The sequence below is a fragment of the Pseudomonas sp. P1_F7 genome (assembly GCF_056405655.1).
Map to the genome: position 1 here is coordinate 288,358 of NZ_JBFUBR010000004.1, position 185,423 is coordinate 473,780.

Sequence of the window (185,423 nt, forward strand, 5' to 3'; positions counted from 1 at the left end):
CGCCCGCTCGGTGGCGCTGTTCGGTGTGTTGCTGGTGGCGGCCAGCCTGGGCTTCGCCCTGACCCCGGGCTTCGGTCACCTGCTGTTGTTTTTCGGGCTGCTGCTGGGCCTGGGCTGGGGTGTGTTCTACACCCTGGGGCCGATCATCGTGGCAAGCCTGGTGACACCCGCACAGCGCGCCAAATACTTCGCCCTGCTGTCGGGCAGCATGATGACCGGGATCGGCAGCGGCCCGTTGCTCGGCCGCGCGGCGAGTGCGCTCGGTTATCCGGTGACGGCGGCGTTTTACCTGGCGGCGCTGGCCAGCCTGATTGGCGTATTGCTGTTCTGGCGCCTGGATCGGCAATTGAAACAGGCGCCCGCGCAATCTGGCAGCGTGTCGCGGATATCCTGGCGTGCAGCGGCTCAGGTGCTGTCGTCCAGGGCCGTGTTCCCGATCATCATGGTCGGTCTCGGCGGCTGCGTGTTCGGTGGTCTGTCGAGCTTTCAAACCAGTTACGCGGCGGCGCACTCACTCGACTATTCGCTGTTCTTCCTCGGCTTCATGAGCGCCGCGATCAGCGGCCGCATGCTGGTTGCCGGTTTCGTGGTCAAGCGCGATCCATTCCGTGCGTCGTGCGTGCTTTCTGGGTTGATGCTGGCATCGATCGTGATGTTCGGTTTTGTCGTCGACAGCAGCTTCAGCTACGTGCTCGCGGCGGCGATGCTGGGGATCGGTTACGGCCTGACCTACTCGGTGATCAACGGCCTGGCCGCCAATGAAGCGCCGAACGGCAGCACCGCGCAATCCTTGCTGCTGTTCAGCCTCTCGTATTTCATTGGCGTGTTCGGCTTTCCAATGCTGGCCGGGAAAATCATCGTCGAGCAAGGCATGGCCACGCTGTTGCTCACGGTGTTGGCGGTTGCCTCGCTCAACTGGCTGATCACCTTGGGCCGGTTGATCTGGCGCAGGGCCACAGCGGTTAGTGCATTGGAGCAAGCCTGAGCCGTTCGTCGCTAACAATGCACCCATCCGGATCGAGGGCGTACTAATCAGGTAAGGACTCTACTCGTTGGAGACAACACCATGATCCTGTCCAGGTTGACCGCCCTCGCCCTCGCCGTCCTGCTGTCTTCTGTCGCGTTCGCCGGGACCATCGGCTCGAGCACCGGCCCGACCAACCCGGTGGAAAAGCCCAGGGCACCGGCGATCCAGAGTGCCCCAGGCATGAACACCGATGGCACGACGATCGATAAAAACCTGCCGCCCTACACCGGCACCGACCCGCGGGTTCAACGCAATGATGCAGGACGTCAGGGTGGTATGAGTTTGCCAGGCAGCAAAACACCCAACAGTGGTGGACTTGGCTCGACCACCAGCGGCAGTTCGGATGATGACGACGGCGACAGCCAATAATTTCCAGTTTGAGGACAGAAGCTCGGGTGAAGAATATTGCGCGACGGTACCGAATGGCGGTGACGAGTGGCATGGTGAAGACAGTTGCTCCCACAGGATCTGTGCCAGACCACACAATACGATGTGTGAGCGCAGAACCCTGTGGGAGCGAGCAAGCTCGCTCCCACAGGTAATGTAGATGTCAGCGCTGTTTCAGGCGGTCAATTACCACCGCCAGCAACAGAATCGAACCCCGGATCACATACTGATAAAACGTATCGATGTTCTTCAGGTTCATCGCGTTCTCGATGATCGCCAGAATCAGCACCCCGGCGATCACGTGCCGGATCATGCCGATCCCGCCACTCAACGACACCCCGCCCAGCACGCAGGCCGAGATCACCGTCAGCTCGAAACCCTGACCGATCATCGGTTGTCCGGAGGTCATTCGCGAGGCCAGGATTACCCCGGCCAACGCACCGATCACGCCATGCACGGCAAAGATGATGATCTTGGTCCGGTCGACATTCACACCGGCCAGCAACGCCGCTTCCTGATTGCCGCCGATGGCCATGGTGTTGCGCCCGTAGGTGGTGTAGTTCAGCAGCCAGCCGAAAAACAGGAAGCAGACGATGGTGATCAGGATCGGCACCGGCACGCCAAACAACTGGCCGTTACCGAAGACGAAGAACGATTCCTGGGACACCCCCACCGCTTTGCCATTGGCGAAGATGTAGGCCAGGCCGCGCACGATCTGCATGGTCGCCAGCGTGGTGATCAGCGCGTTGACCCGCAGCTTGGCAATCACGATGCCGTTGATCAGCCCGACGATCAGCCCCATCACCAGCGCCGCACAGACACCGAGAAACACACTGTTGGTGTCGCGCATCACCACCGCCGCGACTACCCCGGCGCAGGCAATCACCGAGCCCACCGACAAGTCGAAATGCCCGGACGCCAGGCAATACAACATGGTGCACGCAGCGATCCCGGTGGTGGAAATCGCCAGGCCCAGGCCACGCATGTTCAGCGGCGAAAGGAAGTTGTCGATCATCAGGGTACAGAGCACGAAGATTCCGACGGCGGCCAGCAGCATCACCCAGTCATCGAGAAAACGCCGCATATCCAGGGGCTTGCGCGTGGTCGGCAGGGTGTTGTCTTGGGTTGTCATCATAGTCACCTCTCAGTTCGCCACGCCGTCGGCGCGCTGGCATGGCAAAGCCAGTTGCAGCAGGTTGGATTCATTGGCCTGGTCGCGGCTCAGCTCGCCACGCAGGGCACCTTCGCACAGCACCAGAATGCGGTCGGAAATGCCCATGACTTCCATCAAGTCACTGGACACCACAATCACTGCGATACCCTGGGCTGCCAGGTTATGGATGATCTGGTAGATCTCGGCCTTGGCACCGATGTCGATACCGCGGGTGGGTTCGTCAAGCAGCAACACTTTCATCGGCATCGACAGCCAGCGGCCGAGAATGGCCTTCTGCTGATTACCGCCGGAAAGAAACTTGATCTGCTGCCCGGCGTGGGGCGTTTTCACCTTGAGCGCCTTGATCTGCTGGTCGGCGTTGGCCTTTTCCCACAGGCCACGCAACAGGCAACCGAAGGTGGAATGGGCGCCGCGTGCGCTGATGTTGATGTTCTCGGCGACGCTGGCCAGCGGCAGAATGCCCTCCTTCTTGCGGTCCTCGGGACACAACAGGATCCCGGCGGCAATCGCGTCCCGGGGTGAGCGCAGCTTCAGTTCATGACCACGAAGTTCCAGCCGTCCGGCGCTGTTGCGCGCCAGGCCGCTGAGCAGGCGCAACAGCTCGGTGCGACCGGCACCGACCAGCCCGAACAGCCCGAGAATTTCGCCTTTGTGCACCTCGAAACTCACCGGCTCGCGCAACCCCGGCCCGAGCAGGCCATCGACCTTGAGTGCCACCGCGCCGCGCTGGCGTGGGCGGTAATCGTAGATGTCCTGAATGTCGCGCCCGACCATGCAGGTGACCAGTTGATCGTGGGTCAGCTGGCTCATGTCGTCGAAGGTGCGCACGTAACGGCCGTCCTTGAACACCGTCACCGCGTTGCAGATGCGGAACACTTCTTCCATGCGATGGGAGACATAGAGCACCACTTTGCCCTCGTCCCGCAGCCGGCCGATAATCGCCATCAAGCGGTCGATCTCCCGCGCCGAAAGGCTGCTGGTGGGTTCGTCGAAGGCAATCACGTGGGCACCACGGGACAACGCCTTGGCGATTTCCACCAATTGCCGCTGGCCGAGGGACAGGCGCCCGACTTTCTCCTGCGGGTCGATTTCATCGGCCAGGCCCTTGAGACAGGCCAGTGCCTGCTGGCGCAGGGTACTGCGATTGATCAGGCCGAAACTGGCGGGCAGATGCCCGAGAAACAGGTTCTCGGCCACGGTCATTTCCGGCACCAGATGCAGCTCCTGGTGGATCACCGCGACACCACTGCCGATGCTGTCGGCGGTGGACTTGAAGTCCATCGTCCGCTCGCCGATCTGCAACGCACCGCTGCAAGGCGTGTAGGCCCCGCCGAGGATTTTCAGCAGCGTCGACTTGCCAGCGCCGTTCTCGCCCATCAAGGCGTGAACCTGCCCCGGATGGGCGACGAAGCTGATGTTGTCCAGCGCCCTCACACCGGGAAAGGTCTTGCCAATTCCGTTGAAGCGCAAGCTGCCGGTAAGGCTGTGTTCGTGTTGGATTGTTTGCGCGTGCATAACCACCTCTTCACACCGATCAGGCAACCCCGCCGCCGGGGCCGCCGCTGAAATCAAACGGCCGTCAGTTCCACAGGCCGATCTTTTCCAGCTCCTGCTTGAAGTTGTCACGGGTGATCAGCGTCACGTCGTCCATGGCGGTGAACTTTGCAGGTTCTTTGCCGGTGGTGACCCAGTCGTACATCATGCTGGCGGTGTTGTAGCCCTCGATGTGCGGGCTCGGCAGCATCGAGCCATAGAAGCCGCTGTCGGGTTTCTTCAGCTCGCCGATGGCGTCGGTACCGTTGATGCCGATGCCGATCACGTTGGCCGCGGCGAAACCGGCGCTCTCGGTGGCGCGTACACCGCCGAGCACGGTGTTGTCGTTCATGCCGCCAATGATCAGGTTCTTTGCCGCCCCCGGCAGTTTCACCAGGGCCGAGTTGGTGGCGTCCATGCTGCCCGGTACGTCGAGGGTCTTGAGGGCCGCGAACAGGATGTGGTCTTTCGGCATGCCGGCATCTTCCAGCGCTTTCACCGAGCCGTCGGTGCGCTTCTTGCCGGTGTCGAGTTCGTTGTAGGTGTTGATCACCGCATAGGTGTCTTTCCAGTCCCAACCACGTTTCTTCGCCTCAGTGGCCATGGCGTTGCCCTGCTTCTGGCCGACTTCGAACGCGGCCATGCCGAGGTACGGCACGTCTTCCATGAACTTGCCGCTGGCATCGACGAAACGGTCATCGACGGCAATCACTTTCAACCCGTTGAGTTTGGCCTTGGCCATGATCGCCGGGCCGAGGGACACGTCCGGCGGGCAGATCACGAACCCCTTGGCGCCGTTGGCCGCAAGGCTGTCAATGGCCGAAAGGGTTTTCTCGCCGTCCGGCACGGCGATCTTGATCAGGGTGAAGCCCTTCTCTTTCCCGGCCTTTTCGGCAAAGGCCCACTCGGTCTGGAACCAGGGTTCTTCCGCCTGCTTGACCAGGAAACCGATCTTCACTTCCTCAGCTGCCAGCAGCGTGTTGCTCAGGCTGATCGCCGAAACTGCCAACGCGGCACAGCACAGGGAACGGATAGCATGACGACGATTCATAAGCTGACTCCTTGTTATTTTTCTTGAGCGTTCTTTGAAAGCGCTTTTTTGTTAATCAATGGGCGGTAAAACCGTACTGCCAATAGTCATATCGTATGATGATTGAATTTCAGACGTAGTAGTGCGACTGAAAGCCCGATCACTCAGTCGTGGTACATCACCGAGCGACCACCATCGATGGTGATACACGAGGCATTGATGAACGGCGCTTCATCACTGGCCAGGAACACGGCGGTCATTGCCACTTCGATCGGCTGGCCGATGCGGCGCGGCGGGTGCAGGTCAAACGCACGCTGGCGTTCGGCGTGGGGGTCGGCGAAACCGTTCCAGTAATCGATGTTGATCTGGGTTTCGATATAGCCCGGCGCGATGGCATTGACGCGGATGCCCTTCGCCGCATATTCGATGCCCAGCGCGCGGGTCAGGCCCAGCAGGCCATGCTTGGCAACCGGGTACGGGAAGCAACCCGGAATGATGTGGGAGGAATGGGTCGAAGCAATGTTGATGATGCTGCCGATACCCTGCTCGATCATCTGCGGCAGCACCGCCTTGCAGCCGTACCAGGCGCCATCGAGGTCGATGGCAAAGCAGCGACGCCAGTCTTCCTCGGTCATCTCCAGCGGATCACGGAACACGTTGACCCCGGCGCAATTGACCAGCACGTCGATCCGGCCGTGTCGTTCGACCGCCAGTTTGGCCATGGCCTGCAGATCCTGCTGACGCGACACATCAGCCTTGATCGCCACCACATCGGCGCCCTGGTCCCGCCAGTGCGCCGCGACCTTCTCGACTTTCTCGGCCTGAATGTCGCTGATGATCAGCCTGGCCTGCTGGGACGCGAAGGTCGCCACAATCGCTTCGCCAATACCCTGGGCGGCACCGGTCAGCAATACGACCTTGTCTTTCAGGCGTTCGCCCTTGGGCGGTTCGGGCACCGGTGGCAATGACAGTGGTTCAGCCATGGATCAAGACTCCTGTTTGAAAACACGACGAAAACCGGGCATCTGTCGATGTCCGGTCAAAAGGCGCTGGGTAGGAAACAGGTGAGCGCGAAAACGTTTCAGCTCGGAAACGTTCTGAGGCACAGGCTCCGCAAGGGAACTCGGGGGAACTTCGCTGCATCACTTCACCTGTTTTGTTTTTTTAAGTGTGAGTGCATGTAACTGGTGAGGCCGACTATAAACCCGGCCCGCGGCAAATCTCAATATATATATTTACATCCCATATTTTGGGATTTACCCAGCAAAGCGCGTGCAATGCTTCCCGGGCACATCTACCGGGATCGACAACACAGCCCCGTCCAACGGATGGCCCAGCGGACTCGTCGCACTGGTGATGTACAGGGTTTTCAGGTCTGTACCGCCGAACACGCAACTGGTGGGACGACTGATCGGTAGCTCGATGATCCGATCGACTTTGCCGTCCGGGCTCAACCTGAGCAGGCAGCTGCCGTCCCAACGGGCATTCCAGATAAAACCTTCGGCATCCATCGCCGAACCGTCCGGGCCGCCACGCCAATGCGGACCAAACCAGACCTGCGGCGTATCGAGAGCACCGTCGGTACGGATGAAATGCCGATACAAGGTGCCGTCGAGGCTGTCGCCGAAATACACGCTGGTGGCGTCATCGCTCCAAAGCAGCGTGTTGGGAATGCCCAGATTGCGCAGCAACGGCGCAACCCGCCCGACGCGATCGATGCGGAACAGCCCACCGGAACGACGGACGATGGGCAGGTCTTCGCCGTGTTCTCCGATGTTGTTTTGCATGGTGCCGAGCCAAAGCCGGCCCTGGGCGTCGCAGCGGGCTTCGTTGGGGCGGTTGCCCGGTTGCGGATCGGCCACGCAGAGCAACGTCAGGCGCGGTTCCAGGCCGGGTGAGTCGAGATCGAGGCGATACACACCGCTGCTCAATGCCACCAGCGCGTCGCCGCTTTCACAGGGGATGAAGGCCGACACATGTTCCGGCATCTGCCAGATCTGCACGTTGGCGCCGATCAATCGCAGCGCCTGTTTACCGGCGATATCCACCCAATACAGGGCCTGGGTCGGCGCATCCCAGAACGGGCCTTCGCCCAATTTCGCCCGATGCCCGGTAACCGCCGTCAACGTCATGAAACCTCCTGCATGGTTCTTGTTTTTAGGGTGTGGTTCGAGTTTTCAGCTGGCTTTTTTATCGGCCATGACTTGCGGGTAGTAGCGCTTGATCGCCAGGTCCGCGTTATCGATCAGGGTCATGCAGGCCCAGACACCCCGGGCGGTATCACGGGCCGCGATAGCCTCGGCCAGGTCCCGGTGAATCGGCAAGGTGCGACGCAGTTCATCCGGGTCGGCGGCGGACACTTCAAAGGCCACCGCCAACAACGCGCCGAGAGCGGGAACCATTTGTTCGATGAATTGATTGTGGCTGGCAGCGAGAATGCACTCGTGGAAGAGCTGGTCGGCACGGTTGTAATCGATGCCGCTGTCCACCGCCCGGTCCAGCGCGTTGCAGGCCAACAGGATCGCATTTACCTGTTCGCCGGTTGCGCGCTCGCAGGCCCAGCGCACGGCCATCGGTTCGATGGTACGGCGCAGGTCGAGCAGATCGTCGACGAAGTTTTCCGGCAAGCCGCTGCGCGACAACCAGCCGACGACTTGTGGATCGAAGAGGTTCCAGCGCCGCACCGGCAACACCCGCGTGCCGACTTTCGGCCCGACCTCGAGCATGCCTTTGGCGACCAGGGTCTTGATGGCTTCACGGATGACCGTGCGGCTTACACCAAGTTGTTCGCCGAGGTCGGCTTCGACCTTGAGTGACTCACCTGGCTTGACCTGCCCCGTGGCGAGCCAGCATCCCAGCCAGTCAACCGTCGAAGCATGAAAGCTGCTGGACATGGACACCTCAAAGCCGTACGTGATGGAAGCTCACGCTAATCATCATACGATTGGATGTCAATTTGATTCTTTGGGTATTCGCAAACCAATGTGGGAGCGAGCTTGCTCGCGATGACGGAGCAACAGGCAACATGGATGTTGAATGTCATCCCCTCATCGCGAGCAAGCTCGCTCCCACAGGGTTTTGCGTCAGGGTTCGAGACCGATGGGGAAGAACTCGCCGCCACTCCATACACCGAGCCAGCGCTGACCGTCGATCTCGCGACTCACCGCCAGCTCCACCAGTTGATAGAACACGTTGCGATGGATCAACGCTTCAAGATTGCTGCGCACGTGCACGTAAGGCGCTGGCTCCTGCGTTACCGGATCGATGACCACGCGCATCGGATGCCCGGCACCGGCCTCGGTGGTTTCATCAACGTTGGTGGTAAAGCGCAACAGCTGCGCCTCGCCCTCGCCCTCCACATCCACCGCAATCGCCACGAACGGCGCATCGTCGACCTTGATGCCGACCTTTTCGACCGGCGTGATCAGGAAATAATCATCGCCATCGCGGCGGATGATGGTGGAGAACAGCTTGACCATCGGCTTGCGCCCGATCGGCGTGCCCAGGTAATACCAGGCGCCGTCCCGGGCAATGCGCATGTCGATGTCGCCGCAGAAATCGGGGTTCCACAGGTGCACCGGCGGCAAGCCTTTGGTCTTGGGGATTTGCCCCAGCAGGTCGTTGGCTTTTTGCGGGTCACTCATGGCGTTCTCCTCGGGATTACTGGTCGCTGAGCCCCAGCAGACTGCGCGCGTATTGCTCCAGCGGCGGGCCCATCAGGTCTTCGGGTTTTTTATCGTGGAACGTCAGTAAACCGCCACGACTCTTGATGGTCGCAGTATCAATCAAATACTGGGTGCTGGTCTCGACCAACATGATCTGAATCATACCGCTGTCGATGCCGAGACGATCCAGTGCTTCCTGGTCCAGCCACTCGTCCGAGTTGCCGATACGGTCGTCAGACTGGGCAAATCGGGTATAGAGCAGATAGTGCGCACCGGCGGCACGGGCGTCGCCCATGGCCTGGTCGAGGCCTTCCGGCGTACGGGCACGGCGGACCATCGGGAAGTATTCGACGAAGCCATCGAACGCAACTTCGGCAATCACGTTGGGCCGCGGGTAAACGTCGCTGCCTGGCGGCATGAAAGCGCCCTGGGCGATGTAGACGAACGAGTCCGGCTGAATGCGCAGGTTGTTTGCGCGACGGCTATCACTGTGGTCGAGTAACCCCGCATCGCTCATATGGTAACGAGTCCCTTCGGCCATATCGCTGACGTTCATGCAGCCACCAAGTGCCAAAACGGCCAGCAGCAAAACCAGGCTACGCATCCTATCCTCCAGAGGCCGGTGTCGGAAAACCGGCGAATGGCCGTAGGATGCAGCTTCCGCGCCAGCTCAAGTTGATCGTTGCCTGATCAAACGCAATGAGGCCGGTTCAGCCGCCGATAATCTTCATGACAGTCGCGCCACCAGAGAACGCCACTTCCTGCTTGTCACCCAAGGCTTTCACCAGGAGTCGCTGCAAGGCCGGCAGCGCCTGGTGACGCGGCTTGTCCAGCAGGTCACCGATGTAATGGCGATTGCTCGACGACAGGCAGCCATGCAGCCACCCGGTGGAAGACAAACGAAGTCGCGAGCAGGTCCGGCAGAAAGGCACACTTTCATTGGCGATCACGCCGAAATAGCCTTGCCCCGGAATTTCATAGCGCACCGCCGTCGCATCGACAGGTGCATCGGCTTGCAGATATTCGTAGCGCTCGCCGATCAGGCTCAGCAGCTGCTGGAGGCTGACGAACTGTTGCAGAAAGGCATTGGAATCGCTGGCCAAGTGGCCCATGCGCATCAGCTCGATGAAGCGCAGTTCATAACCGCGCTCCAGGCAGTAGTCGAGCAGCGGCATCACTTGATCGAGGTTCTGTCCGCGCAACGGCACCATGTTGACCTTGATCTTCATGCCGGCCGCACTGGCCTCGTTCATGCCATCGAGCACAGTGGCCAGGTCGCCGCCCCGGGCAATGCCGCGGAACGCACTGGCGTCGAGGGTATCGAGGGAAACGTTGAGGCGCCGAATGCCGGCGTTCACCAGCAGCGGCAGTTTCTTCGCCAGCAACTGGCCATTGGTGGTCAGGCTGATGTCTTCCAGGCCCATCTGCCCGACCGCTGTCATGAACGCTTCGAGTTTCGGACTGACCAGCGGCTCGCCGCCGGTAATGCGCAGACGCTCGATGCCCGCGGCTTCAATCAGATAAGCCACGCCGCGCGCCATGGCTTCGGCCGACAATTCATCCTGCGCAGCCACCAGCCGCTTGCCGTTGGGCACGCAGTAGGTACAGGCGTAATTGCAGGCTGAGGTCAGGCTGATTCGCAAGTTGCGAAAACGCCTGCCTTGACGGTCAACGATCATGGTCACTCCGGCGGAAGAATATCGGGCCACTAAAACTTGACTCAGAAATCAAGTTTTAGCAAGTCCTCTACCTGAGTATATTCCTGCGGCACTGCGCCAAGTAGCAAAATCATGGCGCAATAAGGCAACTGAATGGCTCAGCTGCTGGGCGTGTCGGTGTCGCGCTTACGCTTGTTGCCCATGCGCACGCCGATGTCCATGAGGAACTGGAAGAAACCTTCCTGATCTTCCAGCACATTGCTCCAGAACGGCGAGTGATACAGCGCGACGGCACCGTGCACCAGCGCCCAGGACGCGCAGTAATGGAAGTAAGGCGGTACGTCTTCAAGCTTGCCTTCACTGATCCGGCCTTTGATCAGCAGGGTCAGGCGTTCGAAGTTCGAGGCACGGATCTTGTGCAGCTCCTCGATCATCTCCGGCACCTGGTTGCCCTTGACCACTTTCTCTTCGAGGCGGTCGAACAGGCGGTAGCGTTGTGGATCGCGCATGCGGAATTCGAAGTACGCCCGGGACAGGGCTTCCTTGTCCTTGTCGACATCGGCCGAATGCAGCAGAGCGTTCAAATCGCGCTCGTAGTCGAGCATCAGGCGCAGATAAATTTCCGCCTTGGATTTGAAGTGCTTGTAGATCGTGCCTTTGCCGATACCGACGGCATCAGCAATCATCTCGACGGTGACACTGTCTTCACCTTGTTCGAGGAACAGCTTGAGCGCGGTATCGAGAATTTCCTGCTCGCGGCGACGAAACTCACGGACCTTACGAGGTTCTTTATGCATAAGAAAAGGTCTGTCGGGGTCAAAATTCGAAGCCGCGTATTATGCCTAACTTACGCAAAAATGCACGGATCATCCGACCATATCTACGCTTTCTGGTCATTCCGCGTACGTTTAGTGGTTGATGAGAACTCTTCCGAAGCGCACGTATTCCAAATTTGTTTAAAAACCCTGACCAGCAAACTGGACTAGGCGCAATCCTGATCAATACTTGAACTGTCGGCGGGGCATCTCCCCCAAGTGTCACGCCGATATTGGTACCAATGGACCGCGTGCCATTGTTTTACTCCTAATGGTCTTAACCCGGATTCACCCCCCAGAACCCGGGTTTTTTTTGCCTGCGATTTAACCTTTTACGTGTGCCAGCGGGAACAGCCGCTTGAAATTCGCCGTGGTCTGCTCGGCAAACCGCTCGTAGGCTTCACCACGCAACATTGCCAGAAATTCCGCTACTTCACGCACGTACTGCGGCAGGTTTGGCTTGCCGCGATGGGGAATCGGCGCCAGGTACGGCGAGTCGGTTTCCACCAGCAATCGGTCGGCCGGCACCTTGCTGGCCACATCACGCAACGCATCGGCATTGCGGAAAGTGACGATCCCGGACAGGGAAATGTAATAGCCCATGTCCAGCGCGGCCTTCGCCATTTCCCAGTCTTCGGTGAAGCAGTGCAATACGCCCGCTTGGGGCAGCGCCGCGTCACGCAGCAAGTCCAGGGTATCGGTGCGGGCCCCGCGGGTGTGGATGATCACCGGTTTGCCGGTCTGCTGCGCGGCCTGCAGGTGCAGGCGGAACGATTCCTGCTGTAACTCTGCTGCTTCCGGTTCGTAGTGATAGTCCAGGCCTGTTTCACCAATCGCCACCACACGCGGGTGATTAAGCTCCTGGAGCAGCCAGTCCAACGCCGGCGCGGCACCCGGCTGCACATCCAGCGGGTGCACGCCCACCGAACAGTCGACGTCGTCATAACGTTCGGCCAGGGCTTTGACGTCGGCCGCGTTGTCCGCGCTGACGCCAATACACAGAAAGTGCCCTACCCCGCGCTGCCGGGCAGCCTCCAGGGCAGCATCCAGGGAGCCGTCGTGGGCGGCCAGGTCGAGGCGATCAAGATGACAATGGGAATCTACGAGCATAAAGGGCTGCAACTTGTATCGAATGGGTGGGACGGTCGGATGTGCTGATACTCAGAGTCTAGGCGCAGACAGTCATCGCTGGGGAGGCAACGACGCCCATTGCACCAGCAATGCCTCCAGCAGCAAGGCCGGATTGAGATTGGCCTTGCTCAGGACTTTCTGCCGCTGGGCGAGGATCCAGTCCTGGATATCGAGGACTTTGCCCTGGGCGCTTTTCTGCGCCAGGTATTGCACGACCTTGCGCATGTCGGTCAAGCCGAGGCCGGCTTCGTCCTGGGTCAACTGATAGCGCAGAATCAGGCTCGACCAATCGCAGAACCAGTCGAACAGGCGCAACATCGGAATGTTTTTCCACTCTTCGGCCAGTTGCGTCGGCGACTGCTGTTGCTTGAGGAGTTTCTTCACCCCCTCCACCACTTGCGCGCGCTGTTCACGCACGCCCTGGGCCTGGAGATTGACCGCCGCCAGCGGCGAACCGGCGGCCAGCGTCAGCAGTTCGACACGCTCGTCTTCGGAACACTCCGGCAACGCCTGGGCCAGCCACTTCAAGCTCATGGCCTCCCCCGGCAGCGGACAGGCCTGCTGCACGCAGCGACTCTTGATGGTTGGCAACAAACGGCTCGGCTGATGGCTGACCAGCAACAGAACGGTATCGCCGGACGGCTCTTCGAGGCTTTTGAGCAAGGCGTTGGCGGCGTTGATGTTCATCGACTCGGCCGGCTCGATCAGTACCACTTTGCGCCCGCCCAACTGCGCGGTCTGCACCACGAAACTGACCAGATCGCGAACCTGATCGACCTTGATCGCCTTGTCGGCTTCTTCCGGCTCCAGGATGTAGTTATCCGGGTGGCTGCCAGCCTTGAGCAGCAGACAGGATTTGCATTCTCCGCAGGCTTCCAGCGCGTTCGGGCGCTGGCACAGCAAGCTGGCCATCAAGCGCTCGGCCAGTGCCCGCTTGCCGATCCCGGCCGGGCCATGCAGCAGGTAGGCGTGCGCATGCTGGGCGCGACCGGCCAGTTGCTGCCAGAGGTTTTCCTGCCACGGATAGGCCTCAGCCACGGCTCAACTCCAGCAGGCGCGGCAGCAAGGCATCCAGCGATTGCTGAACCTGTGCCAACGGCTGGGCAGCATCGACCAGCACATAACGCGCCGGATCCGCCTCGGCCCGCTTGAGGAAGGCACTGCGTACGGCATCGAAAAAGGTCCGGCCTTCGAGTTCGAAGCGATCCAGACGACCGCGAGCGCTGGCGCGGGCCAGGCCGACCTCGACAGGCAGATCGAAAATCAGCGTCAGGTGCGGGCGCAGATCGCCCTGGACGAAGGTTTCCAGGGTCGCGATGCGCTCCAGCGACAAGCCGCGACCGCCACCCTGGTAGGCGTATGTCGAATCGGTAAAACGATCACACAAGACCACGGCACCGCGGGCCAGCGCCGGGCGAATCACCTCGGCCAGGTGCTGGGCACGCGCCGCGAACACCAGCAACAGTTCGGTGTCCGGGTTCATGACTTCATCGACCGGAGCCAGCAGCACTTCACGGATGCGCTCGGCCAACGGCGTGCCACCCGGCTCGCGGGTCAGCACCACCTCGATGCCGGCGGCGCGCAGGCGCTCGGCCAGGTATTCGCGATTGGTGCTCTTGCCGGCGCCTTCGGGGCCTTCCAGAGTAATAAACAAGCCGGTCACAGGCAGTCCTTAGTCAGAGTCATTGCGAGCTTTTCGGTGCGTTGGCATCGAGTTCGGGCGTTTCGGGGGCTGGCGCAGGTTCTTGCGCCGGCACTTGCGGCAGCGCCTCGGGAGCCGTGTTCGGTGAAGCGGCCGGAATCGGTGCCTGTTCCTGCGAAGCCTTGGCCTCCTGTGTACCGTTTTGTTCAGTATCGGTCGGCGATGTCTCTGGCGTGGCAGTGGGTGCCGGGCTGGAGCGGTAATCGGCGCGACGCTTGATCTGGAACTCCTTCACGGCATTGTTGTGGGCATCCAGGTCGTCGGAGAACACGTGAGTGCCATCGCCACGCGCCACGAAGTAAAGGCTGTTGCCCTCCACCGGATTGAGTGCCGCATGGATGGCTTCGCGACCGACCATGGAAATCGGGGTCGGCGGCAGGCCCGCATTCATGTAGGTGTTATAGGGCGTCGATTCCTTGAGGTGAGCCCGGGTCAGCTTGCCGCTGTAGCGGTCGCCGAGGCCGTAGATCACTGTCGGATCGGTCTGCAGCAGCATGCCTATCGCCATGCGGCGCACAAACACGCCGGCAATCTGTCCGCGCTCCTGTGGCACACCGGTTTCCTTTTCCACCAGCGAAGCCATGATCAGCGCCTGGTAGGGTTCGGTGTACGGCGTATCTGCAGCGCGCTTCTCCCACTCCTTGGCGAGCACTTCATCGAGGCGGTCGTAAGCGGTTTTCAGCACCTCGACATCGGACATGCCCCGCACGTAACGATAGGTGTCAGGGAAGAAGCGCCCTTCCGGAAAAATCCCGGTGTGGCCGAGCTTGTCCATGACCTGGCTATCGCTCAAACCGTCGAGGCTATGATCGAGCTTCTCTTCCTTGGCCAGCGCTGCGCGGACCTGACGGAAATTCCAGCCTTCGACCAGGGTCAGGCTGTACTGAACCATTTCCCCGCGTTTCCACAGGTCGATCAGGCCTTCGACGGTCATGCCAGGTTGAATGCGGTATTCCCCGCTGTGCAGAGGTTGTTTGGCGAGGTTGAAGCGCCAATACACCCGCAGCCAGAATGCGTCCTTGATGACGCCATTGGCTTCGAGTCGGTAGAAGGTGCGGGTCGGCGTGGTGCCCTTGGGCACATCCAGCAATTGTTCCTGGGCAATGTTCAGCGGCTGTACCAGCGCCGAATGAATTTTCCAGGCTGAAGCACCCAACAGCAGCCCCGCCAGAACCACTCCGGTTTCCAGCAGCAGCAAGAGTTTACGTCTCACGTATCAAGCATCCAGTAGCACACGGGCAATGATTTCGAGTTTACGGGTGAGCGGCCCAACCGGCCAGTGAAGAGCAGCATAGGCGCGCACCGGCCAGATACCATACACGCTGTTGCAGACAAAGACTTCGTCAGCCCATTGCAGCTGTTCGAGGGGGATATCGGTGATTTGCGTGGGGATTCCCAGCGACTTGGCCTGAAACAATATTTCGGCACGCATCACGCCGGCCACGCCGCAGCGCTTGAGGTCAGCAGTGATGAGTACACCATCACGCACCAGGAACAAATTGCTGAACACGCCTTCAATCACGCGCCCGGCCTGATCGAGCATCAAGCCTTCGGCATGCTCGCTGTCCTGCCATTCGGCACGGGCGAGGACTTGTTCAAGACGATTCAGGTGCTTGAGGCCGGCAAGCAATGGCTGTCTGGACAATCGCGTGGTGCAAGGAAACAAACGAACACCGTGCTCGCCATGCGCGGCAGGGTAAGCCGCAGGAGGATTGCCTTGCAGAATGCGTCGGGCCTGAGCGCAAGGATCGGGGGCGTAACCGCGCAGGCCGTCGCCGCGAGTGAGGATGAGCTTGAGCACCCCGTCACCCAATGCCGCGGCATAGGCCTGCAATTCGCTGCGGATCAACGCCTGATCGGCGGCAAGCGCCAGACGCGAACAGCCATCCGCCAGACGCGACAGATGCCGGTCCAGCAACACGGGCTGCCCATTGCGCACGGCGATGGTCTCGAACAGACCATCGCCATAAGCCAGGCCGCGATCCTTCAGCGACAAAGCGTCAGCCGGCTGACCGTCGACCCAGCTGTCCATCAGTCTGCGAACCGGCGGAACACCAGCGAGCCGTTGGTGCCGCCAAAACCGAAGGAGTTGGACACCACTACATCGATATCCATGTTGCGCGCCGTGTGCGGCACGAAATCGAGGTCGCAGCCTTCGTCCGGCTCATCGAGGTTGATGGTCGGCGGTGCCACCTGGCCGTTGATTGCCAGCACGCTGAAGATCGCCTCGACCGCGCCCGCCGCACCCAGCAGGTGCCCGGTCATGGACTTGGTGGAACTGACGGCCAGCTTGTAGGCGTGATCGCCGAACACCGACTTGATCGCATTGACTTCGGCCAGGTCACCTGCGGGAGTCGAGGTGCCGTGGGCGTTGATGTACTGCACTTGATCGCCATTGATTTTGGCATCGCGCAGCGCATTGGTGATGCAGCGCGCAGCACCCGCACCATCGGCTGGCGGCGAGGTCATGTGGTAGGCATCGCCACTGGTGCCGAAGCCGATCAGCTCGGCATAGATGGTTGCACCGCGAGCCTTGGCGTGCTCGAGCTCTTCCAGCACCAGCGCACCGGCACCATTGGACAATACAAAGCCATCGCGGCCCTTGTCCCATGGACGGCTGGCGCGGGTCGGCTCGTCGTTGCGGGTCGACAGCGCGCGGGAGGCACCGAAGCCGCCCATGCCCAGACCGCAGGCCGCCATCTCGGCGCCGCCGGCAATCATCACGTCGGCTTCGTCGTACATGATGTTGCGGGCTGCCATGCCAATGCAGTGGGTACCGGTGGTACAGGCCGTGGCGATGGCGTAGTTAGGTCCCTGTGCCCCCAGATGGATAGACAGGAAACCGGAAATCATATTGATGATCGAGCCTGGCACGAAGAACGGAGAAATCCGTCGTGGGCCGGTCTCGTGCAGGGTGCGGGCAGTTTCTTCGATATTGGTCAGACCGCCAATACCCGAGCCCATGGCCACGCCGATACGCTCACGGTTGGCGTCAGTGACTTCCAGACCGGAATTACGTACCGCCTGAAAACCTGCGGCCAGACCGTATTGAATGAACAGGTCGAGCTTGCGGGCTTCCTTGACCGACAGGTATTCCTCGACATTGAAGTCCTTTACCGAGCCGCCAAAACGGGTGGAATAGGCAGAAAGGTCGGCGTGTTCGATCAGACCAATGCCACTGCGGCCAGCCAGAATGCCCTGCCAGCTGCTCGGCACATCCGTGCCCAGTGGCGACAACATACCCATACCGGTGACTACGACGCGTCTACGCGACACAGCACTCTCCTTTTTCAAATGACGACTTTGCATCAGGCCTAAAGAAAAAACCGCACGCCGTGATGGCAGTGCGGTTTTTCCATGACAGCGAGCAACGATTACAAACTATTACGCCTGGTGGCTAGTAACGTAGTCGATTGCAGCTTGTACAGTAGTGATCTTCTCGGCTTCTTCGTCAGGGATTTCGGTCTCGAATTCCTCTTCCAGAGCCATCACCAGCTCAACGGTGTCAAGGGAGTCGGCACCCAGGTCTTCAACGAAGGAAGCAGTGTTGACCACTTCTTCTTCTTTAACGCCCAGTTGCTCAGCAACGATTTTCTTGACGCGCTCTTCGATGGTGCTCATACCTTGTTTTCACTCCTAATGGACAAATTCAGGCAGCTGGCCAGTGGGTAAGTGTATAGAAAGGCTTTTCAGCTTTTCAACTGAAAGCTTCACTCCTCGAACCCGGTGACCCTCTGCCTATAAATAGATTGCAGCTTTATAACGGATTTTAGACAGCTCGTATGACATTTTTTTGAAGCAATCCGTCACATTTGAATTACATGTACATCCCGCCGTTCACCGGGATTGTAGCTCCGGTAACGTAAGCCGCACCGTCCGACGCAAGAAAAGCGACCACAGACGCGATCTCTTGAGCCTGCCCCAGACGACCCAGCGGAATCTGCGTCTGCAAGGCTTCACGCTGCGCCTCGGGCAGTTCACGGGTCATATCGGTATCGATGAACCCTGGGGCCACCGAGTTTACCGTAATCGAACGCGAACCGACTTCACGCGCCAGTGCACGGCTGAAACCTTCCAGGCCGGCCTTGGCGGCAGCGTAGTTTACTTGGCCTGCGTTGCCCATGGCACCCACAACCGAACCAATACTGATAATTCGGCCCCAACGGGCTTTGGTCATGCCACGCAAAACGCCCTTGGACAGGCGGAACAGACTGTTCAGATTGGTATCGACAACATCGTGCCACTCGTCGTCTTTCATGCGCATCATCAGGTTATCGCGGGTGATACCGGCATTATTGACCAGGATTGCCGGCGCACCGAACTGCTCCTGAATGCTCGCCAGAACACTTGCCACGGACTCGTCGCTGGTGACGTTGAGCTCAAGACCGGTGCCCTGAATGCCGTTTTCTTTCAGGGTGGCGGCAATGCGCTCAGCACCCGACGCGGAGGTCGCGGTACCAACAACGATGGCGCCTTGACGACCCAACTCCAGGGCTATGGCCTGGCCGATGCCACGGCTCGCACCGGTGACCAGTGCAACTTTACCTTGCAGACTCATGCAAGCTTCTCCTGATTCAGGCCAACGCTGCACGGGCGGCAGCGAAAGCGTCTGGGGTATTGAGGTTGGATGTCGACACGCCTTCGGCGCAGCGTTTGTTCAGACCGGCCAGTACTTTGCCCGGGCCACACTCGACCAGGCTGGTCGCGCCCCTGGCGGCCAGCACCTGGACCGATTCAACCCAGCGCACTGGCTTGTAAAGCTGCTCAAGCAGATCGCGCTTGAGGGTTTCCAGATCAGCAGGCACGTCAGCACTGACGTTCTGCACCACAGGAATTTGCGGGACCTGCCAGTCGATCGCGGCGATCGACTCGGCGAAACGCTCGGCCGCCGGACGCATCAGCTCGCAGTGCGACGGCACGCTGACCGGCAACGGCATGGCGCGCTTGGCACCACGCGCCTTGCAGCCTTCGATGGCGCGCTCGACAGCAGCCTTGGCACCGGCGATGACCACCTGACCCGGCGAGTTGAAATTGACTGCACTGACCACTTCGCCTTGCGCCGCTTCGGCACAGGCTGCCAGTACGTCGGCATCGTCCAGACCCAGGATGGCGGCCATGCCGCCCTGCCCCGCCGGAACGGCTTCCTGCATCAGTTGGCCACGACGCTCGACGAGCTTCACCGCATCGCCCAGGCTCAGACTGCCTGCCGCGACCAGCGCGCTGTATTCACCCAGGCTGTGCCCGGCAACGTAAGCCGGACGCGCGCCACCTTCCGCCAGCCACAGACGCCATAAGGCGATAGAGGCGGTCAGAATGGCCGGTTGGGTTTTATCGGTTTGATTGAGTTGCTCTTCCGGCCCTTGCTGGGTCAGTGCCCACAGGTCGTAACCCAGTGCATCGGAAGCTTCTTTGAATGTTTCAAGGACAACCGGATGTTGTGCGCCCAACTCGGCGAGCATGCCGAGGGACTGCGAACCCTGTCCGGGAAAGACGAATGCGAGGGAAGCAGACATGTAACAAGCCCCTAATGATCTTGTCGTCGGAGAGTTGGCGTCCTGCTTGGAGGACGCAAGAAACTGACAGTTGGATGGCCCATCGAACCAAACGGTCACATTTAAGCATTGTCCGACGAAAACGCCTAAAGCAACAAATCCTCCAGACGACCATGCAGGCGTTCGGGAAGATTCTCCTGAATCTCGATCAAGGCGCGCTGAATGGCACTTTGAAACCCCTGGACCCCGGCAGAACCGTGGCTTTTCACTACAATTCCCTGCAAGCCGAGAAAGCTCGCGCCGTTGTGCCGGGCAGGCGCCAGTTCAGCCTGCAGACGCTTCATCAAGGGCAGTGCCAGCGCACCGACCACGCGAGAGGCCACATTTTTCCTGAACAACGCCTCGATACGCCCGGCAATCATGGTCGCCAGACCTTCGCTGGATTTGAGCAGGATGTTGCCGACAAAACCGTCACACACCACCACATCCGCTTCGCCACGGTACAAACCGTCGCCCTCGATAAAGCCGATGTAATTGATGCCCCGGGCGCCTTGCAACAACGTCGCTGCCAGCTTGACCTGCTGATTGCCCTTGATGTCTTCGGTGCCGATGTTCAGCAACGCTACCCGTGGGCGCACTATGCCCAGGGTTTCCGCCGCAACCGAACCCATGACAGCAAACTGCAACAGATGCTCGGCACTGCAATCGACGTTGGCGCCCAGGTCGAGCAACTGGCAGTAACCCTTTTGTGTCGGAATCGCCGCGACCATGGCCGGACGGTCAATGCCCGGCAGGGTCTTGAGCACGAACCGCGACAACGCCATCAGCGCCCCGGTGTTGCCGGCACTGACACAGGCCTGGACCTTGCCGTCACGCAACAACTCAAGCGCCACGCGCATCGACGAGTCAGGTTTGCCACGCAAGGCCTGGGCAGGTTTTTCGTCCATGGTGATAACTTCGCTCGCCGGGGCAATCGACAGGCGCGCGCGATCCACAGCCGGATGGCCAGCGATCAATTCTTCAAGTAGGGAGGGTTGACCGACGAGGGTCAGGTGCAGCGAGGGTGTAGCAGACAGGCAAGCAAGGCTGGCCTGAACAATGCTGCGGGGACCGAAGTCCCCGCCCATTGCGTCAATCGCGATGACTTGAGCGGACAAGTGATTACTCGTCAGCGCCCTTGTCGATCACTTTACGGCCACGGTATACGCCTTCTGGCGATACGTGGTGACGCAGGTGAACTTCACCGGTGGTTTTTTCTACAGACAGGGTGCTAGCCTCGAGAGCGTCGTGCGAACGGCGCATGTCACGGGCAGAGCGGGATTTTTTGTTCTGCTGAACAGCCATAATTGATTAACTCCTAAACGTTTGGGTCACGCTTTAACTGCGCCAATACACTGAACGGGTTGGACCGCGTTACCTCGTCCTCGCTCGGTTCGGGCTCATCGAGACCCGCCGGCTGCTGGCATTCTTCCGGATGATGAGCAGGCACAATGGGCAAGGCAAGCAGAAGCTCCTCCTCGATCAGTGACTGCAGATCCAAAGGATCTTCGCCCAGTTCCAGCACGTCATAACCTTTCGGCAACGACTGGGTATTCGCACCCTCCTTCACCACGGCGTAACTGCATTCGCTGTGGATCGGCAGGGTGACCAGCTCAAGACAACGCTGGCAAACCATTTTGACTTCAGTGTCGATAAAGCTGTGGATGACCACAGATTTACGTTCATCTCGTTCAAAAACGAATTTAGCCTGCACCGTACCGACATTGTCGGAAAGCGGGTCGCAGAGTCTCTCCAAATCGGCCAGCAGCATTTCACCTTGAAGGGTGGTGCCACGATCAGCCAATTTGCGCGGGTCAACGTGAGGTGGAATCGGGTCATTCAACATAGGCGCAGCATTATAGGGATGCCCCCGCCCATGTCAAAGGAAATTCAGCCCTGTCCGTCACTTGGAAGCCTCGCTAGAATTCGCACCTGCCTTATGGAGATGCGCATGCTGCCTTTATTACTCGCTTCTGGCTCGGCCTATCGCCGGGAATTGCTGACCCGACTGCAGCTGCCTTTCACTTGCAGCTCGCCGGATATCGACGAAAGCCATCGCCCGGGCGAATCCGCCATCGAGCTGGTCAAGCGTCTCGCCGAAGAGAAAGCGCGCGCCCTGGCCGACAGCCATACCGCTCATCTGATAATCGGTTCCGACCAGGTCGCCGTGCTGGGAGAGCGGATTATCGGCAAGCCCCACACCTTCGAAAAAGCCCGCGAACAACTGTTGGCCGCCAGCGGTGCCAGCGTGACATTCCTGACCGGTCTGGCCCTGCTCAACAGCCAGACCGGGCACTGCCAGGTCGATTGCGTGCCATTCACCGTACACATGCGCACACTCGACGCGACCCGCATCGAACGCTACCTGCACGCCGAGCAACCCTACGACTGCGCTGGCAGCTTCAAGGCCGAAGGCTTGGGGGTCAGCCTGTTTCGCAGCACCGAGGGCCCTGACGCCACCAGCCTGATCGGCCTGCCGCTGATTCGCCTGATCGACATGTTGCTGGCAGAAGACGTGCAAATCCCCTGAAAGCAAAAGATCGCAGCCTGCGGCAACTCCTACACGAATTAGCATAGGAGCTGCCGCAGGCTGCGATCTTTTGACCTAAGGCCGGATCAGCGCAACGACGGACCGTTAAAACCCATCCACATCGCCAAATGCTCAGCCACGCTGGCACCGAGCTTTTTCGAGAAGCGATCGAGCGTCGACTCCTGGACGGTAAAGTCCACCAGTTCTTTCTCGCCGATCACATCCCGCGCAACCGAACTGGCATTACCCAGCCCATCGATCAACCCCAGTGGCAGCGCCTGCTCGCCGGACCAGACCAGACCGGAGAACAGCTCCGGATGATCCTTGTCCTTCAGGCGATCGCCACGCCCCTGCTTGACGCTGTTGATGAACTGCTTGTGGGTCGTATCGAGCACGCCCTGCCAGAAGGCGGTTTCTTCCGGCTTCTGTGGCTGGAACGGATCGAGGAACGACTTGTGCTCGCCAGAGGTGTAGGTGCGACGCTCGACGCCCAGCTTCTCCATGGTGCCGACAAAGCCATAACCGGCTGCCGTCACACCGATGGAGCCGACCAGGCTCGCCTTGTCGGCGTAGATCTGATCCGCCGCGCTGGCGATGTAGTAAGCACCGGAAGCCCCCAGATCGGAAATGACCGCATAGAGCTTGATGTCCGGGTGCAGGCCGCGCAGACGACGGATCTCGTCATAGACATAACCCGACTGCACCGGACTGCCGCCCGGGCTGTTGATGCGCAGGATGACGCCCTTGACCTTCTTGTCCTCGAAAGCCGCGCGCAGGCTGCCAACGATATTGTCTGCGCTGGCCGGCTCCTTGTCGGCAATCATGCCTGTCACGTCGATCAACGCCGTGTAATTGGCACTGAGGGTAGCTGCCTTTTCCATATCCATCAGCGGCGAAAACAGGGCAATTGCGCCGAACAGATACACAAAAGTCAGTGATTTGAAGAATATCCCCCAGCGACGGGACCGGCGCTGCTCCTGCACGCCGGCCAGCAGCGTCTTTTCCAGCAGCTTCCAGCTCTTGTCGTCACCGCTCTCTGCGCTCGCCTTGGCGGGCGCCTTCCATTCGTCGGTCATGCCATCCACCCCAAAAACAACCGGTTAAGCCCGCTGACTGAGCCAGGCATGCAATTCTGAAAAGCGGTCGATGGCCAGCCGCGGCTCATACAACTTCAACGCATCGATCGATTGAGCGCCATAGCTGACGGCCACCGAGCCCATGCCGGCGTTGCGCGCCATCTGCAAATCAAAGGACGAATCACCGACCATCAACGCCTGTTCAGGGCGAACCTCGCAATGGGCGAGAATCTGCTCGAGCATCAGCGGATGGGGCTTGCTGGCGGTCTCGTCGGCAGCGCGGGTGATATCGAAGTAATTCTCCCAGCCATGGGACTTCAACACCCGATCCAGCCCGCGACGGGCCTTGCCGGTCGCCACGGCCAGATGATAGCCCTCGGCACGAAATGCCTCGAGCGACTCGACCACACCCTCGAACAACGGCGAAGGCACAGCCTCCGACGCAATGTAATGCTCGGCATAGTGCTCGCGGAACGCGATCAATTCGGCGTCACCGATCTCGGGGTACAGGGTGCGGATCGCTTCCGGCAAGCCCAGGCCGATGATGCCCTTGACGGCAAATTCATCGCGCTGCTCAAACCCGGAACGCTGCGAGGCAACGTGCATCGCCTCGACAATCCGACCAATGGAATCGGCCAGCGTGCCGTCCCAATCAAAGATCAGCAGCTTGTAATCAGATGGGCGCACTCAATCGCTCCACGGTTTTGGCCCACATCTCGTCGACCGGCGCTTGCAACTTCAGTTCACCGCCATCGGGAAGCGGCACGGTCAGCATGTAGGCGTGCAGGAACAGACGCTTGCCGCCCAGATCGCGGATTTCCTTACTGAAATCGTCATCGCCGTACTTGGTGTCGCCGGCAATACAGTGCCCGGCGTGCAACGTGTGGACGCGGATCTGGTGAGTGCGGCCGGTAATCGGCTTGGCTTCGATCAGTGTGGCAAAGTCGCCGAAGCGGCGCAGGACCTTGAACACGGTCACGGACTCCTTGCCCTCCTCCTCGTCGACCTCGACCATGCGCTCGCCGGAGCGCAGATTGCTCTTGCCCAGCGACGCACGGACTTGCTTGATCGAGCTCGCCCAGTTACCGCGGACCAGCGCCATGTAGCGCTTGTCGACGCCATCACCGCGCAACGCGGTGTGCAAGTGGCGCAACATGCTGCGCTTCTTGGCGATCATCAACAGGCCGGACGTATCACGGTCGAGACGGTGAACCAGCTCGAGCTCTTTGCAATCAGGGCGCAACTGACGAAAGGCTTCGATCACCCCGAAAGTCAGGCCGCTACCGCCGTGAACCGCAATGCCGCAAGGCTTGTTGATCACGATCAGCGCCTTGTCTTCGAAGACAATCGAGGCTTCGAGCCGCTGCAGCAAGCCTTGTGCCAGTGGTACCGGCTCGTCGCGCTCAGGTACGCGAACCGGCGGCACGCGCACGATGTCGCCCGCCTGCAGCTTGTACTCGGGCTTGATCCGACCCTTGTTCACGCGCACTTCGCCCTTGCGCAAAATGCGGTAAATCAAGGTCTTGGGCACGCCTTTGAGTCGGGCGAGAAGGAAATTATCAATACGTTGGCCGGCATATTCCGGCGAGACCTCAAGCAGTTGTACGCCTGGAGTCGGGGGGGTAGTCGTCGTCATGGCGCGGATGATAACAATTTTTTATGGAATTGAAGCACTTAATCATTACTGCTATAGTCGCGAACGTCGCCAAAAGCGGCCTGGACAGCGGACCAACGGTCAAAAACCGGCCCTGACCAACGCAATTCACCAGGACGCGAGGCCGTCCTACGGGGCTTTCGCTACGTAACGGTGGAGTTTGCAGGTGTAACGAGCGCAGGTGACATGAGGCCTGAATCACGCCACAAAGCAGAGTTTTTCACTCGTTTTGCGAGCCATATTCACGGCCAGTTCACAAAGTGCAGTCAGTTGCGAATGACCCCGAGCGAAAACATCGGAAACAACGCCTAAATTAGCCATGATGCGTGACCTCCCCTTTCGGAGCTCACGGTAAATGCCAACCCGCTGCGGATTCTGCGCGCGGCAGCACCCGAATTATCAGGGATACGTGTAGGGTGGAGATGCACAACCGCCGGACTGTGTAGCAACAGGCTTTCTCAAGACGCTTCATCTCGTCCACAGCCGCTGGTTGATTCCTCCTCCTGACTGAGTGCTTAAGTAGCCACAGCAAGCAGGACGCGTACGTCGCGATGAAGGCCCACATTGGCCGGACTTCGCTGGACACGGGAAATGGCCAACCACTCCCGACGCACCTGACACCGACCGTGAGAAGTCGTGTGTGCCGAACGCCGTTTCCGGCAGCCCGGAAACCGACGGTACTACATGAAAAGAATGCTGATTAACGCAACTCAACCCGAAGAGTTGCGTGTTGCACTGGTAGATGGCCAGCGCCTCTACGACCTGGACATCGAATCCGGTGCACGCGAGCAGAAGAAGGCCAACATCTATAAAGGCCGGATTACTCGCATCGAACCAAGCCTCGAGGCTGCCTTTGTCGATTTCGGCTCTGAGCGCCACGGCTTCCTGCCCCTCAAAGAAATCTCCCGCGAATACTTCAAGAAAGCCCCGGAAGGTCGCGTCAACATCAAGGACGTCCTGAGCGAAGGTCAGGAAGTCATCGTTCAGGTCGAAAAAGAAGAACGTGGCAACAAGGGCGCCGCCCTGACCACCTTCATCAGCCTGGCCGGTCGTTACCTGGTGCTGATGCCGAACAACCCGCGTGCCGGCGGTATCTCCCGTCGCATCGAAGGCGAAGAGCGCAATGAACTGCGTGAAGCCCTGAACGGTCTGGTTGCCCCGGCCGACATGGGCCTGATCGTGCGCACTGCCGGCCTGGGCCGCAGCAGCGAAGAAATGCAGTGGGACCTCGACTACCTGCTGCAACTCTGGACCGCCATCAAAGAAGCGTCGCTGGACCGTTCCGCGCCATTCCTGATCTATCAGGAAAGCAACGTGATCATCCGCGCGATCCGCGACTACCTGCGCCAGGACATCGGCGAAGTGCTGATCGACAGCGTTGAAGCCCAGGACGAAGCCCTGACCTTCATCCGCCAGGTGATGCCGCAGTACGCCAGCAAGATCAAGCTGTACGAAGACAGCGTTCCGCTGTTCAACCGTTTCCAGATCGAAAGCCAGATCGAAACCGCTTTCCAGCGCGTTGTCGAACTGCCTTCCGGCGGCTCCATCGTTATCGATCCGACCGAAGCCCTGGTGTCCATCGACATCAACTCGGCGCGCGCCACCAAAGGCAGCGACATCGAAGAAACCGCGCTGCAAACCAACCTTGAAGCCGCCGAAGAAATCGCCCGTCAGTTGCGCCTGCGCGACATCGGCGGCCTGATCGTCATCGACTTCATCGACATGACCCCTGCCAAGAACCAGCGCGCCGTGGAAGAGAAAGTCCGCGAATGCCTGGAAGCCGACCGCGCTCGCGTGCAAGTCGGTCGCATCTCGCGCTTCGGCCTGCTGGAAATGTCCCGTCAGCGCCTGCGTCCGTCCCTGGGCGAAAGCAGCGGCATCGTCTGCCCGCGCTGCAACGGCACCGGCATCATCCGCGACGTTGAATCGCTGTCCCTGGCGATCCTGCGCCTGATCGAAGAAGAAGCCCTGAAAGACCGTACCGCCGAAGTTCGTGCACAAGTGCCGATCCCGGTGGCTGCGTTCCTGCTCAACGAAAAACGCAACTCGATCACCAAGATCGAACTGCGCACCCGTGCCCGCATCGTCATCCTGCCGAACGATCACCTCGAGACGCCGCACTTCGAAGTGCAGCGCCTGCGTGATGACAGCCCGGAAGCCGCGACCAACCAGTCCAGCTACGAAATCGCCGCTGCCGCTGCCGAAGTCGAAGAAGTCCAGCCAGCCGCTGCGACCCGCACCCTGGTTCGCCAGGAAGCAGCGGTCAAGACGGCGCCGGCCCGTGCCAACGCTCCGGTTCCGATCGAAGTAGCCGCGCCAGCCCCGGCTCCGGCTCCGGCTGCCGTACCAGAGCCAAGCCTGTTCAAAGGCCTGGTGAAGTCGCTGGTCAGCCTGTTCGCCACCAAGGAAGAGCCAGTCGCGCCGGTTGTGGTTGAAAAGCCTGCCGCCGAGCGTCCGGCCCGCAACGAAGAGCGTCGCAACGGTCGCCAGCAAAGTCGTAACCGTAACGTTCGCCGCGATGAAGAGCGCAAGCCCCGCGAAGAACGTGCACCGCGTGAAGAACGCGCACCACGTGAACCGCGTGAAGAGCGTCAGCCACGCGAAGTGCGCGAACCTCGCGAGACCCGCGAAGAAACGCCGGCAGTAGCCCGCGAAGAACGCGCACCACGCGCTCCTCGTGAAGAACGTGCCCCGCGCGCTCCGCGTGAAGATCGCAAGCCACGTGGCGAGCGTGAAGAACGCGTTCGTGAACTGCGCGAGCCTCTGGATGCCGCTCCGGCTGCTCCGGCCGTCGCTACAGCTGCTACCGCTGAAGAACGTCCGGCTCGCCAGCCACGTGAAGAACGCGCTCCACGCCCACCGCGTGAAGAACGTCAGCCACGTGCCGAACAAGCCGCCGCAGCCGCAACTGAAGAAGAACTGGTCACCAACGAAGAGCAACTGCCGGAAGACGGTCAGGAAGGCGCCGAAGGCGATCGTCCACGCCGCCGCTCCCGTGGCCAGCGTCGTCGCAGCAACCGTCGCGAGCGTCAGCGTGACGCCAACGGCAACGTGATCGAAGGTTCGGAAGAGTCCGAGTCCGGCGAAAACGCCGAAGCGCCAAGCACTGCCGATCTGGCCGCCGGCCTGGCTGTCACCGCAGCCGTCGCCAGCAGCGTGATCAGCGCTCCTGCCGAAGCTGAAGCCAATGTGCAAGCCGAACGCGCCACTGCCGCTACCCTGGAAGCAGCTCCGGTTGAAGCGCCAGTCGTTGAAGCGACCACGCCGATCGAAGTCACCGCCTCGCCGGAAATCGAAGTGGCGCCAGCGCCGGAAGCTCAGCCTGCTGTTGAAGCGGCTGCCGAGCCAGCACCAGCGCTAGAAGCTCCTGCCGAGGCTGCAGAAGCGGTTGTTGAAACCGTGACTGAAACCGTGCGTGAAGTTCGCGAAGAGCAAACCGCATTCAACTGGGTTGCCGAGCCAGCCGTCGCTGAAGCCGCTGCACCAGCTGTTGAAACCCCAGTGGCTGAAGCCATGGTTTCCGAGCCGGTGGTTGCCGCCGCAGAACCAACTCCAGCGCCAGTCGTTGAAGCGCCGGTCGTTGCCGAAGCACCTGCTCCGGTAGTCGAAGCTGCTCCTGCCAGCGCCCTGACGCCAAGTGGTCGTGCTCCTAACGACCCACGTGAAGTGCGTCGTCGCAAGCGTGAAGCCGAGCGTCTGCAGAAGGAAGCTGAACTGGCTGCCGCTGCTGCTCCGGCTGAAACGGTTGTCGCTGCCAAGCCTGAACCGGTTGCTGCTGAAGTGGTTGAGGCAGCTCCTGCCCCGGCTGCTGAAGTGGCTGCCGAGCCGGCTGATTCGGTGATCCACGAAGCGCCGCACTCCGTTCAGGAAGCGGTAGAGCAACACGAGCAAGCCCAGGAAAAAGAGCACGAGCCTAAACCTCTCGTCTGATTCCATCGGCCACTAAAAAGCCCCGCCTGGTGATCCAGGCGGGGCTTTTTTATATCTCGTAATCAAACTGCTCCTTGTGGGATCACCTCCGGAACTACTTGAAGACCAACGCCTCAGGCACATCCACATCCCACAACACACCGGGATCACCCACGGTCACTTCAACCACCCGCCCTTGGGCGAACAGTGGTTTAGCGCCACGATCCCCTGATAACGCCATCAAACCCGCTGCGAAGTCCCGTCCAAACCCGACCGGATGCCCATACTCACCACCCTGCACAGGCACGCTGATAATGTCATCGCCAATACCCGCCACCACTTGCTCGATACTGGATGGCAGGATGAACGGCATATCCCCCAGCACCATCAACCAGCCATCGAGTTGCTTGCAGGCAGCGACTCCCGCGGCAATGCTGTCGCCCATTCCCGTCGACTCGATCAGTACAATCTCGCAGCCATAGGCCTGAGCCATGCGAATCACTTGCGGGCGGTCAGCAGTGGTCACCAGTACGCGTTTATCCAGCGCCACCGGCAGGTTGACCAACGTGTGCTCAATGACGGACCGCACCACGCCGTCACGCCCGGTGCAATCGGCCACCAATTTATCCTTTTCGGCACCCGTCACCTGGCGAAACCGGCTGCCCTGCCCCGCCGCCAGTACGATGACGCCAATGGACTCGCTCATACGCTCTCCCGCAAGACTTTCTTCTGCTTCAGTTCGACGCCATTTTTGACCGCCACGATTTCCGCCATGAGCGACAAGGCAATTTCCGCTGGATTATGACTGCCGATGTGCAATCCGATCGGACCATGCAAGCGATCAATCGCCGATTGCGACAAACCCAGTTGAGCCAGGTTTTCCCGGCGCTTCTGGCTGTTGACCCGCGACCCCAGCGCCCCGACGTAAAAAGCCCTGGAATCCAGAGCCGTGAGCAGCGCCATGTCATCCAGACGCGGATCATGGGTCAAGGCCACGATAGCCGTGCGCTCATCCGTCTGGATGTTCAATACCGCCTCATCCGGCATGCCCGAGACAAATCGTCCGTGCTGCTCCTCCCAGCCGTAGACGAACTCTGTACGCGGATCGCAAATCAGCACCTCGAAATCCAGCAGCCGGGCCATTTCCGCCACATAGCGCGACAGCTGCCCCGCGCCGATCAGCAGCAAACGCCAGCGTGGGCCATAGATCGCACGCAAGGTCTTTCCGTCGAACGTCAACACGTCAGCTTTATTGGCTGGCCGCAAAAGCACTTTGCCGGTGGCCAGGTTCAGTTCACGCGCAACGATTTCATGGGCCTCGCAACGAGCGAGTAATTGCTCGACCCAATTCCCATCGTCGATGCGTTCCTCGGTCAAGCGCAAGGTGCCACCGCAGGGCAAGCCGAAACGTGCGGCTTCCTCACGGGTCACGCCGTAGGTGATTAACTGTACTGGCGGCCCGTCAAGCGCAAGGCGCCCGTCGTGCAGCCGGGCGATCAAGTCATCTTCGACACACCCGCCGGAAACCGAACCAATCACCATGCCGTCTTCGCGCAAGGCCAGCATGGCGCCGGGTGCCCGGGGCGCAGTGCCCCAGGTTTCGACCACGCTGTACAACACCACCCGCTGACCGGCGCGATGCCATTGCAACACGCTGCGCAGGACGTTCAAATCGGCGCTGTCCATCAGGCGCCAGCCTTCTGCCAGCCCGACAGCTGATAACGAACCGGCAGGTTGCGGATGCGTTTGCCGGTGGCCGCAAAGATCGCATTGCACAGCGCTGGCGCAATCGGTGGCACGCCTGGTTCACCCACACCGCCCAATGGCACGTTGCCCGGCGGCGTCACCAGATGCACCGCCACTTCTTTCGGCGCCAGGGACATGCGCGCCACTTCGTACATATGGAAGTTATCCTGCTGCACCTTGCCGTCCTTGAAGCTGATTTCCCCCAGCACCGCATTCCCCAGGCCCATGACGCAGGCGCCTTCGAATTGCGCGCGAATCCGTTCGGGGTTGATCTGCGGTCCGCAATCGACGGCAATGTCGGCCTTGTGCACCACCAGCGTACCGTCGTCCTTGACCTCCACCTCGATTACCGCCGCCACATAGGTCACGAAGCTGTAATGCACCGCCAGGCCCAGACCGCGGCCCTTGGGCAACTCACGCCCCCAACCGGCGACTTTGGCGGCGGTCTCCAGTACCGTGCGCAGGCGCGCGGTGTCGATCGGATAACGCTCGGGGGATTCGCCGTAGTTCCACTCTTCACTCAAGGTGCGCGGATCGATCTGACGGTCCGGGCCGAGCAATCTGATCTGGTACTTCAGCGGATCTTCCCCGGCCTTGTGCGCCAGTTCATCGATAAAACTCTGAATCGCGAAGCCATGGGGAATATTCGACACCGAGCGATACCACCCCACCCGGGTATGCACCGTTGCCTCGGGGTTTTCCAGGCGAATGTTGGGGATCGCATACGCCATGTTGGTGAATCCCATGCCCAGTTCGAACGCCGCCTCATGGTTCATGCCCGGCGCAAACAACGCGGTGATGCTCGGCGCCACCGTACGGTGCAACCAGCCGGACGGCAGGCCACCCTTGTTCAGGCTGGCCTTGAGGTATTCGACCGACACGGTGTGGAAGTAGGAACAGTGGATGTCGTCTTCGCGGGTCCATTGCACCCGCACCGCTTTGCCGGGGAACTCCTTGGCGAGGATGGCGGCTTCGATGATGAAGTCAGGCTTGGACTTGCGCCCGAATCCGCCCCCGAGCAAGGTCACGTTAAAGGTGACTTTGTCGAACGGCAGACCCAGGCGCTCACCGATCCGTTCCCGGGTGACCTGCGGCGCCTGGCTTGGCCCCCAGGCTTCGCACGCACCGTCCTCGAACCGCGCAATGGCGACCATCGGCTCCATCGGCGACTGTGACAGATGCGGCAAGTAGTAGGAGGCTTCCAGGGTGCTATCGGCGCTGGCCATGGCCTTTTCGAGATTGCCGGTATTGCGTACCACCTTGCCGGGCTTGAGCGAGGCTGCTTCGAGTTCCTTGCGATAGGCAATCGAGTCGTAGCTGGCGTTGGGACCGTCATCCCACTCGATTTTCAGTGCCTCGCGGCCCTTGATCGCCGCCCAGGTGTTGCTCGCCACCACGGCGATGCCGCCCAGGGGTTGGAACTCCGAAGGCAACGGACGGCTTTCGATCTGTACCACTTTGACCACGCCGGGGACTTTCATCGCCGCGCTGCCATCGAAGCTTTTGACCTTGCCGCCATACACCGCGGGCCGCGCGATGGTCGCGTACAGCATGCCGTCGAAATGCACGTCGGCGCCGTACACCGCACGGCCGGTGACGATGTCCTCCCCATCGATGGCCTTGGTGCCTTCCTTGCCGATGTAACGGAACTCAGCGGGTTGCTTGAGTTTCAGGCTGTCGCGGGCCGGAACCGGCAACGCGCTTGCGGCGGAGGCCAGGGCGCCATATCCGATTTCGCGGCCAGAAGGCTCATGGACAACCTTATGCAATTGCGCATGACATTCACTGACCGGCACTTTCCATTGCGCGGCGGCAGCCTGTTCGAGCATGGTCCGCGCAGCGGCACCGCAGCGACGCATCGGCTCATACCAGTGACGCATGCTGCGCGAGCCGTCGGTGTCCTGGTTGCCGAAGCGCACTTCATCGCCGGGGGCCTGCTGCACCTTGACCATCGCCCAGTCGGCTTCCAGTTCATCGGCCACCACCATGGTCAAACTGGTGCGCACGCCCTGGCCCATCTCCGAGCGGTTGCAGATCACGGTCACCGTGCCATCTGCGGCGATGCTCACATAGACTTTCGGATCATCGACCCAGCCGTGGGGCATGCCGTCGGCGCCGAACTTCTTGTCTTTTTCTCCGGCAAAAGCGTCTTGCCAGCCCCAGCTCGCCGCCAATACCAGCGCACTGGTGGCACCCACCCCTTTCAGGAAGCCACGGCGACTGAGCTGGCTAAGATTGCTCAGGGCGAAATCATTCGGTAACTGGCTCATGCCTTGGCCTCCTTCAGGTGAGTGGAGGCCTGGCGGATCGCGGTCTTGATGCGGTTGTAGGTGCCGCAGCGGCAGATGTTGCCAATCATGGCTTCTTCAATCTGCTCGTCGCTCGGGTTCGGATGGGTCTTGAGCAGCGCCGTCGCCGACATGATTTGCCCGCCCTGGCAGAAGCCGCATTGGGCGACTGCCGTGTCGAGCCAGGCTTGCTGCACGACTTTGCCGATCGGGTCTGCGTGCAGGTTGTCGATGGTGCTGACATTCTGCCCGGCGACGGAACCGATGGGCGTGATGCAACTGCGTGCCGGAGCCCCTTCGATATGAATGGTGCAGGCGCCGCACAGGCCCATGCCGCAGCCGAACTTGGTGCCGTTGTAACCGGCCACGTCGCGGATCGCCCAGAGCAGCGGCATGTCCTCGGTGACGTCGAGTTGATGGTCTTGACCATTGAGTTTCAGGGTAATCATGGGCACGCCCGCATAGGTCTTGAGTTATGGGGTCGAGCAATCTGCCGCTGGATCTCGGTGGGTCGCACGCAGATCGACTCAGGCTAATGGGCTCTCTTATGCGGACGCAAACGTCTGCACCGGGCCTTTGGTGGAGCAAGAGTGTGCATCGTTAGCTGACTAAGTTAACCGAGCATTAACAAAAAAGCCCTGCACGATAAACATCGTGCAGGGCTTTTTGATCCGTCCTGGAAGCTTAGGGGGCGTTCTCAATAGCGGTTTGGCTCCATTTCCAGATCGACATGGAAACGCTCGAAAATGTCTTTCTGGATGCGCTGCGCCAGGTTCAGCAATTGCAGGCCCGTTGCGTCGCCATAGTTGACCAGCACCAGCGCCTGCAATCTATGCACGCCAGCATCAGCCTCACGGAAACCCTTCCACCCTGCCCGCTCGATCAACCAACCGGCGGCCAGTTTCATCTGCCCGTCGGGTTGCGCATAAGCCACCAGATCCGGGTACTCACCCTTGAGTCGTGCAGCCAGCGCCGCCGACACCAAAGGGTTCTTGAAGAAGCTGCCGGCATTGCCGAGTACGGCCGGGTCCGGGAGTTTTTCGTTGCGAATGCTGCAAATGGCCTGGCTGACATCGCTGGCGGTCGGATGCTCGATGCCTTGTTCGGTCAGGCGCTGACGCACCGGGCCGTACTCCAGATGCAGATGCGCGGCGCGGTCGAGGGCGAAACGCACACGCAGGATCAACCAACGCCCCGACTCCTGCTTGAACAGGCTGTCGCGGTAAGCGAAGTTGCACTCTTGCAGTGTGAAGTCACGTAGTTCGCCGCTCTGGCGATCCAGGGCGGTCAGGCCGGCGAACACATCCTTGATCTCGACCCCGTAGGCGCCGATATTCTGCATCGGTGCCGCACCGACAGTGCCTGGAATCAGGCTGAGGTTTTCCAGGCCGGACAACCCCAGGGACAGTGTGTGTTGCACAAATGGATGCCAAGGCTCACCCGCCTCGGCCTCAATCACCACTTTGCCGCCGTCATCGCTCAACACGCGAGTCCCGCGGGTGGCCATGCGCAGCACCAGTGATTCGATATCCGCCGTCAGCAGCAGGTTGCTGCCGCCGCCGATCACCAGCACTGGCACCTCGTGTTCCAGCCCGTAGGCCAGGGCTTCGCGCACATCGGCGTCGCTATGGGCCTCGGCAAACAACCGTGCCTGGACATCCACGCCAAAGCTGTTGAACGGCTTGAGCGAAACCTGCGATTGAACCTGCAAACTCATAACCGTCCCTTCAATTCGATCACCAGCAAATCGCTGGCGCGCTCGATCAGGTTCAGCACCTGTTCGAAGCCTTGCTCGCCGTCGTAATACGGGTCCGGCACTTCATCGATTTCCGATTGATAGCGACGCAGGAACAGGTCCAGCTCGGCCTTGCCCTTGGCCGGTTGCAAGGCCTTGAGGTTGCGCAGATTGCTGTTGTCCATCGCCAGGATCAGATCGTAGGTGGTGAAATCTGCGCGGCTGACTTGCCGGGCGCGCTGGGCGGACAAGTCATAACCGCGCAGCTTCGCCGCGGCCTGACTGCGCTTGTCCGGTGCCTTGCCGACATGCCAGTCGCCGGTGCCGGCGGAAGCGACTTCGACCTGGTCGGCCAGCCCCGCTTCACGCAACTTTTGCCGCAGCACGCCTTCGGCCGTGGGAGAGCGGCAGATGTTGCCCAGGCAGACAAACAGAACCCGCATCACGCCTCCAGCAGGCGACGAACGCGCTCTAGGTCTTCAACAGTATCGACACCGGCTGGCGGTGCGATCAGTGCGTCGGCCACATGGATCCGCACGCCATGCCACAGGGCACGCAACTGTTCCAGGCACTCGGTGTTTTCCAGCCAGCATGGACCCCAGCTGACGAAATCCTGCAGGAAACCGGCGCGATAGGCATAGATGCCGATATGGCGGCGATACGGCACACCTTCCGGCAACTGCTCAGGGTTCACGGCGAACGCATCCCGCGCCCAGGGCAAGGTGGAGCGACTGAACGTCAGCGCCAGGCCATTGAGATCGCTGACGACCTTGACCACGTTGGGATTGAACAGGGTGTCCGCGTCTTCGATCGGCTCGGCCAGGGTGGCCATGCGCGCTTCGGCGTGGGCCGCCAGATTGGCGGCCACCTGATCGATCACGCTCGGCGGGATCAGCGGCTCGTCGCCCTGGACATTGACCACAATGGCGTCGGGCGCCAGGCCCAGCTTCATCGCGACTTCGGCCAGGCGATCGGTGCCGGAGTTGTGATCTTCACGGGTCAACACCACTTCGGCACCAAAGCCTTTGCAGGCCTCGACGATGCGCGCGTCGTCGGTGGCCACCACCACCCGCCCGGCGCTGCTTTTGCTCGCCTGTTCCCAGACGTGCTGGATCATCGGCTTGCCGGCGATCAGCAGCAACGGCTTGCCCGGCAGGCGGGTGGAGGCGTAACGCGATGGAATGACGACGGTAAAGGCTGTGGTCATTTATCCAGACGCTCGTCGGTGGTCAGGGTGCGCGCTTCGGATTCGAGCATCACCGGGATGCCGTCGCGAATCGGGTAGGCCAGGCCTGCACCCTTGCTGATCAGCTCGGTCTTGTCGGCGCTGAGCTTGAGCGGGCCTTTGCAGACCGGGCAAGCGAGGATATCGAGCAATTTGGTGTCCATGAGCATTCCCTGGAAAAAACGGAGTTAAGGCAACAAACGAGCCGGCAGCAGGCGCATCAGCTGTGTGTCGAACCAGGCCACGAAGGCCGGTGACGGCACAGCATCGACCGCCAGGAACCACCAATCGGCGGCGGCAAAGGCACGGCATTTCACCGCGTCTTTTTCCGTCATCACCAACGGCAACGACGGCTTGAAATTCAAAGCCTCCACGCTGTATTCGGCGTGGTCGGCAAACGCATGTGGAACCGGCTGCCAGTGTAGCGTTTCGAGGGTCTTGAAGAAACGTTGCGGATTGCCGATGCCGGCTACCGCGTGCACAGACTGGCCCGCGCCAAAGTGGTCGAGGGGACGTCGTTCGCCGCTGCGCAGGTTGACCAGCGCGGTGGGTTGCAACTGGAAGGCAAAACCGTCCTGGCGATCGGCTATGGCACCGTTGTAGAGCACCGCGTCGACGCTTTGCAGGCGCTCGACCGGTTCGCGCAATGGCCCGGCAGGCAGGCAACGACGGTTGCCCAGGCCGCGGGCGGCGTCGATCAACACCAGCTCGAGGTCACGGGCCAGGCGGTAGTGCTGCATGCCGTCGTCGGACAGGATCAGGTCCAGCGGCTCACTCGCCAGCAACGCTTTGACCGCGTTGCTGCGATTGGGGTCGATCATCAGCGGCACGCCCGTGCGCTGGACGATCAGCAACGGCTCGTCACCGGCGATGTCAGCGCTCTGATCGGCCTCGACCCGCCACGGCAATTGCGGCGGTTTGGCGCCGTAGCCGCGGCTGACCACGCCGACCCGCAGGCCGCTGCGCTGGCAGTGCTCGATCATCCATAGAATCAGCGGCGTCTTGCCGGTGCCACCCACGGTGATGTTGCCGACCACGATCAGCGGCACCGGCGGCTGATAGATCTCGCCCTCACCCGCCAGAAAGCGCTTGCGCTTGTTCATGACCACGCGCCGGTACAACCACTCCAGTGGCTGTAACAGCTTCAGGGCCGGATGACCGTCATACCACGCGGCGAGCAATCGATTGGACATGCTCATCAGGGCGCGGGGGGCGCCGCCTCGATAGTGGTCATGCGCAAATGACTGAAGCCGAGTTTGCCGGCCGCATCCATCGCAGTGATGACCGACTGATGCTGGGATTTGCCGTCGGCGCTGATGGACAACGGCAGGTTGGTATCACCGTTGGATTCTTTCTGCAGCGCTTCCATCAACGTGGCCAGGTCGCTTTTCGGCAATATATGGTTGTTCACCGAGAACACACCGTCGGCACTGATGGCGATATCGAGCTGCCGGGTCTGGTCGTCAGCAGATGCGCCACTGACCGCTTCCGGCAGCTCAACGCGCAACTGGGTTTCACGGGTAAAGGTGGTGGTCACCACGAAAAACAGCAGCAGGACAAACACCACGTCGATCAGCGACACGAGGTTGATGTCCACGTTCTCCCGTTGCTTGCGGCGGAATTTCACGCTTTGCCCTCGGCCAGATCAACGTCACGGTCGCCCTGCACCACTTCAACCAGCTTGATGGCTTCCTGCTCCATGCCCACGACGAGCTCATCAATGCGCCGTTGCAGAAACCGGTGGAAGAACACCGACGGGATACCGACGATCAGGCCCGAAGCCGTGGTAATCAAGGCTTTGGAAATACCGCCGGCCAGCACGGCGGCGTTGGTCGTCATGCCCGTGCCCATGAACGAACTGAAGATATCGATCATGCCCAACACGGTACCCAGCAGACCCAGCAACGGCGCCATGGCGGCGATGGTGCCCAGCGCGTTGATGTAGCGCTCCAGCTCGTGGATCACCCGGGCAGCGGCCTCTTCGATGCACTCTTTCATGATCTCGCGACCATGCCTGGAGTTGGCCAGGCCGGCCGCCAGGATCTCGCCCAACGGGGAGTTGGCGCGCAGTTCCTTGAGTTTTTCCTTATTGAGCTGTTTGTCCTTGATCCAGACCCAGACCTGTCCGAGCAAGTGCTCCGGGGTCACGCGACTGGCCCGCAGGGTCCACAGACGCTCGGCAACGATCGCCATGGCCGCGATGGAACTCAAAATGATCGGCAGCATCATCCAGCCGCCGGATTTGACCAATTCCCACACAGTGACAGCCCCCTCGAAAAAGTGCGCCACTCTAACATAGGGGGTGGGCGCACCGAAGACCGGTATGTCGCATCCGGTCGGGCTTTGATAACGCTCGGTTATTGGTCCAAGGGCGGCGGATCGCGCCAGAAACGCCGTTCCTGACGCATCGTCCATGGTGGCTCGAAGCGCCCCAATTGCAGACGAATGGCACCGTGTTCGGCGCTGTCGTAGATCGCCATTCCTCGTTTTTGATAACGCGCGATGACCGTCGCGTGCGGATGGCCAAACGAATTGCCCTGCCCGCGGGAGATCAGCGCACCTTTGGGTTGCAGGACATCCAGCAGGGCCCTGGACGACGAACTGCGACTGCCGTGGTGTGGCGCCTGCAGCCAATCGGTGGGCAGGGCCAACGGACTGTCCAGCAGGGCTCTCTCGGCGGCAACATCAATGTCGCCACTCAACAGCAACCGTTCGCCATTGGCCTCGATCAGCAAGACACAGGAGTTCTGGTTGCTGTCGCCGGCCAATGGCCAGTGCCAAAGCTGGAAATCGACTTCATCCCAGGTCCATTGCCGACCACTCTCACAACGCTCGGCCTGCAACTCCACAGGCAAGTCTGACGGCTCACCACTGACCACCTGGTTCACCGGCAAGCCCTTGGCAATCGCCCGGGCACCGCCGGCATGATCGGCGTGGGCGTGGCTGATCAGCATCAGGTCGAGCCCCTTCACCCCCAGTTTGCGCAACGCCGGCAGCACCACCCGCTCCCCTTGGTCGAGTTCACCGAAACGCGGTCCGGCGTCATACAGCAAGGTGTGATGGCGAGTACGCACCAGGATCGCCAGCCCCTGACCGACATCCAGTTGCCAGACTTCGGCCATGCCTTCCTGCAACATCGGCCTGGGCGAGAAAACCAGCATCAACAGCATGGGCCACCCTAACGGGCGCATCGGTACACCTCGCGGCAGCAATAGCAAAAAAGCGCCAATGGCACCGATTACCCAGGCCCATAGCGGGACTGCCACGGGCACCCACGCGGGAACCTGACCAGAGACGAGCCCCAATCCCCTGAACCACCAGTCGATCAGGCCGCCCGCCAGCCACAGTAATTTCTCACCCACGTAAGGCACAGGCAGCAACAGCGTCCCGAGCAACGCCGGTGGTAGTACCACCAGACTGATCCAGGGCACCGCGAACAAATTGGCCAGCGGTCCACTGAGACTGATTGGCAAACCCAGCGCCAGTAACAACGGGCACAGCCCGATTGCAATCAGCCACTGGGCGCGTGTCCAGGTCTGCCACCATCGCCACGGCCCCAACCGGCCGCCGAAGGTCAATATCAAGACTGCCACAGCCGCGAAAGACAGCCAGAAACCAGGCTGAAGACTCGCCAGCGGCTCCAGCAGCAAAATGCCGTCGAGTGCCAACAACAGTGGCCACCATGCACCGAGATGACGGAACCGCAGACGCCACAACAACACCATTGCAATCATCAGGCAGGCCCGGCGCACCGGCACCTCGAAGCCGGCCAACATCCCGTATCCGAGCGCAGCGGCGAATGCCAGGCCACATGCCCAGGGCAACCATGGCAGACGGTTTGGCCATAGCCCAAAGCGGGCCAGGCCGACGATCAGCAGATACACGACGCCCGCCAGCAATCCGATGTGCTGCCCGGAAATCACCAACAGATGCACCGTGCCGGTGTCCTGCAATACCTGCCAGTCTTCGCGACTCAGCCCGGCGCCGTCCCCGAGCACCAGCGCCGTCAACGCGCCGCTTCGCCCTTGGGCATCCACCGCCAGCAAACGCTGACGGATTCCATCGCGCCAGGCCCATTGGGCTGGCGCAAGGCGTTCGCCCTCCTTGACCGTCCCGGTCGCCCCGATGCGTTGTGCCAGCAACCAGGCCTGGTAGTCGAAGGCATGCGGATTGAGGAGCCCGACCGGGCGCTTCAATTTGACCGCCAGGCGCCAGCGTTCGCCACTGTTCACCGGCGGCCCGCCATACCAGACCAGACGCATTTGCCGCGGCAGCCGGGTACGTCGGGACTGGATGTCGGTCAATTCGAAACGCACGACACCGTCGTCATGCCTGGGCAAGCCTGTGACCCGCCCTTCGACCCAGCGGGTTTCTCCGTCCAGCGCTGGCGGCAACCGGTCATCCAGCGCCCACTGCGCATTCACGCAGGCCCAACTCAAACCGAACAGGTAAAACGCCGCCGGATACGTCCTGAACGGCAGCAACATCAAACCCGCCACCGGCATCGCCAGCCACAACCAGACCGGCGGCAATGCCGGTAAAAAACGCAAGGTCAGCAGACCCAACGCCAGCGCCATCATCCCTGTGCGCATAAGCCCGTCCTTGAGAGTACCCTCCAAGGCTTAGCCCGCCCGTCGCATGGGCGTCGTCAATAATTGTCACAAAGTCTGAATGGGCAGCTCATAGAATCCAGACATACTTGCCGCCCTGACCGACCGAGAAACCTTATGCCCCGGCGCTTATTCAAACGTTACATGCCAGACCCGATGAGCATCAGGGAACACAAGTCCTTACGCTTTCTCGGCACGCTGCTGCATGACCCGAACCTGTGGCACCTCAACCGCCACTCCGTTGCCCGCGCCATGGCGGTGGGTCTGTTCGCCGCGTTCCTGCCAATCCCGCTGCAGATGCTGCTGGCGGCAATCCTCGCCATCATCGTGCGCGGCAACATGCCGATTGCCGTGAGCCTGGTCTGGCTGACCAACCCGATCACCATGCCCGCGGTTTTCTTCTGCACCTACCAGGCCGGCGCCTGGCTGATGGACGTTCCCGCCCGGCAGTTGCCGGACTCGCTGACCTGGGAGTGGATCAGGGGTGAAATCTCGACCTTGTGGCAACCGTTTCTGCTCGGTTCGGTAGTAACGGGGCTGGTACTCGGGGCACTGGCCTACTTCCTGGTAATGATGTACTGGCGCTGGTGGGTGGCCAGGCAATGGAAGCGGCGCAAGAAAAGCCGGATGTGATAAATGCAAAACGGCCTCCACTTGGGAGGCCGTTTTTTTGCGGTGTCTGGGCTGACGCCATCGCGAGCAAGCTCGCTCCCACACTCGATCCATGTCGCAAAGTAGATCCCCTGTGGGAGCGAGCTTGCTCGCGATGCAGACGACTCGGTCGTCCTCAGGTACGCATCCCGCGCCCGCTAACCAGCAACCGCGCACAACCGAGATACAACACCACGGTCGCGACCAACATGAAGGCGATCGCCACGCTGATGCGGATATCCGATACGCCGAGGATGCCGTAACGGAACGCGTTGACCATGTGCAGCACCGGGTTGGCCAGGGACACGGTCTGCCAGAACGGCGGCAGCAAGGTGATCGAATAGAACACCCCGCCCAGGTAGGTCAGTGGTGTCAGCACGAAAGTCGGGATGATCGAAATGTCATCGAAGTTGCGCGCAAACACGGCGTTGATGAAGCCCAGCAGCGAGAAGATCGTCGCGGTCAGCACCACCACCAGAATGGTCACGCCCAGGTGATGCACCTGCAAATGGGTGAAGAACAACGACAGCAGGGTCACTATGATCCCCACCATCAACCCGCGCAGCACGCCGCCCAGGGTGTAGCCGATCAGAATGGTGTGCGGCGACAGCGGCGAGACCATCAATTCTTCAATGGACCGCTGGAATTTGCTGCCGAAGAAACTCGACACCACGTTGCCGTAGGAGTTGGTGATCACCGACATCATGATCAGCCCCGGCACGATGTACTCCATATAAGTGAAGCCACCCATGTCGCCGATTTGCCGACCGATCAGATTACCGAAGATCACGAAGTACAGGACCATGGTGATGGCCGGCGGCAGCAAGGTCTGCGGCCAGATCCGGGTGAAACGCCGGACTTCACGGTAAACGATGGTGTTGAGGGCAACGAGGTTGGGGCGCAGCTCGGAACTCATACCGCCACCTTCGACAGATTTTTCTCCACCAGGGACACGAACAACTCCTCGAGGCGATTGGTTTTGTTACGCAGGCTCAGCACTTCGATGTTCTGCTGTGCCAACTGAGTGAACAGCGCGGTAATGCCCATGGACTTGTCTACCTGGACTTCCAGGGTATGGCTGTCGATCAGCCGGGACGGGTAGCCGAGCAACTGCGGCGCCACTTGCAACGTGTTCTTCATATCCAGCAGGAACGTTTCCACATGCAATTGGCTGAGCAACTGCTTCATGCTGGTGTTCTCGACGATGGTGCCGTGGTCGATGATGCCGATGTTGCGGCACAACTGCTCAGCCTCTTCCAGGTAGTGGGTCGTGAGGATGATGGTGATGCCTTTCTGGTTCAGCTCGGTGAGGAAGCTCCACATCGAGCGACGCAGTTCGATGTCCACCCCGGCAGTCGGTTCGTCGAGGATCAGCAGGCGCGGTTCATGCACCAGCGCACGGGCGATCATCAGGCGCCGCTTCATGCCGCCGGACAGCGAACGCGACGGCACATCCTTCTTGTCCCACAGGCCGAGCTGGGTCAGGTACTGTTCGGCGCGTTCCTTGGCGATTTTCGCCGGGATGCCGTAGTAGCCGGCCTGGGTCACGACGATGTCGAAGGTCTTTTCGAACTGGTTGAAGTTGAATTCCTGAGGCACCACGCCGATGGAGCGTTTGAGCTGCGCAGGATTCCTGTCCAGATCGTGACCGAAGATATTCACCGTGCCGCTGGTCTTGTTCACCAGGGTCGAGAGAATGCCGATGGTCGTGGATTTGCCGGCGCCGTTCGGGCCAAGCAAGGCGAAAAAGTCACCTTCGGCGACATCCAGATCGATACCACTCAGGGCCTGGAAACCGTTGCCGTAGGTTTTGGTTAGCTGCCGGATGGACAGAGCGGAACTCATATCTGATTTACGCACCAAGAAGGGAAGAAAGGGTCAGGTAAGGACGGGCGGCGCGCTTTGCAACCACGTCGCATGAGCGCAATGGTGCTTGTCGCCGCCACACAAGTACAGTCAAGTGTGTCGATAGTGAGTATTAAGTCAACGCGGTCATGACGGCCTTCCGATACGCCGGACGCTGTTTCAACCGTGCGTACCAGGCCTGCAGATGCGGCTGTGGCGCACGCTCGATCGGCATCTCGAACCAGGCATAAATGAAACTGCCCAGGGGAATATCGCCCATGCCGATCTCGTCTCCGGACAGGTAGGGTTTATTCGCCAGCGCCTGATCGGCCATTGCCAGCAGCGTGTCGCATTCCTTGATCGCCGCCTTGATGGCGGGCCAGTCCTGCTGGTCTGCCGGGGTACGCAGCACGCCCCAGAACACAGTGCGGAACGGGCCGGCAAAGCTTGAGGTGGTCCAGTCCATCCACTTATCGGCAATGGCGCGGGCCTTTGGATTGTTCGGGTACCAGGCCGTGCCGTCAGCATGCAAGGCCATCAGGTAACGCACGATGGCGTTGGATTCCCACAACACAAAACCGTCGTCTTCAATGACAGGCACGCGGCCATTGGGATTCATGGCGCGGTACTCGGGCGTATCGACGACACCAAAGGCGCCACCGGCATCAATCGCCTCGTAGGCCAGCCCCAGCTCTTCGGCGGCCCACAATGGTTTTCTGACATTCGACGAGTTTTTCCGACCCCAGATCTTCAGCATGACTGCCTCTTTTTCGGTAAGTGGGCAGGCAGCATACGCCGGATCAGGCACGACTCAAATCGCTCTGCAGGTCACCCAACAGCGCTTGCTGTTGCTCACCGAACAGGTGCGGATAGCATTTTTCCAGGTGTTCGAAAAAGAACGCTTCAGGTACGTCGGCGAACTGGCCGTGATCGACGAGGTACTCCATCAGCTTCGCGCCATCGCGGTTGAAGGGATGAAAAACGCTGTCGTTGATCCCGTCGAATTCCAGTGGCGCCACATTGAACAGGTCGCAGAGTTTGCGGTTGAACGCGGGTGTCGCCTTGACCCAGCGATCCTGCAAATAAAACTCGGTGTAGCCGTGCATGGCGAACATGTCGCTCTTGAGCAATTCAAGCAGCCGTGGCGTCGACAAATGATTACGCACATCCGCCAGGCCGATCCGCGCGGGAATCCCGCAATGCCGCGCTGCACCTGCCAACAGCGTGGCCTTGGGCACGCAGTAACTCTCTCCGGCCGCCAGCGCAAAACTGCCGCGCAGCGTCTGCGGATCGCGGCTGAATGTGTACGGGTTGTAGCGCACCGCTTCGCGCACAGCGTAATAGAGATTGATCGCCTGCTCTAGCGGATCGCGACTGGCGCCACGGTGTTGTTCGGCGAACTCCACCACGGACGGATGGTCACTATCGATGAAGCGGCCGGGACTCAGATACTCGTGCATGAGAATAATCTCCTGGGGAAGCCCCGAGTCTAGCGAGAGCTTCAGCACAGAGATAACGACATTTCGGCCAAACATGGGCGCTTTGCCGCTCGCTCAATCAATGCTTTTCCCACGATTCCAATCACATCGCTCCAACCAGCCTGTTTCGCGGATGCCGTCTAAGCTCTGTGGGCTGGTTCGCCCTGGTTTCACGGAGGAATGAATATGCTGCTGTTGTGGATACTGGTTCTGCTGGTCGGGATTGCTTATTTGGCCCACCGCCGCATCGCCCCGCTGCCCACCCTGGTCATTGTGGCTGTCTATGTCGTGGCAATGGGCGCGTTCAGCCGCGCGCCGGGCTGGTTGCTGCTGGTTTTCTGGGTGTTGATCGCCGCCGTCGCCGCGCCCTTGCTGCTGCCCGACCTGCGCCGCAAATTGTTCAGCGCGCCGATGTTCAACTGGTTCCAGAAAACCCTGCCACCCATGTCGCAAACCGAGCGCGACGCCATCGACGCCGGCACGGTCTGGTGGGATGGCGAACTGTTCAGTGGCCGTCCGGACTGGAGCAAACTGCTGTCCTATCCCAAAGCGCAATTGAACGAAGAGGAACAGGCGTTCATCGACGGGCCGACCGAAACACTCTGCACCATGGTCACTGAATGGCAGCTCGGTCAAACCATGGACCTGCCGCCAGAGGCCTGGACATTCATCAAGGACAATGGCTTTTTCGCCCTGATCATCCCCAAGGAGTTTGGCGGCAAGGGCTTCTCCGCCTATGCCCACTCGCAAGTGGCGATGAAACTGGCGAGCCACAGCGGCGACCTCGCCTCCACCGTGATGGTCCCCAACTCCCTCGGCCCGGCCGAACTGTTGCTGCATTACGGCACCGACGAACAACGCAATCATTACCTGCCACGCCTGGCACGCGGCGACGACATCCCGTGCTTTGCCCTCACCGGTCCGCTGGCCGGCTCCGACGCTGGCGGCATGCCGGATTCCGGAGTGATCTGCAAAGGTGAATGGCAGGGGCAGGAAGTCCTCGGCCTGCGCCTGAACTGGGAAAAGCGCTACATCACCCTCGGCCCGGTGGCCACCCTCCTCGGCCTGGCCTTCAAGGCCTATGACCCGGATCACCTGCTGGGCGACAAGGAAGACCTGGGCATCAGCCTGGCACTGATTCCGACCGACACCGCCGGTGTCGAGATCGGCCGCCGACATCTGCCGTTGGGTGCCGCCTTCATGAATGGCCCGAACTCAGGCAAGGATGTGTTTGTCCCGCTGGAGTTCCTCATCGGCGGCCAGGAGATGCTCGGCAAAGGCTGGATGATGCTGATGAACTGCCTGTCGGTCGGGCGTTCGATTTCCCTGCCGGCGGTGGGCACCGGCATGGCCAAGTTCACCAGCCTGGTAACGGGCCAATACGCTCAGGTTCGCGAGCAGTTCAATGTGCCGCTTGCCGCTTTCGAAGGCATTCAGGAAGCCATGGCCCGCATTGGCGGCAACACCTGGATGATGGACGCCGCCCGCATGCTGACTGCCAATGCGGTCGACCTGGGCGAGAAACCGTCGGTGTTGTCGGCGATTCTCAAATACCACCTGACCGAGCGCGGCCGCGACTGCATCAACGATGCGATGGACGTGCACGGCGGCAAGGCAATCATCATGGGGCCAAACAACTACCTCGGTCGCAAATGGAACTGCGTGCCGATTTTTATCACCGTCGAAGGCGCGAATATTCTCTCGCGCAACCTGATGATCTTCGGCCAGGGCGCGATTCGTTGCCATCCCTTCGTCCTCAAGGAAATGGACCTCGCCGGCCGTGAAGACAAGGATCAGGCGCTCACAGAGTTCGATGGCCTGCTGCTCAAGCACATTGGCTTTGCCGTGAGCAACGCAGCCAGCACACTGGTGCTCAATCTCGGTTTCGGACACCTGGAACACACCCCGGGCGACAAGCTCAGCCAGGGTTATTTCCGCGCCCTCAACCGTCAGGCCGCTGCTTTCGCCCTGCTCGCCGACCTCAGCATGATGTTGCTGGGCGGCGCACTGAAACGCCGCGAACGCCTGTCCGCACGGCTGGGTGACGTGCTGAGCAACCTTTACCTGGCCTCGGCCGCACTCAAGCGCTACAACGATCTCGACTCACCGCAATACATGACACCACTGCTGACCTGGGCCATGGAAGAAAGCCTGGGCCAGGCGGAACGGGCCATGGATGAACTGCTGAGCAACTTCCCGAACAAAGTCGTGGGCTGTCTGTTGCGAGTGATCGTGTTCCCGTTCGGTCGCCGGCACAAAGGGCCATCGGACAAACTCGGTGCCGAAGTCGCTGGGTTGATTGGCCGCGCCAAGGGCGACCCTGCCCTGGAGGAGTTGCTCCAGGGTTGCTATCGCCCACAGGCGAGCGACGACCCGGTCGGGGCATTGCAACACGCCTGCAATCTGTTGAGCGCCGCACAGCCGCTGCAGAAAAAGCTGCACGTGGCACTCAAGAGTGGTCAGGTCAAACCGCTGGCCGGCGAGTCGGTGATCGATGCCGCGCTCGAGGCTGGCGTGCTGCAGCCGGTGGAGGCCCAAACCCTGCGTGAAGCCGAAGCGGCCCGGCGCAAAGTGATCGACGTCGATGACTTTGACCAAAAGGCTTTGGCACTGGCCAAGGGAAAAGTCCGCTGATCCCTCCAGACATGTAAAAACGGGCGCAGGCGCTTTATACTCCCGCGCCCGTTTTGCTCTTGAGGACTTATCTCGTGTCCAACATCGTTGCCGATCATCTCGTTTTACTCGACCACCTGCGCAGCATCCTGGTCGCCGTAGGTGAGGCCGAGCAGGTTCCCGAAGAAAGCCATGCCTTGTTCCTTGAGCGCTTCGACGAACTGCTTGCGTCACTGCCGATCGATCCGATCGAAAGCCAATACCTGGGCCAGGACATCCTGACTCAAGTCATTTCCCGTTATCCGCAAATCGCCCACCTGATTCCACGGGATCTGCTGTGGTATTTCGCCGGTGACTGCCTGCACTACTTGTCCGATGAAGAAATCGACCTGTATCAAGCGTTGGAAGAACGCCGCTTCGAAGCCGAACAGAACGACGAACCTTTCGACTGGAACCAGGAAAAGCAGCTGCTGGCGCTGTCGAACCAGGACAGCAAGCACTGATCCCCGAGTGAACATGCAAGAGGCCCGCATGGTTGAACATGCGGGCCTTTTTTTGTGTTCAGAACAAGCCGTCACTCTCCGGCAGTTCATATTCCGATGGGGACCAACCCGGACCATTCGACTTGCCTGGCTTGCCCAACGTCGGCTCCTTCTCCAGACACTCCACCAGGTAATCAATCAGCACCCGTAGCTTGGGCGGCAGGTATCGGGTTGGCGAATGCAGCAACCAGGCACCGCCGTGGTAGGACGCGAGAAAGGTCCAGTCCGGCAGCACTTGCACCATCAACCCTTTCTCCAGGGCATGGCGCGCCGTGAAATACGGCAGGCTGCCAATCCCGATGTGCTGCAACACCGCGCCATAACGTACACCGGTGTGATTGGCGGCGTATCGCCCACGCACACCGACGGTGACCGATTGGCTGCCCTTCTTGAATTTCCAGCGCGCATCGCTCGGGGTTTCGCCCAGGTAAATGCAACTGTGATTGAGCAAGTCATGGGGGTGAGTCGGCGTACCGTGTTCGGCCAGATACTGTGGTGTGGCGCAGAGCAAATGGTCGATAGTCAGCAACCGCCGCCCCACCAGCCCCGCAGGCGGCCGGTCGGTGATGCGAATCGCCAGGTCGACGTGATCGTCGATCAAATCGACCTGACGGTCCTCAAGCAACAGCTCCACGTCCACCTTGGGATAACGGCGCAAGAACTCCGGCATATGCGGGTGAATCACGATCCGGCCTACCGCTTTCGGCACGCTGATACGCACCAGTCCCTCGGGTTCGTCCGTGAACTGACCACTGATTTCCATCACTGACCGGGCGGCATTGACCATTTCCTGGCAGCGCTTGAACACCTCCTCGCCACCGTCGCTCAGGCGCAACTTGCGCGTGGTTCGTTGCAGCAATCGGGTCGCGAGCGCCTTCTCTAGACGCGAAATGCTACGACTGACCGCCGAGGGCGAAGTACCCAACTGACGAGCCGCCTCGGAGAAACTGCCCGTCTCGACAACCTTGACGAAAATCGCCATCTCACCCAGCAGCGGCAGCGGAAGATTTATGCTCACAGCGCAAAAGTCCTTTGATGTTTGGCCTGATTATCACGTGTTTACAGGTTTCCTATAATGAAAAACAGACATTCAATTCGAGCCTGAAATATGACGCTGCGCCTTTTTTTCCATAGCGATGAGCTCAAGGCCAACGTGGAAGTCCTGGAATGCACCCCCTGCGAAAACGAATTTGCCGTGGTCTTGCGAGCTACCCTGTTCCACCCTCAGGGTGGCGGACAGCCTTCTGACACTGGCTGGATCGGCGAAAGCCAGGTGCTGCGCGTGGTTCAGGATCCCGAGCGGATCATTCATTTTGTCGACCAGCCGGTAAAAACCGGGATGACGCAAATCCGCGTCGACGAGCAGTGCCGGTTGTTCAACACGCGCATGCATTCGGCCGGGCATTTGATCGGCCACTTTGTACAAGCCATGGGCTGGATACCGATCAAGGCGCATCACTGGCCTGGTGAAGGCCGTGTGCAATTCAAGCCGGGTAATTCAGCGCAGGACGTTGAGGCCCAGACCATTGAACATGGCATCGGGCAGTGGATCGCCCACGACCTGCCGCGCCTGACGTCACTGCGCGAAGGCGTCCGGGAAATCGGCTTCGGTGAACTGCCCGCCTACGGTTGCGGCGGCACCCATGTACGTAGCCTGAAAGATTTGGGTGCGGTCACGATCAACAGCCTTTCGCAAAAGAAAGGCACGCTGTCCGTCCACTACCTCGTCGACTGAGCACAGGGCGTTGGTGGGACGCCTGATTTTATCGATGCAAGCATTGCCCGGAACGCAAAAGGCCCGCTCAGTCAGACTGGCGGGCCTTTTTTTTGCTTCAGCACGCCCCGTCAACATCAGGCAACCGCACTGCGCTACGACCCTGCCCACCCGCCTATCTCCAGTCTTTGCACCATGGTTTTCTTTAAATTCATGGCACTTTGGTTTGATTGAACTACCTTCAAACAATAAGAAGTCATGACGGCTCGATTTTCCACGTCAGCTTCAGTGATCAGACAGCGGATTGGCAAAAGGAGTTACCTCACCATGATCCTGGCAGGCGTTTTCCGGCTCTGTACCTTCATTGCCGACTACTTTCCGGGGGCGCCAGGTCGGCGGACGGTGCCGTCCATAGCCGCGAGTATCGCTTTGACGGGCAGTCCAGGTATGCGGATCACTAAAAACAGTTTTTGCAAAGGTCGCTCGCTGTCCAGCCAGATCAGCGAATTGCGCCCGCTCGTGTGTATCACGCAAGGAATAAAGCCAGGGCCATGGATGAGTGGCCTGGCGCATTGGAGGGGATAGCCCGATCCCCGTGAAGTGATCCGAGACAACTCAGTCCGCCTAAAGACGGCCCATCCAGTGAGGATGTACTTAATGAGCTTTCGTACCGTGCCCGCTTTCAAGCGAATTTTCCATGGCCTGTTCTGGATGGGCCTCAGCGTGGATGCGGCTCAGGCCGCGTCGGCCAATTGCCCGCAACTGGACAATTGGCCGACAACGTACGAGGTCGGTCAGGGGCTGCAGAGTGAACTGCGTAGCCCCGTTGCGGTAACGCAACTGGCGGTGGGTGACCCGAAAATTGCCGACGTGCAACCCAGCGGCAGCAACGCGTTCATACTCACGGGCCTTGCACCGGGGACCACCAGCCTGATGGTCTGGACCGCCTGCTCGAAAACGCCGCGCCAAAGCATGGTGTTCGTCAAGGGTAAAGCCACAGCGGCGCTGACCAGCGTGCCGTCGGTGCCTTCCGACGACCCGCTGCTGCCGAGCCAGGTGCAGACCGATATCCGCTTCGTTGAAGTCAGCCGGACCAAGCTCAAGGAAGCCTCCGCCTCGATTTTCGGCATCCGCGGCAACTTCCTGTTCGGCTCGCCGAGAACCTTGCCCACCATCGGCGGCATTGTCACGCCGGTGATACCGGTGAACAACGACAACTTCAACCTCACTTTTGCTACCGGCAATACCCTGGTGGCGCTCAACGCGCTGGAGGGCAGCGGTTTCGCCTACACCCTGGCGCGGCCAAGCCTGGTAGCACTCAGCGGGCAGAGTGCGAGCTTCCTGGCTGGCGGTGAAATACCGATTCCGGTGCCCAGTTCAGGCAGTGATAGCGTGTCCATCGAGTACAAGGAGTTCGGTATCCGCCTGACCCTGACGCCGACCATCATCGGGAAAAACCGTATCGCGTTGAAGGTGGCACCGGAAGTCAGTGAACTGGACTTCACCAACGCCGTGAGCATCGCCGGCACGGTCGTCCCGGCCCTGACCGTGCGCCGTACCGATACCAGCATCTCCCTGGCCGACGGCGAAAGCTTCGTCATCAGCGGCCTGATCAGCTCCCGCAACACTTCCCAGGTGAACAAGTTTCCGGGGCTGGGCGATATCCCGGTTCTGGGCGCGTTTTTCCGCGACAACACCATCAACCGTGAAGAGCGCGAACTGCTGATGATCGTCACCCCGCATCTGGTCCAGCCACTGGCGGCCAATGCACAACTACCGTCATTGCCTGGCGAACAGCTACGCAATTACGACCCGAACTTCTACCGCATGTTCTTCCTGGAAAATGGCGACTTCGACAGTCGCAGCGGGCTCTCGCAATGAACCGGAGCCTGAACCGGACTTGTCTCGCCCTCACGCGTAACGGTGACGTTGAACGCTTGCCGGGCCAGCCTTATTGCCATTGGCCAGGCGTTCAACGTGTTGTAGCCAGGGGACATTCGATGAAAGCAGTCATTGCAATAGCGGCGACATTAATGCTTGCCGGTTGTGCCAGCAACGGCATGCCTTCGCGACCGGCCAGCTGTGCCAAACCCGATTCGGAGCAAGAACTGGCCCTGAACCTGGCCGACAGCATGGCCGACGAAGGCCGTTTGTATGCCAGCCTGGCGAATCTGGAAGGAATGCCCGATAGCCTGGTCCAGGTTCGCCTGCGCAAGGCTCGGGTGCTGCGTTTGATGGGGCGTAGCGGCGACGCGCAGCCCTTGTACGAAAGCTTGCTCGGCACCTGTCTGGCGGCTGAAGGGGAACTTGGCCTGGGCCAACTGGCCGCCGCCAAAAATGATAACGCCAGCGCTGCCACTCACCTTGAGCGTGCGGTGCAGATGGCCCCCACCGACGACAGGATGCGCAATGACCTGGGGGTCGTCTACCTCAATCAGCGACGGATCCCTGAAGCACGCTTCGAGTTCATGACCGCCATGGAGCTCAAGCAGGCAAACACACTGGCGGCACTCAATATGGTGACGTTGCTGATCTACCAGGATAACTGGAAATCGGCTGCCGAACTCGTGACCCGCGCCGACTTGAGCCCCAAGCAAGTCGTAGAGGCTCAAACCCGCGCGGAAAAACTCAAGGCCTCCGCCAAAAAAGTGGTGGCTACCGATGGCAATCGCAAGGCTGAGGTAGCCGATGCCTCTACCAGTGCGAACAAGTAGAACGCAAGAGGAGTCGAGATGAATACCAAAAGGCTGTTGATCCTGTGCACGGCTTGCCTGTCCACCACTGCCTGGGCCATTGAGCCGGGCCCCTCCTCGCCGTATCAACAAGGCACCGAGCAGTGGTTGCAGCTGCAGATTCGCGGTGTGGTTGCCTCCCCTCACCTGCAAACCGCTTCTGCCACCGAACGTGACCTGGCCATGCAGCGCTGGCTGAATAGCTTCAACTTTCCGATTCCGGAATTTTATGACCAGGATACAGCGGGACAAATGACCATCGGCAACTGAGGCTTGTCGATGGGTAATCAACCTCTGGCGTCGTCCAGAGTAGCCTGGCTGCAAAGCCGGGCTTGATGTTGTGCGCAGGAAAGCAGTGGTATCTACACATTATCCAATCCTTACCGAATTACCCCCGAAGTTGCCGCAGGCTGCGATCTTCTGAATTAAAGGCCTAGGCAACGAATTGCCTACCAGAAAATTCAAAAGATCGCAGCCTGCGGGAGACGTGTAGATCAAGTGCAGATCAGGCTCGGATGGCGAGGCCATCGCGCTCGACAGCCTCCGGCCGTTTTACCTCACCCGAATGCTCTCAACACCCCGATCAGGGCTGGGCCGATGGCTACCAGAAAAAAGCACGGCCACAGGCAGAGAATTAGCGGAAATATCAGCTTGGTACCGACTTTCGCCCCCATCTCTTCGGCGGCCTGCGTACGCCGGTCACGGAACTCATCGGCATAGATGCGCAAGGTATCGGCCACGCTGGTACCAAAGCGGATACTCTGCGCCAACAGGCTGACCAGCCCTTGTACGTCATCCAGACCAGTGCGCACAGCCAGTTGCTTGAGCGCCTCGGTACTGGAAATGCCCGCGCGGATTTGCGCATTGACCAGGGCCAGTTCTTCAGCCAGTTCGACCTGACTGACCAACATCTCCTCAGCCACCCGCTCGATGGTCGTGGGCAGGGCCAGCCCCGACTCCACGCACACCACCATCAGATCCAGCGCATCCGGAAACGCAGCACGCAGCCGACCTTGTCGCAACTGCTTGCGCTTGGCGACATACAGCGCTGGCACCAACCATCCGATACCGGCCACCATGACCACCAACAGCAACCCCATAGTCAGGGAAATCTTGGGAATCATCGGCAACAGCAGCAACGCAATACCGATCAATAACAGCGGCAACATCAAGCGTACCGCCCAGTAGATCTGCACCGCTGACGAGGAACGGTACCCGGCATGCATCAACAGGGTCTGGGTGGCGGACGTCTGAGCCGATTCGGCCGAGGCAAAACGCTGGCCGACCCGCTCCAGCAACAGTTGCAGGTTACCCGGAGCTTCCTGCCCGGTCGCGCTGCCTAAATGACCACGCTTGATCAGCGCCAGACGACGCTGCACGGGATCCTGAAGCCCCATCATCAGCAGGATCACTGCGCCGACTGCAAGTACCGTACTCAAACCGATCGCACCAAGGAACAACAGGCGCGCCATCTCATCGTTCCCCGTGACCCGACTGAACAAACCGAGTAAAAAATCCATGACCTGTACCTCCCGGTAGCGAATACCGCTTAAACCTGAATCCGGATGATTTTGCGAATCCAGAAAATCCCGATCAACATGGCGCAGAACGCCCCGATGATCAGCTTGTGACCGGTGGGATCATTGATAAGCACAGGCAAATAACTGGGAGTGGTGAGTATGATCGCGATCGCCAGCACAAAGGGAACAGCCACCAGCACCCAGGCCGACATGCGCCCTTCCGCCGACAGGGTCTTGACCTTGCGCTGGAAGCGAAAGCGCCCGCGAATCAGGCGACTCAGACGCTCCAGCACCTCGGTCAGATTGCCGCCGGTCTCGCGATGGATGAGGATCGAGGTCACCAGCATCATCACCGTCATGCTGGGCATCCTCTCCAACAGGCCGAGCATGGCCCGGCGCACATCGTTGCCATAGTTGATATCGGCGAAGGTCAGGCCGAACTCATGAGCGACCGGCCCCTTGTGTTCCTCGGCCACCAGGCGCAGGGTTTCGTTGAAGGGGTGCCCGGCGCGCAGAGCGCGGCACATGGCATCCAGTGCATCCGGCAGGCCTTCCTCGAACTCAGCGAAACGCTTGCCACGGTCGCGAGAGATTTTCAGTATGGGTAACCAGAAAATCGCGAACCCCGCCACCAGCGCCATCCACCAGACTGGAGAAACCATCCAGATCAAGATGCCCGCCAAGCCCCCCAGCACCAGCCCGAGCAGCAATACCCGATAGGCCCGGTATTCGTGCCCGGACTGCTCAATCATCTGCGTCAATGCTTCCATAAAGGGCAGCTGCTCAAGCCTGGCCTCCAGAGGCGACAAACGCGTCAGGTACTTCTGCCTCAACACCGTTTGCATGTTGGGCAAATTATTGGCTTTCTCCATTACGTGCAGGCGGCCGCGGATGCGCTTGCGCATCTTGCCGGCCTCGCCAAACACCGGCACAGCCACGCTCTGGGACAGGAGGAAGACGGCAATAAACACCATGCCGAGGAATATCAGAATGAATTCACCAGGAATACTGTTCATGACTGCCGTGCCTCCATCCACTCAGGCCTGAACATCGCAAGCGGCAACTCGATGCCGCGCTTGGCCAGCACATCGCGGAAGGCGGGAATCATGCCGCTGGGCCGAAAATCACCGAGTACTTCGCCGTTTTCGCTCACGCCGTGGCGCACGAAGGAGAAGATTTCGGTCATGGTGATGATCTCGCCCTCCATGCCGTTGATCTCCTGCACGCTGACCAGGCGGCGCTTGCCGTCCTCCTGGCGTTCCAGCTGGATGACCACTCCGATGGCCGAAGCGATCTGTTGGCGCATGGCCTTGATCGGAAAGGTCGCCCCGGTCATCGACACCATGTTCTCGATTCGCCCCAATGCATCGCGTGCGGTGTTGGCGTGGATCGTGGTCAGCGAACCGTCGTGACCGGTGTTCATCGCAGTCAACATGTCCAGCGCCTCGGCGCCGCGCACTTCGCCGATCACAATACGGTCCGGCCGCATCCGCAGGCTGTTGCGCACCAACTCCCGCTGGCTTACCTCGCCGCGCCCCTCGATATTCGAAGGCCGGGTTTCCAAACGCACCACATGCGGCTGCTGCAGTTGCAGTTCAGCCGAGTCTTCGATGGTGACGATCCGCTCGTTGTGCGGAATGAAACTGGACAGCACATTGAGCATGGTGGTCTTGCCGCTGCCGGTACCGCCGGAAATCAGCACGTTCAAGCGCCCACGGACAATCGCCTTGAGCAGCAGGGCAATGGCCGGGGTCAACGCCCCCACCTGGATCAGGCTGTCGGTATTGAGCAGGTCCACGGAAAAGCGCCGGATCGACATGCTCGGGCCGTCGATGGCCAGCGGCGGAATAATCGCGTTGACCCGCGAACCGTCCTTGAGCCGCGCATCCACCAACGGCGAAGACTCGTCGATACGCCGACCCAGGCTGGAAACGATGCGGTCAATGATGTTCAGTAAATGCCGATCATCGCGAAAACGCACATCGGTGCGTTGCAGCTTGCCGAAGCGCTCGACATACACTGAGTCATGCCGGTTGACCAAAATGTCGGACACACTGTGATCGGCCAGCAGCGGTTCCAGAGGCCCCAGACCGAGCACCTCGTCGGTGATCTGCTTGATGATCAACTGGCGGCTGGAAGTACTCACCGGTGCCGAATGCTCATCGAGCAGGCGCTGGCAAATATCGCGAATCTGCCGTGTGGCCTCAGCCTGTTCAAGGGAGTCCAGCAAGGACAGATCCATGACCTTGAGCAACTGTTGGTAAATCTTTTCTCGCCACTCGGCTTCCACCGGGGTGACCTGACTTTTGGTTTCGTAAAGAACGTCCGGCGTTGCGCGCTCCCACGCCATTATTTCCTCTGCCGGATCCGGCAGGTCATCACCCGGCTGGTTAGCCGGCGATGAGGCGGGTTTACCGGACTGTTTGCGCAAGCGGTTACGAAAGTCGCTGATCATGGGTCACCCCCCGAAAAAACGGTTGAAGGCGCGTTTGAACACGCCTTTGTTTCCAGCCATCTGGTTGCCGAGCAGGTCATCGGCCACGTTGCGCAGGGCAACGGTGATCGCCGCCTTCGGCGCATGCAGACCCAACGGCACGCCAGTGTTCTGACTCTGGCTGACCAGGTTGAAGTCGTTGGGTAATTTCGACAGGTTCGTGCAGCGCAGCGCCTCGCCGATATCCTTGAGGCTGACCGCTGCCGTCTTGTCATAGCGGTTGACCACTATCTGCAATTGATCCCCACGCACGCCCAGGTCTTCGCGAAGAATCCGCACCAGGGAGCTGGCATCGCGCAGATGGCTGACGCTCTGCTGCACCACCACGTACACCCTATCCACCTGTTCCAGCACGGAACCGGTGAGGTGGTCGATTTGCCGCGGCAGATCGATCACTACCCAGTCATAGCTGGCGCGGGCCAACTGCATCAGGGTATCAAGTTGCTCGGGTTGGGCATCCTGCGGCAGACACAGCTCACCGGCCCGGCCACCCAGCACATGCAAGGTCGGGCTGAAGTGGCTGCAAAAACCGCGTAGCGCAACACTGTCCATGCCGTCGATCTGATGCAACACCTCAAGATGGCTGTGCGTTTGCGCCACATCCAGATAATGCGTCACGCTGCCAAATTGCAGGTCCATGTCCAGCAACAGGGTACTGCCAGCCTTCATGCTGAGCTGCTGAGCCAGGTTGCAAGCCAGCATGGTGCCGCCGGATCCGCCCTTGGCGCTGATCACGGCGAGCAATTTCCCTTCTGTCCCGCTGCCGGTCCGAACCTCCATGACCAACCGATTCAAGGCGGCGACCAGTTCGGTCTCGGCGACGGGTTCCGGCAGCACGTCACGGGCGCCGGCCTGCATCGCCAGGCGCATGCCTTCCTGTTCGCTCAGCAGCCCGCACACCAACATCGGCGGACGCTCATGGGCCGGGCGCTGCAACAGGGCCGCCAGCTCCTCGCGCCACAGGTGGCTGACGCGCAACAGCAACAGATCGGGCATCCGGTCCAGACCGTAGAGTGGGTCGACATGCCCGTTACTCACCAGCCGAGTACTCACCTCCAGGCTGGGCATGCGTTGGCAGACGCCTTGCAGGTCGCGCAACGACGTGGCATCACGGCTGCTGATCAGCAGCCTGAGCCCGGCTTTGCCGGTCGAACTGGAGAGTGGCGTGTCCCTGGTATTCAGCATGGCGTGATCTCCCCGGAGTCGGAATGACGCCCGAGGCTTTCACGTGGCAACGTTGCCCTGAATGCGGGCAAGGTAATGGGCACGCCGAACCCGGGAATGAACAGATTGAAAACGAAGTTTTGCAGGCTCAACCGGACATAGCGGATGGCACGAAAACCATTGACGCTGACCAGGTCAGCGGGGTTGGCCACCAGAGCACCGTTTACGTCCAGATAGGTCAACGTCAGGTGGGTGGTGGCCAGATTGCCGATCAGTTTGCTCGTACCTGCGTCAGTCGCGGCATTGAAAATCGCTCGCCGCAACACCACCGGATCGCTGATATTGCACACCGCCGCCAGGCGCGTACCACGGCGCACGGCTTCATCCAGCGCATTGACCGTAAAGTACAGGCGGCCCATTTCCACTACGCCGAACAACAGTGTGAACACCAGCAGACCAATGACGGCGAACTCCACCGTGTAGGTGCCGCGCATATGTTTTCTATTCATCACAAGGCCCTCATCACGGTAGTGGCGACCAGCGGAATGCCCAGTGCAATCTGATTACCAAAAAAACCGGGAAGCGCTCCGGCGCAATTGCCAGCGCCAATCACCGGGCAGAACGTGTAAGTGATGGTGACCCGCACATGGTCTGTGCCCACTGCCGCGACGTCCACGTTGTCAGTCGTCAACCCTGACACCACAGCGGTCCCGGTGTTAGCCGGCACGCCATACACCGCAACGTTTTTCGTCTGGGTCAGTAGCGTATCGCTCAGAGCGACCGCACCCAGCGTCGAGTTCCAGGCATTGCTGGCGACGAAACGGTCGGCATCGCGGCTGGCCTGCAGCAGCAGGTTGTACTGATAGAGCATGCGGCCGAACTCGCCGAAGGCCAGTAATAGCAACAGCAACACCGGCAGGACCAGGGTGAATTCCACTATGGCCAGGCCTTGCTGGCGCTGCCGATATTTAAATCCGTGACGTCTCATGACGCCTCCTACGAGTCAGTGCTCGGAGTGCCGCTGCCGTTGAGATAGGTTTTGTAGAGCTGAATGATCTGCGGGCCGGAATCGGTTGACGGCGAGGGGCCGGCCACGTTGTCGCCTTCGCACTCCTTCACGAACTGTCCGAAGATCTCCGCTTCCCCGCCGCCGCCGTCCATGGGCTGCACCACGAAATAACAGCCAAAACCGAGGACGGGGATCGAGGTTGAACCATTATTTTTCCCGGCGCAGTTGCCCACCACGATTTTCAGCATCCGGCGCTCGAACACCCCATTGCTCTCACAGCCACTGGCCCCTGCCACACACGCGGCAACGCTCGTACGCCAGTCGTTATAGTCCAGTATCGCGTTGCCGCCCGCCGTGAGGGTGCCATTGCTCGAGGTGACGGTTTGCCCCTGGTACTTCGGGCCTGTGCCGTCGTCAGTGATTGCGGGGGTACTGGACGAGGTCACCAGGTCCGGCGGATAGGCCGAGGCACTGATCTGGCCGCCTTCGTAGATGCCGAAGCGAGTATTCAGGCCTTGAGACGCAGGGCCGACCTTGTTGCCAGGTTCGGTCGCCACGTTGTCTCCCACACTGCGGCAGACCTTGCCGCCTCCGGCCATCTCCTCCCTGACCGCATTGCCGCCCGAGCCAAAATCGAGCAACTGAAAGTTGCCTGGACCAATGGGCGAATTATTGCCGGAAGCCGTCTTCAATACCTTCAAATCACCAAACTGGAAGCCCCAGAACATACCAGCGCCCGGGTTGTATTGAGTCGGGTCGCCACAGACCATCAAAGGCGCGAGATCGCAGGGGCTGGTAGGGCTGGGTCCCGCGGTGGCAATCGCCGCCACCGCTTTGGCTCCCAGGCCGCCAGAGCCGAATGTCTGGGCGAAGTTCCAGAAAAATCCCGTCAGGTTATAGCTCGGTACCGATACCCGAACGTATTTGGCATCAGCCGGCCCGGGATAGGAGAACGGGCCATAGACACTGCTTGCCAGTTCCACCACTGCAAATGCACCGGCGTTGCCGCCGACCGCCGTGGCCAATTCGTTGTTGCCCGTGGCATTGGCATTCTGTATGAGCGTAAAGAGCGCGGCGGTACGCGTCGTGCTGGCACTGTTGATGCCACCCTCCACCTGACTCAGGGTTCTGGCGCCACTCAGGGCGGCGGCGTCCACCGCATTCTGCAGGCGCGTTTTGTTCAGCATCATATGCCCGCCGTCCAAAGCCAACGCCGCCATCATGGCCATCGCCGCCAACGCGATCACCATCAATACGCTCACCGATCCTTCCTGGCGCCTTGGCGTCGAAGTGAACGGCCGCTGAATACGAAGATTCATCATCAAGCCCTCGATTGCCGATACTGATCCGGATCGGCTCCGCCAATACCGTGGTGCCCAGAGACCTGTTGCGTCCCGTCAGCGAATGTTGACTACTTTGGCTTCGATCCCGCGGATAACGGTGATACCCCCGCCCTCGCCACTGCTGCGCTGTACCACGCGTTTTGGCGCCTCGGCGGTGGCCACAGCCATGGCCGGGGCAGCAGGTGCAACAGGCGTAGCTGGCGCAACGGCCGGGCTTTTCTTCTCGAGGTTCAGCGGGTTACGCAGTGCCAGTTGCAACTTGCCTTCCGTCTGCGCCGTGACCAGGGCTTCGGCTTCAGCGGCCGACATCTCCAGCGTCACTGCGCGCACCACTACCGGTTGCGTCTTGTCGGTACCCGCAGTCTGATCCACCGCCAACACCCGCAAGTTCTCGAGGATGGTCCTGGACGTGGCGCTGTTACTGCCCGAATTGGTGGTTTTGGTCGCCAGTACATCGACCCGGTTACCCGGTAACAGGAATCCGCCGACACCGACCACATCGTCCACACGCACCGATATGGCGCGTTTGTCAGGAGCAATCAAAGAGGCCAGGGTGCTGCCCCCCAAGTGCTCGCTCAGACGCGCACCACGCACGATGTCGCCCCGCAGAATGTCGAACGTTGCGATCTTGCCCACGGTTTTTTCGCTGGCATCGAAGGCATCGTCCGGGATCGTATCCATGGGCATGCGTACGGTCGTGACCTGCTGGGCCTCAACCATCTGTCCGAATGGAATCTCTACCGTGGCGACTACCACGCTTCGCAGGTGGTCATCCGGGCTGGCATTGAGCCGCGCGCTCAACCAGGAGTCGGCCATCCATGCAGCCCCAAGGCCCATGGCCAGGGAAGCGCCTATCAGGGTAAGCGTACGAGAGCTCATGTCAGTATCTCCGTATCAAAGAAAGTCGAGCTGGACGAAGTAGTTGTGCCAGGCCCATTCCAACTCTTTCGGTGACAGTGGTCCGGAACCGCCGATATAACGCTGGCGATCGAGCGCCATGTTCAGGAGATCGCGGGGATGGCAAGGCACCAGGGGCATGCCTTCACTTGCATACAGCCTTTGCAGCACATAACGCACCAGCAGCGGGTCATAGGAAATGCCCAGTCGCTCGCTTTCCTGACGCCAGATCTTTTCGTACTGCTCGGGCTTCAGGTAACCGAATTGCAGCTTGTAGCCAATCCGGCGAAGGAAGGCCTCATCGGCCAGCTCCAGGGGATTGAGGTTGGTGGAAAACACCAGAATCAGATCGAACGGCAGCTCGCAATGCCGACCGCCGCCCAGGTTGAGGAAGTCGCGTTTCTCTTCCATCGGGACGATCCAGCGATTGAACAGCTCGGCGGGTGCCATGCGCTGGCGCCCCATGTCGTCGATGATGAACAGGCCATTACTGGCCTTGAGCTGCAAGGCGGCCTGGTATTGACGGGTGAAAGGGTCATAACGAACGTCCAGCTGTTCCATGCTCAACTCACCGCCCGTGATGACGATCGGGCGTTTGCAGCACAGCAGTCGACGGTCGATCCCTTCGTTGAGCATCAGGTTGTTCTGCTGAGCGTTGTCATCGAGCCGCTGATGCACCTGCGGGTCATAGATCTCGATCACCGACTCGTTGATGACGATGGCATAAGGAACCCATATCGCCTCGGCGAACAGACGGATCAGCCGGCTGCTGACATAAGTCTTGCCGGTACCCGCGGGGCCATAAATCATGATCGCGCGCCCGGAGTTCATCGCCACACCCAGTTGATCGAGCATCGCCTCCGTGAGCACTACACCCGCCAGGGCATTGCGCATATCGTTGGCGTTGATGCGACCATGGTGAATGGTCTGTAGCTTGATCAGGGAACGGTAGGTACTCACCGGGAAGGGTGCCGCACCGATATAGCCACTGCGCGACAGGGCATCGCGGGCGACGCTGCGTCCGCGTTCGGTCAGGCCATAACGCAGCGACTGCCCACCCGTTTGACTCGCCTGGCCCAGCACTTCGACTCGGCCATCCTTGCGCAGAAACGCCAGGACCTCTTCAAGTACCGCGCCGGTCAGCGCCAGGCGTTCCACCAACCGCGACATGTCCAGCACACCGGCATCGAACAAATGCTTGCACACCAACTCGCCGAGGAAACTGTCGGTCAGGCCGGTTTCGCGGACAGTGCAGGGCTGAGGAGCCAGGCGTTGCACCGCGCTCCGATCGCTGGGGTAGGCATCACTTTCGACTATGACGTGCATGACTAGCCTCCGAATCCACCGGCAACTTGCCAGTAGACGCTGTTCAATGTGCCGATCAATATTGCAATCGAATAGGGGAAAGGCTTGCCGGCTACTTCATCTGAAGTTGGCGCCAGATAAGCGTGCACCCTTAGAATCAGCCAATAGCGCCCCAAGGTCTGACGCAGTTGACCGCGAACCAACACGATCAATAAACCGCATACGCCGCCGGCTATCAGGCTGAACATTGCAGCCCACAACGCGAACTGGAACGGTAGAAAACTGCCGACCATGGCCATCAACTTGACGTCACCGGCAGCCATGCCGCCGAAGGCGTACATCGGCAGAAACAGCGCAAAACAGATCAGGATGCCCAGCAGGCTGTCACCCAATCCGCTGACACCACCTGAATACATTTGACCGATCAATCCCAAGGCAAGGCCCACCAGGACGAGCATGTTGGGAATACGGTGGTGAAGCAGATCGCTCACCACCGCCACGCCCAAAAGTCCTATCAGTAAAACCATCGATAGCATTTCCGTGGACATGGCATGTCTCCCTGCGGGTATCAATCGTTAGCACGCAACATTGCTATTGCCAGCCTTGAACAGAGAAGTGATTTGCGCTCTCTACGCAAAATTGACAGGGACAACGCGAAGTCCATTAAGAACGTTGCCGGCGCCCTATCAGAAATAGCGGCAACCGGCTGCCCCATGGACATCGACGCGTCCCCCAGCGGGAATTACGCTGCCGTGGTAGAGCAAGCGCTACCCTTAAGCGCATCGCACAGCGTCTGTATTTTGGCCTGAACCGCTAATCCAAGGTTCGAGAACAATCCGACAACAAGCGCCGTAACCAACCCTCCGGCTACCGCGTATTCCACAACGGTCAGACCATCTTCGTCGTTGATAAACTTCACTACCGAAGCCTTGATTGTTTGCATGATCATTTTGCCCACCTCACTCGAATGTTGTTTTTTCTGAGGCAGTACTTTCTGCGCTGCCTGATGCAACACTAGTCAGGGGCAAGGCATAGGCGTTAGGAAGATTTTGCACATCGCTAGGACTTTTTTGCGGGGCGGCCAAATACGGGTCATTGGCCTTTGCAGAAGTAACGGGAGGGGTAAACAAGGCGTGGCAAGGCCAAGGCAATTGCCATTGATTCACAAGCGACAAGCGGTTAAACCCGGTTCGTCGATAACACACCAACAAACACTCGCCCGGAGCTGCCTTCCAGGCAATCCATAGAGCGAATAGAACTAAAAATCGTCTTCCCTATCAGGATTAAATCTGCAAAGTGATGGCACCTTGGCAATACTCCTTAGCGAAGAGAGTCACCCAGAACCCCAGAGTAGAGACATGACGTCCAATTTGACCAAAAGGCCATCGCTCCTGTGGTTCGATCTGACTCATGATCGGTCCACGAAAGAACTCGTCGCGCAGTTCGAGAGTACCTGCGACTGCAAACTGGCGAAAAACTCCGTGCTGCCCATCGCGGAACAGGCAGACATGATCTGCGTCCATTTTGATCGCCCCGACACGCCAGGCTTGCGGCTATTGCTGGAGATCAAACGCACCACCCCCACCATCCCGATTACCATGTTCACCGTGCAGCACTCGGAGGAACTGGCTGTATGGGCCATGCGCTCAAGCGTCTGGGAGTATATGGTGCTCCCGCTCTCGACCACCGAGAGGAATCGTTACCTGACGGCGGTGCTGCAGCTCTGCGAGCTGCGCCGAAATGCCCACGGCCAGGGCAAGTCATCGCAGATCGACCACTCCCCGACTCTGCCGGAAAGTATCCGGCTGACCTCAGGGCACCAAAAACACCAGGCGCTGAGCAATGTCATGCTGTACATCGAACAGCACTTTCGAGACAGCATCGATCAGAGGGAATTGGCGCAGCGCTGCGGCATGACCACATTTCGCTTCAGCCGCCTGTTCAAGGAAGCCAATGGGCTTGGCTTCACGGATTACATCCTGGACAAGCGCATGAACTTCGCCAAAGATCTGCTCGACAACAGCCAGATGCCGATTACCAGCATCGGCTATGAGGCCGGCTTCAAGGATCCTTCCTACTTCGCTCGTGCCTTCAAGCAGTTCGCCAACTGCACGCCCAGTGAATACCGCCTGGCACGCCAAATCAAAGCGGCTGCTGCTACGCAACCGGTGCAGGATGACAAAACCACTGAAACGCTCGAAAGCCTGGTACAAAGCCTCAGCGGTTGATCTGGTTTTTTACGCGCAAACAAGAACGCCGCTCAATGAGCGGCGTTTTCGTTAAAAAAGGTGTGTGGCAACTGCCACACACCTCAAATTGCTTTGAACTCAACTTTGTCGAGAAGGCCTCCTTATCCCACCAGATTGAAGTCCGTCTGATCAACGGTCGCGCTGCTGACACCCACAAGGCGGATGGAGTCCACTCCGATCCCAACCACCGTGTCCGCCCCGTCAGCCGTTATGCTCACGTCGGCAGCGAACGTGGCGCTGCTGATCGCCAGCCCCGTGACATCGATCAAGTCCTGCCCTGCGGCCGGATTGGCTCCGAAGTTCAGGATTGTATCGTTGCCGAAACCCGCGGCAGCAAACACGAACGTATCGTTGCCGACGACGCCACTCATCACGTCGTTACCGCCACCGCCGGTGAGGACGTCGTTACCCGCACCACCCACGATTATGTTGGCGAGCTCGTTGCCGGTGCCCGCAAAATTACCGCTGCCGCCGAAATACAGATTCTCGACATCGGCACCCAGGGCGTAGTTCGCGAGCGAGGTCCAGACCGTGTCGCTGCCGGCACCGGCGAGCTCGTTCACCACGTCCCCAAGGTCGGCGACTTCGTAGACATCGTTGCCGACACCGCCAGCCATCGTGTCGGCACCTCCTGCGCCACCGATGAGGACGTCGTTACCTGCGCCGCCGCTGAGAACGTCGTTACCCGCCCCCCCCACGATCGTGTTGTCGAGCGTGTTGCCGCTGCCCGCAAAGTTGCCGCTGCCACCGAAAAACAGATTTTCGATGTTGGCACCCAGCGTGTAGCTCGCAAGCGAGGTCCAGACCGTGTCGATGCCGGCACCGGGGACCTCGGTCACCACGTCCCCAAGGTCGTCGACTTCATAGGTATCGTTGTCGACGCCACCGACCATCGTGTCGGCACCTGCGCCACCGATGAGGACGTCGTTACCTGCGCCACCGATGAGGACGTCGTTACCCGCCCCCCCCACGATCGTGTTGTCGAGCGTATTGCCTGTACCCGCAAAGTTGCCGCTGCCGCCGAAAAACAGATTCTCGACGTTGGCACCCAGGGTGTAGCTCGCGAGCGAGGTCCAGACCGTGTCGCTGCCGGCACCGGCGAGCTCGCTCACCACGTCCCCAAGGTCGGTGACTTCGTAGACATCGCTGCCGCCACCGCCGGCCATCGTGTCGGCACCTGCGCCACCGATGAGGACGTCATTACCCGCTCCACCCACGAGCGTGTTGTCGAGCGCGTTGCCGCTGCCCGCGAAGTTGCCGCTGCCGCCGAAAAACAGATTTTCGACGTTGGCACTCAGGGTGTAGCTCGCGAGCGAGGTCCAGACCGTGTCGTTGCCGGCACCGGCGAGCTCGGTCACCACGTCCCCAACGTCGGTAACTTCAAAGATATCGTCACCGAGACCTCCAGCCATGGTATCGGCACCCGCACCCCCAATGAGAATGTCATTGCCCGCATCACCATTGAGGATGTCGTTGCCGCCCAAGGCGTTCAGGATGTCGTTGCCATCACCTCCGCTGGCCACGTCGTCGCCTATCGTGCCGGTCCATATGTCGACACCCGCGGTACCGACAAACAGATCACCGACCACTGTCGTTGCGGCAGAGGTGACTTGCTCAATTGTGCCGAGGTCATCGGTGTAACTCGCGACGACACGCAGTTGCTGACCGGTCTGCGCCTGGCTGGGCGTGAAGGTCGTGCCCGTCGCGCCAGCGATGTCGGTAAAGATCGCACCGCTCCCCACCTGCCACTGATGGGTAATCACCGAGGTCGTAGTCCCGTTGGCGTCGGTGAACGCATCCGTGGCGGTCAATCCCAAGCCTGGCGTCGGGGTCGTATCGCTGATCAGCACAGTTCCAACCGGCAGGACATTGACGGTGCCGGTACCGGCCGGCGTGATCGGTGCGGTCGGCGCCGAGAACACCTCCTCCAGCACGCCATTGGCGTCCTTGTAGACCGCCCTGACGCGCAGCGCCAGCCCGGCTGCCACGACGAGTTCCGGTATAACCGGCACGGCACCAATGAGGGTCGCCGGTGGTGGGACCCTGAGTTCCGTGCCCACCGTGACGGTCGTGCCCTCCGCGCGCGCGACCTCTCCGGCGGCAAAGAAGGTGATGTCTTCGAAGACGCCCGAGCCTGGGCGCGCTTCGAACTGCCAGAAGAAACTGATGGGCCCGGCGATCGCGCCGCCGGTCGCGGTATTGTCGGCATCCGTGATGTCTGCCGCCGATACCGTCAGCGTCTGGCCGACGGCGGGCGTAGGATCGTCGATCCTCAGCGAACCGACTGGCGCCGAGTTCAAACCGCCAAGCACGATCGCCTGATCGGAGAACTGCAACCGCTCGATATTACTGAGGGTGTCGATCCCGTCCCTGCCAGCGACACTGTCGGTGACCGTAACGGTGCCATTGACGTTTTCGACCACGGTGTAATCCGCAAAATTGCCGGAGTACAGCGCCGTATCGAAGTCGGGACCGGCCGCCGTCAGGATCTCGCGGACGACCTGGAGCTGGCCGGGGTTATAGGTACCGTTCAACATCAGCGGGACCAGGGGCGTCATGCTGTCGAAACTGGCAATTTCCGGCCCGGTGCCATCGATGTTCTGCCGCACACTGATGCGTACGTTGAGCCACTTGTCGCCGTCGATCAGGTCATCGCCGGCACGGCCTTCGATGACGTCGCTGCCGGCGCCACCCAGGACAATGTTGCCCCCGTCGAACTTATCGTCGGCTGTGCCGGCGATGCCATCCGCGCCGTTGCCGGCGCTGCCGACCAAGTCACGCAGACCGCTGATGAGGTCGAAGTTGGTGAGCACGCTGCCCGTGGCGCCAGCGATAGCGAGCGTTACCGCGGTGGAATCATCGCCGCTGAGGAAATCGGCGTGTGCCGATCCCGACAGCCCTTCCACCAGGTCCAGCCGGGCAAGGATCGACGCGGTGGAACCGGGCACCGCCGGCTGATCGAAGAAGCGCTGACTGGAGTTGAGGCCAATGGTCACGCCGACCGGATCGTCCTTGTAGGTCGCCCAGTCGTAACCGGAGAACCCGATGAAACGGTCCGCCTCGCTGGGGCTGCCGACCATGATGTCATCACCGCCTTCGCCGTCGAAGTTGTCCGGTCCGCCATCGCCCAGGAAGACGTCGTTGCCAATGATCGGATCGTTGCCGAATGGGTCGAAGTTGTCGCCGGCAACGCCATCGGCGGATCCGCCCTGGATCCAGTCGTCGCCTTCACCGCCGCGCGCGAACTCGTTCGCCTTGCTGCCGAGGATGAAGTCGTTGCCCAGGCCGCCACTGCTGTCGGCCGCGTCCTCGCCGGTGATGATGAAGTCCTGGCCGGCCTGGCCGAGGATCAGGTTGAGGCCGTTGCCGCCCTGGATGACGTCGTTGCCGTCCTCGCCGTGGATGACGTCGTCGCCGCCCATGTCGGTGATGATGTCGTCACCGGTACCGCCAAGGAGTTGGTCGTTACCGTAGCCGCCATCGATCCGGTCGTTACCGGCATCGCCATAGACCGTGTCGTCGTCCGAGTCGCCGGCAATGAGGATATCGTTGCCGGGCGTGCCGCCGAGCACGACCGTATCGGCACCGGTGTAGTGCAGGTAGTTGGTATCCAGACCCGGCGTGGCGGGGTTGTCGCGGATCACCAGCGGCGTCAGAAAATCAGTGCGCGGTGAGCCAATCGGGTGGACCGACGGGCCAAAGGGATCGGCGTTGACTGGCAGATCATCGATCGTGCCGACGATGCCGTCGGGCCCGGCCACCACGCTCGGGTTGTACTGGCGCGTCTGGTCGGTTTCCAGGATGTAGGCCGGCGTCAGGAAAACTCTGGCCGAGAGGTGTGTTGCGTCGGTATTGGCCATCACCAGATTGGCGAACGTGTTGTTCTCCAGTTCGGCGCCAAAGTCCATCGAGGCGGTGCGTTCCAGATAGTAGAAGCGGTCTCCGTCCTGGAGTTTCTCCATCTGGTTCTCGAAGACGAAGTTGAAGGTCGAGCCGAGCATGCCGCCAAAGGGCATTTTCTCCTCGGCCAGCCCGCCAACCCAGAAGTCGACGTTGTCCAGGCCGGTGATGGTCACGTCGTCTGCGGTGTTCAGAATACCGTCCGCACCGGCGTTGCTGGCCCAGGCACCCGTGCTGTTGAGGAAGTCGACACGGTCGGCCGGTGCGGTCGCGCCGCCTAACACCAGGTCCGCAGCCGCGGCGCGCTTGTCCGCCAGCGTGATGGCGCCGGTGATGGTCGCGTGCGTGCCGTAGGCGGCGATGAAGTTGATCAGCGATTCCGGATGCTTCATGTGCTGCACGAAATCGGCCCAACTGGTGTAGGGCTTGAGCTCTGCGTCGCCGGTAGGCCCATAGAACTCCCGCCGCGCCGCGTTCAGGGACGGAATGCCGGTATCGCGGCCGCGCGCCAGGTTGATGGCGGGCAGATCGAGCGGCAGGCCCAGCAGGTTGTTGCGCAGGGCTTCGGTGACGAACTCGTCAATCTCGTTGCCCACCTGGCGGGTCACGCCGCGCACGATGGCACCGGCCGCCTGTTCCGGAGTGGGGCCGCTGCCCGCGAACTCGAGCGGGTTGAGGAAGGCCTGAATCAGCCCGATATCGCTCGAGGCGAAGTTCGGATCCAGCCGATCGACCTGCTCCAGCAGCATCGAGTGCCCGAAGCGATAGACGGTGTGCGCGAACTCGGCAACGATGCTCGGATCGATCGCGGTGTCGTACACCTGGCCCGGGGCGAAGAAAGGATCGACCATCGGCTGGATCGTACGCGCGAACTCCTCGAACACCAGGTGCTGGTACTGCATCTCGGTGCCGAACTTCGCCGTCTGGAACAGGCGCTCGCCGTTCCAGTCGAGGGTCGAGGTGTCGGCGGGAACGGCAGTGACAGGCGTCAGCAGCCACTCGTTCAGGAACGACACGTCGCCGCTTGCCGCTGTCGCCAGGACCACCGCCATGGTGTGATCGACCAGACGGTTGTGCTCATGGTGGAAGATGGAATGGACGGTAGTCAGGCCGATGTTCTCGTTGACCCGGCCGTCGCCGGCAATGTAGTGCGCGTCCAACAGTTCGTTGTCGTAGAAGCCCGGTGCAGGCGTACCGCCAACAACAGTGTCCACATCGGGCAGGAGTGCTGCGCCGGTCACGTCGTCGATCGGAACGGCGGTGTGCGCGATGTCGTTGAGGAAGGCATGGCCGGTGCGCGCGGCGTTGACCAGGCTGATGGGCGCCGCCGGATTGCCTTCAACGAGCACATCGTCCGCCGTGCCGGCAATGCCGTCCGGGCCCAACATCACCACCTGTGGGAAACCATTCGGACCCTTGATGAAATTGCCGTAGGCGTCGGTCGCCAGCAGTGGCACGTTGTTGAAATCGGCATCGGTGAGATTGATGCCGAGCAGATCATGGGCTTGCGCCTTGACCACCTTCCAGGTGGCCATGCCACCGATCCCGACGTCGTCGGCCGTGCCGAACACGCCATCGGCGCCCAGATCACGATTTTCGATCAACTTGCCGGTGGCCACCGGATCGCCCGCTGCGTTGAGCTCATAGGCACGCAGGAACACCTGGTGCGAAGGATGCGAGCTGTAGGTCTGGTTCTGGTCGACAAACGGCGAGGTGGTGTTGGTGTTCTCGTGGATGTCGTCGGCCGTGCCCAGGATGCCATCGGGGCCGGGCTGATTGGTGGCGCGTGTCAGCACCATGAAGTTGGTCGGGCTACCGGGCACGAACAGCGGGTCATCCGGCTGCAGCGGAATGAACACGGTGCCTGAACCGCCCTTGGTGACGAGGTCCAGTCCATGGTCGAAAAACTGGCCGAAGAAGGTCATCCATTGGTTGAAGGGCGCGGTCAGGCCCGCGTCGGGGCTCACGTTCGAGTTGAAGAAGGTCTGGAACGTCGTGCCGTCGGTGCGGGTTCCGGTAATCACCTGTGATCCGACTTTCAAGACATCGTCAGCCGTGCCAAGGATGCCATCCAGACCCGGATCGAAGGTAGCCGCGACCGCCGCCGGGTTGGTGGCGGTCTGGTCGACGATCAGGTTGCTGATGGTGCGCGGCTGCGAGTCGTTCACCAGGCCGCTGGTCTGGGTGTAGCTCGTGCCGGCGTCGGCCGTACGGAAGTCCGGCGTGGTCAGGCGCGGGAATACGTTATCGGCGGCACCGAACTCGGGATGGAGCAGGTTGTTTTCGGTCCCTTCGACCGTGCGCAAACCGTACGGTACCCGTATGTTCGGCAGCAGAGAAACCATGTTCTCACCCGCCGCGTTGTGTTCCGCGATCTTGATCTGGTCAAGGATGAACGCCAGGTCCGATTGCGTGTAACGCACACCGTTGCTGGGGGCCGTGGTCTGCGGATCGATCAGCGAAGGCGCCGCTGCGGGGGCCGGCGCGCCGGCCACTACGGCCGTGGTCGGTGCCGAGAATACCTGCTCGGTCACGCCATTATCGTCCGCATAGATGCCTTTGACGCGCACTGCCAGGCCGGCAAGATCCGCCGTCACCGTGAGAGTGGGCGCGTCCGCTCTTGTAAATCCGAGACCGATGCGGCCTGGCCCGAGGATGATGTCCTCGAAGACGCCCGAGCCCGGTGCCAGTTCAACCTGCCATATGTAACTGATGGAATTGTTGATCCCACCGCCTGCGTTGTCGTCATCGGTGATGCCTGCCGCCGACACGGTCAGCGTCTGGCCTACGGTCGGCGCGGTGTTGCTCACCGTCAGCGCACCCACAGGCTCGGCGTTGACCCCCTGCACGAGGACCACTGCCTGATCGGAGAACTGCAGCCGCTCGATGTGGGTGAGACGGTCGGTTTCTTCCTTGCCGACATTGTCGGTCACGGTGACGACGTCGGTGCCGACGATATCGAGGGGAACGGCGGGATCGACGACGATGCCGTTGACGGCGATCGTGTAGTTCGCCAGAGGGCCCAGGAAGTTGACGGTGTCGAACGCAGCCCCGCCTGCGGATGTACCGGGCAGGATTTCACGCACGGCGACGAGCTGGCCGGGGTTGTAGGTACCGTTCAGCATGAGCGGGATCATGGGCACCATGCTGTCGAAGCTGGCGATCTCCGGCCCGGTGCCATCCACGTTCTGACGCACGCTGATGCGCACGTTGAGCCAACTGTCGCCGTCGATGAGGTCGCTGCCGCCACGGCCTTCGATGATGTCGCTGCCATCGCCGCCGAGGATGATGTTGCCCGCGCCGAACTGATCGTCGGCCGTCCCCCCGATACCGTCGGCACCGAATCCGGCGCTGCCGACGAAAGCCCGCAGGCCGCTGACAAGATCGAAGTTGGTGAGGATGCTGCCCCTGGCCGTGATGTTGGCGATGATGGCTGCGTTTTGTTCATCGCCGCGCAGGAAGTCGGCGAAGGCCGACCCCGACAGCCCCTCCACTTCCGCGAACCGGTCATAGACCGCATCGGGCGATTGCCCCACCGCGCCCACGATATTGCCCGCGGCATCGGGCACCGGGTGATACGGACTGAAGAACGGGGTGACCATATCGACGGTCACGCCGAACTTGTCATTCTTGTAGGTGGTCCAGTCGAACCCGGACATGCCGTCCATCTTGTCCTGAGCGTCGCTGGCGACGAAGGTGTCGTCGCCGCCCTCGCCGATCATTTCATCGAATCCGCCGGTGCCGATGAAGATGTCGTTGCCGGGCACATCGTCGGTTAATGTCGGGCTCGCGTTGTCGCCGGGTGCACCGTCCTGGGTGCCGCCCTCGATCCAGTCGTCGCCTTCGTTGCCTGTTGGCGCGAGGTTGACCTTGGCGCCGAGGATGAAATCGTCGCCCGCGCCGGCGAAGGTCATGGTGATGTCTTCGGTGGTGATGATGAAGTCTTTGCCAGCGCCGCCGAAGACCAGGTTGTTGAGGCCGAGGGTCGAGTTGCCGGCCTGGATGACGTCGTTGCCGTCCTCGCCGCGCAGGGTGTCGCTGCCGCCGATGTCGGTGATGATGTCGTCGCCCGCGCCGCCAAAGACGTTGTCGTTGCCGTAGCCGCCGTCGAGGCGGTCGTTGCCGGCGTCGCCATAGACGGTGTCGTCGTCCGAGTCGCCGGCAATGAGGATGTCGTCGCCGACCGTGCCGCCAAGCACGACCGTATCGCCGCCGGTGTAGTGCAGGTAGTTGGTATCCGGGCCCGCTGTGGCGGGGTTGTCGCGGATCACCAGCGGCGTGAAATGGTCAATCCGTGGTGAGCCAATCGGGTGCTCCGACGGGCCAAAGGGATCGGCGTTGGCGGGCAGATCGTCGAGCGTGCCGACGATGCCGTCCGGGCCGGCCACCACACTCTGGTTGAACTGGCGCGTCGGGTCGGTCTCCAGGGTGAAGGCCGGCGTCAGGAATATGTTAGCCGACAGGTGTGTTGCGTCGCTGTTGAGCATCACCAGATTGGCGAACGAATTGTTCTCAAGCTCGGTGCCGAAATTGAGTCCCGCGGTGCGCGCCAGATAGTAGAAGCGGTCGCCATTCTGCAGGTTTTCCATCTGGGTTTCGAAGACGAAGTTGAAGCTCGAACCCAGCAGGCCGCCAAAGGGCATCTTCTCCTCGGCCAGGCCGCCGATCCAGAAGTCGACGGAGTCCAGGCCGGTGGTGGTCACGTCGTCTGCGGTGTTCAGAATACCGTCCGCACCGGCGGTGCTGGCCCAGGCGCCGGTACTGTGCAGGAAGTCCAGGCGATCAGCCGGCGCCGTGGCGCTACCGAGCACAAGATCCGCAGCCGCGGCGCGCTTGCCCGCCAGCGTCGTAGCGCTAGTGATGGTTGAATGCGTGCCGTAGGCGGCGATGAAATTGATCAGCGATTCCGGGTGTTTCATGTGCTGCACGAAATCGGCCCAGCTCGTGTAGGGGGTCAACTGGCTGTCGCCGGTCATGTGGTAGAACTCGCGCCGCGCCGCGTTCAGCGACGGGATGCCGGTGTCGCGGCCGCGCGCCAGGTTGAGGGCGGCCAGGTCCAGCGGCAGGCCGACCAGGTTGTTGCGCACCGCGTCGGTCACGAACTCGTCGATCTCGTTGCCGACCTGGCGGGTCAGGCCGCGTACGATGGCGCCTGTCGCCTGCTCAGGGGTGGGGCCGCTTGTAGCGAATGCCAGCGGGTTGAGGAAGGCCGCAATCAGGCCGGTCTGTTGATTGCCCGCGACAGTCGGATTGCCGTCGCCGACGACGTTGAAGTTGGCATCGAAACGATCGACCGTCTCCACCAGCATCGAGTGACCGAAGCGAAAGACCGTGTGCGCGAACTCGGCGACGATCGACGGGTCGATCGTCGTGTCGTTGCCCATGGGTGCCAGAAAGACGTCCACTTGCGGCTGGATGGTGCGCGCGAACTCCTCGAACACCAGGTGCTGGTACTGCATCTCGGTACCGAACTTGGCCGCCTGGAACAACCGCTCGCCGTTCCAGTGCAGGGCCGCAATGTCGGCTGCCGTTACCGGCAACGCCGTCAGTTGGGCGTCGGGCATCAGCCACTTGTTCAGGAAGTCGAGGTCGGCGGAGGCCAGTACCGTCTCCTTGGTCTGATCAACCAGCCGGTTGTGCTCGTGGTGGAAAACGGAGTGAACGGTGGTCAGGCCGATGTTCTCGTTGACGCGGCCATCTCCGGCGATGTAGTGCGCATCCAGCAACTCGTTGTCGTAGGTGCCGGGCGCTTGCGGGCCGCCAATGACGGTGTCCGTGTCAGCCGTCAGGCCGCCGGTCGGATCGGCACTGTGCGCAATGTCGATGAGGAACTGGTGGCCGGTGCGCACGGCGTTCGTCAGGCTGATGGGCGCGGCCCGATTACCTTCGACGAGCACGTCATCGGCGGTGCCGGCAATGCCATCCGCGCCCTTCATCACGACTTGCGGAAGGCCGTTGGGCCCCTTGATGAAGTTGCCATAGGCGTCGGTCGCCAGCAGCGGCAGATCGAACACATCCGCATCGGTCAGGTTGATCCCGAGCAGATCATGGGCCTGGGCCTTGACCACCTTCCAGGTGGCCATGCCACCGATTTCGGTATCGTCGGCAGTGCCGAACACACCATCGACACCCAGGTCACGGTTGGTGATCAGCTTGCCGGTGGCGACCGGATCGCCGGCGGCGTTGAGCTCATAGGCGCGCAGGAATACCTGATGCGAGGGATGCGAGCTGTAGGTCTGGTTCTGGTCGACAAACGGCGAGGTGGTGTTTTGCTGTTCGTGGATGTCGTCGGCCGTGCCGAGGACGCCATCGGGGCCGGGCAGATTGGTGGCCCGCGTCAACACCATGAAGTTGGTCGGGCTACCAGGCACGAACAGTGGATCGTCGGGCTGCAGCGGAATGAACACCGTGCCGCTGCCGCCTTTGGTGACCAGGTCCAGGCCGTGGTCGAAGAACTGGCCGAAGAAGGTCATCCAGGCGTTGAAGGGCGCGGTCAGGCCTGCGTCCGGCGTGATATTAGGAATCTGGAAGACGGAAATGTCGTCGGCGGTGCCGAACAGGCCATCCAGGCCGGGGCTGGTGACCACCTGTGAATCCGGGTTGGCCGCTGCGGCCGCGACCGCCGCCGGGTTGTTGGCGGTCTGGTCCACGATCAGGTTGCTGATGGTGCGCGGCTGCGAGTCGAAGACGAAACCGCTGGTCTGCTGGTAGGAGGTCGGCGTGGTTCCGCCAGGATCAGCGGGGCCGAAGAAGCCGGCCGGCTGGACCTGCGCGGTATTGAACACCGGCGTCGTCATACGCGGGAAGAAGTTGTCGGCGGCACCGAACTGGGGATTGGCCAGGTTGTTGTCGAAGCCGGAGACGGTGCGCAGGCCGAAGGGTACTTCTACGTTCGGCAGCATGTCAGCCAGACTCGCGCCTGCCGCATGCCGTTCGGCGATGAAAATTTGTTCGAGAATGAACTCAAGATCGGACTTGATGAAGCTGGCCATGGCTGTTTCCTCGATGCTTGACTAGTCAGGAAACCACACGCATAAAACACGGCTGCAAACGCGTGGTTTAGTGTTAAACCCCATAAACAAAAAACAGAAATTGAACGACGGGACCTGATTTCACGGCCGCACCGAGCCCTTACTGAATTGCGTGCAATCAGCAGTGCTCAACTGAGGATCAATGCCTCATGGCAACCGTACTTACAGGCAGGTATTGCGCCTCAAGGGGGCGACGGCCCATGAGTGCAGGGCGAAAAGAAGGTGTAACTTGCAAAACGCCCCGTCACGTATCGGGGCTCTATGTATCTGTCCATGTAGCTCTCTCAGGCATAGGCGGCTTGTCACAGATGCCACACATCCAGCGATCAGAGTCATTGGCCGGAATATGCTCGCGAAGATCGCCATAGTCCGGGAGTTCCTGAGGGGTGATGGCACGGTTCTGCGTCCATGCGGCTTCGTCAACAAGCCTTTTATCCATGAGCAAACTGGCATCGACTACAAATTGACTAGTCTGTATTGGAGACGGGTTCCACACGCTTGGTGGCGGAGTCGGGAAATCATTACTATTGGTAATAACCCCCGGCCGTTTTTGCCGGAAATAGCGATTACCCAGATTGATCGAGAATCTTTTTAAACTATTCATCGCCCCTCCCGCCTTGAACCTCAAACGCTAGCTATACACTCCATTAAAAATGAGTATTGAGGTGCTACCCGGATGTGTACAGAGACGAAAGCCCAGTCAAATTCTGAGACCTTGGTCAAAGAATCGGATCAGACCTTGGTCGAATCAGACGCTGACCAAACGTCCAGTGGCGCAGTGCCCGGGAGACAGAGCACCGGTGCGAAATTGCGCCATTTAAGCCGCTCAACCCAGTTCGTCATCTGCGCCACATTAATTCTGGGTTTGACCATGACGTTCGTTGGAAACCTCGTAAGCCAGAGTATTGAAGATGCAACGGTTCAAACGGCGGCAGAGGCGGGGGCGCGTTATATGGAGCACTTTCTCGAACCTTTCGTCCAAGGATTAACCACTGCCAAAGAACTCCCCGATGGAACTATTCAGACCATTGATCACCTGCTGTCTAACACCTCGTTGAGTACACATGTTGTCTCGGTGAAGATCTGGCTTCCAGACGGCACGATTGTCTACAGCACCGACAAATCCGCGGTCCAAAAAATTTTTCCGACAGAGGAGATCTCACAGGCGCTGACAGGCAAGATCTATACAGAACTGGACAATGATCTTGAGATTAATACTGCGGATGATATTGAGGATGCTTTTGAGCGAAGCCTGAATATTCCGCTCTATGAAATTTTTGCTCCACTGCGCGAAACGGGTACTGGAAAGATTGTTGCGGTTGGTGAGTTCTACGAAACCGCGGAAGCGTTACAGCGCGAAATCAATAACGTTCGCAAGAAAGTATGGGCGATTGTTGGTGCAGCAACGATGGCCATGCTTTTGCTGTTATTTTTTATCGTTCGGCGTGACGACAAGATAATAAAGCAGCATGAAACAGCACTTAAATGGCGAATGCATGAGCAAGAAAAGTTGCACTCAAATAACGCCGCCCTTCAGCGCAAAGTCACTACAGCCAATCGCGAATTCTCCAGAATCAATGAACTCACTCTTCGTCGGATCGGGGCAGATCTTCATGATGGTCCTGCTCAGCTGTTGTCACTAATTCTCCTTCGCCTTGAAGAGCTCGAAGATTCGCAAGGCGCCTCAGATGGGGAAGTCCTCGAAATGATCAGACGTGCCGGCAAGGATGCTTTAAACGAAGTGCGGGAAATATCACTCGGCCTGGCACTTCCGGAAGTCAATGATCTAACCCTGCACGATGCGCTGGTATTGCTTGCCGAGCGGCACGAAGAGCGAACCGAGACGCGAGTCGAACTGGAGCTTGATACTCTTCCAGACGATGTACCGATAGCGCATAAAATTTGTATTTACCGCTTCGCCCAGGAAGCATTGAACAATGCTTATATTCACGCCGGAGGAAAAGGCCAGAAACTCAGCGCCTCTCACTCCGAAGGGCTACTGGAAGTGCAAGTCGAGGATGCGGGAGTGGGTATTTCAACCGAAAAACCAAGTGTGCCAGGTCGTGGCAAAACTCATCTGGGCCTTGTCGGCATGCGCTATCGCGTCGAATCCCTCGGCGGAATATTCATCATTGAATCGGCGCCCCATGCCGGAACCAAAGCCAGGGCGCAGTTCAAAATCTGATCAGCCGTGCCAAAACGATCGTTGCACTCATGTAACCGGAAGCGCTTATCGCCCGTTACTTGTCTTACCGTTGTCATTCAAGTCGCGGCGTTGAAGAGCACCACATAAGCCAGGTATATGGTCACTCTCCCAATGCCGTCTCACTGCCGCGACTGCCTGCGTCCGGTTACGAACGCGTAGCTTGTACATGACATTCGTCATGTAGTGCTTGATTGTCTTCTCGCAGAGCTCAAGCTTGATAGCAACCTCGCGGTTAGTCAGGCCCTTCGATACCTCCCGGATAACTTGTTCTTCGCGATGGGTCAGCTCGACCTTTTGCTTATCACCCGCGTGCTTTCTGAAATTGCCTAAGAGCTTGCTGGCAAGCTTGGGTGTAATGAAGGTTTCACCACCGGCAACATTTCTGATGGCTTGTACAAGTTCACGACCGCTTATGCCTTTCAACGCATATCCCTGCGCGCCCGCTTCGAGGGCGGAATAGGCGTCCTCGATGGACTCAGATACCGTCAGCATCAAAATTTTAACTGCCGGCGAAGAAGCTGAAATCGCTCGCACGGCAGCAAAGCTATCGCCCGGCATATTTACATCCATCAGCAAAACATCCGGAGCAAAACGAGCGGCAATTTCCAGGGCATCATCGGCAGACCCGCCCTGCCCGACCACCTGAAAGTCAGCTATTTTCTTCAGCGCCATTGTGACCCCATCCCTTAACAGCGGGTGATCATCAACGATGCCAATCTTGATCATGGAACTCATAAGAAGCTCCTCATGTGTCATTTTTCACCCCTCGCATCATGCCGAATCTGGCAAACCCCGCCGTCTCCATGATGTCCGGGACGACAGCTGTTGCGGGTACCACGGGGTGGTGCAACTAATGAGCCATTTCAATAGGGCGAAGAAAAAGTTCAAATGAATTAACAAGCTGTTTCTGAGTGTTTCAAGCGACAGAAAGGGTGAGAGGGGGGAATATTCCTCAAATCAGGTGGTAAACGCCCGGTTGGGTGGGTGAAATGCCCCACTTATGGAGATACCGACCGCTTTGGGTAGAGGCTGCTTGGCCGAAGGCGACGTGGATTTAATGGGTCGAGAAGGGCCGCTTCTGGCAAACAGCCACCCGGAAAACCAGTCGCGTAATGAACATCACTTTCAGGTCCACAGGTTTCAGCTCTCGCCACGGCATGGTCAGATCCTCGGAATCGACCAGTGCCAGTTAAAGACTGTTACCTATGTGCTTGAACTGTTTTGTTACCTATGTGGGTGAGTCATACCGCCCATTTTTTCAATTTGGTTTTATACGCGCAAACGAAAACGCCGCTCAATGAGCGGCGTTTTCGTTAAATATGGAGCGGGAAACGAGACTCGAACTCGCGACCCCGACCTTGGCAAGGTCGTGCTCTACCAACTGAGCTATTCCCGCAAATGGCGTCCCCTAGGGGACTCGAACCCCTGTTACCGCCGTGAAAGGGCGGTGTCCTAGGCCACTAGACGAAGGGGACACGCTACCCGGAACACATGGTGTGTGTTTCGGTGCCCAGACCCGCATCCGAAGACTTGGTTCTGGTTTCACTCAGCCCTGCCCGAAAGCAACGCTGTTTAAAATTGGAGCGGGAAACGAGACTCGAACTCGCGACCCCGACCTTGGCAAGGTCGTGCTCTACCAACTGAGCTATTCCCGCATTGGCGTCCCCTAGGGGACTCGAACCCCTGTTACCGCCGTGAAAGGGCGGTGTCCTAGGCCACTAGACGAAGGGGACACACGTACAACATTCACTCCCTGCTTCGTTTCGCTGTGTGCTTTACGCTGCAAGTGGCGCGCATTCTATGGATGGATTGAGAGGTCGTCAACCCCCTGATATAAATTTATTTAAATCAATGACTTCACCCTGCTTTTGGGAGCCATTGCGGTTTTTCCGCTGCCCGGCGTTTGACGCCTATATTCTGGCACCCGCCAAGACGTTATAGTCCATCCGGTGATGGCAATCTGCATATCGAGTGCCATCATTTATAGAAGCGGGGCTCCGGCCGATATAAGTACAAGCATGTCCGATCCAACCCGTCGTGCGGGCCTGGGCGCTCAAATGCCAAGCCATCAGACTCGCATGCGCAACCTATAAAGAGGTCTTACCGGTGACGCCACTCATGATCACCCTGCTAGTCGTAGCCGGGATCGCACTGTTGATCGCCATTGGCTACATGAACCATGTGGTGGAAAACAACAAGCTGGAAAAGGCCCGTACCAAGATTGAGCTCAATGATCGTCTGCGTCGCTGCGGCGAAATCACCGAGACATTCCCCGGCCAGTTGATGACCCCGGCACTCAAGCTGTTGTTGGCCCGCCTGGAACTGAACGTCTGCCAGCGTCTGCTTAACCTGGAAAAATCCAGCGCCAACCTCAAGGCACGGATCGCCGAGCTGGAGGACCTTGTCGGCCAGGGTGAATCCATCCCGGTCAACAATCCGCCAGCACCGATTCAGACAGAAGCCAAGGCCAAGGATGTACGCTTCCTGCTCGAAGCCCTGCACGGCCAGATTACCCGCGCGGCACAGGACGGCTTCTTGCCACCCAATGAAGCCAAAGGCTGGATTCGCGAAGTACGCCACATCCTGGTGCTGCTGCACATCGAGTTCTTCAACAACCTCGGCCAGCATTCCCTGCAACAGAACCAGCCCGGGCAGGCTCGCCTGGCATTCGAGCGCGGCGTGCAATACCTGCGCAAACAACAGGAACCACAGGTCTACGCCGAGCAACTGGAGTACCTGGAAAAACTCCTGGCTCGCGCCAATGACCAGGTCATGGATCGCATCGCGCCGGTCGAAGGCGAGGTCAACCAGTTGACCGAAGGCCTCAAGGACGTCGAGGTCGACGCGGACTGGAAGAAGAAAGTGATCTACGACTGATCATCGAAAACACAAAAGCCACCGAGAGGTGGCTTTTTTTGGTCTGGCCGAAGATCATTTCAAAGCCTGAAATGCCCCACCATCCCCTTCAGTTCAACCCCCAGTTGCGCCAGCTGAATACTGGACGCGGCATTGCCCTGCATTGCCAGCGATGACTGATCGGCACTGGCGCGAATACTGGTGACACTGCGGTTGATCTCCTCGGCCACCGAGCTCTGCTCCTCCGCCGCCGCGGCAATCTGCTGGTTCATCTGCTGGATCAACGACACCGCCGCCGCAATACTGCCCAACGCACTCTCGGTCTGCAAGGCGTCACTGACCGCCAGCTTCACCAACTCGCCACTGCTCTGGATCTGCTGCACCGACGACTGCGCCGCCGAGCGCAAAGCGCTGACCAGGCGTTCGATTTCCTCGGTCGATTGCTGGGTGCGCTTGGCCAATGCACGCACTTCATCGGCCACCACCGCAAAGCCCCTGCCCTGCTCGCCGGCCCGGGCCGCCTCGATCGCCGCGTTCAATGCCAGCAGATTGGTCTGCTCCGCCACGCTTTTGATCACACTCAAAACCGTGCCGATGTTCTGGATTTCCGCACTCAGACTTTCGATGCTCGAACTGGCGGAAGTGGCCGAATCCGCCAATTGCTCGATCCGTGCCATGCTCTGACGCACCACCTGCTGACCGCTTTCAACCTTGCCATCAGCCGTTTGCGCAGCCAGGGCCGCTTCCTCTGCATTGCGCGCGACATCATGCACCGTGGCCGTCATCTGATTCATTGCGGTGGCGACCTGTTCGGTTTCCTCCTTCTGCGTACTGACCTCAAGATTGGTCTGCTCAGTCACCGCCGACAGCGATTGGGCCGAAGTCGCCAACTGCTCGATACCCGACTGCAAGCCGCTGACGATATGGCTGAGCCCCGCGCCCATTTGTTGCATTGCCTGCATCAACTGACCGATTTCGTCACGGCGGGTCACGTCAATGGTCGCACTCAAATCCCCTGCGGCAATCTGCTGCGCCACCTGAATCACACGGCGCAGCGGTGCCACGATCAACCGGGTGATGATCCACGCGGCAACCAGCCCAACCAGCAAGGCCAACGCGGAAGAGCCAATGATCAGCAGCGAGTTCTTTTTCAGTTCAGCCTGCATCGCCTGGTCTTGCGCGACATAAGCCTGATCCACCCGCTCGACCACTTGGGCGGCGCGTTGGTGCAATTGCTGATAGACGGTTTTTTCCTGTTCCAGCAGGCCGGTGTACTCGGCGAGCTTGTCGCTGAAGCTGGCGATATGACCCGTCACCTCATTGAGGACGGTCTGGTAACCCTCGTCCTTGACCGTGGTCTTGAGCTGCTCGGCCTGGGTCAGTGCCTGGCTGGCCTGTTCGATCTTGCCCTGCCCCGCACTGTCGTCGCCTTTGCGGCTTTGATCCAGGCGCACGCGAGCTTCATTCATGGCTTGCAGCATCAAGCGTGAAACCTGGCTGACCTGACTCGCCTGCTCGATGAATTGCGCACCGTCCTTGCCTTCGGAATCTTTCAGCGTATAGGCGCCGTCATCGGCGAGACCGGATTGCAATACATCAAGATTATTGGCCACGCTGGACACCGACCAAGTGGCCATTTCCAGCGCCAGGTCCTTGGCCTGGGTGAGCGAGACAAACTCGTCGAAGGCCTTGCGATAGGCCCCCAAAGACTGTTCGACATCGCTCATCACCGGCACGTTGGCCGCAGACGCGGCCTTGAGCTGGCCGGCCAGGGCGATCAGGCCGTCGACGCCCTCGTGCAGGGCATCGACGGTTTTCGGATTGCCGTGCAAGGCGTACTCCTGCTCCAGCAGTCGCACCTTGAGCAAACCGCTGTTGAGCGATGACATTTGCTTGAGCCCGTCGAAGCGCTGGCTGATGGTTTGCAGGGACCAAACGCCAATGCCCGCCACCAGCGCAGTCAACAACAGCACCAGGACAAACCCGACACCCAGTTTTTTCGCCATACCGAGGTTGGCAAAACGTCCTTGCACGGCCGAATTCATTGCACTTAGTCCCCTGCCAAAGTCTGTAGACGCAGATTCGCAACGGGCCAGTAGCAACACAAGGCTCTGGCGCCGGAATAATGGCAAAAAGCTACATCAACGTCGTTTTCAGAACGCTGGAGGTCGATCCCGAGCAGTGGCCTGAAAGAACGCACGGGCACGCGGATCGCAGGCATAGGCCACGTTGATGCGCTGCCAGTCACTGACCTCACCCGAGGAGTTGAAGGCGGTCTTCGATGACAGCAGTACACCCGAATGCCGTGCCTGAAACCGCACCTGATCGTAGTCGGACATTCGTGATCGCGCCCAGATGAACAGGCCTCCTGCCGGTTTGCCGAAAACTTCCCATTCGGCATCTTCGAGCAATTGCAACACCGCCAGCCGGTCGCTGTTCAAGCGTTGGCGCTGACGCTGCACCAGTTTGCCGTAGGCACCGTTAGCCAACAGGCACGCCAGCACCGACTCGCAAAATCGTGAGGCGCCCATGCCAGTGATCATCTTGACCTCGGCCAGACGCGTAATGACTTCGGAACCGGCCACCACGAAACCGACCCGCAAGGAACTGCTGAGTGTCTTGGAATAGCTGCCAACGTAGATCACGTTGTCGTCCAGCGCAGCCAGTCGCGTACCGGAACCGCTATGCAAATCCGCATAAACGTCGTCTTCGATCACCTGCACGCCAAAAGCCCTGGCCAGTTGCAGCACGCGGCGCGCCACCGCCGGTGCAAGGCTGCTGCCGGTCGGGTTGTGATAGAAGCTATTGATGACCAGCCCTTGAGGCCGGTGTTTGAGCAGCACTGATTCGAGCACGTCCACGTCCGGCCCGCGCGGTGTTCGCGGCACCTCGACCATCTGGATGCCGTGCAGCCTGAGCAGATCGAACAGCACCGGATAACCGGGACTTTCCACGACCACACAGTCACCGGCCTTGAACAGTGTCCGCACAATCAGGTCGAGCCCCTGACTGGCACCCGTTGTGGTCATGATCCGGTTGTCCTGCACCGGGATATCCAACTGCCTGAGGCGCTTGAGTATCTGTTGTCGCAAGGCTGGCAAACCCAGCGGCGTGCTGTAGTTGAACAGGCTGGCCGTATCGGTACGACTGACTTGCCGAATCGCGTAACTCAGATCGTCTGTCTCGCGCCAGCTTTCAGGCAGCCCGCCACAGCCCAGCCTCAACTCGCTCGAACAGGGCCCGTGCTCGGGCTCAGCCCCCTCGAACCACGCGGGCTCGTGCTTGGCACCCGTAGCCAATGCCGGGTCGGCAACCATATAGCCGGCCCCATGACCTGACACCAGCATCCCCTGCGTCACCAGACGTTCGCAGGCCTGAGCAACGCTTAACTGACTGAGCAAATTGATCCGCGCAATCTGTCGCACCGAAGGCAGGCGCGTACCGGGCGATACCCCACTGGAACAAAGCCAGCAGGTCAGCGCGTCAACAATTTGCTGTACGACGGGCACCAGCGCCTGTCGGTCGATTCTCAATTCCATGAGCAAGCAAACTCCAGTTGATTTTGCGAGCAGCAGTTAATCACAGGAGTGTTCGAAGACATGTGCGACAACGCAGCCAAAACCATTGGATCTAATCATTTGAAACACATTGCTTCGCCCTTTGACGGAACCAAAAAAACCTGTGGGAGCGAGCTTGCCCGCTCCCACAGGTTCCGTGTGTACTCGTGAATCTGTGCGTCGCTTTTTAAAACGCAGTAACGCCGCCATCCACTGCCAGCGAATGACCGGTCGTGAACGCCGCGCCATCGCTGCACAGGTACAGCACCGCGCTGGCGATCTCTTCGACCTTGCCGATTCGACCGACCGGATGCATGGCGTTGGCGAACTCGCCTTTTTTCGGGTCGGCTTCATAAGCCCGGCGGAACATATCCGTGTCGATCACCGCCGGGCACACCGCGTTGACCCGGATCTTCTTCTTGGCGTATTCAATGGCCGCCGACTTGGTCAGGCCGATCACCGCATGTTTAGAGGCTGCGTAGATGCTCATTTTCGGCGCGGCCCCAAGGCCGGCCACCGATGCCGTATTGACGATCGCGCCACCCCCTTGCGCCAGCAGCAGCGGCAACTGGTATTTCATGCACAGCCAGACACCTTTGACGTTGACCCCCATGATCGCGTCGAACTCGTCGACGGTGCCTTCGGCCAGTTTGCCTTTCTCGATTTCGATACCGGCATTGTTGAAGGCATAGTCGAGGCGACCGTAGGTGTTGATCACCTCATCCATCAGATTTTTTACATCGCTTTCCAGAGTAACGTTGCAGCGCACGAAGGTCGCTTCGCCACCGGCCGTACGAATCAGCGCCACCGTGCCCTCGCCGCCCGCCGTGTCCATATCGGCCACCACTACCTTCAGGCCCTCGGAGGCAAATGCCTGGGCGGTCGCGCGGCCAATACCGGCCGCCCCGCCTGTCACCACGACCACCTGGCCGGAAAACGTCATGCTCATTGTTATGTCCTCGAAGAGAAGAAAGCAGGGAATCGCGTAGGACCAGTCTAGCCATGGAGGTCTTGAACACGGCAGCACTATCAAAGCTCCGGTTGGGCGCCCATGAGTTGCAGTGATGGAACTGCCGTACCAACTATCACTGCACTGGATCAACCTGCATTCGCCGCATCAGCCGAACTTGCGGCATCGTCGCTGACCGGCTATCAACAAAGCTTCATTCATCTTGAGTGCCTGCCATGACCTCCCAGACCAATCGCCAATTCCTGCTCGCCAAACGTCCGGTTGGCGCGGCGACCCGCGAGACATTCACTTATCAGCAAGTGCCGGTCGGCGAACCGGCGGCGGGTCAGATCCTGGTCGAAAACCAATACCTGTCCCTGGACCCGGCCATGCGGGGCTGGATGAACGAGGGCAAGTCCTACATCCCGCCGGTCGGGCTCGGCGAAGTCATGCGCGCATTGGGTGTGGGCAAAGTCATTGCGTCGAACAGCCCGGGGTTCGCGGTCGGGGATTACGTCAACGGCGCCCTGGGCGTGCAGGATTACTTCCTTGGCGAGCCGCGAGGCTTCTACAAGGTCGATCCGAAACTGGCACCTCTGCCACGTTACTTGTCCGCACTGGGCATGACCGGGATGACGGCGTACTTCGCCCTGCTCGATGTCGGCGCTCCGAAGGCCGGTGACACCGTGGTGCTGTCGGGCGCGGCCGGCGCCGTGGGCAGCATTGCCGGGCAGATCGCCAAGATCAAAGGCTGCCGGGTGGTGGGCATCGCTGGCGGCGCGGACAAGTGCAAGTTCCTGATCGATGAACTGGGTTTCGATGGCGCTATCGACTACAAGAGCGAAGACGTCCTCGCCGGTCTCAAGCGCGAGTGCCCGAAAGGCGTCGACGTGTATTTCGATAACGTCGGTGGCGACATTCTCGACGCAGTGTTGAGCCGCCTGAACATGAAGGCGCGGGTAGTGATTTGCGGTGCCATCAGTCAGTACAACAACAAGGAAGCGGTCAAGGGGCCGGCCAACTACCTGTCACTGCTGGTCAACCGTGCGCGCATGGAAGGATTTGTGGTGATGGACTACGCCGCCCAATACGCGAGCGCCGCACAGGAAATGGCCGGCTGGATGGCCAAGGGGCAGCTCAAGAGCAAGGAAGATATTGTCGAAGGACTGGAGACTTTCCCGGAGACGCTGATGAAGTTGTTCAACGGCGAGAATTTCGGGAAGTTGGTGTTGAAGGTTTGACTCAACAGTTGAAGCGACCACAAAACCATTGTGGGAGCGAGCTTGCTCGCGATAGCAGAGTGTCAGGCAACATTGATGTCACTGATCCTCCCTCATCGCGAGCAAGCTCGCTCCCACAGGTTTAGCGGTGTTTAAGCCAATTCAGCCACGACCGAAGCCAACGCCTTGGCTGGATCTGCCGCCTGGCTGATCGGACGACCGATCACCAGATAGTCGGAACCGGCATCCAGCGCCTGACGCGGGGTCAGAATGCGGCGCTGATCGTCCTGAGCGCTGCCCGCCGGACGAATCCCCGGGGTCACCAGTTGCAGCGACGGGTGCGCCGTTTTCAGGGCCTGGGCCTCCAGGGCCGAGCACACCAGGCCGTCCATCCCGGCTTTTTCCGCCAGGGCAGCCAGGCGCAGCACCTGTTCCTGGGGTTCGATGTCCAGACCGATACCCGCAAGATCTTCACGCTCCATGCTGGTCAGCACGGTCACACCGATCAGCAGCGGTTTCGGACCAGTGCGCTGATCCAGCACTTCACGGCACGCGGCCATCATGCGCAGGCCACCGGAGCAATGCACGTTGACCATCCACACGCCCATTTCCGCAGCCGCCTTCACGGCCATCGCGGTGGTGTTCGGGATGTCGTGGAACTTGAGGTCCAGGAACACTTCGAAACCCTTGTCGCGCAGGGTCCCGACGATTTCCGAGGCGCAGCTGGTGAAGAGCTCCTTACCGACTTTGACCCGGCACAGCTTCGGGTCCAACTGATCGGCCAGCTTCAGTGCGGCGTCACGGGTAGGGAAATCCAGGGCGACGATGATAGGAGTCTGGCAGGCGGACATGAGTGGGCTCTCAGGCAAGTCGAAATCGGCGCGCATTGTAGCGGAACCAGCGCCGCTGCGGGACCCGATGATCGGTAAATCGTCGCGACGGCTCCGGCAAGACTAGCCCTTGAGGCCATTGTGTCGAGTTCGATACACGCACGACACGCCCGCAACACCCGGGCCCGCTACCCTCGGCAACCGCAACAGGTCCTTGCAACAGCACTTCCCGCCTCAGGGCCGGACGCCTATGCTGGAACCACAACCTCGCAGCCTATCTTTGTGGTTGGCAGCCTACCTGGCAGATGAACACACGCATGCACAACGCCCAAGCACCCGTGAACGACGACCAAAAAACGCCCGGTGACGACAAACGCTGGAGCATTCGCGCCCTGATCGTCGACGATGACGTGCCGATCCGCGAATTGATGATCGACTACCTGGCCCGGTTCAACATCCACGCCAGCGGCGTCACCGATGGCGCCGCGATGCGCCAGGCAATGCAGGCGGAGCATTTCGACGTGGTGGTGCTCGATCTGATGCTGCCCGGTGAAGACGGTCTGTCGCTGTGCCGCTGGCTGCGCGCCGAGTCGGACATCCCGATCCTGATGCTCACCGCCCGCTGCGAACCCACCGACCGGATCATCGGCCTCGAACTGGGTGCCGATGACTACATGGCCAAGCCGTTCGAGCCCCGCGAGCTGGTGGCGCGGATCCAGACCATCCTGCGTCGGGTGCGCGATGACCGCAGCGAACAGCGGGCGAACATTCGATTCGACAATTGGCGCCTGAACAGCGTGCTGCGGCAACTGATTGCCGACGATGGCCTGGTGGTGCCGCTGTCCAACGCCGAATTCCGCCTGCTCTGGGTGTTTATCGAACGTCCGCGCCGCGTGCTCAGCCGTGAACAGCTGCTGGACGCCGCTCGCGGCCGTTCGATTGAAGCCTTTGACCGCAGCATCGACCTGCTGGTGTCGCGCCTGCGCCAGAAACTCGGCGACGATCCCAAGGCGCCGCAGTTGATCAAGACCGTTCGCGGCGAGGGTTACCTGTTCGATGCCCGAGACATCGGCTGATGCGCGGGCGCTTCGATACGCTGTTCGGCCGCCTGTTTGGCGTGTTGTTGCTGGCGATTATCCTCGCGCACCTGCTGGCCTTTGCCTGGTTTCACCATTACGGCCCGCCGCCACCGCCGCCTCCACCGGAGTTTTCCGAAGGCCTGGACGGGCCACGCCCGCCACTGGACCCACGCTTCGAGAAACGGCCGCCACGGCCGTGGTTCGGCGGCCCCTTGGTGCCCCTGACGTTTCAGTTGGTCTCGCTGATCATTGCCGCCTGGTACGGCGCCAAACTGCTGAGCCGGCCGATCCAGCGCCTGAGCGACGCGGCCGAGCGCTTGAGCGAAAACCTCGACAGCCCGCCATTGGAAGAATCGGGGCCACGGGAAGCGCGGCAAGCGGCGCATACCTTCAACAAAATGCAGCGCCGCATCCTGGAACAGGTCAAGCAGCGCTCGCGCATGCTTGGCGCGGTGTCCCACGACCTGCGCACGCCGCTATCGCGGCTCAAGCTGCGGCTGGAGAAAATCGACGACGACAAGCTGCAAGGCCAGATGCGGCAAGACCTCGACGACATGATCAGCATGCTCGACTCCACGCTCACCTATCTGCATGAACAGCGCACCAGCGAAGCCCCGCAGTGGATGGACGTGCAGGCGTTGGTGGAGTCCCTGAGCGAAAATGCCCAGGACCAGGGTGCGAACGTCCAGGCCAGCGGTCACTGTGTCCCCCTGCAAGTGCAGCCGATGGCCTTGCGCTCGTGCATCAACAACCTGATGGACAATGCCCTGCGCTACGCCGGACAGGCGCTGATTACCCTGGAAGACCATCGTGAACAGCTGGTGATTCGGGTCATCGACCATGGCCCGGGTATCGCCGCCGAACAACGTGAAGCGGTGTTCGAACCCTTCTTTCGCCTTGAAGGCTCGCGCAATCGCAATTCCGGCGGCGTTGGCCTGGGCATGACCATTGCCCGCGAGGCCGCGCAACGAATGGGCGGGCAGCTGACACTGGAAGAAACCCCGGGTGGCGGACTGACGGCCGTGATTCGCCTGCCACGTATCTGAACCCCCATCCGATCCATTGTGGGAGCGGCGGTGCGGCGATCCGACTTGCTCCGGACGGCGTTCCGCGAAGAGGCCCTAAGCAGAATACAAATCTCAGGGCCGGCGATCTTCGACCCGTGCCTGGGTCTTGCTCCAGTCGATCAACAGGCTGTAGGCCACCGCCAGCAATGTCGGACCAATGAACAGGCCGATAAAGCCAAAGGCAATCAACCCACCAAACACCCCAAGCAGCACAATGACCAGCGGCAGATTACCGCCACGGCTGATCAGGTACGGTTTAAGCACGTTGTCGACACCGCTGATGACGAATGTGCCCCAGATCCCGAGGAATATGGCCATCCCGTACTCGCCTTTCCAGGCCAGCCACGCGGTTGCCGGAATCCATACCAACGGCGGGCCCATCGGAATCAGGCTGAGCATGAACGTCACAATGCCGAGCACCAACGCACCCGGTACGCCGGCAATCAGGAACCCGATCAGCGCCAGGATCGCCTGAGCCGCCGCCGTGCCGATCACACCGTTCACCACCCGCTGTACCGTGCCTGCCACCAGCTCAATGTAGTAGCCGGCCCGCTGACCGATCAACCGCTCCAGCAACGTGTGTACAAACGCCGCCAGGCGCGGCCCGTCACGATAGAAGAAGAACACGAAGACGATGCTCAAGGTCAGTTCGAGAATACCGCCGCCGATCTGCGCGCTGCGCGCCAGCAACCAGTTACCCACCTGCCCCAGATAAGGTTTGAGCGACATCATCATCGCCGCGCCCTGCTCATCGATGCTGTTCCAGATCCCGACCAGCCGCTCGCCCACCAGGGGAATCGAACCCAGCCACACTGGCGCTTCGGGTAGCCCCTCGACCTGCGCATCCTTGATAAATGCCGTGGCATCGCGCACATGATCGGCAAGGTTGAAACCCAGCCACACCAGCGGTGCCGCTACCAGCACCATCCAGCCCAGCGTCAACAATGCCGCCGCCAGAGACTCGCGGCCATTGAGCCAACGGGTCAGCAAGCGCATCAGCGGCCAACTGGCAAATGCCAGGACCGCGCCCCAGAACATCGCCGACCAGAACGGCGCCATCACCCAGAAGCTCGCGCCGAACAGCACAACGAGCAGGATCTGCACCAATAGGCGATCGTTATTGATCATCAAAAGTCTCGAAAAAGTCAGTCAGCAAAAGAGTAGGCGAACGCAGCGTACACGCTCGCCCGGTACAGCCTAGCGCAATAGCTCGATGTGCAGGCCAGAGCCTTCGGCGCTGCCGGTTTCCATCCGCGCGGCACGCACGCCCTGGCCAATCAGTGCCTGACGCCAAGCTTCGGCGTTCGCTCCGGAAATACTGACCCGCAAAGTAGTGTCCAGATTCAGTCCGCGAGAAACCAGGCGTAGCCAGGTCTCGTCAGGGGCGCTGTTCAATGTGGAAAAATCGAGCTCACCGGTGCTCTTGAGTTCACGCAGCAAGGTCGCGGAGGTTGGCAACAACTGGCCCAGCGGCGCCGAAGCTTCGAACTGTTCGACATGCAGGTAGGCTTTGCGATTACCGCGGGTGATGCTGTACAGCGCGACGAGGGTGTTATCCCGTGGAGCGGCAAGTCGCAGCAGCAAATAGGCTTGTTGATCGTCGGCGCCGTACAGCTTGGCGTTGCCGAAGACTTCATTGGCCCAGAGGCTGCTTTCGCCGCAATCGCGCGCCTGGCACCAAAAGAGCAACCCGGCGTCCTGCTGTTGCAAAGCCTCGCGGGCAGCGGTGAACGCCTCGATGGATGAATGCTCCGGTGGCAACTCGTAGGTCACCGAAGTGACGTTGCCGCGGGCACTGACCTGACCGTCGAAACGTAACTGGCCACTGATCTTGCGGATCGAACCCAACGGGTAGATCCGCTCCAGTTCGGCGGCAGGGCGATAGTCGACAATCTGCGCGTCGACCATGCGCGGCACTATCGGCAGGTCCTGACTGCCCGGAACATCGGCGGCGAACAACAAGGGACTGAAACTGCACAGCACCAGCAGACTGAATGAACGCATGGATAGACTCATCGGATCAGCATGGCCTGGGCGCCCTTGATGACACTGGCTTCATCGGCGCGTTGCGGTACCTGCAGACCACGCTGCACCGCCGACCGGTCCTCCAGGGTTGCCATCCAGCGTTGCAACGCCGTCAAGCCCTCCACCGAGACGCCCGACCACTCGTAACCGCGCACCCAGGGAAAGGTCGCGATGTCGGCAATGCTGTACTCGCCGGCGAGGAACTCCACACTTTGCAACCGCGTGTCGAGCACTTCGTAGAGGCGACGGGTTTCATGCTGATAGCGGTCGATGGCGCCCTGGAGTTTTTCCGGAAAGTAGCGGAAGAACACGTTGGCCTGCCCCTGCATCGGGCCGATTCCCCCCATCTGGAACATCAGCCACTGCAATACCAGCGAACGTCCCTTCGGGTCGCTCGGCATCAGTTTGCCGGTCTGTTCAGCGAGGTATATCAGGATGGCACCGGATTCGAACACGGCGAAATCGCCGTTTGCGCGGTCGACAATCGCCGGAATCCGGCCATTGGGGTTGATCTTGAGGAAGTCCGCGGACTTCTGTTCCTTTTTGTCGAAACTCAAGGCATGCACCGTGTAGGGCAGGCCGAGTTCCTCGAGCACGATAGAGACCTTGTGGCCATTCGGGGTCGCAGCGGTGTAGAGATCTATCATGGTTGTCTCCCATTTCAACCCGCCAAGCCTCGACAGTTGCCCGGCGCAAGTCAAGGAATGGCGAAGAACCGATTGAAACAGTCTGCGACAAGATCGGCACCGGACTCGTCATTCAGGTGCAAATGGTGGCCGCCTGGCAGCTGTTCCCGGCTAAAGGGTAGACGCTCCAGCAATTCTGGGTGTTTGGCGAGCATGCCGTCGGCGGCAACCACCAGTGTTGCAGGACACTTGATCCGCTGGACGAAGGCCATTGCCTGTTCGGTCGTAAGACGCAGCGGCGATGGCAGCGTGAGGCGATTGTCGGTGCGCCAGGTGTAACCGCCTGGCACCGGCATCAGACCACGCTGAGCCAGCAGTTCAGCGGCCTCGCGGCTGACCGCCACCAGGCCCTTCATGCGCGCTTCGATGGCTCGGTCGAGGGTGTCGTAGACCGGTTTGCGCTTTTCCCGCAGATCCAGTTGCGCTTGCAGGGCCATGCCCATGCGCTCGGCAGCGTTTTCACCTTTGTCTGTAGGAGGAATGATGCCGTCGATCAACGCCAGGTGGGTGACCCGCTCGGGCATCGACCCGGCGATGATCAGCGAAGCAATGGCGCCCATCGAATGCCCCATCAGCGCAAATTTGCGCAGGCCAAGCTGTTCGGCGACCTGCAGCACATCGTGGGCGTAGTCCCACATGGCGTAACCGGCTCCCGGCGGGCGATGCCCGGAATGACCGTGACCGGCCATGTCCAGGGCGATGATGCGCAGGCCTTTGAGCTTCGGCGCCAGACGGGCAAAGCTGTTGGCGTTGTCCAGCCAGCCATGCAGGGCAATGACCGGCAAACCGTCTTCAGGACCGAACAGGTGCGCCGCCAGTTCGATGTGCGGCAGGCTCAGGCGAACCTCTTCGACGACGTGGCTCATGCGCAATCCTGTTGTCGACGGCCGTCCCAGCGGTAGAACAGGCCTTTGAGCATTTCAGCGGTATCAAGGGGACGTTCGAGCGGAAACATGTGGCCGCCGGGCATGGTCAACGACTCGCCCAGCGGCAGGCGGTCGACCGAACTGGCGTGATGACGCATCACCACACGGCTGTTGTGCCCGCGAACCACCGCCAGCGGCACTTGCAACCGCCGAGTGCTGCCCGGGCTGGTGTGCGGCACGCCGCGATAGATGCTGATTTCCGTGGCCGGGTCGAACCGTAGGCGCAGCTTGTCGCCGACCTGATGCAAGCCATGTTGCAGGTAGGCATCGAAGCATTCCGGGTCGAAGCCGCGAAACAGGGTTTTACCGGCGAAATACTTGCGCGCGCTTTCCAGGTCGGTGAACTCTTCACGGCGGCCCAAGGTACGCCCGGCCGGGGTCAAGCGGTCGATGAAACCGAAGCGTTTGGCCGCCCGGATGACCCATCGATCGGTTCGGGTCAGCACTGGCGAGTCGAGCATCACCACCCCGCGATACAACTCGGGGCAGCGCAAGGCCGCATGCAGGTGCAACACGCCCCCGAAGGAGTGACCGACGCCCCACACGGGCCCGGCCTGTTGTTGCAGGTGATGGATCAGCTCATCCACCAGGTTGTACCAGTTGTCGTCCGCCGGGAAACGCGGGTCGTGGGCGTGCTGCTCCAGATGCGTCACCTGAAACTCGGGTGCCAGCGCCGCAAACAACTTGCCGTAGGTCCCCGAAGGAAAACCATTGGCGTGGGCGAAAAAGATCTGTTGCGACATACCTGCAAATCCATGAGCGAGAACAGGCGTTGATTGTCCGCAAGACCGCGTCCTACAGCAATGACCATAACTACCAGGAATGGTGGTAGGAGCTGCCGCAGGCTGCGATCTTTTGATTTCAAACCGTCAACGTAACGGCGGATTCTCACCCAGCGGCACCACCGCCATGGTCAGCCGCGACACGCAACTGGCCTTGCCCTCATCGCTGGTCAGGCGAATGTCCCAGACATGGGTCGTGCGGCCGATGTGGATCGGCTTGGCCACCGCCGTCACCCGTCCGCTGCGCAGGCCGCGCAAATGGTTGGCGTTGATTTCCAGGCCCACGCAATAGAATTTGCTGGCATCGATGCACAGGTAGCTGGCCATGGAGCCGACCGATTCGGCCAGCACCACCGAGGCACCGCCATGCAGCAAACCGTAAGGCTGATGGGTGCGATGATCGACGACCATGCTGGCGGTCAGGGACTCTTCGTCGAAGGCCTCGAAACGGATATCCAGCAGTTCGCCGATGGTGTTTTTCTGGATTGCGTTCAACTGCTCGATGTTGGGAGTGGTACGCCACAGGCTCATCGCAGAGTTTCCTCGTTGGTTTTGTTCGTGGATCAATCCTGCCACAGCACCGCTTCGCTGCGCTCGCTCCATTCCTCAAAGCGCTCACCGTAAGCCGCTTCGATCACGTTGCGCTTGATCTTCAGGGTCGGGGTGAGAAAACCGTTTTCCACGGCCCAACTGTCCTTGACCACCACCAGGCGCCGCAGCCGTTCATGTTTGTCGAGGGCGCCGTTGACCTCTTCCAGCAGTTTTTCCAGGCTGGAATGCAAGCCGGCGCGCGCGGCCCCGCCGGCATCCTGCTGGCCGACCGCCGACAACACGCACAAGCCCAACGGTGCACCCAAGCCATCGCCCACGACACAGACCTGTTCGATGCGCGAGTGCACGGCCAGACGATTTTCAATCGGCGCCGGAGCCACGTATTTGCCTTTGCTGGTCTTGAAGATTTCCTTCAGGCGTCCGGTCAGGCGCAGATTGCCTTCGGCGTCCTCCTCACCCTTGTCGCCGGTACGCAGGAAGCCGTCCTCGGTAATGGTGTCGGCGGTTTTTTCCGGTTCCTTATAATACCCAAGCATGGTTGCGCCACTGCGCACCATGACCTCCCCTGTCTCGGCGATCCGCACTTGGACTTCCGGGCACGGCTTGCCGATCCAGCCCGGCTTGTTCTGGCCCGGCATGCCGATGTGCGAATAGCCGCAACTCTCGGTCATCCCGTAGACCTCCAGCACATCCAGCCCCAGTTTGCGATACCACAGCAACAAGGTCTGCGGCACCGGCGCAGCGCCGGACAACGCGATGCGCAACGCATCCAGGCCCAAACCGGCGAGGACTTTATGCCCGACCCGCTTGCCGATGATCGGCAGACCGAGCAGGAAGTCGAGACGTTTTGCCGGAATCTTGCCGTACACGCCCATCTGGAATTTGGTCCAGATGCGCGGCACGCCAAACAGTGCGGTCGGGCGCGCACGTTGCAGGTCGGTGAGAAAGGTGTCCAGGCTCTCGGCGAAAAACACCGTTTGCCCGGTGTAAATCGATGCCAGTTCGACGAACATCCGCTCGGCAACGTGGCACAGCGGCAAATAGGACAGCAGCCGGTCCGACTCGTTGAGACCGAACAACGAAGTGCCGCGGGTGGTGGCGAACCCAAGATTGCCGAAGCTGTGCATCACGCCTTTGGGCATGCCGGTGGTGCCAGAAGTGTAAATGATGGTCGCCAGTTGATCGGCGGCAGGTTTGGGATCGTCCTGGATCGGCGAGCTGCGTTGCAGGTCGGCCCAGCTGAAATCGAACGTACCCGGCGGATGCAGGGGCAGGCTGATGGTCGGCAGGTCGGGGCTGACTCCACGGGACATGCCTGGCCAGTCGTCAAGCTTGCCGATGAATGCCAGCGCCGCCTCCGAATGTTCGAGCACCTGGGCAACGGTCTCGGCGGTCAGGTTGGGGTACAACGGCACCGAGACATGCCCGGCCATCCAGATCGCCAGGTCGGCAATGATCCAGTGCGCACAGTTCTTCGAGATCAGGGCGATATGGCTGCCCTGCGGCAGTTCCCGCGCTCGCAACCAATGGGCCGCGCAACGGGCCTGGTGACCGACGTCCGCCCAGGTCAACGTCTCGACCTGACCGCCTCCGACAGGCTGGACCAGAAAGCGCTGGCGGGGATGACGGGCCTCACGCTCGTAGAAAACGTCCAGCGGCAAACGAAAAGCAGCAGACATGCGACTCGCTCCTGTGGTTTTGGTCTGGAGCAAGCGTAGCCAACCAAGCAAGTGCTTGGTTGATTTTTTAACAGAAAACCAAAATCAAAAGATCGCAGCCTGCGGCAGCTCCTACAAGATGCACGCCATTTCCATGTAGGAGTTGCCGCAGGCTGCGATCTTTGCTTTTATGGGTGCTTGATGCTGTTCAGCCTCATCGACCCGACTACCAACTCATTGCTCTCGAGCTCGGCCAGGCCGGCGGTGCTGACCCGCTCCGGTGGATGTCCCGCGCCATGTTGCAAGTAACTCAACAAATTCCCCACCAGCGGATTGTGGCTGACCAGCAGGACATCGCTCACCGCCACCATTTGCTCGGCGACCTTGTCCGGCTCGGTGTCCGGCGTCAGCCACTCGACGGTGCGGATCTCCGGCTCGAACCCCAAAACCTCGCGCACCAGATGCGCGGTCTCCTGCGCTCGCAGGTACGGGCTGGCATAGATCGCCGTCAGCGGCTTCCCCATCAACTGCTCGGCGCTGCGCAGCACTTCCTTACGACCGTGGTCCGTCAGTTCCCGCTCCGAATCGTGGGGACGGGAGCCGTGCGGTACAGCTTCACCATGACGCAATACCCAGAGTTTCATAGCTTGGGTTCCTCATCTCGAGCCGGATGCGGTGCCGGTGCCACGACATGCGGCGCCTCACCTTCCGGTGTACGCGGCGTCGGCCAGTCGGCGAACGGCCAGGGTTTCTGGTCGCTGTGAAAGCTGCCGAAACGACCGATCTGCGCCAGAAACTGGCTCAGACTGTCGCCGAAATTCATCAGGCTGGCGCTCGGGGCGCCATAGAACAAACGATAGATCAACTGCACCAGCACGACGGCGCCGAGGATGAACTGCGCCACTTGCCACACCAGCACGAAGACGATCATCCACAGCACCCGCAGCAAGATGGATTCGTACTTGGCTTCTACTTTTGGATCGTTCATGCGCAACTCCCTGCTTTTCTGGCAAGCGTGATTAGTTGAAACCACTGGTGGAAATAAAGTCGACGTCGGTTTTCGGCTCGCCACGCATTAACAGACCGATGACCTGCTCCAGCGTGCGGCCCTCGAACAGGATTGCGTGCAGCCCGGCGACCAGCGGCATGTACACACCAACCTCCTGGGCCTTGGCCTTGAGCACTTTAAGGGTGTTGACCCCTTCGGCGACTTCGCCCAGGCGCGTGACCGCCTCGTCCAGGCTCAGGCCCTGGCCGAGGGCGAAGCCGACCTGATAGTTGCGGCTCTTGGGCGACGAACAGGTCACGATCAGATCGCCCACGCCCGCCAGCCCCAGGAAGGTCATCGGGTTGGCGCCCTGATTCACCGCGAAGCGGGTCATTTCCGCCAATGCCCGGGTGATCAGCATGCTCTTGGTATTTTCCCCCATGCCCAGCGCCACCGCCATGCCGGCGATGATCGCATAGACGTTTTTCAACGCCCCGCCCAACTCCACGCCGAAACGGTCGGCGCTGGCGTACACACGAAAGGTGCGCCCGTGCAGCGCGGCCTGAACCTGCTGGCAGAGTTCTTCGTCTTCACTGGCGACCACTGTGGCGGTCAGCGCGTGCTCGGCGATTTCACGGGCCAGGTTGGGTCCGGACAGGACGCCGATGCGCGCCTGCGGGGCGATCTCTTCGAGGATCTCGCTCATCAACTTGAACGTATGGGCTTCGATGCCTTTGGTCAGGCTCACCAGCATTTTGCCGGTCAAGCGTTCGGCGTGGGGCACCAGCACCGAACGCAGCGCGCTGGAGGGCAATGCGACGAAACACAGGTCACAGGCGTCCAGGGTGGCTTGCAGGTCGGTGACCGGCGTAACGCCGGGCAGAATCTTGATGCCTTTGAGGTAACGCGGGTTTTCGCGATTGACCCGAATGGCCTCGGCCTGTTCGGGGTCACGCATCCACTGAAGGACCTGATGCCCGTTCTCGGCCAGCAGATTAGCCACGGCGGTTCCAAAACTTCCGCCTCCCAGGACCGCAATCGGGCGCTGTTCAGTCATATGCAATCCGTTAATCCATACCAGTGGCGATGTCGGCATTATACGGGGCGGCCCATCGGCGGCCAGCCCCGACATCAAATACCTGCACCCGTAGGAAGAAGACCAATAAAACCGAGGAAAATGCAGACATCGTGAATGGAAAAGTCATTCGGCTCGGTTAACATGCGCGCCAACAATCACTGACAGGGATCTGTTGTGTCTCCGGGCTCTCCTTCACCGCATTCGCCTCTGGTACTGGCGCTGATTTTCAGCTCGCCGGTGCTGGCCGACGACTTGTTCCTGGACAGCGAACCGCTGCCGCAAGTGCTCACTGCCACGCGCCTGAAGCAGTCGCCGGCGGCCGTGCCGGGAAGCATGACGGTGATCGACAGCGCCCTGATCCACGCCAGCGGTGCCCGCGACATCAGCGAACTGCTGCGCCTGGTGCCGGGGATGATGGTCGGCAACATCAGTGGCAACCAGGCAACGGTGAACTACCACGGCACCAACGCGACGCAAGCGCGACGCATGCAAGTGCTGATCGACGGGCGCTCGGTGTATCGCGCCGGCCTGGCCACCGTCGACTGGAGCGACATTCCGGTGGCCATGGAAGACATCGAGCGCATCGAAGTCTTTCGCGGGCCGAATACCGTCAGCTACGGCGCCAATGCCCTGATGGCGGTGGTCAACATCATTACCCGGCGGCCGGCCGACAGTCACGGTACGCGCATGAAGGTCACCCAGGGCCAGCGCGGCATCAACGACTTTTACGCCAGCCAGGGCATGGGCTGGGAGGACGGTGACTTGCGCCTGTCCCTGTCCGGCCAGCAAGACGACGGCTTCGACACCGACCATACCGGCACCGACTACCATGACAGTCGCCGCCTCGATCGCTTCAACCTCGCCGTCAGCCAGAGCCTCGACGAACGGCAAAGCCTCGATTGGCAATTGAATGCCAAGGACGGCACCAACCAGCGGCCCTATACCTACCGGCCGGTGTTCCCGGGGATTACCCGCGCGGGCGACGACTCCGATGTCACCGCCAAGGACTACGCCGGGTCATTGCGCTGGAATCTGGACGTCAATCCCGACCACAGCCTTTATATCCAGGGTTCGGCCCAACACTGGGATCGCCAGCAAACCTGGCGTGCTTGCGACGCAGAAATTTCGTTCAGCCCGCAACTGACCGAACTCTGGCAATTGAACCCAAACTACACCGAACGGCTGGCCCGCAACATCACGCGTTTCATCGGTCCTGGTGCGCCGGCCGGCACACCCGCCGAGCAGGCGCTGGCCAACCAGGTACTCGATCAATGGCGCAACGGCGCGAGCCAGACCGTTTGCGGCGACATCGACCAGAGCACCCGGGAATCGCGCTACGACCTCGAACTGCAGGACACCCTGAGCCTTGCCGATAACCTGCGGCTGGTCAGCGGGATGAATTATCGTTACGACCGGGCGGATTCCGAGACCTACTTCAATGGCACTCTCGATGACACGATCTGGCGGGCGTTCGGCCAGTTCGAGTGGCGTGCCAGCGAACACTGGCTACTGCAAGGCGGTGCCATGTTCGAGGACACCCGGTTGATCGGCAGCTCGCTAACGCCTCGCGTGGCGGTCAACTACCTGATCAACCCGCGCCACGGCTTGCGTGCCGTTTATTCCGAGGCAGTCCGCTCACCGGACATGTTCGAGAACAACGTCAACTGGAGTTATCAGGTCACCAACCTCAAGCCCGGTGCCTTTGGCCAGTCCAGCGCCCGTTATTTCGTCAAGACCCGTGGCCCCGGAGACCTCGATCAAGAGCACATGCGCTCCCGGGAGCTGGGCTACAACGGCTACTTTCCCGAACCGGGGCTGGCGCTCGACGTGAAGCTGTTCCACGACGAAATCACCGGCATGATCAGTGAACCGCTGCGCAACAATCAGTACATCGCCAGCAACGCCAACAAATCGCGTTTTTCGGGCGCCGAAACCCAGCTCGACTGGCGTGTCGGCAGCCTCGATCGCCTGCGACTGACCTATGCCTACGTCGATGCCGACGCCAGCAACCCGCTGGATGCCAGACAAACTGCAAGCAACAGTGGTTCGGCCGGATGGCTGCGGGATTGGGGCCTGGGCTGGAACAGTGCTCTTTTCTACTATGGCGATGATGCCCTCAACGACTACCGCTTCGAACGGGTCGACGCGCGAATCGCCAAACGTATTGCCCTGGGCAAGGCCAGCCTGGAGTTGGCCGGGGTGCTCCAGCAACGGCTGGACAATCAGCCGAGCACCTTCCTCGACAACAATTATGACCAGCGCCACGTGATGTATTTCAGCGCGGAGCTGGAGCTTTAAGATGCCGTATCGTCCGCCATGGAGAGCGCCGACCCTGGGCCGGCTACTGGCCGTACTTTGCCTGCTGACAAGCGGCCTGCTGGGCAGCCTGGCGAGTAACGCGGCCGACATTTTGCTCACGGGGGCCGAAGACAGCCCCGCTGTGCGGGCGTTTACCCAGGCCCTGAGCGAGTTGCGACCAAGCGATAACGTACGCTTCCGGACGCTGGCCAAAATGCCGATACCGGACAAGCTGCCGGAAAACATCCGTTTGATACTGCTCGACCTGCCCAGCCTCGACTGGCGCCTGCAGAACACCCAGGGCCCGGCGACACTCGTATTGCGCATCAGCCGCCTGCAAGCCCGGCAACGCTTGAACAACACGTTGCCGGCGCGCCTTTGCCTGCTATGGAGCGATCCACCACTGGACCGCCAGTTGCGCTTGACCCGCACCCTGTTGCCCCAAGCCAGACGCATCGGTGTGCTCTACGACACCCACAGTGAATTCCTCTTGAATGAGCTGCGACAGGCCGCCCTCCCCCTGGGTCTTGAGGTGGTCACCCAGCGCTGGGACAACATTCACGACAGTCGTCCATTACAGGCCCTGTTAAATAACAGCGACGTATTGCTGGGCCTGGACGATGCCGACCTGTACAACCCGCAAACCGCAAAGAACCTGCTGCTGAGCAGCTACTCGCGGCAAGTGGCGCTGATCGGACCCAACGCCGGATTCGTCAAGGCCGGAAGCCTGGCCAGCACTTATAGCGATCAGAGCGATTGGCTGGCGGTCCTCGACGAATTGCTCGACCGGCCACCGGCCACCTGGCCGCGCACGCACTATCCCCATCGATTCAAGGTCGCGAGCAATCCGCAGGTGGCGCGTTCATTGGGTATCGAACAGATAAACGAAGCGTCTGTCGCCACACTGCTGGCTGAAGGAGAACGCCGTCCATGAGCTTGCGCCGTCGCTGGGACATCAACACCCGCACCCAACTCATCAGCCTCGGCCCTGCACTGCTGCTGACCTTGTTGCTGATCAGCTTCTTCACGTTCGTGCGCATCCAGGACCTGCGTCAGGAAATCACCCACACCGGCCAGTTGATTGCCAATCAACTGGCCCCGGCTACCGAGTACGGAGTGATTTCGGGCAACATCGAAGTGCTCGAAACCTTGCTCAAGGCGACGCTGGCCACGCCCAACGTGAGCTTTCTGGAAATCCAGGACAGCGCCAACCGGGTTCTGGTGTATGTCGAACAACCGAGCGAACACCACAATCGCGCGCAACAGCTCGAAGTGTTCCAGGCACCGATCCGGCTCCAGCGAATCGCTTTGCATAATGACTTTTTCCAGAGCAGCAAAACCGCCACAGCCGCCCCCACCGAGGACTACCTCGGCCGGGTGATCGTCGGGCTGTCCAACGATGCCTTCAGCCGGCGCCAGCAGGAAATCGTGCTCAAGGCCGCCATCCTGGCGCTGTTTGCCCTGCTGTTTACCTTCCTCGTGGCCCGGCGTCTGGCGGGCAGCCTGTCGCAACCGATCCGTGATATCGGCAATGCGGTCAAGGCGATCCAGGCCGGCGACTACAAAACACCGCTGCCCATTGTCGACGACACCGAACTCGGGGCGCTGTCGCAACACATCAACAACCTCGCCAGCGGTCTCGAGCAGGCCAGCCGCGAACAGCATCAGGCCATGGCGCAATTGATCCAGACCCGCGAAGAGGCGGAAAAGGCCAACAACGCCAAATCCGACTTCCTCGCCATGATGAGCCATGAACTGCGCACGCCGATGAATGGCGTACTGGGCATGCTGCAGTTGCTGGAAACCACCGACATGACCGAGGAGCAGGTGGAATACGCGGCGCTGGCCTCGGAATCTACCGAGCACTTGCTCAAGGTCATCAACGACATTCTGGATTTCTCGCGGATCGAACGTTCAGAGCTGGAACTGGAGCACATCCCGTTCAACCTCGCCGACCTGATCGGCAGTTGCGCCCAGTCGTTCCAGCACAGCGCCGCGCAACGCGGTCTCGACCTGCAACTGATGATCCCCGACGACATGCGCGGCTTGCAGGCCAAGGGCGACCCGACGCGTATCCGGCAGATACTGGTCAACCTGGTCGGCAATGCGCTGAAGTTCACCGAGCAGGGCCGCGTCACCATCGAGGCACAGTGGCAGTCGCTGGACCACGAGTTGCTGTGGTTCACCTGCACCGTGCGCGACAGCGGCATTGGCATCCCGGCGCAAAGCCTGGAATTGATGTTCACCGCCTTCCAGCAGGCCGACAGTTCCATTTCAAGACGCTACGGCGGCACAGGGCTGGGCCTGCCGATTGCCCGTACCCTGGCCGAACGCATGGGCGGCACCTTGCGCGCGCGGAGTGAGGAAGGCCGCGGTTCGGTGTTCACCCTGGAAATCCCCCTGGCACTGCACCAGCAGACGCAGCCGCTGTTGCCCCCCCGCGCGCAATCCGGCAACAGTGGCGGCGATGGGCGCAATGTGCTGTTGGTCGAGGACAACCCGGTCAACCAGACGGTCATCGAAGCCATGTTGCGCAGCCTGGGCTTCAAGGTCAGTGTCGCGGCCGACGGCGCGCAGGCGGTTCGCAGTGCCGAGAGCCTGATTTTCGAAGCGATCCTGATGGATTGCCGCTTGCCGATCATTGATGGCTATGAAGCCACCCGGCAGATCCGCCAATTGCCCGGTTGCACCGACCTGCCGATCATCGCGTTGACCGCCAACGCCTTGCAGGGTGACCGCGAAGCCTGTCTGTCGGCGGGGATGAACGATTACCTGGCCAAGCCGTTCAAACGGACTGATCTGCAGCAAATTCTGCAACGATGGGTGCAGTAGAACAGGCCTTTCGACCATCTGCGACTGGCGTGAAAGGCGAAAGTGCGGCAGTCTTAGTCACCCGAACAGGCCCGAAAAGGGGCTTGAATAATAATTTCAGTGCACAAGTGTACATTCATGTCCTTGGTGCTGTGACTTTCACCACAACGCAATAGTCTATGAGTAGGCTGCCGGTTCGAGGCATGAACGCTTCGATCGGCCGGGAAGATTTGCCCCACCTGCCGCATGGGACTATTGAGGAGCTCGCATGACCAAACAAAACGCCTTTACCCGGGAAGATCTGCTGCGCTGCAGTCGCGGTGAGCTGTTCGGCCCAGGTAACGCGCAACTGCCCGCCCCAAACATGCTGATGGTTGATCGCATCACCCTGATCAGCGAAGAAGGTGGCAAGTACGGCAAAGGTGAATTGGTCGCCGAGCTGGATATCAATCCGGACCTGTGGTTCTTCGCCTGCCACTTCGAAGGCGATCCGGTGATGCCGGGCTGCCTGGGCCTCGACGCCATGTGGCAACTGGTCGGCTTCTTCCTGGGCTGGCAAGGCCTGCCGGGCCGTGGCCGTGCGCTGGGTTCGGGCGAAGTGAAGTTCTTTGGTCAGGTCCTGCCGACTGCCAAGAAAGTCACCTATAACATTCATATCAAGCGCGTCCTCAAGGGCAAGCTGAACCTGGCCATTGCCGACGGTTCGGTGACTGTCGACGGTCGCGAAATCTACACCGCCGAAGGCCTCCGGGTCGGCGTGTTCACCTCCACTGACAACTTCTAAGGGTTATCCGCATGCGCCGCGTCGTTATCACTGGTCTGGGCATCGTTTCTTGCCTGGGCAATGACAAAGAGACCGTCTCCGCTAACCTGCGTGCAAGCCGCCCTGGCATCCGGTTCAACCCGGAATATGCCGAAATGGGTCTGCGTAGCCAGGTTTCCGGCTCCATTGACCTCAACCTTGAAGAATTGATCGATCGCAAGATCTATCGCTTCGTCGGCCACGCGGCAGCTTATGCCTATCTGGCCATGAAAGACGCCATCACCGACTCCGGCCTGACCGAAGAGCAGGTGTCCAACCCGCGTACCGGCCTGATCGCCGGCTCCGGTGGCGCATCGACCCTGAACCAGATGGAAGCGCTGGACATCCTGCGCGAGAAAGGCGTCAAACGCGTCGGCCCATACCGTGTAACGCGGACCATGAGCAGCACCGTTTCCGCTTGCCTGGCCACTCCGTTCAAGATCAAGGGCCTGAACTACTCCATCGCTTCTGCCTGCGCCACCAGTGCTCACTGCATCGGTACCGCCATGGAACAGATCCAGATGGGCAAGCAGGACATCGTCTTCGCCGGTGGCGGTGAAGAAGAACACTGGAGCCAGTCATTCCTGTTCGACGCCATGGGCGCCCTGTCCAGCAAGCGCAACGACACCCCGGAAAAGGCCTCCCGTGCCTACGACGCCGACCGTGACGGTTTCGTCATCGCTGGCGGTGGCGGCATGGTCGTGGTTGAAGAGCTGGAACACGCTCTGGCCCGCGGCGCCAAGATCTACGCGGAAATCGTCGGCTACGGCGCAACCTCCGACGGCTACGACATGGTTGCCCCGAGCGGCGAAGGCGCGATCCGCTGCATGCAGCAGGCGCTGTCCACCGTCGACACCCCGATCGACTACCTGAACACCCACGGCACTTCGACTCCGGTCGGTGACGTCGCGGAAATGAAAGGTGTGCGTGAAGTGTTCGGCGACAAGGCTCCAGCTATCAGCTCCACCAAGAGCCTGTCGGGTCACTCCCTGGGCGCCGCCGGCGTTCACGAAGCGATCTACTGCATGCTGATGATGGAAGGCAACTTCATTGCCGGCTCCGCCAACATCGACGAGCTGGACCCAGAAGTGGCCGACCTGCCGGTGCTGACCAAGACCCGCGAAAACGCCACCATCAACACCGTGATGAGCAACAGCTTCGGTTTCGGTGGCACCAACGCCACCCTGGTACTGAAGCGCTGGCAGGGTAAGTAATACCCCGCCATAACGCCGCACAAGAAAACGCCCCGACTGGTTCGGGGCGTTTTTTTTGCCTTGAGAAACCTCAAGGCAGAGGCAAAACCTGTGCTCTAAACAGGATCTGCGGTGCTTCCAACATGAAGCTTTTGTCATGAAACCAAAAGCCCTGCGACTGAATGTCGCGGATTCCGTGGGCTGCAGCACTGTTGCCGTTTTTGCAAAAAACCCTTACCAAACTCAGTCATTTACTTAGCAAGCTACCAAACTCTATAAAAGAGGCCTGCACACGCCTTGCTGCAGATAACAGAGATTGGAGCTAGCAGATGACTGTAAAAGTAACTGAACGCGACGATTCACATAAATCCCATGAGGGTGTAGCCGCCGGCATCCGGATCTGGGACGTGCATCAACAAGACCTGCTGGTCGGGATGTTCCATTCCGAGACCGATGCGCAAAACTACAAGGCCGAACTGGAAATGCTCGAGTGCAAACGCGAGCTCGCAACCGATTGAAGACAGACTCCACCAGCGTGCAGCCTGCCCCTCCCCGCACGGGCAGGCTGCGACCGGATCACACGACTCAGGCAATCTGAATGGCCGTTAAATGAAGGGAGTCGTCGATCACCACCGAAGGGACAGCACCGACAATCCACCCTGCCTCAAGTTTCACCACTTCGCACTCACCATCGCCCATGCCGTCATTGCGGATGGAAAACTGGAGCGAAGATGGATGACGTTTGCCGTAGTCGAAGTCCATGCCACAGGCAATCAGAAAATCGATTTTCGCCTCGGTCAGTTCAACTTGAATGTCGCGCTCGCCCTCTTTCAAATTGTAGTAATCCAGGCACAAGTTGATTCCAAAAGGGCAGCCATTGACGAGGCTATTGATAAACTTCCCTTCATAACCACCAAAATAACTATGTTCGGCCCGCACGCTACTGACCTTCTTCACCCTGACTTCGATCTCCTCGGAAAGTTTGAACAGCCAGAACTCCTCATCCGAAGCCCGGTGCTTGCCAAAATCGATACCTGATACATGGCGCTTTGGCCACATCGACATCAATGGCATATCGACTTCATATTCCTTGTTGGTAATCGTCAGCAAGTAATTAATAACATCGTAATAACTCGATTCACCGTCTCCAACTTTGATTAGTGTCGCACAGCTTCCCGCCAGCAATACGATCTTGCCATACCGTTCCATTGGCAGGTCGGTCATTAATAGAGCTACACACTCGGGCACTTTCTCCAAATAGGCAGAGTTCAGCTCATGGAGCTCCTCTTCGCTGCGGACCTCGTGCCAGGGAACGTTCCAGAAGAACTCAGGCAGGGTAAAGAAAACACAAGCGGTTGCGCCATGATCCTCGCGAGCAGCCTTTGCGGCGATCTTGATTTTTCGGCGCACAAGCTCGGCACGAGCCACCAGTTCATCGTCCAGATAATCGCGAATGGATTGATCGAGCGGTCGCGGCTGTGAAAACTGCGACTTGAAAGTGGGTTGGCGTAACGAAGCGATACTTACAAGCATTTATTCCATCCTTACATATCAAAGTTTATTCCATTTATTTTCTCCAGACATAAACACCCTTATAAAAAGATATTATTTTTTGGCAAAAGAAAACCCGAAAGATCGTATCGATACAATCTTTCGGGCTCAATGTATAAATCTTGCAAAGTGCTAGCAAACATGTAAGCCCGCTAGAACATTGAATCGATTACCACATCAGATCATCAGGGATCTTATAGGCGGCGTACGGATCATCCTCGACACTCACTTCTTCGGTCTGCACATTCAGCTGCACGATACGTTGAGGATCGCGTTCCTGAATCTTCAGCGCAGCCTCGCGCGGAATCACTTCGTAGCCGCCAGCGTGATGCACGATGGCCAGCGAACCGCTGCTGAGCTTGTTGCGCATCAGGGTGTTGACGGAGATGCGCTTGACCTTCTTGTCGTCGACGAAGTTGTAGTAATCCTCGGTCGTCAATTTCGGCAGACGCGAGACTTCGATCAGTTGCTTGACCTGCGCGGCACGGGCCTTGGCCTCAGCCTTTTCCTGCTGCTGGCGGTTGAGTTCCTGGTCGCGCTTGACCTTCTCGGCCATGGCTTCCTGCGCCGCGCGCTGCTGGGAATCATCCAGCTCGATCTGGCCTTTGTGGGCCAGGCGTTGTTGTTTCTGCTTGTCTTTGCTGACCTGCTTGGCCTGCTTCTGGTTGACCAGCCCTGCTTTGAGCAACTGGTCGCGAAGGGAAATACTCATGGTGCTTATTACTCATTTAGGCCACTGCTCAACCGCAGCTGGGCAAATTCTTTTCCTGACGTTTGGCTTCGCCCCACAAGGCGTCCAACTCTTCGAGGGTGCAATCTTCCATGGGACGGCGGGTGTCGCGCAATGCCTGTTCGATAAAACGAAAGCGTCTTTCAAACTTGCCATTGGCGCCACGCAGTGCGGTTTCCGGATCGACCTTGAGATGCCGCGCCAGATTGACCACGGAAAACAGCAGGTCGCCGATCTCGTCGGCCACGGCTTCGGGATCGTTTTCCGACATGGCTTCGAGAACTTCATCGAGCTCTTCACGCACTTTATCGAGCACCGGCAAGGCGTCCGGCCAGTCGAAACCGACCTGCCCTGCACGCTTCTGCAATTTTGCCGAGCGGGACAGCGCCGGCAGTGCGGCCGGAACATCATCGAGCAATGACAGCTGCTCAGGTGCCGCAGATTTCTCCGCGCGCTCCTCGGCCTTGATCTCTTCCCAACGCTGCTTGACCTGCTCTTCGCTCAGGCGCGGGACATCCAGCGGTGCATAGAGATCGCCCGTGGGGAACACATGGGGATGTCGACGGATCAGCTTGCGGGTGATGCTGTCGACCACACCGGCGAACTCGAAGCGCCCTTCCTCCCGGGCCAACTGGCTGTAATAAACCACCTGAAACAGCAGATCGCCCAACTCGCCCTGCAAGTGATCGAAGTCACCGCGCTCGATGGCATCGGCGACTTCATAGGCTTCCTCAAGGGTGTGCGGGACGATGGTGGCCCAGGTTTGCTTGATGTCCCACGGGCAACCGTACTGCGGGTCGCGCAGGCGGTTCATCAGGTGCAACAGGTCTTCAAGTGAATACATCGATCAGTCTCTTTCCGCTCCCTGTAGGAGCGAGCCTGCTCGCGATGGACGTTAACGATGACGCGTGCAATCTGGATGAACGCGCCGTTCTCTGGTTCATCGCGAGCAAGCTCGCTCCTACAGTAAAGCGCTCCCGTCTCAGGGCGTCCGGTTACGCCGGGTTTCGATGATGTTCGGCAACTGGGAAATCCGTCCCAGCAACCGCCCCAATGCATCCAGCCCCGGAATCTCGATGGTCAGGGACATCAATGCGGTGTTGTCCTCTTTGTTCGAGCGGGTGTTGACCGCCAGCACGTTGATCCGCTCATTGAGCAGCACCTGCGAAACATCACGCAGCAAACCGGAGCGGTCATAGGCGCGGATGACGATGTCCACCGGATAGGTGAGCACCGGCACCGGGCCCCAGCTGACCTGGATGATTCGCTCGGGCTCGCGCCCGGCCAGTTGCAGCACCGAGGCGCAGTCCTGGCGGTGAATGCTCACACCGCGGCCCTGGGTGATGTAACCGACGATGGCATCGCCCGGCAATGGCTGGCAGCAGCCGGCCATCTGGGTCATCAGGTTGCCGACGCCCTGGATCTGGATATCGCCACGCTTGCCCGGCTTGTAGCCGGTGGCCTTGCGCGGAATCAGTTCCAACTGTTCGTTGCCGCGCTCCGGCTCGACCAGTTGCTGCGCCAGGTTGACCAGTTGCGCCAGACGCAAATCCCCGGCGCCGAGGGCGGCGAACAGGTCTTCGGCGGTTTTCATGTTGGCCTTGTCGGCCAGCTTGTCGAAATCTACCGCCGGCAGGCCGAGACGATTGAGTTCGCGCTCAAGCAGGGTTTTACCGGCCGCGACGTTCTGGTCACGAGCCTGCAATTTGAACCAGTGAACGATCTTCGCCCGTGCCCGCGACGTGGTGACGTAACCCAGGTTCGGGTTCAGCCAGTCTCGGCTCGGGGTGCCGTGCTTGCTGGTGATGATCTCGACCTGCTCACCGGTTTGCAGGCTGTAGTTGAGCGGTACGATGCGCCCGTTGATCTTGGCGCCACGGCAGTTGTGACCGATTTCGGTGTGTACGCGGTAGGCGAAGTCCAGCGGGGTCGCGCCCTTCGGCAAGTCGATGGCGTGACCGTCCGGGGTGAAGATGTAGACCCGGTCGGGCTCGATATCGACCCGCAGCTGCTCCGCCAGGCCACCGATGTCACCCAGCTCTTCGTGCCATTCGAGCACCTGACGCAGCCAGGAGATTTTCTCTTCGTAGTGATTGGAGCCGGACTTGACGTCGGTGCCCTTGTAGCGCCAGTGGGCGCATACGCCGAGTTCGGCTTCTTCGTGCATCGCGTGGGTGCGGATCTGCACTTCCAGCACCTTGCCCTCAGGCCCGATCACCGCCGTGTGCAGCGAGCGATAGCCGTTTTCCTTGGGGTTGGCGATGTAGTCGTCGAACTCTTTCGGGATGTGCCGCCACAGGGTGTGGACGATGCCGAGTGCGGTGTAGCAATCGCGCATTTCCGGCACCAGCACGCGCACGGCACGCACGTCGTAGATCTGGCTGAACTCCAGACCCTTGCGCTGCATTTTGCGCCAGATCGAATAGATGTGTTTGGCCCGGCCGCTGATGTCGGCATCGACGCCGGTGGCCTGCAACTCGTTTTTCAGCTGGCTCATCACGTCGCTGATGAAACGCTCGCGATCCAGTCGCCGCTCATGGAGCAACTTGGCGATCTGCTTGTACTGGTCCGGCTCCAGGTAACGGAAGGACAAGTCTTCCAATTCCCACTTGATGTGACCGATACCCAGGCGATGGGCCAGTGGCGCGTAGATGTCGAAGACTTCACGGGCCACGCGGTTGCGCTTTTCGTCGTCGGCGGTCTTCACCGCACGGATTGCGCACGTACGCTCGGCCAGCTTGATCAGGGCGACGCGAACGTCGTCAACCATAGCCACCAGCATCTTGCGCAGGTTTTCCACCTGGCCCTGGGTGCCCAGCACCAGGGATTTGCGCGGGCTCAGGCTGTCGCTGATCGCGGCCATGCGCTGCACGCCGTCGATGAGTTTGGACACCACCGGACCGAAGCGCTGGCTGACGGCCGGCAACTTGATCTGATTTTCGCGCACGCCTCGATACAGGATCGCGGCGACCAAAGAGTCCTGGTCGAGTTTGAGATCGGCCAGGATCTCGGCGATCTCAAGTCCGGTACGGAAAGTCGAGTTACCTTCCGACCACAGATTCTGTGCCGCATTGGCTTGTTGTTCGGCCTCGCGAGCGTACTCGCAGGCCTCTTTCAAGGCTTCGCGATCCAGTGCCAGATCGACACTGACCGCATGATCGAGCCAAGCCTCGAGATTGATACTGCCGTCGGTGTTGATCGGCTGGTGTGCTCTCACCTGTACCATCTTGCTTACCTTCCCTACGACGCAGATTCAATGCGTCAAATCGCTGACCTTCGTTGCCCGTGCGCCCACGTCGGGCTGGGTGCGCGGCTGCACGGGCGGGCCAGTCGGACCAGACGAGCATCCTAGCTCGCTTCAAATAACGCCATGGCCTCGACATGTGCCGTTTGAGGAAACATATCGAGAATCCCGGCACGTTTTAACCGGTAGCCCTGCTTGATCAATTCGACCGTGTCGCGCGCCAGAGTTGCAGGGTTGCACGACACATACACCAATCGTTCGGCGCCCAGGCTCTTGAGCTTGCGCACAACCTCGAAAGCACCGTCACGCGGTGGGTCCAAGAGTACCGCACAAAAGCCTTCGGCGGCCCATTCAGCGTCCGTCAAAGGCTGGGATAAATCGGCCTGAAAAAACTTCGCGTTATGCAGATTGTTGCTAGCCGCATTCGCCGCGGCCCGATCGACCATCACCTGCACGCCTTCGACCGCCACCACTTCACGAGCGGCCTTGGCCAGCGGCAAGGCAAAGTTGCCCAGGCCACAGAACAGGTCGAGTACGCGCTCATCCGCTGTCGGCTTCAGCCAGTCCAGCGCCTGGGCGACCATTGCTTCGTTGACGGCGGCGTTGACCTGGATGAAATCTCCAGGACGATACGCCAGCTCCAGGTTCCACTGTTCAAGACGATAGCCCAACGACTGATCGGCCTCGACCGGTTGCGGTTCGCCGTCGCCATGCAACCACAACTGGGCTTCATGGAACGCGCAGAAATCCTTGAGGATCGTCAGGTCGGCGTCGGACAACGGCGCCATGTGCCGCAGCAACACGGCCAGCGTCGAACCACTGAACAACTCCACATGCCCGAGTGCCTGGGGTTTGCTCAAGCGCCGCAGCATCTCCGGCAAGCGGGCCATGATAGGTTGCAAGGGCTGTACCAGCACCGGGCAGTCATCGATGCCAACAATGTCCTGGCTGCCGGCGGCACGGAAACCGACTTCGAGTTTTTTCGCCTTCATGTCCCAGCGCACCGCCACGCGGGCGCGACGCCGGTAGCCGAATTCCGGACCGGTCAATGGTTCGGCCCACTCCTCGGGCGCGACACCGGCGACCCTGGACAATTGCTCGGCGAGCATGCGCTGTTTCAGGGCAAGTTGTTCGTTGTGGGGCAAATGCTGCACGCTGCAACCGCCGCAGCGGCCGGCATGGGCGCACGGTGCCGGGCGACGCAATTCGCTGGCCTTGAACACCCGTTCGGTGCGCGCCTCGACTACTTTGCCGTGGGCACCGAGCACCCGCACCTCGATTTCTTCGCCGGCCAATGCGCCGATGACGAACCAGGTGCGGCCTTCGAAAAACGCGATGCCGCGACCGTCATTGGCCAGGCGCTCGATGGTCAGGCGCTGCTTTTTGCCGGTCGGGATTTGCGGGGCCTTGTTGCCGCCGGTGGGCTGGAAGCGCAGGCCTCTTTCATGTTTGGCCATCAGTTGGGCGCGTCGAAAATGCCGGTCGACAGGTAACGGTCGCCACGGTCGCAGATGATCGCGACGATCACCGCGTTTTCAACTTCCTTGGACAGGCGCAGCATTGCCGCCACGGCACCGCCCGAGGACACGCCACAGAAAATGCCTTCTTCGCGGGCCAGGCGACGGGTCACGTCTTCGGCTTCGCTTTGCGCCATGTCGACGACCCGGTCCACGCGGTCAGCCTGGTAGATTTTCGGCAGGTATTCCTGAGGCCAGCGGCGGATACCCGGGATCGCCGAGCCTTCCATCGGTTGCAGGCCGATGATCTGCACGTTGTCGTTCTGCTCCTTCAAGTAGCGCGACACGCCCATGATGGTGCCGGTGGTGCCCATGGAGCTGACGAAATGGGTGATGGTGCCCTGGGTCTGGCGCCAGATTTCCGGGCCAGTGGTGGTGTAGTGCGCCTCGGGGTTGTCACCGTTAGCGAACTGATCCAGTACCTTGCCGCGACCCTCGGCTTCCATCTTCTGGGCGAGGTCACGGGCGCCTTCCATGCCCTGTTCCTGGCTGACCAGAATCAGTTCGGCGCCATAAGCGGTCATGGCCGCCTTGCGCTCGGCGCTGGAGTTGTCCGGCATGATCAGGATCATCTTGTAACCCTTGATCGCGGCGGCCATGGCCAGGGCGATCCCGGTGTTGCCCGAGGTCGCCTCGATCAGCGTATCGCCAGCGTGAATCTGCCCGCGCAGTTCGGCGCGGGTGATCATCGACAGCGCCGGACGGTCCTTGACCGAACCCGCCGGGTTGTTCCCTTCGAGCTTGAGCAATAGGGTATTGCTGGTGGCGCCGGGCAGGCGCTGCAAACGGACCAGCGGAGTGTTGCCGACGCAATCGGCGATGGTTGGGTACTGCAAGGTCATGGCGTATTCGCAATCCAGACTGCGGGGGCGACTATCATACCGGCAAACGTCCGCAGGCCATATCACGCAAAGTGTGGTGCTTATGGTTTATGGGAATAAGCAGGTATTTTGCGGTGTACATCAGGGCCTCATCGCGAGCAAGCTCGCTCCCACAGGGGCCGAGATGATTACACATTTTGCGGTTGAAGCGCGGTCAATGTGGGAGCGAGCTTGCTCGCGATGGCGTCGTCACGGGCACCGCCATCATCCGCCAACAACCGCATATTCAGGCGCAATCCATTCTCGGTATTCTGCGCCCAAAGCTGTCCGCCCTGACGCTGCACCGCATTTCTCGCAATGCTCAAGCCCAACCCAAATCCCCCATCACCCGGCCGCGAACCGTCGAGCCGGGTGAACGGCAGGAAGATCCGCTCCAGATCAGCTTCCGCCACTCCACCGCCCTGATCCTCCAGCCACAGGTGCCAGAAATCGCCATCACGCCGTCCGCCCAATTGGACAATGCCTCCCGTCGGCGAATGACGAATGGCATTGCGCAGAATGTTTTCCAACGCTTGGGCCAGGGTATTGAGATGACCGCGAACCCAGCAGGATGAATCCACCGTGCATTGCAACTGCGTATCGGGCCAGCCACTTTCATAGCAGGCGTTCTCCGTGAGCATTTCCCACAGGGCCTGGATCTGGATTGCTTCGTCGGGCAATCGGGTTCGCTCGGTATCGAGCCACGCCAGTTGCAGCGTGTCTTCCACCAGGCGCTGCATGCCATCGACCTCACGGCCGATGCGTTCGCGCAATGGCTCCAGGCCCTGCTCGCTTTCACTGGCCACCCGCAGGCGGCTCAAGGGCGTACGCAATTCGTGGGACAAGTCGCGCAGCAGTTGCTGCTGCAAGGCCACGGTGCTTTGCAGGCGTTCAGACATGTGATCGAACGCCCGGCCCAACTCACCCAGTTCATCCGATCGATTGGTGGTCCGGGTCGACAGACGTACATTCAATTGATCGGCACGCCAGGCATTGGCCTGCGCGCGCAAGTGGTTGAGTGGCACCACCAACAGGCGATACAGCCCGACACACAGCAGCAAAGTGAACAATCCCGGAATCACGCCGTTGGTGATCACCCGCCAGAACACCCGGTATTGCCCAGGCAGAAAGCGTTCGGGCAGTTCGATCACCAGGCTGCCGGCGGACGGGTCGCCGGGAAACGGTATACGCATCCACGGCCGGCCTTTCTTGTGGATCGGCCAATCGAGGCCGCGCAAAAAAGTCAGGCGTTCGACTTCCTTGTCCGTCAGCGATTGATTGCTCAAGGACTGCAAATCACCGTCGATGACACCGACCCAGCCTTTTTCCCGCTGATGCATGCCTTGCAGCCAGTCATCGACACCGGCGCTCTGGCGCTGCTGCCACGCCTGCTCGGCTTCGGCTGCATAACCGGACAGGGTGCCGCGGGCCTCATCGGAGAGGAACTGGTTACGCTCCTCCATGTAACGGCCCCAGGACCAACTCAACCAGATCATCAGCAGACAGAAAGCGACCAATAGACAGGCCAGTTTCCAGAACAGCGAGTGCCTGCCCGGCAAGTTACATTTCATCGGCGGCGCTCAGGATGTAGCCCTTGCCCCATACCGTGCGCACTTCGCGCTCGGTGTAGCCAATGGCCTTGAGCTTGCGGCGAATCTGGCTGATGTGCATGTCCAGGCTGCGGTCATGGGCCGCGTAGCCGCGCTGCAGCACCTGCTGATAAAGGAAGGCTTTGCTCAGCACTTCGTCGGCGCTGCGGTGCAGCGTCTCCAGCAACCGATACTCGCTGCGGGTCAGGCCACCGGCCTGTTCGCCATAAAAGACCTCGAAGCTTTCATCGTCGAAACGCAGGCTGTCCATCGAAGGGGCTGGCACTGCGGGTACGAGCCGACGGTCGAGGGCCACCCGTCGCAGAATGGCTTCGATGCGTACCCGCAACTCCACCATGCTGAAGGGCTTTGGCAGGTAATCATCAGCCCCCAGGCGAAAGCCGCTGATGCGATCGGCCTCGGCACCGAGGGCCGACATCAGCAACACCGGGGTGGAATGGCTCTGACGCAACTGGGTCAGTACCGCCAGGCCGTCCATGCCCGGCAGCAGAATATCCATCAGCACCACGTCGAAAGGTTGCCGCCGGGCGATGTCCAGGCCCTCCTGACCGTTCTGGCACCAGGTCACCTGGAAGCCGCTGCGGTCCAGATGCTCATGAACGTAGGCTCCGAGCACAAGGTCGTCTTCGATGGACAGGATTCGGGGGAGGCCAGCGGTGATGGGAGTCATGACTATCTGCAAACAATTCTCAGTTGAGCGATTATTCAAGATTGCCTCGCCAGGGGCAACCCACGGTTTCTCCGTATTGCCAAAGAGTCGCCCGGGCCGACGAATGACGGCACCATTTTTACGAAGATTGCCCGCGAGCAAATCGCTACACTGCGCAAGTGGTGCATGGCGGATGCATGTGCCGGCCTATAAATAGCGGGATGCAGGAGAGATGCGTGCTCAAGAAACTGGGAATCAAAGGCCGCGTGCTGTTGCTGACCCTGTTGCCAACCAGCCTGATGGCGTTGGTGTTGGGGGGTTATTTTACCTGGATGCAACAGGCTGACCTGCAAACCCAACTCATGCAGCGCGGCGAAATGATTGCCGAGCAGTTGGCCCCGCTGGTGGCGCCAGCCATGGGCCATCAGGACAACGAACTGCTTGAACGCATCGCCACCCAGGCCCTGGAACAAACCGACGTACGGGCCGTGACCTTCCTGGCTCCCGACCGCACGCTGCTGGCCCACGCCGGCCCGACCATGCTCAACCAGAAGCCCTCCGGCGGTGGCACGCAGATGCTGCGCCGCAGTGGCAGCGATGCGACTCGTTATCTGCTGCCGGTATTCGGCAAACACCGCAACCTGGCCGGGGACGTGATTCCCGAAGAAGCCGACCGCCTGCTGGGCTGGGTCGAACTTGAACTGTCCCATAACAGCATGCTGTTGCGCGGTTACCGCAGCCTGTTCGCCAGCTTGATGTTGATCGCTTCGGGACTGATCGGTGCGGCACTGCTGGCCCTGCGCATGGGTCGCACGATCAATCGGCCACTGAGCCAGATCAAGCAGGCCGTGGCCCAACTCAAAGACGGTCATCTGGAAACCCGCTTGCCGCCCCTAGGCAGTCAGGAACTGGACGAGCTGGCCTCCGGCATCAACCGCATGGCCGGCACCCTGCAAAATGCGCAGGAAGAATTGCAGCACAGCATCGACCAGGCCACCGAAGACGTGCGCCAGAACCTGGAAACCATCGAGATCCAGAACATCGAGCTGGACCTGGCACGCAAGGAAGCCCTCGAAGCGAGCCGGATCAAGTCCGAATTCCTGGCCAACATGAGTCATGAAATCCGCACACCGCTCAACGGCATTCTCGGCTTTACTCACCTGTTGCAAAAAAGCGAGCTCACCCCGCGCCAGCTCGACTACCTGGGCACCATCGAAAAATCCGCCGACAGCCTGCTGGGCATCATCAACGAGATTCTCGACTTCTCGAAAATCGAGGCCGGCAAGCTGGTGCTCGATCATATTCCGTTCAACCTGCGCGACCTGTTGCAGGACACCCTGACCATCCTCGCCCCGGCCGCCCACGCCAAGCAGCTGGAACTCGTGAGCCTGGTTTATCGCGACACACCGCTGTCACTGGTGGGCGACCCGCTGCGGCTCAAGCAGATCCTGACGAACCTGGTGAGCAACGCGATCAAGTTCACCCGCGAAGGCACCATCGTCGCCCGTGCCATGCTCGAAGAAGAAACCGAAGACACCGTGCAGTTGCGCATCAGCATTCAGGACACCGGCATCGGTCTGTCGAACCAGGACGTGCGCGCCCTGTTCCAGGCCTTCAGCCAGGCCGACAACTCGCTGTCGCGGCAACCCGGCGGCACTGGCCTGGGCCTGGTGATTTCCAAGCGCCTGATCGAACAGATGGGCGGCGAGATCGGCGTCGACAGCACGCCAGGTGAAGGCTCGGAATTCTGGATCAGCCTGAACCTGCCGAAAGCCCGCGACGATGCCGAAGACCTGCCCGCCGCGCCGCTGCTCGGACGCCGGGTGGCGGTGCTGGAAAACCACGAGCTGGCGCGGCAGGCGTTGCAGCATCAACTGGAAGACTGCGGCCTCAGCACCACACCGTTCAATACCCTGGAAAGCCTGACCAATGGCGTCACCGCCGCCCACCAGACCGATCAGGCAATCGACCTTGCAGTGCTCGGCATTACCAGTAACGACATGCCGCCGGAACGCCTCAACCAGCACATCTGGGACCTCGAGCATCTTGGCTGCAAAGTGCTGGTGCTGTGCCCGACCACGGAACAGACGCTATTCCATCTTTCCGTGCCCAACCCCCACAGCCAGCTCCAGGCGAAACCGGCCTGCACCCGCAAGCTGCGACGCTCCCTGTCTGACCTGGTCAGCCCGCGCCCGATGCGCAGCGAGCCGGGCGAACCGGTGTCGAGCCGTGCACCGAAGGTGCTTTGCGTCGACGACAATCCAGCCAACCTGATGCTGGTGCAGACCCTGCTCGAAGACATGGGCGCCAAGGTGCTCGCGGTGGAGAGCGGTTATGCCGCCGTCAAGGCGGTGCAAAACGAGACATTCGATCTGGTGTTGATGGACGTGCAGATGCCTGGCATGGACGGCCGCCAGAGCACCGAGGCGATCCGCCAGTGGGAAAGCGAACGGCATTGCACGCCGCTGCCGATCGTGGCCCTCACCGCCCACGCCATGGCCAACGAAAAACGCGCGCTGCTGCAAAGCGGCATGGACGACTACCTGACCAAACCGATCAGCGAACGGCAATTGGCGCAGGTGGTGCTGAAGTGGAGTGGCCTGGCTCTGCGCAATCACAGCCCGGAGCGCTCCGGCGATGGGCATGGCGGCGCCCACGACCTGTTGGTGCTCGACCACGAGGAAGGATTGCGCCTGGCCGCCGGCAAGGCTGATCTCGCGGCGGACATGCTGGCGATGCTGCTCGCATCCCTGGAGGCTGACCGCGAAGCCATCCGACTTGCTCAGCAAAGCAACGACCACAACGCCCTGGTCGAACGAGTCCATCGCCTGCATGGCGCGACGCGTTACTGCGGCGTACCGCAATTGCGTGCGGCCTGCCAACGCAGCGAAACCCTGCTCAAGCAACAGGACCCGAAAGCCAGCGTGGCACTGGATGAGCTCGACCGGGCAATCAATCGCCTGGCAGCCCAGGCGCGCATGAAAGCTTGATGCAGCGCAATCGCGAAGGGCTGCCGGCAAGCTAACCTGACGACTGTCGAATGCCGGCTTGCTCAACGGCGCAGGCCACCTTCAAGGAGCACCGCATGCGTACGATTCTTTTCAGCAGCCAGAACTACGACCGCGACAGTTTTCTCGCGGCCGGGCAATCGGCCGGCATCGAGTTGCAATTTCAGCCGGCGCGCCTGAGCCTCGACACGGTGGCGCTGGCCCAAGGGTATGAAGCGGTCTGCGCGTTCATCAATGATGACCTCGGCGCGGCGGTGCTCGAACGCCTGGCCGCGGGTGGCACACGCCTGATCGCCCTGCGCTCGGCCGGTTACAACCACGTCGACTTGCTGACGGCAAAGCGCCTGGGACTGGCCATCGTGCGCGTCCCGGCCTATTCGCCCCACGCCGTGGCCGAACATGCGGTGGCGCTGATCCTTGCGCTCAACCGCCGCTTGCACCGAGCCTATAACCGCACCCGCGAAGGGGATTTCAGACTGCAGGGGCTGACCGGTTTCGATCTGGTGGGCAAGACCGTCGGTGTGGTCGGCACCGGGCAGATTGGCGCCACCTTCGCCAAAATCATGAACGGTTTTGGCTGCAAGCTACTGGCCTACGACCCCTACCCCAACCCGCAGGTCGAAGCCCTCGGCGCGCGCTACCTGAGCCTGCCGCAACTGCTGGCCGAATCGCAGATCATCAGCCTGCACTGCCCGCTCAACGAGCAGAGCAAGCACTTGATCAACCGCCAATCCCTGGCGCACATGCAACCGGGCGCGATGCTGATCAATACCGGGCGTGGCGGCCTGGTGGACACCCCGGCGCTGATCGACGCGTTGAAAGACGGCCGCCTGGGTTACCTGGGGCTGGATGTGTATGAGGAAGAGGCGCAGTTGTTCTTCGAGGACCGTTCCGACCTGCCACTGCAAGACGATGTGCTGGCCCGGCTGCTGACCTTCCCCAACGTGATCGTCACCGCGCACCAGGCTTTTCTGACCCGCGAAGCGCTGGATGCGATTGCCGCCACCACGTTGCACAACATCGCCGCCTGGGCAGCGGGCACACCGGAAAACCAGGTGACGGGAGACTGAAATGGATCGAAGGTCATCTGCCTGCGCGATGCGACGTGCAAGCCCGTGCTAGCATATCGCGCATATTTGGAGGACCCATGGTCGAACACGATTTCCGCTACAGCCTGATGAACCCGCAACACACCCTCACCGAATGCCGCGCCCTGGTGCCGGGGCGCTATCAGGTCACCGGCAACGGTGGCTCGATTCGCAACAACGACGTGCTGGTCGTGACCCTCAAGGGTGCCAAGGACTTGTCCATGCGCCTGACCGTCGAAACGGTTCGCCACCTGATCAACCCGCCCGGTCAATGGGTCGCGGTGGCCAGTGGCCCGGTATTCGGCGAACTGGCCATCCATACCTGGCAAGTGAACTGCGACAGCTGCGCCAAAGAGCTGAGCTTCGAGTTCGCCGTCGATGCCAAACTGGGCAACAAGGCCGAAAAGCCTGCCGCCACCGCGCGGATTGCCGAGCTGGGCTGGACCACCGTCGACGAGAAACACCTGTGCCCGAAATGCCAGGAGCCTGCGTGATGAAACGCCTCGCTCTGAGCGCGATGGCCGGAGCCAGCCTGCTGGGCTGCGTCGCCGAGCCGGTGCAACTGCAACAGAACCGTAGCTACATTCTGGAATGGATCGGTGAACGGCCGTTGATGGATTACAGCCACCTGACCATCACCCTCGGTGAAGATGGCCGGGCCTACGGTAATGGAGGCTGCAACCACTGGTTCGCGCCGTACATCCTTGATGGCGACAAACTGACCTTCGGCAAAATCGGCAGCACCCGCAAACTGTGCGCGCCGGCGCTGATGGAACAGGAAAAACGCTTCCTTCAGGCCCTGGAAAACGTCCAGCGCTGGGACGTCTCCCCGATCGAGCAGATCCGCTTCTGGCCAGCCGAAGGCAAGCCACTGCGTTGGTGGCTTGAGGAGGGTTGATCCCTCAGCCGCAAAAAGATCGTAGCTGGCGGCAACTCCTGTATGGATTGCCGTACGCCCGGTAGGAGCTGCCGCAGGCTGCGATCTTTTCTCTCAAGAACAACTCAATTCTTCGCCTGCAACGCTTCAAGCTTCGCCATCACCCCCGCCGCCGTCTGTTCACCCATCAACTGCTCACGCACCTTGCCCTTATTATCGATGATGTACGTCACCGGTAACGCCTCGCTGCGCGGCAACTCGAACAGTTCGGAAGGGTCCTGGGCCAGCACTGTGAACCTGATCCCCAGTTTCTCGCTCGCGCCCTTCAGCTCTTGCCCCTGGACGTTGTCGAAGTTGACCCCGAACACACCGATTTTCTTGTCCTTGAGCTGCTCGGCCAGGGTGTTCAACTCAGGGATCTCGGTACGGCAAGGCCCGCACCATTCTGCCCAGTAGTTGAGGACCAGCCATTTGCCGTCCAGTCGGTCTGAGACTATCTTGTGGCCGTCCTGGTCGATGCCATAGTCATTACCACCGCAGCCCCCCAGCATTAACGCTCCGATGATCGCCAATGCTGCTGCCAGTCGCCGTGTCATGTCGTGATCCTTGTCAAAAATTGAATGCGCCTGCGACCCATCGCCTCTCACGGTTCTGGATTGCGCGCTGCACAGTTAGAATAGCCGCCACCTTACGCAAGATGCGACCCGCTCATGACCGATCTGACGCTTTATCACAACCCGCGCTGCTCGAAATCCCGCGGTGCGCTCGAACTGCTTGAAGCCCGTGGCCTGACCCCGACCGTGGTCCGCTATCTGGACACTCCGCTGGACGCCGCGCAAATCCAGAGCCTGCTGGGCAAACTCGGGATCAGCGCCCGGCAATTGCTGCGCACCGGCGAAGACGAGTACAAAACCCTCGACCTGGCCGACAGCAGCCTGAGCGAAGCGCAATTGATTGCCGCCATCGCCGCCCACCCGAAACTGATGGAGCGACCGATTCTCGAAGTCGGTGACAAAGCCATCATCGGCCGCCCACCGGAGCAGATCCTGGAACTGTTGCCATGAGTGCACCGTACATTCTGGTTCTGTACTACAGCCGCAGCGGCTCGACCAACGAAATGGCCCGGCAGATCGCCCGTGGCATCGAACAGGCCGGGCTTGAGGCCCGCCTGCGCACGGTGCCGGCGATTTCCAGCGAGTGCGAAGCCGTTTCGCCGGAGATTCCCGACGAAGGCGCGCTCTATGCCAGCCTCGACGACCTGAAGAACTGCGCCGGCCTGGCACTCGGCAGCCCGACCCGCTTCGGCAACATGGCCGCGCCGCTCAAGTATTTCCTCGATGGTACCAGCAACCTGTGGCTGACCGGCGCCCTGGTGGGCAAACCGGCGGGTGTATTCACCTCCACCGCGAGCCTGCACGGCGGCCAGGAAACCACGCTGCTATCGATGATGCTGCCACTGCTGCACCACGGCATGCTGATCACCGGCCTGCCCTACAGCGAGTCGGCGCTACTGGAAACCCAGGGCGGCGGTACGCCATACGGCGCCAGCCACCACGCCGGTGCCGACGGCAAAAGCGGTCTGGATGCCCATGAAGTGGCGCTGTGCCGCGCGCTGGGTATGCGCCTGGCCAAGACTGCACAGAAACTGGAGAGCTGAGGTGGCGAAAAAGCCGAAGATTCTGCCCGCCATTGACTGGCTTGAGCCGCGGGTGCGGGCCATGCGTGTCATCAGCCTGCTGTGCTTTTTGGGCCTGGTGGGACTGCTATGCGTCTACTACCTGCTGGTCGCCGACCTGCACGGCGCCCGGCCATGGGTGATTCTGCTGATCGAACTGGTGCCACTGCTGATTTTGGCGCCGGGGATGATCGTCGGCAGCCCGCGCGGGCATTCGTGGATGTGCTTTGTGGTGAACCTGTATTTCATCAAGGGCGCATTGGCGGCCTATGACCCAAACCGGCAAATCTTCGGTTTGCAGGAGATGGCCGCGAGCCTGGCGGTGTTTTGCTCGGCACTGTTGTATGTGCGCTGGCGGTATCAGTTGAACCGTAAGTTGGCTGGCGAGGGCAAAACCTCCGTCGCCTGACCTGACGCCATCGCGAGCTTGCTCGCGATAGCGCGATACGGTCTCAATGATTGACGGTATAGGCCAGCATCATGGAAATCTGGCTCATCGGCCGCCCGCCACTTTCCTCATGCCACTGGTTGAACACGTCCTGCACCAACGCCAGGTCGCGCAGACTGCTCGGCACCTTGTCGATGATGTCCTGCGCATTCAATGCCGCCACCACGTCGTAGCTCGGCACAAAGGTGTCCTTGCCGATCATGCGCAGGAAGCGCGGGGCAGACAGTCCGCCCAACTGATGTCCGCGTTTTTTCAGGAAGGTCCAGAGCCCGACGATATCGGTCACCGGCCAGTCGGCGATCAGCGCGCCGAAGCTGCCCTTTTCATGGGCCACGTCCAATATGAACTGCGCATTGCGCGGCACACTCTTGAGCTTGCCCAGGTGACGGATGATCCGCGTGTCCTGCATCAGGCGCTCAAGGTGCTCGGCGCTCATCAGCACGACTTTTTCCGGGTCGAACTTGAAGAACACTTCTTCGAAGGCCGGCCACTTGGCATCCACCAGGCTGTGCTTGAGCCCGGCGCGGAATACTCGTAGCGCCATCATCGAGAGGTAGCGATCGTCGCTGATCTTGCGCAGTTGCGCCGGGGTTTTGGGGACGGGCAGATGGGCTTCCAGTTCAGCCGCCGAACCGAAACGGTTCAAGCAGTACTCGTTCAGCCACTTGTAGTCGCGCATGCCCTCTCCAGTAATCTGAAATAAAACGAAAAACCTGTGGGAGCGAGCTTGCTCGCGATGGCGGTGCGTCATTCAACATTGATGTCGACTGACATGACGCAATCGCGAGCAAGCTCGCTCCCACAGTAATTGGGGTCAGAGGTTGACCACGTTGACGAAGCGCGATGCCGCGGACTCGTCAATCTTGAGGCTGGTGAAGTCGAACAGATTGCGATCCGCCAGTTGCGACGGGATCACGTTCTGCAGGCTGCGGAAAATGCTCTCGGTACGGCCCGGGGTCTTGCGCTCCCAGTCCTGCAGCATTTCCTTGACCACCTGACGCTGCAGGTTCTCCTGAGAACCACAGAGGTTGCACGGGATGATCGGGAATTGCTTGAAGTCCGAGTAGGCCTGGATGTCTTTTTCGTTGCAGTAGGCCAGCGGGCGGATCACCACGTTGCGCCCATCGTCGGCGCGCAGCTTCGGTGGCATGGCCTTGAGCGAACCGTTGAAGAACATGTTCAGGAAGAACGTCTCGACGATGTCGTCGCGGTGGTGACCGAGGGCCATCTTGGTCGCACCGATTTCATCGGCAAAGGTGTAGAGCGTGCCGCGACGCAGGCGCGAGCACAGCGAGCAGGTGGTCTTGCCTTCCGGGATCAACTCCTTGACCACCGAGTAGGTGTCTTTCTCGACGATGTGGTACTCGATGCCCAGCTCTTTGAGGTAGGCCGGCAGAACGTGCTCCGGGAAACCCGGCTGCTTCTGGTCCATGTTCACGGCCACGATCTCGAACTTGATCGGGGCGACCTTCTGCAAGTGCATCAGCACATCGAGCATGGTGTAGCTGTCCTTGCCACCGGACAGGCAGACCATGACCTTGTCGCCGTCTTCAATCATGTTGAAATCGGCAACCGCCTCACCGGCCAGTCGGCGAAGGCGCTTTTGCAGTTTGTTCTGGTTGACCGTGAGAGTGCCCATGACGCGAAATCCGTGAGGTGTGACGAAAGGCGGGCATTTTACGCAAAAACACCTCAGGGGCGAAGTGCCTCGCCAAAAGGGCTGTTCGGCACAGACCCGGCGGCGATTAACAATTGTGTTTACAGCGCGATTTGCTCTAAAGCCCCTACTCCCTCTGGGGAAACTCCTCCCTATACTGCGACATAAGGTCGCATACAAATTTCAGACCTATGACTTGCTTGGCCGTATTGGCCCGTAGGCGCTCCACTGGGGGGCGACGGTAAAAACAAGAGGAGTGACTGGCATGATCCATCACGTAGTGGGGCTCTTCACCCACCCTGACCAAGAATGGAAAGAAATCCGTGGCGACCAGGAGGAAAGCATCAGCCACATGTACCTGACCCATACCCTGATCCTGGCGGCGATCCCCGCCGTGTCTGCCTTTATTGGCACCACACAGGTTGGCTGGGTCATCGGCAATCGGCCTCCCGTGATGTTGACCGTAGAAAGCGCGATCTGGATGACGGTCATGTCGTACCTGGCGATGCTCGGCGGTGTCGCGGTCATGGGCGCATTCATTCACTGGATGGCCCGCACGTATGACGCCAACCCAAGCCTCGCCCGCTGCATTGCATTTGCAACCTACACCGCAACACCGCTGTTCATCGGTGGCCTCGCCGCCTTGTACCCGCACTTGTGGCTGGGGATGATCATCGGCACCGCAGCCGTCTGCTACACGGTGTACTTGCTGTACGTGGGCCTACCGACATTCATGAACATTCCATCTGACGAGGGCTTCCTGTTTTCAAGTTCGGTGCTCGCCGTAGGCTTGGTGGTGCTGGTCGCCATCATGGCGTTCACTGTGATTGTCTGGGGACTCGGCGTGGGGCCGGTCTACACCAGTTAGCCACTCATCAGTGATAATCGGAAACTACCGACACAGGCCGCCGCAAGGCGGCCTTTTCATTCTTCAGCAACGAACAGGCACACGACCATTCGGCACCTTGGCGATTCGCAAGGTCAGAGGGTTGCGGCATACTCGACCGCTCTGGAGATCCATCAAGCATGCCCGAGCAACTCAATACCCGCGTCGAAGACTGTTTCCAACTAGCTGAATCCTTTTTCAAACGACCTTTCAAACGCCCCGTGGTGAGCCTCAAGCTGCGCGGGCAAAAAGCCGGTGTCGCGCATTTGCACGAGAACCTGCTGCGCTTCAACCCGCAGCTGTACCGGGAAAACACCGAAGATTTCCTCAAGCAGACCGTGGCCCATGAAGTCGCACACCTGATCGCCCATCAGCTGTTCGGCGACCGCATCCAGCCCCACGGCGAAGAGTGGCAATTGATCATGCGCGGCGTGTACGAACTGCCACCCAACCGCTGCCACACCTATGACGTCAAACGTCGCCGCGTGACCCGCTACATCTACAAGTGCCCGTGCGCTGACAGCGACTTCCCGTTCTCGGCGCAGCGCCACAGCCTGGTTCGGCAGGGACGGCGGTACTTGTGCCGACGGTGTCGCAATACCCTGGTGTTCAGTGGAGAAATGCGGATCGAGTAGTTGGACTTTTGGTGTTTGGACTGGCCTCATCGCGAGCAAGCTCGCTCCCACAGGGAATCTGTGGCGTGACACAAACCCAGTGTGGGAGCGAGCTTGCTCGCGATGGCGGCCTGACAGGCACTAAAGAATCACCTTGGCCCGCCGCAACTGCTCGATCCGCTCAATGCTAAACCCCAACTCCCCCAACACCTGATCCGTATGCTGCCCCAGCGACGCACCAATATGCCGGGGCTCAGGCAATCCTTGCGAAAACTTCAGCGGACAAGCCATCTGCGCCTGGCTTGAACCGTCGCCCCGCGGCACGTCGGTGACCACTCCCCGCGCCTGCAACTGCGGATGACGCAGCGCTTCTCCGAGGTCCAACACCGGCTCGACACAAGCATCCAGTTCGGCGAACAGCGCGCGCAAATCGGCAAAGTCATGCTTTTCGAATTCGACCCTCAGCGCGTCTTTAAGCTGTTTCTGATGAGCCGGTTGCGGAGACAGGCCGAGGCCGGCCAAATCCTCCAGCCCCAACGCCGTACACAACTGTTTCATGAACGCCGGCTCCAGGCTGCCCACCGACAGCCAGCGCCCATCCCGAGAGCGGTAGTAATCGTAGAAGCTGCCGCCGTTGAGCACCTGGTTTTCCGGTCCCGGCTCGACGCCACAGGCCAGATACCCGGCACCCGCCATCGCATTCAGGCTGAACGCGCAGTCGGTCATGCTGACATCCAGGCACTGGCCCTGACCGGTTTGCTGCCGGGCAATGACCGCCGCCAGCAAGCCAATCACCCCGTGCAGCGAGCCACCGGCGACATCCGCCACCTGCATGCCCAACGGCAGCGGCCCACTGTCGGCTCGGCCGGTGTAACTCGCCAGCCCGGACAGGGCCAGGTAGTTGATGTCATGGCCGGCGCGGTCCTTGTAGGGGCCGGTCTGGCCGTAGCCGGTGATCGATACATAAATCAGTTTCGGATTGATCGCCTTCAGGGCTTCGTAACCCAGGCCCAGACGCTCCATGACACCCGGACGGAACTGCTCGAGCACAATGTCGTAATCCTGCAGCAACGACCTGATCACCTCCAGCGCCTCGGGCTGCTTGAGGTCCAGGGCGAGGCTGCGCTTGTTGCGGTTGAGATAGGCATGACTGGCTGACACGCCTTGATCATGGGGCGGCAATACCCGCAGCAGATCCATGCGGGTCGGTGATTCGATGCGCAGCACTTCGGCGCCCATGTCCGCCAGCAGCAACGAAGCGAACGGCCCCGGCAGCAATGTCGAGAAATCCAGAACCTTGAGTGATGCCAGTGGACCGAGCATGAGCGTTCTCCCTTAACGATGCACCCAGCCTAGGCAGCCGCTGGCATTGCGGCAATCACCTTATGCGCCATGTGCAGTGACCGTTGCGCTCAATCGCCGGGCATGAAAAAACCCGCCGAAGCGGGTTTTTCATTACAACAAGGCTTACTTGGCGTTAGCCGGGGCTACCTCTTCGACGTGCCCCAAAACATCGTCTTTAGGCTCGTCGGCAATGCCGCGACCGCCCGAAGCCAGCTCCGCTTGCAACACGTCGGTGTCCAGTTCCTTGACCCACTTGGCCACAACGACAGTGGCAACGGCGTTGCCGACCAGGTTGGTCAGGGCACGGGCTTCAGACATGAAGCGGTCGATGCCGAGGATCAGCGCCAGGCCGGCAACCGGCAGGTGGCCCACGGCGGACAGGGTCGCAGCCAGTACGATGAAACCGCTACCGGTCACGCCCGCAGCGCCTTTGGAGGACAGCAGCAACACCACCAGCAGGGTGATCTGGTGCGTGATGTCCATGTGCGTATCGGTTGCCTGAGCAATGAACACCGCGGCCATGGTCAGGTAGATGGCAGTACCGTCGAGGTTGAATGAGTAACCGGTCGGGATCACCAGACCCACGACAGATTTCTGCGCGCCCAGACGCTCCATCTTGATCAGCATGCGTGGCAGTACCGATTCCGAAGAAGAAGTACCCAGCACGATCAGTAGTTCTTCACGGATGTAGCGGATCATTTTCAGCACGCTGAAGCCGTGCAGACGGGCGATGGAGCCCAGCACGACCAAGATGAACAGCAGGCAAGTGATGTAGAAGCACGCCATCAGTTGACCCAGCTGCACCAGCGAACCGACACCGTAGGCACCGATGGTGAACGCCATGGCACCGAAGGCACCGATTGGCGCGAGCTTCATGATCATGTTGATGATGTTGAACATCACGTGGGCGAAGCGATCGATGAAGTCCAGCAGCGGCTTGCCGTAGGCACCCAGGCGATGCAGGGCGAAACCGAAGATCACCGAGAACATCAGCACTTGCAGGATGTCACCGGTGGCGAAGGCGCCGACAATGGTGGCCGGGATCACGTTCAGCAGGAAGCCGACGACGCTTTGGTCAGCGCCGGCCGCAACATAAGCGGCAACCTTGGAGGCATCAAGGGTGGCGACGTCGATGTGCATGCCATTGCCTGGCTGCACGATGTTGACCACGACCAGACCGACCAGCAGGGCGATGGTCGAAACGATCTCGAAGTACAGCAGCGCGTAGCCGCCGGTCTTGCCGACCGCTTTCATGTCCTGCATGCCGGCGATACCACTGACGACGGTGCAGAAGATGATCGGGGCGATGATCATTTTGATCAGTTTGATGAACCCGTCACCCAGCGGCTTTACCGCCACACCGAGCTGCGGATAGAAGTGACCGAGCAAAATACCGATGACAATTGCAACGATCACCTGGAAATACAGGGATTTGTACAGTGGCTGACGAGTCGTCATTGCAAAGTTCCTCAAGGGTGCCCGGTGACAACATCCATCTGTTGCCCGCAACACCACAATTGCGAACCCTCCTGCACTGGAGGGATTTGTTTTTTCGAGCTGCGCAACGGCAGGCATCTGCACGTTGTATCGCAAGGCCCGTGCCACCTTCCGTAAAAACCCTACAAGCCTTTTGATCTCTGGGGTCGCAGCGAATTCCCTGTCACCGGACGGTTACAAGCATGTGGCGGATTTCCGCCCATCCATCAAAAGTCGTCCTGCTATTTGGCGGATATCCGCCCTGTTCATGCCCGCGGTGCGCAGCTACCATCCGTCGATCAACGGTCAGATCTGCTGCCATGCGCGAACGCACCATTGCCAGTCATTTCGCCCGCGCCGCCCTTGGTGGTGCGCGTCGGCACGGCTACAACTATTCCAGCCTGCTACAACAACTGGGGATCAGCCCCGAGTTGCTGGACGAGCCCCGGGCACGCATCGCGCCGGAACAATTCACCCAACTGATCCAGGCGTTATGGCTGGCACTGGATGACGAGTACCTGGGGTTCGGGCAAGCCCCGAGCAAGCCGGGCAGCTTCGCGATGATGTGCCATGCCGTGATTCACTGCCGCAGCCTGGATAAGGCACTCAATCGCGGCTTATTGTTTTATAGCCTATTCCCCGGCGCTCCGCGTTTGACCCTGAGCCGCGAAGATGAATGGGTGCGCCTGAGCCTGGACGACTCGCAGCTTTGGGACCCGGATCATTTCCTCAGCGAAAGCCTGCTGGTGATCTGGCACCGTTTCGGCAGCTGGCTGATCGGCCAGCGCATTCGCCTGGAACAGGCCACATTCAGCTACCCGCGGCCCGAACACGGCGCCGAGTACGACCTGCTGTTTTCCTGTCCGCTTGAGTTTTCCAGGCCTCAGAGCAGCCTGTTGTTTCACAGCCGCTACCTGGCCATGCCGCTGTTGCAGGATGAACGCACCCTCAAGCATTTCCTCGAGCGCTCCCCCGCCGACCTGCTCTCGCGTCCGGACGATGGCGACAGTTTGAGCAGCCGCCTGCGGCGCCTGCTCAGTCGCGACAGCTCACGCTGGCCCGACCTGGAAGCCGTGGCCGCCCACCTGCACATCAGCCCGCAGACCTTGCGCCGGCATTTGCGGGAAGAGGGTTCGAGTTTTCAGGAATTGAAGGACCAGTTGCGCCGGGACATCGCGATTTATCACCTGAGCCGCGCTGACCTGTCGTTGCAACAGATCGCCGAGCAGCTGGGGTTTTCCGAGCCGTCAGCGTTTCACCGGGCATTCAAGAAGTGGACGGGGCTGACGCCGGGGGCTTATCGGGCGCAGGAGAGCTGAGTTTCAGCACCCGCGTTGCGCAGTGATCACTGGTGTCCTCCCGTACACCCCTGAAAATACCCCATCCAGGTTTTGCGAACGCTTACTCTAAAGGCGGGATGATCAGTGACAAGCCAGGATAAATTTTATCTGGATGATCCAGCACCGACCTGTTCGCATTAAAGATCAGTGGGTACTTGGCAGCATCACCATAAAACTCTCTGGCAATTTTGGACAATGTATCGCCCCTTACAACCACATACATATTCAACTGACTGACCGGCGGAATCGCCAGTGTTGCTGGTGATTCGAAATCCACATCGCCCAACAGCTTTATTTGTCCGATGAAACGTCCAAGATTATTGGCCGTGGTCGCGTGTATGTCATGCATCAGCACAATGGAGTTCTTTCTTTTCCTTATTTGCTCAACACCATGGGATACCCAGCCCCCCGGTTGGTAGTTGCTGTTCCAGTCCAGGGTATCCACGCTCCAGAGAACCTGCCGGTACCCCAACTCGGCGACAGTGCGATCAACCATCGCATCGTGTGCGCCATAAGGCGGCCTCATGATCAGGTCCGGCTGCTGGTAGGGAGTCAGTGCCTGCTCCGTCATCTTGATTTGATCGATGATGGTGTCTTTGTCCTGGCCGACCAGTCTTAGATGATCGTAAGTATGATTGCCGATCCGGTGCCCTTCGCCCAGGATGCGCTTGATACGCTCGCCATGCCTGGCAACCAGATTGCCAACAATAAAAAACGTTGCCTTGATATCAAACAGCTCCAGTGTTTCGAGCACGGTTTCGGTCTGGGCTTGCCGAGGACCGTCATCAAATGTCAGCCAAACTTTCTTCCTTTCCATTTTAATCTCCCTTGGTGGCTTGTAACGCTTCAGCCCCTATCCACTCATGCAACCAACACAGGCTCTGCGTGTGCATGTCGTCAATATGGCGAGGCTTATTACCTGCCACCAAACGGCTGAACGCCAACAAAACATTGTTGCCGGTCGTTTAACGCTTGACGCCTGTAGCGGCCCGAAAAGACCGCTATCAAATACCCGTTCAAACCACCGGAAAAAGAATCCGGAACGCCGCCCCACCCATCGGTGAATCGCCCAAGGTCAGTTTGGCGCTGTAGCTCTCGATGATGTCCTTGACCACCGACAGGCCGATACCCTGCCCCGGGTGCTGACGGTCCAGGCGCTCGCCGCGCTCGAGAATCCGTGCGCGCTGATCCTGTGGTACGCCGGGGCCGTCGTCCTCGACACACAACTCGGTGCCGCTGAGGGTTTCACGCACGCTGATACGTATTTCGCCGAGGCACAGGCGATAGGCGTTTTCCAGCAGGTTGCCCATCATCTCCAATAGAGCGCCCTGCTCGATCGGTACGTAGCACGGGTCGGGCAGGTCGAACGCGACGTGCACGAGCTTGTCGCGATAGACCTTGTCGAGCGTATCGCACAGGCTTTTCAGCACCGGGTGCAAGCGCACCTGATGACGTACCAGACCGCTTTTGCGCAGGCTGGCGCGCTGCAACTGGTAGCTGATCTGCTGGCTCATGCGTTCGATCTGGGTTTGCAGCACCCACGCCTGATCGCGATCCTCCGGACGCTGGGCCAGATCCTCACTGACGCCTTGTAACACCGCCAGCGGCGTTTTCAGGCTATGAGCCAGGTCATCGAGGGAATCACGGTAACGACTGCGCTGCTCACGCTCACTGTGCAGCAACCGGTTGAGAGAACCGGTCAGGCGCAGCAATTCCCGGGGATGTTCTTCACTGAGGCTTTCGCGGGTGCCACCTTCAATCTGGTCCAGTTCCTGGCTCAAGCGCCGCAATGCCTGCAAGCCCCAGGTCAGACCGATCCACAACAACGCCAACAGCACCAGCAGTGCCGCACCAAAACCCAGGTAGAGATTTTCCCGCAGGCCTTCGAGGGTCAGTTCGTACTCGCGAACCGGCTGCAGGGCAACGATGCTGAAGGCTGCACTCTTGCCGCCGAGCAACTTGACCTCGACGTCGTAGACGAAGAACTCCTGGCCATTGGCTTCGCGGATCCGCGCGAACTCGTTACCACGTCCGTCGTAGCGCGGCTTGTAATTGATGCGTTCTTCCTGTGTCGCCTTCGAGCGCCAGACCAGATGCCCTTCACGGTCATAGATGTAGCCGAGCAATCGGCTGTCGGTGAGGTTGAAGCGCTCGTCAGGCAATTGCGCCGGCATCTGCAGGCTGTTGTTCTCCACCCGGGCGGCAGAGATCAGCGTGGTCACGTCCGAAGCCAGACGCTGCTCGATGGAGTCCTGCAACGCCAGGCTGAAGGCACCCTGCATGGCCGGCAGCAACGCCAGCATGAACAACACCGCCAACAGCGTGGCGGCGAGCATCAAGCGAATGCGTAGCGAGCGGATCAAGTGCAACGCTCATTGAACAGGTAGCCCAGGCCGCGCACGGTGTCGATCGGTTTGAACCCGCCCGGCCCCTCCAGCTTGCGGCGCAGACGGCCGACCAGAACCTCGATCACATTCGGATCACGCTCGTCGTCATCCGGGTAGAGCTGTTCCATCAGGCGGTCCTTGGGCACCACTTGCTGATGATGGCGCATCAGGTATTCGAGAATACGGTATTCGTACGCGGTCAGCGCCAATGGCTGTTCGTCGAGGGACGCCTGCTTGCGGTTCAGGTCCAGCAGCAACGGGCCAGCGACGATGGTTGACTGAGTGAAACCACAGGAGCGGCGCAGCAAGGCATTCAGGCGGGCCTCCAGTTCTTCGAACTGAAACGGCTTGACCACGTAATCGTCGGCGCCAGCGGCCAGGCCTTCGACCTTGTCCTGCCAGTTGCCGCGCGCAGTGAGGATCAGGATCGGGAAGGTTTTGCCACTTGATCGCAACTGGCGGATCAGGTCGAGCCCGCTCATGCCCGGCAGACCGAGGTCGATTACCGCCAGGTCAAAGTTGAACTGTGCGGCCTGGTACAGCGCCTCCTCGGCGTTGGCCACGGATTCGACCACGTGGCCGCTCTCCGTCAGGCGGGTTTGCAGGTGATGACGCAGCAGCGCTTCATCTTCGACGACCAGCAGTTTCATAACGCTCTCCCGGGCAAATCAACATCTCCAGAGGCGCAACGTCGCACCTCAATAGCTAACAAGGCAACGCCGGATCAGTCACTCGGGCTGATCCGGCGCAGGCCGTTCACGAAACGCTTGTCAGAAAGCGTAGTTGGCGGACAGGTAAGTCTGGGCGCTGCTGGTCAGGTCCAGCGAACCCTGCTTGCTGCCACCGCGCTCGCTCATCTCAGTGCTGGCGTTGCTGCGCAGGTAACGGTAACCCAGTTCAACCGAGACGTTCTGCGAAACCTGTTGCAGCACACCCACCTGGCCACCGATGGCATAGCCGATATTGCTGTCGCGGCTGAAGCCTGGCGACTCCTGAGTCATTTTGGTCAGGCCGGCCGTGGCACCACCGAACAGCTTGGTGCTGCCGCCCACCGGGTAGAACAGATCGTAGCTGCCCAGGAGGTTTTCCTGACGCAGTTTAATGCCGTTGTGCGAGCCCGATACATTGTCGTAAGTCGCGTAGTACCGGCCCTTGGTATTTTGCTGGCCTAGACGAACACCCCAGGTGGTGTCCTTGCCGATCACGCCATCGGCGTTCGGGTGATTGAGGTTGTCGTTCAGGGCGTGGGATTTTTTGACCTTGTCGCTGGTCTGTCCAAGAGTAAGGCTGGCGAAGTTGTCGTCGGACGCGAAGGCTGCGGTGCTTGCGCCCAGAACCGTGATTGCCAGAAGCAGTTTTTTGAATCCAGTCATTTGGGAGTTACCTCATGTGCCGTTTGTTTTTTGGGTACGGGGCAAGGTTACTCACCGTGCCCTGAACTCCCCCTGAACGCACTCTGAACCTGGGCTGAACCGCCCCCTCCCGAATGTTTCGACACGTTTCAACAGGAGATTCGACCATGCGCCTGTTCCTCGCTGTCCTCCTGCTGGCCCTGAGCGGGCTCAGTCAGGCCGCCATCCAGACCCGGGAAATCCCCTACCAAAGTGCCGATGGCACGAAAATGATCGGCTATTACGCTTATGACGATGCCATCAAAGGCCCGCGCCCCGGGGTCCTGGTGGTACATGAGTTCTGGGGTCTGAACGACTACGCCAAGCGTCGCGCCCGGGATCTCGCCGGCCTGGGCTACAGCGCCCTGGCCATCGACATGTACGGTGACGGCAAGAATACCGAGCACCCCAAAGACGCCATGGCCTTCATGCAAGCCGTGGCAAAAGACAGTGCCGTGTCGAGCGCGAGGTTTCAGGCCGGGCTCGACCTGCTGAAGAAACAACCGCAAACCGATCCGCATAAAATCGCCGCCATCGGCTACTGCTTTGGCGGTGGCGTAGTGCTCAATGCCGCGCGCCAGGGTGTGCCGCTGGCGGGGGTGGTGAGTTTCCATGGTGCCCTGGCGACCAATACGCCAGCAACGCCAGGCAGCGTCAAAGCAAAAATCCTGGTGGAGCACGGGGCGCTGGACAGCATCGTCACCCCGGAAAACATCACGGCTTTCAAGAGTGAGATGGACAAGGCCGGCGCCGACTACAAGTTCGTCAGCCTCGACGGCGCCAGGCACGGCTTCAGCAACCCGGATGCCGACCGGTTAAGCCATGGCGACCATGGCGGACCGGACATTGGCTACAACAAGGCCGCGGATGAAAAGTCATGGGCGGACATGCAGGCTTTCTTCAAAAAGATCTTTGGTTGACACCGTGCTCTGTGGCGAAGGGGCTCCCTCGCCACAAAAGCCATCTGCCACTACCCAGCCTCAAGCCAACCCGGCAAAATGCCCGACATGAATCCAGCCCCCGCCCTGCCCGTCTGCTGCACGCCCCTCGATGACCATTGGCCGCTGCCGTTCGTGCTGCCCGATACGGTCCTGCTGAGCACTCACTTCGATAGCGCACGACTGGCCAGCGATGACTTTCAGCGCAGCGCTGTGGAGGCGCCGGCGAGCATTCAGCGCTCGGTGGCCAAACGGCAGGCGGAGTTTCTCGCCGGGCGGGTGTGCGCCCGGGCCGCGTTACAGCGGCTCGAAGGATTGAGCTTCATTCCGGCCATCGGTGAAGACCGGGCACCGGTCTGGCCTGCTCATATCACTGGCTCGATCACCCACAGCACCGGCCGGGCGGCGGCCATCGTGGCGAACAAAAGCCATTGGCGCGGCCTGGGCATGGACCTGGAAAACCTGCTCAATGCAGATCGGGCCGAACGCCTGGCCGGCGAAATCCTCAACCCGCCGGAGCTACAGCGCATGGCGGCAGGTGGTCACGATCAACAGGCGTTGCTGGTCACCCTGACTTTCTCGGTCAAGGAAAGCCTGTTCAAGGCACTCTATCCGATCGTCCAGCAACGCTTTTATTTCGAACACGCCGAAGTGCTGGAGTGGCGTGAGTCGGGTGAGGTGCGGTTGCGATTGCTCACGGATTTGTCCAGCGAATGGCGCAACGGCACTGAGCTGGATGCGCAGTTCGGGGTCAAGGATGGGCAGTTGTTGAGTCTGGTCAGCATCAAGGCCTGAAGTTTATTGGCGCCTGCTCGCGATGGGGCCGCAACAGACAACACAAGGTTCAACGCTTCTCCTGATTGCGCGGCCAACTCAGACTGAAGCACGCCCCGCCCAGGCTCTTGCTCTTGCCGATCAACGCGCGCCCGTCATGCCAATGGATGATGCGTCGCACAATGGACAGGCCTAACCCATGGCCTCCAGAAGCACGGGTGCGACTGTCGTCGAGACGCAGGAACGGCGTGAAGATTTTCTCCCACGCCGACTCCGGCACACCCGGCCCGTCATCCTCGATATCCACCCGGCATCGCTGCTGCCCCACCTGATAGCTGATGGTCACTCGGGATTGCGCGTGGCGCATGGCATTAGTCACCAGGTTCTGGATCGCCCGATGCAGGTAGCGCGGCTCAGCCTCGACCCAGGCGTCATCGTTATCGGCGGCCGACAGGCACAACCCGCGTTGCACCGTAACGTCGGCGCGCAATGGCGCCAGTTCTTCAATCACCTGATTGACCAGGGCATCCAGATCGATCCGCTGAAAGTTCAGTGCCGGCGAGCCCTGCTCGAGCCGCGCGTAGGTCAGCATCTCGTCCACCAGCCGGTCGAGGTCCTCGATGTCGTGATCCATGCCCTGACAGTATTTTTCCAGGGCTTGCGGCGTGGTGGCCGAGCCGATCATCTCCAGGCCAAAGCGCAGGCGTGCCACTGGTGTGCGCAATTCGTGGGACACCGCGCGCACCAGTTCGCGCTGGATCGCCAGCAACTGCTGCAAGTGTTCGGCCATGCCGTTGAACGCCGAGGCCAGCCGTCCCACCGAGTCCGCACCGCGCGCCGGCACGCGGGTTTCCAGGCTGCCCTTGGCAATGCGCGTGGCGGCGGCTTCGAGGCCACGCAAGCGTCGCTCGAGCTGACGCACCAGCAGATAGACGATCAAACCGATCAGCGTCAGGCCCAGCGCAGCGATCAGCACCAGCCACTCCGGCGGATAAGGATTCATCTGATACAACGGGCCGATTTCCAGGACCCACGGCGTGCCCACCATGCCGGCAAACACCCGGATCGAATCCCCCCCCTTGCCCAGCGCCATCACGGTGTCACCCTCGGACACCCGGCGGCTCTGGTCTTCGTCCATATCCGCCTCGTCAACCGTGACCAGGCGCAGGTCGAAGCCGAAGCCCTTGCTTTCCTTCAATTGCGCCAGGCGCAAGGGCTGGTCGGCTACCGGGGTGCGCACCAGTTCATCGGTCAACAGGTAGATGGTCGCCCGGGCCAGCTGCTCGCTGATCTGTTGCACCTCCCCGGTGAGCATCAACTGTTCCTTGTCGCTGACCAGCTTGTACACCTTCGCCGCGTGCGGCCCGGTCTGTTCCACCAATGCCTGGCCGCGCAACACACGGGTGCGCTGGGTCAGGTCGAGGTCAGTCTCGGCAAAAGTTTTCAGCGCCAGCGGAATACCCAGCAGCCGCTCCCACACCAGCAAGGCCCGGTGGCGCTCGGTCTGGTTCATCGGTTGCAGGTTGTCGGCCATCAGCGAAAACGTGCCGTGGGCCAGGCGCTCGCGGTATTGCTCGCTGCGCACCTCATTGAGCAGGTGCAACGCCAGTACACCGAGCACCGCCACCAGGATCAGCGCGGCGCACATGCCGCCATAGATGCGCAGGAAGATCGAGTTCACAGGGTCTGGTCTACGCAAGCCTCGGGAACGAACAGATAGCCTTTGCTACGCACGGTCTTGATCAGCCGTGGATGCTCCGGGTCATCGCCGATCTTAGGGCGGATACGCGAGATACGCACATCGATGGAGCGGTCCTGACCGTCATAGCCGATGCCTCGCAGCGCGGTGAAGATCTCTTCCCGGGAAAGGATGCGCCCTGCATTGGCCACCAATAGCCAGAGCAGGTCGAATTCGGCGCTGGTCAGTTCGATACCGTTGCCCTGCAACCAGGCTTCGCGCAAGGCGTTGTCGACGATCAGCGGGCCGAACTGTAGACGCCGCTGTTTTTCCGGGGCGACTTCGGGCGTTTCACTGCGACGCAACAGCGCCTGGATACGCGCCAGCAGCAGACGCGGACGTACCGGTTTGCACACGTAGTCGTCAGCCCCCAGGTCCAGGCCGAGAATCTGGTCGGTGTCGTCGGTGCGGGCGGTGAGCATCAGGATCGGGCCGTCATATCGGGCGCGGACCTTGCGGCAAATGCTCAGGCCATCTTCACCGGGGAGCATCAGGTCGAGGATCACCAGGTCCGGTTGTTCCTTGATGATGCGATTCGCAGCGAACGCACCATCCCCTTCGATCGATACACGCAGGCCATTGGCTTCCAGGTAATCGCGGGTCAGTTCGGCCAGTCGCTGGTCGTCCTCCACTATCAATACCTGCCAGGCTTCTTGCTCCACGGGTGACCTCTGCTTGCCAAAACACCAATAAGGAAGGATCCACCCGTCTTTTTGTAATGATTCGGGAGGACAAATATGTATACACGCTGGGCCGATTGTATAAACGCCGCCCGTCGAGAACACAAGCGGGTAAATGCGTTCGGACAACAGGGTTTTTTGTGGTAGGGTTCGCGCCCTTAAAAATCCGCCCGGCCGTTTCGATCGTTGAAAATTGCTGAAAAAAGGTCCGGTCCAGCAAGGTCGCGGCCTACACGCCGGTTCCCTCTTTCACACACAATTTACGCACAGGTTTATCCACAGGCAGTACGTTGCAATCGCCCCCCAAAACGCATTATCTTGTAGCCCGGCGCTAAAAAAACCCTAGATGTAGGGTTTTGCGCAAAAAACCAAACACAAACCAGACACCAATTTCAAGCGCTTTTATTGCCTCTGTCCGGTTGAACCATACGTATTTTCGAAAGACCAAACCGCGCATGCGGATGGCTACTGTATTTCGGCCCCGAGTGGTGAAAACGGTACGGGTGTTGCAGTCCCAACTGTCACCTGCAAAGGACCAAGGTTTCAGGCCCAAGGCGTGAGACCAAAGACTTCGGCATGGAAGCGGCGCTCGATAAAGCCCCCTTCCTACTGTCCCGAAGTTGTTATGCCCGGCGCTCGCCGGTTGTAGTGCTTCAGGACGGAACGGTGGGCACCGTGATGGTGCCCAAACAAACATAGAGAATGTGGAGACACTCCCCCATGCAAACCGACACAACTCGCGAGAACCCGCAGGGCACCTTGCCGCAGGCCGCTGATTCGAATTCGGATCTGTCCGCCACCGCGCCTGGCCAACTGCGCGTGATCAAGCGTAACGGCACTGTCGTTCCCTACACCGATGACAAGATCACCGTCGCCATCACCAAAGCGTTCCTCGCAGTTGAAGGCGGCACCGCTGCTGCCTCGTCGCGAATCCACGACACCGTTGCCCGCCTGACCGAACAGGTCACCGCGACCTTCAAGCGTCGCATGCCATCGGGCGGCACCATCCACATCGAAGAAATCCAGGACCAGGTCGAACTGGCCCTGATGCGTGCCGGCGAGCAGAAAGTGGCTCGCGACTACGTGATCTACCGTGACGGTCGTTCGAAAGAACGCGCTGCCCACGCACCGGCCGAAGAAGCGGTCAATGCTCACCCGTCGATCCGCATCACCCGTGCCGACGGCAGTCTGGCGCCGCTGGACATGGGCCGCCTGAACACCATCGTCACCGAAGCGTGCGAAGGCCTGGAAGAAGTCGACGGCGACCTGATCCAGCGCGAAACCCTGAAGAACCTGTACGACGGCGTGGCCCTGAACGACGTCAACACCGCCCTGGTGATGACCGCCCGTACCCTGGTTGAACGCGAGCCGAACTACTCGTTCGTGACCGCCCGCCTGCTGATGGACACCCTGCGCGGCGAAGGCCTGGGCTTCCTCGGTGTGGCCGAGAGCGCCACTCACCACGAAATGGCCGACCTGTACGCCAAGGCACTGCCGGCCTACGTCGCCAAAGGTATCGAGTTCGAACTGCTGAACCCTGTGCTGGCCGAATTCGACCTGGAAAAACTGGGCAAGGCGATCAACCACGAGCGCGACCAGCAGTTCACCTACCTGGGCCTGCAGACCCTGTACGACCGCTACTTCATCCACAAGGATGGCGTGCGTTTCGAACTGCCGCAGATCTTCTTCATGCGTGTAGCCATGGGCCTGGCGATCGAAGAGAAAGCCCGTGAAGACCGTGCCATCGAGTTCTACAACCTGTTGTCGTCCTTCGACTACATGGCGTCGACCCCGACCCTGTTCAACGCCGGTACCCTGCGTCCACAGCTGTCGAGCTGCTACCTGACCACCGTGCCGGATGACCTGTCGGGCATCTACCACGCAATCCACGACAACGCCATGCTGTCGAAATTTGCTGGCGGCCTGGGCAACGACTGGACGCCGGTTCGTGCGCTGGGTTCGTACATCAAGGGCACCAACGGCAAATCCCAGGGCGTGGTGCCGTTCCTGAAAGTCGTCAACGACACCGCCGTTGCCGTTAACCAGGGTGGCAAGCGCAAAGGCGCTGTATGTGCCTACCTGGAAACCTGGCACATGGACATCGAAGAGTTCATCGAACTGCGCAAGAACACCGGTGATGACCGTCGTCGTACCCACGACATGAACACCGCCAACTGGATCCCTGACCTGTTCATGAAGCGCGTCTTCGATGACGGCAAGTGGACCCTGTTCTCGCCGTCCGAAGTGCCGGACCTGCACGACCTGACCGGCAAGGCCTTCGAAGAGCGCTACGAGTACTACGAAGCCCTGACCGAGTACCCGGGCAAGGTCAAGCTGTTCAAGACCATCCAGGCCAAAGACCTGTGGCGCAAAATGCTGTCCATGCTGTTTGAAACCGGTCACCCATGGCTGACCTTCAAAGATCCGTGCAATCTGCGCAGCCCGCAGCAGCACGTGGGCGTGGTCCATAGCTCGAACCTGTGCACCGAGATCACCTTGAACACCAACAAGGACGAGATCGCCGTTTGCAACCTGGGCTCGATCAACCTGCCGAACCACATCGTCGACGGCAAGCTGGACACAGCCAAGCTGCAACGCACCGTGAACACCGCCGTACGCATGCTCGATAACGTGATCGACATCAACTACTACTCGGTGCCGCAAGCGAAGAACTCCAACTTCAAGCACCGTCCGGTCGGCCTGGGCATCATGGGCTTCCAGGACGCGCTGTACCTGCAGCACATCCCTTACGGCTCCGACGCTGCCGTCGAGTTCGCCGACAAGTCGATGGAAGCGGTCAGCTACTACGCGATCCAGGCGTCCTGCGACCTGGCCGACGAGCGCGGCTCGTACGAGACGTTCCAGGGTTCGCTGTGGTCCAAAGGCATCCTGCCGCTGGATTCGCAACAGATCCTGATCGAGGCCCGTGGCCAGAAGTACATCGATGTCGACCTGAACGAATCCCTGGACTGGGCACCGGTTCGTGCCCGTGTACAGAAAGGCATTCGTAACTCGAACATCATGGCCATCGCACCGACCGCGACCATCGCCAACATCACCGGCGTCTCGCAGTCGATCGAACCGACCTACCAGAACCTGTATGTGAAATCGAACCTGTCGGGCGAATTCACCGTGATCAACCCGTACCTGGTTCGTGACCTGAAGGCTCGCGGTCTGTGGGACTCGGTCATGATCAACGACCTGAAGTACTACGACGGTTCGGTGCAGCAGATCGAGCGCATCCCGCAAGAACTCAAAGAGCTCTACGCGACCGCGTTCGAAGTGGACACCAAGTGGATCGTTGACGCCGCCAGCCGTCGTCAGAAGTGGATCGACCAGGCTCAGTCGCTGAACCTGTACATCGCTGGCGCTTCGGGCAAGAAGCTGGACGTGACCTACCGCATGGCCTGGTACCGTGGTCTGAAAACCACTTACTACCTCCGCGCCCTGGCCGCGACCAGCACCGAGAAGTCGACCATCAACACCGGCAAGCTGAACGCTGTTTCCAGCGGCGGCAACCACGGTGACGACTCGGTCCTGGCAGCGCCTGCCGGCCCTGCTCCAGTGCCGAAGGCTTGCGCCATCGACGAGCCGGATTGCGAAGCTTGCCAATAAGCTGAGCCGGTAAGCACCGCAAGGTGCTTACTCGAAACCCCCGATCAGCCTTTGGCGGGTCGGGGGTTTTCTTTTGCCTGTAGGAAACCAGGATCAAAAGATCGCAGCCTGCGGCAGCTCCTACAGGGCGTACGCCGTTCCATGTAGGAGCTGCCGCAGGCTGCGATCTTTTCCGTTCTTCACAGGCACAAAAAACCCCTCTTTCGAGGGGCTCCTTGCACAGCACAATCGAGCATCAAGCCATCTGAATGATGGTCTGCATGATGGTGCTCTGGGTGGAGATCGTCTTGGCGTTCGCCTGGTAGTTGCTCTGCGCCTGGATCAGGTCGACCAGTTCGTTGGTCAGGTTGACGTTGGACTCTTCCAGAGAGTTGGAAGCGATCGAACCCAAGGTGCCGGTTTGCGGAGCATCGTAGCCCGGAATACCCGAGGTGTAGGTTTCCTTCCAGCTGGAGCCACCCACCGGCTGCAGACCTTGTTCGTTGGTGAAACTGGCCAACGAAATCTGGCCGATTGGCTGGGTCTGGTTGTTGCTGAAGTTGGCCAGCAGTACGCCGCTGCCGTCGATGGTCAGGTTGGTGATCTGACCAGTGGCATAACCGTTCTGCGATGGAATCGAACGCGCGGTGTCGGCGTTGAATTGGGTGGTGTTGCCCATGGCGATGGTCACGCCTGCTGGATCGGCTGCGGCACCGTTGGCTGTCCAGACGCCATTGGTGACGCTGCCCGGGGTCCAGCTGGTGATTTTCAGGTCACTGCTGATAGTCGCGGTTGGCAGTGTGGTCGGAGGCGTCACTGGCGTGCTGACCGACGTCAGTTTACCGGTGGAATCGAACGACATGGTCGAAGCGATTGGAGCCGTCAGCGCAGGATCACTGCCGTCCGGGTTACGACCATCGATCAGGGTGTAGGTATCCCAAATGTTCTGCCCAGTCTTGACCATGTACTGATCCATGGTGTGCTGGTTTCCCTGAGTGTCGAAAATCGGGGTGCTGAACTGTTTGGTAAAAGTTTCCGGTTTGGTCGGATTGAACTTGTTGGTAGCAACCGTCTGGTCAATCACCGCTGCCGTAGAGTTCAGGTTGATCATCGACGAAACGGTGCTGGTGGATTTCGGCGCCAGATTGGAGGTGTCGATCCGCAGGTCGGTCAACACGCCATTGAGGATCTTGCCATTGGAGTCCACGCCATAACCCTGCAGACGGGCCGTACCGTCGCTGTTCGTCACGTAGCCATCCTTGTCGGTCTTGAACGTACCGGCACGGGTGTAGGTCAGCGAACCGCTGTCGCTCAGGACGAAGAAGCCATTGCCCTGGATACCCATGTCGAGCACGTTGCCAGTGTTGCTCACGTCACCCTGGCCGAACTGCTGGGAAACGTTGGCCAGGCGCACGCCGCTGCCGACGGTCTTGCTGCCGGTGCCCAGGCGAGTTGCCGAGTACACATCTTCGAATTCTGCACGGGACGATTTGAAACCGGTGGTCGCGACGTTGGCGATGTTGTTGCCGGTCACGTCCAGTTGTTTGTTGGATGCAAAGAGACCGCTAAGGCCGATATTAAAAGACATAATCCACTCCTTTGTGCCGGGTTAGTCGGCTTTACATACCAATGGTTTGTACTTTGGACAGAGCGATGGTGCCCAGCCCGGCCAGATTGAGCATCAACTCACCGCCAGTCTGGCTGATGGTCACGCTGTTGACGGTCGCTGGCAGGTTGGTGATCAACGCCACGGACTGCCCATCGATCGTGCTGCTAGCGCCGAAGGTGTAAGTGCCTGCAGCTACCGTTTCGCCCGCATCATTCTTGCCGTCCCAAATGAAACTGGCGTTGCCTGCTTTCTGAGCGCCCAGGTCGATGGTGCGTACGGTCTTTCCGTCCGCATCAGTGATCTTCAGGGTGGCGGCGGCCACCGACGATGGCACCACCACCGTACCGCTGAGACTCTTCGACGTGTCGACCACGGCCTTGTCACCGGGTGCAATGACCGAACGCCCCACCAGTGACGACGCCTGCAATGCCTGGGAGGAGTTGTAGTTGCTGGCCAGGCCGCTCACGGTGTCGTTGAGCGAGGTGATGCCTTCCAGGCTGCTGAACTGCGCCAACTGGGCCACGAACGCACCGTTGTCCTGAGGCTCCAGCGGGTTCTGGTTTTTCAGCTGGGTCACCAGCAACTGCAGGAACGCATCTTTACCCAGGGCCTGTTTGCCCGTGGCGCTGCCGGTTGCCGACGCGAGGCCGTCAGTCGTGGTGTTGGTCTTGATCGAGGAATTGGCCAGGATGTCGTTGAGGCTCAAACCGCTGGTGGAATCGGTAACACTCATCTGAGTCGCCCCTTATCACTGACCGAGGGTCAGGACCTTCTGCATCATGGTTTTGGCGGTGTTCATCATTTCGGCGTTGGTCTGGAACGAACGGCTCGCGGAAATCATGTCGGCCATTTCCTCCACCACGTTGACGTTCGGGTAGTAGACGTAGCCCTTGGCATCGGCCGCCGGATGGTTCGGCTCGTAGCGCGCTTCGAGGTTGCTCTGGTCTTCGACCACACCCAGCACCTGCACACCCTGACCGGCGGCGTCCTGGCTCTGGAACAGCGAGTCGCTGCCACCGCTCTGGCCGCCCTGGAACATGGTGGCGAATACCGGGTGACGCGCGCGGTAGGTCTGGTCGATGCTCGACGAGACGGTCTCGGCGTTGGCGATGTTCGAAGCGACGGTGTTCAAACGCGTGGTCTGCGCACTCATGCCGCTACCGGCAATGTTGAAAACACTGGACAGTGACATGGCTTACTCTCCGCGAAGGGCTGACACCAGCCCTTTGAATTTGCTGTTGAGCAGGGTGAAGCTGGCCTGGAAGCCGATCGCGTTTTCCGCGTAGTTCGACTGTTCCAGCTGAGCGTCCACGGTGTTCTGGTCAATCGACGGTTGCATCGGTGTGCGATACAGCAACGACTCGTCGCCATTGCCCAGACCTTCAGCTTCGATGTGACGGCTGTTGGTCATGTTCAAGGCGAAGGTGCCGCTTTTGGTTTTCTCGTTCTGCTCGGCGAGCACTTTCGAGAAGTCCAGGTCCCGAGCCTTGTAGTTCGGGGTATCGGCGTTGGCGATGTTGTTGGCCAGGACTTCGGCACGCTGGGCGCGGAAGCCCAGGGCTTGTTCGTGGATACCGAGCGCTTTATCGAAGCTGATGCTCATGTCGGGAAACCTTCGGGTGACCTGATTTTTCGTAGGATCAACTTAGCAAGCCCCATGCCAATTCAACCCCCCCCGGAAACCGGGGCTTTGCCGGCCATGGCAACGCGGCAATGCCAGAAAAGCGGCAACGGTTTTCCGCCGGATGCCGCTTTTCTGCCGCTTGTGAAGGTAAACACCTATCCCTGTAGGAGCTGCCGCAGGCCTTTGCATCACTTCGCCTGGTAAATGATCCCCGGGCTGCACTGGACCATCTGGTAATGATCCGGCAAACCGTTCAGCGCTTCGGAAGCACCGAGGAACAGGTACCCACCCGGCTTCAACGTGCTGTGGATCCGCAACAGGATGTCCTTCTTCACCTCGGCGGAGAAGTAGATCAACACGTTGCGGCAGAACACGATGTCGAACTTGCCGAGGCTCGCGTAGCTGTCCAGCAGGTTGAAGGAACGGAATTCCACACGGCTCTTGATCGGCGCCTTGATCGCCCAGCGCCCCGGCCCTTTCGGGTCAAAATAACGCTGCAGGCGCTCGGGCGACAGACCGCGACCGATGGCCAGGCTGTCGTACTCTCCGGTCTTGCAGTTGTTCAGCATGGTGCCGGACAGGTCGGTGGCAATGATCTGCACGCCCATCCTCAACTGCCCCATGTTGACCCGCTCGAACTCGTCGATGGACATCGACAGCGAATAGGGTTCCTGGCCCGACGAGCACGCCGCCGACCAGATGCGCAGGCGCTGGCCGGGACTGGCCTTGATCGCTTCGGGCAGCGCCTTGTTTTTCAAGACTTCAAACGGGTAGGTGTCACGAAACCACAGGGTTTCGTTGGTGGTCATGGCATCCACCACCTGCTCGCGCAAACCGCTGCGCGGTTGGGTCTGCATGCGCTGAACCAGTTCACCCAAAGACTTGATGCCTTGCTGTTCCATCAGTTTGTTGAGACGGCTGGAGACCAGGTACTGCTTGTTTTCACCGAGCAAAATGCCACAGGCTTTTTCCAGGAATACCCGGAACTGTTCGAAATCCAAATTACCCGTAGACAATGATGCCGCCTCTTAAATCGTGTTGACTGCCAGGGGTGCGAACCCCTAGCTGATATCTGCTGCTTTGATCCGGTCGACTACCCGGGATGCCAGGTCATCAGGACGGAACTTGGCCAGGAAGTCATCGGCACCGACCTTCTTGACCATCGCCTGATTGAATACCCCCGACAACGAAGTATGCAGGATGATATGAAGCTTTTGCATGCGCGGGTCGTTGCGGATTTCCGCCGTCAGGGTGTACCCGTCCATCTCCGGCATCTCGATGTCGGAGATCATCATCAGGAACTCTTCTTCCGGCTTCTTGCCCTCGTCGACCAGTTTGCGCAGGTAGTCCAGCGCTTGCCGACCGTCGTTCAACGCCACCACTTCGACGCCCACCGTTTGCAGGCAACGCGTGACCTGCTTGCGTGCCACCGACGAGTCGTCGACCGTCAGCACGCGCAACGAAAGCGCCTTGTGCCGGGTTTCGACATCCACCACACCCACGGAAATCGCCTCCGGCGTCGGTGCCACTTCCGCCAGCACCTTCTCGACGTCGATGATCTCGACCAACTGATTGTCGACCCGCGTCACCGCCGTCAGGTAGTGATCGCGCCCGGTGCCCTTGGGCGGCGGATGGATCTCCTCCCAGTTCATGTTGACGATGCGCTCCACCGAGCGGACCAGGAATCCCTGGGTCTTGGTGTTGTACTCCGTGATGATCACGAAGGGATTGTTCTTGTCCTTCAACGCACCGGAGCCAGTCGCCATTGCCAGATCAAGGATCGGAATGGTCGCCCCCCGGATGTTCGCCACGCCGCACACGACAGGACTGGACTTGGGCATCAGCGTCAGTTTGGGGCATTGCAGCACCTCCCGAACCTTGAACACGTTGATCCCGTACAGTTGCTGGCCGTCGAGACGGAACAACAACAGCTCAAGGCGATTCTGCCCCACCAGTTGCGTGCGCTGGTTTACCGAATCCATTACACCAGCCATGCCCAGACTCCTACACCAACGCCAAGTGTTGTTGCGACGCGCCTTCATCACTAAACGGCACGGCGCTTGCTTTTTTAATCGTTATGAACAAAGAACCGACATTTTTCCGACGCCTTACCACACCCTACCGCAGATTGCTCGGCGTGCTGGCGGCTGTTTGCCTGTTCAACGCTGGCAGCCCTGCCCTTGCTGACGCGGTTACCTTGCCTGACATGCTTATCGGCGTCACTCAGGGCTTTCTTGAATTCACCGTAGAAGACTATCTGGCTACCAGTCAAACGGAAGGTCGCTACGAGATCCAGGTCAACCCGCTCGATCCGCGCATGCACATGCCCATGTGCGACAAGGAATTGACAGCCACGCTTGAGAGTCCCAAGCCGCTGGGGCGGGTTACGGTCAAGGTTCGCTGCGAGGGCGCTTCCCCCTGGACAGTGTTCGTGCCCGCTCAAGTCCGCCTGTTTCGCGAAGTCGTGACCAGCGCCCGGCCACTGCGCCGCGCCGCCATTGTCGAGCCTGGGGATGTGGTCCTGCGCGAGCGCGATATCAGCCTCATCAGCCAGGGCTACCTGACCTCCCTGGATCAGGCGATCGGGCAGCGACTGACCCGACCAATGGTCGCCGATCAGGTCATTACCCTGGTGAACATCGAACAGGCCGAAGTCATCCGCAAGGGTGATCAGGTGGTGATAACCGCCCACAGCGGTACCCTCAGCGTGCGCATGCCGGGCGAAGCGCTGTCAAACGGCAGCCTGAGCGAACAGATCCGGGTGAAAAACCTCAACTCCCAACGAGTCATCAAGGCGCAGGTCATGGCGCCGGGGCAGGTGGAAGTGTCCATGTAAGGCTCTCTGTTCATCAGAATGTGGCGCTTGCCGCGGCTGTTCCCTAGACTGTGCTCCATGCACGGCAAGCGCTGACGCGCGCAAGGTTCATTGATAAATGGGCCTAAAGTTTTCCAGGGAATGGCCGAAACCATGGCAAGCGTCCAAATTCCCAGAGGTTTTTTATCATGGTCATCGATTTCAGCCGTTTGAACAGCTCCTCGTCCCTGACGGGCAGTACACGTACCAGCGCCAGCAAGGAAAGCGCCGAGGCCGGCAAATCCGCGCCGCTGGAGTCCGCGGCCGAACAGGCCGGTACCGTCAAAAGCGGGGAATCGGTACATCTCAGCGATGAGGCTCAGCAGTTGCAGAAGGTCACTGACAAGCTGCGCGATCAGCCTGCCGTAGACAAAGCCCGCGTGGCCGAGTTGAAAGCAGCGATTGCCGATGGCAGCTATAAGGTCGACAGCAACCGTGTAGCCAGCAAACTGCTCAACTTCGAAGCCCAGCGCTAGGCCACCGCCGGCGCCAGGCTTTTGGACGCTTAAAACCCAAGGCCAGCCATGCACGACACTCATTTACTGCAACTGATCACCAACGACTTTGCTCCAGCGCAACACCTGCTGGAATTACTGCAGACCGAATCCCTCGCATTGCATGGCCGCGACATGCCATTGCTCGAGGACATCCTGGCGCAGAAACAGGCATTGGTCGTTTTACTCGAACAGCATGGCCGCAAGCGCAGTGAAATTCTCGCCAGCCTCAACCTGCCGACCAACCGTGGCGGTCTGGAGCAATTGGCCAGCCAGTCGAGCATTGGCGACCAGTTGCTGGCGCAAAGTGACGTGCTGACCGATCTCCTGGCCCAGTGCCAGGCCATCAACGCCAACAACGGCCAGTCGATCCTCACCCAGCAGGCCGCTACAGCCACCCAGCTGAAAATCCTCAACGGCGGTGAAACCCCGGCGCTTTACGATGCCAGCGGAACATTCTCCAAGCTTGCTAAGCCGCGGCCGCTCAGTCAGGCTTAGGCCGCTCGAGGAGCCCGCTCTATCCAAGACGCGAAAGATGCTGGCAAAATGCTGGCCAGTCGTAGTCAAATTTTGTCTGGAGATCGATTAACCGTGTCCAATGCCTTAAACGTGGATGATGCTCCGCAGCCACCCAAGGTGCTCTCCACGCCCTTGGAAATCTCCAGCAACCTGCGCCAGCTGCTCGAAAGCCATGACCCGCTGATCATCACGTTCCACGAGCGCAGCCAGCGCTTCCAGAGCTATCTGGTGGACCTGGACCGTGGCAGCAACATGATTGCCCTGGACGAAATGATTCCCCGTGATGGCGAGCGCTACCTGCTGGCGGGCGAGCCGTTCAGGGTCGAAGGCTTCCACGAAGGCGTACGCATTGCCTGGGAAAGCAACGGCCAATTGAACATCGACGAATCCGGCGGCAGCCGCTGCTATCGCGGCACCCTGCCCGATGAAGTGGTGTACCACCAGCGCCGTAATGCATTCCGTGCGGCACTGAAGCTGGCACAACTGGTCAACGTCAACCTCGACGGCGAAAAGCTCAAGGCCCCCATCAGCGGCAAGCTGCTGGATATTTCCGCTACCGGCTGCAAATTGCGTTTCGACGGCGACATCACTGGCAGCCTGCAACTGGGTCAGGTTTACGACCGTTTCAACGCCGACCTGCCCTTCGGCAAGATGACCGCTCCGGTCGAGTTGCGTTATCTGCACTTCGAAGAAAAGATTTCAACCACCTTCGCTGGCGTCCGCTTCCACAACATGAGCGGGTTGGTGCAGCGTCAGGTCGAACGCTTCGTCTATCAGTTGCAACGTGAAGCGCGTCGCTTCGACAAAGACGACATCTGATAGAGCGTCAACAAAAAACGGGCAGTCCCTTGCGGTGACTGCCCGTTTTTTTGTGCCCTGGATTTAAGGCCTGACCTCGGTAAAGCTCTGCTCGCGCCCCGAGTCAGGGTCTTCTGGCGGTTGATCGGTTTCAGGTTTTGATTCGGCTTCCGGTTCGGCTGGCGGCTCCGGATTCACCGGGTTGCACATCTGATCCTGCACCACCTGCTCATCGACACGCGGGTCAAGGCAGGCCACCAGCGGTGAACTCGTCATATTGTCCGGCATGGCCACGTGATGCAGTGGTGCGTCGTCGACCTGATGCAGGTTGGTCACTGCTTTCGGGCGAATCCGCCACACCAGCACCAACGCGAAGAAACTGAAGAAGGCATAGAGCATCTGGCTGCCAAACAGCTTCATCAGCACGCCTGCCACCAGCGGTCCGATACTCGCGCCAACGCCGTAGGTCACCAGCAACATTGCCGTCAGGGACACCCGGCGATCGCCTTCGACATGGTCGTTGGAGAACGCCACTGCCAATGGATACAGGCAGAACTGCACCAGCGAACAGACGAAACCGGCAATAAACAGAATCTCCAGTGGCACCTGCGGCATGATCGCCAGCGGCAGTGCAGCCAGTGCCAGGCTGAAGGCGAAACTGCGGATCAACACGGCCCGATCGTAGCGATCGGACAACCAGCCCAACGGCCACTGCACCAGCAACCCGGCAAAAATGCAGCACCCCATGAACAGACCGACCTGCTCCGTGGACAATCCCTGCTGCGAGGCATACAGCGGCGCCAGACCGTAGAACGAACCGACGATCAGGCCTGCCCCGAGCACCGTACTCAATGACTGCGGCACACGCTTGATAAAGAACCGTGGTTCCATGGGCGCCGGATGCAAGGGTGCCGGGTGAATCCGTCGGGTCAGGGCCACGGGCACCAGGCACAGGGCGAAACACAGAGCGACCAGCATCAGCAGCTCCAGCCCCAGCGCCGGGTGCATGACCAGAATCAGTTGCCCCATCACCAGGCCCAGGTAAGAGGCGATCATGTAACCGCTGAACACCACCCCCCGCTGCCTGGCTTCGGCCTGTTCGTTCAGCCAGCTCTCGATCACCATGTACTGGCACATCATGCCCAGGCCGACGATCACCCGCAGGAACAACCAGGCCGGCAGCCAATCGATCAGGCCATGACCCAACACCGCCGCGCCGACGATTCCGGCACAGGCCGAGTAGGCCCGGATATGCCCGACCCGGGCAATCAACCGGTGACCGATCTTGCCCCCCAGCACCAGGCCAAAGTAGTTGGCGGCCATCAACGCACCGACCCACAGGCTGTCGACATGGTCGGCCGCCAGGCGCAAGCCCAGGTAAGTACTCAACAGGCCCGAGCCGATCAACATCATCAGCGAGGCGAAATACAGTGCTCGAAAGGATTTCCAGATTTGGCGCATCGGCGTTCCGAGCGGCTCCTTGCAGTGAATATCGGCTACCGCTAAACGATAGCCGGATGTCGACGGATCGTCAGGCCTGGGCTGCTAAAACACGCCGTTCCCAGGGAGTAATTTCATCATGGAAACTGGACAGCTCCAGGGTCTTCGAAGCGATGTAGCCTTCGATGAATTCCGCGCCGAACAGTTCCTTGGCCAACTGGCTACGTTTCAGACGCTCAAGTGCCGCATGCAAGGTACACGGCAACGAAAGATTGTCCGGCACTTCGAATTCACCCTGGATCGGCGCGCTCGGCTCCAGCGCGTTCTCGATGCCATGCAACCCCGCCGCCAGGCTTGCGGCTATCGCCAGATACGGATTGGCATCGGCCCCCGGCAAGCGGTTCTCGACCCGACGGGCCACCGGCAAACTGGCCGGTATGCGCAGGCCGGCCGCCCGGTTGTCGTGGGACCAGCAAGCATTATTCGGTGAGGCGTATGGGTGGCACAAGCGCTGATAGGAGTTCACGTTCGGCGCAAACAATGCAGTGAAGTCGGCCATGCACGTTTGCTGACCGGCAATGAAGTGACGGAAGATGGCCGTCTCCTGCCCCGCCTCATCGCTGAACACGTTACGCCCCGAATCGATCTCGACGACGCTCTGGTGAATATGCATCGAACTGCCCGGCGTATGCGGCAACGGCTTGGCCATGCACACCACGCTCAGGCCGTGCTTGAGGGCAACTTCCTTGAGCAAGTGTTTGAACAGGAACGTCTGGTCGGCCAGCAGCAATGGATCGCCATGCAGCAGATTGATCTCGAACTGGCTGACGCCCATTTCGTGCATGAACGTATCACGAGGCAACCCTAACGCAGCCATGCACTCGTAGACTTCATTGAAAAAGGGGCGCAGCCCATTGTTGGAGCTGACGCTGAACGCCGATTGACCATCCTCCCGACGACCGTCCAGCCCCAGTGGTGGCTGAAATGCCTGGGTCGGATCGGTGTTGGGAGCGAAGACAAAAAATTCGAGCTCGGTAGCCACGACTGGCGCCAGGCCGCGGGCTGCGTAACGGGCAATCACAGCCTTGAGTTGACCGCGGGTCGACAGGTTGGAACTGGTGGTGGTACCCAGTTCATTTGCGTCACAAATGGCGAAGGCCCGCGGCGGATTGCTCCAGGGCAGACGGTGGATTTGTGCAGGGTCCGGGATCAGCGCCAGGTCGCCATCATCGCTGCCGTAAAACCGTGCCGGCGGATATCCGCCCATGATGCATTGCAGCAGCACGCCCCGCGCCATCTGCAAACGTCGACCGTCGAGAACCCCCTCGCAGGTCATCACTTTGCCCCGTGGTACGCCGTTCAAATCCGGCGTGACACATTCAACTTCATCAATGCCCGTCAATCGCTGCGCGAGTGAACTCAGGCCAACGGTCGTCATGACGCTATCCTTGTTATTGCACGGGCCGCGAACGGCGACCGTACAAAATAGGCTCCGCGTGTTCGGAATTTCAAGCAGCGTTGAAAAATATGCTGCCGGTCAGGGCAGGTAAAGACGGAACACCCCACCGCCCAACGGTCCGCCATTGCCGATTTCGGTGCGCCCGCCGACGCCATTGCGTTGATGCAACGCGGCAATTCGCCCGGCGAAGTACAGGCCCAGCCCGGTGCTGCCGGTGCTTTGATTGATGCCCTGCACGTAATCGGCCTGACGCTCGATCATCCGCGCCGGATACCCCTGGCCATCGTCATTGATGGTCAACACCAGTTGCCCGGCTTCGTCGCTGACGCTGATCAGAACGGCATGCCGTGCAAAGCGAATCGCATTGTTTATGCAGTTGGCCAATACCGACGCGATCAGCTCACGGTCGAAGAAACCCAGCGGGCTCAGCGGGTCCACTTCATAGGTGGCCATGATGCCGCGGCTGGCGAACACCTCCTGATGGCAAGCCAGTTGCGCTTCGATGAAGTCGTCCAGCTCATGGTAGGCCGGCTGCAACGGCATCTGGTTGACGCCGAGCTTATACAGCCCCAGCAACTGCACCAGCATGCCGTTGAGGTGGGCGAACTCGAAGTCGATCACGCCCCGCTCCGGCGTCTGCTGCGCCGACTCCGGCAATCGCGCCAGCCACTGGCTGTGGGCCTGCATCAGCATGGCCAGCGAGTTCTTCATGTCGTGCACGGTAGAGGCGATCACCGTGGAGAAATCCAGTGACTGTTGGTTGTCGTTCATTGGCCAAACGCCTTGCTTTTCAGCTTCTGGTAACGCGGATAGCGCGCATCGGAGTCGGGCATCAGGCCGACCATTTTCAGGCAGGCCCGGCAATCTTCCAGCTCCGCCGAAGGAACGCTGGTATCGGTGCCGTGCAACAACGACTGCGCCAGGTTCAGGGCGATACTGATGTTCTTCGGCTGCATCGCCAGGGCTTTGCGGAACGCCTGCCGGGCTTCCACCAGATTGCCGGTCTTGTACACGCGCACGCCCTGACGGTTGAGTTCCGCGGCGGCGTTGCCGGAATTGAGGATGCTCGGGTCGTCGGTCTGCTTGGCGATGTCCTTCATGACCACCGGATCGTCGCCGTAAATTTCCACGCAGTTTTTCAGCATCGCGGTGCCGGCTTCGGTCTGCCCAAGCATTTTCAGCTGCTTGGCCACCAGCAGGGCCGCTTCGGCGCTCATGAATTGCTCCATGCCATCGAGGCGCAACAGGGCCTGCTCGGTGAGCTTGTCGGCGGTTTCCGCATCGTTGATCAACAGGCTGGTGGCCTTCATCAAGCGCGCACGAATCTGCAGGCCAGGGTCGCCAGGGTTGTCCTTGGCCACTGCGCTCAGCGTGGTATTGATTTCCAGTCGAGTGCGGGTATCCAGCCCCCTGTCGCGACCCTTGCTGATCAAGGCGTGAGCCAGGCCGAGGTTACTTTCAGGATCCTTGAAACGTGATTGCGCGCCTTGGGCCACAGCCTGGCGATAGGCTTTGGAGGCGGTGTCGAAGTCCTCGTTGGTCATCGCCAGCTTACCGAGCAACGCCTGGCGACGCACCGCCAGCGGCGACAGGCGAATCGCCTCCTCCAGGACGCGCTGCGCACCCTTGGTGTCCCCTTCGGCGACCAGTACGTCAGCCATGCCGTCATACAGCGACGGCATCATCGGGAAAACTTTCAGGGCTTTTTCGTAAATGCCTTTGGCCTGCCCGACCTGACCTCGCTTGAACAGCAGCTTGCCCAACCCGGCAAACGCCCATGGCAATGGACGGTCGGCGATGATGCCGTCGTACAGCCGCTCCAGCGCTTCGTTCTGATTGAGGTCGCACAGGGCGTCGGCGCGATAGCGCAGGCACAACGGCGAGTAACGGATATCTTGTTTGCACAGGGCGATGCAGGCGCTTAGCACCTCCATCGGCTTGCCTCGATCGAGGGCCTGCAGGATCGGCTTGAGCAGGGTCTTACGCTGCTCCAGGCGCTCCAGGCGCTGGGCCAGGCTGGAACGGTTGAACGGCTTGGTCAGGTAGGCATCGGGCTCGTGCTCCAGCGCACTGAGCACCATGGCCTGGCTGGTTTCGGCGGTGACCATGACGAACACCGCTTCATGGCTGATCAGCTTTTCTTCCATCAGGTCTTCGAGTACCTGCTGGCCGTTCTTCTTGCCGTCACCCAGATGAAAGTCCTGCAGGATGAAGTCGTATTGCTTCTGCGAGCACATTTTCAGCGCCTGCTCGCCGGTATCGGCAGTGTCCACTTCCTTGACGCCCAGTTCGCGCAGCATCGACCTGACCGAACTGCGGAAGTCCGAGAAATCATCGACGATCAGAAAACGCTTTTGGTGATACGACAGCATCGAAGATTTCCAGGCAATTTAAGAAGAAGAACCCAAAGACAAATACACGGACGGACTCAGCTTCGCAGCCCTTGATTTGGCGCGCAGATGATAGCTGGTAGCCCTTAGCCATCAAACACCTTCTCATTGCCAATCAGCATATGCATTGACCGCGAGAGACGAAGAAGCTCGTAACTGTCCGGGTTATCGGCCAGCCATGGCATTCCCTTGAGAACCTGCCCCAATGCTCACTCTGAATATGTGAAGGCGTTACTGAAAACGAGACTTCGCGCACAAAAAAGTGCTGATAAATGAACGTCGGCAAATGCCGGGCCCGTCCTGCCGACCCAGCACACGAGTTTGCCGGACGCATACGCGGTGGCGCGGGCATCAGTTGCTATTTCGAACCCGCAGGACGGGAGCGGCCAGTGCTTTTCACTGATTTCGCCAAGCTCTGACTTGCAGGTGGCTCGGCCAGGCAGGCTTCGCCGATAAATTGACTAAATCGAAACTAGCACTCCTAACTGCACACCACTCGTCGATTAATTGACGATTCTGATCAGTATCAGACTTTGGTCGCAGGTCAACTGTGGCGAGTCTAAAACCTTGATTTTCGAGGGTTACCCCCCCTCCTTGAAAACATCGGTCAGGCCTACCCGTACCGGGCCTGTATCGAGGACTGACGGATGGTCAGGCTAGTAGCGCTCCGGGCTGACCTAGACTCCGTTGAGAGGCGCGCGGGAGCACATCATCATGCGTATTCCATTGATAATTATTCGTATTTACTTTCTCTCTCGGGCTTTGCCTGCCTTTTGTAAACGTTCGCCCTCCCTGCCGCTGCTGTTGATGGATATGGCCCAAGGGCCGGTGGTTGCCAATGCCTGGGCGGGCACCATCACAGCCTCCCCGCGTTCAAACTTGTCCTTCAATCGCAGCGACACAGCGAGCAAGTTGCTGATCCAGGAAGGCGAGCGGGTGGAGGCCATCGCTGGTTTTTCAAGGGGGTCAGGAAGATGATCACTGACCAGGAAAAACCAATAGGCGTGATGTTGATCGATTGTCGCCCCCTCGTGCTTAAGGGCCTTCACGACTTGATTGATGCCAGAAAACCCCGGATGGAAGTGACAGGCCAGGCCACCACCTATACCCATGCGCTGGATCTTGCCGATCAGTTACGGCCCAATGTCATTTTTTTCAGTTTCTTTCCGGATGCTCTGAATCCTCTGGATGTCGTCGCGGGACTCAGCCGTAACGTTGAAATGAAAGTGCTGCTGCTCAAGGGCCTGTACGAAGCCGTTCCCGCTGCCCAAGCGATAGAGGCTGGCGCTCGCGGCATCGTGCTGGCGGAAGACCCGACGGAATCGATTGTCCAGGCCATCCTCAAGGTCCACCATAGCGACATTGCAATGGATAGAGCCTGGGCTGGCGGCCTTTCCGGCTATTCTGCGAGCGGGCATATACCCTTGAAATGCAATCTGGAGCGGGCGAAACAGGCGCGGTTGACGCTACGTGAGAGAGAACTGATCTGCGCCATCGTGGGCGAACCGTCCGCCAAATATGTGAGCATCGCCGGGCGCCTGGGGATCAGCGAGCACACCGTGCACAACCACCTCAGCAACATCTATCAAAAGCTTGATCTCATCAACCGCATCGACTTGCTGATGTATGCGCTGAAACACGGGCTCACCAACAAAAAAGCACCGCCCAACTCCGCCTGGGTGGAACTGGATTGAATTTCAAGTCAATACAAGACGGTCTGCCCCTCACTTTCGGGGGTAGGCCGTCACCCTGTCGCCGGCCTTGGCGGTGAATGTATCGCCCAGGACGCTGTAGACCAGCGCCACCCCGCCCGAGCTCAGCGCCAGCAAGCCGCTGGTGTTACTCGACAGGGCATAGCTCAGCGGCGTGTCGGTGCCGAGCAAACCATCGGCGCCTGCAGAGGCCGCGGTGAGCAGAAACGTCGCGCCTGCCGAGTCGTCGGGATTCACGTACCACGAGGTCGTAACACTGCCGTTGACTTGGCCGTCGAGATCGCCGGCGGCGCCGTCGGTCACGGACCAGGGCTCGTGCCCCTCGCCCGTGTCGGTATCGAGCACATCGTCGGACGTGCCCCATACGCTATCCGCGCCGGCACCGACGGCGTGGTCCACTTCGAGCGTCACTGTGCTGCCGGCGGCGAAGCCGCTGGCCGTGATGATGGCGGTGCTGCCGAGGGCATAGTCTCTAAGGTCGGTGGTGACGAACGGAGTGTATAGGCGGGGGAGCTGCAAAAAATATGGTGTCCCAGGGCAGGTTCGAACTGCCAACCTTCCCCTTAGGAGGGGGATGCTCTATCCAATTGAGCTACTGAGACACAAGTCGGACGCGAAGAAACGCGGCGCGATGGACGGCGTGCATGTTAACGGCCGGGCTGGCTTTTGTCATGTCGTCCGTAGGCTTTTTAAGTGTAGGCAGACACCTCTGCCGGGCGCGGACTTGTTTACCGTGCAAATTGCATCACCGCAAAAAAAATCATTGCAAAATGCAAGACAGGGCTTTCGCGAAAATAAGTTAATTCATTGTTTTTAAAGAATTTAATTGTCGATAGACTCTGGCATGCGAGCTGCCTCAACTGTTCTCGCAGAACAATGGAGGCCCGCCTCATGAACAGCGCCCTTTTACTCTCGAATGCAATTGTCCTGACGGTTTTGCCGGGTTTTCATTTTACCCCCGAGAGCGGTGCTACGCAGGTTGCCCAGCGAATGCCGCATTCCCTTCAACTGCAGAAAGCGCCGCAGTTGGCGGTGATGAGCGACCAGTACAGCTTTATCAGCCAGGAAAACATCCTGGTGCCGGCTCCGTCTGCCGAACGTTTGGCATTTTGAATGACCCTCACCAGGAGCACAGCATGTCCAGATCAGCCGCGAGTTTCTTCATCCTCGCCTTGTTGAGCGGCATTTTTCATCTGGCATTGACCCAGGACATGGTCGTCACCCTCCCCCTGATCGCCTGTGGTGTATTCAGCGCGTTGTTCGTGCTCGCATTGATTGCCGGGCGCAAGATCAAGTTTGATCCGGTGCTGCGTTAATCCTGGCTTGGCAGATCCGGTGCAAGGGTCTGCCATCCATCCTGAATCCCCCTCTCTAAACGACTTCCCCTAGTAAATCGGCCATTTGCCACTATTCTGTAAAAGGCAAGGAACAGGGATCGAGTCCACTTTCTCCTGACCGTCAGAAACCTTTCGTCGGGCGGAGAAAGCGCTAAGCGATACGGCCCGGTCGAACTTTTCAAACCAGTCTGCATTTCTGATAATTGGTGCTGGCAGAAAGCCTTTATACAGTTCAATATTTGTCACAGAATTGACGCCAAGGATCTGGCTGGTTTGAGGCATGATGCGCGCCTCTATCAATTCAGGTTGAACATTTGGTCAGAGCGCTTGTCCTACCAGACATCCTGCGGCCAATCCCGAAAACCGCTCCCCTGAACTAACCGGTTAAATATATGCGCCCATTGAAACAGGCAGTTTATTCCAGCCGTACGGCTGACAAGTTCGTCGTACGTCTGCCAGACGGAATGCGTGAACGCATTGCCGAGGTGGCTCGCAATCATCATCGCAGCATGAACTCCGAAATCATTGCGCGCCTTGAGCAGAGTCTTATTCAGGAAGGCGCACTGGGAGAAGAGTTGAGCATGCGCCTGGACAGCCCGGAGCTTTCCTTGCACGAACGGGAACTGCTGCAGCGCTTCCGCCAACTCTCCCATCGTCAGCAGAACGCCCTGGTTTCGCTGATCGCCCATGACGCTGAAATGGCCGCCGACGCGTCCTGATTCAGCCAGAAAGCTCAAGCCAGTCTGATCGCTGGCTTTTTTTTGCCTGAAATTCAGGCACAAAAAAACCCGCCAAATGGCGGGTTTTCAATGAACAGGACATCAGAGCAAGAAGATTGTCGCCAGCCCGAGGAAGATGAAAAAGCCTCCGCTGTCGGTCATGGCAGTAATCATCACACTGGCACCCATTGCCGGATCGCGCCCCATCTTTGCCAGGGTCATCGGGATCAAAACCCCCATCAACGCGGCCAGTAGCAAGTTGAGCGTCATCGCGGCGGTCATCACCACGCCCAATGACCAACTGCCATAGAGCAGGTAGGCAACCACACCAATCACCCCGCCCCAGATCACGCCGTTGATCAACGCGACTGCCAATTCTTTGCGCATCAGGCGCGAGGTGTTGCCGGTGCTCACCTGGTCCAGCGCCATGGCCCGAACAATCATGGTGATGGTCTGGTTACCCGAGTTACCACCGATCCCCGCCACGATCGGCATCAAAGCCGCAAGCGCCACGAGCTTCTCGATCGAACCTTCAAACAAACCGATGACCCGAGAAGCCACGAACGCGGTAATCAGGTTGATCGCCAGCCAGGCCCAACGGTTACGCAGGGATTTCCAGACCGACGCAAAAATATCTTCTTCTTCACGCAGACCCGCCATGTTGAGAACTTCGCTTTCGCTCTCTTCACGGATCAGGTCGACCATTTCATCGATGGTCAGACGGCCGATCAGCTTGCCGTTCTTGTCGACCACGGGCGCGGAGATCAAGTCATAACGCTCGAACGCCTGGGCCGCATCGTAGGCGTCTTCGTCCGGATGGAAACTCACCGGATCGCTGGCCATTACCTCGGAAACCTGTTTGTCCGGATCGTTGACCAGCAAACGCTTGATCGGCAACACGCCCTTGAGGACGCCGTCGTAATCGACCACGAACAGTTTGTCGGTGTGGCCCGGCAACTCCTTGAGACGACGCAGATAACGCAAGACCACTTCAAGGCTGACATCCTCGCGGATGGTCACCATCTCGAAGTCCATCAGCGCACCGACCTGTTCCTCATCGTAGGACAGTGCCGAACGCACGCGCTCGCGTTGTTGCTGGTCGAGGGTCTCCATGAGCTCATGGACGACGTCTCGCGGCAGCTCGGAGGCCAGGTCAGCGAGTTCGTCGGCATCCATGTCCTTGGCCGCTGCCAGGAGCTCGTGATCGTCCATGTCGGCGATCAGCGATTCACGAACCGAATCGGATACTTCAAGAAGGATGTCGCCGTCGCGATCGGCCTTGACCAGTTGCCAGAGCGTCAGACGATCGTCCAGCGGCAAGGCTTCAAGGATGTAGGCGACGTCGGCGGAGTGCAGGTCATCGAGCTTGCGTTGCAACTCGACAAGGTTCTGCCGGTGGACCAGGTTCTCGACCCGGTCATGATGCGGGCCTTCCTGGCGGTGAGTCAGGTCTTCTACCACTCGCTGGCGCTGCAGCAACTCAACCACCTGAGCCAGGCGATCCTGCAAGCTTTCCTGCGTTTTCTTTACTTCAACATCGGACATAGGCGAACTCCACTCCCAGCAGCGGGGCACGCCGGAAGGATCAATCAGTCAATTCATGATTGGTGAAACGGGGTACTGAGTAACTACTGGGTAAGTCCATGGAGGTATTCCACAAGCCCCGGCGGGGCTGACGGGCGCAATGATACACCGCCTGACGGTTTTAAACGTTAAAAAATCTTGGCTGAAACAAGCGCTTGCACAACAAACTTAAGCATCGTCCTGATCCACAAAAATGCGACGACGTATTCTGAAAAGAAAACACACCACCCTTCGAAAATTGTAGCCGCTACCCTTGAAAAGGAACGTCATGGAGGACGCCTGATGCCATCAGTTGCACAATTCTTTTTACTGCTCGGTCTGGTCAGCCCCCTGCCCCTGGCGCTCGCCACCACCGTTCAGCGCTGCGAGGCGGCCAATGGGCGCATTACCTTCACCACACTGAGTTGTGCCGTGGGAGAAAGCGTTTCACTTCAGGACATCCGCGCCTTTACACCCGGCAGCACGATGGCGCTTATGCCGCCAGCCGAACCCCGTGAAACATCAGGAATGAAAATCCCAAGGAAAGAGCCGACCGTGGTCGGTCAGGCGCAGGACAAGTGTGGAAACCTGATCAGTGCCAGGGAGCGCCGAGAGGCGATCATCAATCAGCGAGTGGTCGCCGGCATGAGCCAGCAAGACGTCGAAAGCGCCCTCGGCAAGCCGGACAAGATCAGTATTCGCAATTCAACCACGAGCTACCGCTACGACACCCTGCGAGGTCGCAGTGCACAGGTGGAGTTCGACGAGAGGGGATGCACGAAAGGAAAAGCCAAATCCCGGACGGCAAAAAGCCCGCATTAGATGCGGGCTTTCTGTTGTATGGTGCACTCGACAGGATTCGAACCTGTGACCGCTCGGTTCGTAGCCGAGTACTCTATCCAGCTGAGCTACGAGTGCATTTTGTGTTTTTAGACCAGACCACAACTGGTTGAAGCCAAGTTACTTGCATTACTGCAACTAACTCTTAAATGGTGCACTCGACAGGATTCGAACCTGTGACCGCTCGGTTCGTAGCCGAGTACTCTATCCAGCTGAGCTACGAGTGCATTTGTTGCCGCGCATTATAGGCCGTCTAATCTCTATGTCAAGCACTTTTTCTAGTAATTTCAACAACTTACCGAAGAAGCCAGATTACAACGTACTACGCAAATAATGGCGGAGAACGGGGGATTCGAACCCCCGACACCCTTTTGAGGTGTACTCCCTTAGCAGGGGAGCGCCTTCGGCCACTCGGCCAGCTCTCCGCAACACGGGGCGTATATTAACCAGCTTCTTCCCCGTTTGCAAACATAAAAAACGATAAAAATTAATGGCTTGGTTCTTCGTCCTTCTCTTTCTTGATACGCAGGTAAATTTCTTCCCGGTGAACAGCCACCTCTTTGGGGGCATTAACACCGATGCGCACTTGATTTCCTTTGACGCCGAGCACGGTCACGGTGATTTCGCCATCACCAATAATCAGGCTTTCTGCGCACCGACGAGTCAGAATCAGCATACCTTTCTCCTCACGCATTACATTTCAGGGACAACAGTCTGCAAAAAAAAGGCACTCGACCCACAACCGGAGCGGTCGCAGCCCTACATGCCTGAGTATTGACTAGCGCGAGCAAAAGAACAGGCTCGAGGGTCACGCCATTCAAAAAAACAAAAGGCGCGGTCAGACCGCGCCTTTTGGCAAACGCATCACTCGCCCTGGCGGGCCGGTGCGTCCAGTTCGAAAGCCGTGTGCAGAGCGCGCACAGCCAGTTCCAGGTACTTCTCTTCGATCACTACGGAGACTTTGATTTCCGAAGTCGAGATCATCTGGATGTTGATGCTTTCCTTGGCCAGGGATTCGAACATACGGCTGGCCACGCCTGCGTGAGAACGCATGCCAACGCCGACGATCGACACCTTGGCGATCTTGGTGTCGCCCACGACTTCACGGGCACCCAGCTCGCCAGCGGTCTTTTCCAGCACGGCTTGCGCCGCCTGGTAGTCGTTGCGGTGCACGGTGAAGGTGAAGTCGGTGGTGTTATCGTGCGCGACGTTCTGCACGATCATGTCGACTTCAATGTTCGCGGCACTGATCGGGCCGAGAATCTTGAAGGCAACGCCCGGGATGTCTGGCACGCCACGGATGGTCAGCTTGGCTTCATCGCGGTTGAAAGCGATACCGGAAATGATCGGCTGTTCCATGGTTTCCTCTTCATCAATAGTAATGAGGGTGCCCGGACCCTCCTTGAAGCTGTGCAGTACGCGCAGCGGAACGTTGTACTTGCCGGCGAACTCGACCGCGCGGATCTGCAACACCTTGGAACCGAGGCTGGCCATTTCCAGCATCTCTTCGAAGGTGATCTTGTCCAGGCGCTGAGCCACGGACACCACACGCGGGTCGGTGGTGTAGACGCCGTCGACGTCGGTATAGATCTGGCATTCGTCAGCCTTCAGGGCTGCCGCCAGCGCCACGCCGGTGGTGTCGGAACCACCACGACCGAGGGTGGTGATATTGCCGTGCTCGTCGACGCCCTGGAAACCGGCGACCACTACCACACGACCTGCCTTCAGATCACCGCGAATCTTCTGATCATCAATCTGCAAGATACGCGCTTTATTGTGCGCGCTATCCGTCAGAATCCGCACCTGGTTGCCGGTGTAGGACACCGCCGGCACGCCGCGCTTGATCAGCGCCATGGCCAACAGGGCAATCGTCACCTGCTCACCGGTGGAAACGATCACGTCCAGCTCGCGCGGAACCGGTTGGCCGTCGCCACTGATTTGCTTGGCCAGATCGATCAGACGGTTGGTTTCGCCGCTCATTGCAGACAGCACAACCACCAGGTCATCGCCGGCATCGCGGAATTTCTTAACCTTGTCGGCGACCTGTTCGATTCTCTCGACGGTGCCGACCGAGGTGCCTCCAAATTTCTGTACGATCAAAGCCATTTCAAAGCCGCCTCTGCCCATGAAGGGCGCCCAAATAATCACTCAAACAGCGTTGCGGCCCACCACTAGACTGCGGGCCGCAAGCACTGCCTTATAGACCCTGCTCTACAAACGGAACGGTCAGGGCCAGTGCCGCATCCAGTGCGCCAGCGTCGGTACCGCCGCCTTGCGCCATGTCTGGACGACCACCACCCTTCCCGCCCACTGCCGCAGCGGCTTGCTTCATCAAATCACCGGCTTTGAGTTGGCCAGTCAGGTCTTTGGTTACGCCAGCAACCAGAACGACCTTTTCCTCATGGACACTGCCGAGCAGGATCACTGCGCGGCCGAGTTTGTTTTTCAGTTGATCGACCAGCGCCAGCAGCGCCTTGCCATCCTGACCGTCCAGACGCACGGCCAGCACTTTCACGTCCTTGACGTCCAGCGCCTGGGCCGACAGATCGTCGCCTGCGGCACTGGCAGCCTTGGCTTGCAACTGCTCGAGTTGCTTCTCCAGCAGACGGTTGCGCTCCAGCACAGCCGACAGCTTGTCGATCAGATTGTCGCGGCTGCCCTTGACCAGGCTGGCCGCTTCCTTGAGTTGTTCTTCCGCCGAGTTCAAGTAGGCCAGCGCTTGCGCACCGGTGACGGCTTCGATACGACGCACACCCGATGCCACACCGCCTTCGCTGATGATTTTCAGCAGGCCGATGTCGCCGGTACGGTTGGCGTGGATACCGCCGCACAGCTCGACGGAGAAATCGCCCATGCTCAGTACGCGCACGTTATCGCCGTACTTCTCGCCGAACAGCGCCATGGCGCCTTTCTGCTTGGCGGTTTCGATATCGGTTTCTTCGGTTTCAACTTCGGAGTTCTTGCGAATCTCGGCGTTGACGATGTCTTCCAGCGCTTTCAGTTGTTCAGGCTTGATGGCTTCGAAGTGGCTGAAGTCGAAGCGCAGGCGCTGACTGTCGACCAGCGAGCCTTTCTGCTGAACGTGATCGCCCAGCACCTGGCGCAATGCAGCGTGCAGCAAGTGAGTCGCGGAGTGGTTCAACGACGTGGCGTGACGCACCTCGGCGTCAACGTGGGTCTCGACCGGCGCACCGACGATCAGGCTACCCGAATCCAGGATACCGTGGTGCAGGAATGCACCGCCGGTCTTGGTGGTGTCACGCACGTCGAAACGCGCGCTGCCCACCTGCAGGTAACCGCAATCACCGACCTGGCCACCGGACTCGGCGTAGAACGGCGTCTTGTCGAGAACGATCACGCCCTCATCGCCTTCGCTCAATACGTCGACCGACTGGCCATCTTTATACAGCGCAACGATTTTGGCGGAACCGCTGTGAGCGATGTAACCGGTGAACTCGGTGGCCACGTCAACCTTGACCAGGCTGTTGTAGTCCATGCCGAAGGAACTGGCGGAACGGGCACGGACGCGCTGGGCCTCCATCTCACGCTCGAAACCTTCTTCGTCGATGGTCAGGCTGCGTTCGCGAGCGATGTCGCCGGTCAGGTCCATCGGGAAACCGTAGGTGTCGTAGAGTTTGAACACCACGTCGCCCGGCACCACTTCGCCTTTGAGTTCAGCCAGATCCTGCTCGAGAATCTTCAGGCCCTGCTCCAGGGTCTTGGCGAATTGCTCTTCTTCGGCCTTCAGCACGCGTTCGATGTGCGCCTGCTGGGATTTCAGCTCCGGGAACGCTTCGCCCATCTCGGCAACCAGGGCCGCGACGATCTGATAGAAGAAGCTGCCCTTGGCACCCAGCTTGTTACCGTGACGGCAGGCACGACGGATGATCCGGCGCAGCACGTAGCCACGGCCTTCGTTGGATGGCAACACGCCGTCGGCAATCAGGAAACCGCAGGAACGAATGTGGTCAGCCACGACTTTCAGCGAAGCCTGGGCATCGTTGGTGCAACCGATGGCCTTGGCCGACGCGCTCAGCAAACTCTGGAACAGGTCGATTTCATAGTTCGAGTGAACGTGCTGCAGCACGGCACTGATCCGCTCCAGGCCCATGCCGGTGTCGACCGACGGCGCTGGCAGCGGGTGCAACACGCCATCGGCGGTGCGGTTGAACTGCATGAACACGTTGTTCCAGATTTCGATGTAACGGTCGCCGTCTTCTTCCGGCGAGCCCGGTGGACCGCCCCAGATGTCGGCGCCGTGATCATAGAAAATCTCGGTGCAAGGACCGCACGGGCCGGTATCGCCCATGGTCCAGAAGTTGTCGGAGGCATACGGCGCGCCCTTGTTGTCGCCAATGCGCACCATGCGCTCGGCCGGAACGCCGATGTCCTTGGTCCAGATGTCGTACGCCTCGTCATCGCTGGCGTAGACGGTGACCCAGAGCTTTTCCTTCGGCAGGTTCAGCCACTTGTCGGAAGTCAGGAAGTTCCAGGCGTAGCTGATGGCATCACGCTTGAAATAATCACCAAAACTGAAGTTACCCAGCATTTCGAAGAAGGTGTGGTGACGGGCGGTATAACCGACGTTTTCCAGGTCGTTGTGCTTGCCGCCGGCGCGCACGCATTTCTGGCTGCTGACCGCGCGGGTGTACGCGCGCTTTTCCTGGCCCAGGAAGCAGTCCTTGAACTGGTTCATCCCCGCGTTAGTGAACAGCAGGGTTGGGTCGTTGCCCGGAATCAAAGAGCTGGAGGCTACACGGGTGTGGCCTTGCTCTTCGAAGAAGCGAAGGAAGGCTTCACGGATTTCTGCGCTTTTCATTAGGTTCTTCCACGGAGGCTGCGGCCAAAGGCCTGTTCGAAACGTCAACAGACGAAGCGACGGCAAAGGGCCGCATTATATCGGCGTTAGTGACTAGGTACAGTGTGTTTGTACGTTGCAAACACTCATTTAGACGGTTAACGCCGTCACTTGCTAGAAAAGTCGACGAATGTCGCGACGACTTGCTCGATTTGCCCACGGCTGACGTCCATGTGCGTGACCATGCGCAGACGGGCGGCGGCACTGAGCTTGATCCCGCGCTCGGCTGCAAACACCTTGATGGCCTCGGCCTTCTCGCCCATCTGCACGTAAACCATGTTGGTCTGCACCGGCTCGACCTCGAAACCCGCCCCACGCAAGCCTTCGGCCAGCAACTGCGCGTTGGCATGGTCATCGGCCAGGCGCTGAACGTTATTATCCAGCGCATACAGGCCCGCCGCCGCGAGAATCCCGGCCTGACGCATGCCGCCACCGACCATTTTGCGCAAGCGCCGGGCCTTGCCGATCAGCTCGACCGAGCCGCAGAGCACCGAACCGACCGGTGCGCCAAGCCCTTTGGACAGGCAAACCGAGACCGAATCAAAATGTTGGGTGATTTCCCGGGCATCCACACCCAGCTTCACTGCCGCGTTGTACAGCCGTGCGCCGTCCAGGTGCAGTTGCAAGCCATGCTCGCGGGTAAAACTGCGCGCCCGGGCCAGATACTCCAGCGGCAGGACTTTGCCCTGCATGGTGTTTTCCAGCGCCAGCAAACGGGTGCGTGCGAAGTGGAAGTCGTCCGGTTTGATCGCCGCCACGATCTGCGCCAGGTCCAGCGAACCATCGGCCTGCACTTCCAGCGGTTGCGGCTGGATAGAACCGAGCACCGCTGCACCACCACCTTCGTACTTATAAGTGTGGGCCTGCTGGCCGACGATGTACTCGTCTCCGCGCTCGCAATGGGCCATCAAACCCAACAGGTTGCTCATGGTGCCGGTCGGCACGAACAGTGCCGCGGCAAATCCCAGGCGCCTGGCCAGTTCGGCTTCCAGGTGATTGACCGTCGGATCTTCGCCATACACGTCATCGCCGGTGGCGGCTTTGGCCATCGCGTCGAGCATGCCGGCGCAAGGTTGGGTGACGGTGTCGCTGCGAAGATCGATAACACTCATGAATCTGGCCTCGGTAAGCAGGGGAAAATCCCTTTCAGGAAGGAATTACTGCGGGCATGGCGACGATTAATCAACCCTTGCGTAGGAAAAGGCCGATCAAACCAACGGAAAAGTCGATGACAATCATCCAAAAGGGGCCATGCGCATGTCGGAAATATGTGATAAAAACGCTGCGCCGCCAAACATTCCGGCGGCAAAAACGTTCTCAGGGCGGGGTGCAACTCCCCACCGGCGGTAATTGCGCGCAATGCGCATAGCCCGCGAGCGCTTGGTGACAGCACCGCTTCGGCGGAGCCTGACAGCAAGGTCAGCAGACCCGGTGTGATCCCGGGGCCGACGGTCATAGTCCGGATGAAGAGAGAACGGGATTATCGCCAAAGGGCCGAACGCCGGCATTCGTGCGAGCGTGCGTACCCTTTAGATCCCATTCGATTCATAACGCCCTGTTTTTCACACAAACAGGAGTCAGAACATGCAACCCACCGCAATCGATAGCAAAAGCAAACACCACCACGGCGAGCGCGTCGCGTTCATCCAGGCCTGCTGGCACAAGGAAATTGTCGACCAGAGTCGTAAAGGCTTCGTCGCCGAAATGATTGCCCAGGGTTATCAGGAGTCCGACATCGATTTCTTCGAAGTCGGCGGTGCCTTTGAAATGCCCCTGCACGCCAAGTTGCTGGCCAAGACCGGCCGTTATGCCGGCATCGTCGCGGCAGCCCTGGTGGTGGACGGCGGCATCTACCGTCACGAGTTCGTCGCCCAGTCGGTGGTCAGCGGCCTGATGCAGGTTCAACTGGAAACCGAAGTGCCGGTGTTCTCGGTGTCCCTGACCCCGCACCACTTCCATGCCGGCGAAGAGCACCAGAAGTTCTTCTTCGAGCATTTCGTGCATAAAGGCCAGGAAGCGGCGAAGACTTGTGCAGATACGTTGCTGAAGATCCGCTCGCTGCGTCGCAGTGAGCCGCGTGCGGTGGCCGTGTAATCACAGAACCCGTGGTATGGGTGATGTCTTTGGCTTCACCCAAATCAACTGTGGGAGCGAGCTTGCTCGCGATTTGCGGTGTATCAGTCAACATATTCATCGACTGATAGTCCGCTATCGCGAGCAAGCTCGCTCCCACAGGGATTTTATGTCTGGCTTCAGTTTGTGGTCAGGCCAGGTTTTCGTCGGTGGTCGGCACGATCAGGATGCCGGCACGCAAACCGTTCTTCACCTTGGGGTTCGGGAAGATGATCCGGGCGCCCTCCTCCTCGATGATCCAGCGGGTGTTGGCGATGTCTTCCGCCAGCAGGTAACCCACTTCCAACTCGGAAAAGTTCTCGATATCCGCCGGCAGGTTCAGGCGGAAGCTGTCGCTGTGCTTGATGATTTCCCGCGCCACGCTGTACAGCTGCAAACCGTCCAGTGCTTGCTCAGTCAGTTCCGGCTCGGTGCCTTCGATGATCTGCTTGAGGCGCTCCTCCAGCAGCGAGACATTGACCCCGGCGTTTTGCCCGAATGGCCGCGCCTTGCCGAGCTCCAGGGTGAAAGCCTCGGCACCGAGCTTGTCGTAGGTGTAGGCGCTGAATACGATGGACGGTTTGTTCTGCAGCAACACCGCTTCCATGCCGGCGGCGCGCAGGCGCGCCAGTTCCTGACGCGAATGCTGGCGGTCTTCTTTCCACGGGTACAAGGCGAACTGCTCGATTTTCGAGCCACGAATCGCCGTGTGCAGGTCGTAGTGCAGGCGCTGACGGTCCGGCAGGCTGAAGAAACTCGCTGCCAGCCGCTCCAGTTCACAAGCGCGCAGGGCTTCGGAGCCACTGCTTTGTTCATGACGGCCATTGAACAGCCGATTGACGTCCTGCTCGACGAAACGCTCGCCCTTGCGAATCGCTTCGGGGTTGCCGAACAGGAACAGAATACGTGCACGCGGCTTCAAGTCACCGCGGGCGATGTCATGCAACAGGCGATCGAGCAGTTCGATCGGCGCTGTTTCATTGCCGTGGATCCCCGCCGACAGCAGCAGGTCCAGGCCATTGTCACGCGCTTCAGGTGGCCGGACTTCCAGCGCACCTTCGCTCAACCAGCGCATGCGCACGCCTTCGACAGTCAGTTGAGTCTTCTCCGCCGGTTCGCGGCCGGCGAGGGTCAGTTCAAGCAGTTTGCCGAGGGCGAGCATAGAGCGGTTTCCTTAGTGATCGTGGTTGCAATCCGGGCCGTGAACGTGTTCCTCGTCGGTGAGGTCGGCAGGTTCCATCTCCAGTTGCAGACTTACCAGATTAGTCGCCAATGGGCGCAGCAGCAGGTTGGCGTATTCGGCATCGCCTTCTTCGACGTCCACGCCGATCAGCAACTGGCCACGGCCGTCCTGCTGGATCCACAGCTCTTTGCCTTGCCACAGGACCGCGACGCGGGTGCAGGAAGTCTCCAGTTGCGTGCCGTCGGTGTCTTCAAGGATCAGCTGCAGGGTATCGCTCATGTCTTTACGCTCTCGTTTGAGTTGAACCGGCGCGCTGCCATCCCAATTGATCTGGAATGGATAAACCGCGCCCAGTTTAAGGATTTGCGTCAGTTCATCCAGTGCCGTCCGGCACTCAAGCAGCAATTGCGGGTCCGCCAGATCGTTTTCGGTCATGCGGTCGCGATAGTGCTTCTCGACCCATTCGGTCAGAGTGCCGTACAACGGTGCGGTCATGATAACCCCTGGATTGACCGCCGCCAGTTCGGTTTCGGTGAGCGCGACGCGCAGTCGCAGGCAAGCCGGGCCACCGCCGTTCTGCATGCTCTGCTTGAGATCGAAGACTTTCACTTCGCGAATCAGGCCGCCAGAGCTGGTCAAACCCTGCAGGTATTGCCAGACGCGCTCGTTGCCACGGCATTCTTCCGGCACGATCAACAGCATGGAGCCGTCAGGACGCGACAGCAGTTGGCTATTGAACAGGTAGGAACGAACTGCGTCTTCCACGCTGACAGCGGAACGCGGAACACAGACAGACTGAAATTTCCCACCGACTTTGGCGAGTTTGCTCTGCAGTTCGGACAGCATCTGCTCGGTCTCGAGGAATGCGTCCTCGTGATAGAACAGCACTTCGCCATTACCCACGGCGATCACGTCGTTGTGGAACACACCCTGGTCGATCACCGACGGGTTCTGCTGGGCGTAGACCACGCCGTCATCGCTCAAACCGTGCAAACGGGCAACGGCCTGGGACGCTTCGAGGGTCTGGCGCGCCGGGTACTTCTGCGGTGCCGGGTAGCGGGTATCGAACGCGCTGCGACCGAATACGAAGAACTCGACACCGGCTTCGCCGTACTCACGGCAGAAACGCGTGTGGTTGGCCGCGCCTTCGTCACCGAATTGCGCCACGGCCGGCAAGGCGGCGTGGTGGGCGAAGTGTTTCTGGTCAGCGAACATCGCCCCCAGCACGCGGCTGGTGGTCGGGTGTTCGATGCTGCGGTGATATTTGCAGTTGAGGTTGGCGGCGGTGAAATGCACGCGGCCGTCAGCCGTGTCGGCGCTCGGACTGACGGTGGCGGCATTGGCCACCCACATGCTCGAGGCCGAGCAACTGGCCACCAGCAGCGGCATCGCCTCTTTGGCAGCGCGCTCGATCACTTGAGCGTCCGTGCCGCTGAAGCCCAGGCGACGCAGTGCGGCCACATCCGGGCGCTCTTGCGGTGCCAGCACGCCTTGCTGAAAGCCCATCTCCATCAGCGCTTTCATTTTTGCCAGGCCTTGCAGCGCCGCTTCCTTGGGGTTGGAAGACTGCTGGCTGTTGCTCTGGGACGCGACGTTGCCGTAGGACAGGCCACCGTAGTTATGGGTCGGCCCCACTAGACCGTCAAAATTGACTTCATAGGATTTCATCAGCGAGGCTCCACGAGAATCTGTTGTTATAGGCTTCAGTAACTATTCTTTGCGACCGCGTTGCGGCCATCGCGAGCAAGCTCGCTCCCACAGGTTCGGTGGTGTTCACACATTTTATGTAAGACACAAATCCTGTAGGAGCGAGCCTGCTCGCGATTGGGCATCACGCCATTTTCACGCCAGGCGTGAGGGCGGCAGGCAAGACCAGGCTCGGCGTTTCCAGCGAGGCCACCGGGTACGCGCAATAGTCCGCCGCGTAATAGGCACTGGCGCGATGGTTGCCCGAGGCGCCGACGCCGCCGAATGGCGCGCTGCTCGCGGCACCGGTCAGTTGTTTGTTCCAGTTGACGATACCGGCACGGCTTTCCAGCCAGAATTGCTGGTAGCGCGCTTCGGAATCCGACAGCAGGCCAGCAGCCAGACCGTAGGCGGTGTCGTTGGCTTCAGCGATTGCGGCTTCAAAATCAGCGTAGCGGATCACTTGCAGCAACGGGCCGAACAGCTCTTCGTCAGGACGATCGGCGACGGCGGTCACGTCCAGAATGCCCGGGGTCAGCAAGGCCGATTGAGCCTGAGGCTGAGTCATTTCCAGCAGCGCCACGGCGCCGTTTGCCAGCAGATGTTCTTGCGCATCCATCAGCGCTTTCGCTGCGCCGAGAGAGACCACCGAGCCCATGAACGGCGCCGGTTGCTGATCGAAGGCACCGACTTCAATAGTCGAGCTGACCGCCACCAGACGCGCCAGCAGCGAGTCGCCCCAGGCACCCTGCGGCACCAGCAAGCGGCGGGCACAGGTGCAACGCTGGCCGGCGGAGATGAACGCCGACTGAATGATGGTGTACACCGCGGCATCGAGATCGGCGACCTGATCGACCACCAGCGGGTTGTTACCACCCATTTCCAGCGCGAGGATCTTGTCCGGACGACCGGCGAATTGCTGGTGCAGGTGATTGCCGGTGCGGCTGGAACCGGTGAAGAACAGCCCGTCGATACCCGGGTTCGCCGCCAGGGCGATGCCGGTTTCGCGAGCGCCTTGCAGCAGGTTCAATACGCCTGCTGGCAGGCCAGCCTCGATCCAGCACTTGACCGTCAGTTCGGCGACTTTCGGGGTCAGTTCGCTTGGCTTGAACAGCACGCTGTTACCGGCCAGCAGTGCCGGCACGATGTGGCCGTTCGGCAGGTGGCCCGGAAAGTTGTAAGGACCAAACACCGCGACTACACCGTGGGGTTTGTGGCGCAGCACAGCGGTGGCGTCGCCCAGGGGGCCGCTCTTCTCGCCAGTACGCTCGCGGTAGCTTTGCACCGAGATCGCGATCTTGTTGACCATGCTGGTGACTTCGGTCGCCGCTTCCCACAGGGGTTTGCCGGTTTCTTCGCCGATGGTATGGGCCAGTTCATCAGCGTGATTCTTCAGCGCGGCGGCAAAGGCTTCCAGCACCGAGATACGCTCTTCCAAGGTACGCCGTGCCCAGCCCGGGAACGCCTGACGCGCCGCTTGCACAGCCGACTCGACCTGAGCGGCGGTGGCACCGGCACCGGACCACAGCACTTGCTGGGTCACCGGGTTCAGCGACTCGAAGGTTTCGCCCAGACCGGACAGCCATTCACCTGCGATGTAAAGCGACTTCATTATTTCGACTCCCGAGCTGCGGACAACGCCACGGCGCGCACTTGATCGCCAGCGTTGAGTTGAAGACGTTTGGCGGTCTGCGGATCGACCACCAGGGTGCCGGCGGCCAGACGTGCCGGCGCAGCAGTGATGCGGCAGTCCTCGCGCTTGCGGTTGTGAATGATGAATGGCGTGGCGTCGTCACCCGGTGTGCCGACGGCCAGCACCAGCGCCTGGCTGTCGCGCACGGCGCGGATCTTGCCGGTTTCGCATTCGATGGCCGGGCCGGCGTCGAAAATGTCGACGTAGCCCTGGTAGCTGAAACCTTCGCTCTTGAGCATGGCCAGCGCCGGCTCGGTGTCCGGGTGAACCTGACCGATCACGTTGCGCGCATCCGGCGACAGGAAGCAGGTGTACAGCGGGAATTTCGGCATCAGTTCGGCGATGAACGCCTTGTTGCCCACGCCGGTCAGGTAGTCGGCCTGGCTGAATTCCATCTTGAAGAAGTGCCGGCCCAGGCTTTCCCAGAACGGCGAACGCCCGGCTTCGTCGGAAACACCGCGCATTTCGGCAATGATTTTGTTGCCGAACAGTTGCGGGAATTCGGCGATGAACAGCATCCGCGCCTTGGACAGCATGCGGCCATTGAGGCCGCTGCGATAATCGGCGTGCAGGAACAGCGAGCACAACTCCGAATTACCGGTCAGGTCATTGGCCAGGAACAGCGTCGGGATTTCGCGATAGATGTTCAGCTCTTGGGAAGCGCTGACCGTCAGACCGACCCGGAAGTTGTACCAGGGCTCACGCAGGCCGACGGCGCCGGCAATGGCGGAAATACCCACCACGCGACCGTCGTCATCTTCGAGCACGAACAGGTAGTCCGCGTCGCCCCGCCCGGCTTCGCCGCGAAAGGTCTTCTCGGCCCAGCCGACCCGATGGGCCAGACGTTCTTCGTTGGCCGGCAAGGTAGTCAGGCCGGTGCCGGTGCTGCGGGCCAGGTCGATCAGAGCGGGTAAATCGCTGCTGCGTACGGGACGAACGATCATGCTATCTCCTCAAACGGGCCGCTTGCGCCACCCGTGAAACTTCGCTGCTTTCTAGGCATCAATTGCGACGTTAAACCGCCACCAGGCGCACGCTTGCACCCTCGCCGACGCCCAGGGCTTCGGCCGCTTCCAGGTCCAGGGTCACCGGTTTGCCCGGCGCGTAGTCAAGCTCGAGCATGACCGCGCGGTAATCCTGCAACTGGGCATTGGCCACCAGATACTGGCGACCGACACCCTTGACCGGCTCGCCGATCTTCACCGGCACCACACGGCTCTGGGCAATCGAACGGATCCCCGAGACACGGGCATGCAGGGTCGGGCCGCCGTCGAAGATATCGATGTAGTGATCGGTCTCGAAGCCTTCGCGCATCAGGATGTCGAAGGTGATCTGCGCCCGCGGATGCACCTGGCCCATGGCTTCTTGAGCGGAGTCCGGCAGCAGTGGCACGTAGATCGGGTAATGCGGCATCAGTTCGGCGAGGAACGTACGGCTTTTCAGCCCGCACAGACGCTCGGCTTCGGCGTAGTTGAGATCGAAGAAGTTGCGACCGATGGCATCCCAGAATGGCGAGTCGCCGTTTTCATCGCTGTAACCGACGATCTCGGTCACCACGGAATCGGCAAAACGCTCCGGATGGCTGGCTACGAACAGCAAGCGGCCACGGGAATTGAGTTCCGACCACGGCGAACCCACCAGATCGCGCTGCACGTAGAAACTGGTCAGCAAGCTGTTGCCGGTCAGGTCGTGGCACTGGGAGAGCACGTGGATCTTGTTGTGAATCTTCAACTCGCGCGAAGCGTGCACGAACGTTTCGTTGCGGAAGCTGTAGAACGGCTCGGAGTAACCGGCCGACGCCACGATGGCCGAGCAACCGACCAGCTTGCCGGTGGCAGAGTCTTCAAGGACGAAGAAATAGCTTTCTTCACCGTTGAAACTCACTTCAGCGGCGAACGAGGCTTCGCTTGCCGCGATCTTGTCACTCAGGCGCTCAACGTCATCCGGCAAGGAAGTGACACCAATCGGACTGTCCGCAGCCAGACGCTGTACCTCGCCCAGATCAGCCATTTGCGCGGGGCGCATCACCAGCATGGTGTCACTCCTTTATCCAAAATTTACAGAGAAAAAAACCTGGCCTGCCTGAGAGACACTGTGGGAGCGAGCTTGCTCGCGATGGCGTCCTGTCAGACAACGAAGATGTTGGCTGTCAGGCCCTCATCGCGAGCAAGCTCGCTCCCACATAAAAGCGGGGCCGGCATAAAAAATTCGGTTCGACGCCCGAAAACTCTGACGTCGAAGGGTCTATCAGGCTTGCGTCAGTTTTGCTGCGGCACGTTCGAAGCGGTCCAGACCGGCATCGATATCGGCGTCTTCCACCACCAGGCTCGGGGCGAAACGCACCACGTCCGGGCCGGCTTGCAGGACCATCAGGCCTTCTTGCTCAGCGGCGTTGAAGATGTCCTTGGCTTTGCCTTTCCAGGCGTCGCTCAGCACGCAGCCGATCAACAGGCCCATGCCACGGACCTTGGTGAACAGGCCGTATTTTTCGCCGATCTGCTCAAGGCGCGCCTTGAACTTGTCGTGCTTGGCGTTGACGCCGGCCAGCACTTCAGGGGTGTTGACCACGTCGATCACGGCTTCCGCGACAGCGCACGCCAGCGGGTTGCCGCCGTAAGTGGTGCCGTGGGTGCCGACGACCAGGTGTTTGGCCAAGTCTTCGGTGGTCAGCATCGCCGCGATCGGGAAACCACCGCCCAGGCTCTTGGCGCTGGTCAGGATGTCCGGGATCACGCCGTAATGCTGGTAGGCGAACAGATGGCCGGTACGGCCCATGCCGGTCTGCACTTCGTCGAAGATCAGCAGCGCGTTGTGCGCGGTGCAGAGTTCGCGGGCACCTTGCAGGTATTCCAGTTCAGCCGGGATCACACCGCTTTCGCCCTGGATCGGCTCCAGCACCACGGCGCAAGTCTTGTCGGAAATGGCGGCTTTCAGCGCGGCCAGATCGTTGTACGGCACATGGGTGATGCCGGTGATTTTCGGACCGAAACCGTCGGAGTACTTCGACTGGCCACCCACGTTCACGGTGAACAGGGTACGGCCGTGGAAGCTGTTGAGCGCGGCGATGATCTCGTACTTCTCGCTGCCGAAACGGTCGAAACCGACACGACGGGCCAGCTTGAAGGCGGCCTCGTTGGCTTCGGCGCCGGAGTTGCAGAAGAAGGCGCGGTCGGCAAAGGTGGCGTCGACCAACTTGTGCGCCAGGCGCAGGGCCGGCTCATTGGTGAACACGTTGGACACGTGCCACAGTTTGTTCGCCTGCTCGGTCAAGGCACCGACCAGCGCCGGATGCGCGTGGCCCAATACGTTAACGGCAATCCCGCCGGCGAAGTCGATCAGCTCGCGACCGGACTGGTCCCAAACGCGGGAACCGGCGCCACGCACAGGAATGAATGCGGCAGGCGCATAGTTGGGAACCATTACCTGATCGAAATCGGCGCGTTGTACCGCAGCGTGCTCAACGGACATCGGAGTCTCCTGAAGAGAAAACACTCGCCTGAAACTGGCGAGCGATGGGGGGATTGTAAGGACAGTTTTCAGCCCGGCCTTGCCGCCAAGCGACAACTTCTTATAGCGCAAACCCCGGATTTTCCCGGGTTTACGGCAATGCGACAAATAGGGTCGCAAAGGCGCAGTTTAACTGGCGGCGGGCGTTTGCGGCAGGCTTGCGACGTTGTAACTCATGCCAATGGCCCGAGTGCGGTAAATATGTACCGCACAGCGCCCAGGTTCGCGGGTTTTCCTAGTGGCCTCTCAAAGCCAACGGCCACTCACCCCATGAATACCGAATCTACCGTCACTGTTGCTTCCGACGCTTTCAGGCCGGACGCTCATTTCCAGCATCTGCAGAATGTCATACCCCCCTGGCTCCGTCAGGCGGCGCCCCACCGACGTGAGGCGCTGCGCAACATCACCCCCGCTCTGCCCGCCGTACTACGCAATGCATCGAAACTTCACCACACGGAACTCGTCAGGCTGATCGCCCGACAGATTTCTAGCCAGAATCAGGTCGACAAGGCGCTGGCCAACCTGCAAGACCCAGCGGATTTCGCCGAGCCGCTGCTCAAGGCCGAACTCAAGCGCCGCTTTGGCCTTGAGGTGGATGTGCGCAAGACTTTTTTGCGCCTCTACATCCCTGCTCACCTGCCGTGGTTACGGCTGAAGTCGGGCGCTGCGCGCACCTGGACGGTTTCGCTGCTGGACGCCGCGCTGCACAATTTCGAAAGTGCCGAGACCGGCGCCGATGCCTTCGAGCCTGCCTCGACGTACATCACCGCGCCGTCTTCCAGCGGGCAATTCCTGACCTTGCCGCAGATCCTGGAAAAAATGCCTGTCGCGGTATTTACCGGCATGTGCCGAGAGCTGGACATCGGCCAGCGCTATAAAACGTATCTGGAAGACAATCTGGGCATCAGCAACCCGGTGGTCGCGGCGGTCCTGCAAGCAAAAATCCGCGACAGCCAGAAAACCGCACTCACCGCTGCATTGCACCTGGCGCAGATGCAAAAACACCTGGGCAGCGGCACCCACAGTCTGATTCTCGGCCTGCTCGACAACCTGCCGCATCTACGCCTGCACGGGCAGCTATGGCGCTGTCATGACCTGACGATCCTGAACGCGCGCCTCACCGGCATCCTGCTGTTTGCCCCGGACCTGGAAGAAGCCCGGGAAGTGGTTCGCGTGGTGGCTTACATACCGGGCGACCCCGAACATCCGATCAAGGAATACCCCTCGTCTGCGGCATTCGCCGAGGAACTGGGCCAGCGCCTGCGCGCCCCCGAGTATCAACAATTTTTCAGCCGCTTCATTAACCATGAGGATCGCGGTCACTTTTTCGCACAACTGAACAATCTGCTGGCCCCGATTACCTGGCAACCGGTTGAGCCAGGCGACCCTCGTCCGACCTGGCGGGAACAACCCAACCCGCGTGCAGATCTGCACGTCGTGGCAACGCCTGTCAAAGGAGAACTGTGGACTCACCTCTACCAGAGCAAGCTCAACAAGATCCTCAACGATGCACGAGTGATCGCGGTTTCCACTGCAACGGTCGACCAGAAAGCCCGTTGGGCGCTGTGGGACTCCTTCACGGAAATAGCCGCGACACTCCTGAACATCGCCGCTTTCGTAGCACTGCCCTTCGTGCCGTTTCTCGGCGAACTGATGCTGGGTTACATGGCCTACCAGTTGCTCGACGAAACCTTCGAAAGCGTGGTCGACTGGGCCGAGGGGCAGAGTCGCGAAGCCTTCGGGCACCTGATGGGTGTGGTGGAGTCCGCAGTGCAACTGGGGACCTTTGCCGCAGGTGGTGCGATCGCCGCCGGCGAATTTCGCTCGGTATTGCCCCGAGAGATCGTTGAATTCATCGACCGCTTCAATACGGTAAAACGGCCTGACGGCGACACCCGCTACTGGCAGCCCGACCTGACCAGTTATGAACACCCGGCAGTTTTACCCAAGGATGCAAAACCGGATGAGCTGGGGCTGCATCAGCATCAGGGCAAAAACCTGCTGCCCCTGGAAAACAGACACTACGCCGTGAGCAAGGATCCGCTAACCGGCAAGTACCGCATCGACCACCCCGCCCGCCCTGACGCCTACAAACCACAACTGCGACACAACGGCAGCGGTGCCTGGCAATCGGAGCTCGACCAGCCATTGAATTGGGACCAGGCCACCGTGTTACACCGTATTGGCCCGGACATGCAGCGATTTCCAGCGAGCACCCGCGAACGCATGCTCGTCATCAGCGACTGCGACGAAAATGTCCTGCGCAAGATGCACGTGAATGCCGGACAGGTGCCGCCGCTGTTGGCCGACACACTCAAACGCTTCAAGATCGATCAAGACATACAAACCTTTATCGATCAGATCGGCAGTGATCGTCCTGAGCACTTCCTCAAGGCAGATCCAGTGACTCAGCTGGAAATACTCAATGAAAACGGCTACTGGCCGTCAAACAAAGGCCTGCGACTGATCGACGACAACGCGCAAACCCTTTGGCAAAGCCCGGCGCCCGATGTGCCCGTGGTGCAAATCGATGCCACCCGCCTCACCGACGGCGACCTGCTGAAAACCTTTCTCCTGACCCTGTCGGACAGCGAAGCCAGAACGCTGCTGGGCGAAGAATTCGGCCACCCCTCCCCAGGTTTGGAAAATCGGGCGCAGCGGTTGCGCCAGATACTCGCGCGGCTTGCCAAACAGAAAAGGCAAAGCCTGTTCGATCAGCGTTATCGCAGACTCGAACGTGGCGCTCGCGCAGCTATACAAGTGGTCATGGATGCCGAGCCCGGACTGCCACGCAGCGTTGCACAAGCGATTGTGGACACAGCAAGCGACCTGGAGCTGCAACAACTGAAACAAGGCACTGTCGCCCCACGACTAACCGAACTGAGCAAGGAAGCCGGACTACAAGTACGCGTGACACGCGCCTACGAGGGGCTTGATTTGCCATCGACGGAGAACAACCTCGACACCGACCGGCTGGCCTTGCACACCGTGGAAAAACTGCCGGGTTGGACAGGAGAGCTACGCCTGGAAACTCGCCAGTACACCCATGAAGGGCCTCTGCTCGACAGCCTGGGCAGCGTCGATGCGCCCCTGCGTAAAGTACTGGTGCTCGGAGAAGAAGGCTCGTATCAGGCGTTCGATCATGACGGCGCAGAACTCAGCGGCATGGACTCGCTTTACGCCTGCCTGTTGCAGGCAATGCCAGACAGTGAACGCGCTGCCCTGAACCTGCATATCGGTGAAGGTGAACGGCTCAAGCAGCTGATTCGCCAGCACGCCTTGAACCGTGATGCATTACGCGCGCTACTGGCTCAACACCCCGAGTTCAAACCCACTTACGACCCGAAGGTCATGCGCTTACTTGGTGGCGGCGACGGGTTTCGTCTAATGCCACGCAACACTCCCACCTTGCAAGCTCGAGCCCAGGCATTGTTTCCCCATCTATCCGCCGAAGAATTTGACGCCTTTGTCGAACGCTTGCAACTGCATCCCAGCGGACCGCGGGCAGAGCTGAGTCGGCTCTTGGCTCAACACGCGCAACTCCAGGAAACGCTTTCGTCCTGGCGCGACGACATTCCGCTGTTCATTCCAGACACACAAATCAGGGTCACTCCCGAGCAATTCGCCGTACAAAAGCAGGTCCGTCAACAATTCAGCATTGATCTGATGGATTGCTGGCGACAGCAATGGACTGTTCCCGAGACCGACTTTGAAACTGCCGACTTCAACTTCTTCCAACCGATCATCGGCGAATTGCCGGCCCTGAACACCGACTTCAGTGGCGTCACAATGCTAAGAATGGATGGCAGTAGCGCCACGGGGGGCATGCATGAGTTTCTGCGCAGTTTTACCGGTTTACGCATCCTGAAAATGCGCGACTTCAACCTTGGTCGCTTGCCGGACACCGTTCCCTCGTTGCAACTCGAAGAACTCGTTCTGAGCAATTGCGCGATCACCCTCAGCCCCGAAAGCCAGGCCGGGCTTGCCGGTCTGCATCAGTTGACCATTTTGGACTTGTACAAGAACCCCCTGGGCCTGACACCCAATGTCGGCAACATGCCCGATTTGAACTACCTCGACTTATCGCAGACAGGCATCACTGAACTCCCGCGCGACTTGATGACTCGTCCTCGACTGCAGACTGCCTTGCTCAACGACAACCATATCAAGGAGTTGCCCGGCGCCCTGCTCACATTGCAACGCAGCACCCAGGAAGGCTTTGACCTGGGCAACAATCCGCTTTCAAGCGCAACCCGCGAACGCCTCAAACAACACTTCCAGCAAACCGGTCAGGACTTCGGTATCTATGCCGAAGAAATCGACGTGCGTCGTGTGCAGGCGCTGTACCCCATGCTGGACCGTGAGGATGCCAGCAAATTCGTGTTCCTGTTACCCGGCACACTGGACGAGGGACGAATCGCACTGACCCGCCTGGAAGCCGAACTCACCACCCTTGAAAACGACCTGTCGGCCTGGACCGGCAATATTCCAGCCGTCCACCCTCACAGCAATCAACCGTTCACTGCCCAGCAACTGCTGATCGAACATTCGACGCGGGACGCATTCAGAGAGTCCGTATTGCGCTGCTGGCGCCAGGAAAGCGATCCGGAGGGCTTCGACGAATCGCTACAAGCGACTACTTATGACCTGAGCCTGGACACTTGGATTACCGGTAACCTGCCGACACTGAGCGCAGATTTCAGCCATGTTTCTCTGGTTTACCTGAGTAGCGAGAGCGGCCTGACCACAGGTATCACCGGGTTCCTGGAGCGTTTTCCCAAACTCAAGACCCTCGTTATCAACGACTTCAGGCTGGGCGATATTCCGGAGGCAATCTTCCGGATGAGCGATTTGAAGTCGCTCAATCTCCTCGACTGCAACATCACCCTGACCCCGCAGTCGGTCCTGAACCTGGCCGAGATGGCCCGCCTGGAATTCATCGACTTGAGAAACAATCCGCTGGGGCTGGCTCTGGATATCAGCCAGATGACGGACCTGGCGACCCTGCAACTGGACAACTGCGGGCTCACCGAATTACCCGCCGGACTGATGCAGCTCAAGAGCCTGGAAGACGTAGACCTGAGCGGCAACGCGATCAGCCAGATACCCACCGACCTCCTCGAACTGCCACTGGAGGTCGCCGAAAGCATCAGTCTGCGGGGTAATCCGTTCTCTGAAGAAAGCCTGCAAATCCTGCTTGAGTATTTCAGGCTGACCGGTGTCGACTTCAGGGTTCAGGAAGTGATCGAACGGGCAGAATTGGAGATGTCGACTTCCGAAGCGTCCGAACCGGAAGATTGATCGGGATCAGGCGCGGATCAACCGCGCTCCGGCGGCACCGATGACAATTCGAACGGGCTGCTGCTGCGCCGCTGGTTGCGATCTTCCCGCGGCGTGGCACCGAAGAAATTGCGATAGGCGCTGGAGAAGTGCGGCCCCGAGGAGAAGCCGCAGGACAGGCCGATCTGGATGATCGACTTGCTGGTTTGCATCAACATCTGCCGGGCCTTGTTCAGGCGCAGTTCCAGGTAGTACTGGCTCGGCACACGGTTGAGGTATTGCTTGAAGATCCGCTCCAGTTGCCGACGGGACACGCACACATGCTGGGCGATTTCGTCGGTGGTCAGCGGCTCTTCGATGTTGGCTTCCATCAGCAACACGGCTTGAGTGAGCTTCGGATGGCTGGAACCGAGGCGGTTCTGCAACGGAATACGCTGGCGTTCGCCGCCCTCGCGAATGCGCTCGACCACCAGCTCTTCGGACACCGCACCGGCCAGTTCCGCACCGTGGTCACGGGCCAGCACTGCTAGCAACAAGTCGAGCACCGACATGCCGCCGCACGCGGTCAGGCGATCGCGATCCCAGTCGAACAGGTGACTGGTGGCGATGACCTTCGGAAAGCGCTCGGCGAAATCGTCCTGCCAGCGCCAATGCACGGCCGCGCGATAACCGTCGAGCAAACCCAGCTGCGCCAACGGATAAACACCGGCCGACAGACCGCCGATCACACAGCCGGCACGCACCAGTTGTTTGAGCGCACTGCTGAGCGCCGGCGCCAGAGCGGTCGGTGGTTCGTCAGCGAGCAGGAACAGTTTCTGGAAGTTTTCGAGCTTGCCGGTCCACGCTTCACCCGGCAATTGCCAGGCGCTTTCGGTCGGCGGTTCGGCCTGCAGGAACGACAGTTCGTAAACCACGTCCGGATGCACACGCTGGGCAACACGCAAGGCCTCCTCAGCCAGCGCAAGCGTCAGTGCTTTAGTGCTGGGCCAAATCAGGAAACCAATTCGATGGGCAGTCATGGTGGGCAATCCGAAACGAAAACAGTGTTAGAAGCCAGAAGCGGCTGCAACCAAATTAGACCATCTGGCGCGCGCTGCGCAGCATGGCCTAATTTGGTGCGTAACGGGAGCGATTACTTCAGGCTACCCGAGAGGAATTGCTGCAGACGCTCGGACTGCGGGTTCACCAGCACTTCGCGCGGGTTGCCGCTTTCTTCGACCAGACCTTTGTGCAGGAACACCAACTGGTTCGACACTTCACGGGCGAAGCCCATTTCGTGCGTCACCACGACCATGGTCCGGCCTTCCTGGGCCAGGGCCTGCATGACTTTCAACACGTCGCCAACCAGCTCCGGGTCAAGAGCCGAGGTCGGTTCGTCGAACAGCATCACTTCCGGTTCCATCGCCAGCGCACGGGCAATCGCCACGCGCTGCTGCTCGCCGCCGGACATGTGGCCAGGGTAAGCGTCTTTGCGATGGGCCACGCCTACCTTGTTCAGGTAGTGCTCGGCCTTGTCGCGAGCCTCGGCCTTGGACATGCCCAGTACATGCACCGGCGCTTCCATGATGTTTTCCAGCGCGGTCATGTGCGACCACAGGTTGAAATGCTGGAACACCATCGACAGGCGCGAACGCATGCGTTGCAGCTGCTTCGGGTCGGCCGCCTTCAGCGCGCCGTCCTTGTTCGCCACCAGCTTCAACTCTTCGTTGTTGAGCAGGATCTTGCCCGCGTGCGGCTGCTCCAGCAGGTTGATGCAGCGCAGGAAAGTACTTTTGCCGGAGCCACTGGAGCCGATGATGCTGATCACATCGCCAGCTGCCGCCTTCAGGGACACGCCCTTGAGCACTTCGTGACTGCCATAGCGTTTATGCAGGTCTTGGACTTCAAGTTTGTACATGCTGTCGGTTCTCACAAAAACAGTCAGTCAGTGGTATTCAGTGCTTGCGCGGGGCCAGGTAGCCCAGCCAGCGGCGCTCGGCCATCTTGAACAGTTTCACCAGGATGAAGGTCAGGCACAGGTAGAACACGCCGGCGGTGATGTACGCCTCGAACGGCAGGTAGAACTGGGCGTTGACCGTGCGCGCGGCACCGGTGATGTCGATCAGGGTCACGATGGACGCCAGACTGGTGGTCTGCAGCATCATGATCACTTCGTTGCTGTACTGCGGCAACGCGCGGCGCAGGGCCGACGGCAGCAGGATGCGCTTGTACATCTTGACCCGCGACATGCCCATGGCCTTGGCCGCTTCGATCTCGCCGTTCGGCGTGGCACGCAGGCTGCCGGCGATGATTTCGGCGGTATAGGCACTGGTGTTGATCGCGAACGCCAGGCACGCACAGAACGTTGCGCTGGATAGCCACGGCCAGAGGAAGCTTTCACGCACGGCTTCGAACTGCGCCAGACCGTAGTAGATCAAGAAGAGCTGCACCAGCATCGGTGTGCCGCGGATCACGTAGGTGAAGAGCCAGGCCGACATGTTGACGACCGAGTTCTTCGAGACGCGCATCAAGCCCAGCGGCAATGCGCACAGCAGGCCGAAAAACAGCGACAGCGCGAGCAGTTTGAGGGTGGTCACCAGGCCGCCGAGGTACAGCGGCAAGGCCTCCCAAATGACGTTGTAGTCGAAGATCATAGATCAGCCGCCCTTACGCCTACCGAGTAGCGCTTCTCAAGGTGACGCAATGCCAGCAACGACACACTGGTGATCACCAGGTACATCGCCGCCACTGCGAGGAAGAAGGTGAAAGGCTCGCGGGTGGCATCGGCCGCCTGCTTGGCCTTGAACATCATGTCTTGCAGACCCACCACCGAAATCAGCGCGGTGGCCTTGGTCAATACCAGCCAGTTGTTGGTGAAACCCGGAATCGCCAGGCGAATCATCTGCGGCACCAACACCCGGAAGAACACCTGGAAACTGCTCATTCCGTAAGCCATGCCGGCTTCGGCCTGACCTTTGGGGATCGCCATGAAGGCGCCACGGAAGGTTTCCGAGAGGTACGCACCGAAGATGAAGCCCAGGGTGCCGATACCGGCGGCCAACGGGTTCAGGTCGATGTACTCGTCAAAGCCGAGCAGCGGTGCAACGCGGTTGAGCAGGTCCTGGCCGCCGTAGAAAATCAGCAGGATCAGCACCAGGTCGGGAATACCGCGGATCACCGTGGAATACAGATCGCCCAGCCAGGCCAGCCAGCGCACCGGCGACAGGCGCAGTGCCACGCCGATCAGGCCCAGAACAATGGCCATGGCCATGGACGACAAGGCGAGCTGAAGCGTCAGCCAAGCGCCATCGAGGATGACAGCCCCGTAGCCTTTCAACATGATTCAGGTCCTCGAAAGTTGGGATGAAAAAATGGCGCAAACCTCAGAGATCCTGTTGCTTGCGCCATTTCGGACTTGTCGCAGGGACGTGTTACTTGCCGTAGATATCGAAGGCGAAGTACTTGTCCTGGATTTGCTTGTACTTGCCGTTCTCGCGAATGGCCGCGATGGCTGCGTTGAGCTTGTCCAGCTCAGCCTTGTCACCCTTGCGAACCGCAATACCTACGCCGTCACCGAAGTATTTGACGTCGGTGAACGCAGGGCCGACGAACGCGAAACCTTTACCGGCGTCGGTTTTCAGGAAACCGTCATCCAAAAGCGTAGCGTCTGCCACGGTGCCGTCGAGGCGGCCGGCGGCCACGTCGAGGTAAATTTCGTTCTGCGAACCGTATGGCTTGATCTCGGCACCCAGCGGGGCCAGGACTTCGCGGGCGAAACGCTCGTGGATCGAACCACGCTGCACGCCGATGTTCTTGCCCTTGAGCTCGGTCAGGCCTTCGCTGACCTGAGTACCGGCCTTCATGACCAGGCGAGCCGGGGTGTTGTAGTACTTGTTGGTGAAGTCCACGGACTTCTTGCGATCTTCAGTGATCGACATGGACGACAGGATCGCGTCGATCTTGCGCACTTTAAGAGCAGGGATCAGGCCGTCGAACTCTTGCTCGACCCACACGCACTTGACCTTCATCTCTTCACACAGGGCGTTGCCGATGTCGTAGTCGAAACCAACGATGCTGCCGTCCGGCGCTTTCGACGCGAACGGAGGGTAAGCCGCCTCGATACCAATTTTCAGAGGTTTTTCATCGGCGAAGGTTGGCAGAGACAGCACGGACAGTGCCAGGGCGCCAAGCAGCACGAGTTTCTTCATCTTGGGACTCCATCGGTAAAGGGCAAAAACGGCAGAGTGAGCAACAGCCCAATATGCGAGTGAGTGGAACCGGAAAGCAGTGCTGCGTCCTACATTGCGCGTGCGAAATTTCAACACAGGCAACGACGAGCGAGTGATCGGCATTCTAACGACAGGCCGGAGGCCGATATTTCTTCAATGCGACAACTAATTACAGAAGCACCGAGAAAGTCGTTTTAGCGCGTTGACAGCCTTGCAAAATCATGCAAAGGCAAAAGACATTGAACCGATCTATGTTGCAAATTGCGGGCCTATTATTGGCAAACCCTTCTAATCCGGCAAGCGCAGCGTGGGGTCTTATTTTTCAGCGGTGCTTTTTAAACCCCGATGGGGGCTTGGCGTTTCCCAATACCCCGTATTGAAGCAATGCGGTTACACATTCAGTAACCTGAAAGATCGTGGGTAACAGTAGGAAAATGCCGACGGAGGAACCCGATAATTATTGGTAGATGTTGCTGTAGCGCCCGATAAGCCGCTATCGCGAGCAAGCTCGCTCCCACAGGGATTCGTGGTGTGACTCAGATCGTGTAAACACCGCAATCCCCCTGTGGGAGCGAGCTTGCTCGCGATGAGGCCAGCCCAGCCAACACAAAAACCCAGGCACAAAAAAGCCCCGCCAGGCTCAACACCTGACAGGGCTTTCAGTGACTCACAACCGCCGCTTACGCGACATTCATGGTCTTGTGCGTATCAATCAAATGCTGCACCACACTCGGATCAGCCAGGGTGGAGATATCACCCAACCCATCATATTCAGCCGTCGCAATCTTGCGCAGAATCCGGCGCATGATCTTGCCCGAGCGAGTCTTCGGCAGGCCTGGCGCCCACTGGATCACATCCGGCGAAGCAATCGGGCCGATCTCCTTGCGCACCCAGTTTTTCAGTTCCAGGCGCAGCTGCTCGTTCGGCTCTTCACCGTTTTTAAGGGTGACATACACATAGATGCCCTGCCCCTTGATGTCGTGCGG

General features: G+C 60.0%; 166 protein-coding genes, 8 tRNA genes, 2 pseudogenes and 1 riboswitch (1 of these 177 running past the window's edge). Of the genes and pseudogenes, 48 read left to right on the plus strand and 128 right to left on the minus strand.

What is annotated here, in order from left to right; genetic code table 11:
* Both AC1D1M_RS07570 and AC1D1M_RS07575 read left to right on the plus strand, forming a co-directional pair.
* Positions 1 to 985: the 3' portion of an MFS transporter gene (locus AC1D1M_RS07570; RefSeq protein WP_477775143.1), read on the plus strand. Its footprint begins 221 nt before the window's first position; only the last 985 of its 1,206 coding nucleotides appear in the window; its start codon lies off the left edge, out of view; it ends in the stop codon at positions 983 to 985.
* Between the two features lie 81 nt (positions 986 to 1,066).
* Positions 1,067 to 1,396, plus strand: a complete 330-nt coding sequence (locus AC1D1M_RS07575) for a hypothetical protein (RefSeq protein ID WP_477775144.1) — start codon at positions 1,067 to 1,069, stop codon at positions 1,394 to 1,396.
* 181 nt (positions 1,397 to 1,577) lie between these two features.
* On the opposite strand, the gene araH is transcribed toward AC1D1M_RS07575, so the two are convergent.
* From araH to AC1D1M_RS07685, 22 genes are all read right to left on the minus strand, one after another.
* Positions 1,578 to 2,546, minus strand: coding sequence for an L-arabinose ABC transporter permease AraH (araH, locus tag AC1D1M_RS07580; RefSeq protein WP_477775145.1), 969 nt, complete (start codon positions 2,544 to 2,546; stop codon positions 1,578 to 1,580).
* Between the two features lie 12 nt (positions 2,547 to 2,558).
* Positions 2,559 to 4,103, minus strand: coding sequence for an L-arabinose ABC transporter ATP-binding protein AraG (gene araG / locus AC1D1M_RS07585; RefSeq protein WP_477775146.1), 1,545 nt, complete (start codon positions 4,101 to 4,103; stop codon positions 2,559 to 2,561).
* Between the two features lie 64 nt (positions 4,104 to 4,167).
* Positions 4,168 to 5,172 carry a substrate-binding domain-containing protein gene (locus AC1D1M_RS07590; RefSeq protein WP_477775147.1) on the minus strand — a complete coding sequence of 335 codons (1,005 nt, stop codon included), beginning with the start codon at positions 5,170 to 5,172 and terminating at the stop codon, positions 4,168 to 4,170.
* 143 nt (positions 5,173 to 5,315) lie between these two features.
* Complete coding sequence (locus AC1D1M_RS07595) at positions 5,316 to 6,134, minus strand: SDR family oxidoreductase (protein ID WP_477775148.1); 819 nt, start codon at positions 6,132 to 6,134, stop codon at positions 5,316 to 5,318.
* A gap of 273 nt (positions 6,135 to 6,407) precedes the next feature.
* Positions 6,408 to 7,283: an SMP-30/gluconolactonase/LRE family protein gene (locus tag AC1D1M_RS07600; protein ID WP_477775149.1), complete on the minus strand. Its 876-nt coding sequence runs from the start codon at positions 7,281 to 7,283 to the stop codon at positions 6,408 to 6,410.
* Between the two features lie 45 nt (positions 7,284 to 7,328).
* Positions 7,329 to 8,045, minus strand: a complete 717-nt coding sequence (locus AC1D1M_RS07605) for a FadR/GntR family transcriptional regulator (protein ID WP_477775150.1) — start codon at positions 8,043 to 8,045, stop codon at positions 7,329 to 7,331.
* Positions 8,046 to 8,234: 189 nt separating this feature from the next.
* Entirely contained in the window at positions 8,235 to 8,795 is a 561-nt protein-coding gene (locus AC1D1M_RS07610; protein ID WP_477775151.1) for a DUF1285 domain-containing protein, read from the minus strand.
* Between the two features lie 16 nt (positions 8,796 to 8,811).
* On the minus strand, positions 8,812 to 9,420 hold the full coding sequence (locus AC1D1M_RS07615; RefSeq protein WP_477775152.1) for a DUF4823 domain-containing protein: 609 nt from the start codon (positions 9,418 to 9,420) through the stop codon (positions 8,812 to 8,814).
* A 106-nt stretch (positions 9,421 to 9,526) separates the two neighbouring features.
* Positions 9,527 to 10,495, minus strand: coding sequence for a GTP 3',8-cyclase MoaA (locus AC1D1M_RS07620; RefSeq protein WP_477775153.1), 969 nt, complete (start codon positions 10,493 to 10,495; stop codon positions 9,527 to 9,529).
* A 137-nt stretch (positions 10,496 to 10,632) separates the two neighbouring features.
* Positions 10,633 to 11,271: a TetR/AcrR family transcriptional regulator gene (locus tag AC1D1M_RS07625; protein WP_007997056.1), complete on the minus strand. Its 639-nt coding sequence runs from the start codon at positions 11,269 to 11,271 to the stop codon at positions 10,633 to 10,635.
* Positions 11,272 to 11,613: 342 nt separating this feature from the next.
* Positions 11,614 to 12,399 carry a TatD family hydrolase gene (locus tag AC1D1M_RS07630; protein ID WP_477775154.1) on the minus strand — a complete coding sequence of 262 codons (786 nt, stop codon included), beginning with the start codon at positions 12,397 to 12,399 and terminating at the stop codon, positions 11,614 to 11,616.
* A gap of 72 nt (positions 12,400 to 12,471) precedes the next feature.
* Positions 12,472 to 13,458: a DNA polymerase III subunit delta' gene (locus AC1D1M_RS07635; protein WP_477775155.1), complete on the minus strand. Its 987-nt coding sequence runs from the start codon at positions 13,456 to 13,458 to the stop codon at positions 12,472 to 12,474.
* Positions 13,451 to 14,083 (minus strand): dTMP kinase, encoded by a 633-nt coding sequence (tmk, locus tag AC1D1M_RS07640; RefSeq protein ID WP_477775156.1) that lies wholly within the window; start codon positions 14,081 to 14,083, stop codon positions 13,451 to 13,453. Before tmk ends, AC1D1M_RS07635 begins: the two co-directional genes overlap by 8 nt.
* A gap of 19 nt (positions 14,084 to 14,102) precedes the next feature.
* Positions 14,103 to 15,335 (minus strand): endolytic transglycosylase MltG, encoded by a 1,233-nt coding sequence (gene mltG / locus AC1D1M_RS07645; RefSeq protein ID WP_477775157.1) that lies wholly within the window; start codon positions 15,333 to 15,335, stop codon positions 14,103 to 14,105.
* 3 nt (positions 15,336 to 15,338) lie between these two features.
* Entirely contained in the window at positions 15,339 to 16,154 is an 816-nt protein-coding gene (gene pabC, locus AC1D1M_RS07650; RefSeq protein ID WP_477775158.1) for an aminodeoxychorismate lyase, read from the minus strand.
* Positions 16,154 to 17,398, minus strand: a complete 1,245-nt coding sequence (gene fabF, locus AC1D1M_RS07655; RefSeq protein WP_477775159.1) for a beta-ketoacyl-ACP synthase II — start codon at positions 17,396 to 17,398, stop codon at positions 16,154 to 16,156. Before fabF ends, pabC begins: the two co-directional genes overlap by 1 nt.
* Positions 17,399 to 17,506: 108 nt before the next feature.
* Entirely contained in the window at positions 17,507 to 17,743 is a 237-nt protein-coding gene (acpP, locus tag AC1D1M_RS07660; RefSeq protein WP_003175607.1) for an acyl carrier protein, read from the minus strand.
* Positions 17,744 to 17,939: 196 nt separating this feature from the next.
* A complete protein-coding gene (gene fabG, locus AC1D1M_RS07665) occupies positions 17,940 to 18,680 on the minus strand; it encodes a 3-oxoacyl-ACP reductase FabG (RefSeq protein ID WP_007987168.1) in 741 nt (246 codons plus the stop codon).
* 16 nt (positions 18,681 to 18,696) lie between these two features.
* Positions 18,697 to 19,635: an ACP S-malonyltransferase gene (gene fabD, locus AC1D1M_RS07670; RefSeq protein WP_477775160.1), complete on the minus strand. Its 939-nt coding sequence runs from the start codon at positions 19,633 to 19,635 to the stop codon at positions 18,697 to 18,699.
* A gap of 125 nt (positions 19,636 to 19,760) precedes the next feature.
* The gene (plsX, locus tag AC1D1M_RS07675) at positions 19,761 to 20,771 is read right to left on the minus strand and encodes a phosphate acyltransferase PlsX (protein ID WP_477775161.1); all 1,011 of its coding nucleotides are present in this window, start codon (positions 20,769 to 20,771) and stop codon (positions 19,761 to 19,763) included.
* Positions 20,772 to 20,775: 4 nt separating this feature from the next.
* Positions 20,776 to 20,958 carry a 50S ribosomal protein L32 gene (gene rpmF, locus AC1D1M_RS07680; protein WP_003179396.1) on the minus strand — a complete coding sequence of 61 codons (183 nt, stop codon included), beginning with the start codon at positions 20,956 to 20,958 and terminating at the stop codon, positions 20,776 to 20,778.
* A gap of 13 nt (positions 20,959 to 20,971) precedes the next feature.
* Entirely contained in the window at positions 20,972 to 21,499 is a 528-nt protein-coding gene (locus AC1D1M_RS07685) for a YceD family protein (RefSeq protein WP_008050439.1), read from the minus strand.
* Between the two features lie 105 nt (positions 21,500 to 21,604).
* On the opposite strand from AC1D1M_RS07685, the gene AC1D1M_RS07690 reads away from it, so the two are divergent.
* Positions 21,605 to 22,183, plus strand: a complete 579-nt coding sequence (locus AC1D1M_RS07690; RefSeq protein WP_477775162.1) for a Maf family protein — start codon at positions 21,605 to 21,607, stop codon at positions 22,181 to 22,183.
* An 86-nt stretch (positions 22,184 to 22,269) separates the two neighbouring features.
* On the opposite strand, the gene AC1D1M_RS07695 is transcribed toward AC1D1M_RS07690, so the two are convergent.
* The 3 genes from AC1D1M_RS07695 to rluC are packed head-to-tail and all read right to left on the minus strand — an operon-like array spanning position 22,270 to position 24,895.
* On the minus strand, positions 22,270 to 23,259 hold the full coding sequence (locus tag AC1D1M_RS07695; RefSeq protein WP_477775163.1) for a S49 family peptidase: 990 nt from the start codon (positions 23,257 to 23,259) through the stop codon (positions 22,270 to 22,272).
* A gap of 24 nt (positions 23,260 to 23,283) precedes the next feature.
* The gene (locus AC1D1M_RS07700) at positions 23,284 to 23,946 is read right to left on the minus strand and encodes an HAD-IA family hydrolase (protein ID WP_477775164.1); all 663 of its coding nucleotides are present in this window, start codon (positions 23,944 to 23,946) and stop codon (positions 23,284 to 23,286) included.
* Positions 23,933 to 24,895 (minus strand): 23S rRNA pseudouridine(955/2504/2580) synthase RluC, encoded by a 963-nt coding sequence (gene rluC, locus AC1D1M_RS07705; protein WP_477775165.1) that lies wholly within the window; start codon positions 24,893 to 24,895, stop codon positions 23,933 to 23,935. The genes AC1D1M_RS07700 and rluC overlap by 14 nt, the downstream gene beginning before the upstream one ends.
* A 702-nt stretch (positions 24,896 to 25,597) precedes the next feature.
* Here rluC and rne point away from each other — a divergent pair.
* Positions 25,598 to 28,843, plus strand: coding sequence for a ribonuclease E (rne, locus tag AC1D1M_RS07710; RefSeq protein ID WP_477775166.1), 3,246 nt, complete (start codon positions 25,598 to 25,600; stop codon positions 28,841 to 28,843).
* Between the two features lie 94 nt (positions 28,844 to 28,937).
* Here rne and AC1D1M_RS07715 read toward each other — a convergent pair whose 3' ends face one another.
* From AC1D1M_RS07715 to AC1D1M_RS07770, 12 genes are all read right to left on the minus strand, one after another.
* Positions 28,938 to 29,528, minus strand: a complete 591-nt coding sequence (locus AC1D1M_RS07715; protein WP_477775167.1) for a nucleotidyltransferase family protein — start codon at positions 29,526 to 29,528, stop codon at positions 28,938 to 28,940.
* Entirely contained in the window at positions 29,525 to 30,508 is a 984-nt protein-coding gene (locus tag AC1D1M_RS07720; protein WP_477775168.1) for an XdhC family protein, read from the minus strand. The genes AC1D1M_RS07715 and AC1D1M_RS07720 overlap by 4 nt, the downstream gene beginning before the upstream one ends.
* A complete protein-coding gene (locus AC1D1M_RS07725) occupies positions 30,508 to 32,838 on the minus strand; it encodes a xanthine dehydrogenase family protein molybdopterin-binding subunit (protein ID WP_477775169.1) in 2,331 nt (776 codons plus the stop codon). The genes AC1D1M_RS07720 and AC1D1M_RS07725 overlap by 1 nt, the downstream gene beginning before the upstream one ends.
* Positions 32,835 to 33,305, minus strand: a complete 471-nt coding sequence (locus tag AC1D1M_RS07730) for a (2Fe-2S)-binding protein (protein ID WP_477775170.1) — start codon at positions 33,303 to 33,305, stop codon at positions 32,835 to 32,837. The genes AC1D1M_RS07725 and AC1D1M_RS07730 overlap by 4 nt, the downstream gene beginning before the upstream one ends.
* A gap of 248 nt (positions 33,306 to 33,553) precedes the next feature.
* Positions 33,554 to 34,573 carry a UDP-N-acetylmuramate dehydrogenase gene (murB, locus tag AC1D1M_RS07735; protein ID WP_477775171.1) on the minus strand — a complete coding sequence of 340 codons (1,020 nt, stop codon included), beginning with the start codon at positions 34,571 to 34,573 and terminating at the stop codon, positions 33,554 to 33,556.
* Positions 34,570 to 35,034 carry a low molecular weight protein-tyrosine-phosphatase gene (locus AC1D1M_RS07740; protein ID WP_477775172.1) on the minus strand — a complete coding sequence of 155 codons (465 nt, stop codon included), beginning with the start codon at positions 35,032 to 35,034 and terminating at the stop codon, positions 34,570 to 34,572. The genes murB and AC1D1M_RS07740 overlap by 4 nt, the downstream gene beginning before the upstream one ends.
* Entirely contained in the window at positions 35,034 to 35,798 is a 765-nt protein-coding gene (gene kdsB, locus AC1D1M_RS07745; protein WP_056727232.1) for a 3-deoxy-manno-octulosonate cytidylyltransferase, read from the minus strand. Before kdsB ends, AC1D1M_RS07740 begins: the two co-directional genes overlap by 1 nt.
* The gene (locus AC1D1M_RS07750) at positions 35,795 to 35,980 is read right to left on the minus strand and encodes a Trm112 family protein (RefSeq protein ID WP_003179363.1); all 186 of its coding nucleotides are present in this window, start codon (positions 35,978 to 35,980) and stop codon (positions 35,795 to 35,797) included. Before AC1D1M_RS07750 ends, kdsB begins: the two co-directional genes overlap by 4 nt.
* A gap of 24 nt (positions 35,981 to 36,004) precedes the next feature.
* Positions 36,005 to 37,015: a tetraacyldisaccharide 4'-kinase gene (lpxK, locus tag AC1D1M_RS07755; RefSeq protein WP_477775173.1), complete on the minus strand. Its 1,011-nt coding sequence runs from the start codon at positions 37,013 to 37,015 to the stop codon at positions 36,005 to 36,007.
* Entirely contained in the window at positions 37,015 to 37,443 is a 429-nt protein-coding gene (locus AC1D1M_RS07760; RefSeq protein WP_477775174.1) for an ExbD/TolR family protein, read from the minus strand. Before AC1D1M_RS07760 ends, lpxK begins: the two co-directional genes overlap by 1 nt.
* The gene (locus tag AC1D1M_RS07765) at positions 37,440 to 38,075 is read right to left on the minus strand and encodes a MotA/TolQ/ExbB proton channel family protein (protein WP_167368554.1); all 636 of its coding nucleotides are present in this window, start codon (positions 38,073 to 38,075) and stop codon (positions 37,440 to 37,442) included. Before AC1D1M_RS07765 ends, AC1D1M_RS07760 begins: the two co-directional genes overlap by 4 nt.
* 98 nt (positions 38,076 to 38,173) lie before the next feature.
* Complete coding sequence (locus AC1D1M_RS07770) at positions 38,174 to 40,408, minus strand: DNA internalization-related competence protein ComEC/Rec2 (protein WP_477775175.1); 2,235 nt, start codon at positions 40,406 to 40,408, stop codon at positions 38,174 to 38,176.
* A 135-nt stretch (positions 40,409 to 40,543) separates the two neighbouring features.
* Here AC1D1M_RS07770 and AC1D1M_RS07775 point away from each other — a divergent pair, with 135 nt between their 5' ends.
* The gene (locus AC1D1M_RS07775) at positions 40,544 to 41,059 is read left to right on the plus strand and encodes a DUF2062 domain-containing protein (RefSeq protein ID WP_223456159.1); all 516 of its coding nucleotides are present in this window, start codon (positions 40,544 to 40,546) and stop codon (positions 41,057 to 41,059) included.
* A gap of 154 nt (positions 41,060 to 41,213) precedes the next feature.
* On the opposite strand, the gene AC1D1M_RS07780 is transcribed toward AC1D1M_RS07775, so the two are convergent.
* The 4 genes from AC1D1M_RS07780 to AC1D1M_RS07795 form a co-directional block, all read right to left on the minus strand.
* A complete protein-coding gene (locus tag AC1D1M_RS07780) occupies positions 41,214 to 41,993 on the minus strand; it encodes an ABC transporter permease (RefSeq protein WP_007996641.1) in 780 nt (259 codons plus the stop codon).
* On the minus strand, positions 41,990 to 42,922 hold the full coding sequence (locus AC1D1M_RS07785) for an ABC transporter ATP-binding protein (protein ID WP_008054108.1): 933 nt from the start codon (positions 42,920 to 42,922) through the stop codon (positions 41,990 to 41,992). Before AC1D1M_RS07785 ends, AC1D1M_RS07780 begins: the two co-directional genes overlap by 4 nt.
* Before the next feature lie 133 nt (positions 42,923 to 43,055).
* Positions 43,056 to 43,679: a glutathione S-transferase family protein gene (locus AC1D1M_RS07790; RefSeq protein WP_477775176.1), complete on the minus strand. Its 624-nt coding sequence runs from the start codon at positions 43,677 to 43,679 to the stop codon at positions 43,056 to 43,058.
* Between the two features lie 43 nt (positions 43,680 to 43,722).
* Positions 43,723 to 44,382: a transglutaminase-like domain-containing protein gene (locus AC1D1M_RS07795; RefSeq protein ID WP_477775177.1), complete on the minus strand. Its 660-nt coding sequence runs from the start codon at positions 44,380 to 44,382 to the stop codon at positions 43,723 to 43,725.
* A gap of 204 nt (positions 44,383 to 44,586) precedes the next feature.
* On the opposite strand from AC1D1M_RS07795, the gene AC1D1M_RS07800 reads away from it, so the two are divergent.
* Entirely contained in the window at positions 44,587 to 47,034 is a 2,448-nt protein-coding gene (locus AC1D1M_RS07800; RefSeq protein WP_477775178.1) for an acyl-CoA dehydrogenase, read from the plus strand.
* 74 nt (positions 47,035 to 47,108) lie between these two features.
* A complete protein-coding gene (locus tag AC1D1M_RS07805; RefSeq protein WP_007991629.1) occupies positions 47,109 to 47,516 on the plus strand; it encodes a PA2817 family protein in 408 nt (135 codons plus the stop codon).
* Between the two features lie 58 nt (positions 47,517 to 47,574).
* Here AC1D1M_RS07805 and AC1D1M_RS07810 read toward each other — a convergent pair whose 3' ends face one another.
* Entirely contained in the window at positions 47,575 to 48,573 is a 999-nt protein-coding gene (locus tag AC1D1M_RS07810; RefSeq protein WP_477775179.1) for a LysR family transcriptional regulator, read from the minus strand.
* A 90-nt stretch (positions 48,574 to 48,663) separates the two neighbouring features.
* Between AC1D1M_RS07810 and AC1D1M_RS07815 the strand changes: the two genes are divergently transcribed.
* From AC1D1M_RS07815 to AC1D1M_RS07830, 4 genes are all read left to right on the plus strand, one after another.
* The gene (locus tag AC1D1M_RS07815) at positions 48,664 to 49,290 is read left to right on the plus strand and encodes an alanyl-tRNA editing protein (RefSeq protein ID WP_477775180.1); all 627 of its coding nucleotides are present in this window, start codon (positions 48,664 to 48,666) and stop codon (positions 49,288 to 49,290) included.
* A 636-nt stretch (positions 49,291 to 49,926) separates the two neighbouring features.
* Complete coding sequence (locus tag AC1D1M_RS07820; protein ID WP_477775181.1) at positions 49,927 to 51,150, plus strand: type II and III secretion system protein family protein; 1,224 nt, start codon at positions 49,927 to 49,929, stop codon at positions 51,148 to 51,150.
* Positions 51,151 to 51,269: 119 nt separating this feature from the next.
* Positions 51,270 to 51,983 (plus strand): tetratricopeptide repeat protein, encoded by a 714-nt coding sequence (locus tag AC1D1M_RS07825; protein ID WP_477775182.1) that lies wholly within the window; start codon positions 51,270 to 51,272, stop codon positions 51,981 to 51,983.
* Positions 51,984 to 52,001: 18 nt separating this feature from the next.
* Positions 52,002 to 52,271 (plus strand): DUF3613 domain-containing protein, encoded by a 270-nt coding sequence (locus AC1D1M_RS07830; protein WP_057400375.1) that lies wholly within the window; start codon positions 52,002 to 52,004, stop codon positions 52,269 to 52,271.
* 287 nt (positions 52,272 to 52,558) lie between these two features.
* Here the strand turns inward: AC1D1M_RS07830 and AC1D1M_RS07835 are convergent, their stop codons facing one another.
* From AC1D1M_RS07835 to AC1D1M_RS07885, 11 genes are all read right to left on the minus strand, one after another.
* The gene (locus tag AC1D1M_RS07835; protein ID WP_477775183.1) at positions 52,559 to 53,521 is read right to left on the minus strand and encodes a type II secretion system F family protein; all 963 of its coding nucleotides are present in this window, start codon (positions 53,519 to 53,521) and stop codon (positions 52,559 to 52,561) included.
* Positions 53,522 to 53,550: 29 nt separating this feature from the next.
* Positions 53,551 to 54,537 (minus strand): type II secretion system F family protein, encoded by a 987-nt coding sequence (locus tag AC1D1M_RS07840; protein WP_477775184.1) that lies wholly within the window; start codon positions 54,535 to 54,537, stop codon positions 53,551 to 53,553.
* Positions 54,534 to 55,976, minus strand: coding sequence for a CpaF family protein (locus tag AC1D1M_RS07845; RefSeq protein ID WP_477775185.1), 1,443 nt, complete (start codon positions 55,974 to 55,976; stop codon positions 54,534 to 54,536). The genes AC1D1M_RS07840 and AC1D1M_RS07845 overlap by 4 nt, the downstream gene beginning before the upstream one ends.
* A gap of 3 nt (positions 55,977 to 55,979) precedes the next feature.
* Positions 55,980 to 57,200, minus strand: coding sequence for an AAA family ATPase (locus AC1D1M_RS07850; protein WP_477775186.1), 1,221 nt, complete (start codon positions 57,198 to 57,200; stop codon positions 55,980 to 55,982).
* Positions 57,194 to 57,688 carry a TadE/TadG family type IV pilus assembly protein gene (locus AC1D1M_RS07855; RefSeq protein WP_477775187.1) on the minus strand — a complete coding sequence of 165 codons (495 nt, stop codon included), beginning with the start codon at positions 57,686 to 57,688 and terminating at the stop codon, positions 57,194 to 57,196. The genes AC1D1M_RS07850 and AC1D1M_RS07855 overlap by 7 nt, the downstream gene beginning before the upstream one ends.
* The gene (locus tag AC1D1M_RS07860; protein WP_477775188.1) at positions 57,688 to 58,167 is read right to left on the minus strand and encodes a TadE/TadG family type IV pilus assembly protein; all 480 of its coding nucleotides are present in this window, start codon (positions 58,165 to 58,167) and stop codon (positions 57,688 to 57,690) included. The genes AC1D1M_RS07855 and AC1D1M_RS07860 overlap by 1 nt, the downstream gene beginning before the upstream one ends.
* An 8-nt stretch (positions 58,168 to 58,175) precedes the next feature.
* Positions 58,176 to 59,510, minus strand: coding sequence for a TadE/TadG family type IV pilus assembly protein (locus AC1D1M_RS07865; protein WP_477775189.1), 1,335 nt, complete (start codon positions 59,508 to 59,510; stop codon positions 58,176 to 58,178).
* Positions 59,511 to 59,585: 75 nt separating this feature from the next.
* Positions 59,586 to 60,410 carry a Flp pilus assembly protein CpaB gene (gene cpaB, locus AC1D1M_RS07870; RefSeq protein WP_477775190.1) on the minus strand — a complete coding sequence of 275 codons (825 nt, stop codon included), beginning with the start codon at positions 60,408 to 60,410 and terminating at the stop codon, positions 59,586 to 59,588.
* A gap of 15 nt (positions 60,411 to 60,425) precedes the next feature.
* The gene (locus AC1D1M_RS07875) at positions 60,426 to 61,754 is read right to left on the minus strand and encodes an AAA family ATPase (protein WP_477775191.1); all 1,329 of its coding nucleotides are present in this window, start codon (positions 61,752 to 61,754) and stop codon (positions 60,426 to 60,428) included.
* 2 nt (positions 61,755 to 61,756) lie between these two features.
* Entirely contained in the window at positions 61,757 to 62,281 is a 525-nt protein-coding gene (locus AC1D1M_RS07880) for an A24 family peptidase (protein ID WP_477775192.1), read from the minus strand.
* Between the two features lie 194 nt (positions 62,282 to 62,475).
* Entirely contained in the window at positions 62,476 to 62,682 is a 207-nt protein-coding gene (locus tag AC1D1M_RS07885) for a Flp family type IVb pilin (RefSeq protein ID WP_477775193.1), read from the minus strand.
* A 409-nt stretch (positions 62,683 to 63,091) separates the two neighbouring features.
* Between AC1D1M_RS07885 and AC1D1M_RS07890 the strand changes: the two genes are divergently transcribed.
* Positions 63,092 to 63,961 carry an AraC family transcriptional regulator gene (locus tag AC1D1M_RS07890; protein WP_477775194.1) on the plus strand — a complete coding sequence of 290 codons (870 nt, stop codon included), beginning with the start codon at positions 63,092 to 63,094 and terminating at the stop codon, positions 63,959 to 63,961.
* Positions 63,962 to 64,083: 122 nt separating this feature from the next.
* Here AC1D1M_RS07890 and AC1D1M_RS07895 read toward each other — a convergent pair whose 3' ends face one another.
* Together AC1D1M_RS07895 and AC1D1M_RS07900 are read right to left on the minus strand one after the other, a co-directional pair.
* Positions 64,084 to 74,874: a peroxidase family protein gene (locus AC1D1M_RS07895; RefSeq protein ID WP_477775195.1), complete on the minus strand. Its 10,791-nt coding sequence runs from the start codon at positions 74,872 to 74,874 to the stop codon at positions 64,084 to 64,086.
* A gap of 298 nt (positions 74,875 to 75,172) precedes the next feature.
* Positions 75,173 to 75,517 carry a hypothetical protein gene (locus AC1D1M_RS07900; protein ID WP_477775196.1) on the minus strand — a complete coding sequence of 115 codons (345 nt, stop codon included), beginning with the start codon at positions 75,515 to 75,517 and terminating at the stop codon, positions 75,173 to 75,175.
* 72 nt (positions 75,518 to 75,589) lie between these two features.
* Here AC1D1M_RS07900 and AC1D1M_RS07905 point away from each other — a divergent pair, with 72 nt between their 5' ends.
* Positions 75,590 to 77,098, plus strand: a complete 1,509-nt coding sequence (locus tag AC1D1M_RS07905; protein WP_477775197.1) for a sensor histidine kinase — start codon at positions 75,590 to 75,592, stop codon at positions 77,096 to 77,098.
* A gap of 45 nt (positions 77,099 to 77,143) precedes the next feature.
* Here the strand turns inward: AC1D1M_RS07905 and AC1D1M_RS07910 are convergent, their stop codons facing one another.
* From AC1D1M_RS07910 to AC1D1M_RS07930, 5 genes are all read right to left on the minus strand, one after another.
* On the minus strand, positions 77,144 to 77,854 hold the full coding sequence (locus AC1D1M_RS07910) for a response regulator (RefSeq protein ID WP_477775198.1): 711 nt from the start codon (positions 77,852 to 77,854) through the stop codon (positions 77,144 to 77,146).
* A gap of 585 nt (positions 77,855 to 78,439) precedes the next feature.
* A tRNA-Gly gene (locus AC1D1M_RS07915) sits at positions 78,440 to 78,515 on the minus strand.
* Positions 78,516 to 78,518: 3 nt separating this feature from the next.
* Positions 78,519 to 78,594 (minus strand) — tRNA-Glu (locus AC1D1M_RS07920).
* Between the two features lie 104 nt (positions 78,595 to 78,698).
* Positions 78,699 to 78,774 (minus strand) — tRNA-Gly (locus AC1D1M_RS07925).
* A 2-nt stretch (positions 78,775 to 78,776) separates the two neighbouring features.
* A tRNA-Glu gene (locus tag AC1D1M_RS07930) sits at positions 78,777 to 78,852 on the minus strand.
* 385 nt (positions 78,853 to 79,237) lie between these two features.
* Between AC1D1M_RS07930 and AC1D1M_RS07935 the strand changes: the two genes are divergently transcribed.
* Positions 79,238 to 79,996 (plus strand): hypothetical protein, encoded by a 759-nt coding sequence (locus tag AC1D1M_RS07935; RefSeq protein WP_477775199.1) that lies wholly within the window; start codon positions 79,238 to 79,240, stop codon positions 79,994 to 79,996.
* 59 nt (positions 79,997 to 80,055) lie between these two features.
* Here AC1D1M_RS07935 and AC1D1M_RS07940 read toward each other — a convergent pair whose 3' ends face one another.
* The 4 genes and pseudogenes from AC1D1M_RS07940 to AC1D1M_RS07955 all read right to left on the minus strand — a co-directional run bounded on the left by AC1D1M_RS07940 (position 80,056) and on the right by AC1D1M_RS07955 (position 84,481).
* A complete protein-coding gene (locus tag AC1D1M_RS07940; RefSeq protein WP_371918576.1) occupies positions 80,056 to 80,937 on the minus strand; it encodes a methyl-accepting chemotaxis protein in 882 nt (293 codons plus the stop codon).
* Positions 80,917 to 82,020, minus strand: a pseudogene (locus AC1D1M_RS07945) (HAMP domain-containing protein); the annotation flags it as partial. The pseudogene AC1D1M_RS07945 and the gene AC1D1M_RS07940, both read right to left, overlap by 21 nt.
* A 108-nt stretch (positions 82,021 to 82,128) precedes the next feature.
* Positions 82,129 to 83,514 (minus strand): aminotransferase-like domain-containing protein, encoded by a 1,386-nt coding sequence (locus AC1D1M_RS07950; RefSeq protein ID WP_477775200.1) that lies wholly within the window; start codon positions 83,512 to 83,514, stop codon positions 82,129 to 82,131.
* A gap of 205 nt (positions 83,515 to 83,719) precedes the next feature.
* Positions 83,720 to 84,481, minus strand: a complete 762-nt coding sequence (locus AC1D1M_RS07955; RefSeq protein ID WP_477775201.1) for an SDR family oxidoreductase — start codon at positions 84,479 to 84,481, stop codon at positions 83,720 to 83,722.
* Positions 84,482 to 84,717: 236 nt separating this feature from the next.
* On the opposite strand from AC1D1M_RS07955, the gene AC1D1M_RS07960 reads away from it, so the two are divergent.
* Positions 84,718 to 85,722 carry an NADP-dependent oxidoreductase gene (locus AC1D1M_RS07960; RefSeq protein WP_477775202.1) on the plus strand — a complete coding sequence of 335 codons (1,005 nt, stop codon included), beginning with the start codon at positions 84,718 to 84,720 and terminating at the stop codon, positions 85,720 to 85,722.
* A gap of 131 nt (positions 85,723 to 85,853) precedes the next feature.
* Here AC1D1M_RS07960 and pyrF read toward each other — a convergent pair whose 3' ends face one another.
* The gene (gene pyrF, locus AC1D1M_RS07965) at positions 85,854 to 86,552 is read right to left on the minus strand and encodes an orotidine-5'-phosphate decarboxylase (protein WP_173677935.1); all 699 of its coding nucleotides are present in this window, start codon (positions 86,550 to 86,552) and stop codon (positions 85,854 to 85,856) included.
* Between the two features lie 296 nt (positions 86,553 to 86,848).
* Between pyrF and AC1D1M_RS07970 the strand changes: the two genes are divergently transcribed.
* Together AC1D1M_RS07970 and AC1D1M_RS07975 are read left to right on the plus strand one after the other, a co-directional pair.
* A complete protein-coding gene (locus tag AC1D1M_RS07970; protein WP_477775203.1) occupies positions 86,849 to 87,607 on the plus strand; it encodes a response regulator in 759 nt (252 codons plus the stop codon).
* The gene (locus AC1D1M_RS07975; protein ID WP_477775204.1) at positions 87,607 to 88,656 is read left to right on the plus strand and encodes a sensor histidine kinase; all 1,050 of its coding nucleotides are present in this window, start codon (positions 87,607 to 87,609) and stop codon (positions 88,654 to 88,656) included. Before AC1D1M_RS07970 ends, AC1D1M_RS07975 begins: the two co-directional genes overlap by 1 nt.
* 93 nt (positions 88,657 to 88,749) lie before the next feature.
* Here AC1D1M_RS07975 and AC1D1M_RS07980 read toward each other — a convergent pair whose 3' ends face one another.
* The 10 genes from AC1D1M_RS07980 to AC1D1M_RS08025 all read right to left on the minus strand — a co-directional run bounded on the left by AC1D1M_RS07980 (position 88,750) and on the right by AC1D1M_RS08025 (position 97,351).
* The gene (locus tag AC1D1M_RS07980; RefSeq protein WP_477775205.1) at positions 88,750 to 89,805 is read right to left on the minus strand and encodes an AI-2E family transporter; all 1,056 of its coding nucleotides are present in this window, start codon (positions 89,803 to 89,805) and stop codon (positions 88,750 to 88,752) included.
* A gap of 69 nt (positions 89,806 to 89,874) precedes the next feature.
* Positions 89,875 to 90,681 (minus strand): DUF4892 domain-containing protein, encoded by an 807-nt coding sequence (locus tag AC1D1M_RS07985; protein ID WP_477775206.1) that lies wholly within the window; start codon positions 90,679 to 90,681, stop codon positions 89,875 to 89,877.
* Between the two features lie 8 nt (positions 90,682 to 90,689).
* A complete protein-coding gene (locus tag AC1D1M_RS07990; protein ID WP_477775207.1) occupies positions 90,690 to 91,349 on the minus strand; it encodes a glutathione S-transferase family protein in 660 nt (219 codons plus the stop codon).
* A gap of 50 nt (positions 91,350 to 91,399) precedes the next feature.
* Positions 91,400 to 92,254 carry an alpha/beta hydrolase gene (locus AC1D1M_RS07995; RefSeq protein ID WP_223593624.1) on the minus strand — a complete coding sequence of 285 codons (855 nt, stop codon included), beginning with the start codon at positions 92,252 to 92,254 and terminating at the stop codon, positions 91,400 to 91,402.
* The gene (locus tag AC1D1M_RS08000) at positions 92,251 to 93,057 is read right to left on the minus strand and encodes an alpha/beta fold hydrolase (protein ID WP_477775208.1); all 807 of its coding nucleotides are present in this window, start codon (positions 93,055 to 93,057) and stop codon (positions 92,251 to 92,253) included. The genes AC1D1M_RS07995 and AC1D1M_RS08000 overlap by 4 nt, the downstream gene beginning before the upstream one ends.
* 126 nt (positions 93,058 to 93,183) lie before the next feature.
* The gene (locus AC1D1M_RS08005) at positions 93,184 to 93,627 is read right to left on the minus strand and encodes a hotdog fold thioesterase (RefSeq protein WP_477775209.1); all 444 of its coding nucleotides are present in this window, start codon (positions 93,625 to 93,627) and stop codon (positions 93,184 to 93,186) included.
* A gap of 32 nt (positions 93,628 to 93,659) precedes the next feature.
* The gene (locus AC1D1M_RS08010) at positions 93,660 to 95,327 is read right to left on the minus strand and encodes an AMP-binding protein (RefSeq protein WP_477775210.1); all 1,668 of its coding nucleotides are present in this window, start codon (positions 95,325 to 95,327) and stop codon (positions 93,660 to 93,662) included.
* A gap of 167 nt (positions 95,328 to 95,494) precedes the next feature.
* Positions 95,495 to 95,950 (minus strand): phosphohistidine phosphatase SixA, encoded by a 456-nt coding sequence (gene sixA / locus AC1D1M_RS08015; RefSeq protein WP_477775211.1) that lies wholly within the window; start codon positions 95,948 to 95,950, stop codon positions 95,495 to 95,497.
* Positions 95,947 to 96,294 carry a DUF4389 domain-containing protein gene (locus tag AC1D1M_RS08020; RefSeq protein ID WP_007974561.1) on the minus strand — a complete coding sequence of 116 codons (348 nt, stop codon included), beginning with the start codon at positions 96,292 to 96,294 and terminating at the stop codon, positions 95,947 to 95,949. Before AC1D1M_RS08020 ends, sixA begins: the two co-directional genes overlap by 4 nt.
* Before the next feature lie 31 nt (positions 96,295 to 96,325).
* Positions 96,326 to 97,351 carry an NAD(P)H-dependent glycerol-3-phosphate dehydrogenase gene (locus AC1D1M_RS08025; protein WP_150812165.1) on the minus strand — a complete coding sequence of 342 codons (1,026 nt, stop codon included), beginning with the start codon at positions 97,349 to 97,351 and terminating at the stop codon, positions 96,326 to 96,328.
* 195 nt (positions 97,352 to 97,546) lie between these two features.
* On the opposite strand from AC1D1M_RS08025, the gene AC1D1M_RS08030 reads away from it, so the two are divergent.
* The 6 genes from AC1D1M_RS08030 to AC1D1M_RS08055 all read left to right on the plus strand — a co-directional run bounded on the left by AC1D1M_RS08030 (position 97,547) and on the right by AC1D1M_RS08055 (position 104,994).
* Complete coding sequence (locus tag AC1D1M_RS08030) at positions 97,547 to 99,670, plus strand: TonB-dependent receptor plug domain-containing protein (RefSeq protein WP_477775212.1); 2,124 nt, start codon at positions 97,547 to 97,549, stop codon at positions 99,668 to 99,670.
* A 1-nt stretch (position 99,671) separates the two neighbouring features.
* Entirely contained in the window at positions 99,672 to 100,604 is a 933-nt protein-coding gene (locus AC1D1M_RS08035; protein ID WP_477775213.1) for an ABC transporter substrate-binding protein, read from the plus strand.
* Positions 100,601 to 102,502: an ATP-binding protein gene (locus AC1D1M_RS08040; RefSeq protein WP_477775214.1), complete on the plus strand. Its 1,902-nt coding sequence runs from the start codon at positions 100,601 to 100,603 to the stop codon at positions 102,500 to 102,502. Before AC1D1M_RS08035 ends, AC1D1M_RS08040 begins: the two co-directional genes overlap by 4 nt.
* Before the next feature lie 247 nt (positions 102,503 to 102,749).
* Complete coding sequence (gene fabA, locus AC1D1M_RS08045) at positions 102,750 to 103,265, plus strand: 3-hydroxyacyl-[acyl-carrier-protein] dehydratase FabA (protein ID WP_003227150.1); 516 nt, start codon at positions 102,750 to 102,752, stop codon at positions 103,263 to 103,265.
* Between the two features lie 11 nt (positions 103,266 to 103,276).
* A complete protein-coding gene (gene fabB / locus AC1D1M_RS08050) occupies positions 103,277 to 104,497 on the plus strand; it encodes a beta-ketoacyl-ACP synthase I (protein ID WP_046042997.1) in 1,221 nt (406 codons plus the stop codon).
* Between the two features lie 308 nt (positions 104,498 to 104,805).
* Complete coding sequence (locus AC1D1M_RS08055; RefSeq protein WP_477775215.1) at positions 104,806 to 104,994, plus strand: hypothetical protein; 189 nt, start codon at positions 104,806 to 104,808, stop codon at positions 104,992 to 104,994.
* Positions 104,995 to 105,061: 67 nt separating this feature from the next.
* On the opposite strand, the gene AC1D1M_RS08060 is transcribed toward AC1D1M_RS08055, so the two are convergent.
* From AC1D1M_RS08060 to AC1D1M_RS08095, 8 genes are all read right to left on the minus strand, one after another.
* The gene (locus AC1D1M_RS08060; RefSeq protein WP_477775216.1) at positions 105,062 to 106,009 is read right to left on the minus strand and encodes a hypothetical protein; all 948 of its coding nucleotides are present in this window, start codon (positions 106,007 to 106,009) and stop codon (positions 105,062 to 105,064) included.
* Positions 106,010 to 106,196: 187 nt separating this feature from the next.
* Positions 106,197 to 106,739 carry a DUF2058 domain-containing protein gene (locus AC1D1M_RS08065; protein WP_007988773.1) on the minus strand — a complete coding sequence of 181 codons (543 nt, stop codon included), beginning with the start codon at positions 106,737 to 106,739 and terminating at the stop codon, positions 106,197 to 106,199.
* A gap of 28 nt (positions 106,740 to 106,767) precedes the next feature.
* Positions 106,768 to 107,601, minus strand: coding sequence for a nucleoside triphosphate pyrophosphohydrolase (gene mazG, locus AC1D1M_RS08070; RefSeq protein WP_477775217.1), 834 nt, complete (start codon positions 107,599 to 107,601; stop codon positions 106,768 to 106,770).
* Positions 107,602 to 107,739: 138 nt separating this feature from the next.
* Positions 107,740 to 109,983, minus strand: a complete 2,244-nt coding sequence (gene relA / locus AC1D1M_RS08075) for a GTP diphosphokinase (RefSeq protein WP_477775218.1) — start codon at positions 109,981 to 109,983, stop codon at positions 107,740 to 107,742.
* Between the two features lie 122 nt (positions 109,984 to 110,105).
* Positions 110,106 to 111,458 carry a 23S rRNA (uracil(1939)-C(5))-methyltransferase RlmD gene (gene rlmD, locus AC1D1M_RS08080; protein ID WP_477775219.1) on the minus strand — a complete coding sequence of 451 codons (1,353 nt, stop codon included), beginning with the start codon at positions 111,456 to 111,458 and terminating at the stop codon, positions 110,106 to 110,108.
* Positions 111,458 to 112,360, minus strand: a complete 903-nt coding sequence (gene cysM, locus AC1D1M_RS08085) for a cysteine synthase CysM (protein ID WP_477775220.1) — start codon at positions 112,358 to 112,360, stop codon at positions 111,458 to 111,460. Before cysM ends, rlmD begins: the two co-directional genes overlap by 1 nt.
* Positions 112,361 to 112,527: 167 nt before the next feature.
* Entirely contained in the window at positions 112,528 to 113,949 is a 1,422-nt protein-coding gene (locus tag AC1D1M_RS08090) for a histidine kinase sensor domain-containing protein (RefSeq protein ID WP_477775221.1), read from the minus strand.
* Positions 113,939 to 114,658, minus strand: a complete 720-nt coding sequence (locus AC1D1M_RS08095) for a response regulator transcription factor (protein WP_477775222.1) — start codon at positions 114,656 to 114,658, stop codon at positions 113,939 to 113,941. Before AC1D1M_RS08095 ends, AC1D1M_RS08090 begins: the two co-directional genes overlap by 11 nt.
* Positions 114,659 to 114,873: 215 nt before the next feature.
* Here AC1D1M_RS08095 and AC1D1M_RS08100 point away from each other — a divergent pair, with 215 nt between their 5' ends.
* The 4 genes from AC1D1M_RS08100 to AC1D1M_RS08115 all read left to right on the plus strand — a co-directional run bounded on the left by AC1D1M_RS08100 (position 114,874) and on the right by AC1D1M_RS08115 (position 119,631).
* Complete coding sequence (locus AC1D1M_RS08100) at positions 114,874 to 117,627, plus strand: response regulator (RefSeq protein WP_477775223.1); 2,754 nt, start codon at positions 114,874 to 114,876, stop codon at positions 117,625 to 117,627.
* A gap of 95 nt (positions 117,628 to 117,722) precedes the next feature.
* On the plus strand, positions 117,723 to 118,715 hold the full coding sequence (locus tag AC1D1M_RS08105) for a 2-hydroxyacid dehydrogenase (RefSeq protein ID WP_477775224.1): 993 nt from the start codon (positions 117,723 to 117,725) through the stop codon (positions 118,713 to 118,715).
* Positions 118,716 to 118,792: 77 nt separating this feature from the next.
* Positions 118,793 to 119,227, plus strand: a complete 435-nt coding sequence (locus AC1D1M_RS08110; RefSeq protein WP_477775225.1) for a hypothetical protein — start codon at positions 118,793 to 118,795, stop codon at positions 119,225 to 119,227.
* Positions 119,227 to 119,631 carry an META domain-containing protein gene (locus AC1D1M_RS08115; protein WP_477775226.1) on the plus strand — a complete coding sequence of 135 codons (405 nt, stop codon included), beginning with the start codon at positions 119,227 to 119,229 and terminating at the stop codon, positions 119,629 to 119,631. Before AC1D1M_RS08110 ends, AC1D1M_RS08115 begins: the two co-directional genes overlap by 1 nt.
* Before the next feature lie 104 nt (positions 119,632 to 119,735).
* Here the strand turns inward: AC1D1M_RS08115 and AC1D1M_RS08120 are convergent, their stop codons facing one another.
* Positions 119,736 to 120,206: a TlpA disulfide reductase family protein gene (locus AC1D1M_RS08120; RefSeq protein ID WP_477775227.1), complete on the minus strand. Its 471-nt coding sequence runs from the start codon at positions 120,204 to 120,206 to the stop codon at positions 119,736 to 119,738.
* Between the two features lie 114 nt (positions 120,207 to 120,320).
* Between AC1D1M_RS08120 and arsC the strand changes: the two genes are divergently transcribed.
* From arsC to AC1D1M_RS08135, 3 genes are read left to right on the plus strand one after another with little or no spacing between them, the layout of a single operon-like run.
* Positions 120,321 to 120,674, plus strand: a complete 354-nt coding sequence (gene arsC, locus AC1D1M_RS08125) for an arsenate reductase (glutaredoxin) (RefSeq protein WP_477775228.1) — start codon at positions 120,321 to 120,323, stop codon at positions 120,672 to 120,674.
* The gene (gene wrbA, locus AC1D1M_RS08130; protein WP_477775229.1) at positions 120,671 to 121,267 is read left to right on the plus strand and encodes an NAD(P)H:quinone oxidoreductase; all 597 of its coding nucleotides are present in this window, start codon (positions 120,671 to 120,673) and stop codon (positions 121,265 to 121,267) included. The genes arsC and wrbA overlap by 4 nt, the downstream gene beginning before the upstream one ends.
* A 1-nt stretch (position 121,268) precedes the next feature.
* Entirely contained in the window at positions 121,269 to 121,694 is a 426-nt protein-coding gene (locus AC1D1M_RS08135; RefSeq protein WP_477775230.1) for a DUF2069 domain-containing protein, read from the plus strand.
* Between the two features lie 43 nt (positions 121,695 to 121,737).
* Here the strand turns inward: AC1D1M_RS08135 and AC1D1M_RS08140 are convergent, their stop codons facing one another.
* Positions 121,738 to 122,412: a DNA-3-methyladenine glycosylase I gene (locus tag AC1D1M_RS08140; RefSeq protein ID WP_223456102.1), complete on the minus strand. Its 675-nt coding sequence runs from the start codon at positions 122,410 to 122,412 to the stop codon at positions 121,738 to 121,740.
* 135 nt (positions 122,413 to 122,547) lie between these two features.
* Positions 122,548 to 123,372 carry a tRNA 2-thiocytidine(32) synthetase TtcA gene (gene ttcA, locus AC1D1M_RS08145; protein WP_008016509.1) on the minus strand — a complete coding sequence of 275 codons (825 nt, stop codon included), beginning with the start codon at positions 123,370 to 123,372 and terminating at the stop codon, positions 122,548 to 122,550.
* 283 nt (positions 123,373 to 123,655) lie between these two features.
* On the opposite strand from ttcA, the gene AC1D1M_RS08150 reads away from it, so the two are divergent.
* A complete protein-coding gene (locus AC1D1M_RS08150) occupies positions 123,656 to 124,258 on the plus strand; it encodes a Yip1 family protein (protein ID WP_477775231.1) in 603 nt (200 codons plus the stop codon).
* A gap of 158 nt (positions 124,259 to 124,416) precedes the next feature.
* Positions 124,417 to 124,911 (plus strand): SprT family zinc-dependent metalloprotease, encoded by a 495-nt coding sequence (locus tag AC1D1M_RS08155; protein WP_477775232.1) that lies wholly within the window; start codon positions 124,417 to 124,419, stop codon positions 124,909 to 124,911.
* A gap of 120 nt (positions 124,912 to 125,031) precedes the next feature.
* Here AC1D1M_RS08155 and AC1D1M_RS08160 read toward each other — a convergent pair whose 3' ends face one another.
* Positions 125,032 to 126,213 (minus strand): CaiB/BaiF CoA transferase family protein, encoded by a 1,182-nt coding sequence (locus AC1D1M_RS08160; protein WP_477775233.1) that lies wholly within the window; start codon positions 126,211 to 126,213, stop codon positions 125,032 to 125,034.
* 144 nt (positions 126,214 to 126,357) lie between these two features.
* Positions 126,358 to 127,692: a dicarboxylate/amino acid:cation symporter gene (locus AC1D1M_RS08165; RefSeq protein WP_477775234.1), complete on the minus strand. Its 1,335-nt coding sequence runs from the start codon at positions 127,690 to 127,692 to the stop codon at positions 126,358 to 126,360.
* Positions 127,693 to 128,030: 338 nt separating this feature from the next.
* On the opposite strand from AC1D1M_RS08165, the gene AC1D1M_RS08170 reads away from it, so the two are divergent.
* Positions 128,031 to 129,029, plus strand: a complete 999-nt coding sequence (locus tag AC1D1M_RS08170) for an AraC family transcriptional regulator (RefSeq protein WP_477775235.1) — start codon at positions 128,031 to 128,033, stop codon at positions 129,027 to 129,029.
* A gap of 82 nt (positions 129,030 to 129,111) precedes the next feature.
* Here the strand turns inward: AC1D1M_RS08170 and AC1D1M_RS08175 are convergent, their stop codons facing one another.
* The 4 genes from AC1D1M_RS08175 to AC1D1M_RS08190 all read right to left on the minus strand — a co-directional run bounded on the left by AC1D1M_RS08175 (position 129,112) and on the right by AC1D1M_RS08190 (position 132,810).
* Complete coding sequence (locus AC1D1M_RS08175) at positions 129,112 to 129,867, minus strand: polysaccharide deacetylase family protein (protein ID WP_477775236.1); 756 nt, start codon at positions 129,865 to 129,867, stop codon at positions 129,112 to 129,114.
* A gap of 199 nt (positions 129,868 to 130,066) precedes the next feature.
* Positions 130,067 to 131,413, minus strand: a complete 1,347-nt coding sequence (locus AC1D1M_RS08180; protein ID WP_477775237.1) for an ATP-binding protein — start codon at positions 131,411 to 131,413, stop codon at positions 130,067 to 130,069.
* A complete protein-coding gene (locus AC1D1M_RS08185) occupies positions 131,410 to 132,087 on the minus strand; it encodes a response regulator (protein ID WP_477775238.1) in 678 nt (225 codons plus the stop codon). Before AC1D1M_RS08185 ends, AC1D1M_RS08180 begins: the two co-directional genes overlap by 4 nt.
* A 120-nt stretch (positions 132,088 to 132,207) precedes the next feature.
* The gene (locus tag AC1D1M_RS08190; RefSeq protein WP_477775239.1) at positions 132,208 to 132,810 is read right to left on the minus strand and encodes a hypothetical protein; all 603 of its coding nucleotides are present in this window, start codon (positions 132,808 to 132,810) and stop codon (positions 132,208 to 132,210) included.
* Positions 132,811 to 132,956: 146 nt separating this feature from the next.
* Between AC1D1M_RS08190 and AC1D1M_RS08195 the strand changes: the two genes are divergently transcribed.
* Both AC1D1M_RS08195 and AC1D1M_RS08200 read left to right on the plus strand, forming a co-directional pair.
* Complete coding sequence (locus tag AC1D1M_RS08195) at positions 132,957 to 133,748, plus strand: dienelactone hydrolase family protein (protein WP_477775240.1); 792 nt, start codon at positions 132,957 to 132,959, stop codon at positions 133,746 to 133,748.
* An 87-nt stretch (positions 133,749 to 133,835) separates the two neighbouring features.
* Positions 133,836 to 134,561: a 4'-phosphopantetheinyl transferase family protein gene (locus AC1D1M_RS08200; protein ID WP_477775241.1), complete on the plus strand. Its 726-nt coding sequence runs from the start codon at positions 133,836 to 133,838 to the stop codon at positions 134,559 to 134,561.
* Between the two features lie 49 nt (positions 134,562 to 134,610).
* On the opposite strand, the gene AC1D1M_RS08205 is transcribed toward AC1D1M_RS08200, so the two are convergent.
* Both AC1D1M_RS08205 and AC1D1M_RS08210 read right to left on the minus strand, forming a co-directional pair.
* Entirely contained in the window at positions 134,611 to 136,221 is a 1,611-nt protein-coding gene (locus tag AC1D1M_RS08205) for an ATP-binding protein (protein WP_477775242.1), read from the minus strand.
* Positions 136,218 to 136,940, minus strand: a complete 723-nt coding sequence (locus AC1D1M_RS08210) for a winged helix-turn-helix domain-containing protein (protein WP_477775243.1) — start codon at positions 136,938 to 136,940, stop codon at positions 136,218 to 136,220. Before AC1D1M_RS08210 ends, AC1D1M_RS08205 begins: the two co-directional genes overlap by 4 nt.
* Positions 136,941 to 137,678: 738 nt before the next feature.
* Here AC1D1M_RS08210 and AC1D1M_RS08215 point away from each other — a divergent pair.
* A complete protein-coding gene (locus AC1D1M_RS08215) occupies positions 137,679 to 140,573 on the plus strand; it encodes a ribonucleoside-diphosphate reductase subunit alpha (RefSeq protein ID WP_477775244.1) in 2,895 nt (964 codons plus the stop codon).
* A 235-nt stretch (positions 140,574 to 140,808) separates the two neighbouring features.
* On the opposite strand, the gene flgE is transcribed toward AC1D1M_RS08215, so the two are convergent.
* The 6 genes from flgE to AC1D1M_RS08245 all read right to left on the minus strand — a co-directional run bounded on the left by flgE (position 140,809) and on the right by AC1D1M_RS08245 (position 145,779).
* Positions 140,809 to 142,140, minus strand: coding sequence for a flagellar hook protein FlgE (gene flgE, locus AC1D1M_RS08220; RefSeq protein ID WP_477775245.1), 1,332 nt, complete (start codon positions 142,138 to 142,140; stop codon positions 140,809 to 140,811).
* A gap of 31 nt (positions 142,141 to 142,171) precedes the next feature.
* A complete protein-coding gene (flgD, locus tag AC1D1M_RS08225) occupies positions 142,172 to 142,894 on the minus strand; it encodes a flagellar hook assembly protein FlgD (RefSeq protein ID WP_477775246.1) in 723 nt (240 codons plus the stop codon).
* Between the two features lie 15 nt (positions 142,895 to 142,909).
* Positions 142,910 to 143,353, minus strand: a complete 444-nt coding sequence (gene flgC / locus AC1D1M_RS08230) for a flagellar basal body rod protein FlgC (protein ID WP_007980123.1) — start codon at positions 143,351 to 143,353, stop codon at positions 142,910 to 142,912.
* A gap of 3 nt (positions 143,354 to 143,356) precedes the next feature.
* Complete coding sequence (flgB, locus tag AC1D1M_RS08235; RefSeq protein ID WP_008051530.1) at positions 143,357 to 143,764, minus strand: flagellar basal body rod protein FlgB; 408 nt, start codon at positions 143,762 to 143,764, stop codon at positions 143,357 to 143,359.
* A gap of 209 nt (positions 143,765 to 143,973) precedes the next feature.
* Positions 143,974 to 144,801: a protein-glutamate O-methyltransferase CheR gene (gene cheR, locus AC1D1M_RS08240; protein ID WP_477775247.1), complete on the minus strand. Its 828-nt coding sequence runs from the start codon at positions 144,799 to 144,801 to the stop codon at positions 143,974 to 143,976.
* A gap of 45 nt (positions 144,802 to 144,846) precedes the next feature.
* Positions 144,847 to 145,779, minus strand: a complete 933-nt coding sequence (locus AC1D1M_RS08245; protein WP_477752839.1) for a chemotaxis protein CheV — start codon at positions 145,777 to 145,779, stop codon at positions 144,847 to 144,849.
* Positions 145,780 to 145,862: 83 nt separating this feature from the next.
* Here AC1D1M_RS08245 and flgA point away from each other — a divergent pair, with 83 nt between their 5' ends.
* The 4 genes from flgA to AC1D1M_RS08265 all read left to right on the plus strand — a co-directional run bounded on the left by flgA (position 145,863) and on the right by AC1D1M_RS08265 (position 148,471).
* Positions 145,863 to 146,621, plus strand: a complete 759-nt coding sequence (gene flgA / locus AC1D1M_RS08250; protein ID WP_477775248.1) for a flagellar basal body P-ring formation chaperone FlgA — start codon at positions 145,863 to 145,865, stop codon at positions 146,619 to 146,621.
* 167 nt (positions 146,622 to 146,788) lie between these two features.
* Entirely contained in the window at positions 146,789 to 147,115 is a 327-nt protein-coding gene (flgM, locus tag AC1D1M_RS08255) for a flagellar biosynthesis anti-sigma factor FlgM (protein ID WP_477775249.1), read from the plus strand.
* Positions 147,116 to 147,163: 48 nt separating this feature from the next.
* Entirely contained in the window at positions 147,164 to 147,631 is a 468-nt protein-coding gene (locus AC1D1M_RS08260) for a flagella synthesis protein FlgN (RefSeq protein ID WP_477775250.1), read from the plus strand.
* 93 nt (positions 147,632 to 147,724) lie between these two features.
* Positions 147,725 to 148,471: a flagellar brake protein gene (locus AC1D1M_RS08265; protein ID WP_477775251.1), complete on the plus strand. Its 747-nt coding sequence runs from the start codon at positions 147,725 to 147,727 to the stop codon at positions 148,469 to 148,471.
* A 63-nt stretch (positions 148,472 to 148,534) separates the two neighbouring features.
* On the opposite strand, the gene AC1D1M_RS08270 is transcribed toward AC1D1M_RS08265, so the two are convergent.
* The 4 genes from AC1D1M_RS08270 to AC1D1M_RS08285 all read right to left on the minus strand — a co-directional run bounded on the left by AC1D1M_RS08270 (position 148,535) and on the right by AC1D1M_RS08285 (position 153,721).
* The gene (locus AC1D1M_RS08270; RefSeq protein WP_477775252.1) at positions 148,535 to 149,911 is read right to left on the minus strand and encodes an MFS transporter; all 1,377 of its coding nucleotides are present in this window, start codon (positions 149,909 to 149,911) and stop codon (positions 148,535 to 148,537) included.
* Positions 149,912 to 149,981: 70 nt separating this feature from the next.
* Positions 149,982 to 151,226, minus strand: a complete 1,245-nt coding sequence (locus AC1D1M_RS08275) for a glutamine synthetase family protein (RefSeq protein ID WP_477775277.1) — start codon at positions 151,224 to 151,226, stop codon at positions 149,982 to 149,984.
* A gap of 201 nt (positions 151,227 to 151,427) precedes the next feature.
* Positions 151,428 to 152,120, minus strand: a complete 693-nt coding sequence (locus AC1D1M_RS08280) for a sensor histidine kinase (protein WP_477775253.1) — start codon at positions 152,118 to 152,120, stop codon at positions 151,428 to 151,430.
* The gene (locus AC1D1M_RS08285; protein WP_477775254.1) at positions 152,117 to 153,721 is read right to left on the minus strand and encodes a response regulator; all 1,605 of its coding nucleotides are present in this window, start codon (positions 153,719 to 153,721) and stop codon (positions 152,117 to 152,119) included. Before AC1D1M_RS08285 ends, AC1D1M_RS08280 begins: the two co-directional genes overlap by 4 nt.
* 732 nt (positions 153,722 to 154,453) lie before the next feature.
* On the opposite strand from AC1D1M_RS08285, the gene AC1D1M_RS08290 reads away from it, so the two are divergent.
* Positions 154,454 to 154,717, plus strand: coding sequence for a hypothetical protein (locus tag AC1D1M_RS08290; RefSeq protein WP_477775255.1), 264 nt, complete (start codon positions 154,454 to 154,456; stop codon positions 154,715 to 154,717).
* Positions 154,714 to 155,433: a response regulator transcription factor gene (locus tag AC1D1M_RS08295; RefSeq protein ID WP_477775256.1), complete on the plus strand. Its 720-nt coding sequence runs from the start codon at positions 154,714 to 154,716 to the stop codon at positions 155,431 to 155,433. The genes AC1D1M_RS08290 and AC1D1M_RS08295 overlap by 4 nt, the downstream gene beginning before the upstream one ends.
* Positions 155,434 to 155,463: 30 nt before the next feature.
* On the opposite strand, the gene AC1D1M_RS08300 is transcribed toward AC1D1M_RS08295, so the two are convergent.
* Positions 155,464 to 155,970 carry a hypothetical protein gene (locus AC1D1M_RS08300; RefSeq protein WP_477775257.1) on the minus strand — a complete coding sequence of 169 codons (507 nt, stop codon included), beginning with the start codon at positions 155,968 to 155,970 and terminating at the stop codon, positions 155,464 to 155,466.
* Between the two features lie 6 nt (positions 155,971 to 155,976).
* A tRNA-Arg gene (locus tag AC1D1M_RS08305) sits at positions 155,977 to 156,053 on the minus strand.
* Between the two features lie 289 nt (positions 156,054 to 156,342).
* On the opposite strand from AC1D1M_RS08305, the gene AC1D1M_RS08310 reads away from it, so the two are divergent.
* Together AC1D1M_RS08310 and AC1D1M_RS08315 are read left to right on the plus strand one after the other, a co-directional pair.
* On the plus strand, positions 156,343 to 156,564 hold the full coding sequence (locus AC1D1M_RS08310; RefSeq protein ID WP_477775258.1) for a hypothetical protein: 222 nt from the start codon (positions 156,343 to 156,345) through the stop codon (positions 156,562 to 156,564).
* 23 nt (positions 156,565 to 156,587) lie between these two features.
* Positions 156,588 to 156,767 (plus strand): PA3371 family protein, encoded by a 180-nt coding sequence (locus tag AC1D1M_RS08315; RefSeq protein WP_477775259.1) that lies wholly within the window; start codon positions 156,588 to 156,590, stop codon positions 156,765 to 156,767.
* A gap of 69 nt (positions 156,768 to 156,836) precedes the next feature.
* Here AC1D1M_RS08315 and AC1D1M_RS08320 read toward each other — a convergent pair whose 3' ends face one another.
* Positions 156,837 to 157,070, minus strand: coding sequence for a hypothetical protein (locus AC1D1M_RS08320; protein ID WP_477775281.1), 234 nt, complete (start codon positions 157,068 to 157,070; stop codon positions 156,837 to 156,839).
* 110 nt (positions 157,071 to 157,180) lie between these two features.
* Between AC1D1M_RS08320 and AC1D1M_RS08325 the strand changes: the two genes are divergently transcribed.
* A complete protein-coding gene (locus AC1D1M_RS08325; RefSeq protein WP_077048487.1) occupies positions 157,181 to 157,507 on the plus strand; it encodes an Arc family DNA-binding protein in 327 nt (108 codons plus the stop codon).
* A gap of 102 nt (positions 157,508 to 157,609) precedes the next feature.
* Here AC1D1M_RS08325 and mgtE read toward each other — a convergent pair whose 3' ends face one another.
* Entirely contained in the window at positions 157,610 to 159,052 is a 1,443-nt protein-coding gene (gene mgtE / locus AC1D1M_RS08330; RefSeq protein ID WP_103397747.1) for a magnesium transporter, read from the minus strand.
* Between the two features lie 321 nt (positions 159,053 to 159,373).
* On the opposite strand from mgtE, the gene AC1D1M_RS08335 reads away from it, so the two are divergent.
* Positions 159,374 to 159,892, plus strand: coding sequence for a cell envelope protein SmpA (locus AC1D1M_RS08335; protein WP_477775278.1), 519 nt, complete (start codon positions 159,374 to 159,376; stop codon positions 159,890 to 159,892).
* Between the two features lie 19 nt (positions 159,893 to 159,911).
* Here AC1D1M_RS08335 and AC1D1M_RS08340 read toward each other — a convergent pair.
* The 7 genes from AC1D1M_RS08340 to ltaE all read right to left on the minus strand — a co-directional run bounded on the left by AC1D1M_RS08340 (position 159,912) and on the right by ltaE (position 165,880).
* A tRNA-Arg gene (locus tag AC1D1M_RS08340) sits at positions 159,912 to 159,988 on the minus strand.
* Positions 159,989 to 160,060: 72 nt separating this feature from the next.
* Positions 160,061 to 160,137: transfer RNA gene (locus tag AC1D1M_RS08345), tRNA-Arg, on the minus strand.
* A 107-nt stretch (positions 160,138 to 160,244) separates the two neighbouring features.
* A tRNA-Ser gene (locus tag AC1D1M_RS08350) sits at positions 160,245 to 160,335 on the minus strand.
* 62 nt (positions 160,336 to 160,397) lie between these two features.
* Positions 160,398 to 160,586, minus strand: a complete 189-nt coding sequence (gene csrA, locus AC1D1M_RS08355; protein WP_002554426.1) for a carbon storage regulator CsrA — start codon at positions 160,584 to 160,586, stop codon at positions 160,398 to 160,400.
* Between the two features lie 188 nt (positions 160,587 to 160,774).
* Positions 160,775 to 162,016, minus strand: coding sequence for an aspartate kinase (locus tag AC1D1M_RS08360; RefSeq protein ID WP_007971040.1), 1,242 nt, complete (start codon positions 162,014 to 162,016; stop codon positions 160,775 to 160,777).
* A gap of 91 nt (positions 162,017 to 162,107) precedes the next feature.
* Positions 162,108 to 164,729: an alanine--tRNA ligase gene (gene alaS, locus AC1D1M_RS08365; RefSeq protein ID WP_477775260.1), complete on the minus strand. Its 2,622-nt coding sequence runs from the start codon at positions 164,727 to 164,729 to the stop codon at positions 162,108 to 162,110.
* 146 nt (positions 164,730 to 164,875) lie between these two features.
* Positions 164,876 to 165,880: a low-specificity L-threonine aldolase gene (gene ltaE / locus AC1D1M_RS08370; protein ID WP_477775261.1), complete on the minus strand. Its 1,005-nt coding sequence runs from the start codon at positions 165,878 to 165,880 to the stop codon at positions 164,876 to 164,878.
* 197 nt (positions 165,881 to 166,077) lie between these two features.
* Positions 166,078 to 166,248, plus strand: a riboswitch (FMN riboswitch).
* 104 nt (positions 166,249 to 166,352) lie between these two features.
* Between ltaE and AC1D1M_RS08375 the strand changes: the two genes are divergently transcribed.
* On the plus strand, positions 166,353 to 166,862 hold the full coding sequence (locus AC1D1M_RS08375; protein ID WP_108231757.1) for a 6,7-dimethyl-8-ribityllumazine synthase: 510 nt from the start codon (positions 166,353 to 166,355) through the stop codon (positions 166,860 to 166,862).
* A 169-nt stretch (positions 166,863 to 167,031) separates the two neighbouring features.
* On the opposite strand, the gene astE is transcribed toward AC1D1M_RS08375, so the two are convergent.
* The 7 genes and pseudogenes from astE to AC1D1M_RS08410 form a co-directional block, all read right to left on the minus strand.
* Positions 167,032 to 168,042, minus strand: a complete 1,011-nt coding sequence (astE, locus tag AC1D1M_RS08380) for a succinylglutamate desuccinylase (RefSeq protein ID WP_477775262.1) — start codon at positions 168,040 to 168,042, stop codon at positions 167,032 to 167,034.
* 12 nt (positions 168,043 to 168,054) lie between these two features.
* Positions 168,055 to 168,342 (minus strand): topoisomerase II, encoded by a 288-nt coding sequence (locus AC1D1M_RS08385; protein WP_477775279.1) that lies wholly within the window; start codon positions 168,340 to 168,342, stop codon positions 168,055 to 168,057.
* 45 nt (positions 168,343 to 168,387) lie between these two features.
* Positions 168,388 to 169,731: pseudogene (astB, locus tag AC1D1M_RS08390) on the minus strand (N-succinylarginine dihydrolase); the annotation flags it as partial.
* A 163-nt stretch (positions 169,732 to 169,894) separates the two neighbouring features.
* Entirely contained in the window at positions 169,895 to 171,364 is a 1,470-nt protein-coding gene (gene astD / locus AC1D1M_RS08395) for a succinylglutamate-semialdehyde dehydrogenase (protein WP_477775280.1), read from the minus strand.
* Complete coding sequence (astA, locus tag AC1D1M_RS08400; RefSeq protein ID WP_008049558.1) at positions 171,361 to 172,386, minus strand: arginine N-succinyltransferase; 1,026 nt, start codon at positions 172,384 to 172,386, stop codon at positions 171,361 to 171,363. The genes astD and astA overlap by 4 nt, the downstream gene beginning before the upstream one ends.
* Positions 172,387 to 172,456: 70 nt before the next feature.
* The gene (gene aruF / locus AC1D1M_RS08405) at positions 172,457 to 173,476 is read right to left on the minus strand and encodes an arginine/ornithine succinyltransferase subunit alpha (RefSeq protein ID WP_007971023.1); all 1,020 of its coding nucleotides are present in this window, start codon (positions 173,474 to 173,476) and stop codon (positions 172,457 to 172,459) included.
* A gap of 213 nt (positions 173,477 to 173,689) precedes the next feature.
* Entirely contained in the window at positions 173,690 to 174,910 is a 1,221-nt protein-coding gene (locus AC1D1M_RS08410) for an aspartate aminotransferase family protein (RefSeq protein ID WP_477775263.1), read from the minus strand.
* A 309-nt stretch (positions 174,911 to 175,219) separates the two neighbouring features.
* Between AC1D1M_RS08410 and AC1D1M_RS08415 the strand changes: the two genes are divergently transcribed.
* Positions 175,220 to 180,250, plus strand: a complete 5,031-nt coding sequence (locus tag AC1D1M_RS08415; RefSeq protein WP_477775264.1) for a dermonecrotic toxin domain-containing protein — start codon at positions 175,220 to 175,222, stop codon at positions 180,248 to 180,250.
* 17 nt (positions 180,251 to 180,267) lie between these two features.
* Here AC1D1M_RS08415 and argR read toward each other — a convergent pair whose 3' ends face one another.
* The 6 genes from argR to AC1D1M_RS08445 form a co-directional block, all read right to left on the minus strand.
* Entirely contained in the window at positions 180,268 to 181,248 is a 981-nt protein-coding gene (gene argR, locus AC1D1M_RS08420) for a transcriptional regulator ArgR (RefSeq protein ID WP_477775265.1), read from the minus strand.
* Positions 181,249 to 181,361: 113 nt separating this feature from the next.
* A complete protein-coding gene (locus AC1D1M_RS08425) occupies positions 181,362 to 182,126 on the minus strand; it encodes an ABC transporter ATP-binding protein (protein ID WP_477775266.1) in 765 nt (254 codons plus the stop codon).
* 37 nt (positions 182,127 to 182,163) lie between these two features.
* A complete protein-coding gene (locus tag AC1D1M_RS08430; RefSeq protein ID WP_150672566.1) occupies positions 182,164 to 182,862 on the minus strand; it encodes an ABC transporter permease in 699 nt (232 codons plus the stop codon).
* Positions 182,859 to 183,548 carry an ABC transporter permease gene (locus AC1D1M_RS08435; protein ID WP_015096506.1) on the minus strand — a complete coding sequence of 230 codons (690 nt, stop codon included), beginning with the start codon at positions 183,546 to 183,548 and terminating at the stop codon, positions 182,859 to 182,861. The genes AC1D1M_RS08430 and AC1D1M_RS08435 overlap by 4 nt, the downstream gene beginning before the upstream one ends.
* Positions 183,549 to 183,639: 91 nt before the next feature.
* A complete protein-coding gene (locus AC1D1M_RS08440; RefSeq protein ID WP_103397762.1) occupies positions 183,640 to 184,416 on the minus strand; it encodes an ABC transporter substrate-binding protein in 777 nt (258 codons plus the stop codon).
* A gap of 701 nt (positions 184,417 to 185,117) precedes the next feature.
* Positions 185,118 to 185,423: AMP-binding enzyme (locus tag AC1D1M_RS08445; RefSeq protein ID WP_477775267.1), on the minus strand; the 306-nt coding region annotated here is incomplete at its 5' end.

Coding starts and splice junctions, on each gene's coding strand:
- AC1D1M_RS07575 (WP_477775144.1), top strand. CDS start 1,067: ATGATCCTGTCCAGGTTGACCGCCCTCGCCCTCGCCGTCCTGCTGTCT.
- araH (WP_477775145.1), bottom strand. CDS start 2,546: ATGACAACCCAAGACAACACCCTGCCGACCACGCGCAAGCCCCTGGAT.
- araG (WP_477775146.1), bottom strand. CDS start 4,103: ATGCACGCGCAAACAATCCAACACGAACACAGCCTTACCGGCAGCTTG.
- AC1D1M_RS07590 (WP_477775147.1), bottom strand. CDS start 5,172: ATGAATCGTCGTCATGCTATCCGTTCCCTGTGCTGTGCCGCGTTGGCA.
- AC1D1M_RS07595 (WP_477775148.1), bottom strand. CDS start 6,134: ATGGCTGAACCACTGTCATTGCCACCGGTGCCCGAACCGCCCAAGGGC.
- AC1D1M_RS07600 (WP_477775149.1), bottom strand. CDS start 7,283: ATGACGTTGACGGCGGTTACCGGGCATCGGGCGAAATTGGGCGAAGGC.
- AC1D1M_RS07605 (WP_477775150.1), bottom strand. CDS start 8,045: ATGTCCAGCAGCTTTCATGCTTCGACGGTTGACTGGCTGGGATGCTGG.
- AC1D1M_RS07610 (WP_477775151.1), bottom strand. CDS start 8,795: ATGAGTGACCCGCAAAAAGCCAACGACCTGCTGGGGCAAATCCCCAAG.
- AC1D1M_RS07615 (WP_477775152.1), bottom strand. CDS start 9,420: ATGCGTAGCCTGGTTTTGCTGCTGGCCGTTTTGGCACTTGGTGGCTGC.
- AC1D1M_RS07620 (WP_477775153.1), bottom strand. CDS start 10,495: ATGATCGTTGACCGTCAAGGCAGGCGTTTTCGCAACTTGCGAATCAGC.
- AC1D1M_RS07625 (WP_007997056.1), bottom strand. CDS start 11,271: ATGCATAAAGAACCTCGTAAGGTCCGTGAGTTTCGTCGCCGCGAGCAG.
- AC1D1M_RS07630 (WP_477775154.1), bottom strand. CDS start 12,399: ATGCTCGTAGATTCCCATTGTCATCTTGATCGCCTCGACCTGGCCGCC.
- pabC (WP_477775158.1), bottom strand. CDS start 16,154: ATGGACAGCTGGGTCGACGGTCAGCCGGCTGACGCTTTGTCGCTGAAG.
- acpP (WP_003175607.1), bottom strand. CDS start 17,743: ATGAGCACCATCGAAGAGCGCGTCAAGAAAATCGTTGCTGAGCAACTG.
- fabG (WP_007987168.1), bottom strand. CDS start 18,680: ATGAGTCTGCAAGGTAAAGTTGCACTGGTCACCGGTGCGAGCCGTGGC.
- fabD (WP_477775160.1), bottom strand. CDS start 19,635: ATGTCTGCTTCCCTCGCATTCGTCTTTCCCGGACAGGGTTCGCAGTCC.
- rpmF (WP_003179396.1), bottom strand. CDS start 20,958: ATGGCTGTTCAGCAGAACAAAAAATCCCGCTCTGCCCGTGACATGCGC.
- AC1D1M_RS07685 (WP_008050439.1), bottom strand. CDS start 21,499: ATGTTGAATGACCCGATTCCACCTCACGTTGACCCGCGCAAATTGGCT.
- AC1D1M_RS07690 (WP_477775162.1), top strand. CDS start 21,605: ATGCTGCCTTTATTACTCGCTTCTGGCTCGGCCTATCGCCGGGAATTG.
- AC1D1M_RS07695 (WP_477775163.1), bottom strand. CDS start 23,259: ATGACCGACGAATGGAAGGCGCCCGCCAAGGCGAGCGCAGAGAGCGGT.
- rluC (WP_477775165.1), bottom strand. CDS start 24,895: ATGACGACGACTACCCCCCCGACTCCAGGCGTACAACTGCTTGAGGTC.
- rne (WP_477775166.1), top strand. CDS start 25,598: ATGAAAAGAATGCTGATTAACGCAACTCAACCCGAAGAGTTGCGTGTT.
- AC1D1M_RS07715 (WP_477775167.1), bottom strand. CDS start 29,528: ATGAGCGAGTCCATTGGCGTCATCGTACTGGCGGCGGGGCAGGGCAGC.
- AC1D1M_RS07720 (WP_477775168.1), bottom strand. CDS start 30,508: ATGGACAGCGCCGATTTGAACGTCCTGCGCAGCGTGTTGCAATGGCAT.
- AC1D1M_RS07725 (WP_477775169.1), bottom strand. CDS start 32,838: ATGAGCCAGTTACCGAATGATTTCGCCCTGAGCAATCTTAGCCAGCTC.
- AC1D1M_RS07730 (WP_477775170.1), bottom strand. CDS start 33,305: ATGATTACCCTGAAACTCAATGGTCAAGACCATCAACTCGACGTCACC.
- murB (WP_477775171.1), bottom strand. CDS start 34,573: ATGAGTTTGCAGGTTCAATCGCAGGTTTCGCTCAAGCCGTTCAACAGC.
- AC1D1M_RS07740 (WP_477775172.1), bottom strand. CDS start 35,034: ATGCGGGTTCTGTTTGTCTGCCTGGGCAACATCTGCCGCTCTCCCACG.
- kdsB (WP_056727232.1), bottom strand. CDS start 35,798: ATGACCACAGCCTTTACCGTCGTCATTCCATCGCGTTACGCCTCCACC.
- AC1D1M_RS07750 (WP_003179363.1), bottom strand. CDS start 35,980: ATGGACACCAAATTGCTCGATATCCTCGCTTGCCCGGTCTGCAAAGGC.
- lpxK (WP_477775173.1), bottom strand. CDS start 37,015: ATGAGCATGTCCAATCGATTGCTCGCCGCGTGGTATGACGGTCATCCG.
- AC1D1M_RS07770 (WP_477775175.1), bottom strand. CDS start 40,408: ATGCGCACAGGGATGATGGCGCTGGCGTTGGGTCTGCTGACCTTGCGT.
- AC1D1M_RS07775 (WP_223456159.1), top strand. CDS start 40,544: ATGCCCCGGCGCTTATTCAAACGTTACATGCCAGACCCGATGAGCATC.
- AC1D1M_RS07780 (WP_007996641.1), bottom strand. CDS start 41,993: ATGAGTTCCGAGCTGCGCCCCAACCTCGTTGCCCTCAACACCATCGTT.
- AC1D1M_RS07785 (WP_008054108.1), bottom strand. CDS start 42,922: ATGAGTTCCGCTCTGTCCATCCGGCAGCTAACCAAAACCTACGGCAAC.
- AC1D1M_RS07790 (WP_477775176.1), bottom strand. CDS start 43,679: ATGCTGAAGATCTGGGGTCGGAAAAACTCGTCGAATGTCAGAAAACCA.
- AC1D1M_RS07795 (WP_477775177.1), bottom strand. CDS start 44,382: ATGCACGAGTATCTGAGTCCCGGCCGCTTCATCGATAGTGACCATCCG.
- AC1D1M_RS07800 (WP_477775178.1), top strand. CDS start 44,587: ATGCTGCTGTTGTGGATACTGGTTCTGCTGGTCGGGATTGCTTATTTG.
- AC1D1M_RS07815 (WP_477775180.1), top strand. CDS start 48,664: ATGACGCTGCGCCTTTTTTTCCATAGCGATGAGCTCAAGGCCAACGTG.
- AC1D1M_RS07820 (WP_477775181.1), top strand. CDS start 49,927: ATGAGCTTTCGTACCGTGCCCGCTTTCAAGCGAATTTTCCATGGCCTG.
- AC1D1M_RS07825 (WP_477775182.1), top strand. CDS start 51,270: ATGAAAGCAGTCATTGCAATAGCGGCGACATTAATGCTTGCCGGTTGT.
- AC1D1M_RS07830 (WP_057400375.1), top strand. CDS start 52,002: ATGAATACCAAAAGGCTGTTGATCCTGTGCACGGCTTGCCTGTCCACC.
- AC1D1M_RS07835 (WP_477775183.1), bottom strand. CDS start 53,521: ATGGATTTTTTACTCGGTTTGTTCAGTCGGGTCACGGGGAACGATGAG.
- AC1D1M_RS07840 (WP_477775184.1), bottom strand. CDS start 54,537: ATGAACAGTATTCCTGGTGAATTCATTCTGATATTCCTCGGCATGGTG.
- AC1D1M_RS07845 (WP_477775185.1), bottom strand. CDS start 55,976: ATGATCAGCGACTTTCGTAACCGCTTGCGCAAACAGTCCGGTAAACCC.
- AC1D1M_RS07850 (WP_477775186.1), bottom strand. CDS start 57,200: ATGCTGAATACCAGGGACACGCCACTCTCCAGTTCGACCGGCAAAGCC.
- AC1D1M_RS07855 (WP_477775187.1), bottom strand. CDS start 57,688: ATGAATAGAAAACATATGCGCGGCACCTACACGGTGGAGTTCGCCGTC.
- AC1D1M_RS07860 (WP_477775188.1), bottom strand. CDS start 58,167: ATGAGACGTCACGGATTTAAATATCGGCAGCGCCAGCAAGGCCTGGCC.
- AC1D1M_RS07865 (WP_477775189.1), bottom strand. CDS start 59,510: ATGATGAATCTTCGTATTCAGCGGCCGTTCACTTCGACGCCAAGGCGC.
- cpaB (WP_477775190.1), bottom strand. CDS start 60,410: ATGAGCTCTCGTACGCTTACCCTGATAGGCGCTTCCCTGGCCATGGGC.
- AC1D1M_RS07875 (WP_477775191.1), bottom strand. CDS start 61,754: ATGCACGTCATAGTCGAAAGTGATGCCTACCCCAGCGATCGGAGCGCG.
- AC1D1M_RS07880 (WP_477775192.1), bottom strand. CDS start 62,281: ATGTCCACGGAAATGCTATCGATGGTTTTACTGATAGGACTTTTGGGC.
- AC1D1M_RS07885 (WP_477775193.1), bottom strand. CDS start 62,682: ATGATCATGCAAACAATCAAGGCTTCGGTAGTGAAGTTTATCAACGAC.
- AC1D1M_RS07890 (WP_477775194.1), top strand. CDS start 63,092: ATGACGTCCAATTTGACCAAAAGGCCATCGCTCCTGTGGTTCGATCTG.
- AC1D1M_RS07895 (WP_477775195.1), bottom strand. CDS start 74,874: ATGGCCAGCTTCATCAAGTCCGATCTTGAGTTCATTCTCGAACAAATT.
- AC1D1M_RS07900 (WP_477775196.1), bottom strand. CDS start 75,517: ATGAATAGTTTAAAAAGATTCTCGATCAATCTGGGTAATCGCTATTTC.
- AC1D1M_RS07905 (WP_477775197.1), top strand. CDS start 75,590: ATGTGTACAGAGACGAAAGCCCAGTCAAATTCTGAGACCTTGGTCAAA.
- AC1D1M_RS07910 (WP_477775198.1), bottom strand. CDS start 77,854: ATGAGTTCCATGATCAAGATTGGCATCGTTGATGATCACCCGCTGTTA.
- AC1D1M_RS07935 (WP_477775199.1), top strand. CDS start 79,238: ATGATCACCCTGCTAGTCGTAGCCGGGATCGCACTGTTGATCGCCATT.
- AC1D1M_RS07940 (WP_371918576.1), bottom strand. CDS start 80,937: ATGCAGGCAATGCAACAAATGGGCGCGGGGCTCAGCCATATCGTCAGC.
- AC1D1M_RS07950 (WP_477775200.1), bottom strand. CDS start 83,514: ATGGAATTGAGAATCGACCGACAGGCGCTGGTGCCCGTCGTACAGCAA.
- AC1D1M_RS07955 (WP_477775201.1), bottom strand. CDS start 84,481: ATGAGCATGACGTTTTCCGGCCAGGTGGTCGTGGTGACAGGCGGGGCG.
- AC1D1M_RS07960 (WP_477775202.1), top strand. CDS start 84,718: ATGACCTCCCAGACCAATCGCCAATTCCTGCTCGCCAAACGTCCGGTT.
- pyrF (WP_173677935.1), bottom strand. CDS start 86,552: ATGTCCGCCTGCCAGACTCCTATCATCGTCGCCCTGGATTTCCCTACC.
- AC1D1M_RS07970 (WP_477775203.1), top strand. CDS start 86,849: ATGCACAACGCCCAAGCACCCGTGAACGACGACCAAAAAACGCCCGGT.
- AC1D1M_RS07975 (WP_477775204.1), top strand. CDS start 87,607: ATGCGCGGGCGCTTCGATACGCTGTTCGGCCGCCTGTTTGGCGTGTTG.
- AC1D1M_RS07980 (WP_477775205.1), bottom strand. CDS start 89,805: ATGATCAATAACGATCGCCTATTGGTGCAGATCCTGCTCGTTGTGCTG.
- AC1D1M_RS07985 (WP_477775206.1), bottom strand. CDS start 90,681: ATGCGTTCATTCAGTCTGCTGGTGCTGTGCAGTTTCAGTCCCTTGTTG.
- AC1D1M_RS07990 (WP_477775207.1), bottom strand. CDS start 91,349: ATGATAGATCTCTACACCGCTGCGACCCCGAATGGCCACAAGGTCTCT.
- AC1D1M_RS07995 (WP_223593624.1), bottom strand. CDS start 92,254: ATGAGCCACGTCGTCGAAGAGGTTCGCCTGAGCCTGCCGCACATCGAA.
- AC1D1M_RS08000 (WP_477775208.1), bottom strand. CDS start 93,057: ATGTCGCAACAGATCTTTTTCGCCCACGCCAATGGTTTTCCTTCGGGG.
- AC1D1M_RS08005 (WP_477775209.1), bottom strand. CDS start 93,627: ATGAGCCTGTGGCGTACCACTCCCAACATCGAGCAGTTGAACGCAATC.
- AC1D1M_RS08010 (WP_477775210.1), bottom strand. CDS start 95,327: ATGTCTGCTGCTTTTCGTTTGCCGCTGGACGTTTTCTACGAGCGTGAG.
- sixA (WP_477775211.1), bottom strand. CDS start 95,950: ATGAAACTCTGGGTATTGCGTCATGGTGAAGCTGTACCGCACGGCTCC.
- AC1D1M_RS08020 (WP_007974561.1), bottom strand. CDS start 96,294: ATGAACGATCCAAAAGTAGAAGCCAAGTACGAATCCATCTTGCTGCGG.
- AC1D1M_RS08025 (WP_150812165.1), bottom strand. CDS start 97,351: ATGACTGAACAGCGCCCGATTGCGGTCCTGGGAGGCGGAAGTTTTGGA.
- AC1D1M_RS08035 (WP_477775213.1), top strand. CDS start 99,672: ATGCCGTATCGTCCGCCATGGAGAGCGCCGACCCTGGGCCGGCTACTG.
- AC1D1M_RS08040 (WP_477775214.1), top strand. CDS start 100,601: ATGAGCTTGCGCCGTCGCTGGGACATCAACACCCGCACCCAACTCATC.
- fabA (WP_003227150.1), top strand. CDS start 102,750: ATGACCAAACAAAACGCCTTTACCCGGGAAGATCTGCTGCGCTGCAGT.
- fabB (WP_046042997.1), top strand. CDS start 103,277: ATGCGCCGCGTCGTTATCACTGGTCTGGGCATCGTTTCTTGCCTGGGC.
- AC1D1M_RS08055 (WP_477775215.1), top strand. CDS start 104,806: ATGACTGTAAAAGTAACTGAACGCGACGATTCACATAAATCCCATGAG.
- AC1D1M_RS08060 (WP_477775216.1), bottom strand. CDS start 106,009: ATGCTTGTAAGTATCGCTTCGTTACGCCAACCCACTTTCAAGTCGCAG.
- AC1D1M_RS08065 (WP_007988773.1), bottom strand. CDS start 106,739: ATGAGTATTTCCCTTCGCGACCAGTTGCTCAAAGCAGGGCTGGTCAAC.
- mazG (WP_477775217.1), bottom strand. CDS start 107,601: ATGTATTCACTTGAAGACCTGTTGCACCTGATGAACCGCCTGCGCGAC.
- relA (WP_477775218.1), bottom strand. CDS start 109,983: ATGGTACAGGTGAGAGCACACCAGCCGATCAACACCGACGGCAGTATC.
- rlmD (WP_477775219.1), bottom strand. CDS start 111,458: ATGGCCAAACATGAAAGAGGCCTGCGCTTCCAGCCCACCGGCGGCAAC.
- cysM (WP_477775220.1), bottom strand. CDS start 112,360: ATGACCTTGCAGTACCCAACCATCGCCGATTGCGTCGGCAACACTCCG.
- AC1D1M_RS08090 (WP_477775221.1), bottom strand. CDS start 113,949: ATGAAATGTAACTTGCCGGGCAGGCACTCGCTGTTCTGGAAACTGGCC.
- AC1D1M_RS08095 (WP_477775222.1), bottom strand. CDS start 114,658: ATGACTCCCATCACCGCTGGCCTCCCCCGAATCCTGTCCATCGAAGAC.
- AC1D1M_RS08105 (WP_477775224.1), top strand. CDS start 117,723: ATGCGTACGATTCTTTTCAGCAGCCAGAACTACGACCGCGACAGTTTT.
- AC1D1M_RS08110 (WP_477775225.1), top strand. CDS start 118,793: ATGGTCGAACACGATTTCCGCTACAGCCTGATGAACCCGCAACACACC.
- AC1D1M_RS08115 (WP_477775226.1), top strand. CDS start 119,227: ATGAAACGCCTCGCTCTGAGCGCGATGGCCGGAGCCAGCCTGCTGGGC.
- AC1D1M_RS08120 (WP_477775227.1), bottom strand. CDS start 120,206: ATGACACGGCGACTGGCAGCAGCATTGGCGATCATCGGAGCGTTAATG.
- arsC (WP_477775228.1), top strand. CDS start 120,321: ATGACCGATCTGACGCTTTATCACAACCCGCGCTGCTCGAAATCCCGC.
- wrbA (WP_477775229.1), top strand. CDS start 120,671: ATGAGTGCACCGTACATTCTGGTTCTGTACTACAGCCGCAGCGGCTCG.
- AC1D1M_RS08140 (WP_223456102.1), bottom strand. CDS start 122,412: ATGCGCGACTACAAGTGGCTGAACGAGTACTGCTTGAACCGTTTCGGT.
- ttcA (WP_008016509.1), bottom strand. CDS start 123,372: ATGGGCACTCTCACGGTCAACCAGAACAAACTGCAAAAGCGCCTTCGC.
- AC1D1M_RS08150 (WP_477775231.1), top strand. CDS start 123,656: ATGATCCATCACGTAGTGGGGCTCTTCACCCACCCTGACCAAGAATGG.
- AC1D1M_RS08155 (WP_477775232.1), top strand. CDS start 124,417: ATGCCCGAGCAACTCAATACCCGCGTCGAAGACTGTTTCCAACTAGCT.
- AC1D1M_RS08160 (WP_477775233.1), bottom strand. CDS start 126,213: ATGCTCGGTCCACTGGCATCACTCAAGGTTCTGGATTTCTCGACATTG.
- AC1D1M_RS08165 (WP_477775234.1), bottom strand. CDS start 127,692: ATGACGACTCGTCAGCCACTGTACAAATCCCTGTATTTCCAGGTGATC.
- AC1D1M_RS08170 (WP_477775235.1), top strand. CDS start 128,031: ATGCGCGAACGCACCATTGCCAGTCATTTCGCCCGCGCCGCCCTTGGT.
- AC1D1M_RS08175 (WP_477775236.1), bottom strand. CDS start 129,867: ATGGAAAGGAAGAAAGTTTGGCTGACATTTGATGACGGTCCTCGGCAA.
- AC1D1M_RS08185 (WP_477775238.1), bottom strand. CDS start 132,087: ATGAAACTGCTGGTCGTCGAAGATGAAGCGCTGCTGCGTCATCACCTG.
- AC1D1M_RS08190 (WP_477775239.1), bottom strand. CDS start 132,810: ATGACTGGATTCAAAAAACTGCTTCTGGCAATCACGGTTCTGGGCGCA.
- AC1D1M_RS08195 (WP_477775240.1), top strand. CDS start 132,957: ATGCGCCTGTTCCTCGCTGTCCTCCTGCTGGCCCTGAGCGGGCTCAGT.
- AC1D1M_RS08200 (WP_477775241.1), top strand. CDS start 133,836: ATGAATCCAGCCCCCGCCCTGCCCGTCTGCTGCACGCCCCTCGATGAC.
- AC1D1M_RS08215 (WP_477775244.1), top strand. CDS start 137,679: ATGCAAACCGACACAACTCGCGAGAACCCGCAGGGCACCTTGCCGCAG.
- flgE (WP_477775245.1), bottom strand. CDS start 142,140: ATGTCTTTTAATATCGGCCTTAGCGGTCTCTTTGCATCCAACAAACAA.
- flgD (WP_477775246.1), bottom strand. CDS start 142,894: ATGAGTGTTACCGATTCCACCAGCGGTTTGAGCCTCAACGACATCCTG.
- flgC (WP_007980123.1), bottom strand. CDS start 143,353: ATGTCACTGTCCAGTGTTTTCAACATTGCCGGTAGCGGCATGAGTGCG.
- flgB (WP_008051530.1), bottom strand. CDS start 143,764: ATGAGCATCAGCTTCGATAAAGCGCTCGGTATCCACGAACAAGCCCTG.
- AC1D1M_RS08245 (WP_477752839.1), bottom strand. CDS start 145,779: ATGGCTGGTGTAATGGATTCGGTAAACCAGCGCACGCAACTGGTGGGG.
- flgA (WP_477775248.1), top strand. CDS start 145,863: ATGAACAAAGAACCGACATTTTTCCGACGCCTTACCACACCCTACCGC.
- flgM (WP_477775249.1), top strand. CDS start 146,789: ATGGTCATCGATTTCAGCCGTTTGAACAGCTCCTCGTCCCTGACGGGC.
- AC1D1M_RS08260 (WP_477775250.1), top strand. CDS start 147,164: ATGCACGACACTCATTTACTGCAACTGATCACCAACGACTTTGCTCCA.
- AC1D1M_RS08270 (WP_477775252.1), bottom strand. CDS start 149,911: ATGCGCCAAATCTGGAAATCCTTTCGAGCACTGTATTTCGCCTCGCTG.
- AC1D1M_RS08275 (WP_477775277.1), bottom strand. CDS start 151,226: ATGACCTGCGAGGGGGTTCTCGACGGTCGACGTTTGCAGATGGCGCGG.
- AC1D1M_RS08280 (WP_477775253.1), bottom strand. CDS start 152,120: ATGAACGACAACCAACAGTCACTGGATTTCTCCACGGTGATCGCCTCT.
- AC1D1M_RS08285 (WP_477775254.1), bottom strand. CDS start 153,721: ATGCTGTCGTATCACCAAAAGCGTTTTCTGATCGTCGATGATTTCTCG.
- AC1D1M_RS08290 (WP_477775255.1), top strand. CDS start 154,454: ATGCGTATTCCATTGATAATTATTCGTATTTACTTTCTCTCTCGGGCT.
- AC1D1M_RS08295 (WP_477775256.1), top strand. CDS start 154,714: ATGATCACTGACCAGGAAAAACCAATAGGCGTGATGTTGATCGATTGT.
- AC1D1M_RS08310 (WP_477775258.1), top strand. CDS start 156,343: ATGAACAGCGCCCTTTTACTCTCGAATGCAATTGTCCTGACGGTTTTG.
- AC1D1M_RS08315 (WP_477775259.1), top strand. CDS start 156,588: ATGTCCAGATCAGCCGCGAGTTTCTTCATCCTCGCCTTGTTGAGCGGC.
- AC1D1M_RS08320 (WP_477775281.1), bottom strand. CDS start 157,070: ATGCCTCAAACCAGCCAGATCCTTGGCGTCAATTCTGTGACAAATATT.
- AC1D1M_RS08325 (WP_077048487.1), top strand. CDS start 157,181: ATGCGCCCATTGAAACAGGCAGTTTATTCCAGCCGTACGGCTGACAAG.
- mgtE (WP_103397747.1), bottom strand. CDS start 159,052: ATGTCCGATGTTGAAGTAAAGAAAACGCAGGAAAGCTTGCAGGATCGC.
- AC1D1M_RS08335 (WP_477775278.1), top strand. CDS start 159,374: ATGCCATCAGTTGCACAATTCTTTTTACTGCTCGGTCTGGTCAGCCCC.
- csrA (WP_002554426.1), bottom strand. CDS start 160,586: ATGCTGATTCTGACTCGTCGGTGCGCAGAAAGCCTGATTATTGGTGAT.
- AC1D1M_RS08360 (WP_007971040.1), bottom strand. CDS start 162,016: ATGGCTTTGATCGTACAGAAATTTGGAGGCACCTCGGTCGGCACCGTC.
- alaS (WP_477775260.1), bottom strand. CDS start 164,729: ATGAAAAGCGCAGAAATCCGTGAAGCCTTCCTTCGCTTCTTCGAAGAG.
- ltaE (WP_477775261.1), bottom strand. CDS start 165,880: ATGAGTGTTATCGATCTTCGCAGCGACACCGTCACCCAACCTTGCGCC.
- AC1D1M_RS08375 (WP_108231757.1), top strand. CDS start 166,353: ATGCAACCCACCGCAATCGATAGCAAAAGCAAACACCACCACGGCGAG.
- astE (WP_477775262.1), bottom strand. CDS start 168,042: ATGCTCGCCCTCGGCAAACTGCTTGAACTGACCCTCGCCGGCCGCGAA.
- AC1D1M_RS08385 (WP_477775279.1), bottom strand. CDS start 168,342: ATGAGCGATACCCTGCAGCTGATCCTTGAAGACACCGACGGCACGCAA.
- astA (WP_008049558.1), bottom strand. CDS start 172,386: ATGATCGTTCGTCCCGTACGCAGCAGCGATTTACCCGCTCTGATCGAC.
- aruF (WP_007971023.1), bottom strand. CDS start 173,476: ATGCTGGTGATGCGCCCCGCGCAAATGGCTGATCTGGGCGAGGTACAG.
- AC1D1M_RS08410 (WP_477775263.1), bottom strand. CDS start 174,910: ATGTCCGTTGAGCACGCTGCGGTACAACGCGCCGATTTCGATCAGGTA.
- AC1D1M_RS08415 (WP_477775264.1), top strand. CDS start 175,220: ATGAATACCGAATCTACCGTCACTGTTGCTTCCGACGCTTTCAGGCCG.
- argR (WP_477775265.1), bottom strand. CDS start 181,248: ATGACTGCCCATCGAATTGGTTTCCTGATTTGGCCCAGCACTAAAGCA.
- AC1D1M_RS08425 (WP_477775266.1), bottom strand. CDS start 182,126: ATGTACAAACTTGAAGTCCAAGACCTGCATAAACGCTATGGCAGTCAC.
- AC1D1M_RS08430 (WP_150672566.1), bottom strand. CDS start 182,862: ATGATCTTCGACTACAACGTCATTTGGGAGGCCTTGCCGCTGTACCTC.
- AC1D1M_RS08435 (WP_015096506.1), bottom strand. CDS start 183,548: ATGTTGAAAGGCTACGGGGCTGTCATCCTCGATGGCGCTTGGCTGACG.
- AC1D1M_RS08440 (WP_103397762.1), bottom strand. CDS start 184,416: ATGAAGAAACTCGTGCTGCTTGGCGCCCTGGCACTGTCCGTGCTGTCT.